General features: G+C 32.7%; 220 protein-coding genes and 2 tRNA genes (1 of these 222 cut by a window edge). 86 read left to right on the top strand and 136 right to left on the bottom strand.

Translation table 11 applies throughout. The features are described from left to right. Positions 1-32: 32 nt before the first annotated feature. On the top strand, positions 33-848 hold the full coding sequence (locus Q0856_RS01070) for an endonuclease/exonuclease/phosphatase family protein (protein WP_298501795.1): 816 nt from the start codon (positions 33-35) through the stop codon (positions 846-848). 62 nt (positions 849-910) lie between these two features. On the opposite strand, the gene Q0856_RS01075 is transcribed toward Q0856_RS01070, so the two are convergent. The 11 genes from Q0856_RS01075 to Q0856_RS01125 form a co-directional block, all read right to left on the bottom strand. Further along, complete coding sequence (locus Q0856_RS01075) at positions 911-1,924, bottom strand: serine/threonine-protein kinase (RefSeq protein WP_298501800.1); 1,014 nt, start codon at positions 1,922-1,924, stop codon at positions 911-913. Beyond that, a complete protein-coding gene (locus tag Q0856_RS01080) occupies positions 1,925-2,377 on the bottom strand; it encodes a hypothetical protein (RefSeq protein WP_298501804.1) in 453 nt (150 codons plus the stop codon). 81 nt (positions 2,378-2,458) lie between these two features. Next, positions 2,459-3,109, bottom strand: coding sequence for a hypothetical protein (locus Q0856_RS01085; protein ID WP_298501807.1), 651 nt, complete (start codon positions 3,107-3,109; stop codon positions 2,459-2,461). 320 nt (positions 3,110-3,429) lie between these two features. Further along, a complete protein-coding gene (locus Q0856_RS01090; protein WP_298501810.1) occupies positions 3,430-3,660 on the bottom strand; it encodes a hypothetical protein in 231 nt (76 codons plus the stop codon). Then, on the bottom strand, positions 3,647-4,699 hold the full coding sequence (locus Q0856_RS01095; protein WP_298501814.1) for a type I restriction endonuclease: 1,053 nt from the start codon (positions 4,697-4,699) through the stop codon (positions 3,647-3,649). The genes Q0856_RS01090 and Q0856_RS01095 overlap by 14 nt, the downstream gene beginning before the upstream one ends. Positions 4,700-4,705: 6 nt before the next feature. Next, entirely contained in the window at positions 4,706-4,990 is a 285-nt protein-coding gene (gene yidD / locus Q0856_RS01100) for a membrane protein insertion efficiency factor YidD (protein ID WP_298501815.1), read from the bottom strand. Continuing rightward, a complete protein-coding gene (locus Q0856_RS01105) occupies positions 4,987-5,220 on the bottom strand; it encodes a hypothetical protein (RefSeq protein WP_298501817.1) in 234 nt (77 codons plus the stop codon). Before Q0856_RS01105 ends, yidD begins: the two co-directional genes overlap by 4 nt. Positions 5,221-5,223: 3 nt before the next feature. Beyond that, positions 5,224-5,376 carry a DUF1508 domain-containing protein gene (locus tag Q0856_RS01110; protein WP_298501820.1) on the bottom strand — a complete coding sequence of 51 codons (153 nt, stop codon included), beginning with the start codon at positions 5,374-5,376 and terminating at the stop codon, positions 5,224-5,226. A 122-nt stretch (positions 5,377-5,498) separates the two neighbouring features. Further along, positions 5,499-6,164 (bottom strand): DNA-binding response regulator, encoded by a 666-nt coding sequence (locus tag Q0856_RS01115; protein WP_298501826.1) that lies wholly within the window; start codon positions 6,162-6,164, stop codon positions 5,499-5,501. 11 nt (positions 6,165-6,175) lie between these two features. Then, positions 6,176-8,119: a tetratricopeptide repeat-containing sensor histidine kinase gene (locus Q0856_RS01120; RefSeq protein WP_298501829.1), complete on the bottom strand. Its 1,944-nt coding sequence runs from the start codon at positions 8,117-8,119 to the stop codon at positions 6,176-6,178. A gap of 76 nt (positions 8,120-8,195) precedes the next feature. Further along, entirely contained in the window at positions 8,196-8,354 is a 159-nt protein-coding gene (locus Q0856_RS01125) for a hypothetical protein (protein ID WP_298501831.1), read from the bottom strand. A 386-nt stretch (positions 8,355-8,740) separates the two neighbouring features. Between Q0856_RS01125 and Q0856_RS01130 the strand changes: the two genes are divergently transcribed. Continuing rightward, positions 8,741-9,475 (top strand): hypothetical protein, encoded by a 735-nt coding sequence (locus Q0856_RS01130; protein ID WP_298501834.1) that lies wholly within the window; start codon positions 8,741-8,743, stop codon positions 9,473-9,475. An 11-nt stretch (positions 9,476-9,486) separates the two neighbouring features. Here the strand turns inward: Q0856_RS01130 and ccsA are convergent, their stop codons facing one another. From ccsA to nrfH, 3 genes are all read right to left on the bottom strand, one after another. Further along, positions 9,487-12,606 carry a cytochrome c biogenesis protein CcsA gene (gene ccsA / locus Q0856_RS01135; RefSeq protein WP_298501837.1) on the bottom strand — a complete coding sequence of 1,040 codons (3,120 nt, stop codon included), beginning with the start codon at positions 12,604-12,606 and terminating at the stop codon, positions 9,487-9,489. An 82-nt stretch (positions 12,607-12,688) separates the two neighbouring features. Further along, entirely contained in the window at positions 12,689-14,182 is a 1,494-nt protein-coding gene (gene nrfA / locus Q0856_RS01140) for an ammonia-forming cytochrome c nitrite reductase (protein WP_298473094.1), read from the bottom strand. Between the two features lie 11 nt (positions 14,183-14,193). Next, positions 14,194-14,790 carry a cytochrome c nitrite reductase small subunit gene (gene nrfH / locus Q0856_RS01145; protein WP_298473095.1) on the bottom strand — a complete coding sequence of 199 codons (597 nt, stop codon included), beginning with the start codon at positions 14,788-14,790 and terminating at the stop codon, positions 14,194-14,196. A 688-nt stretch (positions 14,791-15,478) separates the two neighbouring features. Here nrfH and Q0856_RS01150 point away from each other — a divergent pair. Both Q0856_RS01150 and Q0856_RS01155 read left to right on the top strand, forming a co-directional pair. Then, a complete protein-coding gene (locus Q0856_RS01150; RefSeq protein ID WP_298501840.1) occupies positions 15,479-16,219 on the top strand; it encodes a LuxR C-terminal-related transcriptional regulator in 741 nt (246 codons plus the stop codon). A 45-nt stretch (positions 16,220-16,264) separates the two neighbouring features. Next, entirely contained in the window at positions 16,265-17,641 is a 1,377-nt protein-coding gene (locus Q0856_RS01155) for an exonuclease domain-containing protein (RefSeq protein WP_298501843.1), read from the top strand. 225 nt (positions 17,642-17,866) lie between these two features. On the opposite strand, the gene Q0856_RS01160 is transcribed toward Q0856_RS01155, so the two are convergent. The 7 genes from Q0856_RS01160 to Q0856_RS01190 form a co-directional block, all read right to left on the bottom strand. After that, positions 17,867-18,001, bottom strand: coding sequence for a hypothetical protein (locus Q0856_RS01160; RefSeq protein ID WP_298473100.1), 135 nt, complete (start codon positions 17,999-18,001; stop codon positions 17,867-17,869). A 104-nt stretch (positions 18,002-18,105) separates the two neighbouring features. Continuing rightward, a complete protein-coding gene (locus Q0856_RS01165; RefSeq protein ID WP_298501846.1) occupies positions 18,106-19,515 on the bottom strand; it encodes an MBL fold metallo-hydrolase in 1,410 nt (469 codons plus the stop codon). A gap of 55 nt (positions 19,516-19,570) precedes the next feature. Next, on the bottom strand, positions 19,571-21,301 hold the full coding sequence (sulP, locus tag Q0856_RS01170; protein WP_298501849.1) for a sulfate permease: 1,731 nt from the start codon (positions 21,299-21,301) through the stop codon (positions 19,571-19,573). A 31-nt stretch (positions 21,302-21,332) separates the two neighbouring features. After that, the gene (locus tag Q0856_RS01175; protein WP_298501852.1) at positions 21,333-22,475 is read right to left on the bottom strand and encodes a cytochrome-c peroxidase; all 1,143 of its coding nucleotides are present in this window, start codon (positions 22,473-22,475) and stop codon (positions 21,333-21,335) included. A 51-nt stretch (positions 22,476-22,526) separates the two neighbouring features. Further along, positions 22,527-23,120 carry a DinB family protein gene (locus Q0856_RS01180; protein ID WP_298473111.1) on the bottom strand — a complete coding sequence of 198 codons (594 nt, stop codon included), beginning with the start codon at positions 23,118-23,120 and terminating at the stop codon, positions 22,527-22,529. A gap of 51 nt (positions 23,121-23,171) precedes the next feature. Beyond that, positions 23,172-23,945: an aldose 1-epimerase gene (locus tag Q0856_RS01185; protein ID WP_298501854.1), complete on the bottom strand. Its 774-nt coding sequence runs from the start codon at positions 23,943-23,945 to the stop codon at positions 23,172-23,174. Positions 23,946-23,964: 19 nt separating this feature from the next. Beyond that, on the bottom strand, positions 23,965-25,206 hold the full coding sequence (locus tag Q0856_RS01190; protein ID WP_298501857.1) for an FtsX-like permease family protein: 1,242 nt from the start codon (positions 25,204-25,206) through the stop codon (positions 23,965-23,967). Between the two features lie 3 nt (positions 25,207-25,209). On the opposite strand from Q0856_RS01190, the gene Q0856_RS01195 reads away from it, so the two are divergent. Next, positions 25,210-26,451 carry a DUF1343 domain-containing protein gene (locus Q0856_RS01195; RefSeq protein WP_298501860.1) on the top strand — a complete coding sequence of 414 codons (1,242 nt, stop codon included), beginning with the start codon at positions 25,210-25,212 and terminating at the stop codon, positions 26,449-26,451. Here the strand turns inward: Q0856_RS01195 and Q0856_RS01200 are convergent. Further along, positions 26,448-26,942 carry a YkgJ family cysteine cluster protein gene (locus Q0856_RS01200; RefSeq protein WP_298501862.1) on the bottom strand — a complete coding sequence of 165 codons (495 nt, stop codon included), beginning with the start codon at positions 26,940-26,942 and terminating at the stop codon, positions 26,448-26,450. The two genes, Q0856_RS01195 and Q0856_RS01200, sit on opposite strands and share 4 nt — an antisense overlap. After that, the gene (locus Q0856_RS01205) at positions 26,942-27,457 is read right to left on the bottom strand and encodes a DUF2059 domain-containing protein (protein WP_298501865.1); all 516 of its coding nucleotides are present in this window, start codon (positions 27,455-27,457) and stop codon (positions 26,942-26,944) included. Before Q0856_RS01205 ends, Q0856_RS01200 begins: the two co-directional genes overlap by 1 nt. A 56-nt stretch (positions 27,458-27,513) precedes the next feature. Here Q0856_RS01205 and Q0856_RS01210 point away from each other — a divergent pair, with 56 nt between their 5' ends. Together Q0856_RS01210 and Q0856_RS01215 are read left to right on the top strand one after the other, a co-directional pair. Further along, complete coding sequence (locus Q0856_RS01210; protein ID WP_298473126.1) at positions 27,514-28,227, top strand: class I SAM-dependent methyltransferase; 714 nt, start codon at positions 27,514-27,516, stop codon at positions 28,225-28,227. Positions 28,228-28,282: 55 nt separating this feature from the next. Then, positions 28,283-29,182 carry a hypothetical protein gene (locus Q0856_RS01215; protein ID WP_298473129.1) on the top strand — a complete coding sequence of 300 codons (900 nt, stop codon included), beginning with the start codon at positions 28,283-28,285 and terminating at the stop codon, positions 29,180-29,182. Positions 29,183-29,285: 103 nt separating this feature from the next. On the opposite strand, the gene Q0856_RS01220 is transcribed toward Q0856_RS01215, so the two are convergent. Beyond that, complete coding sequence (locus tag Q0856_RS01220) at positions 29,286-29,918, bottom strand: 7-carboxy-7-deazaguanine synthase QueE (RefSeq protein WP_298475114.1); 633 nt, start codon at positions 29,916-29,918, stop codon at positions 29,286-29,288. A gap of 299 nt (positions 29,919-30,217) precedes the next feature. Here Q0856_RS01220 and Q0856_RS01225 point away from each other — a divergent pair, with 299 nt between their 5' ends. Both Q0856_RS01225 and Q0856_RS01230 read left to right on the top strand, forming a co-directional pair. After that, entirely contained in the window at positions 30,218-31,726 is a 1,509-nt protein-coding gene (locus Q0856_RS01225) for a helicase HerA-like domain-containing protein (RefSeq protein WP_298473131.1), read from the top strand. A 5-nt stretch (positions 31,727-31,731) separates the two neighbouring features. Continuing rightward, positions 31,732-32,289, top strand: coding sequence for a hypothetical protein (locus Q0856_RS01230; protein ID WP_298473134.1), 558 nt, complete (start codon positions 31,732-31,734; stop codon positions 32,287-32,289). Between the two features lie 12 nt (positions 32,290-32,301). On the opposite strand, the gene Q0856_RS01235 is transcribed toward Q0856_RS01230, so the two are convergent. Beyond that, positions 32,302-32,820, bottom strand: coding sequence for an NUDIX hydrolase (locus Q0856_RS01235; RefSeq protein WP_298501868.1), 519 nt, complete (start codon positions 32,818-32,820; stop codon positions 32,302-32,304). Positions 32,821-33,050: 230 nt separating this feature from the next. Continuing rightward, positions 33,051-33,479 (bottom strand): helix-turn-helix domain-containing protein, encoded by a 429-nt coding sequence (locus Q0856_RS01240; protein ID WP_298473140.1) that lies wholly within the window; start codon positions 33,477-33,479, stop codon positions 33,051-33,053. A gap of 91 nt (positions 33,480-33,570) precedes the next feature. Here Q0856_RS01240 and Q0856_RS01245 point away from each other — a divergent pair, with 91 nt between their 5' ends. Next, complete coding sequence (locus Q0856_RS01245; protein ID WP_298501871.1) at positions 33,571-34,410, top strand: alpha/beta hydrolase; 840 nt, start codon at positions 33,571-33,573, stop codon at positions 34,408-34,410. A 315-nt stretch (positions 34,411-34,725) separates the two neighbouring features. Here the strand turns inward: Q0856_RS01245 and Q0856_RS01250 are convergent, their stop codons facing one another. From Q0856_RS01250 to Q0856_RS01275, 6 genes are all read right to left on the bottom strand, one after another. After that, positions 34,726-34,914 (bottom strand): hypothetical protein, encoded by a 189-nt coding sequence (locus tag Q0856_RS01250; protein ID WP_298501874.1) that lies wholly within the window; start codon positions 34,912-34,914, stop codon positions 34,726-34,728. A 5-nt stretch (positions 34,915-34,919) separates the two neighbouring features. Next, the gene (locus tag Q0856_RS01255) at positions 34,920-35,777 is read right to left on the bottom strand and encodes an alpha/beta hydrolase-fold protein (protein ID WP_298501877.1); all 858 of its coding nucleotides are present in this window, start codon (positions 35,775-35,777) and stop codon (positions 34,920-34,922) included. Positions 35,778-36,031: 254 nt separating this feature from the next. Further along, complete coding sequence (locus Q0856_RS01260; protein ID WP_298501879.1) at positions 36,032-36,919, bottom strand: bifunctional 5,10-methylenetetrahydrofolate dehydrogenase/5,10-methenyltetrahydrofolate cyclohydrolase; 888 nt, start codon at positions 36,917-36,919, stop codon at positions 36,032-36,034. Positions 36,920-37,008: 89 nt separating this feature from the next. Then, entirely contained in the window at positions 37,009-38,346 is a 1,338-nt protein-coding gene (gene ffh, locus Q0856_RS01265; protein ID WP_298473154.1) for a signal recognition particle protein, read from the bottom strand. A 139-nt stretch (positions 38,347-38,485) separates the two neighbouring features. Beyond that, a complete protein-coding gene (locus Q0856_RS01270; RefSeq protein WP_298501881.1) occupies positions 38,486-38,941 on the bottom strand; it encodes a hypothetical protein in 456 nt (151 codons plus the stop codon). Between the two features lie 63 nt (positions 38,942-39,004). Continuing rightward, positions 39,005-40,762, bottom strand: coding sequence for a hypothetical protein (locus tag Q0856_RS01275; RefSeq protein WP_298501883.1), 1,758 nt, complete (start codon positions 40,760-40,762; stop codon positions 39,005-39,007). Positions 40,763-40,872: 110 nt separating this feature from the next. On the opposite strand from Q0856_RS01275, the gene Q0856_RS01280 reads away from it, so the two are divergent. The 6 genes from Q0856_RS01280 (at position 40,873) to Q0856_RS01305 (ending at position 49,952) form a co-directional block, all read left to right on the top strand. Next, positions 40,873-41,385: a sigma-70 family RNA polymerase sigma factor gene (locus tag Q0856_RS01280; RefSeq protein WP_298501886.1), complete on the top strand. Its 513-nt coding sequence runs from the start codon at positions 40,873-40,875 to the stop codon at positions 41,383-41,385. 140 nt (positions 41,386-41,525) lie between these two features. Further along, a complete protein-coding gene (locus tag Q0856_RS01285; RefSeq protein WP_366139580.1) occupies positions 41,526-42,440 on the top strand; it encodes a FecR family protein in 915 nt (304 codons plus the stop codon). Continuing rightward, complete coding sequence (locus tag Q0856_RS01290) at positions 42,430-44,976, top strand: TonB-dependent receptor (protein WP_366139581.1); 2,547 nt, start codon at positions 42,430-42,432, stop codon at positions 44,974-44,976. Before Q0856_RS01285 ends, Q0856_RS01290 begins: the two co-directional genes overlap by 11 nt. 67 nt (positions 44,977-45,043) lie before the next feature. Then, positions 45,044-45,628, top strand: coding sequence for a Crp/Fnr family transcriptional regulator (locus Q0856_RS01295; protein WP_298501891.1), 585 nt, complete (start codon positions 45,044-45,046; stop codon positions 45,626-45,628). Between the two features lie 203 nt (positions 45,629-45,831). After that, positions 45,832-47,772, top strand: a complete 1,941-nt coding sequence (locus Q0856_RS01300) for a transglutaminase domain-containing protein (protein ID WP_298501893.1) — start codon at positions 45,832-45,834, stop codon at positions 47,770-47,772. Continuing rightward, the gene (locus tag Q0856_RS01305) at positions 47,769-49,952 is read left to right on the top strand and encodes a hypothetical protein (protein ID WP_298501896.1); all 2,184 of its coding nucleotides are present in this window, start codon (positions 47,769-47,771) and stop codon (positions 49,950-49,952) included. Before Q0856_RS01300 ends, Q0856_RS01305 begins: the two co-directional genes overlap by 4 nt. Before the next feature lie 270 nt (positions 49,953-50,222). On the opposite strand, the gene Q0856_RS01310 is transcribed toward Q0856_RS01305, so the two are convergent. The 3 genes from Q0856_RS01310 to argS form a co-directional block, all read right to left on the bottom strand. Continuing rightward, positions 50,223-51,710, bottom strand: a complete 1,488-nt coding sequence (locus tag Q0856_RS01310; protein WP_298501899.1) for a glycosyltransferase family 39 protein — start codon at positions 51,708-51,710, stop codon at positions 50,223-50,225. Between the two features lie 126 nt (positions 51,711-51,836). After that, the gene (locus Q0856_RS01315; protein WP_298501902.1) at positions 51,837-52,634 is read right to left on the bottom strand and encodes a zinc-dependent peptidase; all 798 of its coding nucleotides are present in this window, start codon (positions 52,632-52,634) and stop codon (positions 51,837-51,839) included. A 91-nt stretch (positions 52,635-52,725) separates the two neighbouring features. Beyond that, a complete protein-coding gene (gene argS, locus Q0856_RS01320; RefSeq protein WP_298501905.1) occupies positions 52,726-54,513 on the bottom strand; it encodes an arginine--tRNA ligase in 1,788 nt (595 codons plus the stop codon). Between the two features lie 154 nt (positions 54,514-54,667). Here argS and Q0856_RS01325 point away from each other — a divergent pair, with 154 nt between their 5' ends. From Q0856_RS01325 to Q0856_RS01385, 13 genes are all read left to right on the top strand, one after another. After that, positions 54,668-55,078: a hypothetical protein gene (locus Q0856_RS01325; RefSeq protein ID WP_298501908.1), complete on the top strand. Its 411-nt coding sequence runs from the start codon at positions 54,668-54,670 to the stop codon at positions 55,076-55,078. Between the two features lie 468 nt (positions 55,079-55,546). Continuing rightward, positions 55,547-56,185 (top strand): energy transducer TonB, encoded by a 639-nt coding sequence (locus Q0856_RS01330; RefSeq protein ID WP_298501910.1) that lies wholly within the window; start codon positions 55,547-55,549, stop codon positions 56,183-56,185. Between the two features lie 199 nt (positions 56,186-56,384). Further along, complete coding sequence (locus Q0856_RS01335; protein WP_298501913.1) at positions 56,385-57,050, top strand: hypothetical protein; 666 nt, start codon at positions 56,385-56,387, stop codon at positions 57,048-57,050. Between the two features lie 72 nt (positions 57,051-57,122). Beyond that, the gene (locus tag Q0856_RS01340) at positions 57,123-57,794 is read left to right on the top strand and encodes a hypothetical protein (RefSeq protein ID WP_298501916.1); all 672 of its coding nucleotides are present in this window, start codon (positions 57,123-57,125) and stop codon (positions 57,792-57,794) included. Between the two features lie 163 nt (positions 57,795-57,957). Beyond that, complete coding sequence (locus Q0856_RS01345; RefSeq protein WP_298501918.1) at positions 57,958-58,179, top strand: hypothetical protein; 222 nt, start codon at positions 57,958-57,960, stop codon at positions 58,177-58,179. A 98-nt stretch (positions 58,180-58,277) separates the two neighbouring features. Beyond that, a complete protein-coding gene (locus Q0856_RS01350) occupies positions 58,278-58,454 on the top strand; it encodes a hypothetical protein (RefSeq protein WP_298501920.1) in 177 nt (58 codons plus the stop codon). 33 nt (positions 58,455-58,487) lie between these two features. Next, complete coding sequence (locus tag Q0856_RS01355; protein ID WP_298501923.1) at positions 58,488-58,775, top strand: hypothetical protein; 288 nt, start codon at positions 58,488-58,490, stop codon at positions 58,773-58,775. 41 nt (positions 58,776-58,816) lie between these two features. Next, a complete protein-coding gene (locus Q0856_RS01360) occupies positions 58,817-59,248 on the top strand; it encodes a tetratricopeptide repeat protein (RefSeq protein ID WP_298501926.1) in 432 nt (143 codons plus the stop codon). An 898-nt stretch (positions 59,249-60,146) separates the two neighbouring features. Beyond that, positions 60,147-60,872 carry a hypothetical protein gene (locus tag Q0856_RS01365; RefSeq protein WP_298501929.1) on the top strand — a complete coding sequence of 242 codons (726 nt, stop codon included), beginning with the start codon at positions 60,147-60,149 and terminating at the stop codon, positions 60,870-60,872. Between the two features lie 254 nt (positions 60,873-61,126). Next, positions 61,127-61,612: a hypothetical protein gene (locus Q0856_RS01370; RefSeq protein ID WP_298501930.1), complete on the top strand. Its 486-nt coding sequence runs from the start codon at positions 61,127-61,129 to the stop codon at positions 61,610-61,612. A 174-nt stretch (positions 61,613-61,786) separates the two neighbouring features. Beyond that, positions 61,787-62,368 (top strand): hypothetical protein, encoded by a 582-nt coding sequence (locus Q0856_RS01375; RefSeq protein ID WP_298473190.1) that lies wholly within the window; start codon positions 61,787-61,789, stop codon positions 62,366-62,368. Positions 62,369-62,537: 169 nt separating this feature from the next. Then, a complete protein-coding gene (locus Q0856_RS01380; protein ID WP_298473191.1) occupies positions 62,538-63,986 on the top strand; it encodes an ATP-binding protein in 1,449 nt (482 codons plus the stop codon). A gap of 199 nt (positions 63,987-64,185) precedes the next feature. Then, entirely contained in the window at positions 64,186-64,500 is a 315-nt protein-coding gene (locus tag Q0856_RS01385) for a hypothetical protein (protein WP_298473194.1), read from the top strand. Positions 64,501-64,560: 60 nt separating this feature from the next. Here the strand turns inward: Q0856_RS01385 and Q0856_RS01390 are convergent, their stop codons facing one another. Further along, complete coding sequence (locus Q0856_RS01390; RefSeq protein WP_298501931.1) at positions 64,561-65,184, bottom strand: T6SS immunity protein Tdi1 domain-containing protein; 624 nt, start codon at positions 65,182-65,184, stop codon at positions 64,561-64,563. A gap of 12 nt (positions 65,185-65,196) precedes the next feature. Next, complete coding sequence (locus tag Q0856_RS01395; protein WP_298501934.1) at positions 65,197-66,177, bottom strand: LD-carboxypeptidase; 981 nt, start codon at positions 66,175-66,177, stop codon at positions 65,197-65,199. 130 nt (positions 66,178-66,307) lie between these two features. Here Q0856_RS01395 and Q0856_RS01400 point away from each other — a divergent pair, with 130 nt between their 5' ends. From Q0856_RS01400 to Q0856_RS01425, 6 genes are all read left to right on the top strand, one after another. Next, on the top strand, positions 66,308-67,246 hold the full coding sequence (locus Q0856_RS01400) for a hypothetical protein (protein ID WP_298501937.1): 939 nt from the start codon (positions 66,308-66,310) through the stop codon (positions 67,244-67,246). Positions 67,247-67,360: 114 nt separating this feature from the next. Further along, a complete protein-coding gene (locus tag Q0856_RS01405; protein ID WP_298501939.1) occupies positions 67,361-67,591 on the top strand; it encodes a hypothetical protein in 231 nt (76 codons plus the stop codon). A gap of 38 nt (positions 67,592-67,629) precedes the next feature. Beyond that, on the top strand, positions 67,630-68,715 hold the full coding sequence (locus tag Q0856_RS01410; protein WP_298501941.1) for a glycosyl hydrolase 53 family protein: 1,086 nt from the start codon (positions 67,630-67,632) through the stop codon (positions 68,713-68,715). Between the two features lie 16 nt (positions 68,716-68,731). Continuing rightward, positions 68,732-69,421, top strand: a complete 690-nt coding sequence (locus Q0856_RS01415) for a GNAT family N-acetyltransferase (protein WP_298501943.1) — start codon at positions 68,732-68,734, stop codon at positions 69,419-69,421. A gap of 11 nt (positions 69,422-69,432) precedes the next feature. Beyond that, positions 69,433-70,113 (top strand): DUF4919 domain-containing protein, encoded by a 681-nt coding sequence (locus Q0856_RS01420; protein ID WP_298501946.1) that lies wholly within the window; start codon positions 69,433-69,435, stop codon positions 70,111-70,113. 2 nt (positions 70,114-70,115) lie between these two features. Continuing rightward, positions 70,116-70,457, top strand: coding sequence for a VOC family protein (locus Q0856_RS01425; RefSeq protein ID WP_298473216.1), 342 nt, complete (start codon positions 70,116-70,118; stop codon positions 70,455-70,457). Between the two features lie 100 nt (positions 70,458-70,557). Here the strand turns inward: Q0856_RS01425 and Q0856_RS01430 are convergent, their stop codons facing one another. Beyond that, the gene (locus tag Q0856_RS01430; protein WP_298473219.1) at positions 70,558-71,121 is read right to left on the bottom strand and encodes a DUF4494 domain-containing protein; all 564 of its coding nucleotides are present in this window, start codon (positions 71,119-71,121) and stop codon (positions 70,558-70,560) included. 186 nt (positions 71,122-71,307) lie between these two features. Here Q0856_RS01430 and Q0856_RS01435 point away from each other — a divergent pair, with 186 nt between their 5' ends. From Q0856_RS01435 to Q0856_RS01450, 4 genes are all read left to right on the top strand, one after another. Continuing rightward, a complete protein-coding gene (locus Q0856_RS01435) occupies positions 71,308-72,825 on the top strand; it encodes a BCCT family transporter (RefSeq protein ID WP_298501949.1) in 1,518 nt (505 codons plus the stop codon). Positions 72,826-72,967: 142 nt separating this feature from the next. Then, positions 72,968-74,110, top strand: coding sequence for an FAD-dependent monooxygenase (locus tag Q0856_RS01440; protein ID WP_298501952.1), 1,143 nt, complete (start codon positions 72,968-72,970; stop codon positions 74,108-74,110). A 73-nt stretch (positions 74,111-74,183) separates the two neighbouring features. Further along, on the top strand, positions 74,184-75,059 hold the full coding sequence (locus tag Q0856_RS01445; protein ID WP_298473229.1) for a DUF2314 domain-containing protein: 876 nt from the start codon (positions 74,184-74,186) through the stop codon (positions 75,057-75,059). A gap of 119 nt (positions 75,060-75,178) precedes the next feature. Beyond that, on the top strand, positions 75,179-75,871 hold the full coding sequence (locus Q0856_RS01450) for a nitroreductase family protein (RefSeq protein WP_298501954.1): 693 nt from the start codon (positions 75,179-75,181) through the stop codon (positions 75,869-75,871). 61 nt (positions 75,872-75,932) lie between these two features. On the opposite strand, the gene ctlX is transcribed toward Q0856_RS01450, so the two are convergent. From ctlX to rpsL, 42 genes are all read right to left on the bottom strand, one after another. Next, positions 75,933-76,865, bottom strand: a complete 933-nt coding sequence (gene ctlX / locus Q0856_RS01455) for a citrulline utilization hydrolase CtlX (protein ID WP_298501957.1) — start codon at positions 76,863-76,865, stop codon at positions 75,933-75,935. Positions 76,866-77,003: 138 nt separating this feature from the next. Next, complete coding sequence (locus Q0856_RS01460) at positions 77,004-78,209, bottom strand: hypothetical protein (RefSeq protein ID WP_298501959.1); 1,206 nt, start codon at positions 78,207-78,209, stop codon at positions 77,004-77,006. A gap of 69 nt (positions 78,210-78,278) precedes the next feature. Continuing rightward, positions 78,279-79,052, bottom strand: coding sequence for an outer membrane lipoprotein-sorting protein (locus Q0856_RS01465; protein ID WP_298473240.1), 774 nt, complete (start codon positions 79,050-79,052; stop codon positions 78,279-78,281). A 24-nt stretch (positions 79,053-79,076) separates the two neighbouring features. Next, positions 79,077-81,419 carry an MMPL family transporter gene (locus Q0856_RS01470; RefSeq protein ID WP_298501961.1) on the bottom strand — a complete coding sequence of 781 codons (2,343 nt, stop codon included), beginning with the start codon at positions 81,417-81,419 and terminating at the stop codon, positions 79,077-79,079. Between the two features lie 140 nt (positions 81,420-81,559). After that, positions 81,560-82,156 (bottom strand): TetR/AcrR family transcriptional regulator, encoded by a 597-nt coding sequence (locus tag Q0856_RS01475; protein ID WP_298473246.1) that lies wholly within the window; start codon positions 82,154-82,156, stop codon positions 81,560-81,562. A 77-nt stretch (positions 82,157-82,233) separates the two neighbouring features. Beyond that, entirely contained in the window at positions 82,234-83,145 is a 912-nt protein-coding gene (locus tag Q0856_RS01480; protein WP_298501964.1) for an arginine deiminase-related protein, read from the bottom strand. 94 nt (positions 83,146-83,239) lie between these two features. Next, a complete protein-coding gene (locus tag Q0856_RS01485) occupies positions 83,240-84,529 on the bottom strand; it encodes a citrate synthase (protein ID WP_298473255.1) in 1,290 nt (429 codons plus the stop codon). 131 nt (positions 84,530-84,660) lie between these two features. Then, the gene (locus Q0856_RS01490) at positions 84,661-86,202 is read right to left on the bottom strand and encodes a glycogen/starch synthase (RefSeq protein ID WP_298473257.1); all 1,542 of its coding nucleotides are present in this window, start codon (positions 86,200-86,202) and stop codon (positions 84,661-84,663) included. 120 nt (positions 86,203-86,322) lie between these two features. After that, positions 86,323-87,615, bottom strand: a complete 1,293-nt coding sequence (gene eno, locus Q0856_RS01495) for a phosphopyruvate hydratase (RefSeq protein ID WP_298501967.1) — start codon at positions 87,613-87,615, stop codon at positions 86,323-86,325. Between the two features lie 127 nt (positions 87,616-87,742). Next, on the bottom strand, positions 87,743-88,846 hold the full coding sequence (gene carA, locus Q0856_RS01500) for a glutamine-hydrolyzing carbamoyl-phosphate synthase small subunit (RefSeq protein WP_298501970.1): 1,104 nt from the start codon (positions 88,844-88,846) through the stop codon (positions 87,743-87,745). Between the two features lie 90 nt (positions 88,847-88,936). Next, positions 88,937-89,434, bottom strand: coding sequence for a 50S ribosomal protein L17 (rplQ, locus tag Q0856_RS01505; RefSeq protein ID WP_298473263.1), 498 nt, complete (start codon positions 89,432-89,434; stop codon positions 88,937-88,939). Between the two features lie 55 nt (positions 89,435-89,489). Continuing rightward, the gene (locus Q0856_RS01510) at positions 89,490-90,482 is read right to left on the bottom strand and encodes a DNA-directed RNA polymerase subunit alpha (protein ID WP_291866219.1); all 993 of its coding nucleotides are present in this window, start codon (positions 90,480-90,482) and stop codon (positions 89,490-89,492) included. 16 nt (positions 90,483-90,498) lie between these two features. Continuing rightward, complete coding sequence (rpsD, locus tag Q0856_RS01515; RefSeq protein WP_298473267.1) at positions 90,499-91,104, bottom strand: 30S ribosomal protein S4; 606 nt, start codon at positions 91,102-91,104, stop codon at positions 90,499-90,501. An 86-nt stretch (positions 91,105-91,190) separates the two neighbouring features. Beyond that, a complete protein-coding gene (gene rpsK, locus Q0856_RS01520) occupies positions 91,191-91,583 on the bottom strand; it encodes a 30S ribosomal protein S11 (protein ID WP_121062808.1) in 393 nt (130 codons plus the stop codon). A 12-nt stretch (positions 91,584-91,595) separates the two neighbouring features. Further along, positions 91,596-91,970 (bottom strand): 30S ribosomal protein S13, encoded by a 375-nt coding sequence (gene rpsM, locus Q0856_RS01525; protein ID WP_298473270.1) that lies wholly within the window; start codon positions 91,968-91,970, stop codon positions 91,596-91,598. 2 nt (positions 91,971-91,972) lie between these two features. Then, the gene (gene ykgO / locus Q0856_RS01530; RefSeq protein ID WP_013621733.1) at positions 91,973-92,089 is read right to left on the bottom strand and encodes a type B 50S ribosomal protein L36; all 117 of its coding nucleotides are present in this window, start codon (positions 92,087-92,089) and stop codon (positions 91,973-91,975) included. A 9-nt stretch (positions 92,090-92,098) separates the two neighbouring features. Continuing rightward, positions 92,099-92,314, bottom strand: coding sequence for a translation initiation factor IF-1 (infA, locus tag Q0856_RS01535; protein ID WP_013751343.1), 216 nt, complete (start codon positions 92,312-92,314; stop codon positions 92,099-92,101). 3 nt (positions 92,315-92,317) lie between these two features. Further along, positions 92,318-93,676, bottom strand: coding sequence for a preprotein translocase subunit SecY (gene secY, locus Q0856_RS01540; RefSeq protein ID WP_298473274.1), 1,359 nt, complete (start codon positions 93,674-93,676; stop codon positions 92,318-92,320). Positions 93,677-93,692: 16 nt separating this feature from the next. Continuing rightward, positions 93,693-94,145: a 50S ribosomal protein L15 gene (gene rplO / locus Q0856_RS01545; protein ID WP_298501973.1), complete on the bottom strand. Its 453-nt coding sequence runs from the start codon at positions 94,143-94,145 to the stop codon at positions 93,693-93,695. Between the two features lie 15 nt (positions 94,146-94,160). Continuing rightward, a complete protein-coding gene (gene rpmD, locus Q0856_RS01550; protein WP_298473281.1) occupies positions 94,161-94,340 on the bottom strand; it encodes a 50S ribosomal protein L30 in 180 nt (59 codons plus the stop codon). Positions 94,341-94,355: 15 nt separating this feature from the next. Then, complete coding sequence (gene rpsE / locus Q0856_RS01555) at positions 94,356-94,880, bottom strand: 30S ribosomal protein S5 (protein WP_298473284.1); 525 nt, start codon at positions 94,878-94,880, stop codon at positions 94,356-94,358. 8 nt (positions 94,881-94,888) lie between these two features. Beyond that, positions 94,889-95,242 (bottom strand): 50S ribosomal protein L18, encoded by a 354-nt coding sequence (rplR, locus tag Q0856_RS01560; RefSeq protein WP_298473286.1) that lies wholly within the window; start codon positions 95,240-95,242, stop codon positions 94,889-94,891. Positions 95,243-95,252: 10 nt separating this feature from the next. After that, the gene (gene rplF / locus Q0856_RS01565) at positions 95,253-95,795 is read right to left on the bottom strand and encodes a 50S ribosomal protein L6 (RefSeq protein WP_298473288.1); all 543 of its coding nucleotides are present in this window, start codon (positions 95,793-95,795) and stop codon (positions 95,253-95,255) included. Between the two features lie 17 nt (positions 95,796-95,812). Continuing rightward, positions 95,813-96,211 (bottom strand): 30S ribosomal protein S8, encoded by a 399-nt coding sequence (gene rpsH / locus Q0856_RS01570; protein WP_298473290.1) that lies wholly within the window; start codon positions 96,209-96,211, stop codon positions 95,813-95,815. A gap of 65 nt (positions 96,212-96,276) precedes the next feature. Further along, on the bottom strand, positions 96,277-96,546 hold the full coding sequence (rpsN, locus tag Q0856_RS01575; protein WP_298473292.1) for a 30S ribosomal protein S14: 270 nt from the start codon (positions 96,544-96,546) through the stop codon (positions 96,277-96,279). 1 nt (position 96,547) lies between these two features. Next, positions 96,548-97,099 (bottom strand): 50S ribosomal protein L5, encoded by a 552-nt coding sequence (rplE, locus tag Q0856_RS01580; RefSeq protein WP_298473296.1) that lies wholly within the window; start codon positions 97,097-97,099, stop codon positions 96,548-96,550. Between the two features lie 2 nt (positions 97,100-97,101). Continuing rightward, positions 97,102-97,416: a 50S ribosomal protein L24 gene (gene rplX / locus Q0856_RS01585; RefSeq protein WP_298473299.1), complete on the bottom strand. Its 315-nt coding sequence runs from the start codon at positions 97,414-97,416 to the stop codon at positions 97,102-97,104. Between the two features lie 13 nt (positions 97,417-97,429). Further along, entirely contained in the window at positions 97,430-97,798 is a 369-nt protein-coding gene (gene rplN / locus Q0856_RS01590) for a 50S ribosomal protein L14 (RefSeq protein ID WP_298501975.1), read from the bottom strand. 1 nt (position 97,799) lies between these two features. Then, positions 97,800-98,057: a 30S ribosomal protein S17 gene (rpsQ, locus tag Q0856_RS01595; protein ID WP_291866133.1), complete on the bottom strand. Its 258-nt coding sequence runs from the start codon at positions 98,055-98,057 to the stop codon at positions 97,800-97,802. Positions 98,058-98,070: 13 nt separating this feature from the next. Beyond that, positions 98,071-98,262 (bottom strand): 50S ribosomal protein L29, encoded by a 192-nt coding sequence (gene rpmC, locus Q0856_RS01600; protein ID WP_298473307.1) that lies wholly within the window; start codon positions 98,260-98,262, stop codon positions 98,071-98,073. An 11-nt stretch (positions 98,263-98,273) separates the two neighbouring features. Next, positions 98,274-98,699, bottom strand: coding sequence for a 50S ribosomal protein L16 (rplP, locus tag Q0856_RS01605; RefSeq protein ID WP_298473309.1), 426 nt, complete (start codon positions 98,697-98,699; stop codon positions 98,274-98,276). Positions 98,700-98,719: 20 nt separating this feature from the next. Further along, positions 98,720-99,439, bottom strand: coding sequence for a 30S ribosomal protein S3 (gene rpsC, locus Q0856_RS01610; protein WP_298473311.1), 720 nt, complete (start codon positions 99,437-99,439; stop codon positions 98,720-98,722). 1 nt (position 99,440) lies between these two features. Continuing rightward, the gene (rplV, locus tag Q0856_RS01615; protein WP_298473313.1) at positions 99,441-99,848 is read right to left on the bottom strand and encodes a 50S ribosomal protein L22; all 408 of its coding nucleotides are present in this window, start codon (positions 99,846-99,848) and stop codon (positions 99,441-99,443) included. Positions 99,849-99,851: 3 nt separating this feature from the next. Beyond that, positions 99,852-100,130: a 30S ribosomal protein S19 gene (gene rpsS, locus Q0856_RS01620; RefSeq protein WP_298473315.1), complete on the bottom strand. Its 279-nt coding sequence runs from the start codon at positions 100,128-100,130 to the stop codon at positions 99,852-99,854. 13 nt (positions 100,131-100,143) lie between these two features. Beyond that, positions 100,144-100,968: a 50S ribosomal protein L2 gene (rplB, locus tag Q0856_RS01625; protein ID WP_298501978.1), complete on the bottom strand. Its 825-nt coding sequence runs from the start codon at positions 100,966-100,968 to the stop codon at positions 100,144-100,146. A gap of 9 nt (positions 100,969-100,977) precedes the next feature. After that, complete coding sequence (gene rplW, locus Q0856_RS01630; RefSeq protein WP_291866114.1) at positions 100,978-101,268, bottom strand: 50S ribosomal protein L23; 291 nt, start codon at positions 101,266-101,268, stop codon at positions 100,978-100,980. A gap of 5 nt (positions 101,269-101,273) precedes the next feature. After that, on the bottom strand, positions 101,274-101,903 hold the full coding sequence (gene rplD, locus Q0856_RS01635) for a 50S ribosomal protein L4 (RefSeq protein ID WP_298501982.1): 630 nt from the start codon (positions 101,901-101,903) through the stop codon (positions 101,274-101,276). Continuing rightward, positions 101,903-102,520: a 50S ribosomal protein L3 gene (gene rplC, locus Q0856_RS01640; RefSeq protein WP_298473323.1), complete on the bottom strand. Its 618-nt coding sequence runs from the start codon at positions 102,518-102,520 to the stop codon at positions 101,903-101,905. Before rplC ends, rplD begins: the two co-directional genes overlap by 1 nt. A gap of 567 nt (positions 102,521-103,087) precedes the next feature. Beyond that, a complete protein-coding gene (gene rpsJ / locus Q0856_RS01645; protein ID WP_121062851.1) occupies positions 103,088-103,393 on the bottom strand; it encodes a 30S ribosomal protein S10 in 306 nt (101 codons plus the stop codon). Between the two features lie 9 nt (positions 103,394-103,402). Beyond that, positions 103,403-105,535: an elongation factor G gene (gene fusA, locus Q0856_RS01650; protein WP_298501985.1), complete on the bottom strand. Its 2,133-nt coding sequence runs from the start codon at positions 105,533-105,535 to the stop codon at positions 103,403-103,405. Between the two features lie 6 nt (positions 105,536-105,541). After that, positions 105,542-106,018, bottom strand: a complete 477-nt coding sequence (gene rpsG / locus Q0856_RS01655) for a 30S ribosomal protein S7 (RefSeq protein WP_121062855.1) — start codon at positions 106,016-106,018, stop codon at positions 105,542-105,544. Between the two features lie 22 nt (positions 106,019-106,040). After that, positions 106,041-106,415 (bottom strand): 30S ribosomal protein S12, encoded by a 375-nt coding sequence (rpsL, locus tag Q0856_RS01660; protein WP_013305196.1) that lies wholly within the window; start codon positions 106,413-106,415, stop codon positions 106,041-106,043. A 387-nt stretch (positions 106,416-106,802) separates the two neighbouring features. On the opposite strand from rpsL, the gene Q0856_RS01665 reads away from it, so the two are divergent. The 5 genes from Q0856_RS01665 to rlmB all read left to right on the top strand — a co-directional run bounded on the left by Q0856_RS01665 (position 106,803) and on the right by rlmB (position 114,958). Continuing rightward, positions 106,803-110,030: a SusC/RagA family TonB-linked outer membrane protein gene (locus Q0856_RS01665; RefSeq protein ID WP_298501987.1), complete on the top strand. Its 3,228-nt coding sequence runs from the start codon at positions 106,803-106,805 to the stop codon at positions 110,028-110,030. A 13-nt stretch (positions 110,031-110,043) separates the two neighbouring features. Next, positions 110,044-111,729, top strand: a complete 1,686-nt coding sequence (locus Q0856_RS01670; protein WP_298473334.1) for a SusD/RagB family nutrient-binding outer membrane lipoprotein — start codon at positions 110,044-110,046, stop codon at positions 111,727-111,729. A gap of 15 nt (positions 111,730-111,744) precedes the next feature. Then, a complete protein-coding gene (locus tag Q0856_RS01675) occupies positions 111,745-112,629 on the top strand; it encodes a hypothetical protein (protein ID WP_298473336.1) in 885 nt (294 codons plus the stop codon). 74 nt (positions 112,630-112,703) lie between these two features. Beyond that, the gene (locus Q0856_RS01680; RefSeq protein ID WP_298501990.1) at positions 112,704-113,999 is read left to right on the top strand and encodes an aryl-sulfate sulfotransferase; all 1,296 of its coding nucleotides are present in this window, start codon (positions 112,704-112,706) and stop codon (positions 113,997-113,999) included. A 224-nt stretch (positions 114,000-114,223) separates the two neighbouring features. After that, positions 114,224-114,958 (top strand): 23S rRNA (guanosine(2251)-2'-O)-methyltransferase RlmB, encoded by a 735-nt coding sequence (gene rlmB / locus Q0856_RS01685; protein ID WP_298501993.1) that lies wholly within the window; start codon positions 114,224-114,226, stop codon positions 114,956-114,958. On the opposite strand, the gene Q0856_RS01690 is transcribed toward rlmB, so the two are convergent. Then, on the bottom strand, positions 114,959-115,699 hold the full coding sequence (locus Q0856_RS01690) for a rhomboid family intramembrane serine protease (RefSeq protein WP_298501996.1): 741 nt from the start codon (positions 115,697-115,699) through the stop codon (positions 114,959-114,961). 80 nt (positions 115,700-115,779) lie between these two features. Here Q0856_RS01690 and Q0856_RS01695 point away from each other — a divergent pair, with 80 nt between their 5' ends. After that, positions 115,780-117,057: a replication-associated recombination protein A gene (locus Q0856_RS01695; RefSeq protein WP_298501998.1), complete on the top strand. Its 1,278-nt coding sequence runs from the start codon at positions 115,780-115,782 to the stop codon at positions 117,055-117,057. Here the strand turns inward: Q0856_RS01695 and Q0856_RS01700 are convergent. The 6 genes from Q0856_RS01700 to radC all read right to left on the bottom strand — a co-directional run bounded on the left by Q0856_RS01700 (position 117,054) and on the right by radC (position 122,691). Beyond that, entirely contained in the window at positions 117,054-117,893 is an 840-nt protein-coding gene (locus Q0856_RS01700; protein WP_298502001.1) for a hypothetical protein, read from the bottom strand. The genes Q0856_RS01695 and Q0856_RS01700 overlap by 4 nt on opposite strands. Positions 117,894-117,965: 72 nt before the next feature. Continuing rightward, positions 117,966-119,348 carry a DUF5723 family protein gene (locus tag Q0856_RS01705; RefSeq protein WP_298502004.1) on the bottom strand — a complete coding sequence of 461 codons (1,383 nt, stop codon included), beginning with the start codon at positions 119,346-119,348 and terminating at the stop codon, positions 117,966-117,968. Positions 119,349-119,395: 47 nt separating this feature from the next. Next, positions 119,396-119,941, bottom strand: coding sequence for a hypothetical protein (locus tag Q0856_RS01710; protein ID WP_298502006.1), 546 nt, complete (start codon positions 119,939-119,941; stop codon positions 119,396-119,398). Between the two features lie 60 nt (positions 119,942-120,001). Beyond that, a complete protein-coding gene (locus tag Q0856_RS01715) occupies positions 120,002-120,691 on the bottom strand; it encodes a YjjG family noncanonical pyrimidine nucleotidase (RefSeq protein WP_298502009.1) in 690 nt (229 codons plus the stop codon). Beyond that, entirely contained in the window at positions 120,684-121,979 is a 1,296-nt protein-coding gene (locus Q0856_RS01720; RefSeq protein WP_298502012.1) for a polysaccharide deacetylase family protein, read from the bottom strand. Before Q0856_RS01720 ends, Q0856_RS01715 begins: the two co-directional genes overlap by 8 nt. Before the next feature lie 13 nt (positions 121,980-121,992). Further along, the gene (radC, locus tag Q0856_RS01725) at positions 121,993-122,691 is read right to left on the bottom strand and encodes a DNA repair protein RadC (RefSeq protein ID WP_298502015.1); all 699 of its coding nucleotides are present in this window, start codon (positions 122,689-122,691) and stop codon (positions 121,993-121,995) included. 62 nt (positions 122,692-122,753) lie between these two features. Here radC and Q0856_RS01730 point away from each other — a divergent pair, with 62 nt between their 5' ends. Then, on the top strand, positions 122,754-123,197 hold the full coding sequence (locus Q0856_RS01730; protein WP_298502018.1) for a DUF1569 domain-containing protein: 444 nt from the start codon (positions 122,754-122,756) through the stop codon (positions 123,195-123,197). 1 nt (position 123,198) lies between these two features. On the opposite strand, the gene Q0856_RS01735 is transcribed toward Q0856_RS01730, so the two are convergent. Next, positions 123,199-123,351 carry a hypothetical protein gene (locus Q0856_RS01735; RefSeq protein ID WP_298473363.1) on the bottom strand — a complete coding sequence of 51 codons (153 nt, stop codon included), beginning with the start codon at positions 123,349-123,351 and terminating at the stop codon, positions 123,199-123,201. A gap of 92 nt (positions 123,352-123,443) precedes the next feature. Beyond that, positions 123,444-124,802 (bottom strand): Mur ligase family protein, encoded by a 1,359-nt coding sequence (locus Q0856_RS01740; RefSeq protein ID WP_298473366.1) that lies wholly within the window; start codon positions 124,800-124,802, stop codon positions 123,444-123,446. A 284-nt stretch (positions 124,803-125,086) separates the two neighbouring features. Between Q0856_RS01740 and Q0856_RS01745 the strand changes: the two genes are divergently transcribed. The 9 genes from Q0856_RS01745 to Q0856_RS01785 all read left to right on the top strand — a co-directional run bounded on the left by Q0856_RS01745 (position 125,087) and on the right by Q0856_RS01785 (position 142,026). Beyond that, entirely contained in the window at positions 125,087-127,954 is a 2,868-nt protein-coding gene (locus Q0856_RS01745; RefSeq protein WP_298502020.1) for a gliding motility-associated C-terminal domain-containing protein, read from the top strand. A gap of 33 nt (positions 127,955-127,987) precedes the next feature. After that, positions 127,988-128,932 (top strand): type IX secretion system membrane protein PorP/SprF, encoded by a 945-nt coding sequence (locus Q0856_RS01750; RefSeq protein WP_298502023.1) that lies wholly within the window; start codon positions 127,988-127,990, stop codon positions 128,930-128,932. Positions 128,933-128,940: 8 nt separating this feature from the next. Beyond that, positions 128,941-131,106, top strand: a complete 2,166-nt coding sequence (locus tag Q0856_RS01755; RefSeq protein WP_298502026.1) for an OmpA family protein — start codon at positions 128,941-128,943, stop codon at positions 131,104-131,106. Between the two features lie 318 nt (positions 131,107-131,424). Continuing rightward, positions 131,425-137,484, top strand: a complete 6,060-nt coding sequence (locus Q0856_RS01760) for an MG2 domain-containing protein (protein ID WP_298502028.1) — start codon at positions 131,425-131,427, stop codon at positions 137,482-137,484. A 123-nt stretch (positions 137,485-137,607) separates the two neighbouring features. Next, entirely contained in the window at positions 137,608-138,321 is a 714-nt protein-coding gene (locus Q0856_RS01765; protein ID WP_298502031.1) for a carboxypeptidase-like regulatory domain-containing protein, read from the top strand. After that, positions 138,321-139,331 carry a transglutaminase domain-containing protein gene (locus Q0856_RS01770; protein ID WP_298502036.1) on the top strand — a complete coding sequence of 337 codons (1,011 nt, stop codon included), beginning with the start codon at positions 138,321-138,323 and terminating at the stop codon, positions 139,329-139,331. Before Q0856_RS01765 ends, Q0856_RS01770 begins: the two co-directional genes overlap by 1 nt. A gap of 74 nt (positions 139,332-139,405) precedes the next feature. After that, the gene (locus Q0856_RS01775; protein ID WP_298473386.1) at positions 139,406-139,780 is read left to right on the top strand and encodes a DoxX family membrane protein; all 375 of its coding nucleotides are present in this window, start codon (positions 139,406-139,408) and stop codon (positions 139,778-139,780) included. A 125-nt stretch (positions 139,781-139,905) separates the two neighbouring features. Next, entirely contained in the window at positions 139,906-140,706 is an 801-nt protein-coding gene (locus tag Q0856_RS01780) for a hypothetical protein (protein WP_298502040.1), read from the top strand. A gap of 102 nt (positions 140,707-140,808) precedes the next feature. After that, complete coding sequence (locus Q0856_RS01785) at positions 140,809-142,026, top strand: class I SAM-dependent rRNA methyltransferase (RefSeq protein ID WP_298502044.1); 1,218 nt, start codon at positions 140,809-140,811, stop codon at positions 142,024-142,026. Positions 142,027-142,049: 23 nt separating this feature from the next. Here Q0856_RS01785 and Q0856_RS01790 read toward each other — a convergent pair whose 3' ends face one another. The 3 genes from Q0856_RS01790 to Q0856_RS01800 form a co-directional block, all read right to left on the bottom strand. Then, the gene (locus Q0856_RS01790) at positions 142,050-142,580 is read right to left on the bottom strand and encodes a DUF4136 domain-containing protein (RefSeq protein WP_298502048.1); all 531 of its coding nucleotides are present in this window, start codon (positions 142,578-142,580) and stop codon (positions 142,050-142,052) included. 66 nt (positions 142,581-142,646) lie between these two features. Then, positions 142,647-143,648 carry a GTPase ObgE gene (gene obgE / locus Q0856_RS01795; protein ID WP_298473395.1) on the bottom strand — a complete coding sequence of 334 codons (1,002 nt, stop codon included), beginning with the start codon at positions 143,646-143,648 and terminating at the stop codon, positions 142,647-142,649. A 29-nt stretch (positions 143,649-143,677) separates the two neighbouring features. Further along, complete coding sequence (locus Q0856_RS01800) at positions 143,678-144,790, bottom strand: adenylate kinase (protein ID WP_298473398.1); 1,113 nt, start codon at positions 144,788-144,790, stop codon at positions 143,678-143,680. 117 nt (positions 144,791-144,907) lie between these two features. On the opposite strand from Q0856_RS01800, the gene Q0856_RS01805 reads away from it, so the two are divergent. From Q0856_RS01805 to Q0856_RS01825, 5 genes are all read left to right on the top strand, one after another. Then, positions 144,908-146,062, top strand: a complete 1,155-nt coding sequence (locus tag Q0856_RS01805; protein WP_298502051.1) for a 5-(carboxyamino)imidazole ribonucleotide synthase — start codon at positions 144,908-144,910, stop codon at positions 146,060-146,062. Positions 146,063-146,066: 4 nt separating this feature from the next. Next, complete coding sequence (purE, locus tag Q0856_RS01810; protein ID WP_298502054.1) at positions 146,067-146,552, top strand: 5-(carboxyamino)imidazole ribonucleotide mutase; 486 nt, start codon at positions 146,067-146,069, stop codon at positions 146,550-146,552. Between the two features lie 49 nt (positions 146,553-146,601). Continuing rightward, positions 146,602-147,648, top strand: coding sequence for a M14 family metallopeptidase (locus Q0856_RS01815; protein WP_298502057.1), 1,047 nt, complete (start codon positions 146,602-146,604; stop codon positions 147,646-147,648). Between the two features lie 24 nt (positions 147,649-147,672). After that, positions 147,673-149,688 carry a M3 family metallopeptidase gene (locus Q0856_RS01820; protein ID WP_298502059.1) on the top strand — a complete coding sequence of 672 codons (2,016 nt, stop codon included), beginning with the start codon at positions 147,673-147,675 and terminating at the stop codon, positions 149,686-149,688. A gap of 460 nt (positions 149,689-150,148) precedes the next feature. After that, positions 150,149-152,248 carry a beta-agarase gene (locus tag Q0856_RS01825; protein ID WP_298502062.1) on the top strand — a complete coding sequence of 700 codons (2,100 nt, stop codon included), beginning with the start codon at positions 150,149-150,151 and terminating at the stop codon, positions 152,246-152,248. Positions 152,249-152,370: 122 nt separating this feature from the next. Here the strand turns inward: Q0856_RS01825 and Q0856_RS01830 are convergent, their stop codons facing one another. Continuing rightward, positions 152,371-154,914: a hypothetical protein gene (locus tag Q0856_RS01830; protein WP_298502065.1), complete on the bottom strand. Its 2,544-nt coding sequence runs from the start codon at positions 154,912-154,914 to the stop codon at positions 152,371-152,373. A 238-nt stretch (positions 154,915-155,152) separates the two neighbouring features. On the opposite strand from Q0856_RS01830, the gene Q0856_RS01835 reads away from it, so the two are divergent. Both Q0856_RS01835 and Q0856_RS01840 read left to right on the top strand, forming a co-directional pair. Beyond that, on the top strand, positions 155,153-156,148 hold the full coding sequence (locus Q0856_RS01835; RefSeq protein ID WP_298473420.1) for a DUF2927 domain-containing protein: 996 nt from the start codon (positions 155,153-155,155) through the stop codon (positions 156,146-156,148). Between the two features lie 152 nt (positions 156,149-156,300). Beyond that, a complete protein-coding gene (locus tag Q0856_RS01840) occupies positions 156,301-157,296 on the top strand; it encodes a DUF2927 domain-containing protein (protein ID WP_298502068.1) in 996 nt (331 codons plus the stop codon). A gap of 139 nt (positions 157,297-157,435) precedes the next feature. Here the strand turns inward: Q0856_RS01840 and Q0856_RS01845 are convergent, their stop codons facing one another. Then, positions 157,436-158,578 carry a sterol desaturase family protein gene (locus Q0856_RS01845; RefSeq protein ID WP_298502070.1) on the bottom strand — a complete coding sequence of 381 codons (1,143 nt, stop codon included), beginning with the start codon at positions 158,576-158,578 and terminating at the stop codon, positions 157,436-157,438. Positions 158,579-158,770: 192 nt separating this feature from the next. Next, positions 158,771-159,118, bottom strand: a complete 348-nt coding sequence (locus Q0856_RS01850) for a rhodanese-like domain-containing protein (RefSeq protein ID WP_298502073.1) — start codon at positions 159,116-159,118, stop codon at positions 158,771-158,773. Between the two features lie 76 nt (positions 159,119-159,194). On the opposite strand from Q0856_RS01850, the gene Q0856_RS01855 reads away from it, so the two are divergent. Together Q0856_RS01855 and Q0856_RS01860 are read left to right on the top strand one after the other, a co-directional pair. Continuing rightward, positions 159,195-159,749, top strand: coding sequence for a sigma-70 family RNA polymerase sigma factor (locus tag Q0856_RS01855; protein ID WP_298503026.1), 555 nt, complete (start codon positions 159,195-159,197; stop codon positions 159,747-159,749). Positions 159,750-159,753: 4 nt separating this feature from the next. Beyond that, positions 159,754-159,981, top strand: coding sequence for a hypothetical protein (locus tag Q0856_RS01860; protein ID WP_298473453.1), 228 nt, complete (start codon positions 159,754-159,756; stop codon positions 159,979-159,981). Here the strand turns inward: Q0856_RS01860 and Q0856_RS01865 are convergent. Then, positions 159,964-160,902 carry a hypothetical protein gene (locus Q0856_RS01865; RefSeq protein WP_298503028.1) on the bottom strand — a complete coding sequence of 313 codons (939 nt, stop codon included), beginning with the start codon at positions 160,900-160,902 and terminating at the stop codon, positions 159,964-159,966. The two genes, Q0856_RS01860 and Q0856_RS01865, sit on opposite strands and share 18 nt — an antisense overlap. 34 nt (positions 160,903-160,936) lie before the next feature. Between Q0856_RS01865 and gcvP the strand changes: the two genes are divergently transcribed. The 4 genes from gcvP (at position 160,937) to Q0856_RS01885 (ending at position 166,473) form a co-directional block, all read left to right on the top strand. Continuing rightward, positions 160,937-163,786, top strand: a complete 2,850-nt coding sequence (gcvP, locus tag Q0856_RS01870; protein ID WP_298502075.1) for an aminomethyl-transferring glycine dehydrogenase — start codon at positions 160,937-160,939, stop codon at positions 163,784-163,786. 169 nt (positions 163,787-163,955) lie between these two features. Then, entirely contained in the window at positions 163,956-165,017 is a 1,062-nt protein-coding gene (locus tag Q0856_RS01875) for a ketoacyl-ACP synthase III (RefSeq protein WP_298473458.1), read from the top strand. Between the two features lie 62 nt (positions 165,018-165,079). Further along, positions 165,080-165,610 (top strand): methyltransferase, encoded by a 531-nt coding sequence (locus tag Q0856_RS01880; protein WP_298502078.1) that lies wholly within the window; start codon positions 165,080-165,082, stop codon positions 165,608-165,610. 11 nt (positions 165,611-165,621) lie between these two features. Continuing rightward, positions 165,622-166,473: a glycosyltransferase family A protein gene (locus tag Q0856_RS01885; protein WP_298502082.1), complete on the top strand. Its 852-nt coding sequence runs from the start codon at positions 165,622-165,624 to the stop codon at positions 166,471-166,473. Between the two features lie 6 nt (positions 166,474-166,479). On the opposite strand, the gene Q0856_RS01890 is transcribed toward Q0856_RS01885, so the two are convergent. From Q0856_RS01890 to Q0856_RS01930, 9 genes are all read right to left on the bottom strand, one after another. After that, on the bottom strand, positions 166,480-167,385 hold the full coding sequence (locus Q0856_RS01890) for a DUF4249 family protein (RefSeq protein ID WP_298502084.1): 906 nt from the start codon (positions 167,383-167,385) through the stop codon (positions 166,480-166,482). A gap of 2 nt (positions 167,386-167,387) precedes the next feature. Beyond that, on the bottom strand, positions 167,388-169,880 hold the full coding sequence (locus Q0856_RS01895) for a TonB-dependent receptor (protein WP_298502087.1): 2,493 nt from the start codon (positions 169,878-169,880) through the stop codon (positions 167,388-167,390). 175 nt (positions 169,881-170,055) lie between these two features. Next, complete coding sequence (locus Q0856_RS01900) at positions 170,056-170,565, bottom strand: OmpH family outer membrane protein (RefSeq protein WP_298502091.1); 510 nt, start codon at positions 170,563-170,565, stop codon at positions 170,056-170,058. Positions 170,566-170,616: 51 nt separating this feature from the next. Next, positions 170,617-171,435, bottom strand: coding sequence for an OmpH family outer membrane protein (locus Q0856_RS01905; RefSeq protein WP_298502094.1), 819 nt, complete (start codon positions 171,433-171,435; stop codon positions 170,617-170,619). Positions 171,436-171,526: 91 nt separating this feature from the next. Beyond that, complete coding sequence (locus Q0856_RS01910) at positions 171,527-174,133, bottom strand: POTRA domain-containing protein (RefSeq protein WP_298473476.1); 2,607 nt, start codon at positions 174,131-174,133, stop codon at positions 171,527-171,529. Then, entirely contained in the window at positions 174,105-174,845 is a 741-nt protein-coding gene (locus Q0856_RS01915; RefSeq protein ID WP_298473478.1) for an isoprenyl transferase, read from the bottom strand. The genes Q0856_RS01910 and Q0856_RS01915 overlap by 29 nt, the downstream gene beginning before the upstream one ends. A 104-nt stretch (positions 174,846-174,949) precedes the next feature. Beyond that, the gene (locus tag Q0856_RS01920) at positions 174,950-175,636 is read right to left on the bottom strand and encodes a DUF6089 family protein (RefSeq protein WP_298473481.1); all 687 of its coding nucleotides are present in this window, start codon (positions 175,634-175,636) and stop codon (positions 174,950-174,952) included. Positions 175,637-175,751: 115 nt separating this feature from the next. After that, positions 175,752-176,633 (bottom strand): NAD kinase, encoded by an 882-nt coding sequence (locus Q0856_RS01925; RefSeq protein ID WP_298473483.1) that lies wholly within the window; start codon positions 176,631-176,633, stop codon positions 175,752-175,754. Positions 176,634-176,637: 4 nt separating this feature from the next. Further along, the gene (locus tag Q0856_RS01930; RefSeq protein ID WP_298473486.1) at positions 176,638-177,294 is read right to left on the bottom strand and encodes a CBS domain-containing protein; all 657 of its coding nucleotides are present in this window, start codon (positions 177,292-177,294) and stop codon (positions 176,638-176,640) included. Between the two features lie 91 nt (positions 177,295-177,385). On the opposite strand from Q0856_RS01930, the gene Q0856_RS01935 reads away from it, so the two are divergent. From Q0856_RS01935 to clpX, 6 genes are all read left to right on the top strand, one after another. Beyond that, positions 177,386-178,099 (top strand): pyridoxine 5'-phosphate synthase, encoded by a 714-nt coding sequence (locus Q0856_RS01935; RefSeq protein ID WP_298473489.1) that lies wholly within the window; start codon positions 177,386-177,388, stop codon positions 178,097-178,099. Beyond that, positions 178,096-178,869, top strand: a complete 774-nt coding sequence (locus Q0856_RS01940) for an alpha/beta fold hydrolase (RefSeq protein ID WP_298502098.1) — start codon at positions 178,096-178,098, stop codon at positions 178,867-178,869. Before Q0856_RS01935 ends, Q0856_RS01940 begins: the two co-directional genes overlap by 4 nt. 58 nt (positions 178,870-178,927) lie before the next feature. Then, positions 178,928-179,272, top strand: coding sequence for a phage holin family protein (locus tag Q0856_RS01945; protein ID WP_298473496.1), 345 nt, complete (start codon positions 178,928-178,930; stop codon positions 179,270-179,272). A 104-nt stretch (positions 179,273-179,376) separates the two neighbouring features. Beyond that, entirely contained in the window at positions 179,377-180,699 is a 1,323-nt protein-coding gene (tig, locus tag Q0856_RS01950; protein WP_298502102.1) for a trigger factor, read from the top strand. Between the two features lie 90 nt (positions 180,700-180,789). Further along, positions 180,790-181,470, top strand: coding sequence for an ATP-dependent Clp endopeptidase proteolytic subunit ClpP (gene clpP, locus Q0856_RS01955; RefSeq protein WP_298473501.1), 681 nt, complete (start codon positions 180,790-180,792; stop codon positions 181,468-181,470). Between the two features lie 92 nt (positions 181,471-181,562). After that, positions 181,563-182,798, top strand: a complete 1,236-nt coding sequence (gene clpX / locus Q0856_RS01960; RefSeq protein ID WP_298473504.1) for an ATP-dependent Clp protease ATP-binding subunit ClpX — start codon at positions 181,563-181,565, stop codon at positions 182,796-182,798. 72 nt (positions 182,799-182,870) lie between these two features. Here clpX and Q0856_RS01965 read toward each other — a convergent pair whose 3' ends face one another. Together Q0856_RS01965 and Q0856_RS01970 are read right to left on the bottom strand one after the other, a co-directional pair. Beyond that, a complete protein-coding gene (locus Q0856_RS01965; protein ID WP_298473506.1) occupies positions 182,871-183,428 on the bottom strand; it encodes a hypothetical protein in 558 nt (185 codons plus the stop codon). 74 nt (positions 183,429-183,502) lie between these two features. Continuing rightward, entirely contained in the window at positions 183,503-185,017 is a 1,515-nt protein-coding gene (locus Q0856_RS01970) for a GH3 auxin-responsive promoter family protein (RefSeq protein WP_298502105.1), read from the bottom strand. Between the two features lie 115 nt (positions 185,018-185,132). On the opposite strand from Q0856_RS01970, the gene Q0856_RS01975 reads away from it, so the two are divergent. Continuing rightward, positions 185,133-185,927, top strand: a complete 795-nt coding sequence (locus Q0856_RS01975) for a DUF2797 domain-containing protein (protein WP_298502108.1) — start codon at positions 185,133-185,135, stop codon at positions 185,925-185,927. Here Q0856_RS01975 and Q0856_RS01980 read toward each other — a convergent pair. Genes Q0856_RS01980 through sppA form a run of 3 tightly spaced genes read right to left on the bottom strand, consistent with a single transcriptional unit; the run spans position 185,920 to position 191,168 of the window. Next, positions 185,920-188,649, bottom strand: a complete 2,730-nt coding sequence (locus tag Q0856_RS01980) for an AsmA-like C-terminal region-containing protein (RefSeq protein ID WP_298502111.1) — start codon at positions 188,647-188,649, stop codon at positions 185,920-185,922. The two genes, Q0856_RS01975 and Q0856_RS01980, sit on opposite strands and share 8 nt — an antisense overlap. Before the next feature lie 45 nt (positions 188,650-188,694). Next, positions 188,695-189,405, bottom strand: a complete 711-nt coding sequence (locus Q0856_RS01985; protein ID WP_298502114.1) for a queuosine precursor transporter — start codon at positions 189,403-189,405, stop codon at positions 188,695-188,697. A gap of 2 nt (positions 189,406-189,407) precedes the next feature. Next, a complete protein-coding gene (sppA, locus tag Q0856_RS01990; protein WP_298473520.1) occupies positions 189,408-191,168 on the bottom strand; it encodes a signal peptide peptidase SppA in 1,761 nt (586 codons plus the stop codon). A gap of 71 nt (positions 191,169-191,239) precedes the next feature. Between sppA and folK the strand changes: the two genes are divergently transcribed. Continuing rightward, positions 191,240-192,385: a 2-amino-4-hydroxy-6-hydroxymethyldihydropteridine diphosphokinase gene (gene folK, locus Q0856_RS01995; protein WP_298502117.1), complete on the top strand. Its 1,146-nt coding sequence runs from the start codon at positions 191,240-191,242 to the stop codon at positions 192,383-192,385. Positions 192,386-192,485: 100 nt separating this feature from the next. On the opposite strand, the gene Q0856_RS02000 is transcribed toward folK, so the two are convergent. Further along, entirely contained in the window at positions 192,486-193,031 is a 546-nt protein-coding gene (locus Q0856_RS02000; RefSeq protein ID WP_298473527.1) for an RNA methyltransferase, read from the bottom strand. Positions 193,032-193,211: 180 nt separating this feature from the next. On the opposite strand from Q0856_RS02000, the gene mutS reads away from it, so the two are divergent. From mutS to Q0856_RS02015, 3 genes are all read left to right on the top strand, one after another. Continuing rightward, the gene (mutS, locus tag Q0856_RS02005) at positions 193,212-195,794 is read left to right on the top strand and encodes a DNA mismatch repair protein MutS (RefSeq protein ID WP_298503030.1); all 2,583 of its coding nucleotides are present in this window, start codon (positions 193,212-193,214) and stop codon (positions 195,792-195,794) included. Positions 195,795-195,894: 100 nt separating this feature from the next. After that, positions 195,895-195,966, top strand: a tRNA-Gly gene (locus tag Q0856_RS02010). A 41-nt stretch (positions 195,967-196,007) separates the two neighbouring features. Then, a tRNA-Leu gene (locus tag Q0856_RS02015) sits at positions 196,008-196,091 on the top strand. A 100-nt stretch (positions 196,092-196,191) separates the two neighbouring features. Here the strand turns inward: Q0856_RS02015 and Q0856_RS02020 are convergent. The 3 genes from Q0856_RS02020 to Q0856_RS02030 all read right to left on the bottom strand — a co-directional run bounded on the left by Q0856_RS02020 (position 196,192) and on the right by Q0856_RS02030 (position 198,764). Beyond that, positions 196,192-197,460, bottom strand: coding sequence for a family 43 glycosylhydrolase (locus Q0856_RS02020; RefSeq protein WP_298502120.1), 1,269 nt, complete (start codon positions 197,458-197,460; stop codon positions 196,192-196,194). Between the two features lie 569 nt (positions 197,461-198,029). Next, on the bottom strand, positions 198,030-198,239 hold the full coding sequence (locus Q0856_RS02025) for a helix-turn-helix transcriptional regulator (protein ID WP_298502123.1): 210 nt from the start codon (positions 198,237-198,239) through the stop codon (positions 198,030-198,032). 3 nt (positions 198,240-198,242) lie between these two features. Beyond that, positions 198,243-198,764, bottom strand: coding sequence for a DUF2975 domain-containing protein (locus Q0856_RS02030; protein WP_298502125.1), 522 nt, complete (start codon positions 198,762-198,764; stop codon positions 198,243-198,245). Between the two features lie 250 nt (positions 198,765-199,014). On the opposite strand from Q0856_RS02030, the gene Q0856_RS02035 reads away from it, so the two are divergent. From Q0856_RS02035 to Q0856_RS02045, 3 genes are all read left to right on the top strand, one after another. Continuing rightward, on the top strand, positions 199,015-199,506 hold the full coding sequence (locus Q0856_RS02035; protein WP_298502128.1) for a hypothetical protein: 492 nt from the start codon (positions 199,015-199,017) through the stop codon (positions 199,504-199,506). A gap of 455 nt (positions 199,507-199,961) precedes the next feature. After that, positions 199,962-200,597 carry an ElyC/SanA/YdcF family protein gene (locus Q0856_RS02040; protein WP_298473534.1) on the top strand — a complete coding sequence of 212 codons (636 nt, stop codon included), beginning with the start codon at positions 199,962-199,964 and terminating at the stop codon, positions 200,595-200,597. 49 nt (positions 200,598-200,646) lie between these two features. Beyond that, entirely contained in the window at positions 200,647-201,903 is a 1,257-nt protein-coding gene (locus Q0856_RS02045) for a divalent metal cation transporter (RefSeq protein ID WP_366139582.1), read from the top strand. Positions 201,904-201,921: 18 nt separating this feature from the next. On the opposite strand, the gene Q0856_RS02050 is transcribed toward Q0856_RS02045, so the two are convergent. From Q0856_RS02050 to Q0856_RS02080, 7 genes are all read right to left on the bottom strand, one after another. Next, on the bottom strand, positions 201,922-203,841 hold the full coding sequence (locus Q0856_RS02050; protein ID WP_298502131.1) for an OmpA family protein: 1,920 nt from the start codon (positions 203,839-203,841) through the stop codon (positions 201,922-201,924). Between the two features lie 14 nt (positions 203,842-203,855). After that, positions 203,856-204,842 carry a type IX secretion system membrane protein PorP/SprF gene (locus Q0856_RS02055; protein ID WP_298502134.1) on the bottom strand — a complete coding sequence of 329 codons (987 nt, stop codon included), beginning with the start codon at positions 204,840-204,842 and terminating at the stop codon, positions 203,856-203,858. A 7-nt stretch (positions 204,843-204,849) separates the two neighbouring features. Further along, the gene (locus Q0856_RS02060) at positions 204,850-208,554 is read right to left on the bottom strand and encodes a gliding motility-associated C-terminal domain-containing protein (RefSeq protein WP_298502137.1); all 3,705 of its coding nucleotides are present in this window, start codon (positions 208,552-208,554) and stop codon (positions 204,850-204,852) included. 162 nt (positions 208,555-208,716) lie between these two features. Beyond that, positions 208,717-209,601 (bottom strand): ACP S-malonyltransferase, encoded by an 885-nt coding sequence (gene fabD / locus Q0856_RS02065; protein ID WP_298502139.1) that lies wholly within the window; start codon positions 209,599-209,601, stop codon positions 208,717-208,719. Positions 209,602-209,708: 107 nt separating this feature from the next. Next, entirely contained in the window at positions 209,709-210,224 is a 516-nt protein-coding gene (locus tag Q0856_RS02070; protein WP_298502142.1) for a gamma carbonic anhydrase family protein, read from the bottom strand. Positions 210,225-210,243: 19 nt separating this feature from the next. Next, positions 210,244-210,972 carry a LytTR family DNA-binding domain-containing protein gene (locus tag Q0856_RS02075; RefSeq protein ID WP_298473550.1) on the bottom strand — a complete coding sequence of 243 codons (729 nt, stop codon included), beginning with the start codon at positions 210,970-210,972 and terminating at the stop codon, positions 210,244-210,246. Further along, positions 210,972-213,167 carry a histidine kinase gene (locus Q0856_RS02080; protein ID WP_298502145.1) on the bottom strand — a complete coding sequence of 732 codons (2,196 nt, stop codon included), beginning with the start codon at positions 213,165-213,167 and terminating at the stop codon, positions 210,972-210,974. The genes Q0856_RS02075 and Q0856_RS02080 overlap by 1 nt, the downstream gene beginning before the upstream one ends. Before the next feature lie 207 nt (positions 213,168-213,374). On the opposite strand from Q0856_RS02080, the gene Q0856_RS02085 reads away from it, so the two are divergent. Further along, positions 213,375-214,229 carry a DUF4349 domain-containing protein gene (locus Q0856_RS02085; RefSeq protein WP_298502148.1) on the top strand — a complete coding sequence of 285 codons (855 nt, stop codon included), beginning with the start codon at positions 213,375-213,377 and terminating at the stop codon, positions 214,227-214,229. A 20-nt stretch (positions 214,230-214,249) separates the two neighbouring features. After that, positions 214,250-215,425 carry a vWA domain-containing protein gene (locus Q0856_RS02090; protein WP_298473559.1) on the top strand — a complete coding sequence of 392 codons (1,176 nt, stop codon included), beginning with the start codon at positions 214,250-214,252 and terminating at the stop codon, positions 215,423-215,425. Between the two features lie 59 nt (positions 215,426-215,484). On the opposite strand, the gene Q0856_RS02095 is transcribed toward Q0856_RS02090, so the two are convergent. Beyond that, complete coding sequence (locus Q0856_RS02095) at positions 215,485-216,480, bottom strand: type IX secretion system membrane protein PorP/SprF (protein WP_298502152.1); 996 nt, start codon at positions 216,478-216,480, stop codon at positions 215,485-215,487. A gap of 122 nt (positions 216,481-216,602) precedes the next feature. On the opposite strand from Q0856_RS02095, the gene Q0856_RS02100 reads away from it, so the two are divergent. Then, on the top strand, positions 216,603-217,505 hold the full coding sequence (locus tag Q0856_RS02100; RefSeq protein ID WP_298502155.1) for a NifU family protein: 903 nt from the start codon (positions 216,603-216,605) through the stop codon (positions 217,503-217,505). Positions 217,506-217,574: 69 nt separating this feature from the next. Next, complete coding sequence (locus Q0856_RS02105; RefSeq protein ID WP_298473569.1) at positions 217,575-217,775, top strand: dodecin family protein; 201 nt, start codon at positions 217,575-217,577, stop codon at positions 217,773-217,775. A gap of 44 nt (positions 217,776-217,819) precedes the next feature. On the opposite strand, the gene tsaB is transcribed toward Q0856_RS02105, so the two are convergent. From tsaB to Q0856_RS02175, 14 genes are all read right to left on the bottom strand, one after another. After that, the gene (gene tsaB / locus Q0856_RS02110; RefSeq protein WP_298502158.1) at positions 217,820-218,497 is read right to left on the bottom strand and encodes a tRNA (adenosine(37)-N6)-threonylcarbamoyltransferase complex dimerization subunit type 1 TsaB; all 678 of its coding nucleotides are present in this window, start codon (positions 218,495-218,497) and stop codon (positions 217,820-217,822) included. 18 nt (positions 218,498-218,515) lie between these two features. After that, positions 218,516-219,853 carry a TolC family protein gene (locus Q0856_RS02115; RefSeq protein ID WP_298502161.1) on the bottom strand — a complete coding sequence of 446 codons (1,338 nt, stop codon included), beginning with the start codon at positions 219,851-219,853 and terminating at the stop codon, positions 218,516-218,518. Between the two features lie 32 nt (positions 219,854-219,885). After that, the gene (locus Q0856_RS02120) at positions 219,886-221,037 is read right to left on the bottom strand and encodes an efflux RND transporter periplasmic adaptor subunit (protein ID WP_298473579.1); all 1,152 of its coding nucleotides are present in this window, start codon (positions 221,035-221,037) and stop codon (positions 219,886-219,888) included. A gap of 33 nt (positions 221,038-221,070) precedes the next feature. Beyond that, entirely contained in the window at positions 221,071-222,333 is a 1,263-nt protein-coding gene (locus tag Q0856_RS02125; protein WP_298473582.1) for an ABC transporter permease, read from the bottom strand. 1 nt (position 222,334) lies between these two features. Next, positions 222,335-223,564 (bottom strand): ABC transporter permease, encoded by a 1,230-nt coding sequence (locus Q0856_RS02130; protein ID WP_298473585.1) that lies wholly within the window; start codon positions 223,562-223,564, stop codon positions 222,335-222,337. Continuing rightward, the gene (locus Q0856_RS02135) at positions 223,557-224,258 is read right to left on the bottom strand and encodes an ABC transporter ATP-binding protein (RefSeq protein ID WP_298473588.1); all 702 of its coding nucleotides are present in this window, start codon (positions 224,256-224,258) and stop codon (positions 223,557-223,559) included. The genes Q0856_RS02130 and Q0856_RS02135 overlap by 8 nt, the downstream gene beginning before the upstream one ends. Positions 224,259-224,451: 193 nt before the next feature. After that, the gene (locus tag Q0856_RS02140) at positions 224,452-225,564 is read right to left on the bottom strand and encodes an efflux RND transporter periplasmic adaptor subunit (RefSeq protein ID WP_298473591.1); all 1,113 of its coding nucleotides are present in this window, start codon (positions 225,562-225,564) and stop codon (positions 224,452-224,454) included. Positions 225,565-225,592: 28 nt separating this feature from the next. Next, on the bottom strand, positions 225,593-226,852 hold the full coding sequence (locus tag Q0856_RS02145) for an ABC transporter permease (RefSeq protein WP_298473594.1): 1,260 nt from the start codon (positions 226,850-226,852) through the stop codon (positions 225,593-225,595). Positions 226,853-226,860: 8 nt separating this feature from the next. Next, positions 226,861-228,105: an ABC transporter permease gene (locus Q0856_RS02150; protein WP_298473597.1), complete on the bottom strand. Its 1,245-nt coding sequence runs from the start codon at positions 228,103-228,105 to the stop codon at positions 226,861-226,863. A gap of 96 nt (positions 228,106-228,201) precedes the next feature. Further along, positions 228,202-228,408: a hypothetical protein gene (locus Q0856_RS02155; RefSeq protein WP_298473600.1), complete on the bottom strand. Its 207-nt coding sequence runs from the start codon at positions 228,406-228,408 to the stop codon at positions 228,202-228,204. Positions 228,409-228,434: 26 nt separating this feature from the next. Further along, positions 228,435-228,971: a DUF420 domain-containing protein gene (locus Q0856_RS02160; RefSeq protein ID WP_298502166.1), complete on the bottom strand. Its 537-nt coding sequence runs from the start codon at positions 228,969-228,971 to the stop codon at positions 228,435-228,437. Between the two features lies 1 nt (position 228,972). Further along, entirely contained in the window at positions 228,973-229,680 is a 708-nt protein-coding gene (locus Q0856_RS02165; RefSeq protein WP_298502169.1) for an SCO family protein, read from the bottom strand. A gap of 2 nt (positions 229,681-229,682) precedes the next feature. After that, on the bottom strand, positions 229,683-230,312 hold the full coding sequence (locus Q0856_RS02170) for a hypothetical protein (protein ID WP_298502172.1): 630 nt from the start codon (positions 230,310-230,312) through the stop codon (positions 229,683-229,685). An 83-nt stretch (positions 230,313-230,395) separates the two neighbouring features. Then, positions 230,396-230,686, bottom strand: partial view of a cytochrome C oxidase subunit IV family protein gene (locus Q0856_RS02175; protein WP_298473612.1) — the 3' portion only. 93 nt of this gene lie beyond the right edge of the window; only the last 291 of its 384 coding nucleotides appear in the window; the start codon falls outside the window, past its right edge; it ends in the stop codon at positions 230,396-230,398.

Consider the following 230,686-nt stretch of genomic DNA (forward strand, 5'->3'; position numbering starts at 1 on the left):
TTTTTAATTTAGCAATGTTAAAATTCTTAATAATGCTAAAAAAAATAATACTCCTAGCCTTCTTACTTTTTCAACATAGTTTGTTCTCTCAATCTAAACAACTCCACTTAATTTCCTGGAATATTCAAGACTTTGGGAAAACTAAAAACAGCGGTGAACTAGAAAAAATTGCAGATATTATTAAAGGAGCAGATATTGTTGCTATCCAAGAAGTAGTAGCGGGTTATGGTGGTGCACAAGCTGTAGCAAAACTTACCGCTATTTTAAACAGAAAAGGAAGTAAATGGGATTATGTAATTAGTAACCCAACCAATAGCCCAAAATACGTGGCAGAACGCTACGCCTTTGTTTGGAAGACAAAACATATTAAAATAAAAAACAGAGGTAGATTAATTAAGGAGCTGGAAAAAGAGATAGACAGAGAACCTTTTCTGCTAGATTTTTATATTAATGGCAAAAAACTGTCCGTACTAAATTTTCATTCTAGGCCTTTTAATAAAAATCCGCAGTCCGAAATAACAGCCTTAACTAACTATTGTATAAAAACATTTAAAAGTCCTCTTATTTTGGCAGGCGATTTTAATGTAAATGAGAAGGATGTTGTTTTTAACTCTTTAAAAAATAGTGGCTACGCTCCTGCTGTTTTGGGTAAAAAAACAACTCTAAAAAAAGCCTGTAACAAAAATAATTACCTAAACCATGCTATAGATAATATTTTTTATTCCAAGAACATTATTAAAACAGAAAGCAGCGTAATTGACTTTGTAAGCTTTTGCGAAAATTTAACAAATGCCAGAAAACTATCAGATCATTTGCCTGTTTATCTTAACTTTTCAGTTTTATTTTAACCTCGTTGGTGCAAAAAACTAGACTAGGGCTTTTCATAGGAGAAATAGTTGGTTACTGAGTTTTATCTTAATGTTGTTTTTCTTATTACTTCAAAAAATTCTGATTTTACTTTGTCTTCAGGTACTCCTTTGCAACAGTTTTCTGTTTTTCTAATTCCATTCTTTTTGAAATCAATCGTCCATCCATTTCTTTTCTTCAACTTAACCATTTCGTAATTATTCCCATTAGAATGACCAGTCCAATAATTTTCGTCAACTTGCACCCAATCAATATCAAAATTTAATTTGTCTATCGCTTGTCGAAAATCATTACAATTTTGATATCTCGTTCCTTTTCTTTTATGAATTGATTTTTTTAAAATTTTAATTATTTTTTTGGGAATATGTGGCAAAAATATTCTTGGCGGAAATTTATCTTGTTTCACAGCTTTTTCCCATTCTTCAAAACTAGTAAATACAAAATCCAATTTATTTGTATTGTTCAAAAGTCGGTAAAAAGTAATTCCTGTCCCATAAATATCAGAAATTCTGTCCATTGGATTTCCTTCAATTACTTCTAAAGGTTGGTGTGGTCTATATCCATCTATATTACTTGGTTCAGAGTGATAATTAATTGCTAATCCAAAATCTGAAAGTTTTATTTCGTTCAAATCGCCAAACAATATATTTGCTGGTTTTATATCTTTGTGAAGAACGTTATTATTATGTGCATGTTCAAGTCCTAAAAGAGTTTGTTGAATTATTCGACAAGAATCTTTTACTGTTATAAATCTTTTTTCGATATGCTTTTGAATAGAACCTTTTGAAAGGTACTCCATTACTATAATTACAACTTGCTCTCCTTTAAAAATTATAGAGCGAACATCTTTAACATCCACTATGTGTTTATGTCTACAAACGTCTAAAGTTTGACCTTCTTTAACTGCATTTACAAACTTATTTGGATTAGTTACTTTTATTACTTTTACTGCAATCTCTTTTTGTAAGAATGGATCATAACATAAAAATACGTTTCCAAAGTTACCACTACCTATATGGGTAATAATTTGAAATTTATCTAATTGCTCTACAGCCATTTATAAAATATTAAACCAAGCCACTAAAACAGCATCTTTCATTGCTTTATTCCAATAGGGTTTGTGTATACCTATTATTGGGTCAATATATTTGTAAACATCAGTTTTCTTTGGTTCTCCAAATTTAGTTGCATTTATTCCTTGAGATGAAAAAGAATTTATTTTAATTCCTTTCTTTTTTGCTATCAAATTCAAAATCCCTTGAGGATAGCAAGAACTTTTTATTTGAGCTAATGATGATATTGAAATTGATATTTTATGTGAAATAACATCTGGATGGTGTTTGTCTATAATTAATGATATTTGAGTTTCAAACCATTCCATTAATTCGTCAGTTTCTAAATTTGGTAGGACAATTTTGTTCTTTTCGATTATTGTTGGTTCACTTGCTATTTTTTCAAGTATTGCAAAGCTAAATTCATTTTTTGCAAAGTTAAATCCTAATGCCTTCATATTTTTTTTTGGTTGATTACTATTGTTGATTTTAGATTAAGTGACTAATAACATATTACTCATAACCATTATCTACAGTTTTTATTCGAGTGTTGAACCGTCTGCAAATATGATTTTATCAGGTGTCCATACGACTTTTAAATCAGCTAATTCTTTATTTCGTATCCGCTTATCCTCATCGCTGAATTGATTGTAATCTGTTGTGTAAGTTCCTTTAAAAATAGTTCCTGCCTCTATAGGGTCGTCAATTGTCAAGCTTACAGATGTAATTTTAGTATCAAATAAATCGTTTATTGAAATGCTTCCTTTAAAAGCTCTAATATCTTTGTCTGTTTTGTTTTCAAAAGCCAAACTATAAGTTAAGTAGTCTTCATAGTCATATTTTTGGTAACCCTTGTCGTACATAGCTACCGTCAATGCAGAACCCAATCTCTGTCTTTTTTCTTCTTCTTGTCGTTTTGTTTTTTCAGTAAGTTCTTCTTGTTCCTTTTTATAATCTTTAGCTTCTTCAAGAATTTCTCTGTAGGTTTTGCCTTCTAGCTTTTCATCTTTCATTTTTGCTCGAACAATCCATCCAGCCATAACCTGAACTTCCTTTTCCGTCAAGTCTCCATCTTTTTTAATTTCTTTAGCATCTTGAGAAAGAGTATCTTCATTATACTTTTTATCCAAAGGCCCAGAACAAGAAGTTAAAATTCCGATGAGCGTCAATCTAAGTAATGTCTTTTTCATTCTTGTTTATTTATATTTAGAGATTAAGATTTTAATGTCAATAATTGGTTAATAAAAGCCTTACCACTTTCCTTAATTGTAATATTATTTCCGAAAGTTCTTCAATATTATACACAACAATTGGATAAACGTATTTTATCACGTATATATCCATATTATAGAATAGTGTTACCCCCTATTCTAAAAAAACCTGCCCACTAACTTGGTAGTTCCCCCGAGCTCCTCCTTAGTAAGCAAGCAACGTCTACTTATATTACATAATTCTGCAACTGTTAATGAAAATTGCAAAAATTATATAGTGTTTAAAAAGTAGTTTTATTTTAATCCTCCCAACCGCAGAGAGTTCTACCTAATGCTTTTGCTTTTTTTATAGTAACATCTTCTATGGATGCAGAACATCTAGATAGGCCACGACAAGACTTAGAATAATGGTATTTTTTACTGCTTTTTGTATTACAGATGTATACTTGTGTTTCTGGTTTAAAAGAGAACAATAGCAATGCAATTGTTAAAAACAGCATACCATTCTTTACGGTTTTATTCCTTTTCATACCAATTTGCTGTTTCTAAAAGTTGTTCTTCAAATTGGTATATATCGTCTATAGATTCTATTGGCATTCTAGTTTCCCCAGTATCTTCTTGAAAAACACCTATGTATTTGTTTCCTCCATTTAAATGAAGCCTACATAAAGGTTTTCTATTATTATCATCCAATAATATTCCAAAATAAGACTGGGTATCTCTATGTGCAATTCTATGAGTAGGTAGCACTCGTCTTAAAATGGCGACCACAATTCCATAAGCCTCTAGCTCTTCCTCTGTAGTTATAATTTTACTTTCTTCCTTTATTTCTTCAATCTCTTCTTGTTGCTTTTCGGTTTCTTTATTTAGGGCTGCATTTAAACGGTTATTAACTTTATCGCTAATTGTTTGGTTAAATGCTTTGCCTACCAAATCGGTAAATTCTTCTGTAACACGTTTTGTTAATATTCCAGAGTATACTTCCTTTGCTAATAGTTTTACTAAATCTACAGAAGGGGTTTGCAGGTGATTAGCTATAACTTTTTTAAGTTCCTTAGTATATTTTAAGGAGCTTGCATTATCTACTATTTTTTCAACATCAAAATTAGCTTTTTGAAATTTTGCAATTTCATGTATTGTAGCTTCTTTTAAATTGGTGATATTGAATTCTAAAAATGGTTTTTCATCCATTTTATTGGTAGCATCTAAATCGGTGTAAAAACGATAATCAATACCGTTAGTTAGTAATGCAAATCGAGTTTTTGATGCATGAAAATACCGAAATAGCTGTGAATTATGCGCATTGAGGTTTTCTTTCCAATTTTTACACTCAATTATAATAATGGGCTTTTCATTTTGAAATATAGCATAGTCGACCTTTTCGCCTTTTTTAAGTCCAATATCGGCTGTAAACTCCGGTACTACCTCAGTTGGATTAAAAGTATCATAACCCAAGGCATTTATAAATGGTAATACAAAAGCATGTTTAGTAGATTCCTCGGTATCTATTTTACCTTTGAGAGTGTTTATTTTATCTGCGATTGCTTTTAGTTGGTTTTGGATTTCCATGGTGTCTTATTTTAATAATCTTTTTGCTATATTTTCTTCATTGATAATATCTCTATTTGGTAATATCAGGTGAATTTTATTATTGATTGGGTTCTGAAATATTTGATACCCTTGTCTACAATTTTTATATCTAAATTTGAATGCCTTTACCCCTTTCCAAAAACCACTTTTAGAAGTAACCTCAAAAACATGCTTGGAGCATGACTCTCTGAAAATACATTTTCTGCGTTTCGATTCAGGAATTAACACCCAATAGAATCGAATAAAAATTAGAAAGAAATGCTTTATCATGCTTTCTTAAAAACAACCATTTGTTTATTAGTAGTATATCCAGGAGTAGCTCCGATTCCAAAACACCCATTTTCTCCAGAAACATACGTTGAAATCACCTCTACTCTAACATATTTCCACCCCTCATTATCATAATGATTAATAAACCTTTCTAAATAATCTGATGCATCTTTGGATGTAGATGCTTTAACATCAAAACTAGGTTCTAAAGGCACTACTTTATAATCCATATCTTAACCTTTATAACCATGTCGTTTTGCATTATCAATACAATCCGATTTGTTAACATAACCCTGTGTTGAAGCTCCAACAATTCGTCCATTTAGAGCAGTTCTTCTCCATCTCCATTCATTACTAACATCTTTGTAAAATTCCCATTTGTCCATACTATTCCTATTTATAATTAATAACACTCCAAACATACCCCCATAAAAAAAGAATCCCTTACAGATATCTGTAAGGGATTTAAATTTGTTTAAATATTGAAGTTTTTAAGAAAGCTTAAATGTTAAATTTTTCCTTCTTTCGCTAGTTTAAATAGTAAACTTGTAGTGTTCTTGGTTTCATACTCATCATAAAGCTTGCTTATTCTTTTATCAATAGTACTTTCACTATTAGGAGTTTTATTTTCCCTTTTAAACTTATCAGAGACTTCTTTTTTCGTAAGCCCGTTAGCGAGTTCTTTCAATATAGATCTATCAAAATCATCCAATTCAATAGTATTGTTCGCAGCAGTTAAATTAACTTGTGGCGATACATAAGTCCTGTTATGAAACACTTCATTAATAGCATTGACCAATTCAATCATTCCGTTACGCCCCTTACATACATAACCGTTAATTTTATGTTCTTTAAAAAGGGTGTTGATTTGTAACGGGTTGTTCTCCATAGAATGCACAATAATTTTTAGATTGGGCTGCAATGCTCTTGCTGCTTTTATGAGTTCTCTCCCAGAAGTTATTTTTCGGTCAATATGGTCTTCTTCAAAAAACAAATCGGTAACCAATAACTCAAATGGAGCATTATTCTTCAGTGCTACTTTTAATCTTGTAAATACCTTATCGCAATACAACTCGTTTTGCAATTCTTCAATGGCCAATTTTTCATGTAAGGTTTCAGCGATACCATGATTTTCTCCTTGAAAATCTTCTGCTAATATTACTTTTTTGAACATACTGCGTTTTATTACTTAGGAATTCGGATTTCTGCTCGAAAGCCCTTTCCTTCTTCTGAATCAAAAGTAATGATTCCGTCTATAGCTTGAATACGCTTTTCTGTATTTTGAAGTCCATTTTTTCGAAACAAGGCTTCTTTGGATGCTCCTACTCCGTCATCTTCATAGTAAATAAAGAGTTCTTTATTTAAATCTTTAAACAAAATGACAGTTTGTTGAGCCTTACTATGCCGTGCCATATTAATAACCAATTCTTGCAATACCTTAAAAAGCATTGTTTTGGTTTGATGACCTACCAATGACCAGTCTAGCTCATTACCACCATCAAAAGTCATGTCGACTTCAGCTGGTTTTGTATATTTTAATGTCGCTTTCAGGCCATTCCAAAAATTAGGGCCGGTATCAACTGAATTAAGTTCTCTAGAGAAATCTCTAGCATGGTTGTAAATTCCTTCTACAGTATCTAAAATTAATCCTTTATCAGCATTACGTTGTATTAAAGACATTACTTTATTTAGTTTGCCCCCATGATCATCGTGCAGCTTCCTTGAGAGTTCTGCTTCAGTTTCTTGAATAGCAGCTAGCCTTTCCGTTTTGTTTTTTAGTTTTAATCGTTTAGTCCGCTGTCTAAAACCGTATAGCGAAAGTCCAAAAACGGAAGTAATAAAAAGGAAACCTCCCAAATACAATATCTTTTGATTTCTTTGTTCACTGGTTTCTAATTCTTTTTCTGCATTTTCTTTTTCTAAACGTAAAATAGATTCTTGCTTTAACTTATCATCATATTTATACTTAGCAAACTGGGTTTTTACTCTTAATTCTTGCTGATATAAACTATCGTTTAAAGTAACATAACGGTCTCGTATAAAAACATTTTTTGTGTCTATTTTCATTAAGAATTTTAGTGCATCTTTTTCTGCCCTAGGAATCTTTAATTTTTTAGATAACTGAATAACGGAGTCAAAATAAGCTTTTGCTTTTGACGGGTTCTTTCTAGTATAGAATTCTCCTAAATGGGTATAACTAGCAATTTGCCCTCTTTGGTCTTTTTCTTTCTTTCGTATCCATAAAGCTTTAATAAATTGATCTTCTGTCTGATTTAAACCAGACAGCCATTTTGCGTATGCTAGATTATCTAAAACCCGTGCATATTTTTGATTACTATTTTGAGTCAACGAATCTTTACTAATGCTTTCTAGTATTGCAATTGCTTTTTTATATTGTTCGTTATCAATATAAGTAGCAGCTAAATTATTTTGGTATATTAACTTATCTTTTTTTGAATTTGCGGTTTCTATTGCCTTAGCGTAATATTTTAATGCATCTATATAATTTAAAAGTTTTCGATGGTTTGTTCCTAAAGCATTATAACAAGAAGAAATATATTTAGAATCCTTTTTATTATTTAAATATTGTAACGCCTCTGTTAAAGATTCTTTACTACCAAAAAAATCATTTTTATTTTTTTGAATAGTTCCCATATTATAGAGGCACTTACCTATCCAACTACTATCTCCTTTTTTACTAAAATAATTTTTTGAGGTATTGTAATTTTGGAATGTTTCACTGGAGTTATTAGCTATTTTATCAAAATAGTATGCCATTAAATAATATTGTTTTCCAAGAAAAATATCGTCCTTAATTTGCAAGGCATGATTTATTAGTTCCAAATTAGAAACATGAAGACTATCATATTCTTCCAATGAAAAAAGAAGACGATTTTTTTTATATAGTAATTGAGAATATATCGTATCCTTATCACTAGCTTTTAATAAAAATAAAGATTTATTTATTGCATTAAGCCTCTTATTCAATGCCAGAGTTTTATCCATAGAGATATTATGATAAAAAAGAATACTATCATTTAACATCTCTGTTTTTGAAGAATCATCTTCATTCATCATTATACAAGAGAAAAACAAGCTAATAAAAAATAAAACTATGTAGTTTTTCAAACAATATTTTTTTTTAAAAGTATTCAAAAAAGGGCTATACACAATAGTATAACCCTAATAAATATAGTTTTTCTTATTAATTTTCTGGTGGTGGCGGTGGCGGAACATCTCCATCATCTCCTTCCGTTGCTTGGGTTTCATAAAGGGTATCTGTATCTGCAATAGAATCGCTTGTACAAGAAAATAAAAACGTATTAAAAACTAGTGCCATAACGGCTATCATTATTTTTTTCATAATATTTTAGTTTAAAATTTGGACGCACCTACGGCTATCCAAACTGTTCAGATATTTTGCGATACTTTATCGCGTTAAAAAAATGAAGAGACGTCTCCCTTGGTTTTGAGAAGTAGAAATCTAAATGCAGTAGTGCTTAACTTACTTCTCTATTGGGTTAATTACCAACTGCATTACAGATTTCCGTAACAGCTTGTTTTGTACATTTGTTATGTTAGCATTTCATAACAAGAACTTGCCGATGATGCAAAGTAAATTGAATAGAAAGAAGATATTATAGACATGTGAAAGACATGTTTTAGACACCTATTAGACACTAATAGTAATGGGCTTTTCAAAAGCATTGTGTCGGGTACTTGTCTAATGAGAATTGTACTTAATAAAGGATGGATACTAAAAAAATAGAAGAAATTGTTCGAAAAGTTTTTACTAAAGCAAAAACAGAATGCATATCACATTCAAGATATGCCTTGTCTAACCATATAGGAGAGAAAACAACATTGAGTTCAAAAACCTTAGAAAGAGCTTATAATCGATATATAAACAATAAAGGGAATAATGGAGCATTAAATCCAGAAAGTATAAACTTACTTTGTAAGTATTTAGGATATTTGGATTATGAAGATTACATGAAATCTGCTCCTAAAAAACTAAATCCTAATCCCTCAGGTATTTCAAAAAACTACAATTGGAAACTTATTACAATCTATGTTGGAATAGTATTCGGAGTAATAGCTTTAGTAACATTATTAACAAAAAGTGACCTATTTGATTATACACAATTGCAAGAAAAAAAGAAATGCATGACCTGGGTAAAAACCCATTATGAAGAAGTTTCCTGCTCCAAAAAATTCGGTTCTAGGACAGAACCTATAGATCCAATTAAATTAGCCAATTTTAAAAAAGAAGAAGTGACTATGGCTACTGAATTCTTTGATGAGATAACCAACCAACCTCGTATTTGGTATTACAAAAACAAAAAAGGAGAAATAGAATATTATACAGCTCCAGGGCTTCATCCAGTAAATGGTGAAACACTAAAAAAAATAACTACAGGTATTATTAACAAATATGTACCAACGCACACTAACAATATGAGTTCTTTTCTGCAAAAAAAATAAAACAAATAACACTACACTTTTCTTCTATTGCTAAAATAGGCCAATACAGCAACTACAACCATAAAACCTGCTACAAAATATACAAACAGTGGTATTGGCACGGGGTCACCTGCTGCATAACTATGTAATCCTGACAAATAGTAGTTAACCCCAAAGGAGGTCATAATTATAGACCAAAAAGCAAACATGCTTGCTACATGTAATACGTAGGTGCTTTTTAATGCTGGGATAAATCGTAAATGCAACACTATAGCATAAACAATGATACTAATTAATGCCCAAGTTTCTTTGGGGTCCCATGCCCAGTAGCGCCCCCAAGATTCATTGGCCCAAATACCTCCTAAAAAAGTCCCTATAGCTAAAACAAACAACCCTATAGTCATAGAGGATTCATTTATGTAGGTAAGTTCTTTTATTTTTAGATCTAGCCTTTCTTTCGTTTTTGGTGTTTTTATAATCATTAGAATTAAAGCCATTAATCCCAAAATGGCAGATAATGCTAGAGGCGCATAACTACTTACAATAGTCGCTACATGGACTTTTAACCAGTACGATTTTAGTACTGGCATTAGGTTCGTTATTTCAGGATTAATCCAATCTAAATAGCTTACAAATAGTAGAGCTCCAGAAAACAAGGTTGCAAGAGGCAATGCAAAATCTGACTTTCTATAGGTTAGTAATCCACAAAGCATAAGTACCCAAGCAACAAATATTAGCATTTCATACCCATTACTCCAAGGAGCATGTTGCGCCACATACCAACGTAAAACAATATTCCCTGCAAATGCAACAAAACTAAGAAGGGTTAGAAGGATCAGAAAATTCCATAGCAGTTCTATATTTTTGTTTTCTATAAATACTTTTACCATTGCCAATACTAATAGCAAAAACCCTAAAACGAATAGTACCTGAAAAAGCCAAAAATTAAGATTCAAATCATTATACCATAACTCGGCAGCTACTCTTTTATCACTAGGAATAATATCTTTTCCTAAAATTTTTTGATAGGTGTTTATATACCCCAACTTTTCCGTTGCTTCTCCCCAGTTTTGCATAGCAACGTCAGAAAAATATGTTGGAATTATTGCTTTTGCAAAACGCCCATCTTCTTCTGGAAAATCATTAAAATGATGGGTATAAGTAAACCAGGTATTATTAGCGTCTTTACTATTAGGAAATACTTTTAAATAATTACCAATAAACACATTGTAAAGAATATTAAAACGTTCGTCTACTTTTAAAACCTCTTTGTCAAACTCGTTCCTTTCCGCTGGTTTTTTCTGATTGGCAATTTCTACATCTTCAGAAAACAAGTACTCCCCTCCTTCTCCTAACAAGTTTTGAAAAGATATTAAACCATTTTCTCCCAACTCTAAAGACGCATAGATACTTCCAAGTTTTTGTTTATCTATTTTAATAATAGGTACTTGCTCCCAATAATTGGCAGAAACATGCATTGCCAAAAACGTTTGATTTGCATCTAATGTTACGGTAGCGCCATTTTGAGTTAGTTTAAAATAAGGTCTACCAGAAATTTTACGTAAAAACTCAGATGCTAGTGTATTAATTGGTTTTATTCTACCGTCTAAATCTTGTACCATTAACCTTCCAAATAAAGCAGCGTGGTCAACATCTATAATTTGTTCTTGTCTTTTTTCTTGCTCTTGAATAGGACTTGCCTGTACAAAGCCCCCTAAAAGAAGTACTAACAACAACATTGTTTTATTCTTTTTTAGCTTATTTAGTTTTTTGTTTATCTCTCTAAATCTTGATGCTTTTCCAAAAAGTGTAAAGAACATACCTAATCCCATTAAAAGATACCCCAAATAGGTTACCCATGTGCCTATAGCATCATGATTTACAGATAGTACTGTTCCTTGCTCATCCGTATCATAACTCGCCTGAAAGAAACGATATCCTTTATAATCCAAAACATTATTCATAAAAATACGATAGAGCGTTTTTACTTCTCCATCTACCACAGTTACTTCACTTGCATATTCAGATGGACTTGTAGACCCCGGATACCTCTCTAACTGAAAATCATTCAACTGAATAGAAAATGGGGTTTCCTGTGCTTCTGCGCCATAGGAAAGTAAAACAGATATATCTTTAAATTCCGCTTTATGTTCTGTGGGCAAAAAGCCTTGTCTATATAATAAGTTGGTTGTTTTTGTTTCTCCGTCTATAGTAACATCTACTAATAAGGCATCATCCTTGTTAGGGTCATTGTCTTTTAACTTATCAGATGTACTTACAATGTTAATTTTTGCCTTAGGATGATACGCTGTTGGAACAAAAGAAGCATCTCCGTCTCTATAGAGCGTACGTAAAGTCATATTCATTAATGTGTCTTTCTTAATTTTTCCTGCCGTTTGGGAAGCCATAATAAAGAAATCTAATTCCCTAGGGGTATGCATTTTAAAAACACCGTCTTTTTCTAAAATATTTATAACGCCTTCTCCTTCCGCCTCAAAACCAACCAAATGTTTATGCGCTCCTATTTGCTCTATTTCTCCTTTTTGCAAGAATACTGTTTCTCTTCCGTTACCAGAAGTAACTACCATCTCTAATAAAGATGTACCGGCTTCTACATTATCCTCGATTTTTGGCAAAGCATCCGCTACAAATTGATGGTACGAAATTTCTATTGGAGTAGAATTAAAATCTGTTTTTATATTAAAATCATTATCCGTTAATGGTGAAAAACTAACTTTTTTAAGTACTACTTTGGTTGTATTCCCATCGGATATTTTTGCCTTAATATAATTAGCATCTGATATTATAATATTGGAAGAAGCCCCTTCTCTAATACGCATTACGCCTCCATAAGAAGTGTACCTAGTAATACCTGCTCCAACTATAATTACAATAAATGCTATATGAAAAAGAAGAATAGACCATTTTTCTTTTCGATGGAGTTTATATTTAAAAATATTCAGTAGAAAACTTATGCTTAAACCGACCATAATGAGCTCAAACCACAAGGCATCATAAATTAATTTCCAAGCTGTTGCAGTTCCAAAATCATTCTCAATAAAAGTAGCCACGGCCATAGCGGTACCAAATAGTAATAAGAGAAACGTTGCTAGTATAGGAGATGCAAATATTTTATATAGTTTCTGTGTCATATCTTTCTAAAAAAACATATCCTCATACACTACAGCAGTGATGAGGATAAGTTATATAATTATTAATCTATCCGAATGGCTATTAATTCATGGAAACGGACTTTGTTTCCATTTTAGCCTCACGAGCTTTGGCAGCTTCCATCCATTTGGGTAATAAATTTTCTTTAAAAGCTTTCTTTTCTCCTTCTAGCTTTTCTATATCTAAACCTATATATTCTTGCGCCTTTTCTTTAGAAGAAATATCGGGCATCTCTACTGGTTTATTATGCCCTAAATCTGCCAAAAGACGTGCTAATTTAACTCTCGCTTCTGCTGCAATATCTAATCCACCACCAATTACTCTTGCTATTTCTACAGGAGAATGAAAAGATGCACCATGAGACGCTGCTGAATAATCCCAACGCCATTGCGCATGCCGAATATCTTGTAAAACAGGTTTCATTTGTTCTGGAGTAGCTCCTAATTCCCATGCTTTACCAGCTTCTACATGAGATTTAACTAATAAATCTTCTAATTTTATACGATTTTCCGTGGCTTTACGCTGACGCTCATAAACGTTTTCCATCAATTTAGTAGATTCTTCTCTATGACAGGCTTGACAAGCATTAGCCATGTTATTTAAAGGAGATTGTACATGGTGATCGGTAAATTTTTGACCACCTTCACTTTTATAAGGCATGTGGCAATCTGCACAAGAAACTCCCCTATCTGCATGTACTCCGGTTTTAAAAGTTTCGTATCCGGGGTGTTGCGCTTTTAACATAGGTGTTTTACTAATCTTATGAGTCCAATCGGAAAATTCTAAATCATCATAATACTTTTCCATATCTTCTACAGTCATTCCATCTTTCCAAGGAAAAACCAGATACGGAATACCTTCTTTTCCTGGTAGTTTTTTATTAAAATAATACTCCACGTGGCATTGCGCACAAACTAAGGAACGCATTTCTTGGTGCGTAGCTTGGTTAATATCTTTCCCCATTGAATCAAAAGCTTCTACCAAAGCAGGCCGCGTAATTCTTAATTTCATATTACCCGGATCATGACAATCCGCACAACCAATAGGGTTTACTACTTCTTCCCCTTTATCTGCCCATTTTCCTTCATAAAATTCTGCTACTCCATTTTCGCTCATTAGTCTTGGGACATCTGGACTTTTACAGGTCCAACATGTTGCAGGCATAGGCCCATCTCCCTTTCCTGTTGGGCCACCCGTTCTTAAAGTATTACGAATATCCTCAATAGCATAAGAGTGTCCTCTTCCTTGATTGTAATCTTTAGAAAAACCATAGCCTGCAAAAAGAACCACTAATCTGGGATCTTCTTCCAACACATCTCTCATTGCAGATCCGCCCTGAAAACTAGCAAATGTAGTATCTGCTGTTTGTAACCAAGACTGATATTCTTTGGGGTAATTATCTCCCCAAACCTTATTTCTAGGCTCATTTTCCCCAATATTAACTTTTGGCACATATTGATATTTGGCTTCACTCTTTCTATTAATAATACTAGAAGCCAATAAGCCTAGTAAAAAAACAGCAATAATTGTTACTACAAATAAGACCTTATTTTTCATATTTCCTGTCGTTATTTATTCTTTTCTTTTTGTAACCAAGTAGGAATTACTGCTTCCTCTTGATCGGTTGGTAATGGTGCTATATTATATTGTAAAGTGGATATCCCTTGAACCTTCCCATGCGGAATCTCCTGGTGACAGCTCCAACACTGTCTTTCCGTTCTATTTTCTGTATGATTATCTACCCAACCAACATATTTGGTTTGCGTTACTTGTTGCACATGACAACGAATACAATTTGCTTGTACCACTTTTTGTGATGCCTCTTGCATTTTAATAACATCGGGCTCTGCTCTTAAGGTAAATATGGACGCATGATACAATCCGTCTTTTGCTTTAAAAAAGTACTTGTTTACTACATTATCATGAGGAACATGACAATCATTACAATTTGCCCATTCTCTATGGGAACTATGCATCCACCCATTATAAACAGGAGTCATAACATGGCAATTTACACATGCTTCTGGATTATCCGACATATAGGATACAACTTCTCCTTCCTTAGCCAAAAATAAACCTACACCAAGAAACACTGCAATAAGAAATACTGCTGTAGTTCTCCATCTAGAATTTTTATTAGGTAATATATTAGGCGTTTCTTTCAATTCTTGGTTGCTTATTTATAGCACAAAAATAATAAACAAAATAACATGTAACTAAAAGAAAATCAATATTTTAAATAAAATTTTTGATTTCAATTTTTTTAATAAAAACATGATAAATATCATGTTTTTATTAAAAACTACTCCCTAAAAAGAAACCAATAACCTATTTCAATATCCTACAATATGCCTCATAAAAAAGAAGGCATTAACTTACTAGTTGTTTAAGTATAATAAATACCCACTAGTGGGTATTGTTTCCCTAAAATATGATTTTTACTTTCGCTCTCATAAAATTTACACGTAACCGATAGTTCTAAATATTCAACATTAAATAACATATTGCCCTTTACTAATAAAACTTAGATAATACTCGGGGGAACTATTACTAGGAAAACAAGTAAAGGGTTTTTTACATAAAAAAGTCTTCAATTTTAAAAACAAAAGTTATTTCGTCTAAAAATGACTATTTTTGTATCCGCTTAAACAAAAGCTAATCAATCTTTTAATAGTTCGTTACACTCATGATACACCATTTCATGAAAATAGATTAGGTACATTTCTACCATTTAATTGAAAAAAATGGATGCACTTAATTCATATAGAGACTGTATAAAAATTAGTGGCTTTTATTTTAGTTCCCTCAAATTTTTAAAAATAGATTAACCAAAAATGCTTTATTTATAAAAAAATGAAAGCGGGAGACGAAATAAAAAACCTTAGAGAAAATATTCAAAAAACTACAGGAACTTATAGTAGTAAGCTGGAAAATTATGCAATTTTTGACCAGTTTCCATTAAATAGCAAACAATGTTTGTATGTCGCAAATTGGAGATCCAGAGGTATTGTTTATGAAAAAGGGTTAGAAAATTTAACTGGTTATACCTTAAAAGAATTTAATACCGAAGATATAATTGCATATACCCATCCAGAGGATAGAGAATTAGTAAAAAATATAACTACGGGGGTTGTTTCTCATGTTATTAGCACCCCCATACAAAACAAAGAATCTCATTTATTACTTTCTTTTCGATTTTTAAAGAAAGATGGCAGTTATTGCAAAATACTAGTTCAATCCTCCGTATTAGAAAGAGACGAAGAAGGGAAAATGATTAGCAACTTTTCATTACTTACAGATATTTCTTTTATAGAAACTCATGATAGAGTGGAATGGGAATTTCACGCAAGAGAATTAGATTTAATAGCTTTTAAAAAAGTTATTTATAACCTATATCGCGATTTCTACACAAAACGTGAAAAAGAAATCATTAACTTAATTGCAAAAAAATACACCTCAAAGGAAATAGCTAATCAACTATGCTTAAGTAAATTAACAGTACAAACCCATCGAAAAAATATTTTAAGAAAAGCTAAATCTCATTCCATTGATGACGTATTATCTTTTTGTAAAAAAAATGGAATTATAGGGTAAGTAATAGTATCTTATTTTCTTAACTTTCCATTGAATTTGGGAAGTATGTACACTATAATTGATATTGAAACAACAGGAAACGGAATTAAAGGTAATAAGATTACTGAGATATCCATTTTCAAATTCAATGGCCAAGAGGTAGTAGAAGAATACACTAGCCTCGTAAATCCTGAATGTGATATTCCTTATTTTATAACTGGACTTACAGGAATAGATAACGCAATGGTCCGCGACGCCCCAACAATAAAGGAAATAGCTCCCAAAATCTTAGAAATAACCAAAGACACCATATTTGTGGCACATAGTGTTGGGTTTGATTATAATGTAATTAAAAATGAATTCGAAAATCTTGGAATTTCATATAGTCGAAAAAAACTATGCACAGTTAGGCTGTCTAGAAAATTAATTCCTGGATTGCAATCTTATAGTTTAGGCAAACTATGTTCTACTTTAAAAATTCCTTTGAGTGACAGACATAGGGCCCGTGGAGATGCACATGCTACCTTAATTTTATTTGAGAAATTACTAAAAACAGAAGGCTCTTCAACTGTTTTTAGCTCTTTTTTAAATGCTAAGTCTCAAGAAAACACCCTCCCACCTTCTTTACCTAAGGAAGAATTTAACAAACTACCAAATACACCTGGTGTGTATTACTTTAAAGATGCCAAAAACAAAAGTATTTATATTGGCAAAGCCATAAACATAAAAAAAAGAGTACTTAGTCACTTTTACAACAAGAGCAATAAAGAGGTTGAAATGTGCGCAAATACCGCTCATTTAGATTTTGAAAATTCTGGGAACGAATTAGTAGCTTTATTAATGGAATCTGCCGCTATAAAAAAAGAAATGCCTTTATATAATAAAGCGCAAAAAAAAACTACTATACAATATGGCATTTTTTGCTATGAAGACAGAAATGGGGTTAAGCATATAGCCTATAATAAAATAAAGTTAGCCCCCAATTCTGTTCAGCAATTCTTTAATATAACGGATTGTAGATTTGCGTTAGAAAAAATATGCGAAGAATTTGAACTATGCCCTAAATATTGCCACTTACAAGAAAACATAGGCCAATGCTCTCATTATAAAATAAAAAAATGTAATGGAATTTGCCAACAAAAAGAAAGTGTAGAAATCTATAACAAACGTGTAAAACAAGCATTAAAGAGTTTGCAAAATTCCCAAGAAACGTATCTAATAAAAGAAAAAGGAAGAGTAAGTAACGAAATTGCCATTGTTCTAGTAGAACAAGGAGAGTACCAAGGATATGCTTTTATACCAAAAGATGAACAAGTAAATAACTTAGAAGACTTGCAAGTGCATATTATACCTCAAAAACACAATTTAGATACTTTAAGGATAATAAGTAATTACGTTCAAAAAAAACCTAAAAATGTTATCTCTTCTTTAACTTCTTACTAAAAAAGCTGGTGCCCACAACACTGTTAATAAGGCACCAACTTACCACTAACCAATCTTTTATTTCTTAAATTATTACAATTTCGTAGCCTAATTCCTACTAAATATAGGTAAATAGATTTAGATAACAAACTTAATAGTCAACAGAAAAAAAAATGAGTTAAAACGTAATGCAAAAACATTAAGCTCTAACCCATTCGTAACAACAAGGTATGCAGTATTTTTTAGCTACACTTCCTCTTCCTTTTTACCACTATTCATAAAAATTAGTAACATGGCAACTAGACCTACACAAACCAATCCAAAAACTCCTATCATAACAATTCCATTGGTCCAATCTACTAAAGGCAACGTATGTAACATCTTTCTATTTTTATTATTTGATGTAAAATTAAAACCTTATAAAAATATAGAATATGATAAAAATCAGTATTTCTTTTTACTTTTTTAATTTTCTAGAAAAAGCATTATAGTGTAGACGGACACACATAATTTGTTACGTCAACATTTGTCGTTTTTATAGCTGCAAAACCACCTGCAACATCTACTAAATTATGAATTCCCCTACTTTTTAATATAGATGCGGCAATAACAGAACGATAACCACCTGCACAATGAATATAAAAAGTACTTTTCGCCGGAAATTGCGATAAATGGCTATTTAAGTCACTTAAAGGTGTATTTATAGCATTCTTTACATGTTCTGATTGAAATTCGCTTACTTTACGAACATCAAAAACGGAAATAGAGTCATCCTTTAGTCCCTTTTCTGCTTCAGCGGCAGAAATAGAGGAAATGGTATCAAAATCCTTTCCAGCACTTTTCCATGCGTCTATTCCTCCTTTTAAATACCCTATAGTCCCATCAAAACCAACTCTAGATAAGCGCGTAATTGCTTCCTCTTCCTTACCTTCTGGTATTACTAATAAAATAGTTTGCTTTATATCTGCAATTAAAGCTCCTACCCATGGTGCAAAATCTCCATTCAATCCAATAAAAATTGAACGAGGTACATGCCCTTTAACGAATTCTGACTGATTTCTAACATCCAAAACTATTGCCCCAGTATCATTGGCAGCTATTTCAAAATCTTTAGGAGATAAAGCGGTTGTACCCCTATCTAACACAATACTAATGTCCTCATAACCTTCTTTATTCATTTGTACATTTAAAGGAAAATATTTTGGCGGTGGCAACAAACCATCCGTAACCTCTTTCACAAACTCTTCTTTTGTCATGCTAGCCCTAAGCGCATAATTCATTTTTTTTTGATTCCCTAGAGTATCTACCGTTTCTTTCATCATGTTTTTCCCGCAAGCAGAACCTGCACCATGAGCTGGGTAAACTATAACATCATCAGACAAAGGCATAATCTTATTTCGTAAACTATCATACAAGGTCTCTGCCAATTGTTCTTGCGTTAAATGGGCCGCTTTTTGAGCTAAATCTGGCCTACCAACATCCCCTAAAAACAAGGTGTCGCCTGAAAAAATAGCATGGTCATTGCCATTTTTATCCTTCAATAAAAATGTAGTGCTTTCCATAGTATGCCCTGGCGTATGCAAGGCAATGATGGTTAACTCCCCTAATTTAAATTCTTGCCCGTCTTCCGCTATTACGGCATCAAAAGAAGGTGAAGCTGTTGGGCCATAAATTATAGGCGCTCCTGTTTCTTTAGATAAAGTAACATGACCACTAACAAAATCTGCATGAAAATGTGTTTCAAAAATATATTTTATACTAGCATTAGCCTCTTTTACTTTTTTAATATAAGGAGCTATTTCTCTTAAAGGATCAATAATTGCTACCTCTCCTTTACTTTCTATATAATACGCTCCTTGCGCCAAACAACCTGTGTAAATCTGTTCTATTATCATAATTATCAGCTTCTTAAGACAAAAATAATGTTAAATTAATTCTTAGTCTGTAACATTAGTTACTATATGTTTTATTTTGATGGGCAATTTTAACCCCTAATCCCTCTGTTATTTCAGGATTATTAAAGTAAGCGACTGCGGCTTTTGTTTTTACAAATAGATTTTCTCTTTGTACCAAATGTATAATACCACTTGAAAAAATGATATCTCTCGTGGGGCCTATTGCTCCAGCAATATAAAAACGTACTCCTTTTTCTTGAAGTTCTAAAATTACTTTCTTTAACATATTAGCTGCTGTAGAATCTATATAATTAATAGCTTCCGCATTCAGTATTACTCCTTTTAAAGCTATTCCCTTAGCGTTTATATGCTTAAAAAGCTCTTTTTTAAAGTAAGATGCATTGGCAAAATACAATTGCGCATCAAACCTAACAATTAACAGGTCTTCTTGTAAAACAACGTCCTCTTCGAATCTATTAATATTTTTAAAATAATCGGTGCCTTTTATTTGCCCCAGAACTGCAAAGTGTGGGTTAGATGTTCTATACACCATTAACAATAACGAAATTAAAACTCCTATTAAAATTCCTTCTTTTATTCCTATAGAAAGGGTGGCCAAGAAAGTAATCAGTAAAACAAAAAATTCATCTTTTCTATGTATCCACAGCTGTTTGGCATAGCCAATATCTATAAGCTTAAAAACAGAAACCATAATTATACTTGCTAATACCGCATTGGGCAAATAATAAAAAATTGGAGTCAGAAAAAGCAAGGTCGCTACTACCATAATTATAGAAAAAAAAGCTGCCAAATTTGTTTTAGCTCCTGCGTCTCCATTTATGGCTGATCTTGAAAAACTTGCCGTAATTGGATATGCCTGAAAAAAAGAACCAACGACATTAGAAGAACCCAATGCCATTAATTCCTGATTAGGTTCTATGGTTTCTTCTCCTGCTTTTTCTTCCATTGCCTTGCCAATAGATATGGCCTCTAGATACCCCACCATTGCAATGGCTAAAGCCATTGGCCATAATTCTGACACTAACTGCATATTTATTCCCGGCATTTGAAAAGATGGCAATCCGCTAGGTACAAAACCTACTAATTTAACACCAAACTGTTCTAAATTTAAATAATACACACTAGCAATACCTAAAATTACAACTACTAAAATCGAAGGTATTTTTTTGTTTATTTTTTTTAGTAAAATAATAATTAGAATCCCTAATACCCCAATTAATAAATCGTATAAATTGGTCTCACCAATCTTTACAAAAGCATTCATAATTAGCTTATGAAAAGCGCTACTTCCAGGTATTTTTACTCCAAGTAAATGTTTTAACTGACTAAATATAATTATAAGTGCAGCAGCCGATGTAAACCCACTAATAACGGGTCTAGACAAATAATTCACTAAAAAGCCCATTTTAAAAAGGCCCAGAGTAATTTGAATGGCACCAACTAAGAATGTTAGTACTATTACCATGGCAATATAATTTTCTATTCCCGTAATTGCCAAAGTACCTAAACTTGCTGCAACCAAAAGCGAATCCATTGCTACAGGACCAACAGCTACTTGTCTTGATGTTCCTAAAAAAACATACATTAAAACTGGCAACAAAGAAGCATAAAGACCATATACAGGGGGCAAACCAGCAATCATGGCATAAGCCATTCCTTGCGGAATAAGAATAATTCCAACAGTAAGACCCGCTATTAAATCACTAAAAAAGTATCCTTTTTTATAATTTCCTAACCACTCCAGAATTGGAAAAAATCTATACATAAGACAAATTTAACACTATTTACGAAAACGATTACTTAATATTCCCACTAACCGATAATCCGCTTGGCACAGTTTCTGGAATATCCTTCGGGAAATACTCGTCATTAAGTGTATTAAGAAAAGAAATAATTAAAGACATTTCTTTTACTGAAAGATCTAATTGATCTACAAACGGATCTCTACTAGTTAAAGAAACATTTGGGTTCGTAATTTTATTATTAGCAATATCTTCATAAAACTCTAACACCTTCTGAAGGCTTACAAAGGTCCCATTATGCATATACGGCGCCGAAAATCTTAAATTGCGTAATGAAGCTGTTCTAAAACCAAAACTTTCTTCTGTCCCTAAATCTAATTCGTTTAGCTTCTTATTTTCTGGAACACCAAGCACATGAATTTTATAATCCGAGAACATAGGGCCATTATGACAATTTGCGCAACCTACTTTTTTAAATAAAGCAAAACCCTCTTTTTCTGATAACATAATGGCATCCTCATCCCCCCTCATGTATTGGTCGAATCTAGAATTATTGGCAACAATAGTTCTTTCAAAAGAACTAATTGCTTTTCCTATATTTTCTATATTCAAAGAATTTTCTTCCTTAAAAGCTTTATCAAACAAAGCCACATATTCTGGAATATTTTTTAAGCGCTCTACTACCTTTAGCAGAATCTCCTCCTCAGAAAAATTATGCCCTCGCATTTCTTCAAAAGTTTTTATTGGCATAAGAGCTTGTTCTTCTAAACTATTTGCTCTTACATCCCAAAACATGGGCGCGCTTTCTGGGTTGTAGTCTTTCTCTTTTTCTAAACCATTAAAAGCTGTATTTATAATAGTGTGTGCGTTTCTTTTAACAAAAGGAATGTCATTTGGAGTATTAAACCTTCTTTTACTTCCAAAACCTGTACCGTTTACCCCTATAGAAATATCCAAGAATTCGGAGTACCCGGTACTTGGATGATGGCAAGTAGCACAAGCAACATCTTTATCTCCAGATAAAATAGGGTCAAAAAAAAGTAACCTTCCCAAGTCTACTTTTTCTTTGGAAGAGAGATTATATTTTGGGCTTTTTACCTTTCTGGGCAAGGCCCCAAAAACTAAAGTATCTTTATTTTTTTTAAGAGTAACTGTTTTTTCGGAGACCTTATCTCTACATGCTAAAATACTTAGCATGCAACTTATTCCTAAAAGCACTCTGTTAAACATACTCCCTTTCCTCGAAAATTATTTATCTCTTAATTTTCCTGTTAGAAAATTAGCATTTGGGTTCATAGGGTTCCCGGCTGAACGCCTTAAAACTACAATCTGGCCTGCATGCCAAACCGCATCTTCTATTGGTCCATTAATCTGGTTCCAAAATGGAAACTCTTTTTTTCCCTTATCGCTAACAAAAATTATTTTGTGTTTCGACAGGTCCTTAGATTTAAGGAATAAATTACTGGCAATTTTTAAATTATCTAAGATTGCCTCTCGCTTTTCTGCAAAAGACATTTCTTTCTTTTCTTCTGAAAAGACAGTCGGTTCTTTTTTGGCAGAATTAAGTATTACATTGGACAATCCTAAGACATGATCTACAGTTTGTAAAATATTTCTCCCCTTATCACTAGGTTTATATTTTAAATCCTCTTCTTTTAAACCTTCTGTAGCCCAATAAAATCTAAAGCCTAAACCATCTACCATTCTAGAAACAATAGCTCCTGGTGTATATTCATTAGATGGCTCTGGAATTTGCGCGTAAAATGTAGTGTCTTTCATTGCATTTTGAGCATTAGTAGTATTATATATAAACAGTAAAAAAACAATTAGCTTAATCTTCATTATAATTTCTTTCGTATTAATTGTATATTTTTTTTGGTAAACTAGTTGGGATTATAAAGCTATATTCACTTTGTATATTTGCGGCCTTGAAGTTAATTTGGCAAAGCCTGTATTTAACTTTTTTTGTTCTACAGCATAAGGATAAAAAGTAATAGGTTCTATACATACCATATTATCTACTTCTGTCCACAGCATAAAATTACCAAATCCCTCTGTTTTTATCTGCACCTTCTTTTCATCTATTAAAGTTAGACTATTACATTTTAAAACTGGTAATGCTTTACTGCCTGCCTCCTTAATCTCTTTTAAACTAATTTCTTTAGTATCTGTTTTAATTTTAGAAATAGCGCTTCTTAATTTAAAAGCTGGATGATAGCCAAGCATAAAAGGCATATTTTCTGCGCCAACAATAGTAAAAGCTACTTCTAATCCATTCTCAGACAAGATAAAATGCTTTTTAAAAGTAAAATCATATGGCCAGCTTAATAGTTCTTCTGTTGACTTAGCCGGAAATTTAGAGTTTTTTACTTTAGTTCCTTTCACGTATTTTTTTTCAAAAATCACAGAAGTTTCTGTTTTTTCAACAAGTGCGTACTCTAATTCTCGTAGCAGACCATGCTGATCTTGTATGGCTTCTCCCTGTAAAGTTTGTATTCTAAAATTAGCCTTGTCGGTTGGCCCAATAATAGGAAACATTTCAGTATCCGAATTACGCCAGCCAGGATTTCCTTTTTGGTGTATTATTTCATAAGTATCTACTTGATAACTTACTAACTCTCCTTTTTCAATTTTTACGTGTTGGCTATCTAAAGTAAGTTCTATCATATTTTTTAATTTATAAATACTATTCGTACCTAATTGCTTTTACTGGAGTGATCTTTGTTATTATATAAGATGGTAGTAACAACATAAGCAAACAAAGAAATAAAACCCCAATATTTAATATAATTACGGTTAAAAAATCTAAATGGACAGGAATGTATTCTATATAATATTCCTCTGGATTTGGAAACTTAAATAAATGAAATTTTCCTTGTAGATAAACAAACCCCAAAGCGATTATATTTCCCCAGAATAATCCTATTCCAATGAGATAAGCCGCATTATATAAAAATATCTTACGTATACTCCAATCGTTAGTACCTAAGGCCTTAAGAATGCCAATCATTTGCGTGCGTTCTAAAATTAAAACTAACAAAGCCGTTATCATATTTATACCTCCAACAATTATCATGATACCAATAATTAGAGCTATATTAAAATCGAATAAACCAATCCACTCAAATATTTTATAGTACTTACCTGTAATATTCTGTGTGTCTAAATTAGAAAGGGTTTGCCCATAGATTTCATTGCTCTTTTCTTTAATAGAATCAAAATCATCCAAGAAAACCTCGAAATTTCCAACTTCATTAGACCCCCATTTATTCATACGTTGAATATGCCTAATGTCCACAAAAATATAAGTCCCATCGAACTCTTCAAATCCACTATCGTAAATACCAACAACATTAAATTTTCTTTGGTTTGGCATTTTCGATGGGTCATCGTCTTTTAGAAAAATGGCTGGAAAAGAATCTCCCACGCTCAATTGTAATCTATTTGCCATTATTTTAGACACCAGGGCATCACTATTTAGCTCGCCATGGTAATTTGGCATAACACCTTCTACAATATATTCTCCGAAAACTTCATCATTAAAATCCTTTCCAATTCCTTTCGCAATGATACCTTCGAAAGTATTTTCTAATCTAATAATTCCTCCTTTTGTAGCTACTGCCTGTACATGAGAAATACCATCAATAGTTTTAAACTCCGGATAAAATTCCTGCTCTAAAGAAACCGGAACAACCGAAACTTCTGAAGTATTATTATCGTAATTATAAATTTGAATATGCCCATTAAAGGCTGTGATTTTTTCTCTAATCTTATGCTTAAGTCCTACTCCTGTTGCTATAGCAACTAACATCATTATTACACCAAGTGAAATTGCTGTAATTGCAATTTTTATTATTGGTGCGGATATACTAATTTTATGCTCCTTACCCTTAATAAGTCGTTTGGCTATAAAGTATTCTAAATTCAAATTATGATGTTTTTATCGGGAATCAAAAGTACATTTTTATTATGGTTTTTCGTATTGATAGCATGCGGAAACCAAGGAAAAACTCCAGAATCTGCATCTAAAAATACAGAAAATACTTCCGGGAGTCTAAAGAAAGACTCTTTGGTTATTGCGGCGAACCGTATTCCTGATTATTTACCGATGCTACGAAACAAAAAAGTTGGTATTGTAGCAAACCAAACTAGTGTTATTTTTAAAAAAGACAATAGCTATACCCATTTGGTAGACTCCTTATTAAATCATAACATAGAAATTAAAAATGTTTTTTCTCCCGAACACGGTTTCCGTGGTAAGGCGGATGCTGGAGAAAAAGTTAAAAATAGCATAGATACTAAAACAGGTTTACCTATAATATCTCTTCATGGTAAAAATAGAAAGCCTACAAAAAAACAAATAGAAAATTTAGATATTGTTGTTTTTGACATACAAGATGTTGGTGTTCGTTTTTACACTTACATTGCTACTTTACAATTGGTTATGGAAGCTTGTGCAGAAAATAACATTCCTATTTTAGTTTTAGACCGTCCTAACCCTAATGCGCATTATATTGATGGACCAACCATGGAAGCAGAAAATACTAGCTTTTTAGGAATGACCGAAATTCCTCTTGTATATGGCATGACAATAGGCGAATATGCCCAAATGATAAATGAAGAGGGTTGGTTAACAAACAAAGTAAAAGCATCTTTGACAGTAATTCCGTTACAAAATTGGACGCATACTAGCAATTACAATTTACCCATTCGCCCTTCGCCAAATTTACCAAATGCTACCGCTATATCTTTATATCCTAGTCTTGGCTTATTTGAAGGTACCAATGTCAATGCAGGAAGAGGTACAGAGTTTCAATTTCAACGTTACGGGGCTTCTTTTTTAGATAGCACGCAATACAGCTTTAAATTTTGGCCTAGACCAAACTTTGGTTCTAAAAACCCAAAAGAAGATGGAAAAAAATGCTATGGAAAAGATTTATCTGACATAAAAAAAATGAACGAAGTCACTCTCAAATGGTTAATCGATGCTTATAATAACGCATATAACCAAAAAGACATTTTCCTGAAAAGCGGCTTTACAAAACATGCAGGAACAGAACAATTACAACAACAAATTGAAGCTAAAAAAACGGAAAAAGAAATAAAAGAAACTTGGCAACCGACAATAGAAAAATTTAAAAAAATTAGAAAAAAATATCTTTTATATATTTAAATTTTTATTCTTTTTTTCATTTCCTCCACAATGTTAAAAGCAGCGGGACAAATAGCTACATTTTTCATGGTAAGATGGCTTATCTGTTGAAACTTTTTTCTATCTGTATGAGGAAACTCTCTACAAGCTTTTGGCCTAACGTCATATATAGAACAGTAATTATCCGCCCCTAAAAAAGTACAAGGCACTTCCTGTAAAACATAATCATTTTCATCATCTATACGCAAATAGGTATCTATAAATTTCTGAGGCTTTTGTCTAAAATGTTTCGCTATTCGTTCCACATCTGCCTTTGTAAATAAGGGACCTGTAGTTTTGCAACAATTAGCACATTTTAAACAATCCGTTTTTTCGAATTCTGATTCATGCAATTCTTGCATTAAATAATCTAATTTCTTTGGGGCTTTCTTTTTAAGTTTAGTAAAAAACTTTTTATTTTCTGTCTGCTTATCTTTTGCTTTTTTTCCTAACCCCTTTAGAATGTCCTCCATTACTTTAATAGGCTTAATGCAGTTTCATATAACTCTCTACTCCAACCCTCCGATACTTTAGAAATCTCAGTTCCGAGAATCGGTTGCTTTTCTATTATTTTTTTCCCAATTTCAGAATTATAAAACGTATTTAATTTTTCTTTCTGGGCCGGGTTCATTTTAGACCTATCCGCAACTAATTGCTTTCCTGTTCCACTCTTATAAAATGCCAACATTTTGGTAATCTCCGCTTCTGTAAAATTATTTTTATAAATGGGTTCTAGCAAAGATATCATCTCTTTTACAGCCTTACCTTTATTTTCCTTCAAAAACTTCCACCCTTGAGCATTAGCATCGGTCTCAGGAAATCTACCATTTAACATCTTTAATAATTCATCATATGCATAATTATACTGCCCCATAGACCCATTAACCTCTAAATATTCCGAAACTAAAGTAGTATAACTCTTGTCTTGAGCATTACTAAAAACAGGAATACTCAAAACAAATAGTAGAATATATTTTAACTGGTTCATGGGTTTCTTTTTAAAATGCATAAAAAATCTCACTTTTGCTGCAAAGTACAAATATAATGGATAATGATATTTACGGAGAAGCACTTTTAGATTATCAAAAAGGAAATTACACAGAAGATATTACCACATTTTTATCTTTAGATGAAGAAGATACTCTTCCTTTACCCTATTTGTTTCGCGATTTTAAAGATATGCCTCCTTTAGAAAAGCAAGCCTTAAAATTATCTAAAGGTACTATTTTAGATATTGGTTGCGGCGCTGGTAGCCACAGTTTAGAACTTCAAAAAAAAGGATTTTCTATTACCTCCATTGATTCCTCAGCAGGTGCTATTGAAGCTTGTACCCTTAGAGGCCTAAAAAATGCTATATGTACGGATTTATACCAATTTAAAAAACCAAAATTTGATACCCTTCTTTTATTAATGAACGGTATTGGCATCGCCGGAAGAATAAACCAATTAGACACCTTTTTTACGCATTTAAAATCTTTACTAAAACCGAATGGTCAAATTTTACTAGATTCTAGTGATATCCTTTATATGTTCGAAAACGATGAAGATGGTGGCTATTGGATTCCAAATGACGTAGATTATTATGGAGAAGTGAGTTTTTACATGAAATATAAAGAAAAAAAAAGCACCACTTTTCCTTGGTTATACCTAGATTACAACACCTTACAAAGAGCTGCTAACTATAATAATTTAGATTGCGAATTGGTTTTTGAAGGAGAACATTATGATTTTTTGGCACGTTTAACACTCTCTTTATAATAGTAAGCACTTGTTATTCGTTACGACTTTATATAAAACGCTTATCTTTAGTATTATGAAGAAGTTTCGATTTTTAAGTGTAATACTCCTATTAGGGTTATTTTTAGCTTGTTCTAAAAAGTCTGCCGATGAAGATGACACAGCAACCAAACTTGTTAATAAAGCTGGTAATTTAAAAGGTTCCGGAGAATCTGCTAATGATATTTTATCGAACACCAATTTTGATAAAATGTTAATAGAAATTGCATACGTTAAAGGCTTTAAACCTAGCGATGGCGCCATGAATTCCTTTACGGCATATTTAAAACAACATTCCTTTAAAGAAAATATAGAACTTTCTTATAAAGAACTAAAATCTCCTAATAAAGAAACTTTAAGCTTAGAAGAAATAAGCGAATTAGAACAAGAAAACCGTACAGCGTATAACGATGGAAAAACTTTAGCCTTCTATATTTATTTTGCAGATGCCCCTTCCGATGAAGATGATGAAGAAGAAGATTTAGTTACACTAGGTGCCGTGTATAGAAATACATCCATGATTATTTATGAAAAAACCATTAAAAAATTGGCTGCAACTAATTTTTCGGTTACCAATGAAGATATAGAAACCCCTACGATAAACCATGAATTTGGACACTTATTAGGCTTAGTAAACTTAGGATTCGAGGACGAACCAAATAGCCCTCTAAAAACAACTATGGTTAATCCTCATGAAGATACCACCGCTGCCAATCATTGTACTACAGAAGGCTGTTTAATGCGAGCTGAATTACAATTCAGCACCTCTAACAAAGGGGCTACTATTTCTTTTAATAGTGGTATTAAAGCTGGTTGTAAATTAAATGCAATTTCCGTACTCCATATGCTGAAAAATAAAAATGCGAAATCTGGTCTTAACACTATTGACTTAGGAGCAGAATGTATTTTAGATTTAAAAGCTAATGGTGGTAGGTAGGTTGTGATGGTTAGAAAGAAAAAATATTTCTGTCAAAAAAATAATATAAAAGAGGTTTTTGGGGAAAAATAAAGCAAAAGACCAAGAGTTAAAATTGAAGCTTTTAAGGAATATTTAAATATTTATGTGTTTGTAATGACACTTTCCACTTAGGATTTGCCATTACATAATCCACAATAAGCGGCACAACTTTATCCTTTACGCTCCATTCTGGTTGCAAATAGAGTATACAATCTTTGTTAGTAAGAGCAGCCTGTTCTTCTGCAAAAATTAAATCGTGCTTATTAAAAACAATTATCTTTAATTCATGCGCCTTATCATACACTTCACCAAATGGTAATTTGTTCTTTTTTGGCGACAAACAAATCCAATCCCAATCTCCGGATAACTTATAGGCACCAGAAGTTTCTATATGGGTTTTTAAATTCTTTTCTTTTAAAGACTTAGTAAGTGGTCCCATATCCCAAGTTAAAGGCTCTCCTCCCGTCACTACTATAGTATCAGAATATTTTGCCGCTTTATCCGCTATACCGCCTATTTCCGTAGGAGGATGTGTTTCCGCATTCCAACTCTCTTTAACATCACACCAATGACAACCGACATCGCAACCACCAACTCTAATAAAATACGCGGCCGTACCTTTATAAAAACCTTCTCCTTGGATTGTATAAAATTCTTCCATCAAAGGAAGCATCTCTCCTTTATTTACTAGTGCTAACACATCTTCATTTACCATTTTGCAAAGATACATCTAAGTTCTTAGATAATTATTCTCGCCAATGGGTTAAATACCGTAAAATCATCTAAATAAAGAAACACTATTACCTTTTAAAACTTCATAGACCTGTCTTAAGGTAGCTCACCCTGTATAATTTAAGAATCGTCTATTAGGTTTTATGTTTAACAAAATTTAACAGCTCAATAAATTCCTATATACCAGAAGCTAAAGCATAAAAGAAGGCATAACTACTATTTTCAAAGCATGCAGACTTTACAATTGCCCAAAAATCCCCTATTTTTATAAAAAAATATTTCATGGCTACCAAAGAGGAGTTCTTTGCACATATAGAAAAAGGGTATACCACCAAAGGAGATTTTATTACCATGGGTGCTGCAATGTTAGAAAACGAAGCAGTAACCAATGCTTTGGTTAAAATTCCTTTAAGAACATTAAACAGACATGGGTTAATTGCTGGCGCTACGGGTACGGGTAAAACAAAAACACTTCAAGTTCTTGCCGAAAATCTATCCGAAAAAGGTATTCCGGTACTGTTAATGGATTTAAAAGGTGATTTAAGTGGCCTTGCTCAACCAAGTCCGGGACATGTCAAAATTAATGAACGTCATGAAAAAATAGGGATTCCGTTTGATGCTAAAGGGTTCCCTGTAGAAATATTATCTCTGTCAGAACAAGATGGTGTAAAACTTAGAGCCACTGTATCTGAATTTGGCCCCATATTACTTTCTAGAATATTAGATTTAACAGAAACCCAAGAAGGGATAGTTGCTGTAGTTTTTAAATATTGTGATGATAACAAATTACCTTTATTAGACCTTAAAGATTTTAAAAAAGTATTACAATACGCCACCGGAACCGGAAAAGCAGAATTTGTTAAAGAATATGGTCGTATTTCCACAAGTTCTACGGGTACTATTCTTAGAAAAATAATTGAATTAGAGCAGCAAGGAGCCGATTTGTTTTTTGGAGAAAAATCTTTTGATGTTGACGACCTAACTAGGATTGATGAAAATGGAAAAGGATATATAAACATTCTTCGTTTAACAGATATTCAAGATAAACCCAAGCTTTTCTCCACATTTATGTTAAGCTTATTGGCTGAGATTTACTCTACCTTTCCGGAGCAAGGAGATAGTGACCGTCCAGAATTGATATTATTTATTGATGAAGCGCACTTAATTTTTAAAGAAGCTTCTAAGGCATTATTAGACCAAATAGAGAGTATTGTAAAACTAATTCGTTCTAAAGGAATAGGACTTTATTTTGTAACTCAAAACCCAACGGATGTTCCTAACGAAGTATTATCGCAATTAGGGCTTAAAGTTCAACACGCCTTGCGTGCTTTTACTGCCAGAGATAGAAAAGCCATTAAACTTACAGCCGAAAATTATCCTGAATCGGATTTTTATGATACCAAAGAAGTTTTAACTTCTTTAGGAATTGGGGAAGCTCTAATTTCTGCTTTAGATGAAAAAGGAAGGCCTACTCCGCTTGCTGCTACACTTTTAAGAGCACCTATGAGTAGAATGGATGTGCTTACTGACAAAGAACTTAAAGAAGCTATTAATAACTCCGCTTTAGTTAAAAAATATAATGAAGATATAGACCGGGAAAGTGCTTATGAAATTCTAAATGAAAAAATAGAAAAAGCAGAAAAAGAAGCGGAAAAAGAAAAAAATAAACCCAGAACAAGAAAAACATCTTCTAGAAGAACTAGTACAAGACAAAACCCAATTATAAAAGTTCTAACAAGTGCCACTTTTATACGCGGCGTTTTAGGAGTACTGAAAAAAGTTATGCGTTAATACCTATGAAAAATATATTAAGAACATTTTGCCTATTAGCCGTTTTGTTGTTTTGTCAATGTCAAAAAGAAAAAGACACCACTTTTTTAATTACTTCGGAACAAATAGGAAAGCTCAAAAAAAATAGCCTAACAAGAGATATAGAACTTATTTACGAGGAAGATTCTATTGTTCGAGATACGGTAAGGGGTAACTTTGGTTCTAATGCCAGTAAAATACAAATTTTTGAAAAAGGTGGAAAAAAATTGCTAACCCTTACCCCTAATAGAGATAGTATTCCTTCTATTGAAAACATACTTATTAACGACCCTAGGTTCACAACAGATAATGGTATAAATACAAAAAGTACTTTTAAAGACATTAAAGAAAAGTATGCTATTAAGAAAATAATTACCTCTTTAAACAATGTGCTAATCCTTTTAAAAGACAGCGACATATACTTTACTATTGACAAGAAAGAATTACCAGAAAATTTACGTTACAAAACAAATACCAATATAGAAGAAGTGCAAATTCCCGATGTTGCAAAAATTAAGTATATGATGATTAGTTGGGATTCTTAAATAAATATATTTTTAATTTATACTTTCGGCAATACGCTTTAACAAAAAAGTTTCCCGTTCAATAGACATTCCTTTTTTATCACTTGTAGCCATTGTCCTTTTATTATGATTAATGGCTTCATGGATATTAACCCATACGGCTTTCATACCATTATTCGTTTCGTAATGTTCCATGTTTGCCGTTCCAAGCTCTTTGTTAACATCGCAAGTATAACAATATGAAATCATATGTTGCACGTCATAACCTGATTTGTACCACGGCCTATACTCTTCATAAAGACCAAAAGGCTTAATGTTTCTAATATTTTTTGCCCCCGTTTCTTCTATAAGCTCCCGTACCATACCTTCTATTTTATCCTCTCCCAAATCCAAACCGCCACCAGGAAGGCTATAGTCTTCATATCTTTCTGTATAAAGCAACAAAATAGTATCTCCTTGAACCGCTATACTCCTTGTAGATAATCTTGTAAAAACAGATTTATTCTCTAAAGTATTTATTTCAGGATGATAATGGGTTTTTAGTTTTTGCATTAAGATGGTTTAGGCTTTCTTTTAAATTCGTAAATAGCAATCTTATATAGGAAAAGACTGCGTCTAGTTACTCGATTGTTACAGGAAACTCATGCGTAGCGCACTAATAAATTCTTGTGTTTTAATCCCAAATTGAACAATTATTTTTATACATTTCTGGATTTATTTCTTGTATTTTCTCAATTTTCAAATTACAAATATAAACAACCTTTACAACTAAATTTGCAGTATTATTTAATATGAAACTTCTCTTTATTTGCCAATATAGTAGGGTTATTCAATTGCATCCACTCGGTGAGTTCTATTAATTTCTCAACATAATTCTTACCAAAAGAAGTTAAACTATACTCTACTCGTATTGGAACTTCCGGGTACATTTCTCTATGTACGTACCCATTACTCTCTAAGGCTTTAAGCCTTTCACTTAATACTTTATTAGATATTCCATAAACATACTTCTTTAGTTTATTAAAACGTAAAATTGGAAAGTAACCCAAATACAAAATAATAAGAATACTCCATTTATCAGAAGATAAAGACAATACATCCCGGATCGTACATAACTCTGGTGGGTTACGGTAATCTATATGCCCAAACATATTTTTTATTTTTTTTGCATTTTTAATATGCTGATTATCAACAATAGTTTCTTTTTCCATACCTAATACATTCTAAGTAACTTCGCAAATTCTAAAAAGTAATTTGTACTTTTAACTCTCTTTACAAGAGTAAGTTACTAAATGTAACCATATGAAAAAACTTTTTTACAAAATACTACCATTAGCATACGGCAAATATTTTGACTTATATGCGCTTTTCTTCCCGAAGAAAACAGCCAAAAAGGCCTTTTATTTCTTTTGCACCATTCGTAAAGGACGAGTATTACCACACCAAAAAGAATTTTTAGACGGTGCAAAAAAAGAAATTATATCCATAGAAAACCATGATATCCAAACCTATCAATGGCCTGGAAGCAAGGAAACGGTCTTACTCGTTCATGGATGGGAAAGCAATACTTTTCGATGGAGAAATCTAATTAAAAAATTAAAAGAAGCAAATTATAATATTATTGCCTTTGATGCTCCAGGTCATGGGTATTCCACAGGAAAATATTTATATGCTCCTTTATACGCCCATGCTATACAGGCTAATATAGACAAACACCAGCCAACACATCTTATTGGACATTCTTTAGGTGGTATGACCGTTATCTATAATGAATATATAAACAAAAACGAATTTATAGATAAGATCGTTACCATAGGTTCCCCTTCTGAGTTTTATAAACTGATGAATAACTACCAAAATATATTAAAGTTTAACAACAGAGTTTTAGTGGCTTTGGATAACTATATAAAAGACCGTTTTGGTTTTCACGTTAAAGATTTTTCAACCTCCGAATATATTAAAAATAATACCAACAAAGGGCTACTTTTCCATGATAAGTTAGATAAAATAGCGCCATATATTGATTCTGAAAATGTCCACAAAAACTGGAAAAATAGTAAATTCGTTACCACCGAAGGCTTAGGCCATTCCATGCATCAAGAAAGTGTAAACGATGAAATTTTAAATTTCTTAAACGAGTAAAAACATACAAAACAGTATTTCTTTTCATTTTACCATTCCGGTACATAATTTAGAAGAATGCTGTACTTTTTCCAAAGACATATTAAACTAACAAACTTTACCAGTACCCATTTCTACGCTGGGCCTCCTTGAAACACCTTGCCACTTTTTGCTAAAGCGTTGCAAGAAAAAAAAGTACTATTTGTTATTGTACCCTACATTAGATTTGAAGGAGAAATAAGAAGACAAGCAACTATATTCTTTTTAGACCCTCTGGTAATGCTTTAGAATTTAAATCTTAAAAATACATCTCCACTATTTACTACATAAAATCCGCTACTTTGCCCCTCCTTTAAGCTTAGTTCTTAAAACAATGTAAACACTATAAAATGCTCCAAACAGTAATGCTATTTTTCCTTTATAAAAAATCATTTCTTGCGAATAATCCCCTTCTATAATTAAGGAAATTATAACAAACAAAACCATTGCTACAAGAACTTGAATTACCACTTTTTTCGCATCCATTTTAATTAGTTTTGATGAAAAGTATCGGACACAAACTGCAATACTTTTGGCAAAGCCGAACGCCAATACACCCAACTATGTGCTCCTTCTCGGACTCTATACTCATGCGGAATACCCTTCTTTTTCATGGCAATATGCACTAAGCTATTCCCTTCATACAAAAAATCATCATCACCACAATCTATATACCACTTTACAGACTTTATTTGCTCAACAGGCTTAGATTCTAATAAATTCAAAGCATTATAATTTTCAAAATAGCTTTGTATCTCTTCTTCTGTATAGGATTTACCCATCCTTGTTATTTGTGTTTTTAAATCTTCTATAGTTAAAGGCCCCACATAAGCACTTAATGGACAAGAAGAAGAAAATAATTCTGGATGACGAAGTGCATACATAAAACTACCGCCACCTCCCATAGACAATCCTGCTACAGCTCTATATCTTTTTTCTTTTTTGATTCGATATTTTTTCTCTACATAAGGCATAAATTCTTCAAAAAAGAAATCCTCATATTTCCAATCTCCTACATTAAAATACCCTCTTTCTCCAGTATTAGCATCAGGCATTATAATAATCATAGAAGTTGCAATACCTTCTTTAATACTTTCATCCGTAATGCGTAACACCTCTCCAAACTGTATCCAGCCTGTTTGGTCATCCCCTGCTCCATGCAATAAATAAAGTACCGGATAGCTACGTTCTGAAGTGTCATAATCTGGAGGTAAATAAACCGCATATTTACGTTCTCCTTTTAATATTTTACTTGGCATTTTTAGTTCATCGTAAACTTTTCCTGTTTGGCTATAACAAGATATAGTCATTGCAAAACAAAGAATTACTATTGCTTCAAGAGTTTTCATTTTTATATATTTTTATCATAAAAAGATACTCCTTTTTGCAACAAAAAAAATTTAAAACACTTTTCTTTACTAAACTTTAACATGTAATTGCTATTTTTTATAAAACACTCAAAGCAAAGCTAAAATATAGCACCTTTACTTTTTAATACAATACCCCTATAATCTTAAAGGAAAGCACTTAGAAATAACTCTTATACCATAAAAAAAGAAAGCCCTAAGGGAATCCTTAGGGCTTTATAAATTTTAAAAATTATTTATGCTTTAGAAGCTCTATGTCTTTCTCTTGCAAGCAATGTATTTTTAAGTAACATTGCAATAGTCATGGGCCCAACTCCGCCAGGTACAGGAGTTATAAAAGACGCTTTTTTACTTACGTTTTCAAAATCTACATCTCCTGTAATACGGTATCCTCTAGGTTTAGATTCGTCTGGTACACGTGTAATACCAACATCTATAACTACAGCATCATCTTTTACCATTTCTGCTTTTAAGAAGTTAGGAACTCCTAGGGCCGATATTACAATATCTGCTTGCGATATTATTTGCGTAATATTCTTTGTTCTACTATGCGTTAAAGTTACTGTAGAGTTTCCGGGCCATCCTTTTCTTCCCATTAAAATACTCATTGGACGACCAACAATATGACTTCTACCAATTACAACGGTATGTTTTCCTTGTGTATCTACTTTATAGCGTTCTAATAACTCTAATATACCAAAAGGCGTAGCCGGGATAAAAGTACTCATATCTAATGCCATTTTACCGAAATTAGTTGGATGAAAACCGTCTACATCTTTATCTGGATCAACAGCTAATAAAACTTTCTGTTCGTTTATTTGAGGAGGTAATGGCAATTGAATAATAAAACCATCAATATCTTCATTCTGGTTTAATTCTTCTATTTTATTAAGTAATTCAATTTCCGAAGTGGTACTAGGCAATTGCACCAAAGTAGATTCAAAACCAATACGCTCACAAGAACGTACTTTACTACCTACATAAGTTAAACTAGCCCCATCATTACCTACCAAAACAGCAGCTAAATGCGGAACTTTTTCTCCTCTCTCTTTCATTTTTGCTACCTCAGCAGCAATTTCATCTTTAATTTCGTTCGATACTTTTTTACCGTCTAGTAGTTCCATTATTACAATTTTATAATCGCTTCCGGCTCTTTTTAGGAAGGCTTTTATATTTTAATTTATTACTCTTTTTAATTTCGAAAATTATATAATTATTTCATTCCTTTCATGTTACTCATCATCTGCATCATCTTTTTACCGCCACCGCCTTGCATCATTTTCATCATCTTGCTCATTTGGTCAAACTGCTTTAATAATTGGTTTACTTCTTGAATATTACGTCCACTACCTTTAGCGATACGTTTTTTACGGCTAGCATTCAAAGAAGAAGGTGTAGATCTTTCACTTGGGGTCATGGAATGAATAATAGCTTCTATGTGTTTAAAAGCATCGTCATCGATATCTAATCCTTTTAGTGCTTTTCCTGCACCAGGTATCATTCCCATTAAATCTTTAATGTTACCCATTTTTTTGATTTGCTGAATCTGTTTCAAGAAATCATCAAAACCAAACTTATTTTTTGCTATTTTCTTTTGAATCTTACGAGCTTCTTCCTCATCGAACTGCTCTTGCGCACGTTCTACTAAGGAAATAACATCTCCCATTCCGAGAATACGTTCTGCCATACGAGATGGATGAAAAACATCTATTGCTTCCATTTTCTCCCCTGTACCAATAAACTTTATAGGTTTATCTACTACCGACTTAATAGAAATAGCAGCACCACCACGAGTATCCCCATCTAACTTGGTAAGAATAACACCGTCAAAATTAAGAATATCGTTAAAAGCCTTTGCTGTATTTACAGCATCTTGCCCTGTCATAGCATCGACAACGAACAATGTTTCTTGGGGTTGTATGGCTTTATGAATATTGGAGATTTCCTCCATCATTCTTTCATCTACAGCAAGACGACCAGCGGTATCAATAATTACCACATCATTACCATTTGCTTTTGCTTGTGCTATACCTGCTTGTGCAATGGCAACTGGATCGCTATTGTCTTTATCGGAATATACCTCCACATCTATTTGCGCTCCAACTACATGTAATTGATCAATAGCCGCAGGACGGTATACATCACAAGCTACCAATAGCGGTTTTTTAGATTTCTTAGTCTTTAAAAAGTTTGCCAGTTTACCAGAAAAAGTAGTCTTACCAGAACCTTGCAAACCAGACATTAAAACTATAGATGGTTTTCCTGAAAGGTTTATACCTTCGGTTTCTCCACCCATTAGTAGCGTTAACTCATCTTTTACAATCTTAACCATTAACTGGCCTGGTTGTAAAGTTGTAAGTACATCGGAACCTAATGCTTTTTCTTTTACCTTATTGGTAAATTCTTTTGCTATTTTAAAGTTAACATCGGCATCTAAAAGAGCTCTACGAACTTCTTTTGTTGTTTCTGCAACGTTTATTTCGGTAATCTGGCCATGTCCTTTAAGAACGTGGAGTGCTTTATCTAGCTTTTCACTTAAATTATCAAACATCTTCTTACTTTATTAACAGGGAAGGCAAATTTAACAATATCCGCCGTAAGTGGGTAGTTTCCACAGAAAAATATGCCCATCAAAAAAGCGCATATCGTTAAAATATGCGCTTTTCTTAAAAATGTGGGGCAAAAAAGGTTTAATTTTTTCGAAAACTTAGAATTTCAGTTTCCCCAATACTACTATTATTTTCCAAGTTTATAGTAACATTCGAATAATCATCTATTTCCCAATCATTTGCTAACTCAGCTAGCTCTTCTGGTGTACTAAAAAAAAGCTCTAATCTAATTAAATTATATTCTGGATTAGATAAAACCCATGCTCCAGAAACAGAAACACTTCCATTTACAACCCCTACTGTTCCGTTTGCATTAAAAGTAAATATGTAATTCGCATAATTGACAGTTTCATCTATAGTAGCTTTACTATAGCTTTCTACTTGCCATGTATCTTGCGTAAGTACTCTAGTGATGCCTTCTATATCTATCACCTTGGCAGGCTCTACAGAATCATCCTTAGATTCACAAGAAACAAATACAAAATAAAATAGAGCTATAGGTATTAACGCTAATCTGCTTTTAATAAAACCAACCATAATTTTCCTTTATAAGAAAACGAAAAAGGCACGCTACTCATTGTTGCGTGCCTGTTAATTTTACTATAATTTCTCGAACACTAAATGATCATAACCACTATCATTATAATGCTTTAATTCTAATCTATTTTCTTCTACTTCTAGAATTTTATAATCATTTGCGAGTGGATAAAAATTATTTTCCGTCCCAAAGTTTAAAATCATTTCTAATTGTTCTTCACTATTTCTGTAAACAAACCATCTTCCTGTACTTACTTCTACCTGATTTGGATTATAGACAGTAATCTTTCCATTTGGTCCAAATGTAAAACTGTAGTTTGTATAGCTCTCTGTAGATGGATCTTGATTTTCAGAGAATAAAGCAATTTCCCATTGCGATTCATTAAACAATCCTCTTATCCAAACTACATCTTCATCGTTAACATCGTTATCGCAGTTTCTTTCTAAAATTAACTCGTAATCCGTACCTGGAATCTCAAATTTTAATCTATCATCTCTTAAATCTGACAAAGGCCATTCGAAACTAACTCCTGGCTCATTACCCATTGTAATTGCCATTACCAAACGCCCTTGATTATTTTGTGCTATTTCCCAAGAACCTTCTGAAGAAACATCTCCGCTGCTTAAGGTAACAACGCCTTCTGCCATAAAATTAAATTCATATCCTAATAAACGATCTATTTCCTGACCATCTCTATGCACTTTTTTAATAATCCAACTACATTCCTTAAGCACTTCTCTTAATGTATTTGGGTCTTGGTTTAAGATATTACAAGCTTTTTTCATAATAATCTTATTCGCACCGTCTACAAACAATTTAATCTTACCATCCCCAATCTCATATACGAACCACTCTAAAGAGAAATCTACTAAATCATTAAACTCTAATTTCAATAGCACTCTGTTCTCTCCTACTCTGGTAGTCCATGTTCCTTCTACTGCATTCCCTTCTCTATCAAAAGCTTTTACACTTCCATCTTCTTTAAAGTTCATTGCATATTCAAAATACTGCTCTGTTTGATCTTGATCATTTCTGTTAACCTCATGTATTAACCAAGGACACATTACTAAATAGTTATCTAAACGTTCTTTAGAGAAATCATCATCATTATGATCATTATCGTCATCTTCATCACAAGCTTCTTTTGCACTTTCGATAGCTCTTGCTAATTCTGCATTGTTATTTACAACCATCTCTGAACCATCATATAACTTTAAAGTAATAGGAAAATCCATACTTACTAATTGGTTCTCTTCTAAGTTTCCAAAAAACCTTCTTAATTGTTTATCACTTTCTACTGTAGCACTTCCTGTTTGTTGTTGGTTTATATCAAAACTGTACACTTTAATTGGGTATACAAAATCAATACACTCTATATCATCATCACCACCACCTTCTATACAGTCCTTAGCCTTTTCTCTTAATTCTTCCTTACTATTAATTACGATTTCTGTAAAATCTGCTAGCGTTACAGTTATAGGAAATAGTATGTTTACAATATCTTCATCTACATCTAACTTATCTAGAATTTCTTCTATAGTTTCTAAATCATCTTTCGAATCTATGTTAACTTCTAATCCGTTTACATTAACAGTATAAGGGAATTCAATAGCAAAACAACTAACGCCGTCTACAATATTATCAAAAGAACCGTCTTGCGAAGAGGTATCTTTTATAAGCTTAGCCGCAGCCGATGTAGAGGATATAGCTTCTGTTTCTTCTCCTGTTGTTAATTCTTCAAATTCATCTTGACATGAAGTAAAAGATAATGCAAGGACTAATAAGCTTGCGAATAATGTAGTTTTAAAAAACTTTTTCATAACGATTTGGATTTTTTTTTGTTTCTATATTTCTAAAACAATCCACTTTTAAAATACCCTACCCAAAATATTTAATTTTTTTAAAATATCTTTGAGACAAAACCAATCCATTGAATAACAACGAACAAGATAATGTCTGTAAGGAAGAGGTATTTAGCACTTTATTTTCTTCTCATTCTAAAACGGTATTTAACTACATATATTATAAGTTTGGCAACGAAGAAAAAGCCTATGACGCTGTACAAGAAGCTTTTGTAAAGTTATGGGAAAACTGTGGTAAGGTAACACCTTCTAAAGCTAAGTCTTACGTATATACTGTAGCTAACAATTTATATTTAAATGTTATTAAGTCAGAAAAAGTACGATTAAAGCATAGAGACAAAGTGGTTACTACTACGAATGAGTCTCCCGAGTTTTTAATGGAAGAGGACCAGTTTAAAGAAAAATTACAAAACGCTTTAGACAGCTTACCAGAAAACCAACGCACTACTTTTTTATTAAATAGAATAGACGGAAAAAAATATAAAGAGATTGCTGAAATGGAAGGTGTAAGTGTAAAAGCAATTGAAAAGAGAATGCATTTAGCGCTTAAGGCATTACGTGAAAAAATTGATGGAATTTGATAAAAAGAGTTAAAAAAAAAGAGTTAAGAAGCAAGGTTACGTACTCTGTACTAATTAGTAAATACTTTGAGACTTTGAACCAAAAATTAAAAAAGTAGGGTATTTACCTCTAAAGGTGTTATAAATATATAAAGCTAAAAATGATGCAAGAAAATTACTTGGCAAAATGGCTAAATAATGAGCTAACGGATGCAGAACTCGTGGAATTTAAAAAGTCCGAGGAGTATACTTCCTATGTAAAAATCAAAGAAGCTTCTTCTACCTTAGAAGCTCCTTCTTTTGATTTGGATGCGGCTTGGGAAGAACATAAGAACAAACGTAATAAGGAGCAACCTAAAGTTGTAACATTACAGCCATACAAACGCTTTTTACAACTTGCAGCGGCAGTTGCCGTATTATTAGTAGCTTCTTATTTTTATTTAGGTACTTTAGACCAATCTATTAGCACCCAGTATGCTGAAAACAAAGAAGTAATTTTACCTGATTCTTCTGAAATTGTATTAAATGCAGAATCTTCGATTAGTTATAGCGAAAAAAATTGGGATAAAGAGCGTAATATTTCTTTACAAGGAGAGGCATATTTTAAAGTAGCTAAGGGAAAACGATTTACAGTAGCTACCGAAAGTGGAACCGTTGCCGTTTTAGGAACGCAATTTAATGTAGAAAACAGAAATGGCTTTTTTGAAGTAACATGTTTTGAAGGTTTAGTGAGTGTAACTTTTAATAATAAAGAAACGAAACTCCCAGCAGGCTCTTCTTTCCTTGTTATAAATGGAAAAGAAGTTTCTGTAAGTGGTCCCGATACTACTACCCCCTCTTGGGTAAACAAAGAAAGTTCTTTTAAAAGTATTCCATTACAATTTGTCTTAAATGAACTTCAAAGGCAACATAATGTAATAGTAGAAACTAAAGATATAGACACATCACAACTTTTCACTGGTACTTTTAGTAATACAGAAATTTATGTTGCACTTCAAAGTATAAGTGTTCCTACTCAATTAAAGTTTAAATTAGAGGGGAATAAAGTGGTTTTCTATGCTAAGAATGCAGAATAAAAGAATAGCGGTTCTACTTTTTCACGTACTTCTATTATGTTTTATTTGCATAGGAAGTGCGCAGGAAGGAAGTATCTCTTCTATTCCTTTAAAAACGCACTTAAAAACCATAGAAAAGACATTTAATATAAAATTTTCTTTTATAGACGATGCCGTAACAGGCATTACTATTATTCCGGATAGCAAAAATACTCTAGAAACGCATTTAGACTATATCTCACAGCAAACTAAATTAGAGATTAAAAGGCTAAGTGATAGATATTATGCTATTTCTAAAAAGACCACTTTAAATATTTGCGGGCAGATACTAGATAATTATAAAAGTAAACCTTTAGCAGGAGCAACCATACAAGTTATAAACACAGCAACAGCTACTATTGCCGATGAAAATGGAATATTTGAGTTATCCAATATTCCTTTAGGTGCGTTACTTCAAATAAAATTTCTTGGCTATAAACCCCTATTTATACAAGCAGACGCTCTTACGCAACAACCATCTTGCACCAAAATAGCATTAGCTTTAAAATACCAACAACTAAAAGAAGTTATTGTATATCAATTTCTTACTACTGGATTACAAAAAAATACGGATGGTAGTATTACCATAAATGCTAGCGATTTTGGAATACTTCCAGGACAAATAGAGCCCGATATTCTAAAAACCATACAAGCCTTACCTGGTATAAAAAGTATAGATGAAACGGTTTCCGATATTAATATTAGAGGAGGCACCAATGACCAAAACCTTATGCTATGGGATGGCATTAAAATGTACCAATCTGGACACTTCTTTGGTTTAATATCTGCCTTTAACCCCTATTTAACAGAAAACATCGTTAGTATAAAAAACGGTACAAGTGCGCAATATGGTGATGGTGTTAGTGGTGTACTCAGTATGCAAACAAAAGACAAGTTAACCGATTCTTTTTTTGGCGGAGCAGGCATCAATTTTATAAGCGGCGATGCCTTTGGACAAATTCCTGTTACAGATAAAATTGCAGTACAATTTTCCGGAAGACGCTCGGCCACGGATTTTTTTAATTCTCCTACCTACGACCAATTTTTCGATAAAGTTTTTCAAGACAGTAAAATTGTAGAAACTCCTACAGAACGAGATATAAAACGCGATGCTAATTTTTATTTCTATGATTTTACAGGAAAACTTCTGTACAATATTAACGACAATCATAAACTTAGATGGAGTTTTATAAATATAGGTAACACTTTAGATTTTACGGAAACGCAAAGCAATGCGCCATTTTCCGAAAGTAGTTTAGACCAAACAAACCTCTCTTTTGGTAGCTCTTTAAAAAGTAGTTGGGGCAATTATTTTTCTACAGATTTGAATATATATTACACGCAATATAAGTTGAAAGCTCAAAATAACGCAATACCTGTAAGCCAAAAACTTGCTCAAGAAAATGAGGTATTAGAAACTGCTATTAAATTAACTACCAAATACCAACCAAATGATAATTTTCATTGGTTAAACGGATACAACTTTAATGAAGTAGGTATTACCAATTTTACTTTTGTAACCCAACCGCCATTTACCAGTAATATAAAAGGAGTAATACGCACTCATGCATTATTCTCAGAAGTTGATTACAGCTCTCCTAATGACAAGTTCCATGCGACCCTTGGTGGTAGGTTAAACTTAATAGAAAATATAAACACCTTTTCTGAAACCATTTTAGAACCTAGGATAAACCTCAGCTATGCCGTACATGATTTTGTAAAATTAGAAGCGCAAGGTGAATTTAAAAGTCAAAGTACCAATCAGGTTATAGATTTGGAACAGAATTTTCTGGGCATAGAGAAAAGAAGATGGGTATTATCCGATGGTGAGCAACTCCCAATTACCAAAAGTAAACAAGGCTCTCTGGGAATTAATTACGACCATCATAATTTATATATTGGACTGGAAGGTTTTTATAAAGAAGTTAAAGGAATTAGTACTGCTACGCAGGGTTTTCAAAACCAAAATCAGTTTCATGGCGAAATTGGACAGTACGCTATTAAAGGAATAGAGTTTTTAATCAATACAAAAAACAAATATTACAGTGCTTGGCTTAGTTACGCTTACAATAAAAACGACTATACTTTTAAAACCTTATCTCCTAGTAATTTTCCAAACAATTTAGATATAAGACACACCGCCACTCTAGCGGGAACCTATAATTACAAAAACCTAAAACTAGGTCTAGGATTTACATATAGAAGTGGTACACCTTATACCAAACCTCAAGAAGGAGATGCGGCAATAAATCAAAACTTTTTTCCCGCGCAAATTAACTACCAAGAAGCCAATAGTAGCAGACTACCAGAATATACACGTGCCGATGCCTCTGCAACCTATAATTTTAAGTTAAACCAAAAACTTAATGCCGTAGTCGGCGCATCTATTTTAAATTTTACAGGTAAAGAGAATATTTTAAATACTTATTATAGAGTAAATACAGATAATGAAATTGAAACCGTACAACGACTTTCTCTTGGTGTAACCCCTAATTTTAGTTTTAGAATTCTTTTTTAGTTTTGTTTTAAGAAATAGATACCAATATTTATTTTAGATTTATAAAAATTACTTTCATTCTTAAAAAATGCCTTACGAATTATTAAAGAATAACATAAAAAAAAATATATCCGTTTCAGATGCGGAACTAAATTCTATTTGCTCCCCTTTTAGGGCTTCCGATGTAAAAAAAGGAGATTTTTTACTTACCCAAGGTAGCGCCTGCACATTTGAGGGTTTTGTCACGGAAGGCTGTTTTAAAATTTTTACATTAGATAAAAAAGGAAATGAAAACATCTTGTATTTTGCCGTAAAAGATTGGTGGTTAATTGACACTGACAGTTTTATGAACCGCACTCCCTCCGACCTAAATATGCAAGCATTAGAAGACTCTACCGTTTTAATGATAGATAAATCTAGTAAGGAAAAGTTATATCATGAATTTTCGATCGTAGAAAAACTTTTTCGTATTATGAGTCAAAAAGCAATAACCGCTTGGCAAAGAAGATTAATACGTAATCATTCTTTAACTGCAAAAGAAAGGTACCTCCATTTTGTATCTACCTACCCCAATATCACCTCTAAATTAACAGATAGGCAAATAGCTTCTTATCTTGGAATAACCCATGAATTTTTAAGTAAAATTAAGAGAAAAGCAATCGCTAAAGAATAGTACTTTTACATACTAGCAACGTTAGTTCCTAACGGATAATTAAACTAACCTTTTTTGCCCAGCGACCATCCATTATAACTAAATTTCTTCTTTTTACCTATGAAAAAAGTAGGATTAATTACACAAATCTTGTGTAAAAAAGGCAATATAAAGATCATATTAAAGTTATTAAACTCCAACTTAACCTGTAAAACCTACATATAATGAAACATCTATATTCTATTAGTTGTTTATTTTTCTTGTTTTATACTTCCATTTATTCTCAAAAAAATGTTAGCCCATTACCCCAGGATATAGAAAAAGCGGACTCTTTTAAAGAAATCTACCCAGAAGACAATGTCGTTATTGTAAATAGTACCGAAAAAATAACATTTGATTATAACGAAAAAACGCAATTAGTTACCGTAGAGAAAGACCTCAATGAAGAACTAATGAATATTAATGAAAGGTCCGATATTCAAAAATATGTTTTTTATGATAATACTTCCTCTGTAACGGTATTTAATACCAGGTATAGAAACTCTAAAGTGGTTCATTTTCCAAAGAAAGATGAATTTTATACTAGCGGCGATATTTTTTATAACGATGCTCGTGTAAAATACATGGCTATAGATTTTCCTGTAAAAGGATTTAAATATTTATTTCATTTAAAGAAAGAATATACCGATTCTAAATATTTTACTCAAGTATCTTTAATAGACGAGTATCCTACCATAAACAAATCGGTTTCTTTTATGGTTCCAGATTGGCTTCATGTAGATTTATTAGAGTTTAATTTTGATGGCTTTGAAATTGAAAAGGAAGAAAAATATAATGACAAGCTAAAAGCTACAGAACATATTTTTACTATAAAAAACATTCCTTCTTTAACCGATGAAAGTAATACACCGGGACCTTCCAAAATAAATCCTCATATTCTTGTTGTGGCCAAGTCTATGCAAAAAGATGGGCAAACTATTACCTTGTTTTCTGAAACCAAACAATTATATAGCTGGTACAAATCTTTGGTAGATAGTATGGATGAAGATACAACTATCTTAAAATCTAAAGTAAACCAGCTTACAAAAAATGCCACTACAGAAGAAGAAAAAATAAAAAACATTTACTATTGGGTACAAGATAACATACGATATATAGCTTTTGAAGATGGCATTGCTGGTTTTAAGCCAGACGAGTCTCAAAACGTATTTAAAAAACGATATGGCGATTGTAAGGGAATGGCAAACCTAACCAAACAAATGCTTAAAATTGCTGGCTTCGATGCACGCCTTACGTGGATTGGTACCAAAAGAATTGGTTACGATTATTCTATCCCAAGCTTAGCTGTAGATAACCATATGATATGTACTCTCTTACATAACGGAAAACGCTATTTTCTAGATAGTACAGAAAAATATAACTCTTTTGGCTCCTATGCAGAAAGAATCCAAGGAAGACCCGTATTAATTGAAAATGGCGAGGAATATATATTAGATACTGTGCCTGTAGAAAATGTTGCTCAAAACAAAAAATCTACCGTTATGGAACTTCATATTGCAGATGAAGCCCTAGAAGGTACTGTAAAACAAGTTTTTGCTGGAGAAAGTAGAGCAAGTTTATTAAATGGCTACAATGCACTTAAAGACCATAAAAAGGAAGAAGTTCTAAAATACTACTTAACTAACGGAGATAAAAATTGCGGCATAAACTCTATAGAAACCTCCAATTTAGAAGACAGAGATAATACTATTAATATAAATTATAACATCTCTTTAAAAAACAAAGTATCTACCTATGAAGATGATATTTATATAGATTTAGAATATGGTAAACATTACAAAAACATAGACCTTAGTAAAAGAAATCACGATCTAGAATTTCCTTATAAAGCTAACGTAGAATTTACTACTATTCTACATCTTCCAAAAGGGTATTATGTAAAAAATATGCCCAAGGGAATAAACCATAAGACAGAAGATTTTAATGTAGCTATATCCTTTACAGAAAAAGCAAATACTATAATCTATACTAAGAAGTTCATATTCAAAAATGCTGCTATAACCAAAGCATCTTTTACGGAATGGAATACTGTTTCTTCTGCCCTAAAAAAAATCTATAAAGAACAAATAGTTGTAACCAAAAACCAAAAATTAACCTCCCGATGATTAAAAAACACCTATTCTTATTACCTATAGTTTTATTTTCAGCAATTAGCGTTTTTGCACAAAGTAAAAAAGAGCTCGAAATAAAAGCCTCCATTTGGGGAGAAAACGATACACAAAAAGGAAATATAGATATCCCTGAAAAATGGCAAAACGAATCTGCCGTAGTTCTGTATAAGGAATATTTTTATGACTTTCATAAATTTTCAACCGCTGTTACATACAAACATTCCTATAGAAAACGTGTTAAATTATTAGATAAAGCTTCTATAGAGGATTATTCTGAATTTACCTTTACTAAAAAGTTCGCGGTAAATAAAGGGTGGATAAAAAGAGGAAAAAACTATGTCGGCATAAAAATAATTAAGCCAGATGGTACAGAAAGAGAAATAGAAGTAGATAAAGAAGCTGTAAAAACAGACGATGAATATAAAATTGCTATTTCTGGTTTAGAAAAAGGAGATATTTTAGATTACTACATCTACAGTATAGAGCCCTTTAAACAAGGCCACGGTTATACTTTTGACCCAGTAACCAAAATTATTAGCGATGACTATCCTATAAAAAAAATGGCCTTGCATTTACATACGGAAAATGATTTCTATGTAAAGTTTAATAGTTACAATGGTGCTCCTAAATTACAAGAAATAGCCACCGATAAAAAAAGTGAAAAACAATATTATCTAGAAGCTGAAGATATTGACAAAAATGACTTTCCTTATTGGTACTACCCTTTACAAGAATTACCTCATTATAAGTTTCAGGTAACTTTTGCTAGAAAAGGACATCACAAAAATGATATTTTCGAATTTATATCTCCAGAACAAGGCGTAGTAAAGACCAATAATACTAAAGAAGATGTTATTGACTTATACAAAGAAAAGTTCAGACTTGGAATGCCTTTTTCTTATAAAGGACTAATAAAACTTCTTAATGAAAAAGAATTATCTAAAGAAGGGAAGGTTAGAGAAGCCTATTACCGCATAAGACATTATTACTTAACACAATACATAGAAAAATCCGTATATTCTAGTGCTAAAATTATACCTGGTATTTTTTATACATATCCTGCGGATCTTGTTTATAAATTATCTAACGATAATAACTATAGGCTAGGAGAGTTCCTTTATCAAGCTAAAATCCCTTATAGTATTGTTACTGCAACACCAAGAAGTTATGGCTCTATGAAAAATAATCTTTTTAAAAGTGACATAACCACTTTCTTAGCTGTGGAAGTTGAAGGCAAAACAATTTATTTACCGCCTTTAAACTTTCATTCAAATATTGATGAAATTAGTTATGGATTAGAAAATAGTGAAGGGTATAATATGCATGTCGATATGAGACATAATAAAATAAAAAGTATACATAATCATCAGATACCTTCTTCTACTTATAAAGATAACGGAACTAAAGAACATAGCACTTTATCTTTTAATGAAGATATGGATGCTCTTATAGTTACCAAAACTACAAACCACTTTGGACATAGTAAAACCAAAACTCAGGATGATATTTTAATGTATTATGACTATATCTATGAGGACTACGAAAGATTTGGCACACGGACCTATGTTGAAAAAAACGTAAAAAAAGAGAAAGACAAAAAACGTATTAATGCAGAAGCGGCGGCCTTAGTAAAAAAAATAAAGAAAAACCAAGCTAAATATATAGAGGAACAAACCGAAGATCAATATGATTTTTCTGTAGAAGACCATGAATTTACCATAGCAAATACAGGTAGGTATGGTGTTAAACAGCCATTAGTTTTAGAAGAAAAATTTAATATTACAGAGCATTTAATAAAAAAGGCAGGTCCTAATTATTTAATAGAAATAGGCAAACTTATTGGCGGACAAGTAACTCTTACCGAGGAAGAAAAAAATAGAACCAATAATATTTACATGAACTTTCCTAGGTCTTTTGTAAATGAAATAGAATTTACCATACCTAGTGGATATGTAGTTGGCGCACTAGATAAATTAAATATCAGTGTAGAAAATGAAACTGGTGGTTTCATTAGCACAGCAACTGTAGAAGATAGTATTTTAAAAATAAGAACCGAAAAATACTACGCCAACTATTATGAGCCCAATACCAACTGGTCTAAAATGGTACAGTTTTTAGAAGCCGCTTACCAATATACCCAAGAGAAAATAATCTTAAAAAAAGCAGCATTATAAAAAACAAAAAGGTCTAAAACATATTATGTTTTAGACCTTTTTTCTTTTCCAATTTTAATAGCCTCATCTTACAATTCCTAAAATTTAATTACGTAAGCGGCTAATCATGGATTAAAACCTAGTAAGGTTATGCGGTCATAAATCATTTTTATTTATACCAAATTTGCTATTACCAGAATATCCCTGTACATAAGCATCAGTCTCATATAATTTTATAGAAAGACTACATATATAATGGCTTTTAATAAACTTTTTAGTTACTTCTTATTTTTAGTTAAATACATGTTGTTCATAGTCTATCCACCATTTTGCAATATCTACTTTTGGTTTTCTACAAATGTAAAGTGGTATTCCATTTTCCTCCCCTATTGCATATTTATGAGTTATAATTTTCACTAGTTCAACTTCATCGAATACATATTCAACTGATTGTTTTTCATTCCCTAAACTTATCCAAACCTCCGCATCTTTATTACGGTAACCCCAAGTCCAAAAACTTCCATGTCTGCTTATCGGGTTTGGAAGACCGTATTTATTTCCTAATATTTTAAGTGCGCCGGCCTCTCCGTAATTCTCAACCCATAAAACACAATTGTTTTTTTCTTTAGCCGGCAACGCTTGGTATACACTATCTACCAATTTTACCTGCTCTTCCCAACCAAACATATCTGCATAATCTCCTGTTAATTCTACACGCCCATTTTGCTCTTTTTTTTGACTATATTTCACATACTTATTGATCGGCAAAACTGGAGTAAGTTCTGGAATAAAGTAAACCGAAGGAATCAAAATAACTGCAGCTATAATATAAACCCAATTTGGTTTTTTTTGTAATAAAGTTTCAACTTTTACCGCTCCAGCTGCAAAAAGAATCGGATAAATAGCAAACACATAATACGCTTTAGAATTAAGCAACCACATAGTAACAAAAATCACTAATGATGCTATTCCTATTGACCTATATTTTTTCAAATTTCTGCCAAATATCAAAGCAAATAACCCAAAAAGACTAATCGTTAATGTAAACGGAAAATTCAATTGCTCTAGACCAAATTCCATAGGCTTTATAGTATCCAATTGATTTTCATTTAGCGCATGTAAATGTTGAAAAAGGGGAAAATTATTTTGAATCTGCCAAATAATATTGGGCGAGAAAATAAGCAATGAAATCAATACCGATATATACAACCATTTATTTTTAAATAAGCTACCTTTTTGATAAAAAAACAACCCAACAAATAGTCCAAAAGCCCAAACTACTATGGTGTATTTATTCATTAATCCTACCCCAAAAGTTATTCCTAAAAGAATTAAAAAAAAATTGTTTTGTACGTTTATAAACCTAATAATAAAATAAAACCCTAAAGTCCAGAATAATTGGTCGAATGCAACAGGTTGAAATAAAGTATGATTACGATAAAAAGGCAGAAATGCCAAAACGCTTATTCCGGCTACTAAAATAGCTTTTGATTTTCCCCCAAGTTCCTTAACCATTAAACAACACAAAACTAAAATTGCAATACCCGCAAGTGTTGGAAAAAGACGTACTCCTATAAGGGAATACCCAAAAAGCCAATACGATATTTTCCCTATTACGGCAATAAGAGGTGGAAACTCCATAAATCCCCAATCCAAATGCTCACTAACGGATAAGTGTAGTAATTCATCCCTATGGAAGCCATAATTTCTATTTCCAAGCAACTGAATTATAAATTTAACAATAGATAAAAATAGAATTATTGGTACATATTTTTTCATTGATGAATTAGATTGATGATGTCAAATGCACTACAATTTAAACATATATAACCATAGATAAAAAGTACAATCATAAATAAAATAAAACACGAAAAATTTAAACCTTTTTTCTTTTCCCTTCTAGGCCTACGGCGTCATTTTATAAAACCCAAAGTTTAGCATGCGCAATAGAATACCATACAGTTTCGGGAATTGTCTTTTAAACTCATCCGGCGTCTCAACAAAATTCTCTACCGAAACAGCAAAAAATTCGTGAATATTGGTTTTTCCGTATTGTCTAAAATAACCTGTACTATCTACCTTAGCGATAAAGGTAACATCATGAAAGAGTTTGTGAATACGTCGCATTCCGAACATAAAAATATAGGACCTAATATTTAACTTATTCGCTATGTTAAAACTAATAGCATGCGAAAACTCATGCACCGCCAAATTAATATTATCATTAGGAATCTTAAATCCGTGTAATAAATATTCTTCGGAAAAAATTAGCGTTTTTAAATTAGGATTATATTCGCCGTAATGGTCCTTTTTAGTAAATTTAGAATAATATGCTTTAGGGTATACCATTATTTTCTCTACGGAGAGAATAAGAAAATCTGCCATTCCTAAAGTGAGCATAACTGCTGTAGCACTTAATAAAAGAGTAATTTTTTCTTTCTCTATTACATCTTCATGAAAAAGCATCTTTTTGCGGTTTCTAAAACGCACCACGCGTTTTCTAAAACGCTCTTTTTCTCTCCTGCTTAAATGATTGTAAAAAGGGAGGTTATTTTGTATAGCACGCTCCTCTTGCGCCGTTAAAGGAGGTATTCTTTTAAACGGATTCAGAAAAAATAAATCTAATGTATAATAAATAATATATAACAGATACCCTAAAATAAAAGCTACCGCTCCAAATCCAAAAATATCTATTCCATCCATGTATTCCCTTTTTGCAGCTATTCGTATAATATAAAACTCTGTTATTCTCGATATACCTCTTCTATTGTAGAAGTATTAAAACCAACGAGTTTTACATACGTTCCGGCACTTCTACCCCTAACAAAGAAAAAGCATCTTGAATTACCTTGCTTACTTTACTAGAAAGCTGTACTCTAAATATTTTCTTCTGTTCGTCTTGCTCTCCCAAAATAGAAACATTCTGGTAAAAAGAATTAAACTCCTTTACCAAATCGTACGTATAGTTTGCAATTACAGCCGGACTATAATTTTCTGCTGCTAATTGAATTGTATCAGGGAAAATCTGTACTTGTTTTAAAAGTTCTTTCTCTTTTTCATGCAAATCAATATCTACAGAAACGGCAGTTGAAACATGTACACCCGTACTTTCTGCTTTACGTAAGATAGATTGTATTCTGGCGTAAGTATACTGAATAAAAGGCCCTGTATTCCCTTGAAAATCTACCGACTCCTCCGGGTTAAACAAAATTCGTTTTTTAGGGTCTACTTTTAAGATGTAATATTTTAAAGCCCCCATACCAATCATTCGGTACAGCTTGTCTTTCTCTTCGGAGCTATAATCCTCTAACTTTCCTAATTCTTCCGATATTTTTGCAGCCGTCTGCGCCATATCTTCCATTAAATCATCGGCATCTACTACAGTACCTTCTCTACTCTTCATTTTACCACTCGGTAAATCTACCATACCGTAGCTTAGGTGAAATAAATTTTCTGCCCAAGAGAAGCCTAATTTCTTAAGAATAAGAAATAGTACTTTAAAATGGTAATCTTGCTCATTCCCTACCGTGTAAACCATACCACTAACATCGGCATAATCTTTTACACGTTGTATGGCTGTACCAATATCTTGGGTCATATACACCGCAGTACCATCGGAACGTAAAACAATTTTCTCGTCTAAACCTTCATCGGTTAAATCTATCCAAACGCTACCATCTTCTTTTTTAAAGAACACACCCTTTTCTAAACCATCTGTAACTACATCTTTCCCTAATAGATAGGTATTACTCTCGTAGTATAACTGGTCAAAATCTACTCCCATATTTTTATAGGTAACCTCAAAACCAGTATACACCCATTGGTTCATAGTTTTCCAAAGGGATACCACTTCTGCATCGCCAGCTTCCCACTTACGTAACATATCTTGTGCCGCTACTAAAATAGGCGCTTCTTTTTCTGCCACTTCTTTAGCCGTACCGTTAGTTACCAATTCGGCAACCTCAGCTTTGTATGCTTTATCGAAAGCCACATAGTAATTCCCAACGAGTTTATCCCCTTTTAAGCCCGTACTCTCTGGAGTTTCTCCGTTTCCAAAACGTTGCCATGCTAACATACTTTTGCAAATATGAATACCACGATCGTTAATGATTTGAGTTTTATATACTTTTTTACCCGCTGCCTTTAAAATTTCGGCCACCGAATAACCTAATAAATTGTTGCGTATATGCCCTAAATGTAAGGGCTTGTTAGTGTTTGGCGAAGAATATTCCACCATTACCGCTTCTTTACTATCTTTTTTGGCGTAGCCAAAATGTGCCTCTTCTTTAATACTATTAAAAAAATTAATGTAAAAAGCATCTGCGATTACCAAATTTAAAAAGCCTTTTACCACATTAAAGTCCGCTACCTCCGGTACCTCCTTTTTTAGGTACTCTCCTATTTGCGTACCTATTTGCACAGGATTCCCTTTTACCACGCGAAGCATAGGAAAAACTACCACGGTAATATCGCCGTTAAAATCTTTACGGGTAGGCTGAAACTCTACATTAGGCAATTCTGCGCTAAACAGTTCTTGTATGGCCTCTTTTACTTTTATAGTAAGCACTTCTTGTATGTTCATTGGTAATCCCTATTTAAGGGTGCAAAACTACGGAAAAATATATTCTTTTTAACATTGCTACTTTACTCTATTTTATTTTATAAAATATATTTATTCTTACAAATTTTGTAGTATTTTTAGATTCCAAAATTATCTTTTTTATAAAAATAGCATTATGAAAGTTACGTATAACCAACAAGAAGAAACTATAGAAATAGAGGATAAAACTAAAATTCATATTTTTTTGTTTAAAATTTTAACGCTTGTTATTATCTGGAATGCTGGCTTACATGTATATCTTCTTAACAACCGATCATTAAGCAGTGTAAGTTATGCATGGATATTTATAAGTATACTATCCTTGATAACTCTCCTTTTCCTAATATTCAAAAAAACCAGTCTTGAAAAAATACCGCTAGAAAGAATACGTGGTTTAAAGAGAAAAGACTTTTTTGGAAGAAGAAGTCTCAGTTTGATATTAAAAAACGGAAAATCACGCGATCTTATCTATTTAAAAAACCAATCCGAAATTGCGGAATTAAACAAAACGATTTCAGAAGCAAAAATTACAACCATTGACGAATAGATAACGATTACTTACAAACATTATAACCATACCAGTTTTCTTAAACATAAATATGCGTACGCCTATGTGCTATACCCTACCCAATACATATTTTTTAAGCACCTTTACAGAAAAGCGTAATTAAAATTCATTTGTTAGGTTTAGTTTTACACCTAAGCGTTAGTGCATTTAAAGATACATTTTAGTTTTTTTTAATTTGATGGTTTTACCATCATTATTACAAAAATATTAGACTTTTACCTACATCTACGAGGCCTATTTTAGTAGATAATGGTATCTTTAGGTTACCAAACTTATTAAGTAAGTAAACCGCAATAAGTATAAGTAAAATAGGTATAAACTTAAGTATTATGTTTAGCCAATTGTTGTATGCAATTTGAGCCCCCCTGCTAGTGCGAGCGTCACGCTAGTACTGGCAACTATAGTATAACACCACGAACCAAAACAATTATAATAAAAGCCAAACACATGTTAAGAATTCTAATTTTATGCACCTTATTTACCAACCTAACTTTTGGGCAAACAGAACCTAAAATAACCTATTACAAAGACAAATACAGAAGTAAAGAGGTTAATAATGGCCCTTATATGCTATCCATAAAAAAAATAAATGATAGTGTTACTAGCCGTGTTTTTAGTAAAACAAAAAACGGCAAAAAAATATGGGCACAATCTTACTTAAGAGAGCAACCCTACGGAATTTGGAAATATTATGATAAAAAAGGAAATATAGAATCTACTAGAGACTATGACTTTATCCTAAAATATGGAGAGTATATTCCTGAGAATGCCATTAGGTTTTCCGATTTAGGTTTATTTGTACAAACAGATGCTAATTCCCAAAAAATACAAAAGCATATCTCAAAGCAATTTCGATATCCGGAAATAGATGTAGAAAAAAGAATTCAAGGAAAAGTAACCTTTCAGTTTACAGTGGACGAAAACGGGAACGTTGGTAATTTAAGAATCCTAGAAGGTGTAAATATTTCTTTGGACACAGAATGTTTCCGAATAATGCATTCTTTAAAAAAATTAGAGCCTTATGTAAAAGATGGTAAAAAGATACTAGTCTATTTCAGCTTCCCAATTACATTTAAATTGGCTTAAAAACAATTGACCCCTGGCTAGCGCGAGCGTCACGTTCGTGCCGTCAAGAGTAAGAAAATGAATCCATATTAAAAGAAATAAGCGAAAGAGATTAAAAATGAGCAGAAAATACAAATTTACCCCCCTGCTAGCGCTAGCATATTGTTTGTACCTGTAATCATAATATAAAACCACGAAACCAACTATAAAAACCATCAAAATGAAAAGAGAAGAGCAATTAAAATATTGTAAAAAATGTATTAATAGAAAACTAGATATGCAGGTAGGGCTATTATGTAATTTAACAGGAGAAAAAGCAAATTTTGAAATAGAATGTAGTTCCTTTTCATTAGATGAGACGGTTATTGAAAAAATAGACGATACACAAGCAATGGAACACCAAGATGTATTAGCCAAACTATCGGACACAACTATTGCTAAATTTAAATTAGAACAAAACTATTCCAAAGCATTAATTTCTGGAGTACTGGTAGGTTTTTTATGCGCTATTTTATGGGGTATTATTACCGTAGTTACTGGTTACCAGATAGCATATATGGCAATTGCTATAGGAGCAGCTGTAGGTTACACAATAAGAATTACAGGGAAAGGAATAGACCAAATTTTTGGAATAACTGGGGCAATAATAGCAGTTTTAAGTTGTCTTCTAGGTAATTTTTTAAGTATCATTGGTTACCTAGCGAATTATGAAAGTTTAGGGTATTTTGAAACTCTTGAATTGTTTGACTACTCGCAATTAATCCCAATAATGAGTGAGTCCTTTAGTTTTATAGATGTTCTATTTTACGGATTTGCAGCTTATGAGGGTTACAAATTTGCATTTAAATCTTTCACCGAAAAAGAGATATACGAACTTGAAAAATAGTCTTTATTAATACTTCCGCTAAGGCTGGCATCTTGCTCGTTCCGTAAACCATATAAAAATATAAAATGCATTATGAAAAATACTATAAGAATATCTATAGCTCTCCTATTACTCTTTACGGCAACAGTTTCTGGTCAAGACTTTTTTGAGGGAGAATTACACTATAAAATAGAATATGAATCTCTTAACAAAAACATAACTACTAGTATATTAGAAACCCAGTTTGGCACTTCTTTTTCTGCTTATGTAAAAGAAGATAGGTATGCCATGATTTATCATGCCGAAGGAGAGCTTGGCTATATGAAAATCATTGTACGCTTAGATGAGGGGTATTCCTATACGGAGTTTGAAAAAAGAGATACTATTACAAAAACTAAGTTCGGTACTAAAAATAATAAACTACTTGATTTTAAAAGAAATACAGGTAATAAAAAGGAAGTATTAGGAGAGTTATGCGAATCTGTAACTCTTAACTATGAAACAGAAGATTCCGAGTCCTTTTTTAAAATTCATAAAGGCACCTACTATTTTAATCCTAAGTATAAGTTGAACGCTTCCCTTTACAAAAATTACTCAGATGGATTTTGGAATCTTTTTGTTAAAGAATCCAATGCCATAAGTATACGCAATGAAACAGAATTTATGAACCTCTTTAAATCGGTTTCAACAGCCGTTTCTATTGAAGAAAAGGAACTTCCTTTGGATTTTTTTATTCCTAATCCATTAAAAATAATTTCTGAATAGGAAAAATAGTATTCTAATTACGTATAACCAATTTTAACTTTATCAATCCCCCTGGCTAGCGCGAGCGTGACGCTCGCGCCAGCAATAGAAACGAAAAGTTTCCTTATCTTCCTTAAATGTTATAGCCAAGGTTCTTGCCGACCAATTAATCTAAAAACCAAAATTGAAAAACAAACTAAATATACTTTTATCATTAAGTTTTCTTATATCTGTAATTCTTGCTATTTGGGTTTATTACCAAACAACACATAGAATTGGAGATATTGCGTATAATCAGAACACAGACAATTCTGAATTTATCGTTTGTAATGAAGATAGTGTTTTGCAATACTACGCCGTTGGAACTCATTATCAAGGCGGAGAAAAAATGATAAAAAAAAATTAAAAGAACTTATAAAAAACTTAAATTTTAATGAATCGGGCTTTATAACCTACAGGTTTGTAGTTAATTGTAAAAACGAAGTAGGCAGGTTTAGAGTAAAAATGGTAGATTATAACTTAAAAAAACATAGTTTTAAAACTAATAACATTCAGCAAATTCAGGCATCCATTAAAAAATTGAATGGTTGGAAAGCTGGCAAATGGAAAGATGAATCTTTGGATAGTTACTACGTATTGAATTTTAAAATTCAAAATGGCAAAATCACCGATATATTCTAAAAAATTATGAATTTTTTTATGAAAATAGTTAAAGTGATTCTCACCATTATTCTTTTCGCATTTTCAGCGGTAATCCTCTACTTTATTGCTCTAGCACCTAAAGAAAAAAGATTCGAAATAGCTGGAAATTCTCAAGGCACATATCTTTCGCAAACTATGTTCAACATTTTAAGGTTTCAAAACCCCGATTATTCTGATGCTTATTTTGAACAATCCGTACCATTTAACAAAAGAGGAGAATATGCCAAAGGGTTTCAACTCTTAGATAAAGCCGTTGAACTGGAACCATTAAAACATTTGGGACTACCGCGGTTGGCTTAGATTAAGAAAAATGCGCGATTTTGATAAAGCATTAATAGATTTTGCTAACTCCTAACGTGGTTGATGCGCCTTGGGGAGAAGATATTGACTTTCTCCGTGGAGAGTGCCACTATGGAAACGAGGACTATGAAAATGCAATCAAATCTTTTAATCAAAGTGCAGCAAACCAAGGAGAAGACTGGGCCGACGTTCACACATTTGTTTATTTAGGTCTTTGCGAATACAAACTGGGGAATTATAACAAATCTGTTTCGGAATTTCAAAGAGCTTTAAAACAATCAGAGAACATTTGCGAAGCTCATTTAGGTTTGGCAAAAACACATGAAAAACTTGGTGAATTGAATTTAGCAAAAACACATATCGTCAAAGCAGAAAATTCTTTTAATTACAAAAGAGATGATTATTACAATGAATATTTAAATGAAATATACTTATCTGAAATACTAGATTTTAAAATGCATCTCGAAAAATAGTTCTATTACTCTGCTAAAAGGAGCGTCACAATCGTACCTATATGAGTAAGAGTGCTAAAAAATAAATTGAAAATGATTATACAGCGTTACAAATAAACCATATTGGCATAAATATTCCCGTCTTAATCATTGCCCTAAAGATTAATAAATTATGAACACGAACGAGACGCCCGCGCTAGCAAAGGAATACAAAACACCTAATGACGTGCATCAAATTGCCGCGTAAACATAATTATTAATCTGCAGCCGTATTTTAGGACGCGACATTGAAAATGACAAAAATTAACGATAAACAAATAAGATTTTCAGTGCTCGGAGTTTTCGTAGTAATATTTGGACTTTTAATTTGGTTTCTGAATACAAGTTATTTTATCAAAAAAGATTATTTGGATTTTAAGAAAACTGAATTTAAAGCAACACTATTCTCAAAAAAAGATGAACACCCTATAAAAGGAAATAAAATTTACTTATAGAATGGACCTGAATTAATCGTACATAGGGAATTGTTTGGTAAATTAAATGTTGGTGACTCAATCATTAAAAAAGTAAACTCTGACTCTATATCGTTTCATACAAATGATGGAATTCTAATTGACGATTACAATGAGTTTAAAAGGAAAAAATATTTAAAAACTTTAAAATATGAATATGGACTAAAACAAACCGTTAAGAACCTACATATTGCAACCAAAATAACAAAAAAAGCTGTCTTTGCTTACAATAACCTTAGAACACATTTTAGCCTAAACCTTAATAAACTAAGTCAGGTTCATTTGAACCCAGAAATACATTACAAGAGTTATCGAAAAAATAAACTAAATTTAAACCTATTAACCATTTAAGTTAAACAAAAAAATGGTCAACCTATATCAGGATAATACACCGACACTCCAAAATAATGAATGAAGAAGATTTGAAATACGGTTATTGGAAATTTTACGACAACAATCGAAGAGAGAAATATGATAAAAAATATTTTCGAAACGTTTCTGAATATAAAGGAGAAGAAGAAATAGTTCTTGCGTGTACACAACAATCTAAATTATCCGCAAATGAACAAAAAAAAAGTGTCCAAAAATGGTGCGATTTATTCTTAACTGAACAAACTGGAATTAAAAAAATATGGATTACAACTAGAATCTCGCAAAAAATTTTTGATGCGGTTTGTAATCAAAAAAGTTTAGATGGACTTTGGATAAAATGGGGCGGATATAAAGACTTATCTTGCATAGAAAATCTTAACAAATTAGAACATTTACATTTAGGTGGTGGCGGACAAATTGAATCACTTAAACCATTAGAAAATTTAAAAATGCTAAAAACTTTTGAATCTAAAGGTTTATATAAAATCACAAATTATGATTTTTTGAAAAATTTTGAAAAATTAGAAGATTTATCACTATGGGGAGACCCGTTTTCTGCTATGAAAAAAATTAACATTGATTCTTTAAAATTTCTTAATTCTTTAACAGAAATTATAAGGCTAGATTTATGTATGACAAAAATTGGAGATAAAGATTACAAACCTATATTAAACTTGCCAAAATTAAAACATCTAACATTGCCTAGAGATAAAGATTTAGAAGAAGACATTGGTTTATTTTCAAAATACTTAGGAGAATAAAACTGCCCCCAGCAAAGAACTGAGGTAAAAAAAAATAAATTAACCTTAATTCTCTCTTTTGTTCTTTTAAGTTTATACTATCAATTTAATGAAAAATTAAACTTAAGGTGTATAAAAATAATTGCGCTATAGTGATAAAACAAAGGTCGTTGCAAGTTTACTACATCTGATTTTCCTTCGAAAAATCCTCGCACGCAAACCCGCAACTATTCTTATACAAACACGTTAACAAATATGAAAGAACAGACCAAAGAATGAAAACAGAAGTAATAATTGGAGTTTTAGTAGTACTTGGAGTTATGTACTTCGTTTCAAGAAATAAAAGCGGCAATAATTCAATTATACATGTTGCCAAACAGATTCAATTTTCGGAATTGGAATCTGTTATGACTCAATTGTTAGATGGGAAATTGGAATATAAATTTTTCGGAATAACATCCGACGGAATTGATTGTATCTATTTTGCAAATGATAATGGGGAAATAAATATTGAATTTGAGGTTATAACTAATGAGCAAAAACCTTATGCGGAAAAACTAAGTAGCTTCGCCAAAATGAATAATTACAACCTAACTAAAACGTCTTACGGAAATAAACCTACTTATTCTGATTTAAAAGAAGCACCTGTTTATAAATTGGAATTGAATGTCGACAAACATAAAGCTACGGAAATTGGAATTGAAATAATGCGAACTATTTTTAATAAAAACGGAATGACAAAATTTGATGTTGTTCCATAATTAAAAAACGTTTGCTCTATATTTATTAAAAAATAGGACAAATAGTGTTTAAACAATGTCTTTATACCAACATAGGAACAAAACATAAAAATTCGACTCTGTGTTAGTACGAAGAGTTTGCGTCTTTTTACATGCTACATTTCATACACAAGTCCCTTGGCAAACAGATTAAAAATGAAATTAAAAATTGAACTAATATTGGTCTTTTCTTTGTTTTTTATTCATTGTAAGGAAGGCCCAAAAAAGAAGTATACCACAGAAACAAAGGTTAAAAATTCTTCCGCTATAATTGAAAAATCTAAATTAAAAATCAAAAAAATAAGTATTCCTTCCTTTGGAGAAATTGAAGTAAATCAAAACCAAATAGACAGTACTCATATATTTAATGCTGGAGATTGTGGAGGGAATATAACTCGGTATAAAATTGACAAAAAATTCGTGACAATTGACACTACTTCTTGCGGAGACTATGGAGATACGTATACTTGCTATGTATTGGATTCTATAAATTCAATTGAATTAGTATTTGAAGAAAAATATACTTTTATAAAAAATGGAAAGATTATTAATCAATTACTCATTGACTTTAACGAAGAGCCCGTCATTGCGAAAAAAAGAACTGATACGGTTTATTCTAATAAAGAAAAACATTTAAATTTATTTCAAGGGGACACCTTAGTTGATGTACTAAAATCTTTTGAAAATTGGAGTTTGAATTATGAGAATATATGGAAATACAAAAATTCGGATGAATAAAAAACGATTTACCAACAATGCTTATGCGTTGCGCTTCATTAGATAAAATATACGATTGTCAAATTAACTCATTATTCTTCCAAAAATCCCCCTATTTGCTTACTCATGCACAAATAGATAGTTTTAAATCTATTTATTTTGCATATATTTGTTTTATTAAGACAAATTTATGGCCATACTAAACCCTATTCCTGCAAAAAAGATTATCGAACGTCTTCAATACGAAAATCCGTGGTGGATTACCAAAGAGATTCCAGACACTTACCGTTCAATGTCCAAAAGATTATATTTTGATCTCTTTTATCCATTCGTTCTGGAAAGAAGTATTAATAGGGCATTGGTTCTAATGGGACCAAGAAGAGTAGGTAAAACGGTAATGCTATTTCATTGCATTGGGAACTTACTAACTGAAGGAACAAATCCTCATAAACTGTTCTTTATTGGAATTGACAACCCGATTTATGTCAACTTAAGTTTAGAAGACGTTCTAAGCCTTTGTAAAGAATCTTTAAACCTTGACAATCTTAATGATTGCTATGTCTTTTTTGATGAAATACAATACTTGAAAGATTGGGAAAGACACTTAAAAGTATTGGTTGACTCATATCCAAAAACTAAATTTATTGTTTCGGGCTCAGCAGCTGCAGCATTGAAATGGCATAGCACAGAAAGTGGAGCGGGTAGATTTACTGATTTCCTATTACCTCCGTTGACATTCCAGGAGTATATTCATTTGAAAAATCTAGACCATTTAATTTTTGAAGGCGATATTCAATATGGAGACAAGGATATAGAGTATTGCTTAACTCATGATTCAAAAGCCTTAAATAAAGAATTCATTCATTATTTAAATTTTGGAGGCTACCCCGAGGTTGTGTTATCTGATAAAATACAAAGTGATATGGGTAGATATGTAAAAAATGATATTGTAGACAAAGTTCTTCTTAGAGATTTACCAAGTTTATATGGCATCAAAGATGTCCAAGAATTAAACAGATTTTTTACATATATAGCTTATAATACGGGAAATGAATTTTCGTATGAGACAATGTCTCGGGAAAGTGGGATTCAAAAGGATACATTAAAAAAATATCTAGAATATTTAGAGGCAGCATTCCTAATTAAAGTACTAAACAAAGTCGGAGTCAATGCAAAAAGATTAAAAAGAATTACAAGTTTCAAAGTATATCTTACTAATCCATCACTTCGTACTGCTTTGTTTTCACCGATAAGTGAAACAGATCAAGAAATGGGAAACATGGTTGAAACTGCAATTCTTTCACAATGGATGCATCGGGAGCAACTAGATTTAACTTATGCTAGATGGAAAGACGGCAGAAATGAAGGGGAAGTAGACCTTGTTTTAGTAGATGATAAAAATTACAAACCAGTTTGGGGAGTAGAAATTAAGTGGAGTAATCGATATTTTGACAAACCACAAGAATTGAAAAGTTTAATTAAATTTTGTGAAACAAATAAACTTAAAGCTGCGGTTGTCACTTCAATTGATCAAATAGGAATCACAGAAACACGAGACTTGAGATTTACTTTTCTACCAGCTTCTATCTATGCATATAATATTGGAGAAATCACACTTAGAATGAAAACTAATAATTAAAGAAAAAACGAAGGCACATCAAAGAACTGAGGTAAAAACCAATAAATTAACCTTAATTCTCTCTTTTGTTCTTTTTAGTTTATACTATCAATTTAATGAAAAATCAAACTTAAGGTGTAAATAAAACTACTAACTATACCCAATTATTTAAAAAAAACATCGTTATATACACTTAAACGTTAGAAAAAAATAAAAAATTATGTTAGGAATCTTATTACTTTGGTGGATAGGAAAATACTATTACAAATTAGCCGAAAAATATAATAAAAGTGAATGGGGTTATGCTATTTTGGGTATTGTTACTTATTACGGAGGAACTATAGTTGCCGGACTTATTACCGGTATTGTAGCTGAAATATTATATCCTGGCTCCATAGATGGTACAAGCGAAACTGTTATTGGAATTTTAATGTTGCCATTTGGGGTTTTAAGTTGTTATTTACTTTATAAATATTTAGAAAAAACCTGGGAGAAAAACAAACCAGAAAATGAGATAAATAATATTGGCACTTAGATAAAAACCATAAAAAATTGCTTTAAAAAAGTTAAAAAGAGGTCTCTTTTTATTTAACTTCTACATGGTCATTTGAAACACAATATCTTGATAAACTTGTGCATTTCCCTTTTTTAAGTATTTCGTTTCCATTTCTCCACCCATTGCTAAAACGGGGGTAAATGTAAAGACTTCGTTTTTATTTAAATACCCTTTTTCTTTAATGGCTTTTTTAAACAAAGTTTCTCTTAACCACTCTTCCCTATCTTCTTCATTGGTTAGAAAATCCTCGAAAAAAGAAGCAAGACTCCAAACGACTGTTTCTACTTTTCTATATTGAATATCAATCATACAAACATCTTCGTCTGTTTCTGTAAGCTTTCGGTAATAAAACAACTCGCCAAAACCAGTAATAGCAAACGGAACATATTTTTCTACTTCTTGTCCCAACCATGTCCATAATGAAGGTTCAAAATCTTTTGGGTTTACCAACTCTATGAGCCCATTATTATATTTCCCAAATCCGTCTGCTTTCCATAAATCAATCAAAAACTGCGGAACTTTAAATCTATACTCCTCTATAAGACTGTCTGAAACAGAAGAGGTATTTTCTTCTATTTTAAATACTTCACTAAATTTTACTTTAGATTTTGCTGTTTTAGCCTCCTGATTTTTAGAATGGAATATCTTTTTAAAAAAGTTCATTGATGCAAATTTTTAAGGACGAAAAACTACTGAAGACTCCGTATTCGTAATAGTAACATCTACAATTCTGCCTAATACTAAGGCTCTATTATCTGCGTCATGACCTGCAGGAAAATTAAAAAGTAATGGTACCTCTTTAGGTACAACATCTACTATTATTTGTTCTATTGGGGCTCCCCAAGGTGTAGTGTTTTTTTTAATTTTTGTCATACCGCCAACAATAACCGCTTTTACATTTTTAAAATATCCGGCACGCTTTAAGCTTTGCAGCATTCTGTCTATACTATACTTGTACTCCCCTATTTCTTCTATAAACAAAATTTTATTTTCAGTAGATATTTGGCTATCCGAACCAAGCATGGAAGATAATATGGCTATATTACCGCCTACTATCTTTCCACTAACCTTTCCTGTTCTATTGTATGTAGAGGAAGGTACGGTATAACTTATAGGAGCACCAAAAAGTGCTTTTCGGAAACTCTCTATTGTATTTGGTATATCTTCGGGCTTATCTTGCATGCTTGTCCCCATCATAGCATGTAGGGTTTCTACTCCTAAATTATGTATATGACTATGAAATGCCGTAATATCCGAATAACCAATAATCCATTTGGGATGTTTTAAAAAGGTACTAAAGTCTAATCTATCTAAAACTCGAACAGACCCATAACCTCCTCTTCCGCTCCAAATAGCTTTAATATTAGGGTTATCTAGGGCATCCTGAAAATCTTGACATCGTTCTTCATCTGTTCCTGCGAAATGCTTGGCTTGGCTAAACAAGTGTTTTCCGTAAACTACTTTTAAGCCCCAACTCTCTGCTAATGCCTTTGCTTTTGCTATATCTGGTTTTTTATGAGCTTTTATAATTCCGGCTGGCCCCACAATAGCAATAGTATCTCCTTTTTGCAAATAAGGCGGCCTAACTAAAGTGGTATTAGTTTGTGAGGTTATAGACATAGAAATAAATAAAAAAAATAAAAAAGTATACTTCATTTTAGCAATGCTTAGAATCTGTTAAATTAAGGAAACTAATAGAATTAATATTTTTATATTTATAAAAAAACACTCCCCTTTTTGGAAAAAAGCCCAAAACGTAAAGACAATCTTTTAAGAATAATACAGAATGAATAAATTAATCTGGGTATTTGCCTTTTCTACCTTACTATCTTGTAATAAAGAAATTAAATCTGAGCAACCCATAAAGGAATCTCATATACAATATTTTGGTTTTACTTTGATTGATACCTATTGGGATGACCCTACAGATGACCAAACAAAAACAAATTATTTAGATGAAGTAAACTCCTTCTCTAATATTGCAGATATTTTGGTTGCAAATCCTACGGATAATATAGTTTCCCGAATGACCAAAATGAATAATCTAGAGGTTAAAAGTATATTACATGTATCGGAGTTATTCTTTGAATTAATTGGAACAAATAGCCCTTCTGGAGCAAAATATGCGTTGCGTACAGACTATAAATTAAGATGGGATGAGTTTATAAGCCGTAACAATATAGAAGAAAATAAAAATATAATACAATCCTTCTACATTGGGGAAGAACCTACTTGGAATGGAATATCATTTTCGGAGTTAAAATCTGCTACTGATTATGTAAAATTAACAATACCTACAGTGCCTATACTAATCATAGAAGCTTATCCTAGTATCGATAAACTTACTATACCTAATTCTGTAGATTGGATTGGTTTTGATTATTATTTTATTAAAGATCCAAAAACAAACCAGGAATATATAAATAGGATAAATACCTTAAAAACGAAATTCTCTAATGCCGAACAAAAATTGGTAATTGTAATGGATACCCATTATATTACTTCTGTACACGGAGATTTTAGTGGTATATCTTTAAATGAAATGGGAAATGTAGCAGACAGCTACTATGAGATAGCCAAATCGCAACCAAAAACTATAGCAATACTAGGTTATTTTTGGCCAAGTGGTTTTGATGACCCCGAATCTATTGGCGCGAGAAATATGCCGAATGAAATTAAAGAAAATTATATCCGAATCGGAAAAGAAATTACCCATAAAAATTAAACCATTTACTTTAAAAAAAAAATTATAATTCGCAATTACTATAAAAAAGAAATACTTTTTTTATAGTAAATTTACGTAGGAAAAAATATACAAAATATGCTGCAAAAAATAATTATGTTAATAATCGTAATTCTTTTATATAGTTGCTCTGGAGAACCTAAGTGTGATGAAGGTTACATAGAGCATTTCGGAGTAGATGGCAACAGTTGGTGTGTACCAGAGTTCGAAGAAGGAGCATTACATAATTTTAATTTAGGAGATACTTACTATCATAAAGATTTTGGCGTTATTAATTATAAGAATGGTATTTGGCTTACTACACACAATCAAATAATAAAACCGTGAGTATACTAAGGTAATATACCCATAATTGTAGCTAATACATGAAAAATAAATTTTATTTACTTACTACTCTTATTGCTTTTTTGGTCAGTTGCGATAATGGCGAAGACCATAGCCCAATACATGAAACTAACCGAAGTTTTAAAATGGGTTTTACTACTTGGAGCTACGGACCAACGCAACAAAATGTAAACCAAACTTATTCTTTTATTGAAAATAACGCAGATATTTACACGGAACAAATAGATAATAAAATTCCCTGGGATGCTTGGATAAATGATACTACTTTACCCATAGAGTTTACTAATGAGGTAGCAAGAAGGTTAAATAACAAAATAGAGGACAAGCCTTTATTACTTGCAGTAAGTCTTCTTAATACCGATAGAAATGACCTTGCGGAAGATTTTAACGGATTACCGCCTACATATACAAACCTTAATGATCCAGAAATTGCAGAGGCATATTTTAAACATATCTCTTATTTAGTAGACCAATTTTCTCCGGAATATTTAGTCATTGCAATTGAAGTTAATGAGTTAAGATTAAGGGCAGAAAACAAATGGAATTCGTATACTTTATTAATGGAGAACGTTACGGGTAGAATTAAACAACTACATCCTAATCTAAAGATATCGGAATCTATATCGCTGCACAATTTATACGAACCAGAAATTACAAATGCCGCAGAATATATAAATGAAATAGTAACCCACATGAACCAAATGGATTTTGTATCTATTAGTTTTTATCCTTTCTTAAAAAATCAACATACTAAAATAGAATTTCAACGAACTTTTGACTTTTTACACAGCAAGATAAATAAACCAATTGCTTTTGTAGAAACAAGTCATATCGCCGAAAATTTATCTTTACCAAATTTCAATTTAGATATTAACGGTAATGAAGAAGGGCAGAATATATATTTAGAAACTCTAATAGACAATGCAGAACAACAAGATTATGAATTTGTTATCTGGTGGGCGCATAGAGATTATGATGCGCTTTGGGAAACTTTCCCTGATGAAGTAAAAGATATAGGTAAATTATGGAGAGACACAGGGCTTTTAGATGAAAATGGAACCCAACGATTAAGTTATACTACTTGGAAAACAAATTTAGACAAATAATTAGGGATATCGTAAAATGCAAAAAGAAGAAAACAAATTAGATAATGTAGTTTTGCATTCCTTACTAGAGACGCATAAAAAATATGCTATCGAATATGAAGGAATTACCTTCTATAATCCAACATATTGCCCTTTCGGTGGCTTTACTTCTACCGAGAAAAACCATATTGGAATTGACCAATACGCTACTCTGTCGGATGATTTTTTTATTGTAGGACAAAAACCAAAACTCGGAAATAAAGTTTACATAGAAAAAGAACTAGTTTGTAACCAGATGGTACTTTCTAAACCAATAGAACTAGAATCTAATGCAGAAATTACACCTATAAAAACTTCTACACAAAAAGAAGAAGTGTTTCATTTGGTTAATATGGTACAGCCTGGATACTTTAGAAAAAAAACTAGCGACCTAGGTACTTATTTTGGTATATATATAAATGGCTATTTAATCTCTGTATGCGGAGAAAGAATGCAAATGAACAAATACACCGAAATAAGTGCTGTAGTCACTCATCCGAAACATAGTAGAAAAGGTTACGCCAAGCAACTTATAAAACATACTTCGGACCATATATTAAGTAAAAACAAAATTCCGTTTTTACATGTTGCCGAGACCAATAGTTTGGCCCTAAAACTATACGAAAAACTTGGATTTAAAACGAGAAGAAAAATTAGCTTTTGGAATATAAAAAGTAACCAAATTTAATACTGTAATTTATGAAAAAAATAGTACTCGTAATACTTAGTTTATACGGATTACAATTGCATTCTCAAGATTGGAATTTCGAAAAACCAGATTACAAGGCTATTGAAAAAAATATTGCAGAACAAAGCTCTAACTTGTTCTATCCTAATTTAATGGATAGGTTTTTAAAAGCAGACTCTACCTTAACCTTAAAAGAAAAAAGGCATTTATATTATGGTTATTCTTTTCAGGAGAATTACTCCCCATACTCACGTTCTGATTTTGCAGATTCTTTAAGAGTTATTCTGCAATTAAAAACACACGACATCATAGCATTTAAAAAAATAATCACTTTTGGAGATTCGGTATTAGTAAAAAACCCTTTTGCATTAAGAACTCTTAATTACCAACTATATGCCTTAGACAAAACAGATAATATAAGAGGGTATCGTAAAAAAATGAAGCAATTTAATATGATTATAGATGCCCTACTTAGCTCTGGAAATGGCACTACGAAAGAAGAATCTTTTTATGTAATATATACAAGCCATGAGTATGACTTATTAAATATATTAGGCTTAACTTTTGGTGGCTCGCAAAGCTTAATAGAACATTACGATTATTTAGAACTTGCAGAAGGAGAAACCAAAATAAAAGGATTATATTTTGATGTTACCCCTTGTTTAAACTACATGTCTAAAATATATAAATAACAATGGAAAACAATAAAATTAACTTTATAGAATTACAAGCAACCGATTTAGAAGAAATTAAAAAATTCTATGGGAATACTTTTGGCTGGACTTTTACGGATTATGGTGATGTTTATTGCGATTTTCATGAAGCAGGTATTTCCGGAGGATTTGCAAAAACAGATACAATAACAACAGGTGGAACTTTAATTGTTCTATACCACAGTAATTTATCTATAGCACAGAAAAATGTAATACAAAATGGAGGAAAAATTACGAAAGAAATATTTTCCTTCCCAGGAGGAAGTAGATTTGAATTTATAGATCCAAGTGGAAATAAACTTGCCATATGGTCCGATAAGTAAACTACCTCAGCCAAGTCTTGGGAATTTAAATCAAGAATATACAACAAAAGAGAGCAATTAACATGCTCTCTTTTTATTAAGTTACATCTGGAAATAAGGACTAATTTGTTTCTGCCTCCTCTAGAACATCTTTCATTTCTAAGGCATCATTAAATTCCTTCTTTTCTGGAACAGAAGCTTTAATTGCATTAAATCTGTCTAGACGTTCTTTATCCCCTTCTTCTCCCGAAAAATAAGGAAAAACATCCCTAACGGGAGACTCTGCAATAGCTGGTATCGTATATTCTCCCATAGTATCTTGCATTACACTTATTGTATTATCATAGGCTTCTTTTACATCATTAGCCTGTACTAATAAATACATATTTGTTTTTCTTTCTTTACCACTTTCCTCATCAAAAGCAATTAAAGCAACTTTAGATTTAAACCAACGGTCCGAATTCTCGAAAGGGTGTATTTCTGCATAGTTAGCTACTTTTATATTAGTTATTTTAATCTCATCACTATCACTAATATAAGAAGCCATTTCTTCCGTAATCCTACTTTCCGCTTCCGTATACGATATAGCGTCTACCAAATAAGGCTCCGTAGTCACTTTTTGTACACCGCTATTTTCATCTATTTTTCTATACTTTACTTTACATTCATACCAAATTGCACTCATACATTCTATTTTAGGGGTACCAATATAGTCCTTAGACATAGTTCTATTTTACAATTTTTAAAATAAATATTCACAATTATAAATTGCTCTTACTACTACTTTTACTATGAGAGAGTTATCTTGTTATATAATAATTTTAAGCTTAAAAAAATACGGTATCTTTATTTGTCATAGCAGTATAAATTAATGTATCTACACAAAAAAAACATGCAGCGCTTACGTTTTACTCAAGAAATTAAGAAACGCCCTATTTTAAGTATAGCAATTGGCATATTAATCATTTTATGTTTATTTGCTTTTTTTGCAACTACTGGTACTTATCAAGTTATTGAAAGCACTTCTATCTGGGTTCGCAGTTATTTTGGATACTTTTATTTATATCTAGGCTTGGGCTGTGTTTTATTCTTATTAGCAATTGCTTTTTCTCCTATTGGTAATATAACACTCGGAAAACAAAATAGTAAACCAGAACATTCTACTTGGAGCTGGATTGCTATGTTATACAGCGCAGGAATGGGAGCCGGTATTTTATTACGTGCCGTTCAAGAGCCCGTTTTTATGTTGCAAAATCCCCCTTTTAAAAGTGAAAAAATTCCAAGTATTTTAGCTCTAGAATTCACTTTTTACCAATGGGGCTTTACTGCATGGGCCTTTTATGGTTTATTTGCTATGGTAATGGGGGTTGCTTTATTTGTAGACCATAAAAAGGTAAAAATAAGTGCTACTATAGAAGACACTATTCCGCACCCAGTAGCAAAAGGAAGTATTGATCTACTAACAATTATTACTACTATTTTTGGCCTCATAGCTGCAATAGGTCTTGGTACTACACAAATCTCCGGAGGCCTTACACATATACTCGAAATAGACTTTGGTTTTAAGACAACCCTTTTACTAACACTTATCATCTGTTCTTTAGCTTTTTTATCCGCTTGGAAAGGGCTAAACAAAGGCATTAAATTATTATCTAAAGGAAATATCTTAGTAACCTTAGGCCTACTTTTATTTGTTTTTATAGCGAGTGATATACTTGGCATAATAAATTCTTTTGCCAACGCAACCTTTGCCTATGTAACAGATTTTATTCCTATGAGTATAGCTATGGGAAATTATAACCCAGGATTAAACTTTTTAACGGACTGGACATTTTATTACTGGGCATTTTGGATAGCCTGGGCTCCCTTTACAGGAATTTTTATTGCCCGTATTTCTAAAGGAAGAACACTGCGCCAATTGCTATTAGGGGTATTAACTATCCCTTCTTTAGGAACCTTCTTTTGGTTCTCTGTGTTTGGACATTCGGCATTTAATTTACTTCAAGATTGGGGAACCTACCAAGGTGAATTCAATAATGTATTTACCTCCATTTTTGTGTTTTTGCAAAATTATCCGATGGCAAGTCTACTAAACATAACAACCATAATTCTTTTAATTGGTTTTTTGGTTACTTCTGTAGATTCTGCAGTATTTGTACTTAGCATGTTCACTGACAATGGCAAACCCAACCCTAGCAAAAAACATCGCCTGCTTTGGTCTATTTTTATTCTTTTAGCAACCTTGGCTTTATTAGTACTCGCTAACGTAAAACAAAATATAGACATTCTAAGCACAGTACAAAAGCTACTCATAATTACATCACTACCCTTTGCTCTATTTATGATATTTATGGCTTTTGCTTTTCTTAAAAAAAGACTCCACCTGTAGGTATTTGATGGAAAAGCCCTCTATTTTTAAAATTTAACAAAACGTCTATTCATTTTCTTGCAATATTTATCCTACTTTTCTAGAGGGTGCTTTATCTTTGGTTTGGAGAAGTACGAATGCCGCACAAAAAAAATTAATAGTAATGACCATAGATATTATCGGAGCAGGGATAGGAGGATTAACTACAGCCATTGCTTTAGAAAAAAAAGGCGTAAAATGCCGAATTTTTGAACAAACGGAAATAATAAAACCAGTTGGGGCAGGTATTATTTTAGCTAATAATGCCATGCAGGTATATAAAAAGCTAGGGCTAAAAGATACTATTGAAGCACATGGAACTCCTATATCAACTATAAATATTGTAAAAGATAATTTAGAAGTAATTTCTTCGATGGATTTATCTGTTTTTGAAAAAGCGAACAACGTAAAAAACATTGCAATACATAGAGGTATTTTACAACAAATACTGATAGATCAATTAAAAGAAACTAAAGTATATCTAAATCATAAACTTAAGAAAATAGAAAAAAACGAGAATGGTCATTCTTTATATTTTGACAATGATTCTGTAGAACATTCTTCCATTCTTATTGGAGCAGACGGCCTTAATTCTATGGTTAGAAAACAACTTTTTAAAAATAATTTTATTCGAAAAGCCAATCAAATATGCTGGAGAGGTGTCACAGATTACAATCTCCCAAACTCCTATAAAAGGGAGTTAAATGAGGCTTGGGGAAATTCAGACCGTTTTGGTTTTGTTCCTCTAGCAAATAACAAAGTATATTGGTATGCTCTTAAAACAATTCCAAAAAATAATGACGAGTATTCTATGCTTAAAATAGAAGAATATTTTAAAAATTATAACTCGCTAGTCAAAGACATTATTATATGCACTCCCAAGGAAGCTATTTATACTGCTGAAATAGAAGATTTAAAGCCAATGCGCAAATGGCACAATCAGAATACATGCTTAATAGGGGATGCTGCTCATGCGACTACTCCGAATATGGGACAAGGAGCTTGCCAAGCTATAGAAGATGCTTATGTGCTTAGCGAGTGCCTAGCCAATTATAATTATTCTGATGCCTTTTTAAAGTTTCAAAAATTAAGAATAAACAAAGCGCATAAAGTAGTAAAAGCTAGTTGGAGTTTAGGAAAATTAGCTCATATCTCTAATCCTATTTTAATCGCATTACGAAATAGAATTATGGCATTAACTCCTGAGTCTATAAATAGAAAACAATCCAAAGAAATTTTTCAGTTACCGGAGCTAAATTTAAAATAAAAACCCTTTAATAGTCCAATATTAAGAATTCCCCCTTTTACAGTATAACTACATAAAATACTACTAATTATTCATGGGAATTTTTACCAAATTATTTAATAGAAAAAAAAATGTAATAAAGCGCAGAAATAATCCTGACGTTTATAATATGACTAGTGAAAATGAAAGAATGAATTGGAGCATGGAAAAAGCCAGGCTTACTTTTCATTTTTTTCAAGATTGCTTACAACATCCCAAACCAGAACAAGAACATTTATCTATAAAGGCCCGTATCGAGGATAATGGAAAAACAGAACACATTTGGCTAGTAGACCCTAGTATAGATTCTGAAGGGAATATTTTTGGAGTAGTGGGTAATGCCCCCATATATATTAAAAATGTACAGCTGCATCAAAAAATTGGAATAACCAAAGAGTATATTTCGGATTGGATGTTTATTGAAGATGGGAGACTCATTGGTGGTTATACTATAAGAGCAATTAGAGAAGGACTCGCGACCGACCAACTGGAAAATTTTGACCGGAGTGTAGGTGGTATGAAAATTGATGCGGGAGAAGATTATTTTTTAACCAATTTAGAAACACCAGAAGGCGCTATTCTTTCCTTAGAAGAGGCCTACAACAACAAAGATATTACCGCCGTTCTATCATGCAAAGATTTTTTTAAAGAGGCCGAATTGCTTCTTCATAAATCCATGAACATTGCATTGGATAATGCTCTAATTAGCAGTACTGCAGAAGCCCTTAAATCTTCCTTTATTATAGGCCTAAAAGAAAATGGTTTTCCAGATTTTAAAGGAATTAAAAGAGCATTTAAAAGATTCAAAATAACAGAAGAACATTATATTATTACGGAGTTTTGTTATCTTAAGGATGGGACTACCTCCATACAAAAATTGCACACTTATAAAACTAATGAAGAGTGGAAAGTTCTAGGAATGGAAGACTAATTCTATAATAACCTATAACTATATTACTAGAAATAAAAATTAGCTCATTTTTTTTAAGTTATTCTTATCTTTCCGAGACCGTCAGAAAAAAAATCTGTACTCCATATTAATATTAAGTCATGAATACAAAATCTCATATTATAGTAAATGGTCATGAGCATGTAGTATACCAATCCAATGCTTTAACCCAAGAAGAGTTAAGAAAGGAAAGTATTGCTTTTTATAATTTTTTAGACCAGAGAAGGTCTGTTAGAGAATATGATGATACTCCTGTCCCAAAAGAAGTCATAGAAAATTTAATTAAAACTGCTTCCACTGCTCCATCTGGTGCGCATAAACAACCTTGGACTTTTTGCGCTGTCTCTAATCCCAAATTAAAGGCAAAAATTAAAGAAGCTGCCGAAGCAGAAGAAAAGGAAAGCTACGAGAGTAGAATGAGTGATCGTTGGAAAAAAGACTTAGAACCCTTAGGTACCGATATGCATAAACCATTTTTAGAAATTGCTCCCTGGTTAATTATTGTTTTTAAAAAAGTTCATGAAATTGGAGAAAGTGGAGAAAAAATGAACAACTATTATGTAAACGAATCTGTAGGGATTGCAAGCGGTATGCTAATTACAGCAATTCACAATGCAGGTTTAGTAACACTGACACACACACCAAGTCCAATGAATTTTTTAGCTAAACTTCTAAACCGACCTAGTAATGAAAGAGCTTTTTTATTATTACCAGTAGGGTATCCTAAATCCCCAACATACGTTCCTAATATAGAAAGAAAACCTTTAGATCAAATAGCAGAATTCTATGAATAACAAAAGGGTCCCTAGTGTACCAAGAACCCTTTTGTTATTATGTTCTTTTACTTTATTACTCCTATTCTTGAGGTAAAAACACTTCAGCCATCATACAGCGAGCACTTCCCCCTCCACATGTTTCGATAGTCTCTAAGGAACTATGTAATATCTCGCAGTACTTCTCTATACTGTTTATCTGTTCTTTGTTTAAGCTATTATAAGCAGCAGAACTCATTACTAAATACCTTTTACCCTCTCCTCCTAAAACCTGAAGCATATTACCTGCAAAATGATGCATTTGTTCTTCGGTAATAGAAATTACTTCTTTTCCATTTTCTTTTAAATGATGAATTACATTTTTTCTTTCTTTTTTATCATCAATAGAAGCTAAACAAATAACAGAAAAATCTTCTGCCAGACACATCATTACATTTGTATGGTAAATTAACATACGCTTATCTCTAACAGACTGATAAGAACTAAAAATAACTGGTAAGTAATCAAAATCCTCGCAGAATTCAATAATCAACTCTTCATGCGCCCTATCGGACAAAGCGCAATACGCTTTTTTGTTTACACGATCTAAGAGTAAACTACCTGTACCTTCTAGGAATATATTATCTTCCTCGGCGGAAGTATAATCCATTACATTCTCAATAATAAATCCTTTTTTTTCTAAAGCATCTAAAATATCTTCACGACGTTCATTTCGCCTATTTTCGGCAAACATAGGATATAAACCTACAGTACCATCGGCATGAAAGGAAATCCAATTGTTTGGAAAAATAGAATCTGGGGTGTCTGGGATTTTAGTATCTTCTATTACAATTACCTCTACCCCTTTTTCTTTTAGAACTTTTACAAAATCATCAAATTCTTTTTGCGCATTCTTATTTACAATCACAGCCTCGGCATCAATTTTTTCTTGAAAATAATTATTTACTGAGGTTTGCTCGTTCATCCTAAAACTAATAGGGCGAACCATAAGTATCGTATTTGTAATTTGTTTCATCCTTGTATTCAATTTTCCCTATAAATCAGCAAAATTAAAACAATTAAAGAAGATTATTTTACATTTAACACAGAAAACACCTTTTAGTTAATTTACGTTTATAACTAAAAGGTGTTTTATTATAATGTATTATAGCTCCTAGAAGAACTTAGACAGGGATAATCTAAAAAAACTATCTTCTTTAAAGTTGGATAGAATTAATTCTTCCTTGTCAATTGAATTAAAAATTCTTGCTTCCACTTCTACTTTACAACTATTTCCTATTCGCCGAGAAGCTTCTAAACTGAATATTTTACTACTCTTATCTAAATCAATAATTCCTCCAATTAAAATGGAAGTATCTTGTGTATCATTAAAGGCTATTCGGCTTCCTAAAAAAACATCGTTTTGCAAACCTGAAAGTGCTAAGGCATCTCTATCATCATATAAATACTCTCCTAAAATACCGATATCTAAACCATTGCCATCAATATTACCAAAGGTATATTCAACACCTGCCGCCAGTGCTAAAAAATGCTGAGTCTTTGCATCTCTATATATTGATTCTAGTTTCCAAAGAAAAGCATCATGGGTAACCTGAACTTCCAATCCTGTTTGATTAATAATTGGATAAAATGCATTCGTATTTCCTTGATTGTCAAAAAGAAAAAGAGGCTCTCGTCCATTTCCATAAAAATGAGAAAGGGCCACATCAAAAATTCCAAAATAGTGTTTCCATCTTACCGCAAAATCTTGACGCCATTCTTCGGCACCGCTTTCATAATTAATATCATTCTTTTCAATTACGGTTCCAAATCGTAATCTACCGTCAATTCCTGAAAAAGTACGCTTACGATGATAGGGTAGGTAAAAAAAATCAAAGGTTCCTAACTTATTAGTTATCCAATTAAATTGCACCATTGGTTGTCCTAACTTTTCTTCACCATCAAATGTTTCTACCACATCCGTTTGATTAATAATATCAACCAGATGGTTACTCTCAATAACTCCCCAATACACTTTTTTTAAACCTACATTAAGCTCCCAGCTACTTTTTGCTTTTTGGTAATATAACTCCCGAATATCCCAATGAGTACGCTCCTCATCTTTATCCAGTCTAAAAAAACCAGAAAAGTTAATTTGTTCTCTTCCCTTGTTCCAATCTACAGAATACTCTGGTTTTATTGCTAAAGCGGGGAAATGACTTTCTTGACCTGAGAATTGAGCCTCGTTAAAGAAGTATCTGTATTCAGCCTGTAATTCTAATTCAAAATCATGATTAACCTTCCTATGGTCATCATTTTGAGCGTTTATAGGAATACTTAAAAACGTTATTACTACGAATATTAAATTATTATATTTCAACGGATTCTATTTTATAAATTAAAGGCAATTCAGGTGTTATAGTCTCCACCTAAACTGCCTTGTCACTACTTAATTTCCTGCTCTTTGAAGTGCTACCTGAGAAAAATCATCCTCAGATAACTCAGCATCAAAATTGTAATCACTAAAACTTAAAATAGTTTCTTTATTACTTTGATGGTTAACCATTTTCAAAACTCCGGCCCTCCAAAATTTATTCTTATACTGTTTATAGTCACTATAACTTAGTGTTTTAAGCAGCGCATTTTTGCGGTCATAAAACTGTATTTTTTCTATACGATACCCTTTACTCTTATTATAAGAAACTATTCTACGAGTATAACCAGATTTAGGATCCACAGGATCCTGTTCTACAGTAAGAATACTATTGTTTTCTTTTAAAAATTTATAGGTATATTTTTCAACCTCTTGAGAAGATAAATCTTCATATGCAAACTCGCTCCCAACAAAAGGCCCCGATTTGTTGTTTGAAGAAATTCTTTTTACTCTTTTTATTGAAGGTAGATATAACCATTGATCATCCGAACCTACTTTATGCGTAAAAGTCAAGGTAGAAGTTCCTTTAACGTCTTTTGGACTATTAAATACTATTAAGGACTTATCACCATCTTCTGTTAATTCTAAAGTTCGTGTCGTTAAAGAACGTTCACTTGTTTGTCCATTTTTATTTTTCAAGGTCATTTTTAACTCAGCAATAGAGCTATTAAAACCTAAATCTGCTTTCTCAGCTTCTTTTGCTATTTGAATTCCTTTCTCCTCAGGAGATTGCGCTTTTACTATAAATAGTGTTAAAAATGCTAAAAGTGTTAAAAGTCTTGCTTTCATTTTATTTGTATTAATTTATAATTATTAGTTTGTTATTTTGTTTTCCTTTTTGGCTGTCAATATCAATAAAGCAGGCAGTAAAATAAAGTCTATTATTAAGGCCGAAAGGATAATTATTACGGTTATTCTTGCCATATAACTATTTAAGGCAAAAGAAGAAGTAGATAGCACCGTAAACCCTGCTAAAAGCACTAATGTTGTTGTTACCAAAGCTTTTCCGACAGTTTCAAAAGCATAGATAACGGCTTGTTTCGCATCGTAACCTAGTTCTCTACGCGCTCTTAAAAACTTACTCATAAAGTGAACCGTGTCATCTACTATAATACCTAAAGTCATACCGAAAACAATTACCATTCCCGTATTAATTTGCCCCTTATAAATAGCCCAAATTCCAAAACCAATAAGAACTGGCGCAACATTAGGTATTATACTAAGTAACCCTAATTTAAAGCTACGTAAAGCCAACATTAACACTAAGGATATTAACAACAATGCTATAATGTTACCATTTAACATACTCTCTGCCTGTCTAAAGCCAAGTTTCGAGAACATAAGCATTGGGCTTACAGCTATTGCATGCATTTCTTTAGGAGCATTATTTTTAAGCCATTGCTCCCCACGTTCTGCGAAAGCAATCATTTGCGGACTATCAATGTTTTTTAAAGTAACTGTTACACGCGTTTCAGATTTATCTACATTAATTTGGTTGTTTAAGTCTAAACCAAATGGTAAGGACAACTCATAAAGCAATAAATATTGTGCAGCTTCCTCCCTATCTTCGGGAACTTTATAAAATTTCGTATCATCCCCATGCATAGACCTGTTTACTCTACGAGCTACTTCGCTAAATGCATTAACATGTACTACTTCTGGCTGCTCATTTAACCAATCCTCAAAAGCATTTAATGTTTTTAAATATGTTGGATTATTAATTCCTCCACTTTCGCCACTACCAACTGAATATTCTACATTGTAAATACCTGTAAGGTTTTCACTTATATAATCCGTATCTGTTCTAAAAGGGACTGTTTCATCAAAATAATTGATAAACTCATCATTAAATTCATTTTTGGTGGCCAAAAAACCAAGAAATCCTATTATTACCAAAGAGACAATAGTTAGTCTCATGGGCTGTTTTATTACAAAATTACCGAGTTCAGTATACCAATTTTTTATTTCTTTCTTTTTACCAACCCCTTTAGCCTTGACAGGAAAAATAGCCATTAAAGCGGGAAGGGTTGTTGTTGAATATAAAAATGCCATTAACATACCAAATGCCACAATATTACCTAAATCCCAAAACGGAGGAACATCACCAAAGTTCATCGTTAAAAAACCTATTACAGTAGTTAAACTAGTTATAAAAACTGGCATAAAATTTAAACGTAATGCTTCTTTTAAAGCATCTATTTTATCGAGTCCTCCACTTCTCATTTTCTGCAACATTGTAACCAGAATATGAATACTATCGGCAACTGCCAAGGTTAGTATCATTGTTGGAAATACTGCCGATGGAGGTGTTAACTTAATGCCCATTAGTCCCACAAATCCTATGGCACTCATAATAGAAAAGACCACAACAATAAAAGTTGCTATTGTACTATATATATTTCGGGTAAGCACAAATGTTGTAATAATAACTATTAATAACATTATCATGGTAAGCATCATATCTCTCATTGACGCCTCAAAGAATGCTGTATTTAAAGGAACCAACCCTGATGAATGTACTTGAAAATTTGGGTTTTTCTTTTTAAAATTTTTTATCATATTACGGATAAAAGTAGTAACCTCAGGTATTTCAGTTGCGCTATCTACTCCTGGTAACCTTACGGTTATATTGACAGCGGTTACGCTTCCTTTTTTGTTTAATATCCTATTAACCAAAAGCGGCTCGTTTAAAGCCTTTTTCCTAATTTCTTCAATTTCAGAAACTGATTTAGAGCCAGACTCGTACGATAAATCATCTACATACAAATCGTCTCCCTCTGCACTTGTATATTGAAAATTTGTTAAGGCATCCACACGAGAAGAATAAGGTGTGTTCCACGACTCAGCCGTTAATTCCTCAATAGCAATTAGGTTTTCTTTAGTAAATACATTGCCATTTTCTGGTGATAAAACTAGTACGACATTATCATCTTTTGTGTATTTATCCTGTAAGGCATCAAAAGCCTCCAGTTCAGGGTTTGACTTGCTAAAAAAAACATGATAATCTCCATCAAATACCATATTCCCTTGAGAGCCTAAGCCCAAAGCAAGAATAAGTGTTAAAATTAAAACCATCCATTTTTTAGCTGCTACAAATTCTCCCCATTTTCGAACAAAATTGTTCGAAACGCTTTCTATTTTTTTAAATGCATTCATTGTTTATTATTTAGTTGACTAGTAGATTATTTATTAAAATTTTAGTGTTTTACTCTTATGACGATTTCATTTCCAAAAAAAGGACAACTTATCAAAAACAATAAATAGTTGACCAGTCGTCTATTTTGTTCATAAAAAAATTATTGCAATAATAATGTTCTAATAATATCAAGCATATTCTCAATAGGCTCGGCACTATTCATCTCTTTCATAGTAATCATTGCTCCTTTCCCCGAATCCTCAATAAAACCTGTTAACTTTTCTACATCAACCGTTTTACTTATTTCTCCTTCTTCTTGGGCTTCAACCATTACTTTTACAATATGCGACTTTATAAGATTACTTTTACTGGCAACAGATTTTCTTATTTCCTCGTTGTGTTCTGCCATTTCATTTGCCATATTGCAACACAAACAACCCTTTTTACAATTTAGTTCTTCCTTTAAAGCCTTCGCCCTAAATTCATAAAAATTGAGTAAACGTTCTCTAGGTGAAAAATTTTTATCTTGTAAAACTTCTATTGCAGGGTAAAAATGACTTTCGAAATACTTATCCAAGGATTTTAAAACAAAATCCTCTTTACTATCAAAATAAAAATAGAAAGACCCCTTAGGGATTCCAGCCGCTTTTACTATATCATTAACACTTGTTGCGTTATACCCTTTACTCCATATAACCTCCATACCGATATTTAATATGGCATTTGATTTTATATCATGCTTTAGTGTTTTACTCATCTTTATTAAATCGAATACAAAAATATGACCACTCGTCTAGTAATGCAAAACAATACTGTTAATTTTTCCAAAAAAAACTATTTTCTAATTAAAGGAAGTGTACTACAGCGCAATAATCCTTCTTGTTTAGCTATTTCAGAGTATGTTATTTCTTCTACAATAAAACCCTGATCCTTTAACCAGTCATTTAATCTTACAAAACTTTTTTCCGAAACTATTACTTCTGGGGAAATAGAAAAAACGTTGCTAAACATTTGATACATCTCCTCTGCTGTAATATCAAAAATATTCTCTTTTCCGAAATAGTCTACCAACCAAAAATATTCTTCTTCTATTAAAAAACCATTTTTATGTAATATTGCTTTTCCCTTACCTACGGGCTGAAAACAACAATCTAAATGCAGCGCATTTTCTCTCGCATTTTTTGATTTACGTAACTCAAAAGATTTTATCTTTTTATTTGGAAATTGCTCCCTCATAAAATCTACTGCCGCTTTGTTGGTTCTCGCCGTAATATGATCCGAATAATCATCAGCGGTATAGGTTCCTATAAAAATATAATCGTTCCAGGGCATAACATCACCTCCTTCCACATGTACTTCTTCTGGTGGTCTTAAAATATTCTTTTCCGGTATTTTATCTAGGACATGAAGTATAGCATCAATCTCTTTTTCTCTATCGGGTAGAATGTTTGCTAAAATTAATTTATCCTCTATCACAAAAGCGATATCTCTTGAAAATATTTGATTACAATCCTTGATAACCTCTGGCCTATAAACGGTAACATTATGTTTTTTTAACACTTTAGCAAAGCCATCCATCTCTACAATCATATCCTTTTCTATAGGATACGTTCCTGCCAAAATATGCTCCAAAGATTTAGGGTCATATGCTTCTTCCGGCATAGGTGTTGGGCCACAACTTTTTGCAGTACCTAGTACAACAGCCTTTAATACAGATGTTTCATCTGTAACATTTAAGTATAACATAGAAAAAATTTGAAACAAATATAGAATTACTTTTTTACTAAAAAAAAGCCCTTTTTAAAAAAAGGGCTCTATAAAAATATAAAAGATTAAAATCTTATTCTCTCTCTTCTACGCTTTTAAAAGGTCTAAAGGTTTCTCCAGTATAAACTTGTCTTGGTCTACCTATTGGCTCCCCATTTAAACGCATTTCTCTCCACTGCGCTATCCATCCAGGTAATCTACCCAAAGCAAACATAACCGTAAACATTTCTGTAGGTATGCCTAATGCTCTATAAATAATTCCAGAGTAAAAATCTACATTTGGATAAAGTTTTCTATCCACAAAATATGGGTCTTCCAAAGCTTCCTTTTCTAAGCCTTTAGCTATATCTAAAATTGGATCATTTATACCCAAATCAGAAAGCACTTCGTCTGCTGCTACTTTAATTATTTTAGCTCTAGGATCAAAATTCTTATAAACTCTATGTCCAAAGCCCATTAATCTAAATGGGTCATTTTTGTCTTTAGCTTTGGCCATGTACTTTTTAGTATCACCTCCATCGGCCTCAATAGCCTCTAACATTTCTAAAACAGCTTGATTAGCACCACCATGTAAAGGCCCCCATAAAGCTGAAATACCAGCTGATAAAGAAGCGAATAATCCTGCATGTGAAGAGCCAACTATCCTTACTGTAGATGTAGAACAGTTCTGTTCGTGATCAGCATGAAGAATTAAAAGTTTATCCAAAGCATCTATAACTACTTTGTTTTTTTGATACTCATGAGTCGGTTTTTTAAACATCATTTTATGAATGTTCTCTACATACCCCAAAGCATCGTCGCCATAATCTAATGGCAACCCTTTTTTCTTACGCATAGTCCAAGCAACTAGTACCGGAAACTTTGCTAAAATTCTAACAATAGCATGATACATTTCCTTTTCTGAACTTACATTTACAGAACTAGGATTAAAAGCTATAAGTGCACTTGTTAATGAAGATAACACTCCCATAGGGTGTGCAGACTTTGGAAAACCATGCAAAATCTTTTTCATTTCCTCATCAATATGAGACTCTTCTTTTATATCATTATGAAATTGAGCTAACTGATTAGCATTTGGTAGTTCCCCAAAAATTAACAAATACGCAACTTCTAAAAAATCAGCCTTTTCTGCCAATTCTTCAATAGAATAGCCTCTGTATCTTAAGATTCCTTTTTCTCCATCTAAATACGTGATAGCGCTTTCGCATGAGCCCGTATTTTTATATCCAGGATCAATAGTAATTAACCCATTAGAAGATGCTCTTAATGTCTTAATATTTATTGCTAATTCATTCTCTGTTCCCTCTATTACTGGAAACTCATATTTCTCTCCTTTATATTCTAAAATTGCTTTGTCTGACATCTATATTTAATCTAAATTTTTGTGGTTCGTAAATCTACGAAAATCCTAGGATTTTAACAATTTTTAAAAAACCAAAAACTCCGTCTCAAACGTTTTTTTCCACATACTAACTTAAAAAAAAGTGCTATTTATTATTGATTTATTGAATAGAGTAATGTATAATATTTATCTACTGATTTTTCCCAAGTGAATCGCTTCTTTTTTGCATTATCTTGAATTCTTTTCCATTTAGGTTTTTCGTTCTCATAAATCGACAAAGCCGTATCAAAAACAGATAACATATTTTTAATCTTCTCATTATAAGAATCCCCATCGAAACTAAATCCTGTTTTTAAATGATGAACAGTGTCTTTTAACCCTCCCGTATGATGTACTAAACATGGGTTTCCATTTCGCATTGCTAGCATTTGACTTATTCCGCATGGTTCAAACAAGCTTGGCATAAAATATAGGTCCGTCTCTAGATAAATAGCATCTATTACATCTTCCGATTGTCCATTAATAAAAATAAAATTCTTATGTTCATAACTTATATTACGAAAAAGCTCTTCATAATCTGGTGCTCCTGTTCCTAATAAAATAAAAGCTCCGTTAATTCTATCTAGTCTTTCTAAGATTTGTACAAATGCTTCTGGAGACCTTTTAAAAAAATAAAACTTTTGCTCTGTTAAACGAGCAACGCTAGAACAAATAAAATTTGGTGGTTCTGTTAAATACTTTACAATTTTTTCTCCAGTATGAGCCAAAAAATCTGCTTTATACTTTTTTGACTCTTCTTGTAACCATCTAAAAATAGCATTAACAGTTATTAAATATAATTTACCCTTTTCTGCTACTCTAATATTTTTATAATTAGAACCATTTAAAATACCTACTAAACGACCTTCATTATCGGCTTTTAGTAAATCTTTTTCTAAACCCTCGCCACCTATAAATTCCGGAGGAGTACTTGGATTAAGAATATCTTCTTTATACGATGGAGAAACAGTATGTACAGTATCTGCAAGACGAATACCTAATGCCATTAAATTAATACAATCCGGGTAGCGATAATCCATTAATGCTTCTTTATCAAAAGGGAAGTCCGGAAACCAGTTCCTTAATGAAGAGTAATTATTTTCAAAAGGTCGAATACCTTGAATTGCCAAATTATGAATACTATAAACAAATCGTATTTTTTCTAAGACTTTATACCCTCTATGATATTTTTTAAGAAACAATAATAGACTTGTATGCCAGTCATGCATATGAACAATATCTAGACCTCCAAAAGCATCGTTTTTTATAGCTTCTGCTACAGCTGTACAAAATATAAAATATTTTATTGCATCTGTGTAAAAGGGTTCTGTTGGATCATTATGATAAATATGGGCAATATCTCCTGCTTCTATCTCTGGGTGATGTATTACATAATGATGAATATTCTTAAATTTCTTTTTTGGTGCCACTTCATAGAGTTCGGCTATATATGTAGTACTTCTTAGCTTAAAAGTTAAAGTGGTTTTGAGTATGGCTTGTTTATGCAATCTAGAATAGGAAGGTACAACAATATGTACTTTATCTCCTTTAGAAGATAATTGTCTTGGAACATCCCTAACAACATCTCCCATACCACCGGCTTTACAATTGTACAAGGCATCATTTTCCGCTGCAACAAAAAGAAAATTATTCATAAATGTAATAAGTAGATTTAGTTAAACAGTTATAATAAAAAGGTAGGTAATATTAAGGATTATCCCAAAAAAAAAGCCTCTCTATTATATAGAAAGGCTTTTTTAATATTTTAGCAACAATTATTTTACTTTAAAAGCATTTTGTTGAGGATAATATGCTGTAGTTCCTAATTCTTCTTCAATTCTAAGAAGTTGGTTATACTTAGCCATTCTATCCGAACGAGAAGCCGATCCAGTTTTAATTTGACCACAGTTAAGTGCTACTGCTAAATCTGCAATAGTATTATCTTCTGTTTCTCCTGAACGGTGTGACATTACAGAAGTGTAACCCGCATTTTTTGCCATATTAACGGCAGAAATTGTTTCTGTCAATGATCCAATCTGATTTACTTTTATTAATATAGAATTAGCTATACCATTGTCAATTCCTTTTGCTAAACGCTCTACATTAGTAACAAATAAATCGTCTCCAACTAATTGTACTTTGTCACCAACTTTTTCTGTTAGAGATTTCCAACCATCCCAATCATTTTCATCCATACCATCTTCAATAGAAAGAATAGGGTATTTCGCAGATAAATCGGCTAAATATTGTGCTTGCTCTTCTGAAGTACGTATTACACCTTTATCTCCTTCAAATTTTGTATAGTCGTACTTTCCATCTACATAAAACTCTGCAGAAGCACAATCTAAGGCAATCATTATATCATCACCTAATTTATATCCAGCTTTATCAACCGCTTTGGCTATAGTATCCAAAGCATCTTCTGTTCCCCCTGCTAAATTTGGAGCAAATCCTCCTTCATCACCAACAGCAGTACTTAAACCTCTATCATGCAGCACCTTCTTAAGGTTATGAAATATTTCAGTACCCATTTGTAACGCATGAGAAAATGTTTCTGCCTTAACTGGCATAATCATAAATTCTTGGAACGCAATTGGAGCATCTGAATGCGACCCGCCGTTTATAATATTCATCATTGGAACTGGCAAAGTATTTGCACTTACCCCCCCAACATATCTATATAATGAAATTCCTAATTCATTTGCCGCTGCTTTTGCTACTGCTAAAGAAACTCCTAATATAGCATTTGCACCTAATTTAGATTTATTCGGTGTTCCATCCAACTCAATCATAGTTTGATCAATTAAATTTTGATCAAAAACAGACATTCCTAAAACTTCTTGAGCAATTTCTGTATTTACGTTACTAACTGCTTTTAAAACACCCTTACCCATGAATTTGTCACCTCCATCACGCAGTTCAACAGCTTCATGTTCACCTGTTGAAGCACCAGAAGGAACTGCTGCTCTACCCATTATACCATTTTCGGTAATTACATCAACTTCAACCGTTGGGTTACCTCTAGAATCAAAAATTTGTCTTGCGTGTACACTTAGAATAATACTCATGTGTTATTGTTTTTTATTGTTTTAAAATCTCTTTTACAAAGATACAAAACCCTACTTTTTTACCCTCCATTTAGGCAATATATTAACCTAAATATTAGAAAAATTTAAACTATATTTTAACTATTTGTTATTTCTGAATCATTTCGAAAAATTCATCAAAAAGATAATCAGAATCATGCGGCCCTGGACTTGCTTCCGGGTGATATTGAACTGAAAAAACTTGTTTATTCTTCATACGAATTCCTGCAACAGTCTTATCATTTAAGTGCTCATGTGTAATCTCCAAATCAGAATTTGCTTCTGCCTCTTCTCTATTAATAGCAAAACCATGATTTTGAGAAGTAATTTCACCTTTTCCCGTTCTTAAGTTCAAAACCGGATGATTTATTCCCCTATGACCGTTATGCATTTTATAGGTAGACACTCCATTTGCCAGAGCAATAACTTGATGTCCTAGGCAAATACCAAAAAGTGGCTTACCACTTTCTATAATACCTTTTGCAGTTTCTATAGCATCTACTAAAGGTTCAGGGTCACCAGGGCCATTGGATATAAAAAACCCATCTGGATTCCAAGCTGCCATATCCGCATAACTAGTATTATAAGGATACACCTTAATATATGCATCTCTTTTTTCTAAATTTCTTAGAATATTCTTTTTGATACCAATATCTAATGCCGAAATTTTGTATTTCGCATTTTCATTTCCATAAAAATAAGGTTCTTTCGTAGAAACTTTAGATGACAATTCGAGCCCTTCCATACTTGGCACTTCTCCCAGTTGTTGTTTTATAGCATCCAAGTTATTTACATCTGTAGTTATAACCGCGTTCATAGCACCATTATCACGTATGTAACTAACCAATGCTCTCGTATCCACATCAGATATAGCAAACAAATTACTATCGTTTAAAAATTCTTCTAAACTTTTATCCGCAAGATCACGCGAATATTCATAGCTAAAATTTTTACATATTAGACCAGAAATTTTAATAGAATCTGATTCTATTTCGTCTTTATTTGTTCCGTAATTTCCTATATGCGCGTTTGTAGTAACCATTAACTGACCAAAATAGGAAGGATCTGTAAAAATCTCTTGGTAACCCGTCATACCAGTATTAAAACAAACTTCACCAAAGGAAGTTCCTTCTTTATTTCCTACAGATTTACCATGAAAAATGGTTCCATCTGCCAATAATAAAATCGCTTTTTTCTTAGTTTGATATTTCATTATATATACATATTGATATTAAAACACAAAAAAAATGGGATAAGTTATAAATAACTCATCCCATTATATTAAATATTTTTCCTAAACATATTATTCTTCTGAATCGTCTGTTTTAGTTTCTGCTACAGCTACTGGCGGTGTATCAGCCTTTTTAGTTCTACCTCTACGAGTAGATTTCTTTTTAGCTGGTTTACCTGCATTATAAAGCTCGTTAAAATCAACCAACTCTATCATTGCCATGTCTGCATTATCGCCCAAACGATTACCTAATTTGATAATTCTAGTATAACCACCTGGTCTATCGCCAACTTTTTCAGCTACTTCGCTAAAAAGAGTTGTAACAGCATACTTATCTCTTAAATTTTTAAAAACAATACGTCTGTTATGCGTTCCTTTATCAGCAGTTTTATTATTTTCTGCTTTAGACTTTGTGATTAAAGGTTCTACAAACTGTTTTAAAGCCTTCGCCTTAGCAACTGTAGTATTAATTCTTTTATGTTCAATTAAGGAACAAGCCATATTAGCTAACATTGCTTTTCTGTGAGCCGCTTTTCTTCCTAAATGATTAACTTTTTTACCGTGTCTCATTATATTATTCTATTTTCTTCCTTATCAGAGTTTTTCTCTTCTAACAGAAGCAAAATTAATCTTTATCTAATTTGTATTTGGATAAGTCCATTCCGAAACTTAATCCCTTATTAATTACAAGCTCTTCTAACTCTGTTAAAGATTTTTTACCAAAGTTTCTGAATTTCATTAAATCATTTTTATTAAAAGAAACTAAGTCTCCTAATGTATCTACTTCCGCAGCTTTTAAACAATTCAACGCTCTGACAGATAAATCCATATCTACAAGCTTAGTCTTTAACAACTGACGCATGTGTAATGATTCTTCATCATAAGTTTCCGTTTGAGCAATCTCATCGGCTTCAAGAGTAATTCTCTCATCAGAAAACAACATAAAGTGATGTATCAAAACTTTAGCTCCTTCTGTTAAAGCATCTTTTGGATGTATAGATCCGTCAGTTACTATTTCAAAAACCAACTTCTCATAATCCGTCTTTTGCTCTACCCTAAAGTTTTCAATACTATACTTTACATTTTTGATAGGTGTAAAAATAGAATCGATTGCAATAGTTCCTAGCGCAACACCGGATTTCTTATTTTCCTCAGCAGGAACATATCCTCTTCCCTTATCAATAGTAATTTCCATATTGATACTAACTTTAGCATCTAAATTACAAATTACCAAATCTGGATTTAGAACCTGGTAGCCAGAAATAAATTTCTGAAAATCTCCAGCTGTTAATTGATCTTTTCCACTAATAGAAATTGAAACTACTTCTGCTTCAGAATCTTCTATTTGTTTCTTAAAACGAACTTGTTTTAAATTTAATATTATTTCGGTAACGTCTTCAACAACACCCGGGATAACAGAAAATTCATGCTCTACTTTATCTATTCTAACAGAAGTAATTGCATAACCTTCTAATGAAGAAAGTAATACCCTTCTTAATGCATTCCCAACCGTTAATCCATAACCTGGTTCTAAAGGACGAAATTCAAATTTGCCTTCAAAATCAGAGGAATCGATCATTATTACTTTATCGGGTTTCTGAAAATTAAATAATGCCATATTCGATTGGTGTTGTTTATTTAGAGTATAACTCGACTATTAATTGTTCTTTGATATTCTCTGGAATCTGCATTCTTTCTGGCACAGAAACAAATGTTCCTTGCTTAGTTTCAGTATTCCATGTCATCCATTCATAAACATTGCTATTTGAAGACAACGCATCCTGAATGGTTTGTAAAGATTTAGATTTTTCTCTTACGCCTACAACATCACCAGCTTTTAATGAATAAGAAGGTATGTTTACCAATTCTCCATTAACTGTAATATGTCTGTGCGATACTAACTGTCTAGCCCCTCTTCTAGAGTTAGAGATACCCATTCTGAAAACTACGTTATCTAACCTAGATTCACATAACTGAAGTAACACTTCACCAGTAACTCCTTTACTACTATTTGCCTTAGCAAATATGCCTCTAAATTGACGCTCTAATATACCATAAGTATACTTCGCTTTTTGCTTCTCCATTAACTGGACAGCGTATTCCGATTTTTTTCCACGACGACGGTTATTACCGTGTTGTCCTGGAGGATAATTTTTCTTTTCAAAAGACTTATCGTCTCCAAAAATCGCTTCTCCAAACTTACGAGCGATTTTACTTTTTGGTCCTGTATATCTTGCCATTTTCTAAAAATTTGAAAGTGTGATTATGAATTAAGGCTTATCCTTCGATAATCGTAACTACACGTTTCTATGAAATATTAATTTAATTAAACTCTTCTTCTTTTCGGAGGTCTACAACCATTATGTGGCATTGGAGTAACATCAATTATTTCTGTTACTTCTATACCTGCATTATGAATAGAACGGATAGCAGATTCTCTACCATTTCCAGGACCTTTAACGTAAACCTTTACCTTTCTAAGTCCTGCTTCATGAGCAACTTTAGAACAATCTTCAGCAGCTACTTGAGCAGCATAAGGAGTATTCTTTTTTGAACCTCTAAAACCAAGTTTACCCGCAGACGACCAAGAGATTACATCTCCTTTTTTATTTGTCAACGAAATAATGATATTGTTAAAAGAAGCAGTAACGTGAGCTTCACCCACAGACTCTACTATAACTTTACGTTTTTTAGTAGATTTAGCATTTGCTTTTGCCATAATACCTAATTATTATTTAGTCGCTTTTTTCTTGTTAGCAACTGTTTTTCTCTTTCCTTTTCTGGTTCTAGAATTATTCTTAGTTCTTTGACCTCTTAAAGGCAACCCAGATCTATGACGTATTCCTCTATAACATCCAATATCCATTAGACGTTTGATGTTTAATTGAGTTTCAGAACGCAATTCTCCTTCTATTGTAAAAGAAGAAACTGCCTCTCTAATACGACTAATTTCATCATCATTCCAGTCTGATACTTTTGTATCCTCACTTACTTGAGCTATTTTCAAAATCTCTTTAGCTCTACTGTTACCAATTCCAAAAATGTAAGTTAAGGCAATTACGCCTCTTTTTTGTTTTGGTATGTCTATACCTGCAATTCTTGCCATAACTATCCTTGTCTTTGTTTAAATCTAGGATTCTTTTTGTTGATTACATACAACCTGCCTTTTCTTCGCACAATTTTGCACTCGGCACTTCTCTTTTTTATTGATGCTCTAACTTTCATCTTTTTATCTTAATATCTATAAGTGATTCTAGCCTTACTTAAATCATAAGGACTCATTTCTAATTTTACTTTATCGCCTGGAAGCAATTTTATATAATGCATACGCATCTTACCAGAAATATGAGCCGTTACTACATGTCCGTTCTCTAACTCTACTCTAAACATTGCGTTTGATAATGCTTCGATTATAGAGCCATCTTGTTCTATTGCTGCTTGTTTAGCCATAAATTATGCTACTTTTCTGTTTTTACCAGATTTCATTAAACCGTCATAATGCCTATTCAACAAATATGAATTTACTTGCTGCACCGTATCTATAGCAACACCTACCATAATTAAAAGTGATGTTCCTCCGTAAAACATTGCCCATCCTGCCTGTACATCCATAAGCTTTACAACGATTGCCGGTAATACAGCAAGCAAAGCTAAAAATATAGATCCAGGTAACGTAATTAAAGACATTATTTTATCTAAAAAATCTGCAGTTTCTTTACCAGGGCGTGTTCCAGGTATAAACCCTCCACTCCTTTTTAAATCATCTGCCATTTTATTTGTAGGAACAGTAATAGCCGTATAGAAATAAGTAAATACTATAATTAAAAACGCAAATAAAAGATTATAAGGCAAACTAAACATTGCCCCTCCTCCTCCAAAATTCAACTGCAACCATTGTCCAAAACTACTATCTTTCAAAAATTCTGCACTTCCAATTAATCCTGGAACAAACATAATTGCCTGCGCAAAAATAATAGGCATAACACCCGAAGCATTTAGCTTTAAGGGTATATATTGTCTAGAACCAGCCACATTTTTTTCATAACCTCCAGAAGCCGTTCTCCTAGCATATTGTACCGGTATTTGACGAGTAGCCATCACTAGTAAAATACTAGCTAATATAACCAAGAACCACACTATTACCTCTACAAGAATAAACATAAGCCCACCATTGTTATTGGTAGTTCTTGATACAAATTCCTGAACAAATGACTGTGGCAATGTTGCAATAATACCTATCATTATTAACAATGAAATACCATTCCCAATTCCTTTATCCGTAATTTTTTCTCCTAACCACATCGCAAACACGCACCCTGTAACTAGAATTATTACTGCAGGAACCATAAAGTTTAATCCTTTTCCTAAAACAAAAGCACTATCCTGTACACCAAAAGCACCTAAACCATATAAATATGCCGGAGCCTGAACTATACATATCCCTATAGTCAACCATCTAGTAATTTGATTAATGGTCTTTCTTCCACTTTCTCCTTCTTTTTGGAGTTTTTGAAGATAAGGAATAGCAATACCCATTAATTGAACAACAATCGAAGCCGATATATATGGCATTATACCTAATGCAAAAATAGAAGCCTTTGCAAATGCACCCCCCGTAAAAGCATTAAGCAAACCAAATATACCTTGATCTGTACTCGAAGCTAACTGCCCAAGTTGCGTTGTATCAATACCCGGAATTGTTATTTGGCAACCAAAACGATAAACCAACAAAAGACCTAAGGTAATAAGTATTCTATTCCTTAGCTCTTCTATCTTCCAAATATTGGATAATGTTTCGAAAAAATTCTTCATAGTGTCTCTTATATTCTTATAAACTTATAGCTTCACCTCCAGCTGCTTCAATTGCCGCTTTTGCCGTTGCTGTAAATTTATGAACCGATATTTTCAGTGAAGCTTTTAATTCACCCCCACCTAATATCTTTACTAAATCATTTTTACCTACTAAACCGTTTTCCACTAAAGCATCAAAAGTAACTTGATCTTTAATAACTTTCTTTTCCACTAATTCCTGTAACGTAGAAAGATTAATGCCTTTGTATTCTTTACGGTTAATATTGGTAAAACCAAATTTAGGTACACGTCTTTGCAGTGGCATTTGACCACCTTCAAAACCTATCTTTTTAGAATAACCAGATCTAGATTTTGCACCTTTATGTCCTCTAGCTGCAGTACCACCCTTACCTGATCCTTGACCTCTACCTATACGCTTACCATCTCTACTAATAGAACCTTCAGCTGGTTTTAGATTACTTAAATTCATTACACTAATTATATATTAAGCTTCTTCTGTAGAAACTAAGTGTTTAACTTTATTTATCATACCTAGAACACTCGGAGTAGCATCATGCTCAACTACCTGTCCTATTCTTTTTAAACCAAGGGCCTCTAAAGTTCTCTTTTGGTTCTGTGGTCTTTTAATACCACTACGTAATTGTTTTACTTTAATCTTTGCCATAATATCCTTCTATTACTAACCTTTAAAAACTTTTTCTAAAGAAACACCTCTTTCTTGAGCTATTGACTTAGCATCTCTCAATTGCAACAAAGCATCAAAAGTTGCCTTAACTACATTATGTGGATTAGAAGAACCTTGAGATTTAGATAATACATCTTGAACTCCCACTGCTTCTAATACCGCTCTAACAGCACCACCAGCAATAACACCAGTACCATGAGAAGCTGGCTGAATATAAACTCTAGCACCTCCAAATTTACCCTTCTGCTCGTGCGGTACAGTTCCCTTATTTAATGGAATACGCACTAAGTTCTTCTTAGCATCTTCAATCGCTTTAGCAATTCCAGTTGCAACCTCCTTAGATTTACCAAGACCGTGTCCTACAACACCATTTTCATCACCAACAACAACTATCGCTGAAAAGCCAAAAGCTCTACCACCTTTAGTTACTTTAGTAACCCTTTGTACACCTACTAACCTATCTTTTAAGTCTAAACCTCCTGGTTTAACTGTTTCTACGTTTTTATATTTCTGAAACATAATGTTAATTAGAATTTAAGTCCTGCTTCTCTTGCGCCTTCCGCTAAAGATTTTACTCTACCATGGTATAAATTTCCTCCTCTATCAAAAGCAACTTTATCCACTCCTGCTTTTAACGATTTTTCAGCGATAGCCTTACCAACAAGACCTGCTATTTCAGATTTACTTCCTTTAGATTCAATATCTTTATCTCTAGAAGACGCTGCCGCTAAAGTAATCCCTTTAACATCATCAATTAATTGAGCATAAATCTCACTATTACTTCTAAAAATTGAAAGTCTTGGTCTTTCAGCTGTTCCAGAAGAAACCTTACGTATTCTTCTACGAATTCTATATTTTCTTTGTGTCTTTGATAACTTCATAATACTTTTATTAAGCTGATTTACCGGCTTTTCTTCTTAAAATTTCTCCAACAAACTTAATACCCTTTCCTTTGTAAGGCTCCGGCTTACGGAAAGATCTAATTTTAGCAGCGATTTGACCAACTAATTGTTTATCGTGAGATGTTAATTTCACTATTGGATTTTTACCTTTTTCAGAAATAGTCTCAACTTTAACCTCTGGAGCCAAATCAATAACTATATTATGTGAAAACCCTAAAGCCAAATCTAACTTTTGACCTTGATTGCTTGCTCTATAACCTACACCAACCAATTCAAGTTCTTTAGTCCATCCCGAAGACACACCATTAACCATATTCAAAACTAACGATCTATACAAACCATGTTTTGCTTTACTTTCCTTAGAATCAGAAGGTCTTGTAACATAAACCTGACCATCCTCTACTTTCACCTCTACTGATGAAAACTCTTGGGTTAACTCCCCCAATTTACCTTTTACAGCTATTACATTATCTTTAACCTCTACGGTTACGCCTTCTGGAATCGCTACTGGATTATTACCTATTCTAGACATTTTCTAAATCTTTTTTATTAATATACGTAGCATAAAACTTCACCACCTACATTTTCAGTTTTGGCTTGCTTACTAGTCATTACTCCATGCGAAGTTGAAACAATTGCTACACCTAATCCATTAAGAACTCTAGGTAAATCCACCGATCCAGCATACTTACGTAAACCTGGCTTACTAACGCGCTGCAATTTCTTAATTACAGGTTCTTTAGTTACCTTATTATACTTTAAAGCTATTTTAATTGAGCCCTGTACTTTATCTTCCTGAAACTTGTAACTTAAAATATATCCTTGATCGAATAATATTTTAGTAATTTCTTTTTTAACGTTAGAAGCTGGTATCTCTACCACTCTATGCCCTGCTCTACTGGCATTTCTAATTCTAGTTAAATAATCTGCTATAGTATCTGTTACCATATTTATTAATTGCGGAGACGGTTTTTGGTATTATCACCAAACCTGAAACCAATTTATATTCAATTTTACCAGCTAGCCTTTTTAACACCAGGTATTAACCCTTGATTAGCCATCTCTCTAAAAGTAACTCTTGAAATACCAAAAGTTCTCATATACCCTTTAGGCCTACCTGTTAACTTACAACGATTATGCATACGTACTGGTGATGCATTTTTTGGTAACTTTTGCAAAGCTTCGAAATCACCAGCTTCTTTTAAAGCTTTTCTTTTCTCAGCATATTTAGCAACAGTCTTCGCCCTTTTTCTTTCACGGGCTTTCATTGATTCTTTAGCCATACTACTTCTTTTTAAAAGGTAATCCTAATTCTGTTAATAATGATTTTGCTTCTTTATCGGTATTCGCAGAAGTTACAAAAGTAATATCCATTCCGTTAATTCTATTGATTTTATCAATATTAATTTCAGGAAAAATAATTTGTTCAGTAATACCTAAGCTATAATTTCCTCTACCATCAAAACCAGTAGCTTTAATACCTTGAAAATCACGTACTCGTGGCAAAGCACTTGTAACCAATCTATCTAAGAACTCATACATTCTTTCTCCACGTAAAGTAACTTTTGCCCCAATTGGCATACCCTTACGTAATTTAAAAGAAGCAACATCCTTCTTTGACAAAGTCGCTACTGCCTTTTGCCCAGTAATAATAGTCATTTCATCAACCGCATGATCAATTAACTTCTTATCAGCAACTGCAGCTCCAACTCCTCTACTTACTACTATTTTCTGTAACTTAGGAACTTGCATTACATTTTTATAACCAAACTCCTCTTTTAAAGCGCCAACAATACGCTCTGTATATTCCGTTTTTAATCTTGCAACGTAAGCCATAACTAAATTACTTCCTTAGATTTTTTAGAAACTCTCACTTTTTTTCCATCCTTTACTTCATAACCAACCCTTGTAGTCTCGCCAGTTTTGGCATCTATCAAAGAAAGATTTGAAATATGAATAGGAGCTTCTTTTTTAACAATTCCTCCTTGAGGATTCTTTGCACTAGGCTTTTCATGCTTAGACACCATATTAGCACCTTCAACAATTGCCTTATTTTTTCCTACATTAACACTTAAAACTTTACCTTCTGTACCTTTATGGTCGCCAGCAGTAATTTTTACAGTATCTCCTGTTTTAATTTTTAACTTTTTCATCGTACTGAATATATTATAGTACCTCAGGGGCTAATGATACAATCTTCATAAATTGTCTATCACGAAGTTCTCTAGCTACAGGTCCAAAAACACGTGTACCTCTCATTTCACCTGTAGGATTTAACAATACACACGCATTATCATCAAAACGTATATACGAACCATCAGGTCTTCTAACTTCCTTCTTAGTTCTAACAACTACTGCTGTAGAAACTGCTCCTTTTTTAATACCTGCGTTTGGAGTTGCCTCCTTAACAGTAACGACAATCTTATCGCCAATAGAAGCATATCTTCTTTTTGTACCTCCGAGAACTCGAATAGTCAAAACTTCTTTTGCTCCGGTATTATCCGCTACCTTTAGTCTAGATTCTTGCTGTAACATATTATTTAGCTCTTTCTAAGATTTCTACTAATCTCCAACACTTGTTCTTGCTCAAAGGACGAGTTTCCATAATTTTGACTTTATCGCCAATATTACAATCGTTCTTTTCATCGTGCGCAACATATTTCTTTGTCTTTAACACGAACTTACCGTACATAGGATGCTTAACTCTTTTAACTTCAGCAACAACAATAGATTTCTCCATTTTATCACTAGTTACTACTCCTACTCTTTCTTTTCTTAAGTTTCTTTTTTCCATAAAGCAGAACCAATTATTGGTTGTCCCTATTAGTTAATTCCGTAGCCAATTTAGCTACTGTTCTTCTAACTTTTCTTATTTGAAGTGGATTCTCTAGAGGGGTTACAAAATGTGCAATCTTTAAATCAGCATGAAGCTTTTTTAACTCTACCAACTTCTCCGTAAGTTCCTGGTCAGACAATTCTTTTATTTCTTGTTTTTTCATGATTCCTACGTTTATTTCTGGTCCGTATAATCTCTAGCCACTATAAATTTTGTTTTAACAGGCAATTTTTGTGCCGCCAAACGCAATGCTTCTTTAGCTATATCTATTGATACTCCTGCTATTTCAAACAAAACTCTTCCTGGTTTCACAACAGCCACGAAATATTCTGGAGCACCCTTACCTTTACCCATACGTACCTCTAAAGGCTTTTTAGTAATAGGCTTATCCGGGAATATTTTAATCCATAATTGCCCTTCCCTTTTCATATATCTAGTTGCAGCGATACGCGCAGCTTCAATCTGACGGGAAGTTAAAAAAGATGTATCCAAGGACTTTATACCGAACATACCATTTGAAAGCAGATGCCCTCTTCCGGCATTACCCTTCATACGGCCTTTCTGCATTTTACGAAACTTCGTTCTTTTTGGTTGTAACATTTTCTTACTTCTTTAAAAAATTACTTTCTACGACGTGGCTTTCTTCCACCATCATTTTTTCCACCTTTTCCACCTTGGCTCTTTTGCATTCCAACCAAAGGAGAAAGTTCTCTCTTACCATAAACCTCACCTTTCATGATCCACACTTTTATTCCCAATCTACCATAGGTAGTATGAGCCTCATGCAAAGCATAATCAATATCTGCTCTAAAAGTAGACAAAGGAATACGCCCGTCTTTATAAGATTCAGAACGAGCCATTTCCGCACCGTTTAAACGTCCAGAAATTTGTATCTTAATACCCTCAGCATTCATTCTCATAGCAGCAGCAATTGACATTTTAATTGCTCTTCTAAATGAAATCCTTGATTCAATTTGCCTTGCAACACTTGCCGCAACCAAATTAGCATCTAATTCAGGTCTTTTAATTTCATATATATTGATTTGAACTTCTTTACTGGTAATCTTCTTAAGTTCCTCCTTAAGTTTATCTACCTCTTGTCCACCTTTACCAATAATAATTCCAGGTCTTGCAGTAGTTACAGTAACCGTAATTAACTTTAATGTACGCTCAATAATAACTCTTGATACACTTGCCTTTGATAAACGAGCATGAATATATTTTCTAATTTTATCATCCTCAGCTAACTTATCTCCATAATCATTACCACCGTACCAGTTAGATTCCCAACCTCTGATGATTCCTAAACGATTACCAATTGGATTTGTTTTCTGTCCCATTCTAGCTTTGTGTATTATTGTTAGATCCTACAACCAATGTAACATGGTTGGAACGTTTTCTAATTCTATGTGCTCTTCCTTGAGGTGCAGGGCGCAGTCTTTTCAACATACTACCACTATCTACTCTAATCTCACTTACCACAAGATCAGCATCCTCCATATTAGCATCCTCATTCTTTGCTTGCCAGTTTGCAATAGCAGAAAGTAATAATTTCTCTAACCTTCTAGAAGCCTCCTTCGGATTAAACCTAAGAGTAGCTAAAGCACTCTCTACTTTCATTCCTCTTACCAAATCCGCAACTAAACGCATTTTTCTTGGTGAAGTAGGACAGTTATTAAGCTTAGCAAATGCTATTTTTTGTTTTTCAGCCTTAATTCTTTCGGCCATTTGTTTTTTACGAACTCCCATAGCTTACTTTTTTCCTTTATTCTTTGCCCCAGCATGACCCCTATAAGATCTAGTTGGAGAAAATTCTCCCAGTTTATGACCTACCATATTCTCAGTAACAAACACAGGAACAAACTGCCTCCCATTATGTACTGCAATAGTAAGACCCACAAAATCAGGTGTTATCATTGAAGCTCTAGACCAAGTCTTAATAACAGACTTTTTACCAGAAGCTGCATTTTGCTGGATTTTTTTATCCAAGCTATAGTGAACGTAAGGTCCTTTTTTTAGTGAACGTGCCATTTCTTTCTACTTTTTATTTCTTTCTACGTTCTATTATATACTTATTGGTACTCTTTGTCTTAGAACGCGTTCTAAATCCTTTAGCAGGTATACCGTTTCTTGATCTTGGATGACCACCAGACGCTCTACCTTCACCACCACCCATTGGGTGATCCACAGGATTCATTGCCACTGGTCTAGTTCTAGGACGCTTACCTAACCACCTACTTCTACCAGCTTTACCTGAAACCAATAACTGATGATCCGAATTAGATATAGCTCCTATCGTAGCCATACATCCAGAAAGTATTAATCTAGTTTCACCAGAAGGCATTTTAACAGTAACAAACTTACCATCTTTCGCCATTAGTTGAGCAAATGTACCTGCACTTCTAGCCATAACAGCTCCTTGCCCAGGACGCAACTCAATACACGAAATAACTGTACCTAATGGTATATCACTTAAAGGAATTGCATTTCCAACCTCAGGAGCAGCATCAGAACCAGAAGAAATCTTCTGCCCTACCTGCAATCCATTCTGAGCGATTACATACCTCTTTTCACCATCAGCATATTCTAATAAAGCAATAAATGCTGTTCTGTTTGGATCATACTGAATAGACTTAACCGTAGCAGCAACACCTTGCTTATCTCTCTTGAAGTCTATTACACGATACCTTCTTTTATGACCACCACCTCTATGGCGCATAGTCATCTTTCCTTGACTGTTTCTACCTCCCGACTTTTTTAACGGAGCAAGCAAACTCTTCTCCGGCTTATCAGTAGTAATGGCGTCAAATCCATTTACTACTCTAAAACGCTGTCCAGGAGTGATTGGTTTTAATTTTCTAACTGACATTTCTTGTCTTTATAGATTACTGTAAAAATCAATAATATCACCCTCAGCCACATCAACTATAGCTTTTTTCAAAGCATTAGTCTTTCCATGCTGTACACCTGTCTTAGTGTAACGTGATTTTCTAGTAGGCCCGTAATTCATAGTACGTACCTTTTTTACGGAAACACCGTAAGTTGCCTCAACAGCATCTTTAATTTGAATCTTATTAGCCTTAGGACTAACAAAGAAACCATAACGATTATACAACTCACTATCAGCGGTCATCTTCTCTGTTATAATTGGTTTTATCAACACACTCATGTTTCCTATTTATTTAAAGTTGCTTCAATTCCTTCTAACGAGCCTTCAAGCAATACTATATTATCCGCATTCAACACTTTGTAAGTGCTTAATTCTGAGTTAGTTACAACTTCAGAACGTTTCAAATTACGCGAAGACAAATATACACTATTATTTGAATCACCCAACACAAATAAAGACTTTTTGTTTTCTAAACCTAAAGACTTAAGAACACCAATAAAATCTTTTGTTTTTGGAGTATCAAAATTAAAATCTTCAAGAACAACTATAGCATTCTCTTTCGACTTAATTGTTAATGCAGATTTTCTTGCCAAACGCTTTAAGTTTTTATTCAATTTCTGCGTATAGTCCTTTGGTCTTGGACCAAAAATACGGCCACCACCTCTGAAAATTGGAGATTTAATACTACCTGCACGTGCAGTACCAGTACCTTTTTGCTTTTTAATTTTTCTAGTACTACCAGCAATCTCTCCTCTTTCTTTAGCCTTATGCGTACCTTGTCTTTGATGTGCTAAATATTGCTTTACATCCAAGTATACTGCATGATTATTCGGCTCTATTGCGAAAACAGCATCTGAAAGCTCAGCTTTCCTACCTGTTTCTTTTCCTTTTATATCTAAAACTGCTACTTTCATTACTTCTGAATAGTTACGTAAGCGTTTTTATGACCAGGAACACAACCTTTCACAACTAAAAGATTTTTCTCTGGAACTATTTTCAATACTTTAAGATTCTGAACAGTAACTCTGTCACCACCCATTCTACCAGCCATCTTCATACCCTTAAAAACTCTTGCTGGATATGAGGCAGCACCAATAGAACCAGGAGCTCTAAGTCTGTTGTGCTGTCCGTGAGTTGCCTGACCAACACCACCGAAGCCATGTCTTTTTACAACACCTTGAAAACCTTTTCCTTTTGACGTACCAACTACATCAACAAATTCTCCTTCTACAAATACATCAACACCCACCGTGTCTCCCAATTTGTAATCACCTTCAAACTCTTGAAATTCAACGACTTTTTTCTTAGGAGAAGTACCTGCTTTTTTAAAATGACCTGTTTCAGCCTTATTAGCACGTTTTTCTGCCTTGTCATCGAAACCAAGCTGAAGGGCCTTGTACCCGTCTACCTCTTCGGTTCTGACTTGGGTAACCACACATGGACCAGCTTCAATAACGGTACATGGCATATTCTTACCATTCTCGTCAAAAATACTAGTCATGCCTACTTTTTTTCCTATTAACCCAGACATTTGATTTTAGATTATGGACCTCCGGTTTTAAAAACTAAAACCCTACTTCCGATTATATTAATTATTCTTATTACTCGTAACTCTTAAACATAAAAAAAGGGTCAAAACTAATTCAACCCTGAATTTTGTTTTTTCCGTTTTTCCTTCGCACGCAGCTTAGGACATGTACACCTAATTTACCTGTATACAGGTTTTTAGTGGCGGCAAAAATAGAAATATTTTTTGGTTTAACAAACTATACTTCAATATATTTAAAAAGAGTTTTTAAATTACATCAAAATACACCTCTAATTACGGCGATTTTTCACTCCTACCCCCAGAAATTAAATAAGATTTCCATGCAAAAAAAAAAGCTCCAAACACGACCCAACACTTCAAATAAAATAGACAAATGAACAATTAAACACACATTACACCTAAAGAACCATAACAGCTTCCCCATACCATGCCGCAAAAAAAAAAAAAAAAAAACAAACCCAAAAGAATTCTACAAGAATTAAAGACAAAAAAAAGTCCTAAGACAAAATATCTTAGGACTTTTTTATTAAATAAATTTCTATTCTAAAATTACACCTTAATCTCAACTTCAACCCCACTAGGAAGCTCAAGTTTCATTAACGCATCAATAGTCTTTGATGAAGAACTATAAATATCCAACAACCTCTTATATGAGCTTAATTGAAATTGCTCTCTAGACTTTTTATTTACGTGCGGTGAACGCAAAACCGTAAATATTTTCTTATGTGTTGGCAAAGGTATAGGACCTGTTACAACAGCACCTGTAGTCTTAACCGTCTTTACGATTTTTTCAGCAGACTTATCTACTAAGCTATGATCGTAAGATTTTAGTTTTATTCTAATTTTTTGACTCATATCTAAAATTTATACAGTTAAACCTTTAGAAGCTTTTATAACTGATTCCGAAATATTTGAAGGTGTTTCCGCATAGTGCGAAAATTCCATGGTTGATGTTGCTCTACCAGAAGATAATGTTCTTAAAGAAGTTACATAACCAAACATTTCTGACAATGGCACAGTTCCTTTAACAACTTTAGCACCAGCTCTATCACTCATATCGCTAATAGTACCTCTTCTTCTATTTAAATCCCCAACAATATCACCCATGTTCTCCTCAGGAGTCAACACTTCGAGTTTCATAATTGGTTCCATAATAACAGCACCAGCAGCTTTTCCAGCGGCTTTATACCCCATTTTTGCTGCAAGTTCAAATGATAATGCATCAGAATCCACAGGGTGGAAAGATCCATCCTTAAGAGTTACTTTCATTGCATCCATCTCAAATCCAGCCAATGGACCAGCTTTCATAGCAGCCTGGAATCCTTTTTCTACAGACGGAATAAACTCTTTAGGAATACGACCACCTTTAATTTCGTCTACAAACTGTAATCCAGTTCCTTCGAAATCTTCATCAGCAGGCCCCATCTCAAAGACAATATCTCCAAACTTACCACGACCACCAGATTGTTTCTTATAAGTTTCTCTATGAGAAGCCAATCTTGTTAAAGCTTCTTTATATTCAACCTGAGGCTCACCTTCGTTCACTTCAACCTTAAACTCACGCTTTAAACGATCTACAATAATATCCAAGTGAAGCTCACCCATACCAGAAATAATTGTTTGCCCAGAAGCCTCATCCGTTTTAACTTGAAAAGTTGGATCTTCTTCAGCCAATTTAGCCAAAGCCATACCTAACTTATCGACATCAGCTTTAGTTTTAGGCTCCACAGCAATACCAATTACTGGATCAGGAAAATCCATACTTTCTAACACTATAGGGTGCTTCTCAGCAGACATAGTATCTCCGGTTTTAATATCTTTAAAACCTACTGCAGCTCCAATATCTCCCGCCTCAATAAAATCAATAGCGTTTTGCTTATTAGAATGCATTTGATAAATACGAGAAATACGCTCTTTTTTACCTGATCTATTATTTAATATATATGAACCAGCATCTAAACGACCTGAATACGTTCTAAAGAATGCTAAACGACCAACAAAAGGATCCGTAGCAATTTTAAAAGCTAAAGCAGAAAATGGCTCCTTAACATCTGGTTTACGAGTTTCCTCTTTACCTGTATCAGGATTTGTTCCAACAATATCATCTTTATCTATTGGAGAAGGTAAATATCTACAAACAGCATCTAATAAAAACTGAACTCCTTTATTTTTAAAAGAAGAACCACAAATCATAGGAATAATAGCTCGATCCATTACAGCAGCCCTTAAAGCAGCATGCACCTCTTCTTCTGTGATAGAATCTTCATCTTCGAAGAATTTCTCCATTAACTCCTCATCATACTCAGCTACCGCTTCAATTAAAGCAGCTCTATACTCCTTTACTTCAGCCTTCATTTCCTCAGGAATATCGATTACATCAAATGTAGACCCAAATCCTTCATCATGCCAAACAATAGCCCTATTCTTAGCCAAGTCAACAATACCTTTAAAATCAGCCTCTTCACCAATTGGCAAAACGATAGGAACCGCATTAGAACCTAACATATCTTTCACCTGCTTACAAACCATTAAAAAGTTAGAACCTTGACGATCCATCTTATTAACAAAACCAATTCTTGGAACCTTGTAATTATCAGCTAACCTCCAGTTTGTTTCCGATTGAGGCTCAACACCATCAACAGCACTAAATAAGAAAACCAAACCATCAAGAACTCTTAATGAACGATTCACCTCTACTGTAAAATCAACGTGACCAGGAGTATCTATAATATTAAAATGAAACCCTTTAGCATCAGATGTTGGCTTACCATTTTCGGTTGGAAACTGCCACTCACATGTAGTAGCCGCCGAAGTAATAGTTATACCTCTTTCTTGCTCTTGTTCCATCCAATCCATAGTAGCAGCTCCATCATGCACTTCTCCTATTTTATGACTAACACCCGTATAAAATAATATACGCTCCGTAGTTGTGGTCTTACCGGCATCAATATGCGCAGCAATACCTATATTTCTTGTGTATTTTAAATCTCTTGCCATTTCTGATTAAAATCTAAAGTGAGAGAATGCTTTATTTGCTTCAGCCATCTTATGAGTATCCACTCTTTTCTTAACCGCAGCACCTTCTTCTTTCGAAGCAGCTAATACTTCTGCAGCCAATTTTTGAGCCATTCCTTTTTCATTACGCTTTCTAGCATAACTAATCAACCACTTCATAGCCGTAGAAATCTTACGATCCGGTCTAATCTGCATAGGAATCTGAAAAGTAGCACCACCAACTCTTCTACTTCTAACCTCTACATGAGGCATAACATTAGAAAGTGCATCTTTCCACAACTCTAAAGCTGTCTTCTCTTCGTCTGTTTTCTTTTCTTCCACAATATCAATTGCGTCATAAAAAACACTAAATGCAACGGATTTTTTCCCGTCCCACATCATCATATTTACAAAACGCGTTACCAATTGATCATTAAATCTTGGATCCGGTAACAACGGTCTTTTCTTTGCCTGTTTTTTTCTCATTTCTTTTCTTTAAAAAAGTTGATTATTTTTTAGGTCGTTTTGCTCCGTATTTTGATCTACGTTGTGTTCTTCCTGCAACACCCGCAGTATCCAAAGCACCTCTTACGATATGATACCTAACACCAGGCAAATCTTTAACTCTTCCTCCACGTACTAATACTATCGAGTGCTCTTGGAGGTTGTGTCCTTCTCCAGGGATGTATGCATTTACTTCTTTACCATTGGTCAACCTAACCCTAGCAACTTTACGCATTGCTGAATTTGGTTTCTTTGGTGTAGTTGTGTAAACACGTGTACAAACTCCCCTTCTTTGTGGACACGAATCCAAAGCAGCCGATTTACTCTTCTTAGTAATCGTGGCCCTTCCTTTTCGTACTAATTGTGAAATTGTTGGCATACTATTTTTATATGTATATAAAACTTACCCCTATTTAAGGGTCGGCAAATGTAGTGATATTTTGCAATAATTCAAATCCTAACTCACTTATTTTCAAAGTTTTTTTAGATAACCCAAAAACCTCAAGCACAAAAGCCATACAGGGACATAAAATCAAGCGCCATTTAATACCACTTAATATTTATGTAGGAATATCTACACAACCTAATAAAACTGTTATAAATCAAAAAAAATACCCCCAAAAAAATAGCAAACCAACAATTTTAATCAAAAAAAACATAAATTTTAACAAAAAAACCTATGCTTGCATAATTAAAAGTTAAAAAAGCTTGGATTATTAACATGAAATTATGATTTTTGCCGATAGCTAATTCAAATAATTTAAAAATGAGAACAAAATTCAATGGAATTCTTACGCTGCTATTGGCGTTTGTTGTGCAAATATCCTTTGCGCAAGAAAAAACGATTACCGGTACGGTGACAGATCAAGACGGTCTGCCGCTTCCCGGGGTTAATATCGTTGTAGAAGGGACCACAAATGGTACCCAAACTGATTTTGATGGCAACTACTCTATTTCAAGTAGTGAAGGTCAAACACTTCTTTACAGCTACATCGGCCAAAAAGATGTTCGACAAACTGTTGGAGCTACTAGTACCATCAATGTACAAATGGAAGAAAACGCACAAGCTCTTGAAGAAGTTGTTGTTACCGCACTAGGTATAAAAAGAGAGCAAAAATCTCTTGGATATGCCGTAAGTAAGGTAGCAAGTGAAGAATTGGAACAAAAATCAGAGGGTGATATAGGTCGCTTACTTCAAGGTAAAGCAGCTGGTGTAAATATTACAGCATCAAATGGCTTAACTGGTTCCTCCTCCAATGTTGTTATTAGAGGTAATACTTCAATTACTGGTAACAACCAAGCACTTTTTGTAGTTGATGGTATTCCTTTTAACAGTGGTTCTAACCAGCAAAGTGATTTCCGTGATGGGCGTACTGAATCGAATCGCTTCTTGGATATTGACCCTAATAATATTGAAGACATTAGTATTCTTAAGGGTCTTAGTGCAACAGCACTTTACGGAAATAGAGGTAGAAATGGTGTAATCTTAATTACAACAAAATCAGGAGCTGGAAACAATAAGGGCGCTTCGAAATTATCGATTACAACATCTGTTTTTGCGAGTAATCCTCATCTTCCAACATACCAAGACGAATTTGCCGGTGGTTTTAACAATACCTTCGGTTGGTTTTTCAGTAACTGGGGTCCTCGATTTAAAGACCCTACAGCTAACTACCAAGCTTATCAAACAAGCACTGGTGCTGACGGAACTGTTTTTGTAACGCACCCTTTTGCAACCAATGTCAATCAAGCCTTTATTGAAGGTTATGAAGATTTAGCTGCTTCAGAATACGAACTTAAACCTTATAATAGTGTTGAAAATTTCTTTAGACAGGGTCTTAACACTACTACCAGTATTAATTTAACTGGAGGCAATAGTGACTTTGGGTATACTGTTGGTTATACAAAATTAGACGATGAAGGTTTTACACCTGGTAATGAATTATCAAGAAATAACTTCACAGTAGGTGCTAATGGCACCCTTGGAAAGCTTAAAATTAATGCTTCCATTAACGTTGCAAGAACAGATTATAAATCACCTCCTATTGCATCTTCAAGAGGTAGTGGAGTTATTGGTGGTGGTGGATCAATCTTTAGTGATATATTTTACACGCCACGTAATGTTGATTTAGTTAATATTCCTTTTCAAAGAGCTGATGGTGGATCCTTATACTATAGAGAAACCAATGGTATTCAGCACCCTTTATGGACCGTTGAAAATGTAAAAACTGGGCAAAAAACTACTAATATCTTTTCTAGTTTTAGCACTGTTTATTCTGTTAACGATAATTTATCACTTGCGTACAGATTTGGTTTTAACACATATACTGAAAATGGTTTTTATGCACAAAACAGAGGGGGTATCGACGGAAATCCGCTAGGTCTTTTGAGAACAACAAATATTGTTAATACTTCTCTTGACCATAACTTCTCTATCAACTACGATAAAGACTTATCTGATAAATTCAATTTAAAGGGTATTCTCGGTTTCAACTCTAACCGAATAGAGTTTGATCAAGATGGGGTAGAAAGCACAAACCAAGTAGTGTTTGGAATTTTAAGACACTTCAATTTTACGCAACAATCAACAACTAACTCTTTTTCGGATGACCCTCTCCAAGAGCAAACGCGTGAAAATACTTACGGAGTATTCGGTGATTTGACTTTAAGTTATGATAATTACTTATATCTAAATGTTCAAGGACGTAATGATTGGACTTCAACTTTAGAAAGTGATAACAATTCTATCTTTTATCCTTCAGCAAGTTTATCATTTATACCAACTTCTGCAATAGATGGTCTGCAATCCAAAGCCGTGAATTATTTAAAACTTAGATTAGGCTATGGGTCATCTGCTGGTTTCCCACCAACATATTCAACACGAACCACTTTATCACTTAATGGTAACTTATTTGTGGATCGAGATGGTAACAACCTTTCTGGTAATGACACTAGTTTCCAATTAGGAAATGCGGATTTAGTACCAGAACTTGTTACTGAGTTTGAAGCAGGAATCGACGCAAAACTTTGGGATAATAGAATCGGTTTAAACACTAGCGTATTCAAAAGAAAAACCACTGACTTAATTACCCGTAGACTATTGCCTCCAAGTGAAGGTTTTACTCAATCGTTCATAAACGGTGGTACTTTGGAGAATGAAGGAATTGAACTAGGTTTAACCTATGATATGTTTAGAAACCCTGACGGTTTCAATTTAGACTTTGGCTTAACCCTTTACGCTGACGAACCTGTTATTACAGAACTACCTGAAGGTATCAACAACATTACTATAGGTGGGCCAACAACTGTTGCGGATGCAAGAAATGCTGCTGTTCCTGGAGAGCCTTATGGAGTATTCTTAGGATCTACAGTAGATACAGATGATGATGGTAATTTGTTAGTAGATGACAATGGTACATATGTTGCAACTGCCAGCATTGATAATATTATAGGTGATCCTAATGCAGATTACACAGCTAACTTTAGAACTAATATTGGATACAAAAATCTTAGATTAAGTGTGGATTTAGCCTACAGACATGGCGGAGACGTATATTCTCGTACTGTTTCTACACTTCAAAATAGAGGTGTAATTGAGTTTCCATTTTCTAGAGAGGGCACTTACATATTACCTGGGGTAAGCCAATCTACTGGTCAACCGAACAACGTTCAAATTAATGCTACGGACATTGCTTTTGACAACTGGTTATTTGGTCCAGCTAATTTTAAAATCTATGATGGTAGCATGTTACGATTAAATGAAGTAAGCTTAGCATATGACTTTAGTGACAAAATATTGGATAAAACGCCTTTCTCAAACATAAACATCACTTTATTGGGTTCTAATCTTTGGTATAGAGCATTCAATACTCCAAAGGATGCGAACTTTGATCCAAACGTAAACAGTGCCGGTGTAAGTAATGCACAAGGTTTAGATTTCTTTTCAGGTCCTAGTGCAGCTAGGTATGGGTTTAGCATGAAATTTGAATTTTAAAAAAAAAAAAAAAATGAAAAATATAAACCAAAAATTAATTTATAAGTTAATTTTCTTAGGATTATTCTTTGTAGCCGCATCTTGCGAAACTATAGAATTAGAACTTTTAGACGATCCCGATCAAGTTTCTCTAACACAGGCCGATTTGAATTTTTTCTTAAATTCAAATGAAATAGCGTTAGCGGATATTTTCCAAGGAAGATCAGATAGAGACGAACGTAATGGAGTATCTGGAGCTGGAATGGAGGCAACAAGATTATTACATTTAAGTGGCCCTCTTTACCAAAATGCTTTTACTTCAGATAAATTTAATATTGTTTGGGAACTTACATATTCTAGAATTATATCAAATAATAGAGCTTTGGAACCTTTAGCAATAGAGCAGGAAGCTTTTCAACATTTAGGAATAGCTCAAATAATTGAAGCTTATGCAGTAACTACTTTGGTGGATTATATAGGTGATGTTCCTTATAGTGAAGCTGTAAACGGTACAGCAAATCCGAAAAGGGATTCTGGAGCTGAAATCTATGCTAAGATGTACACATTACTGGATGATGCCATAGAAAATCTTAATAAAACCTCTGCAATATCGTATTCTTCAGATTTGTATTATGGTGGAGATAGTGATAAGTGGATTAAATTTGCGAACACTTTAAAATTAAGACTTTATTTACAGTCTAGATTGGTGAATACAGCTGAATCCACTGCAGGAATCAATGCCATTATTTCTTCAGGAAATTATATTACAACTGCTGATGATGATTTTCAATTCAACTGGAGTTCTAACGACAATAACCCAGACAGCAGACATCCAGATTTTGCCAAAAATTTCGATTCACCAGGCATTGTTTTAGACTATATGTCCAATCACCTTATGAACGAACTTAATGCTGGGGTTGATGATAAAACGGTTGTAGATCCAAGATTGCGTTATTATTTCTACAGGCAGTTAGACAGAAATGCTATAGATACGAATGAGCAAGATTGTTTTGGTTCATTACCACCTGCACACTATGGGTTTACAATTCCTTTCTGTACTACTGTATTTCAAGGTTACTGGGGTAGAGATCATGGAGATGATGCTGGTATCCCACCAGATACTGGATCTAGGGCTATTTGGGGTGTTTATCCTGTTGGTGGTGTTTTTGACAATGACTCCTTTGCGCCCATCGTAAGTAGAAGTGTTGGTTACCAAGGCTCTGGTATATCCCCAATTATGCTTTCCTCTTTTGTTAATTTTATGCTTGCGGAATCTGCTTTGACTTTAGGAACAACTGGTGATCCAGCAACATATTTAAGAGAAGGAATTACGCAATCCATATCAAAGGTTATGGCATTTGGTAGTGGTCAGGCAGCTGGTTCTCCTTTTGAACCATCTCAAGCCGATATTGATGCTTATATTGATGAAGTTATGGCTAATTATACGGCAGCAGCTTCCGATGATGAAAAAATGAATATTATCATGACAGAATATCATATTGCGTTATATGGCAATGGTGTTGAAGCTTATAATTCATATAGAAGAACAGGAATGCCTAATGATTTACAGCCATTAAGAGCTACAGATACGGATAATTTCCTTAGATCTTTCTTCTATCCGACATCCAGTGTTTCCAATAACTCAAATTCTGATCAAAAAGAAAACGTAACGGAACAAGTATTTTGGGATACTAACCCTGCTACTGGTTTTATTAACTAATAAAAAAAAAAAAAAATGAAAACTTTAAGAAAAACATTTCTTTATAGCTTTTTGTGTATATTCTTACTAACCACTTCGTGTGAGTATAATAAGACGCCCTTAAACGAGGATATTGTAGCACAAAATGAAGGAGCGGTATTGACTACAGTATCGACTGTAGGAGGTACTATAAACAAACTGAACCCAAGTGAATCATTATTAGAAAACACCGTATTGTTCAATGATTTTGACGAAAATGATACTATCGAATCTATAGATTTATACATCCTTTTTGCAGATACTACCCCAGTAAACAACGAAGTTTTAAATATTGATGAAGCGTTCATCGAAAACATACCGGGTTCTGCTTTCACTGTTGGTGATTCTGGATTCCCAGAACACACATATAGCATTAATGCAGCAACTATGCTCGATGCCGTTGGATTAACTGCTAATGATATAGATGGTGGTGATTTATTTATATTAAGATACGTTTTAAATCTTACAGATGGTAGATCTTTTTCAGCTGCTGATACAGGTACTAATGTTAGAACCACATCGCATGTTACACCATTTAGATATTCTTCTGTAGTTGTATGTTTCAAAACGCCAGAAGCTGGAGATTGGACACTTGTTATGGAAGATGTCTATGGAGATGGATGGAATGGTGGTTTCCTAACAGTTTCTATAGATGGAACTGAAACGCAATATTCTTCACCTGGTGCCCTAGCAACAGAAACTATTACTGTTCCGGCTGGTACATCGAGGTTTTTGGTAACTTATACTGCTGGCGACTGGGAAGGAGAAAACCTTTACACCCTTACCGATCCTAGTGGTAATGTTGTTCTATCAGATGGTATTGGTGATGGAAACAGAAACGATGGACCAAAAGAAGGAGAACAGTTTAACACTTGTGATTAATCATTACATAATATTTTAATATTTAAAGGGCTGCCATAAAAAAGGTAGCCCTTTATTTTTTAAATTTATATCTTATGAAGAATTTTACAATAAATAACATATGGGTTCCTCTTTTAATAATTTTGATAAGTTTAGCATCCTGTAATAGAGATAATAAAGCACCTCTTAACACTATTAGTTTTCCAATTAAAGAAGGCTTAGAAGTTTTTAAAAGTAATAAAGTATATGACGGCCTTATTTTGGTCAATGATGCTTCTGCGAACCGCGTATATTTAATGGATAAAACAACGAATATACTTCATGAATGGGACCTCAATGGAAAAAGACTAGGTAACGATGCTTTTTTGTTAAATGATGGTAGACTTTTAGCTATGTTCGAATCCGAAAATCCAAAATTAACTTTAGGAGGCTTTGGCGGTATAATTTCCCTATTGGATAAAAATGGCACTGTAGAATGGAGCTACGAATATTCTAATGAAAATCAAATTGCTCATCACGATGCTGAAATGCTGCCTAATGGAAACATTCTATTCCTTTCTTGGGAAAAAAAATCTATAGAACAAGCTAACCAAATTGGTTTTTCGGCTGGTACAGAAATTATTTATGACGCTATTATTGAAATAAATCCGGAAACAAATGAAATAGTTTGGGAATGGCACATGTGGGATCACCTTATTCAAGATTATGATCAAACAAAGGAAAATTTTGGCGACGTACTTGCAAACCCAAGACTTATAGATATTAATTATTTAGAAGTTGAAAACTCAACAGGTGATGTAAGTCATGCTAATGGCATAGACTATGATTCCGATAATGATTTAATTTACTTAAGTGTTAATTACTACAGTGAAGTATGGGTTATTGATCATAGTACTACAGCAATACAAGCCAGAACAAACATAGGTGGTAATAAAAATGTAGGTGGAAATTTAGTATACAGGTTTGGAAATCCTAGTGCTTATAAAAACGAAAAAGGGATTAGATTATTTGACAGAAACCATCACCCAAATCTTCTATCAGGAGAAAAAAAAGGAAATATATTAGTTTATTCAAATGGTTTAAATGCCGAACAATCTACCGTATACGAACTTGAAATTCCAAATAACATGCCCCTCGCATCAAGCCAAAACAATGAACCTAAAATCATATGGAACTTTACTGACACAGAACTTTTTTCAGGGAGAGTCTCTGGAGCAGATTTATTACCAAACGGTAACAGAATAATAACTGAGGGAGATTTTGGTTTCTGGGAGGTTTCGGAAAGTGGTGAAATATTATGGCGTTATACAACTACCGGCTTTTTTTGGCGAGGTTATCACTATAATAAAACAGACATTGCAATTAAAAATTTAGACCTAAAAATAGATTAACTAACATAAAACATTAGATTGTGGCATTACAATAAATAAGCTCTTACTATCATATGAACTTTTTAAAATTTTCCTTAAGTTAAATAGAGGGTTGTACAACAAATAAGGACGTAAATAAAGGTGCTAAAGAACTTTCAGAGACTACTATAATTAGACAAATTCATTTTTTATTTTTTAATTAAAAGCTATCTATAAATAGATAGCTTTTTTTTTACCTTTACCCCATGAAAAAAGAAACTCAAATCTACGGTCTAAGAGCCATTATTGAAGCTATTAACGCTAATGAAGCAATAGATAAGGTATTTGTTCAAAAAGGCCTTAAAGGTGATTTATATAGAGAACTAGAAAGTGTAATTCGTAAAAACGGAATTAATTCTTCTTATGTTCCTGTTGAAAAACTAAATCGTTTAACAAAAAACAACCACCAAGGCGCCGTTGCCAATATTTCTCCTATTAGCTTCTTTACTTTAGACGAGCTGCTAGAAAAAACAGAAAAAAAAGAAGTCCCTGCCCTATTTCTCTTACTAGATCAACTATCGGATGTTCGTAATTTTGGGGCTATTATCCGAACAGCGGAGTGTACAGGTGTAGATGGAATTATTATTCAGAAAAAAGGGGCAGCTCCTGTTACAGCAGATACTATTAAAACTTCAGCTGGGGCAGCTTTTAAAGTTCCAATAGCAAAAGTAGATCATATTAAAGATGCAGTATATTATTTACAATCCTCAGGCATACAAGTTATAGCCGCTACGGAAAAAACAAATAATACCATTTACGATGTAAGTCTTAAAGAACCTACTGCTATTATAATGGGTTCTGAGGACAAAGGTATTACTCCATCCATTATAAAAGCTTCTGATAAGGCAGCTAAATTACCTTTATTAGGAGAAATAGGCTCTCTAAATGTTTCCGTAGCTTGCGCTGTATTTTTGTATGAAGCTGTGCGACAAAGAATATAATTATTCTTTATCCCGCATATCCTTTTTATAATGGTAATTAACTTTAACAGAAGTATGTGTTTCTTCAGGTAAATTATCTGAAAGTTCCATAAAATTACCATTTTCATCGAAATGTTTTAAAAAGGTATCTTCTTCCTCATTATAATCTTCCCTTTCCCAAATATATTTTTTTGGTAATGGGGTTCGGGCTTTAACTACTACCGCTAATAGCATCCCGGTTAAAAAACCACCTAAATGACCTTCCCAAGAAATACCATCTTTTATGGGGAAAATATACCACAACAAACTTCCGTAGACAAAAACCACCATAAGCGATAAAGCAATAAGCCTATAGTATTTGGTTAAAACCCCTTTAAAAAAAATAAAACTTGCCAAAACATATATTAATCCGCTAGCGCCAATATGATAAGAAGGTCTACCAATAATCCATGTTACAAGTCCGGATAATAATATTCCATAAATTAAAACTCTAGAAGCAACATTTTTATAAAAATAAAACAAAGAAGCCATTAAAATTGCCAAGGGAATTGTATTGTTATACAAATGTTCCAAAGAACCATGTATAAAAGGACTAAAAACTACTCCCCTTAAACCAACCCAACTTCTAGGAAAAATTCCGTAAACGTTAAAATTAGTTACAAAAATAAGTTCTAACCAATATACAGACCATATACTAATTACCCCTAATAAAGGAGCTATTAGTATTCTATTAGAAAATTTAAAATAATTATTTTCGGACATACAATAAAGAAAACAACAAGTTAGCCAAAATTGTAAATACTGTAAGATTGTCATCTTAAAATTTGTTTTACTTTTATAACATGAATAAGCCACTAGCGGAAAGAGTGCGTCCTAAAACTTTGGATGCATATATTAGCCAAAACCATCTGGTCGGAGAAAAAGGATCTTTAACCAATCAAATTAAAAAAGGGCTAATCCCATCTTTAATTTTATGGGGACCACCAGGAACAGGTAAAACAACCTTAGCCAATATTATTGCTGAAGAAAGTAAAAGACCATTTTATATCCTCAGTGCCATTAATAGTGGTGTTAAAGATATACGGGAGGTAATTGAGAAAGCAAAACAATCTGGAGGCTTATTCACTGCTAAGAACCCTATATTATTTATAGATGAAATTCATCGATTTAGTAAATCCCAACAAGACTCTCTACTTGCAGCAGTAGAAAAAGGATGGGTTACACTAATTGGAGCAACTACAGAAAACCCAAGTTTTGAGGTTATCCCCGCATTGCTATCTAGATGTCAAGTATACATATTAAACCCTTTCAATAAAGAAGATTTAGAAGCTCTATTGCAAAGAGCAATAAAAGAAGATTCACTACTACAAAATAAAAAGATAACCCTAAAAGAAACAGAAGCTTTAATGCGCCTTTCTGGAGGTGATGGAAGAAAACTATTAAATATTTTTGAACTTGTCGTAAATTCAGAAGAAAAAGACAAAATTACTATTACTAATGACTTAGTAATGAGTAAAGTTCAAAAAAACACCGTTTTATACGACAAAACTGGGGAACAACATTACGACATAATATCCGCGTTTATTAAATCTATCAGAGGCAGCGACCCTAATGGTGCAGTATATTGGTTAGCAAGGATGATTGAAGGGGGAGAAGATGTAAAATTTATTGCTCGTCGTTTATTAATTTCTGCATCTGAAGATATTGGTCTTGCAAACCCAACAGCTTTGGTTATTGCAAATAATTGCTTCCTAGCAGTTACAACAATTGGATATCCAGAAGCCCGAATTATTCTTAGCCAATGCACTATTTATTTAGCCACTTCCGCGAAAAGCAATGCCAGTTACGCTGCCATAGGTAAAGCGCAACAAATAGTAAAACAAACAGGTGACCTTTCGGTCCCTTTAGCTTTAAGAAATGCTCCAACTAAATTAATGAAAGATATTGGCTATGGTAAAGATTATAAATATGCTCACAGTTACGAAAACAACTTCGTCGAAGCTGAATTTTTGCCTGATGAAATTATTGGAACTTCTTTTTACGAACCAGGAAATAATCAAAGAGAGAACGCTTTAAAAGACTTTTTAAAAAAAAGATGGAAAGATAAATATCAGTTTTAAAACTTAATACTTAATTTCTCGATTACTAATTTTCCCGAAACATAATATTCGTAATACCAAATACTATCCTTCTTAAAAACAACTCCATTGTTTATTGCATGCTCTACAATAAATACATCTTTAATAGAAGTTTTTAAAATTCTTAAACGTATTTTCGGAGAACTATCTACTAACTGATAGCCATCTTTAATTTCTTGCGCGTATAATGTTTGATTAGCCAAATTAGCATCGATACTATCCATTTTCGGCTCCACTATCTTATAACTAGAAGGTTTAGGTTCTAAGTTCTTATAAGATTGGTCATCCTCTGTCGCCTTTTGCATAATAGTTATTTTTTTTTCTCTACTTTTCTCTGGGACGGTTTTTACATCATTCCTAAAACTAACCTTAAGCGGTGCGTTATTTTGTTTTCCTATATATTTATAATTAGAACCATCTACAGAATTTAAAGCTTCGGTAATCGCCTTAACAAAAGATTTTTTATATTCTTTCTCTTTACTTTTACCTTCTAATGTAACATATACCTCTTTAGAATTACAGTCTATGAAAGACATAGTTACTTTTGTATTAAACATAGACGATTCGTCATTTAGTTTAGCATACAAACCTAAGCACCTATTAAAAACCAGCTCTTCTGGAAAAGAACCTTCATAAACTACCGTAAACCCTTTTTGAGTCAACTGATATTTTACCAAAGTACTGGTTTGATATTGATTCTCCTTTTTAAAATTGTCAAATTTCTTAGGAACTATAATATACTTATAGTTATTAAAAACGGATTGGGCCATGGAAGAAAAACTAAAACTAAATAAAGCTAACATTATAATATACTTCACAACAAATATCTTTTTAGATTAGGAATAATAACTATGAAATAAGCATGCCAAAAACAGATTTAGCTTTTTATATCAATTTTTACCCCAAGATATGATATTAATTCCTAATTGAAAAGAAGCGTAATTACTTGCTGCTATATTTTGATATGCCAAAAGATTATCTGCCATAAAATACAAATTCACTGGCCCCGCTTGCATACTAACCCCTAATCCTACATTTGTAAGAGAGTATTTATCAATAGTGTATGCCGTTTTTATTGCCATAACATTCCCGAATCTTCTTAAATAAAATGCGGACAATGCTGCTTGCGGCCCTCTAGGTCTGTTTATTACATATAGTTGCCCTCCAACATTATTTGCATACTTTGTTCTATAAGAACTTCCTCCAGAAACATTACAATTACAATCTAAAGAACCTTTAGAACCTATTTGTTCCCCGAAATTATATCTTAAAGAACCGTATAACTTTGTTGGTCTATATGTTATATAACTTTTATTATTATCTTCAAAAGGGACTAATTCTTCTACCTCATCTATTAAATCTTGCCAAAAATCAGTATTTCCATTATTTATAGCATCTGGCAAAATAATTTCTACTCCTTCTACCCTAGCATCCCCTTTTAAAGTATAATTAAGAACATCTGTAGAATGATAAATAAATCCTAAATCTAAGATACTTGCTGTTACAACTGTTTGCTCATTTAAATGATAGGTAAACCCAAAATCTACTCCTACACCTAAATCGCCTCCAAAGAATCCTCTTTTAACTAAATCTCCTACAGATCCATCTTTTCTAGTAACGTCGTCAAAAACAACAAAACCAGAAGATTTTAATTCAATATCTGCATTTAAAGTATTCGCTAATAAGTTATTTTGACCTTCATTAGTCACAAAATATCCTTTATTTTTAGTAGAAGTAAAATCTAAAATTCCGGAATATAATTTACCTCTTAAACCTAATGTTAATTTGTTATCTATTTTCTTAGAAACACCAAAATGAAAAACATTAAGAATTTCTCCTCTAGTTTTTAAATCTCCTAAATCAAAACGTTTATTTAGTTTATCGGCATTACCCTCATAGCCTAAGAGAGCATAATCTTGAAACCAATACCCAATAGCATCACCCTCATTATATATACCGAAAGAATAAAAATTATCAGGATTTTTCCCTCTATAACCCGCATTTATAAGCTCTATTTGATAATTTCCACTTAAATCATCTTTAGTGTTCATTCCATTTATAACACGATCTCTGAACTTATCGTTTATATCCAATCCATCATTAGCAAATACATCATTCACTGAAATTCCACTAGATCCAGCTTGAAAAGAAATACCTGATAATAACGGAACTCCAGAATACCACTGAAAATCAGTTTCTGTTCCCGGATTAACAATAAGAGATTGAGGGATTTCAGAAAAATCGTAAAGAATTTGCTTGTTCTGCGACGTCACAAAATTACACACCCCGAGCACGAGAATTAAAAAAATGTTATTTATTCTCATTTTATTCTTACACTAAATTTACCACTCGACTTTAATACTATTAAAGGTTCTTGCTGACTTGAAATACTAGAGGTATCTCCTAAATTATTTGCCGTTACTCTTATCTTTGAAGTATTTGTAATAATATCTAAGCTCTTCCCTGTATTGCCATAAGCTACGTCTCGTTTTAAAACTGCAGACGGAGTTTCATCTATAAAAAATGTTTCTGTATCTAAAATAGTATCTGCTTCATCTAAAAACTCTAAAATTATCTGCAACGGTTTACTAGTTGTATTTTCCAATTCATAAGTTATCACTCCATCTACAACTCTATCGGCAAATACATTCTCTGAAAATGGATTAAAATCAAAATCTTGAGTATAAAAAGCAGCACTTGTAGCAAGATTTATAATCTCTTCTGTTGCCTCTATATATATTATACTACTTTCGAATTGAGGTATAACACTAAGTTCATTGTATTGTCCAAAATCTTGTTCTTCTACACAAGAATTCCCCATAAACATTAGGATAAAGAGGCTACAAAAAACACTAAATTTTTTCATTTATTATCTGCTAGTTATAAACAACTAAAGAATGTTGTTTTTACACTATAAATAATAACTCTATAAATAACTTTTTATTTCACTCAAATCCTTAATCATAGTACAATGATCATGTAAATCTTCGCCATGAGCGTTAAAATGAAGAACATTAAAACCCACTGCTTTGGCTCCTAGAATATCCGCTTCCAAACTATCTCCTATCATTAATGATTGTTCTGGTCGAACATTTGCCTCATTCAAAGCTTTGTTAAAAATTATTGGATTGGGCTTCTTAACCCCTGCTTGTTCAGAATCAATGACAACCTTAAAAAAATCAAAAATATTTGCATTTTTTAACTTCTTACGTTGTACTTCTTGAAAACCATTTGTAATTATATGTAAATTATAATTAGGTTTTAAATATTCTAATATTTCAATGGTATATGGAAATAAGTGATTGTACGTCGAGAGATACTCAATATACTCTTCTGATAAAACACCAATTATTTTATCAGAAACAGGGTAATTTAATGATTCAAAAACCGTTTTTAATCGCTGGAATCTTAAATTTTCTTTGGTGATTTTATCCTCTCTATACAATTTCCAAAAATTCAAATTTGCAGGAACATATACTTTCAAAAACGTATCTAAATCAACAGATATATCATTTTTAGCAAGAATTTTGCTAAAAGTGAGAGCTGAATTTTTTTCAAAATCCCACAAAGTATGATCTAAATCAAAAAATACGTCTGTTACTTTCTCTCTAAACATTAGATTGTTTTAAAACATTTCTGTAAACATCTTTCCAATTTATCCTTAGGCTACTTCCCAATAGTTCATTTGAAAAAATAGTGATGAATGTACCATTTACTTCTTTTACCATACTTTTGACCTCCTCCATTTTCAATTTAATTTCCTCTTCCTTATTCATATGTAACAATGCATAATCATGTACTGCAAAAGGATGTAATTTTATAGGTTGTTGCACCTCTAACGGTATATCGTAAAAATAAAATGGCGTACAAGTACCTGCTCGAAAACCGATTTCCGAAGTGTACCCCATTGTATAATCATCTGTAAACTCTGCCTCTACCAAATTTCTATAGGAATCTGGAACAACAACTCTATTGTAGCGCAATCTAGAATATTTCACAGGTCTATTAATAACAGAAGAAAGTGCTTTTTTTTCTTTTTTTAGAAGTTCTACATTTTCAAAAGAACTGTAAGATGTCGCCAAAGAAACCATGCTATAATCTGCTATAGATTTAATTAAAAATCTAAATTTATTATTACTCGTTGAAATGTTTTTATCATAAGTAGAATAGGACGCAAATTGAAAAAAAAACATACTATGTATCTTATATTTTTTATGAAAGCTTATTAAAAATTCAAAATTATCATAAGGGTCTTTTTTAGAATTAAACCAAACAGATATACGTTGAAAAATTCTTTTAAATTTAAAATAGGCCACATCTAAAAACAAGCCCGATATTCCCCTAACTAGCCCTTTATGAGCATAACAATGCGAAGTTGTTACATCTACAATAGAGGTATATTTATAAGGTCTTTTTTTATATTTAATCTCAGGAAAACGCTCCTTTAATTCGTCTAATAAAGTATATGCCCATATATCTACAACAGGAAGTTTTAAAAATTTATTTTGATATGCTATACTATCTCTAGGAGAAAACCTACCATGTTCATCCTTAACATGCGGCAAATATTCTTCATATCTGCTTAGTAAATAAAAGCTTGCCGAAAAAATATCAAAGGGTATACTGCTTTTTTCCCCAGTATTAAAAAAACAGGGAGTCCCATTCCAATCTGCTATTCGTATATCTAAATCATTAATTCCTTGCTCAAAAAGTAAATCATTACTACGAACAAAAAATTCGTTCTGCAGAGGTTGCTTGGTATATGTTATTTTAGGCCCACTATGTTTTATAAAGTCTTCCACTTTGGTTGTAAAAAGGACCTCTACCCCCAATATTCCGGTAAATACATGTCGCATTACATAACTAAATCTAGACGTAATTTTATGGGTGTATATTAATAACATAAATTATAATCAATTACATTAGTCCTTCATCTGCAAAACTAAAATAATCCTTTTGAGTTATGATTAGATGATCTAAAACTTTTATATCTAAAGCTATCGCAGCAGCTTTTAACCTTTTTGTTATATTCTTATCCGCCTCACTTGCTCTTAATGTTCCTGAAGGGTGGTTATGAGCTAAAATTAAAGCAACAGCCCCATATTCCAAAGCCTGTTTCATAACTAAACGTACATCCACTAGAGTTCCTGTTATGCCACCTTTACTCAACTGATTTTTATATAAAACGGTATTAGCATTGTTTAAATAAAGAATCCAAAATTCTTCGTGAGGCAATTCTCCTAATATGGGTTGTAGTAAATCATAACAATTCTTACTACTTGTAATCTTTGTTATTTTCTTAGCATCTTCTCCTCCTCTACGCCTCCCTAATTCCAATGCTGCAGCTATTGATACCGCTTTGGCTTCCCCAATACCTTTAAATTGTGTTAATTGTTTTATAGAAAGTTTACCTAACTCATTTAAATTATTATCTACGGATGCTAAAATTCTTTTAGAAAGCTCCACAGCACTTTCATCTTTACTTCCTGAGCCTATTAATATAGCAACAAGTTCCGCATCAGAAAGTATCGCTTTTCCTTTCTGAACTAACTTTTCTCTAGGTTTATCATCATCCGACCAATGTTTAATTGAAAAAGAACCTATTTTTGTTTGCATGGTTTAAAGATAGTGAACTTAATATTTTATGTGTAAATTTCAATCGCAATAAAAAAAGAAGAATGAAATCTTTATTTGAAGAAAAAGCATGTAACGAAATTCTAGATAGAATAAATAGTTTAAAGGACGATTCTCAAAGACAATGGGGAAAAATGTCTTTAGGTCAGATGGCTTGGCATTGCCAATTTCCATTGAAAATTGCCATCAAAAATAAAGATACTGGAAAAAAAGGCAATTTATTTGTTCGTTTGTTTTTTAAAAAGTCCGCTTATAACAACAAGGTTTGGCGCAGAGGTTTACCCACTGCTCCTGCTTTAAAAACTGGAGAAAATAAAAATGCTAGTATAGAAATTGAAAAACTAAAAACTTTGGTAAAAGAATTTAATGCTCTTAAAAATAGAGAGGAATGGCAACCACATCCTTTTTTTGGAACGCTAACGCACGAACAATGGGGGAAAATGGAGTATAAACATCTTGACCATCATTTAAGACAGTTTAATGTTTAGTTTACAAAATAGAATCTTCTTCTTGTAATTCTTGTAATTCTATTTCTGGTCTGGTGTCATTTATCATTCTTGTTTCTTCTAAAATAACGTTGGACATTCCCAGCATAAAGGCAATCATCAATATAGATAACTTCTTTTTAATATAACAAGTCATTTTTTCGCCTACCCCATATATAGTTTTTAATTCCATATATAATATACTTCAAAAAACTAGCCATTAGGGATTTAGCTGCCAAAATAACATAACTAACTATTAATCAAAGATTTTACTTCTTCAAAATCCAAGCCCCCATAATTACCAGAGCTCATTAATAGTAATACACAATCATCATAATTTTTACTAAAAACAAAATTCTTAAAAGAATCGGCATTGGTCTGAATATTAAGATCTTTCCTTTGAAAAGCATCTGAAATTTGTTCTTTGCTAACTTCTTTTAACTTTTTTATTTTAACAGATTCTGGCAAATAAAAAACAATAGCTTCATCTGCAGCATCTAGAGCTCCTTTGTATTCTTGTAAAAACTCTGGATTAAAGCTACTATATGTATGTAATTCTAAACAAGCTATAACTTTTCTTTTTGGGTATTGATCCTTCACTGCTCTAGTGGTTGCTGACACCTTACTAGGAGAGTGAGCAAAATCTTTATATGCAATAGCGTTAGTTCTTTCTGCAATTTTCTCCAATCTTTTAGAAGCTCCTTTAAATGTTCCAATTGCTTCATAAAAATCATCTTCATCTATTCCCATGTTTTGACATATCCACTTTGCCCCTGCAAGATTACTAAGATTGTGTTTCCCAAAAACCTCTATAGGCATTGATCCTTCTGGCGTTTCTAAAAGTGTTTGTCCATTTTCTACTTTATATTCAGGTGTAGCATAGCCTAATTTTCGAATAGCATTTTCAGATGTTTCTACAACTTTACAAACCTCAGCATCCTCTATGTTATACGTTACACTTCCTCCTTTAACTATACTATCTACAAATATTTTAAACTGTTCTACATAATTATCAAAAGTTGGAAAAACATTTATATGATCCCAAGCAATACCGCTTAACAATGCTATATTAGGCTTATATAAATGAAATTTTGGCCTACGGTCTATTGGCGATGAAAGATATTCATCTCCTTCTAGTACTATAAAATCATTCTCTTCTGTTAAATGCACCATTCTATCAAAACCATCTAATTGTGCACCAACCATATAATCTACTGCAAAATCATGATAGTTTAAAACGTGCAAAATCATAGAAGTAATTGTCGTTTTACCATGACTACCACCTATAACAACCCTAGTCTTGTTTTTAGACTGTTCGTATAAAAATTCTGGGTAAGAATATATAGTAATTCCTAATTCTTGCGCCTTTAATAATTCCGTATTATCTGGTTTGGCATGCATACCTAGAATTACAGCATCTAAATCATTTGTTATTTTTTCAGGATACCAACCAAAAGATTCTGGTAATAAACCTTTTTCTTTGAGTCTTGTTTTAGAAGGTTCAAATATAACATCATCACTACCCGAAACGTTATATCCTTTATGTTGCAGTGCTAAAGCTAAATTGTGCATTGCGCTCCCACCAATTGCAATAAAATGAATGTGCATAAAATCTATAATTAATGTGTAAAGATAAGGAAAGCTCCTAAGGCCATCAAGCCATATCAAAGCTAATAATAACCGATAAAAATCGACAAAATGCACAATTTAGAAGATGACTAACCATACTTTGTTATCAATTAACCACTTATTTCCTAGGTTTTACAACAAAACTAAGTATAAAAATCACGTTCCAAGGTAATTTCGCATTTCTAGAATATCATTTAACCATTTAAAAAATGAACAACCAAAACAAATTAACTATTTTTCTAAGATGGTTCATCTTCCTAATTATGATGAACTATACTATCATTTCTAGTGCTCAATGCGTTGGATCTGATGTTTCTGTTACTGTCTGTGAAAAAGATAGCGACGTAGCCTATAGAACCTTCGATTTATTTACTGTATTAACAGGAGAATCTACCGGAGGTACTTGGAGAACCGATGACCCAGTAAATATACCTGCTTTGAATACTGCTACAGGTATTGTTGATTTATGGAAAATCAATAATTTTGGTGCACATGAATTTATTTATACTAATAATTGTACTGGAGCAGACGAATCTGCAATTGTAACTATTAATTTAGGTGGTTACCCGGGCGAAGACAACCTTACTCCTGGTGGTGCCAATGTATGTGGCGATGACCCTAGTGTAAACCTACATAGTTTCTTAGGTAGCTCCACTGAAGGTAAAATTCAAGATTTTAATGGTACATGGGAAGAGCTTACTGATTTTGCAGGCTTCACTTCTGGTAGTTTAAGTGGAAGTAATTTTAATGCCGCAAGCGCTGACCCAGGAATCTATAGATTTACTTATACGGTTGATGCCCTAATGGATGGAGCTACGTTACTTTGCCCTAGTAGAACTTCGACAATTGAAATAGAAGTACATGACTCTAGAACAGCAGGAATACCTTCTAATCTAACAGTATGTACTAATGATGATTTATCTAGTTATACAAATTTTGATTTACATGACTTATTAGCTGGTGAAAGTATGTTAGGTACTTGGGACCAAACAGATTCCTTTGGGCAAATTACTAGTACACAAGACAATACTGTAAACGTTGAAGAATTAAGAGCTTTATCTACTACAGGAGGTTCGTACACTTTTACATATAGAGCACCACCTTCTCATGGTGTTTGTCCACCATCTGTAGAAAGCGTTACTATTAATATAGTACCAGCTTTAGAAGAAACTTTAACTTCTCCTAACTATTGCGCTGGAGAAACCTATACCATTGACGTAACTTATGACAATACCTTATTACCTGATGCCAATTATGACATTTTTTATTCTTTAAATGATGGTACGAATACAATAAGTCAGAGAGATACTATTGCTTTTAATGGTGGAGCGGCAAACTTTGATGTTTTAGGTAATTTAGTAAATCCAAATATTGAATATGATTTAACAATAAGTGATATAGTAACTTTAAGTGATTCCAATGTTTGTCATGATATTCCTGTACCAGGATTAAGCTTTATTGTTTCCAATGCCGATGTTGATGTGGCTGATGTATGTATAACAACAGATGGTTCTGTAGATTTAACAAATATACTAGACGATACTAAAGTATTGAAAAACGGAGCATTTGATGTAACCTATACTTTAACCGATGCTGCATCGACACAAACAACATATACAGCCACAGCTGTTGATTTTGTAGATGGTGATGCAACTTTTGCCATCCCTTCTGCTAACTTAACTACTTTAGGGAATTATAGTATTGAAATTTCTGTAGCGAATGAATTAAATACGAACTGTGTTTTAGCAGCTACTTTTGAATTGTTACCAACTCCAAGTGATATGACTTTGGACTTAACATTTGACAATTCTTGTAATACTAGTACTATTGATGTTATAGTAGATGCTCCTGTACTTTCTACAGGAGAATATACAATTACTTATGAAGTAACTGCTTTAGGTGATACAGCTGTACTATTATCTAATACAGAAATAACAACAGGAACAACACAAACTTTTCCTTTTGATGTTTCTTCTTTAGCTGATGGTAATTACACAGTAACAGTTACTAGCACGCAAACAGATACAACACCGTGTAGAACGGTATTCGATTTTAGTCACTCTATAGATTTTGCAAGAGGTGGAGTTTCATTACCTCCAACAGCAGATATGGACCAAACATTTTGTTTAGAAGATTTTATGCCAGTCGGCCCTACAATAGCAGATATAATGTTAACAGCTTCAGGAACTATACGTTTTTATGATACAGCAACAGACACAACAATTTTACCAGACACAACAGTTTTAGTTGATGGTGAAGATTATTACATTGCTACTATTGATTTAAACTATACTTGTGCAGAATCTGAAAGAATACAAGTAAACGTAACAGTTGCTGACCCGCAACTACCTACTACAACAGAAATTGCTCCTATTTTTTGTGCCACAGATAATCCTACAGTAGCAGATTTAGATGTTCAAATTACAGGAAATGAAGTTTTAGTTTGGTATGATGCTGCAACAGCAGGAAATTTAATTGACTCCTCTGCTGCTTTAGTAGACGGGCAAACATATTACGCTGAATCTGAAATAAACAATGCATGCCAAAGTGCAACTAGGCTAGAAGTAACCCCTAGTGTGGTAGGGTTAACAGAACCTGTGCTAAACGCAGTGAGCCTTTCTATTTGTCAATTAGACGCCCCTACTGTTAGTGAATTAATAGCTTTAGAGAATATAGTTACTGGATGGAATGTTCGTTGGTACGATGCTGCAACCGGTGGAAATGAAGTTTCTGCAAATGATGCTTTAGTATCAGGCACTAATTACTACGCCGAAAGTTATAACCCTGCTTCAGGATGTGTTATTCCAACAAGAATAGAAGTACTTGTAGATTTAACAGATTGCAACCCTGAAGAACATGATTTTTATATTCCAGATGGTTTTTCACCAAATGGAGATGGTACAAATGACACTTATTTTGTTCCGAACATTGAAGTTATATTCCCTGAATTTACTATTGAAATCCTTAATAGATACGGAAACTCATTATTTAAAGGGGACATTAATAATCCAGCTTGGGATGGTACTAATAACGGAAATAGTATTTCTCCAAACGGTGTTTACTTCTACATCATTAATTATAATAAAGAAGGTTTTTCTCCCAAACAAGGAAGAATATACTTAAACAGATAAACCATACCAACTATACATTTTAATAAAAATAGAATGAAAAAATTATTTATATATTTTCTCTTTATATTCTTTGCGCACTCCATTTACGTGCATGCGCAACAAGACCCACAGTATACGCAGTATATGTATAACATGAGTGTTATAAACCCTGCCTATACAACGAATAACTTAAGTGTTGTAAACTTTGGTACGTTATACCGAAGTCAATGGGCATCTGCAGTAGGTGCACCAAAAACATTAACGTTCTTTGCACATGCTGCCTTAACAGAAAAAGTAGAAGCAGGAATCTCTTTTATCACAGATGATATTGGTGATGGTGTACTTAAAGAAAATAACATTTACGCAGATTTTGCTTATAGCTTAAAGTTAGATGATGAAAGTAGATTAGCATTAGGTTTAAAAGCTGGTGTAACTACATTTTCAACCAATTTTAACGGATTTCGTCTTCCAGAGGAACTAGAACAAGATTTTGCTTTTGATAATGGGCAAAACAGCACATTTCCAAACATAGGTATTGGTGCTTTTTATCACAGAGATAAGTTTTATGCTGGCTTATCTGTACCAAATTTATTAAGTTCTACCCATTTAGAAAATCAAAATGGCATAAGTACAAAAGGTTCAGAAAACATGCATGTCTTCGCTACAGCTGGTTACGTATATGACTTAAATAGCTCTATTAAACTTAAACCATCTTTATTAGCTAAAATGGTAAAAGGTTCTCCACTTTCTTTTGATGCTTCCTTTAATGCATTAATAAATAATACTTTTGAAGCTGGTGTTTCTTACAGATTAGACGATTCAGTTAATGCAATGTTCAATATGAAGATTTTACCAGGATTAAAAGCAGGTTATGCTTATGACTATACATTATCTAACCTTAGTGACTTTAGCTCAGGATCACACGAAATTTTTATTCTTTTCGATTTAGACTTATTAGGTCTACAAAGAGGATATGATAAATCACCAAGATTTTATTAAAATACACCATGAAGAAAACAATTCTATTTATACTATTTATAGGGCTAATGCAGCAGACTGCATTTGCACAAGAAGATTTACAACGTGCTAACACGTATTTTGAAAGAGCTTTCTATGGTGATGCTATTCCTTTATATGAAGAAATTGCTAAAACCAATAAAAGTTCTAAAGTTGTAAAAAACTTAGCAGACAGTTATTATAACACGTACCAATTGCCTAAAGCAGCAAAATGGTACTCATACTTAACTTCTGTATATGGAGAAAATCTAGACGAAAGCTACTTTTTTAAATATAGCCAAACTTTAAAGGCAGTTGGTGAATTTGAAGAAGCTACAGAGGTTTTAATGGATTATTACACAAGTCAAAACCAACCAGAAAAAGTAGCAAAACTTAAGGAAGATTTAAGGCATTTAGAAAATGTTGATGCTATTGGTGACCGTTTTAAATTAGAAAACTTACCATTAAACACTACTAAATCTGAATTTGGTGCTACCAAAGTAGATACAGTTATAATTTATGCTGCCTCTAAAAAGAAAGCTACACCAGTATTAAATAAATTATACAGGTGGAATAGTGAAAACTATTTAGATATGTACGCGCATCCATTAGATAAAATAGCTTTGGGAGATAGCGTTAGTACAAGTCTTTCATCTACCATTAACACTAAAATGCACGAAGCTACTTTTGCTATAACAAAAGACAGAAAAACTATTTACTTTACACGTAACAACTTCCTAAAAGGGAAAAAGAAAACGGATGGTAAAAAAATATCTAGACTAAAAATTTACAAAGCAGAATTAGTTGATAACAAATGGGAAAACATAGAAGAATTACCATTTAACGGAGACGATTTTTCTACAGAACACCCAACTTTAAACTCTAGTGAAACTGTTATGTATTTTGCATCTGATAGACCAGGAGGTTTTGGTTCATTAGACCTTTACTCTGTCTCTTTAAACGGTAATGGAGAATTTGGAGAACCCAAAAACTTAGGCTCTGTTATTAATACAGATAAAAAAGAACAATTTCCTTTTATCGACGCTAAAAACAATTTATACTTTTCATCTAACGGACATGCAGGTTTTGGATTATTAGATGTTTTTGTTACCAAAAAACAAGGAGACGCTTTCCAAAAACCAAATAATGTTGGTAAGCCAGTTAATGGTGGCTACGATGATTTTGCATACAATTTAAACACTGGTGAAAACCAAGGTTACTTTGCATCAAACAGGCCAGAAGGCATTGGTAGTGATGACATTTATTCATTAGAAGAAACAAAGCCTTTAGATATTAAAGATTGCTCTCAATTCATCGGAGGTATAGTTACCGATGTTACTACAGAAAAACCTATTGCTTACGCAATAGTAGATTTAGTAGACGAAGAAGGAACTTTAATAGAATCGCAAACAGCCTCTGAACTTGCAGAATTTAAATTCTCAGTTGCTTGTGAAGCACAATATACTATAAAAGCAAGAAAAGCAGGGTACCAAAATAATTCTAAAACTATTATTACAGACAAAAAACGTAATAGTGTTAAAGATGGTTCTGTAAATCTTCGTTCTAACGCAGACATAGAAAGAGAAAAAGCCGAAAAACTTCAAAAAGAAAAAGAGGAAGAGGAAAGAAAATCTAAACTAGCTAAAGAAGAGCGAATTAAAGAAGAAAAACGCAAAAAAGAAGAAGCTAAAAGGGCTAAAGAGTTAGAGAAAAAACGTAAAGAAGAAGCTAAAATAAAGGCCGAAAAGGAACGCAAAGAACGTATTGAAAAAGCCATTGCAGATGAGCCGGCAGTTGTAAGACAAGGAAAGCGAATTATTATAAAAGCAGAACCTAAACTACACTTTGATTATGACTTATGGTACATACGTTTAGAAGCTAAAGAAACTTTAGATAAAATAATCAAAATACTCAAAAAAAATCCTGGTATTCAATTAGAAATTGGAACACATACAGATATTAGAGGTAATGACGATTACAACAAAAAGCTATCTCAAAAACGTTCTAATTCTGTGTTAGAATATTTAATAAACCAAGGAATTTCTAAAAAACGTCTTTCTGCGAAAGGTTACGGTGAAAGTAAACCTATAATTAAATGTGAAACAGAAGAGTCATGTACGGAACAACAACACGAGATTAACCGTAGATGTGAGTTTGTAATTGTAGACTGGAAATAATAACAGTACATAAACAACACAAAACCCCATAAGAACTATATGTTTTTATGGGGTTTTTAGCTTATTAAATAAATGTGTTCCTTTTCTTTTACCAAAAACAAACTTTGTATTTCTTTTCCAAAGAAGTAATCTACCTCACGTAAAGCACATAAGGCATTCGAATGAAATTCATATTAAATTCCGACGGAAAGCTTCTCAGCATTTAAATCTCGATTATTGAGTAAAACATAACATTCGCTAACTCCATAGGCTACTTTACTCATTTAAACTTGCAGCAAGTACCATAAGAGTTCATATTTGTTATGTAAATTTATACAGATGAAAAATACAATCGCAATACTCACCATAATTCTTTTTGCTCAAATGACGCAAGCTCAAAAACAAAGCCATTCTTTCGAAGTTCTTTGGGAAAAAGTAGAACAGTTAGAAAAGGAAGAACTTACAAAATCGGCTTTAAATGTGGTCGCTACCATTTCGAAAAAAGCCGGCAAAGAGAATAATACTTCTCAAAAATTAAAAGCACTACTCTACACTTCTAAATATTCTATGACTTTAGAAGAAGATGCACAACTTAAAATTATCTCTAATTTCAATACAGAGATAACTAAAGCAACGTTTCCTACTAAAAATGTATTGGAAAGTTATTTGGCAAATTTATACTGGCAGTATTTTCAACAAAATAGATATCAATTTTATAACAGGACCCATACCGAAACGAAAGTTAATTCTAAAGATTTTAGAACTTGGGATTTAACTACTCTTTTCCATGAAATTAATCTACACTTTTCTAATTCCTTAAAAAACCCGAAGGGATTACAACAAACGCCTATTTCTGAGTTCTCCGCTATTCTTCATCAGCAAGAAAATTCTAAAATATATAGACCTACTTTATTTGATATTTTAGCACATACCGCCTTAGATTTCTATAAAACAAACGAAAATAACATTACTAGGCCTGCAAATAAATTTGAAATTAAAAAAGATATTTATTTATGCGACGCTTCTATGTATATTTCTGAAAAGATAAAAACGGAAGACAGCACCTCGTTAGAAGCTAAAGCCTTAATTATATACCAACAATTACTTTCCTTTCATCTAAACGATAAAAACCTAGATGCTTTAGTCCTTGTAGATATAGACAGATTAAACTATATACACAACAACTCCGTTTCCAAAGATAAAGATGCTACTTATTTACACACTCTTCTAAACAATGCGGAAACGTATAAAAAAGATAAAGCATCTGCACTCTACGCCTATGAGATTGCAAGCCTTTATCAACGATGGGGGAACTCTTATAATCCGACATCAGAAAACAATAACCAATGGAAATTAAAAGAAGCTCATACTCTATGCCAAGAAACTATTCACCGTTTTCCTAAAAGTTATGGTGCTGAGAAATGCAAAGCTTTAAAAGCTAACATCCTAGACAAAAGCATTCATATAACCACAGAAGAATACATCCCAATAAACACTCCTGCTAAAATATTAGTTCGGTATAAAAATCATGAAAATTTAGCTCTTTCTGCTGTCAAAATAACTAAAACTCAATTAAAAAAATTAAACGAAACATACCCAGAAAAAAAACAGTTAGCTTTTATACAAAGCTTAAAAGTTCATCAACAATGGAATACTGTTTTAAAAAACGAAAGCGACTACCAAACACATAGTTCAGAGATTTTAATTCCTAAATTAGAAAATGGTCATTATCTAATAGTGGTAAAATCTAAAGATGATGGGCGTTCTTTTGCCTTTAGTCCCTTACAAATTACGAATTTGGCTTTAATAGAAACAAGAACACCTGAAGCTTATAAATATCAAATAATTGATAGAACCAACGGAGAACCGAAAGACGATGTTACTTTAAAATTTTCTTATCGTGTTAATTATGATGGTCCTAAAATAACAAAGACTTTAAAAACAGATACTAATGGTTTTGTAAAAATACCTTTATCTACCCAAAGGTGGAGCGATGTTAATATAGAGGCCAAAAACAAAGGCGATAAAGCATTTTTTGGAGAGTTTTACATTAATCGAAAATATGACCGAAATTCTCCAACAATCACAAACTCCTGCTTCCTTTTCACCGACAGAAGTATATATAGACCAGGGCAACCTTTATACTTTAAAGGAATTGCTATAAGCAAAGAGAAGAAAACCTCTACCCTATTAAAAAATACCGATGTAATTGTTACTCTTAGAGATGCAAATTACCAAGAAATAAAAAAGCTAAACTATAAAACAAACGACTTTGGTTCTTTTTCTGGGGAATTTGTTTTACCAAGTAGCGGACTTACAGGTAACTTTTCTATCTATGTTAATTCTTCTAAAATTAATTTAAACGGGTATACAAATTTCTCCGTAGAGGAATACAAAAGACCAAAATTTGAAACCTCTTTTATCCCTATTTCGGAAACATATAAAATTAACGATAGTATTAAAACAACTGGCAAAGCAATAGCTTATGCTGGTAGTAATATTACTAATGCAAAAGTAAGCTACCGCGTAAAAAGAGTTGTTTACTTTCCGAGGTGGTATTATTGGCATTATAGGTCTTATAATAATATAGAACCCCAAGAAATTGCTCATGGCGAAACAACGACAAATGACAATGGCTTGTATGAAATTACTTTTAAAGCTATTCCGGATAATTCTTTAAACAAAGAAGATTTACCAACGTTTAGCTACGAAGTTACTGCGGATGTAACTGATATTAATGGAGAAACACATAGTACATCTACCATTATACAAGTCGGGTATCATTCATTAACCGCTAATATTAATGTGGCTAACCTTCTAGACAAAGAAAATAAAGAAAATTCTATTCACATATATACGCAAAACCTTAATGGCTCTTTTGTTCCTGCAAAAGGGAATATAAAAATATTTAAACTTAAGGCCCCTAATTATGTATTAAGACAAAGACCATGGACAGCACCAGATTATAATACATGGAATAAAGAAGAGTTTAAAAACCTTTTCCCACATGAAAGTTATACAAACGAACATAGTGTAGACACTTGGGAAAAAGGCGAAATGGTTTGGGAAAATAATTTCAATACAGAAGAAACTACAGAACTAAAGTTAAAGACTATCCGTAAGTGGGAATCTGGTAAATATATAATCGAATTAGAAACCAAAGATAAATTTGGGAATTTAGTTAAAGATGTTGCTAGAACTACATTGTTTAGTGCCAAGGATAAAAAATTAGCGGATAATCAACTTTTTCATATACAGGCGGATAAGTCTTCTTATTCTATTGGCGATAATATAAAATTAACACTCTTTTCTAATGTAGAAAATATCGCAATAACCCTATTCGTTGAGAAAAACAAACAAATTACCTCTACCCAAATTATACACCCAAAAGGCACTAGTAAAACCATTACTATTCCTGTGGAGAAAAACGATTTAGGAGGATTCTCGATTAGTTATAGTTTTGCTGCTTACAATTCGTTTAGTAATAATAGCTTAACTATCTCTGTCCCCTATCCTAAGAAAGATTTAGAAATTGAAACTTTAACATTTAGAGATAAATTACAACCTGGAACAGAAGAAACTTGGTCTTTTAAAGTAAAGGGAGCTAAAGGAGAAAAGGTTTCTGCGGAACTATTAGCAAGTATGTATGATGCTTCTTTAGACTCCTTTAGAGGTCATAATTGGAGTTTTTACGCCAATTCCTTGCCCTATTATTATTCTCAATGTAGTATAAATGGGTACGCTAGTTTTAATACTAATTATTTTACAGCGTATAACCTATTTAACAATGGCTACAGCTACCCTAGACGCTATTATGACACCTTCCAATGGTTTGGACTACAATTCGGATACGCTAATTACGGTAGAAGCAGAGGAAAGTTAAGAAAAAGCAGCGCTCCAATGGCTGCTATGGAAATCATGGAAGATTCTGCTGAAGCAGAAATGGATATGACTGCTCCAGAAGGCGCCCCTAAAGCGGAGAAAAAATTAGCAAAAACAGGAAATGCGACCAAAAACAAAGAATCCACAGAAACTAATTCTAAAAAAGAAGAGATTGTTGTTATTCGAAAAAATCTACAAGAAACTGCTTTTTTCTTTCCACACTTAAATACAGACAAAGAAGGGAACGTAACTTTTAGTTTTGTTACGCCAGAGGCTTTAACCAAATGGAAACTTCAATTAGTAGCGCATTCTAAAACTTTAGAAAGTGCTACTGCAACCATGCACACCGTAACGCAGAAAGAACTTATGGTTACGCCTAATACCCCTAGGTTTTTAAGAGAAGGTGATGCTGTTATTATAAGTAGTAAAATTGCTAATCTTACCAGTAAAAAACTAACTGGTTCTTCTGTACTAAAACTAACAGACGTAGTAACTGGGGAAATTATTTCGAAAAAACTTATTGCCTCTAAAAGTAAGCAAACCTTTACCGTTGATTCTTTAAATAATACCCAAGTTTCATGGAAACTTCAAATACCCGAAGGACTACAAGGAATACAATACACAATAATAGCCAAAGCAGGCGATTTTAGTGATGGAGAACAAAATGCGTTACCTGTTCTAAGTAATCGTATGTTGGTTACAGAAACCCTACCTATGTGGGTTCGAAGTAATGCTACTAAGAATTTTAGTTTAGATAAACTTAGAGATAATACCTCTACCACTTTAAAACATCACAAACTTACTCTAGAGATTACTAGTAATCCTGCTTGGTACGCTGTACAAGCTCTTCCATATTTAATGGAATATCCATATGAATGCAACGAACAAACATTTTCTAGATATTACGCCAATACATTAGCCAGCCATATCGCAAATAGTAACCCTAGAATTCAAGAAGTTTTTAAACAATGGGCTACTTCTACAAACGCAACAACCACTTTGGTTAGTACTTTAGAAAAGAACCAAGAATTAAAATCGCTCTTAATACAAGAAACTCCTTGGCTAAGAGATGCACAGTCCGAAACGGAACAGAAAAAAAGAATTGCACTTTTGTTTAACCTAAACAAAATGCTAAATGAACAAGCTTCTGCTCTCATAAAACTACAACAGAATCAAATGTCTTCTGGCGCATGGTCTTGGTTTAAAGGCGGTAGAGAAAATCGTTTTATAACGCAACATATTATTTCTGGCTTAGGACATTTAAAACAATTAAATGTTACCGATAACAAGAAAGAAGTACATACTATGCTTAAAAAAGCAATAGGCTATTTAGACAAAGAGTTCGTGAAAGAGTATGAGTATATGAAAAAACACTCTTCTAACTTAAAAAACAACCACCTATCAAGTACACAGATTCATTACTTGTATATGCGAAGCTTTTTTACGGAGTATAAAACATCAAAAAAAGTAACAGAAATAACGAAATACTATCTTGGGCAAACTAAGAAATATTGGAAAGCAAATAGTTTGTATAGAAAAGGAATGTTAGCATTAATCAGTCACAGAGCAAAAGATGCCACTACAGCTTCTAAAATTCTAAGGTCGTTAAAAGAGAATAGTATTACTTCGGAGGAACTAGGAATGTATTGGAAAGAAAACACCAATTCTTGGTATTGGTACCAGGCTCCAATAGAAACACAAGCATTACTAATTGAAGCTTTTTCTGAAATAGAAAATAATACTAATACTATTGATAATCTTAAAATTTGGTTACTTAAAAACAAGCAAACCAATCAATGGAAAACTACCAAGGCTACTACAGAGGCGGTATATGCATTATTATTACAAGGAAGCGATTGGCTTTCTGTTTCTGAAACTGTAGATGTATTAATTGGCGGAAATAAAATAGCACCTGAAAAGCTAAAAAATGTAAAAACTGAAGCCGGAACAGGCTATTACAAAACCACTTGGAACACCAATGAAATAGATACAAGTTTAGGAAAAGTTAGTATTTCCAAAAAAGGAAAAGGTATTGCCTGGGGAGCTCTTTATTGGCAGTATTTTGAAGACTTAGACAAAATAACTTCTGCAGAAACACCATTACAATTAAAGAAAAAACTGTTCTTAAAAAAGAATACAGATACAGGAGAACAACTTTCTGAAATTAATTCTAAATCTACTGTAAAAGTAGGCGACTTAGTTCGCATTCGTATAGAATTAAAAGTAGACAGAACCATGCAATATATTCACATGAAAGATATGCGTGCCGCTGGTTTTGAACCTATAAATGTATTTTCACAGCACAAATGGCAAGATGGCTTAGGGTATTACGAAAGCACCAAAGATGCGAGTACCAATTTCTTTTTTGATTACCTACCTAAAGGCATTTATATATTCGAATATGACCTACGGGTTAATAATGCGGGGGACTTTAGTAATGGTATAACCACTATACAAAGTATGTATGCTCCAGAATTCAGTAGTCATAGTAAAGGTGTAAGAGTAAAAGTTGAATAACAAATATATACTAACTAAGCCAAAGGGTAGTTTTACGTAAAATATGCACGCACTAACTAAGTATAGGTTTAATAAATAGGGAAAAGATTATAGCTTAGGTATATAATCTAAAACCAAAATAGTATGAAAAATGACAAAACCATTAGCATTAAAAAACCATGTTCCGAAAATTTTAATACCTTTAGTAAAACAGAATTAGGCGGGTATTGTAATTCCTGTGAGAAAGAAGTTATCGATTTTACAACCATGACTATATCTGAAATAAACAACTATTTTCTAGTTCCCAGAATAAATACTTGTGGGAGATTTAAAAACTCTCAATTACAAACTATTAAACGCAATACTATGACTAACTACATATCTAAAGGGCTTGCGACCATGAGTTTTTCTTTACTTGCATTGTGTTCCGTTTCTAATGCCCAAGAAACTACCAGTATAGACCCCCCTATTAAAACAGAAATTTCTAGTATTACAATGGGTGATATCTCTAGTATACATTCTGCATCATATACTATAAAAGGAACTGTACTCGATGAAGAGAATATTCCTTTACCGGGTGTAAATGTTGTATTGAAAGGTACCCAAATAGGAACAGTAACAGATTTAGATGGCAATTTTGAGTTTCCCTCGAAATTAGAAATAAACGATGTATTGCTTTTTAGTTATATAGGGTATGACACTAAAGAATATAAGGTAAAGAAAAGTGATTCCGAGACTATCTCTGTAACCATTAATTTTACTAATGTGGATGTAGAACTCATGGGGGCAATTGAAGTTGGAGGCGTATATAAAACTAAGAAAAACATCTTTCAGAAATTTATTGGCTTATTTAAATAATGAAAAGCCTTACCTTATTTTTTATTTTCACCTTTATAGTTTCTTTTGGCCAACAAAGCGATTTTAAAAATATTAGCTTCAAAAAAGCAGATAGTATTGCCCATAGCTATAAAGGTGAAAGCTTAGATAACCTTCCACTATTAACTCAAAAATTAAGTGTTAATTTAAAGACCAATGTAGAAAAATTTAGAGCTATTTACACTTGGGTATGTACCAATATTGAAAACGATTATAGCTCTTATTTAAAAACTAGAAAAAAACGCAAAAAACTGTATAAAAACAGAGAAGCTTTATTACAATGGAATTCTAGTTTTACACCAAAAGTGTTTAAAAATTTACAAGAGCAAAAGAAAACTGCTTGTACAGGTTATGCCTATTTAATAAGAGAGCTTACTGTTTTAGCCGGTATAGAATGTAAAATAATTAACGGTTTTGGACGTACTGCTGCCTTAAACTTGCAAAAGGGTAGTCTTCCTAATCATTCATGGAATGCCATAAAATTAAATGGAAAGTGGTATTTAAGTGACGCTACGTGGTCCGCAGGAAAAGTAATGATTGAGGATAACTATCCTAAATTTATACCCGAATATTTCGATGGTTACTTTTTAGCAAATCCTGCTTTATTTATAAAAAATCATTACCCATTAGATTTGGAATGGACTCTATTAGATAATACACCTACTTTTTCTCAGTTCATAAATGGCCCCATACTTTATAAGGAAGCTTTTACTTATAGTGTAATTCCTGTATTCCCTAAAAAAATGCATTTGGTAACAAAAAAAAATACCCTTATTAAGTTCACTTTATCTAAATCATCTGCATTTACAAGCGAAGAAATAGCCTTGGTTTTGGTTAAGGGAGATTTTACTAAAACCGTAACTCCTAATATTACAATAAATGAAAACATATGCCAACTGCAATATATATTTAATAGAACAGGAAGTTATGATGTACATATTAAAATAGAAGAATCTATTATTGCTACATACACCGTTAAAATAACTAAATAGCCAAAAACAATACGCACGCGAAATAGAAGAAAAATATTACGTAAATTTAAGACATAACAACAAAACCATGTATTATGAATTCAAAAGTATTTCTAGTATTGCGCATTCTTTTCGGACTTTTTCTTTTATTCTTTGGCCTCAACAAATTTTTCGATTTTATAGTATTTGTACCAGAAACAGAAAATGCAGTGAATTATTTAGAAGCATTGGAAGTTACCAAAACCATGCACATGGTAGCTATTCTTGAGATTATTGCAGGTCTTTCTTTACTTGTAAATAAATTTGGTGCTTTACTTATGGTTATCTTAATGAGTATCTCTATAAACGCTGTTTTATACCATACTACATTAGAACCATCCACTATAACAGGTTCATTAATATTAATTATATTTAATATAATAATGCTTTATGGATACAAGAACCAATATAAAAATATATTAAGAGCTTAGAATTTGTTTTAAATATTCAAAACACCTAGTTTTCTAAACAAACAGGTGTTTTTTCGTATACCTTATTTACAACAAATGGGGCAACTTATATTAAAATTGTTAATGCTAAAGAATCATATAGTAAATTGAAAGCTTTATTAAAAAATATATCTAAACTTCTATTATTTATTTTTTTGACAGCATTCACTCAAATCGGTGGTATTGTTTATTTGGTAAGTTTAGTTATTTCGAAAAAATGGGACAAAAACTTAAAGTTTAAAACTTCTATTGTTTTCTTAGTATTATATATATTTTCAACACTGTTAATTACGCCATTAATTGCACCTATTTTTGGTCGTGAAAAAGTAATACATTCCGATAAAATACAACCAACTAACTACTGGACTGTTTTTCTAAACAGAAATTATGTACAACCTGAACTAAACGAGTTATTACAACAAACAGAGAAAAGACTTCGCCGAACAAAAATTGAAATTCATTATTTAGACGCAAATTTTCCTTTCATTAATAAATTTCCTCTACTTCCTCATTTAAGTCATAATGACGGAAAAAAAATTGACCTAAGTTTAATTTACGAAACAGAAATGGGTCAAATAACGAATAAACAAAAATCTATAAGTGGATATGGTCTTTTTGAAAATCCTACAGAATCTGAATTTAGCCAAGTTAAGAAGTGTTTAACAAACGGATATTTTCAATATGACTTCCCCAAATATCTAACACTAGGGCTAATTAACAAAGAACTAGTTTTTTCAAAAGAAGGAACAAAAATCCTGATTGAAAATTTGTTAAAAAATCAAAAATTAGGAAAACTTTTTATTGAACCACATTTAAAAGTTAGGATGAATTTAAAAAATGATAGAATAAGATATCATGGATGTAGAGCTGTTAGACATGATGATCATATTCACATTCAACTAAAATAAAAATCACTCTACTTTTCTATTTTAAAAATCTTATTGCGCATCTTAAACCAAAAGGTTATTGCATATTTGCAGAACTATAATATGGTTTTAAAAAAAAATCTTTTGATAGAATTACCAAACAAAACAACATCCAAAATCGCAATTAAGCTAAAGCCTAGTGCGGAGCTATTGGTGAAAAAAGGACATCCATGGGTTTTTGAAAATAGTATCATTAAACAAAATAAAGAAGGAAAATCAGGTGATTTAGCAATAATTTTCGATAGTAGAAAAAACAAATTTTTGGCCTGTGGTTTTTACGACCCAAATTCCCCCATTCGAATTAAAATAGTAGAAGCTAATAAACCTGTAACTGTAAATATGGAATGGTTTACGCATAAAATTAGAGAGGCGCATCAAAAAAGAATTCCATTATTACAAACTAACACTAACAGTTATAGATTAATTTATGGTGAAAATGACGGGCTACCTTCATTGGTTGCAGATGTATATGACAACGTGTTGGTTGTAAAACTATATGCTTCTTTCTGGTTTTATTATTTAAAAGATGTATTACCAACACTTATAGAAATTAGTAAAGCCAAAACTACAATTCTAAGACTTAGCAGAAATACCCAAAAAGAAGGAAATGAATTTAACTTTTCTGATGGGCAAATACTAGATGGAAATCTAAAAAATGAAGTTGTTATTTTCAAAGAACATGGTATTTATTTTTCTGCCAATGTTATTCATGGGCATAAGACAGGTTATTTCTTAGACCATAGGGCTAACAGAAAAAAAGTTGGTATCATGGCAAAAGGCAAAACTGTTTTAGATGTTTTCTCTTATGCAGGAGGCTTCTCTATACACGCCCTGGCTGGTGGAGCCAAAGAAGTTACTAGTCTAGATATTAGCAAACCCGCTTTAGAAATAGCTAAGCAAAATGCCAAACTAAACCCTTATATTGGGGAACATAAAACTATTGCAGGCGATGCTTTTGACGAATTAAACAAACTAGCAGAAGCAAATACGAAATATGATATTGTCGTTATAGACCCACCATCTTTTGCCAAAAGTGCTTCCGAAATAGATAGAGCTTTAGCTTCTTACAAAAAGTTAACTACGCTTGGTGTAAAACTAGTTCAAAATAAAGGAACTTTAGTTTTAGCTTCATGTAGTTCTAGAGTAACCCCTGAACTATTTTTTAATTTGATAGAAGAAACTCTTCATAAAAATAGGGTAGATTATACCATCAAAGCGAAAACACTACACGATATAGATCATCCGATAGGGTTTAAAGAAGGAGCCTATTTAAAATGTATGTATGTCCAAATTAAACTCTAAAAAATAGGCTATTAAAGTTAATCTTATTTTCTCTTCCCTTTTGGTGGATACTTATTAAGCACTTTATTCACAATAGTTTGTATGTGCATTTCTCTTTGTGCTGGAGTTTGGTTTTCCCTATACGTATCAATACTAACAGCTTCCCAAAAAAGAACATCCTTTTTATAATCAACAAAGTTAAAAATAATTTCTCTCCTATTCTTTGTTTTACCTATAGGTATACCGACCGAAATACCTCCGCCAACAGAGTTTCCTGTGCCCCCTACCCCCAAACCAGCAGTATTATTATGGACCGCATGGTACAAATCGCTCTCTATGTTTATATAAAAATCTGGCTCTTCAGAAAATAACATTCCTTTACTTTGCAAAACTATATCTAAGGACTTTAATAATCTTTTAGTATCCAATTCCCCTAGTCCTGTATTTAAATCAGAAAAGTAATTATAGGTAGTGTAACTCGTAAAATCTACGGCTTTCTCATAGTCATAATGTACCCGAACGGAGCTACAAGAATATAAAACAATAACAAACAGTAAAGAAACTAACCTCTTCATAGTAAGCATTTTATATAAATGTAACTAAAAAAGTACGTTAAATTAAAGACTAATTGATTTATTCGATTAAACGTTAAGCATATTCCAAAGCTTATCTTTTAGTTCGGTAATCCCTAATTGCGCAACAGAAGAAATAAACATATAAGGAGCTCCTTTTAAATCTTTGTCTAATTCTACTCGCATTTCTGCTATTAATTCCTCATCGAGCATATCGCTTTTAGATATAGCAATTAGTTTTTCCTTATCTAACAATTCTGGATTATACCTGCGTAATTCATCCAATAAAATTTCATATTCCTTACCAATATCTTTGCTATCCGCCGGAATTAAGAACAATAACGTAGAATTACGTTCAATATGCCTTAAAAAATAATGTCCTAGACCCCTTCCTTCCGCAGCACCTTCTATAATACCAGGAATATCTGCCATTACAAAACTTTGAAAATCGCGGTATTGCACAATCCCTAAATTTGGTTTAAGAGTAGTAAATTCATAGTCCGCAATTTTAGGTTTCGCAGATGTAACGACAGAAAGCAAAGTAGATTTACCCGCATTCGGAAAACCTACCAAACCTACATCTGCTAATACTTTTAGTTCAAAAATAAAATCTTTTTCCTCTCCTTCTACTCCTGGTTGTGCATATCGCGGAGTTTGGTTTGTTGAGGATCTAAAGTGCCAATTACCTCGACCTCCCATACCACCTTTTAAGATGATTATTTCTTGTCCGTCTTCGGTAATTTCATGAACTATTTCTTCTGTTTCTGGGTCTTTAACAATAGTTCCTAATGGCACCTCTAAATACACATCTGTACCATCTTCACCAGTACTTCTACTTTTAGCTCCATGACCACCATGGGTCGCTTTAAAATGTTTTTTAAATTTATAGGTTACTAACGTCCAAAGGTTTTTATTCCCTCTAAGAATTACATGGCCTCCTCGGCCACCATCTCCTCCATCAGGACCACCTTTGGTAATGAATTTTTCTCTATGTAAATGCACAGAACCTTTACCTCCATTTCCGGAGGTTAAAAATACCCTAACGTAATCTACAAAATTCCCCTCCGTCATACCTACAAATTCTTATTGCTATTCTAATACTATAGAGTATCTATTACTCTCGCCAAACGCTCCGTAATTTCAGCTATACTTCCAATACCATTTACACTATGGAATTTATTTTGCTCCTCGTAATACTCTTTTAACGGGGCCGTTTTTAAATTGTATTCATCAAAACGATTACGAATTTTACTTTCATCTTGATCATCCGAACGCCCGCTTACTTTTCCTCTTTCTAAAAGTCTTTGAATAAGAATTTCATCATTAGCTTCTAAGGCTACCGTTGCATTTATTGCCATACTTTTAGATTCTAAAAAGGTATCTAGTGCTTTTGCTTGAGCGGTAGTTCTCGGGAAACCATCAAAAATAAAACCTGCAACATCGGCATTTTTCTCTACCTCATCTTGTAGCATTTTAATAGTAACCTCATCCGGAACTAACTCTCCTTTATCTATATAGGATTTTGCTAAAGTTCCTAATTCTGTCCCATTTTTAATATTATATCTAAATACATCTCCTGTAGATATGTGCTTTAAATTGTACTTTTCTTTTAAGAATTCAGCCTGAGTGCCCTTCCCAGCGCCTGGTTTTCCAAATAGGACAAGATTAATCATAGTTGTTTGGTTTAATTGATATACTTCTTTTAAGTTTCTGCCTAGTTCATTATAATCTAATCCGTAGCCCACTATAAATTTATTCGGAATATCTAATCCAAAATAATCTATAGTATATTCCCCTTTATAAACTTCTGATTTATAAAACAAAGTGGCAATTTTAAACTCTTTAACATTTGTTTTGCTAAACAAATGAATAAGTTCTTTTAAAGTCCTTCCCGTGTCTATAATATCTTCTAAAATAATAACACTTCTTCCCTCTATATTCTCTGGTAAGTCTAACAAAGTCTCTACAATACCTGTTGACGTAAGCCCTTGATACGAACTAAGTTTCACAAAAGAAACTTGGCATGGATAATTATATGCTTTTAAAATATCAGCAACAAACATAAAAGAACCATTTAAAACACCAACAAATATTGGAGTTTCATCCTTATAATCTGCTGCAATTTTATCTGCAACAGACTTCACAGCAGCAAGAATTTCTTCTTCGCTAAGAAAAGGCTTAAATGTTTTATCATGTAATTTTATAAGTGCCATAATTTTAATAAGGTGGCAAAGATAACATTTTGAAGACTGTTTTTAGATTATATAGAATTGGATTCTAAGATTTAGCTGTATTTTTGTCATTATTTTTTATTAAAGTATAGTTTTAACATGAATTATTTTTCTTCAAATTTTAAGCTAGGAATTCTTGGTGGTGGTCAACTAGGCAAAATGATGCTGTACGAAACCCGCAAGTTAGATATTTATACAAAAGTTCTAGAATCTAGTAAGGATGCTCCTTGCAAAATTGCTTGCAACGAATTTGTTTTGGGAGATTTGTTAGATTATGATGCAGTATACAACTTCGGGAAAAATGTGGATGTACTTACGATTGAAATAGAAAATGTAAATATTAAGGCCCTAGAAAAATTAGAAGATGAAGGAGTAAAAGTTTACCCCCCAACCAAGGCACTAAAAATTATTCAGAATAAGGCAACGCAAAAATTATTCTATACCGACAATACTATTCCTACTGCAGCTTTTTCTCGCTTTGCTTATACGAGTGAAATTAAAGACAGTATAGAAAACGGAGGTTTAAAACTACCTTTTGTATGGAAAGCTGCACAATTTGGGTATGACGGACAAGGGGTAAAAGTCGTTCGACAAATAGAGGACTTAAATAACTTGCCCAATGTAGAGTGTATTGCAGAAGAAATGGTTCCTTTTAAAAATGAATTATCTGTAATAGTTGCCCGTAGTGCATCTGGTGAGGTAGTTACCTATCCTGTGGTAGAAATGGAATTTCATCCAGAAGCTAACCAAGTGGAATATGTTATTTGCCCGGCAAGAATTAATGAAGATGTGGCAAAAAAAGCACAGGAAATAGCGCTAAAAGTTTCTAATAAAATACAGCAAGTTGGTTTATTAGCTGTAGAAATGTTTCAGACAGAAGATGACCAAATTTTAGTAAATGAGGTTGCTCCAAGACCACACAACAGTGGACACCAAACTATAGAAGCAAGTTACACCAATCAATTTGAACAACATATTCGTGCTATCTTGAACCTTCCTTTAGGCAATACAGAAAATAAAGTACCTGGTATAATGGTTAATTTGGTTGGTGCAGAAGGACATACAGGGGATGTTGTTTATAAAAACATGGAAAACATTCTTAAATTAGAAGGTGTTACTCCGCATATTTATGGTAAAAAGCAAACGCGTCCTTTTAGAAAAATGGGACACGTTACAATAGTAAACAAAGATTTGAAAAAAGCAAGAGCTATCGCTCAAAAAGTAAAAGAAACAATTAAAGTTATAAGCAAATAAAATTATGAGCAAAGTAGCAGTAGTAATGGGGAGTACAAGTGATCTTCCTGTAATGCAAGAAGCCATAGACATTTTAAAAGGTTTTGATATAGAGGTCGATGTAGATATAGTTTCTGCACACCGCACTCCGGAAAAATTATTCGATTTTAGTAAAAACGCCCACACCAACGGATATACTGTAATTATTGCAGGTGCTGGCGGTGCAGCGCATTTACCTGGAATGGTTGCTTCTATGTCACCGCTACCAGTAATTGGTGTTCCTGTTAAAAGTAGCAACTCTATAGATGGTTGGGATTCTGTTTTATCTATTCTACAAATGCCTGGCGGTGTTCCTGTAGCTACGGTTGCCTTAAATGGCGCAAAAAATGCAGGTATTTTGGCAGCTCAAATTATTGGCGCTAGTGACAAATGTGTTCTAGATAAAGTTATTCTTTACAAAGAAGGTTTAAAACAAAAAGTTATTGATGGAGCCAAGTCTATTAATAAATAAAATTGTTGGTTGTTAGTTTTATTAGGCTTTTAATAAAAATCAGAATAAAATGAGAATATTACCATTATTCATTGTTATATTTTTTTTATCCCAACTTACTTTGGCTCAAAGTGCTTTTCAAAAAGCATTTGATTCTAACGTAAATTCTTCAAAAGAAAACGTTCGGATAAATTTTTCTGATACCGCAGGGAATTCTGGTTACCTACCTATTACTATTATAAAAGGGAAGACTAAAGGGCCTGTTTTCACAATTGTAGCAGGTGTTCACGGGTATGAATACCCTCCAATCATAGCTACACAAAATTTAATCAAAGAAATAAAAAAGGATAGTCTTAATGGAACATTAATTATAATCCCAATTGCAAATACTGCTTCCTTTTTTACTAGAACTCCCTTTATTAATCCTCAGGATAAGAAAAACTTAAATAATGCTTTCCCTGGAAAAAAAAACGGAACTATTACAGAACAAATAGCACATTTTATAACTACAAATATTATTTCTAAAAGTGATGTTTTTTTAGATATACATGGTGGGGATGCTTGTGAAGATTTAATTCCTTTTGTTTGCTATTATAACAATCCCAAAAAAGCGACCCAAACTGCCTTAGCTAAAAAACTTTCTGAAAATAGCGGATTTGAATATGTTGTTTCCTATCCTTATAATATTTCTAATAAAGAACCTGCAAAATATACCTTTAAACAAGCGGTACAGGATGGAAAAACTGCATTAAGTATAGAATGTGGTAAACTTGGAAATGTACAAAGTGAAAACGTAGCTTTAATAGAAAAAGCAGTATATAACATGCTTGGAACAATGAATATGTATGCTAACAGTACTGGAAGCCATAAAAATATTATCCATTGTAATAATCAAATTTACATAAAATCTAATGTAAAAGGAATTTTCTACAGCCAATATAAAGCTGGGAATAAAGTAAAAAAAGATGCCATTATTGGCTACACTACTAATGAATTTGGTGTTATTCTAGAGGAGTATAAAGCAACTACTGATGGATTTGTATTGTATATGCTTGCTACACCACCAATAAATATTGATGATACTGTTATGTGTATTAGCGCATACACCAAAAATTAAATAGCAACGATTAACTATAAAAAAATGAATCCACTTTTATCTCCTTTTGATACTGCTCCTTTCTCTACTATAGAAAACGAACATTTTAAACCTGCTTTTTTACAGGCAATGAAAGATGCTAGAGCAGAGATTGATGCTATTACGAAAAATACAGAATCTCCGAGTTTTGAAAATACTATTGAAGCTTTAGAATTTTCTGGACAGCAATTGGACCGAATTTCATCTGTGTTTTTTAATCTAAACTCCGCAGAAACTAATGAAGAAATTCAGAAAATAGCGCAAGAAATATCTCCTTTACTTTCTGAGTTTGGGAACGATATTACACTTAACAAAGATTTATTTCTTAGAGTTAAAGCGGTTTATAACCAAAAAGATTCCTTAACACTAAATACAGAGCAACAGACTTTATTAGACAAAAGATATAAAAGTTTTAGTCGTAATGGTGCTAACCTGCCTGAAGATAAAAAAACAAGACTAAGAGAAATTGATGCTGCACTTGCAAAACTAAAATTACAGTTTGGCGAGAATATTTTAGCCGAAACCAATAAGTACCAAAAACATCTTACTAACGAAGCTGATTTGGATGGACTCCCAGAAGGAGCAAAAGAGGCTGCTGCACAATTAGCAAAATCTAAAGATTTAGATGGCTGGCTAATTACCTTAGATTACCCAAGCTATATTCCTTTTATGAAGTATGCTAGTAACCGCGAACTACGTAAAGAACTTACTCTGGCTTTTGGCAGCAAAGGTTTTAAAGGAGATAATTTAGATAACCAAGAAAATGTACTGCAAATAGCAAACCTAAGGCATGAGCGTGCTAATCTTTTAGGCTATAAAACCCATGCAAATTTTGTTTTAGAAGAGCGTATGGCAGAAACGCCAGAAAAAGTTCAAGCATTTTTAAACGAGATACTAGAAAAAGCGAAACCTGCTGCAGAACGTGAATTTAAACAATTAGAAGATTTTGCAAAAGAATTAGATGGTATAGAGCAGTTACAAAAATGGGATGGCTCTTATTATTCTGAAAAATTAAAGCAAAAACTTTTTAATCTAGATGATGAAATTTTAAAACCATACTTTAAATTAGAAAACGTAATTGATGGTGTTTTTAAAGTATCTGAAAAACTTTTTGGTCTACAATTTGAAGAGGTTTTTGATATTGATAAATACCATGAAGAAGTAAAAACATATAAAGTATACGATGCAGAAAAGAATTTTATTTCTCTTTTCTATGCAGATTTTCACCCAAGAGCAGGAAAACGTGGTGGTGCTTGGATGACTTCATTTAAGTCGCAATACAAAAGAGGAGAAGAAAATGTGCGCCCGCATATATCTAATGTATGTAACTTTACCAAACCCACCAAAAGCAAACCATCTCTCTTAACTTTTAACGAGGTTACTACCCTTTTTCATGAGTTTGGTCACGGATTACACGGTATGCTCGCAAATACAACCTATCCTAGCTTATCTGGGACTTCGGTGTATTGGGATTTTGTAGAACTACCAAGTCAGGTTTTAGAAAACTGGTGTTATGAAAAAGAAGCTCTTGAGCTTTTTGCTACACATTATGAAACGGGAGAATTAATACCTATGGAATTGGTTCAAAAAATAAAAGAATCTGCCACCTTCCAAGAAGGTATGGCAACGCTACGCCAACTAAGTTTTGGATTGTTAGATATGTCTTGGCATGGTGCAGACCCAACAAATATTACAAATGTAAAAGCACATGAAACAAAAGCGTTTACAGGAACAAATTTATACCCAGAAACAAAAGAAACGTGTATGAGTACTGCTTTTGCTCATATTTTTCAAGGAGGGTATTCTTCTGGGTATTACAGTTACAAATGGGCAGAGGTTTTAGATGCTGATGCTTTTGCATATTTTAAAGAAAAAGGAATTTTTAATAAAGAGGTTGCAACAAAGTTTAAAGACAACGTACTCTCCCAAGGCGGAACAGAAAACCCAATGGTTTTATACAAACGTTTTAGAGGGGCAGAACCTAAAGTAGAAGCTTTATTAGAGCGTGCAGGTTTGTTATAAGGTGCTTTCTTAATAAGAAATAATTAAAATTATAATAATAGTCCCTTCTATTAATTAGGTGTTTTTTTTATTTAGAATTATACCATATAGTGTATTACTGTGCAAATAAAGTATCGCTTATTAAGAATGCATTTAATAAAGTTACCTTGATTTTTTGGCTTATAGAGTTTCTTCAATATAAATACAATAAGAGCGATAAAAATAAATCCTTTTCAGCTAGTTAATGTAGTATCAAACTTATTTAACAATAACTTGAAGCCCTAATACAAATGTTAATTAATTGAATAACAAATAGTTAAAGTAATTTTTTTTCACGAAACAACAATCTATATCATTGCTTTCATCATCTTTGTTAGGACAAGCATTAGTAATGAATCCTGTAGATTGTTAGGTTTTATCTAGTTATTTTTTTATGGTTTACTATAAAAGCATCCTAACTTTATAAGCAAATGAAACTAAAATGAGATTTCCTATTAAAATTATAGTATTATTGACGCTATTGTTTATTTCATGTAAACAGACCGATACAAAACCTCAAAATAAAGACTTAGTGCTCTTTGACTTTGAAGATCAAACAGACATTAGTAATGTTAAAACGGTAGATGCCAATTACTGGATTAATGACAGTAATCATTTACAGATAAGCAGTGGCTTTTTCGCCTCGAAGCCTAGTGTAAAATTAAAACGACCCAAGGGAAAACATTGGGATCTAAATGGCTATCATCAAATAAAAGCTGATGTTACCAATGTGGGAGATGCTTATATGCAAGCTGAAATGTTTGTAGGGAATGACCCTGATGAACTTACCCGTTGGTATTGTTCTGACTATGTAGATTTAAACCCCGGAGAAACCAAAACCATAACCATAGATTTAGCTTGGACACCTTGGGTATTTTCACCACAGCTTAACATTGACGGTATGCGCGGAACACCCGGCAAAATTAAAACGAATATTGATGCTATTGACGAAATAATGTTTTGTTCAAGGTACGCGACAACTAAAAATGAATTTACTGTTGATAATGTTCGAGCAGTGGGCACTTTGGAAGTTAGGGATACAACTGGTTTTTTTCCCTTTGTTGATATCTTTGGCCAGTATAAGCACAAAGGATGGGAAGGGAAAACAGAATCCGTTAGGGACTTAAAAATAAAGGCTGAAAAAAATTTAAAAATTCTTTCAAAAAAACCAGGACCCAAAAACAGAGGAAAATACGGTGGATGGACTGCCGGGCCTAAATTAAAAGCTACTGGTTTTTTTAGAACCGAAAAACACAATAATAAATGGTGGATGGTCGACCCTGAAGGGTATTTGTTTTGGACTGCTGGTGTTAATTGTGTAGCGTCTACTAGTTCATCTACAGGTATAACAGCTAGGGAAAACTATTTTGAAACATTACCAAGTAATGATAGTGAATTTGCTAAGTTTTATGGTGAAAGAGGAAGGGCCTCGCATGGATTGTACAGCAAAACGGAGCGCTATAAGTACTATAATTTTTATCAGGCTAATATGTATAAAAATTATGGCTCTGATTGGTTGAATACGTTTAGGGATTTAACACATAGGCGTTTTAAAAGTTGGGGATTAAATACCATTGGTTTTGTATCTGATAAAGGTGCAACCAATCAAGGAAAAACACCTTATGTAGGTTCCGTTTGGATTAGAAATACACCAAAAATAGAGGGCTCTGATGGGTTTTGGGGCAAGTTTCATGACGTATTCGACCCACGTTTTAAAGAAGCCGTAACAGCATCTATGGATGTACAGCGAGAAGGGGCAGGAGACCCTTTTTGTATCGGTTATTTTGTCGATAACGAATTGTCATGGGGAGCATTAGGTTCGTTGGCGATAGGGGTTTTAAAAAGTCCGGAAACACAAATGGCAAAGCAAGAATTTGTAAAAGATTTACGTGCTAAATATGGCTCTATTAATAAGTTGAACAATATATGGGAGACAAGCCATGGTTCATGGGGCGATTTATTAAAAAGTACTAAAGCACCAAATAAAGAAAAAGCTTGGGATGATTTGGTAACTTTTTATGGAAAGATTGCTGAGACTTACTTTAGAATTATTAAGGAAGAACTTAACGTGATTGCGGCAGACCATAATTATCTGGGTTGTCGGTTTGCTTGGGCAAATAATGATGTAGTACTTACGGCAGCAAGTAAATACATGGATATTATGAGTTTTAACAAGTACGAATACAGCGTTGAAAATTTAAAACTACCAGAAGGTGTGGATAAACCTATTATGATTGGAGAGTTTCATTTTGGAGCTTTAGACAGAGGGAATTTCCATGTAGGAATTAAGAAAGCTAAAAATCAATCAGAACGTGGAGCTATGTACAAAGATTATATTGAAGGAGCTTTAAGGAATCCGTTGATTGTTGGCGCGCATTGGTTTCAATATATAGACGAGCCTCTAACTGGACGTTTTGATGGCGAAAATTACAATGTTGGTTTAATTGATATTTGCGACAACCCTTATGAAGAACTGGTTGATAAAATAAGAGAAACCACCTACCCTATGTACGAATATAGAACGGGTCATAATTTAAAGTAATTGTTTTTCTAAAACTAAATATATTAGACACTATCCTAAAAAGTGTGTAAATAAAAATAACTTGGGTTTGACTTTAATTAATATTTAGAGTTGCGCCCTTTTTAGGATAGTGTCTTAAATTCTTATAATAAATCGGTATGGTAAATATATTCCGTTTTAGAATCTAGCTTATATAAATGCTGTAAACGAACTCCTTTTTCAACTTTTTCAAAAGCTTTATATTCCAAGCCATCTTCATTATATTGCTCTATAGCAAAAGTAGTATCTGTTCTTATTAAAAAAACATAACTAGAAGGATTGTTATAAGATTGTCCTTTTATTTTTACTTTCCCAGCTACTAATTTACCTTTCTCAAATTCTGCTGTTCTTTCTACATTACCTTCATCATCATAACCAATAACTTTTCCTTCTAAACTTTCATTATGCAAATTATAAGTTAAGACCTTTTTATCATTTAAATTATACTTAACAATCTCTTTATTTGTTTTGCTAGTATATGTTATTATAATTTTTCCGTCCTTTTTAGTATCTATAGATTTTACTAAACTTCCATCAACGTATGTGTCTTCTTGATACGTATCTGAATAAGAATTGTAATTAGTTACTTTCCCTTTATATGGCTTACCATTTTTATAGGTCATTTTGCTTAGCACTTCATCCCCTTTATAAAAAATAGCGTCTCCTTCTGGTTTTCCATTAACATAATTTACAGATGACTTTTTAGAACCAGTAGTATTGTAGGTTACAAAAAGTCCGTCTTTTAAATCGTTCTTATAAGCACCTTTTTCTAGCACATTAGCATTATAATCATACTTTTCATAAACACCATTTTTCTTACCTTCTTTTATAGTATACAAGACTCTATCTTTTGCTTCAAAAGTAGTACCATTATATAATTCCCCATTTTTAAAAGTAGCTTTAGCAATTAACTTTCCTTCTTTATCAAAAAATTTGGCATCTTTAGAACTATCTATATCTTTTATCAATACATATTCATAGCCTTTCTTATCATAATTATAAACCCTCTCATAAGTTAAAGCTCTTATTAACTTTCCGTTTTTTGTTTCTTCTATTTCCTTTATTTGGTTCGCATTGCGGAAAAACTCATAACGTTTCCCCTCTTTCGTTTTAAAATCATAGCTACCAATCTCTTCTCCTTTTTCATTAAAATAAACTCCTAAGACTGGTTTATAATTTTTAAAATCTGTATTACTTTGTGGCTTTCCATTACTATAAAATTTTATCTCTTTTTCTTTATTATAACCGCTAGAATCATACACCTCAATAGTTTTATAATAAGCATCATTATTCCCTTTTCTTAACGTAGTGACTTTTATTACTCTTCCTGCTTTATATTCTTCTATTCTATCATAAACACCATTATAATAACTATACTTAACACCATCTTCTGGAGATCCGTAAGACCCACTTCTTATAATTAAGGTTCCCAAAACCTTTCCTTCTTTATCGTAATACGTTTTTAAATCATCTTTTGAAACCATGAATTTAATCTTAGTTTCTGGGTAGTATTTTATCTCTTCAATTAAATCTCCGTCTACATATGTTATTTTAGAATCTCTGTTATATTGTATTCCATTATAAGGCTTGTAATCTTTATAACTTAGTCTTGATTTTTCTTTCCCTTCTTCATCATAAAAAACATCTAGCAACTTAGTGCCATCTTTGTATGTAAAAAGGGATTTTATTTTCCCGTTCTTATACTTTTCTGTAGACTCAACAATTTTTCCTTCTTCATAAACAGTAATGTAAGAAAGCCAATCTTCTTCTTTCTTATCTTCCTTTTTTGTGTATGGATAATTAGATTTAAAAGTATATTTAGTCCCATTTCTAGGGCTCAAATAAGAATTTGCCATACTATAAGTTAAAGAACCTAATTCTTCTCCTTTAGTAGTATAATAAACTGTTTTGTAGTTTGGTTCCGAAATAAATTTTTCTCTTATATTTCCATTTTTATAATATACAGATTTACCTAGTACAGTTCCTCCTTTAGAATAATATTGTATACTAGATATAGAAAATGGATTGTAGTTATAATACACCTCTATACCGGCTATATTTCCGTTAGATAAATATTTAGACTCCCCTAAGAGTATGCCATTTTTATCATAATACTTTGTATATTTTTTTTTGTTATCCTTATCTAAATACTCTTCGTAGCGCAACCCATTTAAATCTCCATTATGATATATTCTCTTATAACCATCTTCAATTTCTTTATAGTAGATATAGTAGGAACTGCAATTTAAATTTGTTTCTCCGCTTACATATGCGCCATTCTTATAAGTAGAAATTATCTTTTTATCTTGTATATAGCTTATATACTCTCCATCTAACTTATTATTCTTATAAGTACCCTCTTGGTATGCTTTTCCGTTTTCTTTATACCAAGTAACTTTACCTTCCCAAAAGTCTTTATCAACATATTTAGATAAACCATTCATTTGTAAAACACCAGACTTGTAATAATCTTTTACTCTAAAAAAGTCTCCTTCTTTTTTTATTGGCGGTCTAAAAAAAGTAGCTTCTGTTTTATTGGGTAATTTCTTCCATTTAGAATCATACCATATTGTATCTTGTTGCGCATGCAAAGTATTCCCAATTAACAGTATTAAAACTGACTTTATAATCAACTTTGTAAATCTCATAGAACTATATATTTAGCTTTAGGTCAAAAATATTAAGAATATATACTTTTAACATCCCAGTATTCAGGTATTTTATAAAGTACTAGAACTTTAAAAAAATTTTTCTGTTGCCTTTTAAACAATTTTCTTTAGTGCTTTAACGTTTTTGTATCCTACATATCATATTTAAAACTCTCATTTTTCAGGTTTTAAAAAATATGCATGTCTTTTATTTTATATTAAAATAATTTAATTAATAATGATGAAAAAAATAATACTACCTGCATTAGCTATTTGTATAGCAAGTTGTAGCAGCGACAAAGAAACCGATGCAGAGGACTTAATTAACATTGCTCCAAAAATAACTACCTCTGAATTACAAATAGAAGAACATTCTCCCGAAGGAACTTCTATTGGAGCCATTGCTTTTCACGATGATAACAAAGATGATAAGCTTACTATAAGTACCGAATCCGATGCCTTTTTTATTGACGAAGTAACTGGCGAAATTACTGTTGGTTCCAATGCCATTCTGGATTTTGAATCAACACAAAAAATAACCTTACCTGTTTCAGTTTTTGATGGTACAGCTATAACAGAAAAAAACATTGATTTATCCTTAGTTGATATTGAGGAATATAATGCCCTAAGTCTGGAGCAAAAAGAACTTGCCGATTACTTTAAATATTTAGCTTTGTGGGAAGACTCTAACAATTTAACCTCCATACAAAAATGGGGAGCTCCTATGAAAATATTCTTAGATGGTGATATAACCGTGGAATATAGAGCAACTGTACAAGGAGTGCTAGATGAATATAATGCTTTATTTAATTTGGGTGACTTTTCGATTTCCCTAGTAGACAATCTAACCGATTCCAATGCACACTTATATTTTGGAACTACCGATACTATTGAAAATTTATGGCCCGATATGTTTGAAATTATTGACGGCAAAACATACAACGGCTATGCAATGACTAGAGCAGTAAACAATAAGTCTAATAATTCTAGAATATGGATATCTAGTAGCATTGCTTCCTTATTTAAGCATGAATTAGGTCATGCCCTAGGTTTAGGACATTCGAATAAATGCGATACCGAAAATAGTTTTATGTGCTCTACTATTAGCGCCAATAACGATTTTCTAGAAGCAGAGAAAGACATAATTCGTTATTTATATCATGCAGATATGACTCCTGGAACAACAGTTGAAGAAATAAATAATGCTGTAGGTAATTTAATATTACTGAATTAGAATTAACCAATTCGTAAAAACGCATTTCCCACACTTTACCGTTATTATATATGAGTTAAACTAAAAAATCAATTTTCTCATGGAGTTAAACAAAAATAAGTGCAATTTTATCGCTAATAAAAGTTATTCACTCCAAATAAAATTAAACGAAAATGAACAAATTGATACTACCAGCGTTCGCTATTTTTATAACAAGTTGCAGCAGTGACTTTGAAGCCAAAGTAGATGATATTGTCAATATAGCACCTGTAATTACAACAAAGAAATTACAAACTAAAGAACACACCACAAGTGGAACATCTATAGGAACAATTGTCTTTTCTGATAAAAATAAAAATGATAAGCTGACTATATCTACAAATTCGGACGCCTTTATAGTTAATGAAAAAACAGGAGAAGTTACCGTAGGGCCAAATACTATATTAGATTATGAAGACACATCTACTTTAACTTTTACTGTTTCCGTTTCTGATGGCTTAGCTACTACAGAACAAGAGATTCTTTTAACTCTAGAAGACATTAACGAATTTGATACTCTAGATGTTAATCAAAAAGAACTGACAAGTTATTTTAGTCATTTAGCTTTAAATGGGCGCAGCAATAATTTGACCTCTATACAGAAATGGGATGCTCCTATGAAAATTTTCTTAGATGGTAATATTACAACGGAATACAAAGCTACAGTTCAAAATATTTTAGATGAATTCAATGCTTTATTTGATTTAGGTGATTTTTCTATATCCTTGGTAGACACATTGGCAGAAGCTAATACTCATTTATATCTTAGCAACGCATCAGAAATTGAAGAACTATGGGCAGACATATTTGCAGTGGTTGGTAATGGTTCATATAATGGATATCAAATTTCAACCGAAAATAATTCTATTCTAAGTAACTCAAGAATATGGGTAGCTGATGATATTGCTTCTACATTCAAACATCAACTAGGACATGCACTTGGTTTAGGACATTCTAACAACTGTAATACAGAAATCAGTTTTATGTGTTCAAATTTTTTACCTGGAGTAGTTCTCTCCGATGAAGAGAAAGAGATTATTCGTCTTCTATACCATAATGACATAATCCCAGGAACAACTGATGAAGAATTAAATGATGTAGTTAGTAATTTAATATTACTGGGGCAATAAAAAAAACAAATTAAAAAAACTCCCTCTTTATTTCAATAGAAATAAAGAGGGAGTTTTTTAATTCTTGTATTTGAACACACCAACAATTAACCCCATATTATCACTACCGCAATTTAGGGGCGTTTTCTCTTCATTACTATTAACGATCACTACGTTCTTCTGGCAACAAATCGTTCTTAAACGGATTTTTAATAAAAGGAAAAACAAACTGTCTCACAAATCCTTTAGGGAAAGATGCATCTACTAAACCAGTTCCTTTCGGCCATTCGTTACCTGGTAAATGATATGTGCCAAATAACTTATCAATAAAAGGAAAAACTACTGCAAAATTGTTTCCGTAATACTCTGGTTCCTGACAGTGATGCCAATGATGGTATTGCGGTGTAGTTATTATATATTTTAGAAAACCCAAATTTATTCTGGTATTTGCATGAATAAATACAGCGTGGACGGCAATAAACACCACATACACATTAAATGTTAATGTAGAAAAACCCAATATATATAATGGCATATAAGAAACACTACGGGTAAAAAATATATCTATAAAGTGAGTACGTGAACCCGCTAGCCAATCCATGTTTTCCGTGGAATGATGAATAGAATGAAAACGCCATAAAAAGTAGTGCGAATGAAAAAAACGATGCGCCCAATATTGAAAAAAATCCGTGACTACTAAAGCAATTAAAAGTTCTACTACAAAAGGCAAATCATTTATCCATTGGTGCACACTCTCTAAATTCATCCAACCAAAAAAAGCTACTGCTGGTTTTTTTGTTAACACTCCAAACAACTGAATAGCTAAATGGCTAATACCAAAATACACCAAATCTGTACGCCACTCAGGATGAAACTTGGATTGCAATTTATTCTTTGGAAAAACCAATTCTATAGGCACAAATATTAAAACCATCACCAATAAGTCTAGTATTAACCAATCTAAACCTAAACTCCAACTCATTTTTTCTACCGCTCTGCCTTCTACTGTCATTCCTCCAAGTATAATTGCGAGAACGCCTAAAGCCACACCTACAACCGCATATTTTTTATTTTTTGCCAATAAAAGGCTTACCAAAGCAAAAAGGAATGTAGAAATAATAGCTCCTAACATTAAATTCTCTACCATTTCTGCTGTATACACCTCACGAAACTCTGAGGTCGTCAGTTGCTCAGGGAATTTAAAACATAAAATACCACCCAAAGAAAGTAACCCAAGGAATATGGAAATTGCTCCACTAATTCTACCCTCTCCTACTTTCATTCTTTTGTTTTGTTCTTCCATTTTTTTAAAATTAATTTATCTGGAATAGCAACGTTTTTATAATGCACTTAATTGTTGCATTTTATTAATAACCGATACTAATCTTAATTTTATTTATTAACTCTTTTAGGAAATACAAATTAAGAGTTGCTTTAAAAGAACTGGGAGCATCCATTATTTTGGAGATTATTAGGGAAAAACAACTTCAGCTTTTTATTTCGAATAAGCATCATAACCACCATCTAAGTTAATTACATTCGTATATCCTAAAGAAGATAGCTTTGCTTGTGCTTTTGCACTTCGACCACCTACTTTGCAGTATAAGTATATAGTCTTTTCTTTATTTATATTATTAAATTGTTCTGCAAAATTGTCATCAAACCAATTAATATTTATTGCATTTTCTATATGTCCGTTATTATATTCGCCAGGTGTTCGAACATCTACTAATAATGCATTTTTAGTATCTTTTTGTGAAAACTCTGTGATATCTATAGTTTTACTTTGTGAACAACTAAGATTTAAGAATAATAAAAAAGTTATTAAAAAGGGCGTTTTCATATATTTTATTTGATTTCTTCCAAAAATAATCAAATTCAATAAAAAACTTTTACATTTGACACTGATAAACAATAGAATGGCATCTCATCAACTAAATCCAAATATCTGGGTAGATCAATATGCAGATTACTTATTTAATTATGCTGTAACAAGAGTAAGCGATGCTGAAATTGCAAAAGATTTAGTTCAAGAAACCTTTTTTGCTGGCTTAAAATCTGCAAAAAACTTTAAAGGAGATGCAGCAGAACGAACGTGGCTTGTTGCTATTCTTAAAAGAAAAGTAATTGATCACTATAGAAAAATAAATTCTAAAAAAGGAAAAGCTGAGGTTCGCATGAACTATAGTTCTAGTAGTGATTCTGATGGAGATTGGTTAGAAGAACAAGTAGCTGACCCATTTAGTACTACAAATAACAGCTTCTTAGAAAATGAAGAATTAGGTGCCGCCATTCAAGACTGTATTTCTAAATTACCAAAAAAACAATCCCAAGTTTTTGTAATGAAAACTATCCAAGGAATAGATACTGAAGATATTTGTAATGAACTTGGAATTAATCCGTCTAACCTCTGGGTTATGATTCATAGAGCTAGAACCGCTTTAATGGGCTGCCTTAATCAAAATTGGTTTTAAAAGTATGATATCTTGTGAAAAAGCAAAATTAATTTGCAATAAAGCTCAATATAAAGAAGCTTCTTTTTTTGAAAAGATAAAGTTAAAAATGCATCTTTTTATTTGCAAAGCTTGTGCCGGGCATAGTAAAAAAAATGGTCAACTTACAGAGTTATGTAGTAAGGCTAATTTACACAGTTTAAGTGAAGGAGATAAAGAGCTTATGAAACAAAAATTATATTCCGACGAATAAATTTAAACCATAAACAATTCCTAACCATACAATGGGAATAGCTTCGACCCAAAAGGATGCAAAATATATACTCTGATTCCTTTTTGTAGTATACATTAGTACTCCTAACAGTAAAAAAAGAATTCCTTTACTCACCAAGTCTAAAGTAGCAATGGAATCTTTTAAATACGTTATCAAAAAAAAGACAATTACTGCATAAGCTCCAAATATTTTACTTTTGGTTACTCCATACTTTTGCGGCAATGTATTTAACCCGGGAGGATCATATTTTAAATCTCTAATCTCAAAAGGGATTAAAAGTATTAATACCAAAATAAAACGCTGCAACGCTTCCATATATATGTCCCATGATAAAGGCTGTTTTATATTCAAAAAAGGAATAATAACCGTAATACCGGACCAAACCAAAGCAACTGGCAATATCTTTAGCCCCCCCAAATCTCTAAAGTTTCTAGCTTTAGGCAATACAGGAATTGCATAAATACCCGTTAGAATAATTAATAAAAAGCAACCTAAAATAGCTTCTTTAGTCAAGAAAAAAGAACAATACAATGCATAAGTCAAAGAAACAAGACTCACAAATTGTATCTTTTTATGATATGCCTTAACGACCAAAAAATACTTTTCAGCTTCCACTCCATACTTAATAAAATTATAACAACTAATAGTACTAAAGAAAACAAAACATAAAAGATAATTGCTAATTTCTATAGCAAAAAGAATTCCTGTTATTTGTAGTAAACACACTACAGCAAGGGCTATATGGATACTTGCGTTTATATAAAAATTAAAAATTGCTTTTAAGCCCTTCATACTACAAAAATAGCCAAACTGTTTATAACCCTCATTTTTAGTTAAAAACTTTAGTATTCTTCCCCTAATTACTCCAAATATTCCATAAATAATTTCTTTAATTTGCATCACTATTTTAAAGTAAAAAAAACGAACTCAGAATATGCGAACAGACTTATTTGCATCTCGCCATATCGGCATAACAGAAGAAGACCATCAACATATGTTACAAAGCATTGGAGTTGATAGTTTAGAACAACTTATTTACGAAACTATTCCGGATGATATTCGTCTTAAAGAAGATTTACAATTAGCTCCAGAAATGAGCGAACATGCTTTTTTAAATCACCTTGAACTTTTATCAAAAAAAAACAAAGTTTATAAATCTTATATTGGACTTGGGTATCACGAATCCCTTACTCCTTCCGTGATTAAACGTAATATATTAGAAAACCCCGGCTGGTATACTGCATATACTCCTTACCAAGCAGAAATTGCGCAAGGCAGATTAGAGGCCTTGTTAAATTTCCAAACTGTAGTTTGCGATTTAACTGCCATGGAAATTGCCAATGCTTCCTTATTAGATGAAAGTACAGCGGCGGCTGAAGCAATGACTATGCTTTTTGATGTTCGCAGTAGAGCCCAAAAAAAGGCAGAAACTATAAAGTTTTTTGTTTCTAATGAAGTTTTACCGCAAACGTTATCGTTATTGCAAACGCGTTCTACTCCTCTTGGAATTGAATTAGTAATTGGTAATCATGAAGAATTTAGTTTTTCTAATGAATTCTTTGGAGCTTTGCTACAATACCCTGGTAAATATGGGCAAATAAATGACTACAGTACTTTTGTATCTAAAGCTAAGGAACAAGAAATAAAAGTTGCAGTAGCCGCAGATATTTTAAGTTTAACCATGCTAACTCCTCCTGGAGAATTTGGTGTTGATGTAGTTGTTGGTACTACGCAACGTTTTGGTATTCCTTTAGGATACGGTGGACCGCATGCCGCCTTTTTCGCTACTAAAGAAACTTATAAACGTAGTATCCCCGGAAGAATTATTGGTATTACAAAAGATACCGACGGAAAGCCTGCACTACGAATGGCACTACAAACTAGAGAACAGCATATTAAAAGAGACAAAGCAACTTCTAATATATGTACTGCACAAGTTTTATTAGCGGTAATGGCCGGGATGTATGCTGTATATCACGGTCCTGAAGGACTTAAATATATTGCAAAAAAAGTGCATAGTTCGGCTGTAACATTAACCTCTAAACTAGAGTCTCTAGGAGTTAATCAAATTAACACCTCTTATTTTGATACTATTGTAGTTTCTGCTTCCAGTGCATTAATTAAGCCTATTGCCGAAAAAAAAGAGATTAACTTTTATTATATTGATGAAAACACGATCAGTATTTCATTAAATGAAAGTGTAACTCTAGCAGATGTAGAGGCTATAGCTAATATTTTTTCAGAAGCATTAGCTAAAAGCCCATTTCGCATTACAACTCTTAAAGATGATATTGCTATATCTCCTAATTCTCAAAGAACCTCTGCATTTTTAGAAAATCCTGTTTTTAATAGCTATCATTCAGAAACAGAATTAATGCGTTATATAAAAAGATTAGAACGTAAAGATTTAGCTCTTAATCATTCCATGATATCTCTTGGGTCTTGTACCATGAAACTAAATGCAGCTACGCAAATGCTACCTTTAAGTTCTAGTCAATGGGGAAACATTCACCCTTTTGCTCCAATTGAGCAAGCACAAGGTTATCAAACCGTTTTAAGAGAACTAGAAAATGACTTGTCTACTATAACCGGTTTTTCTGGCACTTCATTACAGCCTAATTCTGGTGCACAGGGAGAATATGCAGGTTTAATGGCCATTCGTGCCTATCACGAGTCTAACAATGAACACCATAGAAATATTTGTATTATACCTGCTTCCGCTCATGGAACAAATCCTGCTTCAGCAGTTATGGCGGGAATGAAAGTAGTTGTATCTAAAACGGATGAAAGAGGGAATATTGATGTTGCCGATTTACAGGAAAAAGTAAAGCTTCATTCTGATAATTTATCCGCATTGATGGTCACTTACCCTTCTACTCATGGTGTTTTTGAGTCCTCTATAAAACATATTACCCAACTTATCCATGATCATGGCGGACAAGTATATATGGACGGTGCTAATATGAATGCTCAAGTAGGACTTACCAATCCTGCTACTATTGGGGCAGATGTTTGCCACCTAAACCTTCATAAAACTTTTGCAATACCACATGGTGGAGGAGGGCCGGGTGTTGGCCCTATATGTGTTGCTAAACAATTGGTTCCTTTTCTACCGTCAAATCCTGTTATCTCTACAGGAGGAAGTAAAGCTATTACTGCAATTTCAGGAGCCCCTTGGGGAAGTTCCTTAGTTTGTTTAATTTCTTATAGCTATATAAAAATGCTTGGAGAAAAAGGTTTAAAACAATCTACTATAACCGCTATTCTCAACGCCAACTATATTAAAAATAGACTAAGTAGTGGTTTTGATGTTTTATATACCGGAGAAAAAGGAAGAGCAGCACACGAGATGATAATTGATTGTAGACCCTTTAAACAAAAAGGTGTGGAAGTAACAGATATTGCAAAAAGGTTAATGGATTATGGTTTCCATGCTCCGACAGTATCTTTTCCTGTAGCTGGCACATTGATGATAGAACCTACTGAAAGTGAAAGCCTACCGGAACTAGATAGATTCTGTGATGCTATGCTTTCTATTAGAGAAGAGATAGAAGAAACTAATAAAGATTATCCCGATAATGTTCTTAAAAATGCTCCTCATACTCTAGAAATGATTACTAATGATGAATGGAATTTCCCGTATAGTCGACAAAAAGCTGCTTTTCCTTTAGAGTACGTAAAAGAGAATAAATTTTGGCCGGCTATTAGAAGAGTAGATGATGCTTATGGCGATCGTAATTTAATCTGTAGCTGTATTCCTATTGAAGCATATGCCGAAGCATAAATAACACTCGAAACATGTATAAAACAAAGCCTTTTGAAAATTCAAAGGGCTTTTTTCGTTAATACTACATAGTAAAAATAACTGCTGGCTATCGTATTTCTTTTATTATGCGCGCATAATAAAAAACAATATTAATTACCTTGTTAGATACAACAAAAAAATCATAATTATGCCTATAGGAATTACCGGCACAGGAAGTTATTTACCAACAGAAATCACTAAAAATGAGGATTTTGAATCTCATACATTTTTAAATTCTGACGGATCCAATATAAATGCTCCGAACCCAGTAATAATAAAAAAATTTAAAGCAATTACGGGCATACAAGAACGGCGTTATGCAAGTAAAGATTTAAACACCTCTGACCTCGCATACTTTGCTTCTGAAAAAGCAATTGAAGATGCTGGGATTGACAAAGAAACACTTGATTATATCATTGTTGCACATAATTTTGGAGATGTTATTTACGGTAATATACAAGGAGACACACTTCCAAGTTTAGCGACTAGAGTAAAACATAAGTTGGGAATAAAAAATCCAAGATGCGTGGCTTACGATATTCTCTTTGGCTGCCCTGGATGGGTACAAGCTATGATACAAGCACATGCCTTTATTAAAAGTGGAATTGCAACTAAATGCTTAGTTATTGGTGCCGAAACATTATCCAGAATTGTAGATAAATATGATCGTGATTCTATGATTTATTCTGATGGGGCTGGCGCAACAATTGTAGAAAATAGCACCAATGCTGGAGAAATTCTTTTTCATGACTCTGCCACGTATGCAAATGGTGAAGCCAATTATCTCTTCTTTGGTAAAACCTACAATACCAAAATAGAAGATGATAATCTTTATATTAAAATGTTTGGCAGAAAAATATATGAATTTGCTTTAACACATGTTCCTGTAGCTATGAAACATTGCTTAGATAGTGCAAAAATTCCTATCAAGGATTTAAAGAAAATATTCATCCACCAGGCCAATGAAAAAATGGACGAAGCAATAGTACAACGCTTCTACAAATTATACGAAATAGATCAAACTCCTAAGGGAGTAATGCCTATGATTATTGAAAAACTTGGAAACAGTTCCGTAGCGACCATACCAACATTACTAGATTTAGTGAATAAAAACGAAGTTGAAAATCAAAAATTAAATAAAGGAGATGTTATCCTCTTCGCAAGTGTAGGAGCTGGTATGAATGTAAATGCAATTGTATATAGAGTTTAAAACATTTAACTATTATAAGCTTATTTTTATAACTTCGTATTCATATTTATAACAGGCAATTGATGTACGAAAAAACTTTTCCAAGTAAAAGATTTAAACACACTTTAACTTTCTTAGAAAAACATATTTCTACGAACGAATCTATCCTAGATTTAGGAGTAGAAAATCCATTTTCGAAAATAATGATTGAAAATGGATATTCTGTTGAAAACACAAAAGGAGAAGATTTAGATGTAGATTTCTCTGCCCTTACAGCCTCTAAAGCAGAGGTTGTAACTGCCTTTGAAATTTTTGAACACCTACTAAACCCGTTAACTATTTTAAAGGAAATTAAAGCCAACAAAATAGTTGCTAGTATCCCAATGCGATTATGGTTTTCCCCAGCATACCAAAGCAAAACAGACCCTTGGGATAGACATTATCATGAATTTGAAGATTGGCAATTTAATTGGCTTTTAGAAAAAGCGGGATGGCAAATAAAAGATAGTGCCAAATGGACCAACCCTGTTAAAAAAATTGGAATTAGGCCTCTTTTACGTTATTTTACTCCTAGATACTACATTGTATATGCAGAAAAAATAAAACAAGTTTAAAAGTCTGCATTATGGATTATTATATAGTAATACCCGCTCATAATGAAGAACAGTACATTTCTTATACATTAGACTCTATTTTAAAACAATCTCTACGTCCAAAAAAAGTAGTCCTTGTAAATGATAACTCTACTGACAAGACAGAAGAAATTATTGAAAATTATATTTCTAAACACAATTTTATCACCAAGCTAAATACCATTTCTTCTAAAGAACATATGCCTGGCAGTAAAGTTATAAATGCCTTTAATAAAGGACTAGAGTTACTAGATAATTCTTATGATTTTATTGTTAAGTTAGATGCTGATATTATTCTCCCAGAAAATTATTTTGAAACTATAGCCTATATATTCAAAACCAATCCTAAAGTTGGTATTGCAGGAGGGTTTGCATATGAAGAAACCAAAGATGGCAAATGGCTTTTAAATCACCCTATGAATAAAGACCATGTACGTGGCGCTTTTAAAGCATACTCTAAAACTTGTTTTAAAGCCATTAACGGACTTAAAAATGCCATGGGATGGGATACGGTAGATGAGTTATTAGCGCAATACCACGGCTTTGAAATATACACTAAAGACCAACTACAGGTTAAACATTTAAGACCTACTGGAGGTGCTTACAACAAAAAAGCAAAGTTACTGCAAGGAAAAGCCATGCGCACATTACGCTATGGTTTTTGGATAACTATAATTGCTTCATTAAAAATGGCCTTAAAACAAAAAAAAAGCGCTACTTTTTTTCATAATCTTGAGGGATATAGAAATGCTAAAAAAGAAAAAGTTCCTTTTTTAGTTTCTAAAGAAGAAGGAGACTTCATAAGAAAACTTAGGTGGCAAAATATTAAAAGAAAACTTTTTTAACTAGGTTCATTGATCTGTAAGAACTATTTCTTTTTCTGTTAAATTATAACCCGCAAAAACCCCAACTCCATTTTTCCCTTCTATGTTATCCGGAGCAATTACATACTCTGCAAAAGGATTATCATTATTATAATAATTTGAATATGTTGCTCTTAAATTTTGATACAAATTCTCATCTACATGAGCTACCTGCACTCTTAAAATTTCTCTTACATTATCCTCTTCGTTATAATAATATGTATACATTTCTCCTTTACTACTTATTACGTTACCATCTCCTATAACATCTGTAGCAAAACGCTCCAACCCAAAATACAACTCTGAACTTAAATCCTCTTCCTGCTCAACTCCTTCATATTTTAATCCTTCAAACACTATTCTACCTCCAATAATATAAAAATCTTTACTTCCTTTTAGATCTTCAAAAGAAACTGTAATAAAATCTCCCTCACCTCCATATTGAGAAATTCCTTTACCAAATTTAGTATTTACAATACCTATTTTTTTCGGTATTACACATTCCGAAGAAAACTTTTTTCCTTCAACATCTACTTCTAAATAATATTTCTCACCTTCTGTAATTGCAAATTCTTCTTTAGATACCCGATATTGTCTATTCTCTAGCGAATAAGGCAAAGAAATAGATTCTCCCTTTGTATTTTCAATACGAACAAGAGCATTTTTTATCACAAATTTATCTTTATTCTCTTCATAGTCATTTCCGCTTAATTTAGTTCCAAAATTTAATAATGCACGAGAAACATATATCGATATATTTTCATCTGTAGGAGACAAATAACCCTGAATAAAGACTTGTTCTTCTTGTTCATACAAATTATCAGGTTTTACCTCCGTAGTACAACTATACACAAATACTAAAATAATTAACAAAGCACTTCTATTGTTTTTCATAATTAAAATTTAAAAGTGTAATTAAATGATGGTATTAGAAGTAATACAGAAGTTCTTTCCAATTTATTTTCAATAACTGCATCGGGATCATTCCATTCACCCCAATCCCTACTCACGGTATAAATAAAAGGATTCTTACGGGCATAGGAATTATATAATGAGAACCCCCAAATACGTTCTCTATTTTTCTTCTTCTTTTTAATAAACTGTATTCCCAAATCTAACCTATGGCTTGTCTCTGCTCTAAAATTATTTCTTTGTGTTATGAAGGACTCCGGATCAAATGAAGCCGATGCCCCATAAAAACTAGTCTCTTCTCCTCGAATAGGAAAATTGTCCACAGGAGGTAACTTTTGCAAATTAGGCAACGTATAATTATTACCAGTGGACAACACCCAAGTAGCAGACAATGTTATCTTAGGATTTGGCTTATATATCCCAACTAAAGAAATATCATGCCGTCGATCATAACGGTCATAAAATTTACGTCCAAAATTTAATTCCTCGAACTGCCTTTCGGACCATGAAAGCGTATATCCTAACCAACCCGTTAACTGACCTTTCTTTTTTCTAAATAGTATTTCTGCTCCATAAGCCCACCCTTTCCCAGAAGTTATATTCTCTTGCCAATCAATACTTTTTCCACTTTCTAAATTATCTAGTGCCAAAAAAGACGCTCCTTCTTTGTAGGCTATAACATTATCCATTTTCTTATAATACCCTTCTAGAGTACAAGAATAGTTGTTATTTAAAAAATCTTTTGCCATACCTAATGCCAGCTGTTGTGATTCTTGAGGTTTTACTTGATCTGTAGAAGACACCCATAGATCTGTCGGCAAACCGATTCCAGAACTAGATAATAAATGTATGTATTGATTCATCTTAGAGTAAGACGCTTTCAAAGCCATGTCTGATTTAAGATTATAAGACATGGCAATTCTAGGTTCTATATTAAAATAATTCTTAGCCTTATAATTAAATCCACTAATACGTAATCCGCCAGAGAAATTAAGCCTTTCGGTAATTTTATAATCGTCCTCTAAATAAAAAGCACTTTCAAAAGATTTAAGCTCCTGGGTAGTATTTACTTCTGGAACTTCAGCCTCCTTTATCTGCACTCGCTGTGGAGTAAATTTATGCATTGTTCCAAGTAGTCCAAAACGGACGGTATGTTTATTATTAGGATAATAATAGTAATCTGATTTTAAAGAATAGTCATTAATTCCTGAACTAGATTTAAAAATATATTTTTGATTATCATACCTCTCATCCAATCCAACACTAAACTTATAATTACTAAATATAAAAGAAGTATTGGAAAAGAATTTACCATTGAATTGATGATTCCATCTTAAGGTTGAAGTTATATTTCCCCAATTTAAATTAGCTTTATCTTCGTATCCAGAATCTACATAGCCATTTCCATAATCATAACCTTCTTGTTTATCTCTGCTATAGAACTTGTCTCTGCCCGCATAATTACTCCAATACAACTTATCTTTATCCCCAAAGACATGGTGAATTTTAAAATTTAAATCTCCAAAGTAATAACCACCTTTACTATTCTTGTTTAAAAAAGGTTGTGCTAAAATATCTGCATACGTTCTTCTACCACTAAAAATGAAAGAAGTTTTTCCCTTATTTATAGGGCCTTCTAATAATAAAGAACTAGAAATTAACCCTACATTGATTTTTCCAGACAGTTTTTCTTTATTTCCGTCTTTCATATCAATTTTTATTACAGAGGACAACCTTCCACCAAATCTTGCTGGAAACCCTCCTTTAAATGCCTCTATAGACTTAATGGCATCACCATTAAATACGGAAAAGAAACCAAATAAATGATTAGAGTTATAAACCACAGCGTCATCTAAAATTATAAGATTTTGATCTGGTGTTCCACCCCGAACAAAAAAACCAGAGCTACCTTCTGAACCTCCTTGTATTCCAGGAAGCAATTGTAAACTTTTTAACACATCTTTTTCTCCTAATAAAGCAGGTATGTCTTTTATATCTGCAGGATCTATTTGCACTTTACTCATTTGAGTAACCTTACTTTCCTTTATACTCTCTTTTGCCGAAACAACAACTTCTTCTAAAGATTCCACTGAAGTTTCTAAGGCAAAAGACAACGACGTATCATTAATTATAGTAATTTCTTTATTTATTGTAGCGTAACCCATATAAGAAATTACTAGATTGTGTTTTCCTTCTGGAAGCGTTAAAGAGTAAAAACCATACGTATTTGTAGTTACTCCTATTCTTAATTCTGGAACATAAACGGAAACACCAAATAAGTTTTCTCCACTACCAGATTCAGTTATATACCCACTAACCGTATATTCTTGCTTTTTATTTTCTTTGTTATCCTTATCAGATTTTAATTTCCCTTCTGAAAGAACATTAGACACTAGAGGAAGTGAAGTGAATGCTTGCACCGATGTAGAGCATAGTACACTTAGACCTATAAGTCTATAAATTTTTAATACGTTCAATTTAAATGGTTTTGTTGTTTAGATTTTAAAGAAAATAAAATACAACATCGAATGAAAGAATATTCTTAAAACTTTAGGATTAATTTAGGTAATGTTTAACAAACCACTAAAAATGGGGTATAAAAAAAGCTGTCTTAGACAAGACAGCTTTTTATTTATTTCTATAGTAATGTTTTTAGAACCCTAATTCCTTTTTAACATCTACTAAAAGGTCTTTTCCTTTAGCTACAATTAAACCACCACCAGCTTGTGCGTCGATAACGTAATCATATCCTTGCGCGCTAGCAACTTTTTCTATAGCTGCTTTTGCTTTCTCTGATATTGGAGCAAATAATTCTGCTTGTTTTTTCTGAAATTCTTGTTGTGCAGCTTGTTGCGCCTCGCCTATACTTTTTTCATAACCTTGCAATTCTACAGCTCTTTTATCATTCTCTTCTTTAGACTTAGAAGCAGCTTCGTTTTGGTATTGGGTAAACTTATTACGCAACTCCGTCATGGAAGCTTGTATATCTGCATTATACGTTTCTTGTAATTTCTTAAGTTCTGCTTCAGCCGATTTCATTTCTGGCATCTGAGATAATAATTGTGTTACATCTATATGAGCTACTTTACTTTGTGCATTTACAAAACTTGTTGCTGCAATAAACAATACTAATGCTACAGCTATTTTCTTTACTTGTTTCATGATTTCAATTCCTATTTGAGTGTTAATTAATGGTACTAAATTATAATTTAATTAGTTATTTTTCTCTGTTTCTCTTTCTTCTTCTTTAGCTTTTTTCTTAGCTTCTCTTTCTTCTAACAATTTCTTTCTTCTTGCTTCATAGGCTTTTTTACGTTCCTCTCGCAATTTAAGTTGTTCTGCTCTCTTTTCATCTGCAGATTTAGCTCTTGCTTCACTTGCCTGTTCTGCCCTTGACTGACGCTCTTTTAGTTCCTCGCTAATTTCTTTTTCTAATTCTTCTTTGTCATCAAATTTATCTAAAGCTCTTTTATCTATCGATTTCTTTTTAGGAGCGCTAATTTTTCTTGTTCTAGCAATACCCCTTAAAATCAAATCACTAATATCGTGTCTTTTTTGAGAATACAACATTACAACATCTGCTGATTTATCAAAAATAAAATCATATTTTTTATTCGTTCCTATCTTTTGAACTTCATTAAAAACCTGATCTTGTATTGGCTGTATTAACCTTCTCTTCTGCAATATCAAATCTCCTTGCGGTCCAAAACGATCTTGTTGGTATTCCAACATTTCTTTTTCTAATATTTGTATATCCTCTTCGCGTTCCGAAATTAACTCATCCGTTAATAAAACCCTTTCAGCCATAAGGTCTTTTTTAGCCAAGTCTACAACACTTCGTTTTTGTTCTATTTGCAATTTCCACTTTTGCGCTTTTGCTTCTAACTGGGCGGTAGCTTCTCTGTATTCTTCTACATTTTCTAGAATGTATTCCATATCTACATAAGCTATTCTAACTCCCCTTTGCGCCTTGGTATTAATAGCAAATAAAATTGCTGTTACTACTAATAAAACTTTTGTTTTTAATTTCATTACGGTTATCGTTTTATCCTATTGAAAATATCGTGCCAAAAATACTAAATATTTCAAAATGAATACATTAGCTTTTAGCAAGTGTGATTTTTTAAAACTGTTGACCAATTATGAAGTGAGTTTCCCATCCGTGAGCTCCAGATCCTGGAATTGCCTGTCCATCTTCATCAAAACCATACCCAAAGTCAATCCCTAACAAACCAAACGCAGGCATAAAAATACGAAGTCCCACTCCAGCAGATCGTTTTAACTCAAACGGATTAAAGTCTTGAAAATTGTTGAAAGCATTACCCGCCTCTAAAAAGGCAAGACCATAGATAGATGCTGAAGGTTTTAATGTTAATGGGTATCTAAGTTCCATAGAAAACTTATTATATACTAGTGCACCTTCATTACTAGTATTTATAGATTGGTTTTCATACCCTCGTAATTGAACGACATCTCTACCATCTAGAGTAAAATTCCCTAAACCATCACCTCCTACAAAAAAACGCTCAAAAGGAACATTACCAACATTACTATTATAATTTCCTAAGAAACCAAATTCAGCATTAGTTCTTAATACTAAGGAATGATCTGCACTACCCATTAAAGTAGTATACCAATCTCCTTTAAATTTAATTTTATAATACTCCAACCACTTGTAACGCTCCTCTTCATCTTCCTCAAATTCTGCTCGCGTTTTAGAACCATCAATTACATCTTCCTGAGTCGCTAAAGCTTTATAATCTTTACCATTAAATAAAGACCATGGCGGTGTCAACTTAGCTGTAATCTCAAAATTAGAGCCACCTCTTGGAAATATTCGCCCACCAGCAGTTGCATTCCTAGAAATACCCAAAGTATAGGCTATAGAATTAAATTTTCCATTGGAAGTATTAAACAATCCAAGGTTATAATTTTTAAAATCATACAATTGGTAACTTAAAGAATGCGAAATAGTAAAAAAATCATCTGGCCATTGCACTCTTTTTGCCAAGCCTGCTGTTATACCAGTAATAGAAAATTGTCTATTTTTATCCACTTGTACTCTTCCTCTATTACTAAAATTTGCCTGAAATTGTTGCGTTCTAGATAAAGACAAATTAAAACGTACTGGCTTTTTTCCTCCTAACCATGGCTCCGCAAAGTTTAAGCTATATACTCTAAAGGTTCTACTTGCTTGTAAACGCAAAGCAAATGTTTGCCCATCTCCCATTGGTACAGGTTTATATTCTTCTCCTTTAAAAAGGTTTTTTATCGAAAAATTACTAAAAGAAAGTCCTAAAGTACCAATAAAGCCACCTCCTCCGTAGCCTCCTTGTAATTCTATTTGGCTAGAGCCAGATTCTACCAAACTAAAAGCTAAATCTACTGTACCTGTATTAGGGTCTGGGTTTATAATATCTGGTTTTACCTGTTCCGCATCGAAATAACCAAGCTGTCCTAATTCTCTAATACTTCTAATAATATCGGATTTGTTGTAACGCTGTCCCGGTCTAGTTCTTAATTCTCTGAAAATAACATGATCATTGGTTTTATCATTACCAGTAACTGTAACATGGTCCAAAAAAGTTTCCTTCCCTTCTATTATTCTTATTTCAAAATTAATGGTATCATTTTCTGCCGAAACTTCAACAGGATTAATACTCGAAAACAAATAACCATTATTCTGATAAAGACTTGTTACATCATTAGCATCTGGCTTAGAATCATCTGCAATACGCTCTCTTAATACAACACCATTATAGGTTGCTCCCTTTTTAATACCCAAAAGACGGTGCAATTGGCGATCTGTATACACACTATTACCAACAAAATCAATATCTCCAAAATAATATTTATTACCTTCTTCTAACTTTAGCTTAACCAAGATATTATTTTCATCTATTTTTTCTATAGTATCCGATAAAATACGTGCATCTCTAAAACCATTTTCCGCATACTTATCTACTAATAAATCTAAATCATTTTTATAGTCTTCCTCTATATATTTAGATTTTTTCCAAAAACGTCCTAACTTTTTTTTCTTAGTCTTTTTTAAAGCTTTTCTAAGTTTTTTTGCAGAGAGTTGGTCATTACCTTCAAAGACAATATCTTTTATTTTTACCTTTTCTCCTTTTTTAACATTAACCACCATGCTTTGCGCATTGGTTTCTGACGTATCTTTTGCTGTAGCAATAGTAACTGCTGCATTTAAATACCCCTGTTTTTTATATTTGTTTTCTAAATAATTTTTAGAATTAGCAATTAAACTTTGCGTAATTTTTTTTCCCTTTTTAAGATCAGTGTCTTTTAATATCTCATCTGTCTTACGCTTTTTAATACCATAAACAGTAACATTAGATAAGGTAGGGCGCTCTATTATGTTAAGCTCCAAAAACACTTTTTCTTCTTCTATATTAGTGATGTAAAAATCTATTTCACTAAAAAGCTCTAATCCCCACAACTTATTAATAATAGCACTAATCTGCTCTCCAGGGAGTGTAATTGGTTGCCCCACACGCAAACCAGTATATGTTTTCACCGTTTGCTCATTATAACTTTGTAGGCCAGTGACTTCTAACCCACCTAAAATATACTTCTTACCATCTTCGTAGGAAGGAGTATCCTGTCCAAAAGTTAGTGAAGCAATTATAATAAAAAGGGTTGTTAATAAAGGTGTTAGAAATATAACCTTTTTCGTTTTTCTAGTTGAGTTGTTCGCTAGTTTTTCCAAATCTTCGTTCTCTGTTCAAATAATTTTTTAATGCTTCTACCAAATGTTGTTCTGTAAAATCTGGCCAAAATACATCAATAAAATATAATTCTGCATATGCTATTTGCCAAAGTAAAAAATTACTTACTCTATGCTCACCACTTGTACGAATAAGTAGGTCTACATCTGGCAAATTGTGCGTGTAAAGATGAGTATTAATAATGGTTTCATCAATATTTTCAGGAGAAATTATATTATTTTTAACTTTGAGGCTTATTTGTTGAATTGCGTTTTTCAACTCTTCCCTAGCGCCATAACTCAATGCCAAAGTAAGGGTCATACCCGTATTCTCTTCGGTCTTAGCCATAACCTCTTGAAGTTCTTTCCTTACTTTAACGGGTAAAGCATTGATATCGCCTATTGTATTTAATTTAACGTTATTCTTTAAAAAAGTCTTCAATTCTTTTTTTAAGGAACTAACCAACAAGCGCATTAGCATCTCGACTTCCAGTTTTGGCCTATTCCAGTTTTCTGTAGAAAAAGTGTATAAGGTAAGGTACTCTATTCCTATTTTTACACAACTTTCAACTGTAGCTCTTACGGTTTTTATCCCATTTTCATGACCAAACACACGTAATTTTCCTTTCTTTTTTGCCCATCTGCCATTACCATCCATTATTATTGCTAAATGCGTTGGTAACTGATGATCTTTAATATCTTCTATAGTGTTCATGTATAGTTTTACTCAATAATCGAGATTACAATGTCTTGTAACGCATCTCGATAATAAAAATCAGTTTCTAATTTATGCCTTGCGAGCATCTCTCCAAGGTAATTTTACTCAAAACAATTGCCACATACAACTCTTCCAAAGGTATACGTTAATGTTACCCCCGAAAATACATACCAATCGTCACTAAAAATATTTCCGAATTTAAAAGCTTCAAAATTAGAGTTTTCTGGGTTACTAGCATCTAAATTATCTGTAAAAGTATACCTCGCTCCAATTTCTGCCCCAAAAATAAGCATTTGATTTAAACGAAGCTTAAAGCCAACAGTCATTGGTATTGCTAAAGCCCCATCTTTTTGGCCAAAATCTTGTAACACACCACCATTAAAATAATTGTACTTATATCTAAAATACGTAAGTCCTGTATACATATAAGGTGTAAAGGCAGGCCCCAATTGATGTAAGTTGTAATCCACAAAATTAAATTCTAATCCCGCGGAGGCCTCTAAAATAGAATTATCAACAACATACCCTCTTTGATTTCTAGATGGTATATTAGATTTTGCATCATCCGCTGTAAACTGCCCATAGGTAACACTTGCACGCCATGCGTATCTTTTACTTTTATTCCACTTAAATAAGCCACCATAGGCTAGTCCAGAAGGTAACAGATAACTTGTTCTCCCTACATCGCCAATATTATTAGCTCCACCAAGAAACAAACCTGCTTCATAAGTCTGTGCATTTAATCCTAAACAAGCAATAACGAAGATTACAAAAATACTTCTCTTCATAAAATTTAAAAGTTTACAAAAATAACAATTTCAACAGCTTACGCTAAAAAATTATCATAGCCCTGTTCTTTGAAGATAAACAGCTTTTATATGCTTTTATTGTTTATTTGCGTTCTCAATTTCTCTTATCCTCACCCCACAACAACTTATTACGAAGAGTTTTTAAAAAACTCTCCGAAGTATATTCTATCATTTTTATACTGAAACCTGCTTTTTTTATCTCAATTTCAGTTTCATTTTGTACAGAAGCTATTCTAGAGTCTAATGAAATTAAATGATTTTCTTCTCTACCGGACACCTTTAAACGAATTATAGTTTCATCAGAAATAACTAATGGTCTTGCATTTAAATTATGAGGAGCTATAGGAGTTAAAACTAATGACTTAGCCGTTGGTACAATTACCGGACCACCACAACTTAAAGAATAACCCGTAGAACCTGTTGGGGTTGAAACTATTAAACCGTCTGCCCAGTATGAGGTTAAATACTCTCCATTTAGGTACGTCTCTACTGTTATCATAGAGGTAGTATCTTTTCTGCTAACTGTTATTTCATTTAGTGCAAAATTTAGATTTTTAAACTCTCCTTCGTAGCCATCTACTTTTATCTCTACCAGGCTCCTTTCAACAATAGCATAATCACCCTTAATAAATTCCTGTACTACTTTACGAACATCTTCTTTTTTAAAAGTAGATAAAAACCCAAGTCTACCTGTGTTTACCCCTACAATTGGAATCCCCAAATCTTTAACATAGGTCGTAGCTCTAAGAATTGTTCCATCGCCTCCAAAACTAACAAACATATCAAAAGAAGTATCTAATCCCTGGTCGGATGTAAATGTCTTATACGTTTCTGATGATTTTTTAGCAACTAAATTGTTATAGAAATCTTCTTCTAAATAAACTTGAGCAGATTCTTTTTGAAGCTCTTGTAATAACTCTAAAACATATTCAAGAGCATTATCCTGATATGTTAAACCATAAATGGCAACTTTCATTTTTTTAGACATTTAAGTATTTATCTAAATAATCAGACCGATTTTTTAAATCTTCCAAAAATTTATCATCACTGTTACCAAAAATAATATTGTAATTATACCTTCTAAAAGTTTGCACCACATCGTTAAAATTTGATGTACTTATCTTTATAGTTACTTGCACTACATCATTTGTCATATCCGTAACAAATCCGCCAATAAATTTAGCGTTATTGCTTTCTACAATTTGAGCAATTTCACTAAAAGAATAATCCTTAACTCCTTTGGCTATCACTAATATATTCCCCGGATCTGTAAAAAAAGGAGTATCTATAAAAACACCCACCACATCGGTAAGATCATAATACCCTAACACTTCTTCCTTTTCTCCTAAAACAGGCAACAAATTGGCCTCATTACGAGCAAAGCCTTCTAAAACATCTAGCCAATTGGCTTCTTTTTTAGTAAAAAAGTGATCTAAGTTATATCTATAATCTTCAATCTTTTCATCTATTTTAAGGTTCTCCAAATCATTTTCACTTAGAACACCTAAATACCTTCCTTCCTCTGTAACTGCTACATGAGAAAAGGTTGTTGTTTCAAAAAATTGAATAACTTTCTTCATGGAGTCTTCAACCTTAAAAACAGGAATACCGGATAATATATGAGTCTGAATCTGCATATCTTTAAATATAACGCAAAATACTAATTTAAAATATCAAAAAGCATACCTAATTTGTATTTTTGCATTGCTTTAAATCAAAAAAGACAGCATGACTAAATTAAGCGTTAACATAAATAAAATTGCAACTCTAAGAAATTCTCGAGGAGGTAATGTTCCTAATTTGTTAAAAGTAGCAAAAGACATTGAAAATTTTGGAGCAGAAGGCATAACTATTCACCCAAGACCAGATGAGAGACATATTCGCTACCAAGATGCCATGGACCTCAAGAATATTGTAACCACGGAGTATAATATAGAAGGTAACCCCATAAAAAAATTTATAGACTTAGTTTTAGAAGTAAACCCTACTCAAGTTACACTGGTCCCCGATGCTATAGATGCGCTAACCTCCAATGCAGGCTGGGACACAATTAAAAACAAATCCTTTTTAACCGAAGTAATTTCTACTTTTAAAAAGAACAACATAAGAACTTCTATTTTTGTGGATCCAAACTCTAAAATGATAGAAGGTGCCGCAAAGGTAGGCGCAGACAGAATAGAATTATACACAGAGAGCTACGCGGAAGGATATGCTAAGAATAATTTAGATAGTGTAATTCCTTTTACTTCATCTGCAATTTTAGCCCACGAACTTGGTCTAGGAATAAATGCAGGACATGATTTAAGTCTTGATAACATAAACTATTTTAAAGAAAAAATACCTAACCTTTTAGAAGTATCTATAGGCCATGCTTTAATTAGCGAATCTCTTTATTTAGGATTAGAGAATGTTGTAAACATGTATTTAAATAAACTAAAATGAGACAAATATTACATTCTAAAATAATTGGAGAAGGCAAACCAATATGTATTTTACATGGTTTTTTAGGGATGTCTGACAATTGGAAAACCTTAGGCAGCCAATATGCTAATGAAGGCATGCAGGTACATCTTATTGACCAAAGAAATCATGGAAAAAGTTTTCATGCCGACACTTTTAACTATGACATATTAGCGGAAGACCTAAAAAATTATTTAGAACACCACGGTATTGAGCAGACTATACTAATAGGCCATTCCATGGGTGGAAAAACAGTGATGCAATTTGCCTGTTCTTATCCCAACATGACCCGAAAAATTATTGTTGCAGATATTGCTCCTAAATTCTACCCTCCACACCACCAAACAATCATCGATGGTTTAAACATAGTCTCAACAGAAGGTTTAACTTCTAGAAAAGAGGTAGACGCTAACTTAGCTAAACATATTCCTGAAATCGGTATTAGACAGTTTTTATTAAAGAATTTGTACTGGGAAGAAAAAGGAAAACTAGGGTTTCGGTTTAACCTTAAAGTCTTAAAAAACAAAATGGAAGAAATCGGAGAAAACATAAGCAATTCTGATTCTTACAATGGACCAACCTTATTTTTAAGAGGAGATAAATCTGAATATGTTATGCCTAACGATTCTCCCATAATTAAAAGCTATTTCCCAAATGCTGTTATAGAGACTATTGACAATGCCGGACATTGGTTGCATGCAGAAAATCCTAAACAATTTTTCAGTAAATCTGTACTTTTTATTAATCAGTAATAAATGCGTAATTTTATTAGGCGCCAACATTGGCACCTTTTTTGTTTAAATTATTAATATGAAACGTATATTAAGACTTCTTTTAAGTGCACTCGCTGTAATAATATTAGCGCAAATCTTACCAAGTGTAGGAATAGACAATTATATAACCGCTATAATAGTAGCACTAGTTCTAAGTGTATTAAATTTTTTAGTAAAACCTTTATTAATAATTTTCACTCTTCCCGTGACCATAATAACCTTTGGCCTTTTTTTACTATTTATCAATGCATCTATAATTCTTCTTGCAGATTATTTAATAGATGGTTTTTATGTAAGTGGTATATGGTCCGCTCTAATTTTCAGTCTACTTCTATCTATTTTACAATCCATTCTGTTCACTTTCCTTAAAGAAGACAAATAAAACGGAACTTAAGGTTTGAGATTCAGTGATTTAAAAAGTTGTTGAACTATATAAAATATACTACTTTTGCATCCCATTTTATTTATGCAAAAATAGATTCCATAATGAATATCACAAAAGAGCAGATAGACGATTTAAATGCTGTAGTAAAAGTTGCCATTACAAAGGACGACTATCAAGACAAAGTAGAGAACATCTTAAAAGATTACAAAAAACAAGCTAACATCCCTGGATTTAGAAAAGGGCAAGTTCCAATGGGGCTTATAAAAAAGCAATACGGAAAGGCGATTTTAGTAGACGAAGTAAACAAACTTATACAAGAAAATCTTAATAAATACCTTACAGAAGAAAAACTAGATGTTCTTGGTAACCCGTTGCCAAAACAACAAGACAGTTTTGATTGGGATCAAGATGATTTTGATTTTGAATTTGAATTAGGACTAGCTCCTAATTTTGAAGTTGCTTTAAAAACAAAAAAAGCAATTACCAGTTACAAAATTGTTGCTGATGACAAAATGGTTAACGAACAAATTGAGCGTATTGCAAAACAATATGGAAAACTAGTTAGCAAAGAAGAAGTTAGCAAAAAAGATGAAATTTCGGGTTCATTCTCTAATGAGGAAGAAGCAATAGATAACAAAACAACTTTAGAGATAGACAAATTAAAGTCCAAAAAAGCCATTGATGCTTTAGTTGGAAAGAAAGTTGGAGATGTCGTTGTTTTAAAAACTAAAGGGCTTTTAAAAGAAGAGCATTTATTAGCTAGTACTTTAGGTGTTGATGCGGAAAAAGCAAAAGATTTAAGCATTGAGGTTTCTTTTACCATAGAAGAAATAAACGAAAGAGAAGCTGCTCCATTAGACCAAGAATTGTTTGATAAACTTTTTGGAAAAGACGTAGTAACTTCTGAAAAAGAATTAAAAGCAAAAATTAAAGAAGATTCTGAAAAACAATTTGAACAACAAGCAGACCAAAAACTGTTAAATGACGTTACAGAATACTTTATTGAAAACACAAAATTTGAACTTCCGTCAAATTTTTTAACTAAGTGGATACAATCTACTGGAGAAAAACCGTTAACAGATGAGGAAGCTAGTGAAGAGTTTCAAAAATCTGAAAAAGGATTACGTTACCAATTGATTGAAGGGAAAATTATTAAAGACAATGATATTCAAATTCAATTCGATGAGTTAAAAGAATTTGCTAAAGGATTTATTAAAAGTCAAATGGCACAATTTGGACAATTAAATCCTCAGGAAGAAGAATTAGATAATATTGCAACCAGAGTTTTAAGTAACCAAGACGAAGTTAAAAGATTATCAGAGCAACTAATGAGTCAAAAATTACTTTCTCTTTACAAAGAAAAAGTAAACTTAAAGACTAAAGAATTGACATACGAAAACTTCGTTAAAGAAGTGTACGGATAAGTTTTGCATAAAATAAATAAGTATCTTTACGGTGCCGGAAATTTATTTTCGGCACCTTTTTTTACCTATAAAGTTGAATAAATATCGATTATGGATTACGGAAAAGAATTTAAGAATTACGCTATAAACCATCAAGGGATTAACAGCATGTACTATGACAAAATCATGAGCAGCATGTACCCAACAAATATGACTCCAAACATTATTGAGGAAAGACAACTAAATGCCATTGCTATGGATGTTTTCTCTAGACTAATGATGGATCGCATTATTTTTTTAGGAACTGGGATAAATGACCAAGTTGCTAATATTGTACAAGCGCAATTATTATTCTTAGAAAGTGCAGATGCCTCTAAAGATATTCAGATTTACATAAACTCTCCTGGAGGAAGCGTTTATGCTGGTCTAGGTATATATGACACTATGCAATTTATTAAACCAGATGTTGCTACTATTTGTACTGGTATGGCTGCATCTATGGGAGCTGTTCTTCTTTGCGCAGGAGAAAAAGGGAAACGAAGCGGACTAACCCATTCTCGTGTAATGATTCACCAACCAATGGGAGGTGCACAAGGGCAAGCAAGTGATATTGAAATTACGGCTAGAGAAATCCTAAAATTAAAAGAAGAGCTATACCAAATAATTGCACAACACTCTGGGCAAACCATAGATAAAGTTCACGATGATAGTGATCGCGATTATTGGATGAAGGCAGATGAAGCAAAAAAATACGGAATGATTGATGAGATTTTAGTTAGGGATAAACAATAATTCCGACTATATTAAAATTATATTTTGTATTTCATAAGATTGAACCAAAACATAAAATCTTTCGTTAAACAATAAGAAAGATACAGACTACTATGGCAAAAGAAAATTTAGAATGTTCATTTTGTGGCCGTAAAAAGCCAGAAACCAACCTTTTAATCGCTGGTTTGGATGCACATATCTGTGACAGATGTATTGAGCAAGCTCACGGTATTGTTGCTGAAGAATCTAAGCAAACAAAAAACGATGACCTTTCTAGCGAACTTATATTAAAAAAGCCTTTAGAAATAAAAGATTTTTTAGACACTTTTATAATAGGACAAGAGCGGACCAAAAAAGTAATGTCTGTGGCGGTTTACAATCACTACAAAAGATTATTACAACCCTCCTCTAAAGAGGATGACATAGAGATACAAAAGAGTAACATTATTATGGTTGGCCAAACAGGAACAGGAAAAACCTTAATGGCAAAAACTATTGCAAAAATGCTTAATGTTCCTTTAGCTATAGTTGATGCAACTGTACTAACAGAAGCGGGTTATGTAGGTGAAGACGTAGAAAGCATACTAACACGTCTTTTACAAGCTGCCGATTATAATTTAGAAAAAGCAGAAAGAGGTATCGTTTTTATTGATGAAATTGATAAAATTGCGCGTAAAAGTGATAACCCTTCTATAACTAGAGATGTTTCTGGAGAAGGTGTTCAACAAGGACTTCTTAAATTACTGGAAGGAACCGTTGTAAATGTTCCACCAAAAGGTGGTAGAAAACACCCTGATCAAAAATTCATAGAAGTAAATACCGAAAATATACTATTTATAGCAGGAGGAGCCTTTGATGGTATCGAAAGAGCAATAACCAAACGATTAAACATGCAAGCTGTCGGCTATAGTGCTTCTAAAGCTGATGAACAGTTAGACGAGTCTAACATACTACAATATATTATCCCTAAAGATTTAAAAGAATTTGGTTTAATACCAGAGATTATTGGAAGGCTTCCCGTGTTAACTCACATGAACCCTTTAGATAAAAAGACATTAAGAGCTATCCTAACGGAACCAAAAAATGCCATCATAAAGCAATACAAAAAGTTATTCGAAATGGATGATATATCTTTTTCTATAACGGATCAAGCTTTAGAATATATTGTAGAAAAGGCCATTGAATACAAATTGGGAGCTAGAGGACTACGATCTTTATGCGAAGCTATATTTACTGATGCCATGTTTGAATTACCAAGCAGTGACAAAAAGGAATTCAAAGTAACAAAGTCCTACGCTGAGAAAAAAATATCATTTGATACTATTAAAAAACTAAAAGCCGTTTCTTAATACGTGATATTTATAAAACAAAAAAAGCGAAGAGTTAATTCTTCGCTTTTTTTGTTTCTATACTTTTTAAAACTAAACTGCCTTTTTATTTTTCTTTGGCAATTTAGTAACTTGATCCAATAAATCCTTACAGACTTTTTTAATTATTTTTTCGTCTGTATACATAGTGTGACCAAAATTCTCTACACTTTCTACTTCTACACCCAATTTCTTTTCCCACTTAGAAGACGGTTTATAGGCATCATTTTTTCCAAAAATTAATCTCGTAGGCACCTCCGGTTTCTTATCTTCCATTCGGATTCTAGTTGCAGAAACAGTATACAAAGATTTCATTGGCATACCTAAATTTGCCGCTTTCCAAGCAATTGTGCCACCTACACTAAATGCTAAATAATGGCTTGCTACTTTTTCTTTTTTTGCTAAATGAGTCACAGCTGTATCAATGCCACCTTCCACAAATGCATTATGAATATTTTCTTCTGAATTTACTTTTAAATCTAGATTTGCTAATTGCTGACTATCGTAAAAAACAATATCAAAATATTGTTGAAGATAACCAAGGTAGGATGTTATCCAAAGTCCCTTTTTTGCCCCCCACATATCTGAAATAATTACTAGTCTTTCTGCCATTTTTAGTTGTTTAAATTAATAGTTCTATAGTGTCTAGAACTCTAATGTCTACATTTAACGACAGATATAGGCATTTAATTGTTCATCTGAAGCAATTCATCGATATATACTCTTTTATTAGACAATCTAGGTATCTTATGCTGCCCTCCGAGCTTGTCTTTAGACTTTAACCAATCATTAAACAAATTCTCCCTAGCAACATTAACTACCGGCACTTTCAATGTAATGTTATTATACCGTTTTGCTTCGTAATCAGAATTTAAAGATTTTAGTGCATTATCTAAAAACTCCGTAAAGTAATCTAGTTGCTTTGGAGGTTTTCTAAATTCAATAACCCACTCATGAGCACCTTTCTCTTTTCCAGACATAAATATAGGAGCTGCGGTGTAATCTTTTATCTCTGCTCCTGTCTTAGCACAAACACTTTTTAAAGCTTCTTCCGCGTTTTCAATAATCAATTCTTCTCCAAACACATTAATATGATGTTTGGTTCTACCCGTAACCTTAATCCTATAAGGACTCAAAGAAGTAAAACGAACCGTATCCCCTATTCTATATCGCCACAATCCAGAATTAGTAGTTATAACAATAGCATAGTTCTTAAGCAATTGCACCTCCCAAAGTGGAATTGCATGCTGCTCTATTGTTCCATAAGTTTCCATCGGGATAAATTCATAAAATATCCCATAATCCAACATTAACAAAAGATCTTTCTCGTTATTAGAATCTTGGATAGCAAAAAAGCCTTCAGAAGCGTTATAAATTTCGTAATACTTAAAACTCTTTCTTGGAAATAAGTTTTTATACTGATCCATATATGGACTAAAGCTAACTCCTCCATGAAAATAAACCTCTAGATTTTCCCATACCTGAAAAAGATGCTCTTTACCTGTTTCTTCTAGAACATTATTTAAAAGCACTAACATCCAAGAGGGCACTCCTGCTAAACTTGTTACATTCTCTTGCGTAGTTTCTGCTATAATAGCTTTTAGTTTAGATTCCCACTCACTCATTAAAGAAACCTTATTACTAGGTGTACTACTAAACTCTGCCCATAATGGCATATTATCAATTAAGATAGCAGATAAATCACCGAAAAAAGAACCATTATCTTCGTACAACTCTTTACTACCGCCCAACCGCAAACTCTTTCCTGTAAACAATTGAGAGTTTTCATTGTTATTTAAATACAAGCACAATAAATCTTTTCCAGATTTAAAATGACAATCCTCTAAAGCCTCTGAACTAACAGGAATAAATTTACTCTTAGCGTTGGTAGTACCACTACTTTTTGCAAATAGTTTCACTGCGGTTGGCCAAAATAAATTTTGCTCCCCTTTTCTTGTTCTTTCTATAACAGGTTCAACATCTTCATAAGCAACAATAGGCACTCTTTCTCTGAACGTTTGGTATTTATTTATAGATGTAAAATCATATTTTCTTCCAATTTCGGTATCCTCAGCAAATTCTAATAATTGACTTAAAACTTCTTCTTGCACCTCCGCGGGGTATTTTATAAAAAGTTCTATTTGATGGAATCTTTTTTTTAAGAGCCAAGAAGCGATAGAATTAAATAGTGGTATTGGCATTTTTGGGTATCTTTATACTGTTTTAATTTACATCTATTTTAAGATACAAATTCATTCTAAAAATAGCTTTAAAAGTTATCATTTTCAAATAGATTTACCAATAAGATTATATATTATGCAGTACGAAGGTGTTTTAAAAAAAATGCAAACAGAATTAGGATCTCCAATTCAATATTACTTAGTTTTTGATTCTGATTTTCTAAACATTAATCAAGTACTAGATAAAAATCTTACCATTGATTTTATTAAATACCAGTGTTTAAATTGTAAAAATGACAGAGCAATATATCGACAGGGTTTTTGCAAATCTTGTTTTTTTGAAACGCCATCTGCGGGGGATTGGATTATGCGCCCAGAGTTAAGCACGGCACATTTAGGCATAGAAGACCGTGACTTAGACTTTGAAAAAAAAGCGCAATTACAGCCCCATATTGTTTATTTAGCAAACTCTAGCAATGTAAAAGTGGGAGTAACTCGAAAAGCACAAGTACCTACGAGATGGATAGACCAAGGAGCACATGAGGCCATTGAGATAGTAGAAGTTCCTAATCGTTACTTAGCTGGTGTAACAGAAGTTGCTTTAAAAAACTATGTTGGCGACAAAACCAATTGGCGAAAAATGCTTACTAACAGTACAGATGATGAAAATTTAGTGGAATGGCGAACAAAATTAAAACCATACATTCCTTCTGAGGTTCAAGAATATTTTATAGAGAATAATACGGAAACCCACTTAGAGTTCCCAGTTCTTAAATACCCCGATAAAGTAAAAAGCCTTAACCTTAGCAAAACACCAAGCTATACAGGAAAATTAAAAGGAATTAAAGGACAATATTTAATCTTTGAAGACAATACCGTTTTTAATATTAGAGCAAACGAAGGCCTTTATGTTGGATTAACTATTAATTAGAAGTATCCTTTTTCTTTTTACCCCCCAAAAGACCTCCTAAAATATTTTTAGTCTTCTCTTTAATAACATCCTCTTCTTTTTTAGGAATTGTTATTGCAGAATCCGTTTTTACACTTGAGGTATCTTCTTTGGTATTTTTCCCTAAAATTCCACCTAAAACTTCTTTCACATTTTCCGCGGTTTTATCTCCATATTGCGAACTATCTCCTTCTTTTTTATTTCCTTCTAAAACATCGAAAAGTAAATCTTTAGCTTTATTTTTTCCTTGATTAATCAACTTCTGTTTTTGAATATCAATCAATTTAGAAGTTAAGTTTTTAACTCCACTTGTCATATCCGTAGATATTTTTGGACTAGCATACAACCCACTAATATTTGCTATAACAGGAATAGTCAAATCTTCTAAACTATCATCATTAATCTTCGCAATTAAGTTTGTTACATCACTCCCCAAGTATTTAGCAGGAACATCTACTGTCGCAGTATAATTAAGATTACTATCAAAAGTATGACTCCCAGCAATATTTACTTTTATATCGTCATATTTAATAGAAAATGGTTTTACTTTCACATTTCCATTTTCAAAAGACAATGCTGTTTTTAGCCCTTTTAAATCTATTTTATCTAATTTTATAAAGTTTAAAGAACTAGACAAAGAAGACAGTACTTTTGCTTTCTTAGGATTAATATCATTGGCCAATAATTCTGCCAATACATTACCGGAGATAGAAGCTAAATCTGGCGTAAAGTCATTGGTTAAATTTCCTGCTATTTTTATATTAGAATCTATCTTTCCTTCTAAAGCACTTGCAATTGGCGCTAAAACTTTAAAAAGCTCTAAGGATGTAAACGTTTCTCCTATACCTAATTTATCTAACGCTAGTTGCATATTAAAAGTTGCAGTATCTTCCTTTGTAGAAACCTCTCCATTAAATCCTACTTTTCCTCCTAACATAGAAGACGTCATGTTAGACAAGGTTGCTTTTTCATCCTTAATCTTAAGATTTCCTTTTACATCTTGCAGTTTTAGGTTATCGTAAAGCACGGTGTTAGCATATGCATTTATAGTACAATCTAAAAAAGACGGGATTTTTATCTGCTCTTCTGTTATATCTGGTTCTGCGATTTTTGTTTCGAGATTACCCCCCTCAGATTCAGTAGACATAAAATCGTTTAGTGCAAAAGTGTTAGAATTAAGGTTAAAATTACCCTCCAACTTTTCTTTATTAAACATAAAACCCAATAAATTATCCATGGTTCCTGTAGCATTAAAATCTGTCTTACCAGTTTTTCCATATAACTCATTTAGAGTTACTGTTCTAGGGGTAAATGTTATTGCTGTAGATTGTAGTTCTATGGGATTAGGCGCTTCGTTTGTTTTGTATACAAAATCCTTCAGCTGCATTGTTCCCGTTGTCTTTGTATTTTCATACTTTTCTTGTTCAACAGAAGCCATATCAAAAGCAGTACTAATATCTGCATTTAAAATACCTTGCAAATCTAAATCCGCTGGTACGGGATACGCCTTAGATAAGTTTCCCAAGTTCATAATCCCTTTTAAATGTGCTTCTACCTGAGTGTTTCCCATTAAATTCTTAATATGAGATACAACAGAAAACACATCCTTATCTATTCTAAATGAAGCTTTATTTATATCTACATAAGTATCCTCGGTATTGCCTGTTTTATTAGTTATGGCTACATCTATATTTATGTCATTAACTGAATTTGGTAAATTAGGATACTTAAATGATGCGTTATTAGAAGCAATTGCAATATTAAATTTAGGAATATGCGCTTCATCTACCACCCCATTAAATACACCTTCTACTTTAAAATCACCAGCCGTTTGTACATCTGATATGTTTTTAGAATATACTTCTGGAATAAGGGCTAAAAAGTTTTTAAAATCTGATGATGGGGTTTTAAAAGTAATATCTAATTCTTGGTTATTTTCATTCACTTGTACAAAACCATTAAAGACTAAAGGCAACTGATTTATTATCGCTTTATTTTCTAAGAAAGTGTACTTACTTTTTTCTAAATCTACTCCAATAACGGCGTCTAATTTTATTTTATTATTAGAAAGGTAGTTCGTAGAATCCAGTGCGAAAGAAACCAATGCATCTGTATGCGTGTTTAATTCGGAAGCAGCCAAAGATAAATCCCCTGAACCAGAATGATTCATCTTTTTAACTACCATCGTCATTCCTGAAACTTTATCTATATAATTTATTCTAGTATTGGTAATTGCATAAGAGTCCATAGAAAAAGTAAAGCCTACAGTTTCCTCTGAAGAACTATTTTCTTCTTCACTTTCTTTAGCTATGTGGTAATTAGCTTCTTCCTTTTTATTCACCAAAATATTTAACAGTGCATTATCAACTATAAGGCTCTTAACTTTTATAGGCTCATTTGCTTCTTTAAAAAGCTCTTTAATAGACATTTCCAATTCCAATTCACCAGAAGAGAAAAGCGTGTCCCCTGCAAAAGGTTCTTTGTTAATTAAAGATATATTCTCTAAACTTACTTTGGCATTTGGAAAATTAGAGAATAAACTCAGGCTGGCACCTTCAAAATCGAAGTTCGCCTCTACACTATGATTCACTTTATTTTTAATTACCTCTTCTATCTTTCCTTTTAGTAAAAAAGGAGCCGCTATAAGCGTTACAACTAGCAGTAAAAAAACAATTCCTAGAATCTTAAATACCTTTTTTTTCATATATCAATAAGAGTATGCATTTACAACTATAAAAAGGCTTAATTATTATGCCTCCAAATCGATTTCCTGATCTATTGCCAGGTTAAATCGTTTTCTAAAAATATATACGAAGAAATACAAAAAAGGGGTGTCTACAAATGCTATAATTATCTTAAAAATAAATCCGCTAACAACTAATCCAAAAAACAAATCCCATGGAAGCACCTTAAACAAACATAATAAACCAACAACCGTAAACGTATCTATAAACTGAGAAAAGAATGTAGAAAAATTATTTCTAAGCCATAAATGCTTGCCTTTGGTTACTTTTTTCCAAAAATGATAGATTTGGATATCTACAAATTGAGCAAATAAATACGCCAACATAGAAGCAAGAACAGCTAGTGGCGATAATGAAAAAACACTATTAAAAATAGCATCATTAATAGGAGAAGCATCTATTGCTGGAACGTAATTAGCTATCAATACAATTCCCATAGAAAAGAATGAAGCAAAAATACCAGCTACCACAATTTGATTAGCCTTCTTCTTCCCATAAATTTCTGATATTAAATCCGTTATTAAGAAAGTAATCGGATATGGCAAAATACCAACAGAAACCTCAAATAGAGGAGCCCCAAAAATGGTAACATCACCAAAAGGTTGCCAATAAAAAAATTTCTGAAAAATTAAATTAGATACCACTAATGAGGTAATAAACAATGCTCCTAGATATAAATATATTTTAAAAGCTACTTTCTTATCTAGAGCATTCATGCTTATTTAATATTTAAAGTATAAGGCATTCTTGTTTGCACTCCTTTTTGCTCCATGGCTTTTCTTATTTCTTTCAATACAGTATGTGCTTCTGAACCAATTTCTTTAGCAATAATATTTTCTTTATTTAAGAGATTTGCATTACCAAAATCTTCCATTAATTTTTCTATTCCAGTTTTATATTTCGGGAATTTTTTAATTCCGAATTCTTCTACATAAGCCAAGCTTGCAGCTTCAGCAATAGCATCATCTAAAGTGCCTAGCTCATCTACCAACCCTATACGTTTAGCATCTACACCACTCCAAACCCTACCTTGAGCAATACTATCTGCCTGCTCCATAGAAATTCCTCTACCCTCAGAAACTTTTTCTAGGAACGTAATATACGTAGTTTCTATTCCTTCTTGCACTTCTTCCCTAAAACTTTCGGTCATAGGTTCAAAAACAGAATAACCAATAGAATTTTTATTTGTACCTACCTGTTCTGCGTTTATACCAATATCAGCCGCCAGTTCATTTACATTGGGCACCGTACCAAAAACACCAATAGAACCTGTTATGGTTGTTGGTTCGGCATATATTCTATCTGCACCAGCTGCAATATAATACCCTCCAGAGGCTGCAACATTACCCATAGAAACTACTACTGGCTTTACTTCTTTAGCTAACACCACTTCTCTCCAAATAATATCAGATGTTAAAGCACTTCCTCCAGGTGAGTTTACTCTAAGTACAATCGCCTTTACTTTTTCATCATCCCTTGCTTTGATTATAGCTTCATTAATTATCCCCTGACCAATAATCTCATTACTCCCCTCTCCGTACATTATTTCTCCTTGGGCGTAGATGATTGCAATTTTATCTTTTCCTTTATACCATCTTTTAGAACTTGCATTTCTACTATAATCTTCTAGAGACAAAAGATTCAATTCTTCATCTAACTCTAAGCCAATAGCTCTTTTTAGTTTAGTCTCATATTCATCAAAATACGCTACACCATCAATTAACCCAGACGCTTTCGCATACTTAGGTGTTCTGCCTCCTAACGTATCAGCAACTATATTAATATTATCCATAGACATATTTCTACTCGTAGCTATATCTTCTACGACAGAACTCCAAACAGAACCTATTAACTCTTTAATCTGAGTTCTATTAGCATCACTCATTTCATTATTTAAGTACGGCTCTACAGCGCTTTTATATTTTCCATGGCGAATAACCTCCATCTTAACACCCGTTTTCTCTTGCAACTCTTTATAAAACAAAACCTCCGTAGAAAGACCTTTAAAATCTAATATCCCAACAGGGTTTAGAAAAACAGAATCGGACACGCTAGCCAAATAATAATCTTTTTGCATATAAAAATCCCCATAGGAATAAACAAACTTCCCATCCGCTTTAAAATCCTCTAAAGCTTTTCTCAAGGACTGCGTCTGTGCCCAACCCGACATTAAAAAATTATTATTAATACTTATTCCTTTTATTTTATCATCCTTTTTTGCTATTCTAATAGCATGCAAAATTTCATCTAACCCCTGAGATTTTTGAAACAAAGGACCAAAAGGATTCCCCTCATCACTACCAACATAGTCACTTATTGGTTGTTGTAATTGAATTTCTAAAATAGAATTTTGTTTAACTTCAACAACATCCTCTCCGCTACCCAATAAAGCGGCAAAAACAAAAAACATTACAAAAATTATCCCGATTGCAATGATACATCCAAGAATTGCTGCTAAAAGGTTTCTTAAAAAATTCATTAAATAAGCTGTTAATATTAGCTCCCAAAGATAACCAATTGAAATTGTTTTGTTTATTTTGCCCTAAGATTATGAATAAAACTACGAACGCTTACATTTCTATAGGAAGTAACTTAGGAAAAAGACTCCACACCATTCAACAGGCCATTTTTTTAATTCAAAAAAATATTGGCAAAGTTACAAATTGCTCACAGGTTTATGAATGCCCAGCCTGGGGGTTTATTGGCGAAAATTTTTTAAACGCCTGTATTCTTGTACAAACCACTCTCTCTCCCAACCACTTGTTAGAAGAACTATTAAAGATAGAGAAAGAACTAGGACGAGAAAGGTCTCAACAAAACGGATACCAATCAAGAACCATTGATTTAGATATTGTGTATTATGGCATATCTGAAATAAAAAATAGAGAATTAACCATTCCGCATCCCAAATTACAAGATCGTTTATTTGTTTTACGTCCTTTGGCAGATATCGCTCCGCAATTTTACCATCCGATATTACAAAAAGATACTAGAAACCTCATTCAAGAATGCAGAGATAAAAGCTCTTTGACAAAAACCAGCTATACTCTTTTTTGCAATCGTAAGGACTTATTTTCTAGAACACAGTTTATTTCTATTGAAGGAAATATTGGAGCTGGAAAAACTTCTCTAGCAACTAAAATATCGGAAGATTTTAATGCAAAATTAGTTTTAGAACGTTTTGCGGAAAACCCTTTTTTACCAAATTTTTATAAAGACCAATCTAGATACGCTTTTCCTTTAGAAATGTCTTTTTTAGCTGATAGATACCAACAATTTTCAGATGATACCTCGCAATTTGACCTTTTTAAAAGTTTTATGGTAAGTGATTACGATATTTTTAAATCCCTCATTTTCGCCAAAGTAACCTTACAAAAAGACGAATACGAGCTTTATAAGAAAATATTTAATTTTATGTATAAAGAGGTTAAGAAACCGCAAATATATGTGTATCTCTACCAAACTACAGAACGCCTTTTAGAAAACATTAAAAAACGCGGAAGAGACTACGAACAGAACATACAAACGGATTATCTAGAAAAAATAAATCGCGGTTATTTCGATTTTCTTAAGGGGTATCCTAAAGAAAATAGTTTGGTAATTGATGTTAGCGAATTGGACTTTGTATCTAACAAAAAGGACTATGATGCTATTATTGAAAAAATACAAAACCTAGCCATTGAACAATTAAATTAACATAATTTTGGCAATTTTCTTGCACACTACAAATCAATTTACGTAATTGCAGAAGCATTTATGCAACTAACTAACTCAAACTTTACCCTTGAACCCAACTTTAGGTTGGGTTTTTTGTTGCTTGTATTTTAGAACATACATCCCATATTACTATACCAGCACTTACTGCTATATTTAAAGAATGTTTGGTTCCGAATTGCGGAATTTCAATAACCCCAGAGCACACATCAACTACTTCTTGAGATACTCCTTTTACTTCGTTTCCAAAAATCAAAACATATTTCTCATTAGGTTTTACTTTAAAATCTTGAAGCATTGTGGCATTTTCTGCTTGCTCAATAGCTAAGCTAGTATACCCATCCGCATTAAGATTCTGAATTACATCTAATGTATTTTCTTTATACTCCCAAGCTACACTTTCTGTTGCTCCAAGTGCGGTTTTATTAATATCTTTATTTGGCGGAGTTGCAGTAATACCACAAAGGTATATTTTCTCAATTAAAAAAGCATCAGAGGTTCTAAAAACAGAACCAATATTATTTAAGCTCCTTATATTATCTAAAACAACAACAACTGGGGTTTTATTAGCATTCTTAAACCCTTCTATATCTAAGCGGTCTAACTCTTCATTCTTTAGTTTTCGCATCTATTTGTATTAATAAAACATCAAAATAAAAATACTTTGAAATTCTTTTTTTAAGTTATCCTGAAATATCAACAATAATATAAATTCTTCAAGGAAAATACTATTTTCGTTTGGTTACAAAAATACTTTAAAAAACACCAATTGGCAGCTAAAGAAAAAACAAAAAAGGTCACTCCTTTAATGCAACAGTATAACACTATTAAAGCAAAGTATCCAGATGCTTTGTTACTTTTTAGAGTTGGCGATTTTTATGAAACCTTTGGCGAAGATGCTATAAAGGCCTCCAAAATATTAGGTATTACATTAACACACAGAAACAATGGTGGTGAAAAAACAGAGTTGGCCGGATTTCCTCATCATTCTGTAAACACTTATTTGCCAAAACTTGTAAAAGCTGGTCAGAGAGTTGCTATTTGCGACCAATTAGAAGATCCTAAACAAACAAAAACTATAGTTAAAAGAGGAGTTACCGAATTAGTAACGCCGGGAGTTGCTTTAAATGATGATATTCTAAATGCAAAAAGCAACAACTTTTTATGTGCGGTTCATTTTGGCAGGAAAAAGCTTGGTGTAGCTTTTGTTGATATTTCTACCGGGGAATTTTTAACATCGGAAGGTACCGAAGAGCAAATTGATAAGCTTTTACAAAATTTTGCTCCTAATGAAATACTAATATCAAAAGCTCATAAAAAAGAATTTTTAGAAGTATTTGGAACTCAATTTCATACTTTTTTCATGGAAGACTGGGCCTTTCAAGAAGATTACACCCATGAAATACTAACTAATCACTTTAAAACTAACACCTTAAAAGGTTTTGGAGTAGACCACCTTGTTAATGGAATTATTGCTTCTGGGGTAGTTTTACATTATTTATCAGATACACAGCACAACCAACTACAACATATTAATAAATTACAGCGTATTGCAGAAGATGAATATATTTGGATGGATAGGTTTACTATTAAAAACCTAGAGCTTTACCATTCTCATAATATAAATGCGGTTACTTTATTAGATGTTATAGACAGAACCATTTCGCCTATGGGAGGAAGAATGATAAAACGTTGGCTTGCGCTTCCTCTGAAAAATTTAGAACGCATACAAAAAAGACATGCTGTTATTACCTATTTATCTGAACAAGAGGATGACTTGGATAAATTGCAACATTGGATTAAACAGATGGGCGATTTGGAACGCTTAATATCCAAAGTTTCCACGGGAAAAGTAAACCCTAGAGAAATTATTCAATTAAAAAATTCTTTAGAAGCTATTGTTCCCTTAAAACAACTTGCTAAAAATTCTAAGAACGAAGCGTTAAATCTTATCGGAGACCAATTGCATGAGTGCGATTTATTACGCAGCAAAATAAAAGAAATGCTTAGTGAAGAAGCTCCTGTAAATATTCTAAAAGGAAATGCAATTGCCAAAGGATATTCCGCGGAGTTAGATGAACTTAGAGGACTTGCTTTTTCTGGCAAAGAATATTTAGACAATATGCTTGCTAGAGAAACAGAACGTACCGGAATTAGTTCCTTAAAAATAGCATCGAATAACGTATTTGGCTATTATATAGAGGTCCGTAATACGCATAAAGATAAAGTTCCTGAAGAATGGATTCGAAAACAAACTCTAGTTAGCGCAGAGCGCTACATTACCGAAGAGCTAAAGGAGTATGAAGGAAAAATATTAGGCGCTGAAGAACGTATCTTAACCTTGGAACAACAGCTCTTTTCGCAACTTATCGTTTGGATGCAAGAATACATTCCTCCTGTACAAAATAATGCACAATTAATAGCCCAATTAGATTGTCTTTGCGGTTTTACTCAACTAGCCAAAGAGAATCAATATGTTCTACCCATAATTAACGATACTACGGATTTATCAATAACTAATGGTAGGCATCCAGTTATAGAAAAACAATTACCTCTAGGCGAAACCTATATTGCCAATGATGTTCATTTAGACCGAACAGGGCAACAGATAATAATGATTACCGGACCTAATATGAGTGGTAAATCTGCTATATTAAGACAAACAGCCTTAATTGTATTATTAGCACAAATGGGCAGCTTTGTCCCAGCTGAATCTGCTACCATAGGTTTAGTAGATAAAATATTTACTCGCGTAGGGGCTAGCGATAATATTTCTATGGGAGAGTCTACTTTTATGGTAGAAATGAATGAAACTGCCTCTATTCTAAACAACCTTTCTGAACGCAGCTTAGTGTTATTAGATGAAATTGGCCGCGGCACAAGTACTTATGATGGTATTTCTATAGCTTGGGCTATTTCGGAATATTTACATGAACACCCAGCGAAAGCAAAAACGTTATTCGCTACGCATTACCATGAATTAAATGAAATGTGTACTACTTTTGAAAGAATAAAAAATTACAATGTCTCCGTAAAGGAACTAAAAGATAACGTTCTTTTTTTACGTAAACTTACTCCTGGAGGAAGTGAGCATAGTTTTGGAATACATGTTGCAAAAATGGCGGGAATGCCGCAACAAGTAATTCACAAGGCGAATAAAATTTTAAAAAAGTTAGAAAAATCACATTCCAGCGAAGAACTTACAGATAAACTGCAATCCGCTCAAGATGAAATGCAATTGAGTTTTTTTAATTTAGATGACCCGTTATTGGAACAAATAAAAGAGGAAATCACTCATTTAGACATAGATACGTTAACACCTGTGGAAGCCTTAATGAAACTAAATGAGATAAAGCGACTACTTGTAAAAAAGAAGAAAGCATCTTCGTAAAAAAAAATCTATTTTTTTCTTAAAAATTACTTTGCAATTTATATAATTATCTTAAATTTGCACCCGCATCTGGAAACAGATACTCGTTCATAAACATAATGCGAAAGTAGCTCAGGGGTAGAGCATCACCTTGCCAAGGTGGAGGTCGAGGGTTCGAATCCCTTTTTTCGCTCAGTATAATATACCAATTGGCTGTTATTTTTAACAGTACAGGCTCGAGTGGTGGAATTGGTAGACACGTTGGACTTAAAATCCAATGGACATTAGTCCGTATGGGTTCAAGTCCCATCTCGAGTACTAAAACCCTTGTTAATCTTATGATTTTCAAGGGTTTTTTATTTTATATAATTTCAGTCAATCTATAAATCTAAAGTTAGCGATTAGCTGTTTTTAAAATTCATTTATTACTACTATCCAAGCTAGGGCTATACTCGTATGTATCCTTATTCTTATATTCTTGTATTTTTTGATATTCTTTCTGGATTTTATCACCATGTTCCAAGGATAAATTACACTCAAAACGCACAAAATGATAATTAGGATAAAATGCATGACCTACCCCCCAGCTTAAGCCTTGTCCTGGCTTAACATCTACATCAATGAAATTTCCGGATTTATAAGCTCCACCTCCCATAGGTATATTCAAACCTTGAATAACAGGATAAAAATTTATGCCATCTTCAGAGAATAGAATACTATTTCTCTCCGGTCCCTCAGGTAAAGTAGCACATACCCCGTTACGATAAGACCAAACCATACCTCCATGACCTCCCATTAGTACAGGATTGTATTTTGATTTAACATACGGCCCTTCTGGATGGTTAGCTATGGCCACCCCAGTTATCAGAGGCATATCGGCATGTTCTTTATTAAATTCACCTGGAGATATGTTAGGAATCCAAGGCAATCGACCATGACTTTTATAGTATAAAAAATATTGACCACCCTTAACAAAAAAAGTAGGTTCATGTATAACTTCTCCATCCCAGGCATCTTGCACTCCTGGTTTTAATATTGGCTTGTCTAATGACTTCCAAGGACCGGTAGGCGAATCTGCCACTGCTAACCCAATGACGTTGGGCGAAAAATCACCTGCAGTAGGAAAGATTTTCGCCCAACGAGCATGCTTTAAACTTTCAGCCGCTTGATAGGCTAAGTAATACTTACCATTTGCAAGTAACACATCAGGGTTAAAAGCACTGCGATGATCGTAACGCCCTACCTTACCCCGTTGAATAGCAATTCCTTGTTCTTCCCACTTATAACCATCTTTCGAAGTAGCATACCATACATCACATAAATCCCAATGAAAAGCTCTTGATGAATCCGTAGCTTTATTTGGTCCTACTACTTCTGTATTAGACATAGGCTTGGAATACCACATATAATAGGTGCCATCCACTTTTATTACACTTGACGGATAGTAGCGTTCCTCCCCTTTTTCGAATCCAAATCCTTCCAATTTTTCAAATTTAAATTGGGTATTAAACTCATTATATTTTTCATAACGAATTTTACCTTTCCTAAAACGCTTATAGGATTCGCTTTGGTACGTATTTAAATTTTCCTTAGATACTTTTTCAGGACCCTCATTTTGCGCTAAAACGTTTGCTCCCAAACTAAAAAAAGTGATTAGCAAAAATATATTTCTTATTAACGTCTGCATATTAAATTATTTTGATTTAGTTATTTTAAATGTTCTTTTCCGGTTTTTTTAATCCTATTCAACAAAAACTAAATTTAATAAAAAATGTCATTAAATATAACACTGCCATTTGTTTATATACTAAGACGGGTATTCTGAATTAGTTTTGGCAAAATTTGCTTTAAAGAATTTAATGTAAATACTATTGGATTGTTTACTTATTAAGGATTATTATTATCATTTATGGCACTAATTTTTTCTTGGTTGCTATATTGAATTATCTTTTCGCCATTATAAATTTAGCCCAATTTTCCTAGCTAAAACGACATTTTAAGCCAGTTGAAAAGTGAAATGAAACTACATACACTACTTAGCCATCATCACTCATTGCTATCACTGATAATTACTTTATGGTCTTAACAATATTTATGTTCGAAGTTACTTTGGTTAATATATCTTCATTAGATTTAGCTCAAGAAATAAAGAATAATAAGGAAGCAAATACTTAGGATTAATTTCTTCTTCAAGTTTTTTTTTAAATATATGTACTATTATTTCCTAAGCCCAAGTGGTAAATAAAACAAAAAGGTTTACACCTCTTCTATAAATTCCAAAATATCACCTGGTTGGCAATCCAATGCTTTACAAATAGCTTCAAGTGTACTAAAACGTACGGCTTTTGCTTTCCCTGTTTTTAGGATAGATAAATTAGACAAAGTAACCTCCACTTTTTCAGAGAGTTCATTTAAAGACATTTTTCGCTTTGCCATCATGACATCTAGAGTAACTCTTATTGGCATAATTTAAATTGTTAATTCATTTTCAGATTGTAAGTCAGTTCCTTTTTTAAAAATCAAAGATATAATGTAAATTATAGCTCCAAGAAATAAAAACTGCCCTACAGGTAGTTGATATGGATCAGTTACTAGAGTTAGCAAATCTATTTTATAAAGCCACATTGCATATATATTTGTAATTAATGACAAAACACCAATAGATAGTGCTGTGTAACTAATCTTCATTAATGATTTAGAAGTATTTACATTAAAAGGATTATTAAGATTAAGCTTTGTTAAGATTCTAATTACCAAGTAAGTCAAGTAGGTTTTTGCGGCAGAAACTATAACAATTAAAATATCTATAATTCTATGATTCCAATCTCTACTTAATTCTAAAACCTCAGGCGATTTTATTAAAAATTCTCTTGAAATTGTTAAAGAACATAAAATATTATTATAAATGCCTGCACATGTCCTAAGACCTAAAATGATAAAAATTATCCAAAACAATAACTTCATTAATTGTAGAATTCTGTCTGTATTCATTTTTTTTCTTTTTAATTATGATGCTAATGTATGATAAATTTATCGATAAACAATAAAAATATATTTATAAACAATTAAATTTTGTTTAAAATTCTGTTTACAAAAGGTTTATACTTAATATCATAAAGAAATACAAGGAAGCTAAACTCTTTTGTTTAATACCAAAAAGTTGTGTTTTTTTACCTATCCAACTTTTAACCTCTTTTTAAAAATTAGTTGTGTGTCATTGGAAGAAAAAAATATATAAAACATGAAAAATCATAAATATTGGGGAAAAGTTGAAGAAGACTGGGCAGGATTTTCTTCAGAAATTATGTTTGATTCAGAATACTTCGACAATAAAGAAATTACAATATTTCTTGGAAGTGAATTTGATGATGATGGAGAAGAAATTGAAATCATCCCAAATAAAAGTGAGTTAGACGATTTTGAAAATACCTATAAAAAGTTTCTAAGTAGCTTGGATGAAATTATAGAGAAAATAAAGAATAAGACATTTGAACGCTACCTTAAATTATACGCACATTATTATGAAAATGAAGAAAAATCAGGCGAAAAACCTTTGGGAATATCAACTAAGGAGAAACACTTTGAATCTTTAAAGGATTTAAATTATATAAGAATCTTAGAAAATGGAAATATTAAAATACTCATCCATTATAAGCTTGACACAGAACACGGAATTGAAATAAGGTTAGAAAACAACGAAGTAATTGATATTGGTGGAATAGCAGAAACCTAAGTAATAACGCCACACAATACGGTGTATAAAACATAGCTAATAAATGCTAAACCAAAAGGTTTGTGTATATTTAGAAAGTCCGCCAAATTTTTAATTTGGCTTTTAAAAAGAGAAAAATTAAAAACAAAATATAAAAATTCGGCTCTGTGTTAATCCGAAAGGTTAGTGCCTTTTTGCACGCTACGTTTCATACACAAGTCCGATTCCTTTCTTTTAAAATCTAGTAATTCTTGTATCTACAATTACTCCATTTATTTTTCAGGAATAGTTTTATATACAATTCTTTTTAATCTTTTACGAACAAAAAAAAACATCCGATAGCAACTAAAACATCAGATTCTTAGCATAAATTTTTAGTGAAACTGCCTTTTACTATTACATAAATTATCTATACCTTTCTTTTAGTAGTCCTATAACCTTAACTATTTACTATCTTTAAAGTTGAACTCATCTACATGAAAAAATTTTTATTTCGTAGTATTATAGTATTAATTGCTCTACCAAGTCTTGCTTTAATATTAAGTAATTTTATAATCAACCGTTCTACTAAAAACAGAACATTTAATACTACTCTCGAAATTCCTAAAAACAAAGTAGGTCTTGTCTTAGGTACATCCAAAAGGCTTGTTAGCGGAGCTCCGAATCCTTACTATACAAATCGCATTAGAGCAACTATAGCTCTTTACAACGCAAAAAAAATAGAATTTGTTTTAGTAAGTGGCGATAACGGAAGCATCTATTATAATGAACCCAATAGTTTTAAAAAAGACTTAATTAAAGGAGGCATTCCTTCTGAAAAAATATTTTTAGATTACGCTGGCTTTCGAACTCTAGATTCTATGGTAAGAGCAAAGGTTATTTTTGGTTTAGATTCCGTTACCATAATATCTCAAGAGTTTCATAACGAAAGAGCTATTTATATTGCTCAAAAAAAAGAATTGAAAGCCATTGGATTTAATGCTAAAGATATTGAAGGAAAAAATGGATTTAAAGTACACTTTAGAGAATACTTCGCTCGAGTTAAAGTCTTTATAGATTTACTTTTTAATACACAACCCAAGTTCTTCGGAGATAAAATTCTAATACAATAAACCCTGTAAGGTTTGAAAATTGTTTAATTTTAAAAGAAATAAAACTATTTTGGCATCTACTTTTAAAAAACTTCTTGACAATATTGGCCCGGGCTTACTATTTGCCAGCATGGCTATAGGAACCTCTCATTTAGTCATGTCTACAAAAGCTGGTGCTCAATACGGTGCGATAATGATATTACCGATTATAATTGCCAATGTATTAAAATACCCTTTTTTCGAATTTGGAGTTCGCTATACTAATGCAACCAACAAAACCCTAATAGAAGGATATTTAAGCAGAGGCAAAGGGTATCTATGGTTTTACGCCATTATTACTCTGGTGAGCACCTTTACTATCTTAGCTGCCCTATACATTGTTACATCTGGCTTATTTATAAATTTATTTAATATTTCCGAAATCTCTATCCCTATAATTGCTTTATGTTTATTTTCTTTGATTAGCTTATTGTTAATTATTGGGAAATATTCTTTTTTAGAAAAATCTTTAAAATATGTAATAACCATTTTACTTTTTGCTGTACTCATCACCACCGTACTTGTAATTTTTAAAGGGCAAGTAGTCCAAGTACAAAACTTTAAAACTCCGCCTATTTTTAATGAAGCCGGAATTCTATTTTTAATTGGACTAATGGGCTGGATGCCAACTACAGTAGAAGCATCTAGTTGGATAAGTCTGTGGAGTAAAGAAAAATGGATAACTCAAGGAAACAAACCTAGTCTTAAGGAGAGCTTGAGAGAGTTTAATATAGGTTACCTTATAACTTCTATATTAGCTCTATTCTTTTTAATTATCGGGTGGCTTACACTTTATGGCACAAATACTATTTTGAGCAATAGCTCTGTTACCTTTGCCCATCAGGTGGTTACTTTATTTACAATTCATATTGGCGAATGGGCTTATATTTTTATTTCTGTTGCTGCGTTTGCCACCATGTTTAGCACTTGTATGACTGCACATGATGCTATTGCACGTGTAAGTGTTGATATTCTACAATTACTCCACCCGAAAATTAAGAAACAAAATTCTAAAAAGCTATTTACTATAGGGGTACTTATTCTTGCTTTGCTAAACTTTATTGTTATTGCTTCTTTTGGAGCTAACATGGCTCAATTAGTTGCCCTAGCTACTTTTGTTTCTTTTGTAGTAGCACCTATAATAGGCTTTATGAACTTAAAAAACGTACTAAGTCCCGAATTAAATAAAAACCAGAAGCCAAAAAGTGGTCTTCAAATTTTATCTTACCTCGGCATTATTTTCTTGTCTTTATTTTCCGTCTACTATTTTTGGATTGTTATTTTCTAATAAAAATCAACTCCGTTTCTATAAAGAATTAGTCACAATAATTAAGCTTCTTTCGTTTTGTTTGTGTAAAAAATCTAAACAGTAAGCTCCATTAACACATCTATTTATAATTTTCTCTTCTCCATATCCCAAAGCCCCTACAATATTAGATACTGAAGCTCCTTTTTGCAATAAATATATTTTAATTGCATCTGCTCTTTTTTGAGAGAGTTTTTTATTTGTGGTATCCCAGCCTTTACTACTGGTATGAGATTCAATTTTTAATTGTAATTGAGGAAAGTTCTGTATTGCCTTTATAACTTTATCTAGCTCCTTTGCTATTAAAGGCGTTACAACACTTTTTCCTTTATCAAAATAAAATTTATTTAATTTAATAACCGTTTTTTCCTCTTTCTCTTCCACCAAGTCATTTAACGCAACTATTCCCATATTTAATGGGGCTTTTTGAGCTTCAGCCATTCCCTCTTCATTAAAAGTAACCGAAAACGAAGAATGCCCTTCTTTTGTCGCTATAACAGACACTTGACTCAACCACGGTAACTCAAAACTATAATCCCCATCTTCATTGGTATATATTTCTTTTACAATACGCCCCTTGGAGTCTGTAAGTTCTACTTTAGCTTTATTAATTCCTAGTCTATTTTTTAAGCTTATAACTCTCCCTTTTATAGCGAACGTCTTTAAGCCAATTTCTCTAGATACATTAAAACTATACAAATCGTCATCCCCCACCCCTCCTTTTCTATTCGAAGAGAAATATCCTATTAATCCGTTTCCACTATCTTTTACTATAAAACCAAAATCATCCTGAGCAGAATTTATACCGCTTCCTAAATTTACTGGAATACTATATCCACCAGCTACCTTTAAATTAGTTTTATAAACATCCATGCCTCCAAAACCATAAAAAATATCCGAAGAATAATACAAACTACCATTATGAATATAAGGTGCTATTTCATTAGCTGGTGTATTAATTTTTGGTCCCAAATTTATAGGTGCAGACATTATTTGTCCATTATTTGTTTGTACATAATATAAATCTGTACCACCGTAACTATCCTCAAAATTTGCAGAAAAATAAAATCGATTATTAGTTTCATCAAAAAATGGATAATAAAAGGAAGTACTTAAATCTTTTAACAAATAACTAAAAACATTGTTTTTATCCATTGAGCCAATTGCCAGAGCATTTTTCCCATTTTCGTCAAAAGCCATATCCCCTCCATTGGTATTAGAACGGATATAAAATAGTCTTTCATATTTTTCAACATAAAATGGTGTTGCTTCATGAAAATCAAATTCTGGTATCCCTGTAAATGAGTTAGGATTAACTGGCTCTCCTCCATTTCCTAATTTAGCAACATAAATATCTAGATACTCATTTTTAGAAGACTTATTACCTTTTTTATACGCCGTCTTTCGATTACTACTAAAGAGAATTTTATCTTTATAAAAAGCCGGTGAAAAATCTGCATCAGTACTATTTATTGTAAGATTCTTAATATGAAAATTATCTATATCTTGTTTGTTTGATAAAATCTCTTTATTAAACTTATAATTTTCTAACAATTCTCTGGATAACAAATGCGACTTGGATTCTAAAAAAGCATCTACTCTAATTTTTTCTCCATTTTTAGACAAACTTTGCAACATTTTATTAAACCTATGTGTAGATAAAATAGTGTCATTTGTTTTATTTACATTTATATAGGACAAAGCAGCATTTTTATAATCTTTTATTTTAAAATAACTATCTGCTAAATTTAATTCTTGCTCAATAGAAAGGGGCCATTTCTTTTTTTCTTTTACGTACTCTTGTATCGCCTTTTGATATTTATATTCATAGAAATATAAATCTCCTTTAGACTTTATGTTTTGCCCAAAAGTGAAGCTTCCAAATAAAATTAATACTATTATAGCTATTTTAAATCTCATATCTCTCTTTTACTTTAGAAAAATCTTGGCGTATCTATTTGCTTTGGTTTTTCCTTACCAATTTGTTTTTCCACATTACCTCGTTTTTTTGATCTACCTAAGGAGAATTTAAAAATTACCTCATGAGACCCGCCATTATACTCTCCTAACAAGTTTGTACTATAATCATAAGAATAACCAATGTACATATTCTTTGATACCTGAAAACCTGCTAAACCACTAAAAGCACTATCCACTCTATAGGACACACCTGCAGTAAAAGCCTCTTTAATTAAGAAATTGGCAGACACATTAATATTCACTGGAGCTCCTTTTAAAGAGTTTATTAAAAAAGCAGGTTTAAACTTTAGTCCATCCGATAAGTTAAATACGTAACCTCCAATAAAATTAAATTGAATCTTATCTTCCACAATGGTAGCTACATCTTCATTATATATCCCATCTGTTAAGAAGTTAGGAGCAGATGCTCCAATATACCACTGATTACCATACATAAACAGACCTGCACCAACTGTAGGGTAAAATTTGCTCACTGTTTCTCTATCCAAAATTGGTTCGCCGGGGTTTTCGAATGTTCCTTTTGCAAAGTCAAGATTTAAGAATGATCCCCCTGCATCAATACCAAAAGAAAGTTTTGTTTCATCTGTCACCTTTACTTGAAAAGAATATGCTAAATCTATGTAAGTCTGCGTCAATGGTCCTATTTGGTCATTTACTATATTAAAACCCAAACCATTTTTTTTATTTAGCATAGGAAAATTCAACCCCAACCGAATAGTTCTAGGTGCTCCGTCTATATCAATCCATTGTGCTCTATAGGCTGCACTTATTTCTGGGCCCTCCACAGTACCAACGTAGGCAGGATTAAATCCTCCAATATTATACATATACTGGGTGTATTGTGGCTCTTTTTGAGCTTGAATTGTAGTAGCCCCAACGAAGCTCACAAACAGCGCAAAAATAACTCCTTTATAAGACTGTTTCTTTATATTAAAATTCATACACATATTATCTTATTAGCTGTATCCAGCCTTTTCTCACTTCGGTTCCATCTCCTAAATCTAATATATAGAAATATGTTCCGTCTGGCACTTGACCATCATTACCTTCTCCCTCCCAATTATTAGCATATCTTGTAACTGCATGAACTAAGTTTCCATATCTATCATATATCTGCAAACGATTTAGAGGATATTGTTCTATACATTGGACTTTTAAAAAGTCATTAGTACCATCCCCGTTTGGCGAAAATTGATTAAAAACAAACCCGCAATCTGCTTCTATAGGTAAACTTACCAATACCTCAACACTTGCGCCATTATTTCCATCGGGATTACCACTATCTATTTGCGCAGGAACAGAACCTATAATTGTTGCTGTATTTATAAATGTACCTGCATTTGGCACCGTTACTGTTATCTCTAAGATAGCCTCTTCATCTTGGATTAATTCTGGAATTAACCATTCCCCCGTTGTTATATCATAATCACCCGTAACGGTAGTATGAAAAACATAAGTAAAATCTGTTGAGATTACGTCGGAGATACGAATTTGATTCACTGTACTCTCATCTGATATATTTTTTACTTTGATAGTAAAAACAACAGTGTCTCCTATCAACGGTCTAGTGCTAATTGCTGTCTTTTCAATTTCTAGATCTACCCCTTCTGGTGCATTAATAGGTAAAGTTACCTCTGCCCTATCGTTTGTTGTATTATCATCTATAGGAAAAGATTCGAAAAGCTCTGCTACGTTAGTATAAATACCTTCTGCCAAGATATTCACTTCTATATTTAAGGTTGCCGTACCCATTGCAGCTAATTCTGGAATTTGCCACATACCAGTACTTTCATCATAAGTGCCCCTAGAGGGCGTACTAGAAATAAAATCGAAACCAGATTCTAATAAATCTCCAATAATTATATTTTGAACCGTATTTGGCGACAAATTATTTACAATGACCGTAAAAATCACATTTTCTCCAGCAATAGCATTTTCATTATTCACTATTTTTAACACTTCTAAATCTATTGAATCTGGAGTACAATCGGCAGTAACACTAATCGTTACCTCCGTAGATATATTCATAGTACACGGAGCAACTGGACTATTTGTCGTATACCTAAAAATATAATCTCCCTCCACTTGACCTAGGAAATTCACAACATTATCTGCATCTATTTCCAATATTGCCGGGCCCGAAACAAAAGACCAATCTCCTGGATCAGGATTCCCTAATAATCTATCATCTAAATCAATTGTACTAAGCGGTTGCTGTGTAGAAGCTAAACTACAAGCAATAGCATTAGAAGGAGTACCAGGAAAAGGCACTGGAATAATTGTAGCAATAACCTCTACTCTTTCTCTGGAAACACAGCCATTAGCTTCTGCTTCTACATAAAAAGAGGTGGTAGTGTCTAAATTCCCGGTGGAAAATGTATCTCCTACCCCTAATTCTGTTCCTCCAGTAAGACTATCGTACCAATTTACAGAAGCTCCAGTGCTTGGATTTACAGATAATAACAAACTGCCAGGGCCACAATTAGAAGCACCCGTAACCTCATCTATAGTAGGTATTTCATTAGAAATTAACTCTATTTCTAAAGTACCGCTAGCACAATCGTTTGCCTCATCATAAAAATATCCAAAGAAAGAACCTTCACTTGTTATATTTTCACTTTCATCTTGGGTTAACCTAGCACCTACATTAAATGGATTAGATGATCTACTCCATCTTAAAACCATTCCTAAAGGTGGTGTTGAATCTGTATAATCATTTAGATTAGCTTGTATATCTCCACAAAACTCTGTACTTAATCCGTTGCCCATGGGAGTTACACCGCAGCCATCATCATCTAAGTTCGTTACGGTCAATTGAGGTACCGATGCTCCGCTAATAGCCTGGTAATTTGGGTCTCCAGAAGTTACATTCCCAGTATTAATGATATCTTCTATATCTCCATCAATTACAGCGTCATCTACACCTGTTATTTGTAAGGTAGTACCTGTATTCCAGTCCCCTGGCTCTATCGTAATACTTGTTGGCCCTGATGTTTCCGTTACGTCATACCCATTTATATTAATACTAACATTTGCAGTAGGTTGGCTTGTTAAGGTAAAAACAAAATCTGCTGTCCCTCCTGCTTCTGTTGTTGTACCTGCTAGGGTATTTATATTTACTCCTGCAATATCATTGTCTGTAATAGTCATTGCCGCTCTTCTGTCAGCTGTTGTTCCTAATACATAATCTCCTAATGGGCTAGCATTTACCTGTAAAGTCAAGGTCTCTAGATTCTCCGCCTCATCATCATCTATAGGAGTTATATTAAAGGTTACTGTTTGCGCTCCAGCTGCAACACTTACTGCAGGTATGCCCGTAAAATCCCCAGCAATTGCAGTAGATAAGCTGTTAACTCTAACAACAGTAATTGGAATCGCGGCTCCAGTTGTGTTTATAGCACCTAAATCTACTTCAAAAGTAGCTGTATCTGTTATTGGTGTTCCTTCTGTGGCTGTATCATCTGTTGCGGTTAATATAGGCACATAAGCATCATTATCCGCTATGGTAACTGTCGCAGTCCTTGATGCTACAGGTAGTACTAAATTATAACCAGTACCAGCGACTATTCTTAATATCAAATCCTCAGAACCTTCCACATCACTATCATCTATTGGTGTAATTGTTAAAGTTCCTGTTTGCTGCCCATTTGGGATAGAAACACTTGTTGGTAAAGCTGTATAATCTGCTGCTGTTGCCGTAGAAGCTCCTAGTCTAGACACATTTACCACAATATCCGAACCAGTATTATTTACAGCACCCAAATCTACCGTTACCTCCCCGGTTTGAATAGATGGGGTTGCTTCTGCTGCTGTTGCATCTGTTGCAGTCAATGTAGGCTCAAAATCATTATCAGCAACAATAATATTAGCCGTATTTGAAATCATTGAATATGAGGTACTGCTTATTGCATCAATAGTTAAAATAACATCTTCATTTCCTTCTACTAATAAATCATCAATTGGGTTTATATTGATATTTCGAGCAGATTGAATTGCGTTAAAAGTAACAGTCCCAGAAACTGTTGTAGTAGCACCGCTTACCGTATAATCATTTAAAGCTCCAAAATTGGCAGCTCCAGAAAGAGTATAATCCAAAGTTAAAGTTGTTCCTGTATTATTGTTATCACTTAACTCTATTCGGAATCTACCACTTGTTGGCCCCTCCTCATCTGCATTTGTTGGAATGATTGTAATAATACCAACATCATCATTATCAATATTAACCGTAGCTGTATCAGTAATATCAACATTTATAAGAAAAGGAGACACCAAATTACTTATACCAATTAGTACTGTTTCGGAACTCTCTATATTCGTATCAACAGTTGGAAAAACACTAAAAGGTATTGATTGGCCATTAACTCCAGTAAAATTTAACGTTTCAACTATTGCAGTATAATCATTATCTGAGATTAATGCACTACCATCAGTAGAAACAACATCCACGGAAAACCCCCCAAAAACAGGACCACCACTCAAAGTTGCTGTTAAAGTTATAGCTCCATCATCTTCATTACCACTAACATCTTCAATAGTAACAACTTGAGACTGCCCAACGAAACCATTTAACAAAAGAATTATAAGCAAAGACAAACTTAGGTAGGCTTTTGTGCCTACTTCGTTTTTAAAAAATATATTTTTTTTCAATTTCATAACTGTTTTTTGAACTAACACTAATTCAACTCACAGCATTTCAATAAGTTAACAATGTAAAATTTGGGAGTCAATATTACTAAAAAAATAAACTGTAGCCTTAATTAGTAGTCTAAAACATTATATAATAGATAAAATACAGTGTTAATCGACTAACAATAACTATTCCACAATTGCGGAAGTAGTTTCTGCTGAAGATTCTATTTTACGAACTAAACCCTGTAAAACTTTACCTGGACCAATTTCCGTAAATAAAGTAGCACCATCTGCTACCATATTTTTTACACTTTGTGTCCACTTTACCGGAGCAGTTAATTGTGAAATTAAATTTTCCTTTATCTCAACGGCATCAGTAACACCCGTTGTTGTAACATTCTGGTATATAGGACAATTAGGCGTATTAAAAACTGTGTGCTCTATTGCTGCTGCTAACTCTTCTCTTGCTGGTTCCATTAATGGAGAATGAAATGCGCCACCAACTGGCAAGACTAATGCTCTACGAGCACCAGCTTCTTTTAATTTTTCACAAGCGATATTAATAGCTTCTATTTCTCCTGAAATAACCAATTGCCCAGGGCAATTGTAATTTGCAGGCACTACGATACCCTCTACAGAAGCACATACTTCTTCTACCTTAGCATCTTCAAGTCCTAAAACTGCTGCCATAGTACTTGCTTTAATTTCACAAGCTTTTTGCATTGCTAAAGCTCTCTTTGACACTAATTGCAAGGCATCTTCAAAGTTCAATACTCCGTTTGCAACAAGAGCGGAAAACTCTCCTAGAGAGTGTCCTGCAACCATATCTGGCTTAAAAGAATCTCCCATTACTTTACTAAGTATTACAGAATGCAAAAATATTGCTGGCTGCGTAACCTTGGTTTGCTTAAGCCCTTCTGCCGTTCCCTCGAACATTAAATCTGTTATGGAAAAACCTAATATTTCATTGGCTTGCTCAAACAATTGTTGTGCCATTGGGTATTTTTCATACAAATCTAAACCCATTCCTACAAACTGAGCTCCTTGTCCTGGAAATATATATGCATTCATTTTAAATGTGTTTTAAGACGGCAAAAATACGGATTATCTCATTCCCCACACAGTGTAGTTCAAAAAGTTTATAAACGGCCATTTTCAACTTATGAGATTCAAAATAGCTACTCTTCTTTAAACCAGCTAGAATACTTTACATAGCTATCCGCAATTCTATTCACCTCTCCGGAACTTAATTCTGTACTAATGTCTTTTATTTTTTTTGCTGGCATACCTGCAAACACAGTGCCTTCCGGGACGTGCGTTCCTTTTGTAACAACAGCACCAGCCGCAATTATACTATTACTCTCAATAATACAATCATCCATAATTATACTTCCCATACCCACGAGTACATTATCTTTTATAGTACAGCCATGTACCAAGGCATTATGGCCTATAGAAACATTATTACCAATAGTAGTTGGCGATTTTTGGTATGTAGCATGTATTACTGCCCCATCTTGCACATTTACTTTGTTTCCCATTTTTATAAAATGAACATCACCTCGCAAAACAGCATTGAACCACACGCTACATTGAGTTCCCATTGACACTTCTCCTACAATTGTTGCATTTTCCGCTATAAAACAATCTTCCCCTATCACAGGAGTTTTTCCATTTACCGTCTTTATAACCATTTTGATTTTCTTTTTATTATTAAAAATAAGATAACAACTCTTTTTTCTTAGATGCTGAAACTAATAATTCTTTACCGCTAGAAATTAGCACACTACCACCTTTACCTTTTTTATATTTTACAATTTCATTGACATTAACCAAATACGATTTATGTATACGTGCAAATGAAAAATGAGATAATCCTTCCTCAAAATACTTAAGGGTTTTACTAACTAATATCTTTTTATTCTCTAAATATATTTCCGTATAATTATCATCAGCTTTACAATACAATATATCTGCAACATTAAGAACCTGAAAACCATCTTGTTGCGGCAATGTAATTTTACCTTCCACCCTAGCTATATTTGGAACCAAAACTTTACCCAAAACACTTTCTTCTTTTTCCTTTATTTGGGTAACAAAATCTACCGCTTTTATTAACTCATCTATATTAATTGGCTTCATTAAATAATATGCAGCATGATGGTTAAGAGCATCCATTGCGTATTGATTATAAGCTGTTACAAATACCGTTTCAAAGGTACGTTCTGGAACCTGTTCTAACAAATCAAAAGCATTCCCAAAAGGCATTTCTACATCTAAGAAAACAAGATCTAAAGTATTATTTTCTATAAGCGCTAAACCTTCTTTTATAGAACTGGCTTCACCCACCAAAACAACATTGGGGCAGTACTTGTTTAAGTAATTTCGAAGTATTTCTCTACTATTTGCCTCATCTTCAATCAAAATTGCTTTTAACTCCATTATTCTTTTTTTAGCGTGAATTGTACTTTTGTACCAAGTCCCGTATTTTCTAAATCTGAAATATACACATCTACCTTATCTTTATGCATCTCATTTAAAATTGCAATACGTTTTTTTATATTACCCATTCCTTTGGACTTCTGTTTTTTCTGATTTTGCGTTTTTAATTCCGCAGATTTTTTTCTCCCAATACCATTATCTGATATGACAATTTTTAAAGTCTCATTTTTAATCGCATTAACTTCAATTTTTAAAAAACCCTTTTCTTCCTTATATCTTAATCCATGCCAAATAGCATTTTCTATATAGGGCTGTAATAACATGGGAGGAATCTGAAAAGAATGTACTTCTATATTTTCATCTATAGTAATGGAATAATCAAACTTATCCGGAAAACGAGAATGCTCTAATTTTACATAAAGCTCTAACAGTTCTAACTCTTTAGAAAGAGGAATAAAATCTTCATCGGAATTTTCTAATACAGCACGCATAAGCGTAGAAAAATCACTTAGATATCGATTTGCACTTCGTTCATCATTTTTTGAAATAAAATTATTTACCGAATTCAAGGCATTGAAGATAAAATGCGGGTTCATTTGTGTGCGCAAGGATTTTAAGGCCAATAAATTATTAGCAAATTTTTGTTGCTGATTACTTCTATAAAAAAAGAAAGCAGCCAAGCCTGTTAACACCAAACCAATTATCAAAGAATAAATAACCCATTTTTGACGCTTATTATTTAATTGATACAATTGCTGCTCAGTATACGCCAAATCGTACTTGCTTTGCGACAATTCTCTATCTTTCTCCAATCCAGATATTCTGCTTTGCTTAGAGGCTAAATCTCTATTGAACCTTGCTGCTCTAGATATTTCTTGTTCTTTTCTAATATATAATGTATCCACTACTTTTACATATTCTTGATATGTTTCCAGAGCCTTATTAAAATCTCCTTTAGATTTATAAACTTCAGATAATTTCCTAGTAGCATCTTTCTGCACCACCAAATCATCATCCCCATCGGCCTCTATAATACTTCTTTGTAAATAAGGAATTGCCTCTTCTAGCTTTTCTTGCGCTATATAGGCCTTCGCAATTTTATAATTTATTCTTTGAGAACTAATAGAATCTTTAACATTTTCACCAACTCCTTTTATCTTAGAGGATAATGAATTTAATTCGCCTAAACTTTGTTTACGTAAAGAAATCTCCTCTTCATATTGATTATTCTTACTATAAAAATCTGCCACTTTATCTTGTTCCTGGATAGACCTTTGCGGGGCTTGATTTTTAGATAATTCCAATGAATTGTTATAAAACCCCTCTGCCTCTATAAGTTTATTTTCACTGTTAAAAGCATCTGCTATTTTAGAATTTAGGTCTGCCAATTTTGGTGAAATCTGATTCTTTTTAGCAATTACCAAACCTTCTTCATAGTAAGAAACAGCTTCATTAATATTCCCCAATCCTTTATTACTATCTCCTATGGTCTCATATAATTCTACCCTCTGATAAGGTACCAACTTCCTTATTTTAAGTAACGGATTCAATACTTCAATTGCCTCAGTAAAATCACTATTTAAAACCAGTGCCTTCCCTAAGAGAAGAGAAACACTGTTATTTTCATAAGCATTAAGAGCATCTTTGTAACTAGATATAGCCAGGTCATATTGTCCATGTTCCACATATACTTGCCCTAAATAGGCTAAAGATTCTGCTAACTCTTTTTTATTCCCTCTTTTCCCCAAACTAGCAATAGATTGTGTAATGAATTCTATACTCTTTGCTATATCTGTTTTTTTATATTTTACGGCAGAATCTAATAGTACTCTATGTATATTTTTTTTTCTTTCGTATTTTTTACTAATGCTACTATTATTAATTTCCTTTACATACCCTTCTACCAAAACGTCTACATCCTCAAAACTACGAACCGTATAATATACCGTTTCTATTTCATCACTTCTAAAAACTATCTCATCACCAAGAGTCACCAATATTCCAAACTCCCCTAATGTATTAGTTACCGTATAACTTCCAGAACTAGTAGAAATCTCCACATTAGAAATTGGCGTGCTATTTTCTTTTCCTTTTACAGAACCTTTAATGGTCCCTTTTCTACTATTAGAGATTTGAGAAAACACTCCAAAAGAGGTAAGAAACAAAAGAATAGTTATGTATATAGTTTTTTGCATTGTTCCATTATAACAGCGTAAACTTAGCGGATTTATATGGTATTAAAAAATGATAAAAACCAGTTTACCCTTCATACAAACACTAAATAACCCCTCTCACAAACCAAAAACGCTTCTTTACGCATTGAAAAGGATGCTTTACTCATTCCTCGTTTTATTAGCAAAAGCTTGCGCCTAAATTTGAAGGAAATTAATTCCCACATTTTTATGAAAACTGAGATTAAAAACAAAACAAAAAAATATATAACAATTTTACTAGGAGCCTTTTTAGTCTTATTTGTTTTTAGATGTATTTATGGCTACACTCACAAAGAAACGTCTCCACTTTTTCATACAAACGAAAACATCACTTCAATAATTTCTAATGCACGAAAAAACTATGCAACTAAGAAGCACGAAATTATATCCGCCAATAGTGGATCCCCACAGACTAGAATAGATCAGAAGTACGAAAAAATTGCTGAAATACATTCTAGTACCTCCAATTACGATACGGACGAAAAAAGTATTCGTTCTGAAATAAGCAAATACAAAGCCTTAATTCAATACGAACACAAAAGTGGAAATTCTGGATATAGAAATTTAAACTTTTCTATAGGCGTTCCTCCAGAAAATTTTGATGCTATATACCAAAGTCTAATAAAAATTGGGATGGTATCTGCTAAACAAATTACCAAAACCGATAAAACCAATGAGTATAAAGAATTAAATGCTAAAAAATTATCGTTAGAAAAAATACGAACTGCTCTTCTAGAACTAAAAGCCAAAGGAGGTAGAATAGAAGAATTTATACAATTAGAAAATAGAATCTTAGAAATTGACCAGCAACTACAAGACTTAGGCGTTAGTCTAGGAAATTTTGATGACGAAAATGAATTTTGCACGGTACAGATATCTTTAAAAGAAGGGAAAGAAATAAAGAAAGACAGTCTTATTATCATTAAAGAAGCATTAGAATGGACTATTGAAACCTATATAAAATTAATGGTAGCTCTAACATTCCTTTCTCTTTTAGCCTACTTACTAACACTGACCATATTAAAACTAAAACAAAATAAATAGAACGTTTAAAAACAATTATTATGAAAAAAATGAACTCCTTCATGAGCATAATTGCTATGACACTTATTTGCTCTACCACTTTTGGTTGCGAACCAAAAAACAAAAAAACAGGCAAAGAGATAATATATGCTCAAGCAATGAATCCTGTTACAACAGTAAACAATACCGTAAAAATTGCTTTGCTACTGGATACAAGTAACAGCATGGACGGATTAATAAACCAAGCTAAAGCACAATTATGGGATATTGTAAACAAATTCACACATGCTAAATGCGGCAACGAAGCCAAACCCAACTTACAAATTGCACTTTACCAATATGGTAATGACAACCTTTCTTCTAAAGAAGGCTATATTCAGCAAGTACTAAATTTTAGTGGGGACTTAGATGAAATTTCTGAAAAATTATTTTCACTTACTACCAATGGAGGCGAAGAATATTGCGGTGAAGTTATACAAACCTCGTTAAAACAATTAGAATGGGGCTCTAACAAAGATAATCTGAAGTTAATTTTTATTGCAGGTAATGAACCATTTACACAAGGTAAATTAAATTACGAAGATGCTGTTACCAATGCTAAAGAGAAAGATGTCATAGTGAATACCATTTTCTGCGGAAACTATGAACAAGGTATAAACAGTAAGTGGAAAAAAGGAGCAACCCTTACCGGAGGAGAATATATTGCCATTGATCACAACAGAAAAGTGGTACATATTGACACACCTTATGATGATGTTATTATTAAACTAAACTCCAAACTTAATACCACCTACATTTCTTATGGTTCTTTAGGTAAAGCCAAACAGGAGATGCAATATATGCAGGATAGCAATGCTATGGAAATGGAAGAAGCTGTAGCCGTAAAACGTGCTGTTAGCAAAAGTTCTAGAATGTATAACAATAAAAAATGGGATTTAGTTGATGCAGCCGATGATTCTTCTTTTGAAGTATCTAAAATTAAAAAGGAAGACTTGCCTACTGAATTAAAAGATAAATCAGCTACCGAGATTAAAAGTTATATTAACGAAAAGAAAGAAGAACGTATAAAAATTCAGAAAGAGATTCAGGAATTAAACAAAAAGAGAAATTCCTACATTGCTAAAAATCAAAAGGAAAACGCAAAAGGAGAATTGGAAAATGCAATGTTAAACGCGATTAAAAAACAGGCCGAAAAGAAAAACTATAAGTGGGAATAATAACGTTTGAAATAAATACTTGTAGTGGGTTTACTCTAACATAGAATAAACCCACTTTTTTATTGTGCAGCTGGGCAGTAACAATCATATTTTCTCTCCGATTGCCCAAAATCATAACCAATTGTAATTTGATGAAACCCACCATTATCAAAACGAATATCTCCCATTTGATATGAGTAGTTATAAGAAACCATGAAGTTTTTAATATTTGCTCCTATAATTGGTGTAATTAACTGTAAACGTTGTTGTCCAAAAGTACCATTGGATAAGAATTGCGCTCCATCAAAACTTCTTCTATAAGAAACTCCTCCCCAAACTCTACCAAAATCAACATCTCGATATACTTTCCCATTAAAATCTATAGTCTTTTCTTTCGTATAGTCCGTTAACTGAAATAACACAGAAGGTTCTATTTGCCATTCATTTCTTCCAAAAATATGACCTGCAGAAATCACATAACGTTTTACATTATCAATCTCCAAAACAGAATACAAATCTCTACTACTTCCTAAAGCATTTAATACAGCAACATGAGCGTAAGAATCTCCAAAGTTATAAGACATTCCAAAATCTATATTAAAATACCCTACACTATTATCCGCTCCATTAATAACTGGATCAGGAATAACAGATCTAAATTCTGATTCATCCAAACGACTTTGCAAATATCCTACACTTAAACCAAAAGAAAGTTGATTCAAAACACGTACATCATCTCCCCCCATTCTTAAATGGTGTGCATATGTCATTTTAAAACCAGTTTGCGAATGATACCCATTCGCATCATTATACATAATAGCTCCTATTCCACTATCACTATCACCTACTCTAAAATGAGCATTTAAAGTTTGTAAATTTGGAGCTTCGTCTACATTAAACCATTGTTTACGTATAGTAGCTCGTATTTTACCACCTTCGCCAATACCTGCCATGGAAGGAAAAACTAAATAATAATTATCCGATAAATAATCAAAATACACAGGAATACCCTCCTGCGAATAAGAATTAAAACTTATAGCAAAGAAAGTCAATAGAAGTAAAATTCGGTTTTTCATCTAGTAATAGGGGCTAATTATTGATATACCTTCTAAATATAAAGTATAACGGACTAAATACAACAATATTATCCAAGGTTTAACTAAGAATTACTTTGTATTTTTGTAAAAAATATAGATTCATGAAGGAGTACTCCATTACGGTTGTTAGCACAAACAATCCTAACATATTAAAATTTGAGACCAATCATCTTTTAACAAGCCATACCAATTACGAGTTTAAAAATATTGATGAAGCAAAAAACTCGCCTTTAGCACAACAATTATTTTATCTTCCTTTTATTAAGACTGTTTATATTTCTGGTAATTTCATTGGGTTAGAAAGATATGATATTGTTGCTTGGGATGATGTTAAAGATGAAGTTGCGCAACAATTAGTAGAATACCTAAATTCTGGCGAGCCAGTTGTTATAGAAGAGAACACAGACAAACCAGTTGCTGTAACGGTATATGCTGAAGTTACTCCTAACCCAACTACAATGAAATTTGTAGCCAGTAGAAAAATTGTAGCAACAGCTTTTGAGTTTAAGAATATTGATGAAGCAAAAGACTCCCCATTAGCATTAGAATTATTTCAACTACCTTTTGTTAAACAAGTTTTTATTGATGAAAATTATGTTTCGGTTTCTAAATATGATGTTGCAGAATGGGAAGACATTACTATGCCTTTAAGAGAACTTATTAGAGAGTTTATTGCCGCAGGAAAACAAGTAGTTTCAGATTCTATTGAACAGCAAACAAAAGTTGCTGCTCCTGTAGAAGTAGAAAAAGCGGTTAGCCTAGATGACACCTCTAAACAAATTGTAGATATTTTAGAAGAGTATGTAAAACCTGCTGTTGCCAGTGATGGTGGTAATATTCTTTTTCAATCGTATGATGAAGATACTAAAACCGTAAATGTAATTTTACAAGGAGCTTGTAGCGGATGCCCTTCTTCTACTTATACTCTTAAAAATGGTATTGAAACAATGCTAAAAAACATGATGGGAGATAAAGTAAACGAAGTTGTCGCCTTAAACGGATAGCAGTTGCTTATATAATTAGTCTTTGTTCTTATTATTTCTTAAATTAGAAAAAACATAAAAACACTAATTATGGCAGTATTAAAAGTTATTGAAGTATTAGCTAATTCCGACAAAAGTTGGGAAGACGCTACGAAAAAAGCAGTTGCACATGCATCTAAAAGTGTTAAAAACATACGATCTGTATATGTTCAAGAACAAAGTGCAAGCGTTAAAGATGGGGACGTAACTGAGTTCCGCGTTAATGTAAAACTCACTTTTGAAGTAAAGTAAGCTCAAAAAAGCATAAAAATAGTACTAGGGAGTAGATACTATTTTTATGCTTTTTTCTTTTGCTGTAAAACAAAATCTTTTAAATAGTAGGGTTCAAAATAAGCCACATCTTCAAAATCTTTGTTACTAAACTTTTCATAGGAGAGTTTTGCCATTTCTTTGGCAGAAGGAACTACTTCTAAATTAAATTCAAAATTCGGATGCGTTAAAATCTCTTTACATTTTTCTGCCCCGCTTCCTACAATAATAACTTTACCTTTATTTACAAACTCATTAAACGAATTAGCTCCTACAATTTCCGCTTTTGTTTCTCTAATTTCGGAGTGTACACCATTAAATACCGCCGAATAGACTTCCATTCTTCTTGCATCTAGTACAGGAATTACAACAGAATCTTTTTCCAAAACCACCTGATTAGCCATACTTTCTAATGTAGCGACAGAAATTAACGGAACACTTAAAGAAAAACACAAACCTTTAGCTGCAGAAACACCTATACGCAACCCAGTATAGGAACCAGGCCCTTTACTTACTGCAATTGCATCAAAATCTAAAACAGATAAGGAAGCCTCTTGCAAAGCTTCCTCTATAAAAACATGTAATTGTTCTGCGTGAGAATAATTTGGCGAATTATGCTCCTTTAAAACTATAATTTCGCCATCCTTAGCAATGCTAACTGAACAGTTAGTAGTTGCCGTTTCTAAATTTAGTAGTGTTGCCATAATGGCTACAAATATAATCTAGTTTAGGCTTATAGGAATACCAAAATAGAATTCTAATATTTTTAATCTAAAAATATAATCATATTTAGTTCGCACAACATCGGCTTCTGCATTATCTACTCTAGATTGTGCTTGACTAAAATCAAAAGCATTCATTAAACCAACATCAAAGCGTTCTTTAGAATAGTTATAAGCTAACCTTCTAGCCTCTAAAGTTTTCTCTGCTGCTTCATACGCTTTAAGAAAAGTTTTTACATCTACATAGGCTTGTTGAATATTAGATTCCAAATCTAATTTATCTTGCTTAAATTGAAGTTTACTTTTTTCCAATTGTATTTTAGCCCTCTTAATTCCATTCTTTGTACTAAATCCATTGAAAACAGGAACATTTAATTGAGCTCCATATGAAATACCATCGAAAATCCATAATTGCTCTTCAAAACTAGGTGTTACTCCTCCTGGCAAGGTAGTAGCATCCGAGTATCTTGTTCCATAATTTACAAACCCTGATAATGTAGGATAAATAGCTCCTTTTGCTATTTTTAAGTCTTTTTCCGCTAGAGCAACATTAGACTCTGAAAATTTAATATCATTTCTAAAAGTCAGAGCTTTATTAAAAATATCCTTTGCAGAATTATCTAACACATTTGATGGCGTAATATTAAAAGCTTCATCTACGACATCAAAATTTCTGTAATCTGTAATCTGAAGTAATTGCGATAAATTAATTCTAGATATTAAAACTCTACTTTCCCCATTGACAATTTGTTGTTCTTGGTTAGCCGCAGTTGCCTCTATTTCCAGTAAATCCCCTTTAGGCACAACGCCTGAGTCTACCAATTCTTTTGTCCTTTTTAAATCTTGTTCCGTTACCGCATACTGTGCTCTAGCCACTTTCAAAGACTCCTTATTAGACAAAACTTGCAAATAAGCATTAGCAACATTTAAACGAATATCATCTTTTAAATCCTCCAATCTATACTGGCTAGCTATTGCATTTAATTTTGCTCTATTTAATCTGTTCATATTTCTTAATCCGTTAAACAAAGTTACATTAGAGCTTAAACTAGCATTCATATTAAATGCTGTACTATTGGTAGGCGCATTATTGGTTGGATTAATAGAGAAACCCGTATTACTAGAATAAGAATTAGATGCGTTTAAATTCGGAAGCATATCCCCAAAAGCATCTGATTTTTCTATTTTGGTATTCTCTAAATCGAGCTCAAACTGTTCTACAGACAAGTTATTCTCCACTGCATAAGTTACACACTCCTGAAGTGTCCACTTTTTTTCTTGAGCTGATGTAATAGTCACTACTAGAACCAATAATAGCAGGGTTAATTTATATTTCATTTTTTGATTTTTTTTGATTATTGATTGACGTTTTACTCTTCTGTTTCTTCCGAATCCTCTTCTTTATCTTTGTCTTCATCTCCAATTTTAATTGGCTCCGTCTTATTCCATTGCTTTACTTCATCTTCTTCTGTAAGACCAGAAACAATTTCTACATTAACCCCATCCGAAATACCAATCTCTATGTCCTTTCTTTCAAATTTCTGATCTCCTACAGAAACTTCTACATAGGCTTCATCGGTCTTTTTATCAAACTGTAACAAAGCTTCTGGTATAACCAATATGCTATCCTTTTTCTCTAATACAATTGATGCATTAGCACTATAACCTGCACGAATAAACAAATCCTCTTTTATTTCGATATCCCCTTCAATCTTAAATTGTACTGCTCCAGTTTCTTCTACTCCTTTTGGTGCAATAAATTTTAGTTTTGCATCTAACTCCACATCTTCTATTGCTCCTAAACTTATTTTTAATGGCGTTCCTAATTCCAATTTCCCAACTTCTCCTTCATCTACCTTTCCTTCGAATATCATTTTATTTAAATCCGCTATAGAAGCTATTGTTGTCCCATCGTTAAAATTATTACTTTGTATTACTTGATCTCCTTCTTCTACAGGAATCTCTAAAATAGTACCAGCAACCGTAGCTCTAATATTTGTATTTGCACTAGAAGAACCTCCTGAAGAACCCACTCTAATTATTTGATAATCGGCTCTCGCATTCTTTAATTCTTGTTCTGCTTGGTTATATTGCAATTGTATTGTGTTAAAATCTTGACTAGAAATTACTCCTTTATCGAATAAGTTCTTATTTCTATTAAATTCAATTTTCACATTGTTTAATGCCAGTTCCGCATTACGAACACGACCTCTAGATTGATTTAAAGATTGCTCATTAGGAACCACTTTAATTACTGCTATTAAATCTCCTGCCTTAACTTTTGCTCCTTCCTCTAAATACACTTTTTGAATAATTCCAGAAATCTGTGGCTTAATTTCTACCTCTTCTTCTGGCACCACTTTACCTGTAGCAACTGTTTTCTTCTCTACATTAGAAATAAATGGCTTACTAGTTTCATAAGTAATAGCCGATTTACTGTTAGATTTTATAAAAAACACAGCAGCCCATAGCGCACCTAATACTAAAAGACCTATTAGAATATACTTTACGATTTTGTTCATTTTTAAATTGTATTTATTTTATAATTGATTTTATTATTCTTCTCTTAATGCGTCTATTGGCCTAATACTTACAGCCCTTTGCGCAGGAATAAGGCCTATTAAGGTTCCTAAAATCACCATAATTGCCAATGCCCCCAACACATAGGGTATAGGAACAGTAGGATTTGCATACGGAAAATCTGCTCCCTCTGTGAACGTATTTAATAAACTAAGAACTACTGCTCCCAGTATAATACCAACAATACCTGCAATAATGGTTAAAAAAACAGACTCTAGTATAATTTGATTTCTTACCTCCGATGGTGTTGCTCCTAAAGCTCTACGCACACCTAATTCTTTTGTTCTTTCTTTAACCGAAATTAAAAGTATGTTTCCAATACCTATTACGCCAGCCAATATAGTTGCGATACCAACTACCAAAGACATAAATGTTAATCCGTCAGCAAATCCCATAACTTTTCCAAATCGTTCTCCTAAATTAAAAGACCCAAACGCTCTTTCATCTTTAGGATTTACTCTGTGCGTACTTTTTAAGATAGCTTTTATATCTTTTTCAACCTGTACTACATCTGCATCATCATAAGCAGCTATACATAGATAACCTACATTATCCCCAGAATTGTACAACTTACGATAGGTAGAAAAAGGAATAAACATAGCACTATCCGAATCGAAACTTACTCCTTGTGCCAATTTATGAACACCTATGACCTGAAAATATACATTACCAACACGTATATAAGCCCCTACTGGATCTTCATCTTTTTTAAATAATTCCTGTTGTATTCTTTCTCCTATAACAATTACTTTCCTAGCTTGATCTATATCTTCTTGATTAATAAACCGACCTCCATCAAATATTTTTTTTGTAGATATCTTGGTATAAATTGGAAAATCTCCATTAAGGGTATAAGAACCGGATTTTTGCCCTCTTACCGTATATACTGGCTCCGAACCAAACTGACCTTGTGTAATTCTAGGGGCAATATATTGTATCTCTGGAATTCTATTTTCTAAAGTTTCAACATCCCCCAATTTAAGCTGCATAGGCCTTCCCGTTTTAAAACCATCATAAGGCATGCTTGTATTTTGAGCCCATACAAACATACTATTCATGGCTACAGTTTTAAAAGCTTTATCAAAACCATTATCTAATCCTTTTGCTGCTCCAGAAAGAGCTACATATATAAAAATACCCCATAAGACTCCAATAACAGTAATTATAGTTCTAGTCTTATTCTTACTAATAGAACCAAAAATCTCTTGCCATGTATTTCTATCTAATAAAAATTTCATATTAATCGTCTCTTAATGCTACAATGGGTTTAATTCTTGCCGCTCGTTTAGCTGGTATATATCCGGCAATTGCTCCAAAAACAATTAATAATATTGTTGCTCCAATTGCAATTGGCATATCTATGTAAGGATCCGTAATAAAACGATCTTTTAACTTGTCTCCCATGGAATTCAAAATAAAAACTCCCAAAATCATTCCCACAAAACCAAATACCGTAGTAATAAAAACAGATTCCAATAAAATAGTACCAATAACCGATTTTGGCGTTGCTCCGAGGGCCTTACGAATACCTAATTCTTTAGTACGTTCTTTTACTACAAAAACCATAATATTACTAATTCCAATAATACCAGCAATAATAGTTCCTATGGCTACAAAACCAACAATCATTTGCAGAACAAACGCCATTTGTTGTGTGTTTTTAAGCCCCTCTGCAACGTTTCTAACATAAAGACCGTTCTGGTCATTAGGATTAATAAACTTTTTATTCTTTATAAACTTCGTTAACCCTTTATCTAATGCCAATGCTCCTGCATACCCTAATTCTGGCCTAAAGGCTACAATAATTTGGTCTACCTTATCTGTATTTTTTTCTATTAATTGCCTTGTAGTATATGGAATATAAATACGCCTTTCTTCATCATCCCCCCCTTCATCTTGGTATACCCCTATAACTTTAAATGCACTGCCAGCAACGTCTATATACTCACCCATGGCATTTGCACCATTAAATAAATCTTTTTCTACCAAACGGCCTATGACTGCAGTTTTACTCTTTTCCTTAATATCATTTGCATTAAGGTACCTACCTTTCATAATAATAGTCTTCTCTGCTATTTGATGGGAGGGCGCTACTGCTCTTGTAGAATAATTATTAGATTCATTTTTATATTTAACTAAACCATTTCTTGAAATTCTTGGCGTTATATACTCTAAAAAAATTGGGAAGTTAGTTTTTATATCTTCTAAATCAGAATTATCAAATTCTATACGTCTTCCTGATTTATACCCTTTGTATGGCTTAGATGTTTGTCCCGGAAAAAGGGTTATGATATTCTGAGCGTCATCTTCAAAAAATTGAGAAAAAGTATTCTTTAAACCATTTCCGAAACCAAAAAGTACTATAAAAATTAGAATACCCAAAGCCACAGTAAATCCAGACAAGAATGTCCGCAATTTATTTTTTTGAATGGTTTCAAAGATTTCTTTCCAGTTATCTCTACTAAACATATTGCGCAGCTCTTACTTGATCTACTTTTTTATCTTCAATAATAACACCATCTTTTAAATGCACAATGCGCTTGCACATATCTGCAATATCTGGTTCATGTGTAACTAATAAAATGGTATTACCCTGATCATTAATTTTTTGAATAAGATCCATTACTTCATAAGAAGTTTTACTATCCAATGCTCCTGTTGGCTCATCTGCTAAAAGTACTTTGGGTTCTGCTGCCATTGCTCTTGCAATTGCTACCCTTTGCTTTTGCCCCCCGGATAATTCGTTAGGCAAATGAGTAGCCCATTCTTTTAACCCTACTTGTTCTAAATATTTTAATGCTTTTTCTTGACGTTCTTTGCGACCAACCTTTTGGTAATACAATGGTAGCGCTACATTTTCCATAGCACTTTTATAGTTTATTAAATTAAAAGATTGAAAAACAAAACCTAAAAATTTATTTCTATAATTGGCGGCTTTTGTTTCGTTCAAATTTTTAATAGGAACTCCATCTAAATCATACGAGCCTTCATCTAATTCATCTAACATTCCTAGAATATTAAGCAATGTAGACTTTCCTGATCCTGAAGAACCCATAATGGCGACTAATTCTCCTTCTTCCACGGAAAAATTAATTCCTTTTAAAACGTGCAAAGAATTACTACCCATTTTATAAGATTTGTGAAGGTCTTTTATTTCTATCATGATGGTTATTTTTACTCTATAATCGAGATTTAAATGCTTCGAGACTTGTCTCGCAATAAAATTAATTTTCAATTAATTCCTCGCGTGTTTACGCCGAGGCTGCTTATTTTTAATGGATAACTTATGACGTATATCTATTGGACTTCTAAATTCCTTTTTTGTTACAAAATGCAATCGAAATTTTTTGTTAAAATTAATCGGACTCTTTTTCCGATTTCACTTCATTCCAAACTTTTATCTTATCCTCTGGATTAACTCCAGATTTCACCTCTACATATATACCGTCACTTATTCCCAATTCAATATCTTTTCTCTCAAACTCTTGCTCACCAATTGCAATTTCTACAAAAGGTTTTTTTGTTTTAGCATCATATTGAACCAATCCTTCCTTTAAAGAAAGTACACTATCGGCTTTTGCTAAAATTATAGAAGCGTTGGCACTTAAACCCGCTCTAATAAAAATGGTGTCCTTTTTCTTTAATGTTCCTTTTATCTCAAACTGTATTGCTCCGTTTTCTTCTTTTCCTTTTGGAGCTATATAATCTAAAACGGCATCAAATGTTTTATTTTCTATAGCTCCTACTGTAATTTCTAAGGGTAAATCTTCTGTTATTTTTCCAACTTCGGATTCATCTACCTTTCCTTCGAAAATCATTTTCTCCACATCTGCAATTGCAGCAATAGTAGTACCTTCATTAAAATTATTACTTTCAATAACTTGGTTTCCGACTTCAACCGGAACATCTAAAACCATTCCGCTTACCGTTGCTCTAATTAATGTATTTGCTGCATTACCTAGACCTCTTGTTGTTCCTGTTTTTACAATATCATATCTTTTATTGGCAGCACTATATGCTTGTTTTGCTTGATCATAAGACACTTGAGCTCTTTCTAAATCTACCTTAGATACTACTCCTTTATCGAACAAACTCTTTTGTCTTAAATAATTTCTTTGCTGATCGTCTAAAGAGATTTTGGCTTCGTCAATATTATTACGAGCATCATTTAAAGCATTTAAATTAGGAACTACTTTTATCTTACATAACAAATCTCCAGATGTAACATAGTCCCCACCTTCCACATAAATTTCTTCAATTACTCCTGAAATATTCGGTTTTATCAGAACTTCCTCTAAAGGTAAAATACTACCTGTAGCCATCGTCTTTTTAATAATTGTTTTTTTTGATGGTGTTTCTGTTTCATACACCATTGGGTCCTCTGCATTTTTTTGATACAAATAATACATAGAAGCCCCAAAGGTTATTAAAATGCATAGTAAAATGATAATAGTAACTGACTTTTTCATTTCTAAATGTTTGTTTATTCTGATTGATTTATTCCGTTCTAATTGCATCTATTGGTCTAGTTTTTATAGCACTTTGAGCGGGTATAAAACCTGCTAAAAGTCCAGAAAAAACTAAAATTAACAATGCAGACACTACTACGCCTAAGCTAACACTTGGGTTTAAAAACATATCTACAGGTCCGTTCATTTCCAACACCATATTGATGCCATAAATAAATAAGGCTCCTACAGTAATTCCCGCCATACCAGATGTTATAGTAAGAAAAATAGATTCCATTAATATTTGCAATTTTATAGACCAAGGCTTTTCTCCTAAGGCTCTACGAATTCCTATTTCTTTGGTTCTTTCTTTAACGACTATAAGCATAATATTACTCACCCCAATAATCCCGGAAAGTAAGACTAAAACACCCACAAAATAGGCTATAAAACGCATGGCTCCGAATAAGCTTTCTACTCTATTATACTGCTCGTACAAATCAAAATGTCCAACCGCTCTTTTATCCTTGGGGTGCACTTTTCTTTTTTCCTTTACCAAAGCAACTATGCCCTCTTTTAAATCGGATATAGAACTACCATCATTTGCAGTAATAGCCATCCAACCTACATTATCTGCCCTATTAAATGCCTGGGAAAACGAAGTAAAAGGTACATAAATTTCTTTCTGACCCTCTTCCCCATCTCCATTATTACTCTTTTTTTCATAAGTTCCTACAACTAAGAAACTTACTCCCTGTATTTTTATATAAGAACCAATAACCTCTTCTTCTTTTTTATATAAACCTGTTTTTACTCCTTCTCCTATTATGGCTATTTTTCTTTTTTCATTAATATCAGAATGATTAATAAATCTCCCTTCAGTTATAGTCATTGGGTCTTGATTAATTATCTCTGGATAATCCCCATAAACATTATAAGCTCCAGCATTTAAGCCTCTAATAACATTATTAGCCCCACCAAATCCGCCTAATTGATTTCTAGGGGAAACAAATCTTAGATTCTTAAAGTTATCTCTAATAGATTCTACATCTTCCAATTTAAAACGAAAACGCCTTCCTTTTGGCAAACCCTTATACGGTTTTGTAGTACTACGCGTCCACATGAACATTGTATTGGTGGCAATATCTCCAAAATCAGACTTTATTCCATTTTCCAAGCCTTTCCCTGCTGCTAAAAGAATAATAAGAATAAGTATTCCCCAAAAAACTCCAAAAGCCGTTAAAACCGTCCTAAACCAATTACTGGTTAGTACTTCTAATATTTCTTTCCAACGGTCTTTTTCGAACATGGTATTTCTTATTCTTCTCTTAACGCGTCTATGGTATGAATACTTGCGGCTCGCCAAGCCGGAAAAAAACCAGCTACAGCTCCAGCAAATATTAAAACAAATACAGTTGAAATGGCTACAGTAAAATTTACGGAGGGATTCAGAATATAATCCACCTCTATATGAGGGCCAACTATTTCCAGAAGCCCCATACTAAATATTAATCCAGCAAATCCGGAGAGGGCGGTGACAAAAATAGCTTCATGTAAAATCATCCCAACAATAGACCATGGTTTTGCCCCTAATGCTTTTCGTATTCCTATTTCTTTGGTTCTTTCTTTTACAACAATTAACATTATATTACTAACCCCTACAACACCAGCTATTATAGTAAACACACCAACAATCCAAAAAAATAATTTAATACTACTGGTAAGATTAAAATAACGTTTGGCTTCTTCCATAGCGCTCCAAACTTCCAAAGCACTATCATCGTCAGGAGCAATAGTATGCGCACTTTGCAAATACCCTTTTAAATTCTCTTTAAATTGTATCGCCTGGGCAACTGTTTCTTCAAAATCTTTTGCTGGTGCTAAAGTATAGGATAAATTATTTACTCTATTCCCTCCATTAAACACTCTCTGCGCTGTTGTAATTGGAATATAAATACGCTCTTCTTCTCTTTCTTCTTTTTCTTTAAACTGCCCAATAATCTTAAAAGGAATTCCAGAAATCTCAATAAACGCTCCTATTGGAGTTTCTAAATCCCCAAACACATCTTTCGCTATTTTATTACCAATTACGGCAACTTTTCCTATACCGATTTCGTCTTGGTAATTTAAAAAACGGCCTTTCGTTATTTTAGCATTTTCTATTTGTTGAAATTGACTAGACACCCCTTGAACCCCATAAGAAAGTCCTTCCTTCCCATAATTCACAGATACACCTCGCACAAATATTCGTGGAGATTGATTTTCGATATCATCTTCTAAAAGTTTAGAAGCAAATTCATAATTTTCATTTGTGAGTCTAATTCTTCTTCCAGGATTTAAACCTTTGTGTTCCATTGTTGTTACACCAGGCCAAACCCATACGCTTGTAGCTGCGTCTTGTTCAAATTCTGCGGCAATTCCATTTTGCATACCTTGCCCAAAACCTAATAAAATAACTAGAATAAAAATTCCAGACGCTACAGATAGTCCCGTAAGAAAAGTACGAAGCTTATTTTTTCGGATGGTATCAAAAATTTCCTGCCATCTTTCAATATCGAACATAGGTTGGTTTTGATTGATTGATGATTACAACTTATTGTGTTGTATAAAGATAAGACTACAAAACCTAGGAAATGTTACAGAAAATATAAAAAATACTTATTTCATTTTTTTATAGACAAAATAAAATACTCCACCTACTAAAATATAAGGGATTGCCATAAGGTAAACAATACCGTTATTAACCCCTTCAGCAACTGCTGTATTCTCACCACTCTCTAATACAGCTCTACACATTGCGCATTGCGCAAAAGAAATTTCCGGCAACAGTAAAAACACAAATAATAAAACAATTATTTTCTTCATAACAACACCTAATTTTAAAAACTACATTAAGAGTACACGTAATATGGGGATATCATGATATATACTACCACACCAGTAATTGCAACATATAACCATATTGGGAATGTTATTTTTGCCAACCTTCTATGCTCTTTATAAAGTCCTAAATAAGCTTTAGCATAAGTTCGCAATACCATTGGAATTATTGCAATAGAGAGTATAATATGCGTTATTAATATAAATAAATAAATATATTTTACAATACCAACCCCGCCAAAAGAGGTAGATTCTGATGTCATATGATACCCAATGTACATGAGTAAAAAAAGTAATGACAAGGCTATACATGTTTTCATTAAATTTTCATGTAACCTTTGTTTTCCATTCTTTATAGCCCAAACCGCACAAATTAAAAGAACTGCCGTTACACCATTTATACTGGCATATATAGGAGGTAAAAAAGTAAGTGGTTTTACATTAGGTATTTTAACCCCAAAAAGAATTGCTACTACTACAGGTATAACAATAGAAACTATTGTAATTAGCTTATTAAATTGCTTTTCTCTTTCTACAATTGACGACATATTATTCTTTTAATAATCTTTTGATATCCTCTTTTAAAATTGATATCTGTTCCTTTTCTCCCTCTTTATTTTCGCCTTGATCTTCCGTAATGGTTCCTCTGTAATAAATCATGGGGTTATTCGCAGCGTCTAACCTAGACCGCATAAATCCGTTTTTATCTACAAGTGCAAACATTCCAGAATGTTCAAAGCCACCTGGAACCTCTGGAGCTTCTTTTGCAATAATATAAAAGCCCTTATTTGCTAATTCATAAATCTTATCCCTTTCTCCTGTAAGCAAATGCCAATCTAAATTAGTTATTCCATATTTTTCTGCATATTCTTTCAATACTATTGGAGTATCATATTCTGGATTAATGGTAAAAGAAGCAACTCCAAAATTTTGAAAATCTTTAAACTCATTCTTAATCTCAACAAGATTACGACTCATAATAGGACAAATAGAAGGACATGTTGTAAAGAAAAACTCTACCACATACACCTTACCTAAATAATCTTTATTTGTAATTACTAAACTATCCTGATTGATAAATGAAAATTCTGGCACCTTTTTGCGTTCCCCATTCGACTCTATAAAAGACAAACGACTCATTCTATCTTTCTGAACTACTGTTCCACTTTGCATTCTTTCTATAATTCTCGGTATAAAGATGATACCAAAAACCAAAACCACAAAAGAAACCCAAACATAGGTATATTTATTTTTCATTTTTAATTTCTTACTGCAGCATTCTTTTTTAAGGCCATACGATATTCCGCTAAGATAATCTTTACATCATCTTCCATTTTATTGTTTAAATCAGCAACAGAATTTGCATTAAAGCCATATTTAGTTCCCTCGTCCTTATCATCCGTCCTTCCTCTTAAATTTAAATCTTTATCTACTATAAAAACATAAGGTGTAGCATAATTTTTATCTAGCTCTAAATTTGTCTTTAAGCTATTAAATTGCGATTGTACATCTTCTATTTCTGCAAAAACAAAATGCCATTTACTTATAGTTGATAAAGCAGAAAGCTCTTTTTTTAACACTTCTACTTCCTCTTCCATTCCTTTAGGAACAACCATTACAAATTGAAAATCCTTAAATGCAAAAAAACGTTTATATATCTTTTGATTAAGGTTAAACGCAGCTCCTTTTTTATTGTCCAAGTTATTCCCTAAAAAACCTAATATGGTTATTTTATTCTTAAAAGAAACTTGAGCATCCAACTTAGAAACATTCCTAATTTCTTTAGTTAGAGTTGGTAATTTTCCAAAATTATTAACTCCAGATGCAAAAAAAAGGTAAGCCACCACAGGAAGCACGAAAAGCACTACTAAAACAAAAACTTTTTTCATATGTTCACTATCCAATAAAACTATGCAAAAATAAAAAAGACGGTGATTAAACCGTCTTTTATTCTGTTAATTCTATATATTCTTTAGAAGTTCCAAGTAACGAAACCATCCTTATATACATTGTATATATAATCTGCTTCAGTAAGCAAGATAAATGTTAAATAAAGAACCAAAAATATAGGTGTCCATACAATGGCTCTTCTAAAAGCCGATTTTTCATCTCTTAAGTGCATAAAGTCCCATGCAATATAATATGCTTTTACCAAGGTAAGAATAATAAAAATCCAGTTTAATAATTTCATACCAAGAACAGATGTTCCTGTAAGAGATTCTGGTTTAATAATACCCAGTATTACTTCTATTGCCGTAATAAA

The sequence above is a fragment of the uncultured Maribacter sp. genome (assembly GCF_947496775.1).
Lineage (GTDB): Bacteria > Bacteroidota > Bacteroidia > Flavobacteriales > Flavobacteriaceae > Maribacter_B.

Coding starts and splice junctions, on each gene's coding strand:
- Q0856_RS02130 (WP_298473585.1), bottom strand. CDS start 223,564: ATGTTTAGTAGAGATAACTGGAAAGAAATCTTTGAAACCATTCAAAAA.
- Q0856_RS02035 (WP_298502128.1), top strand. CDS start 199,015: ATGAAAAATCATAAATATTGGGGAAAAGTTGAAGAAGACTGGGCAGGA.
- Q0856_RS02160 (WP_298502166.1), bottom strand. CDS start 228,971: ATGTCGTCAATTGTAGAAAGAGAAAAGCAATTTAATAAGCTAATTACA.
- Q0856_RS02150 (WP_298473597.1), bottom strand. CDS start 228,105: ATGTTCGATATTGAAAGATGGCAGGAAATTTTTGATACCATCCGAAAA.
- rplP (WP_298473309.1), bottom strand. CDS start 98,699: ATGTTACAACCAAAAAGAACGAAGTTTCGTAAAATGCAGAAAGGCCGT.
- rplV (WP_298473313.1), bottom strand. CDS start 99,848: ATGGGAGTTCGTAAAAAACAAATGGCCGAAAGAATTAAGGCTGAAAAA.
- rpsL (WP_013305196.1), bottom strand. CDS start 106,415: ATGCCAACAATTTCACAATTAGTACGAAAAGGAAGGGCCACGATTACT.
- Q0856_RS01905 (WP_298502094.1), bottom strand. CDS start 171,435: ATGAAATTAAAAACAAAAGTTTTATTAGTAGTAACAGCAATTTTATTT.
- argS (WP_298501905.1), bottom strand. CDS start 54,513: ATGAACATACAAGAAGTGCTTACTATAAAAGTAAAAGAGGCCATACAA.
- Q0856_RS01410 (WP_298501941.1), top strand. CDS start 67,630: ATGAAAAATAAATTTTATTTACTTACTACTCTTATTGCTTTTTTGGTC.
- Q0856_RS01830 (WP_298502065.1), bottom strand. CDS start 154,914: ATGAGATTTACAAAGTTGATTATAAAGTCAGTTTTAATACTGTTAATT.
- Q0856_RS02070 (WP_298502142.1), bottom strand. CDS start 210,224: ATGGTTATAAAGACGGTAAATGGAAAAACTCCTGTGATAGGGGAAGAT.
- ctlX (WP_298501957.1), bottom strand. CDS start 76,865: ATGAAACAAATTACAAATACGATACTTATGGTTCGCCCTATTAGTTTT.
- Q0856_RS02020 (WP_298502120.1), bottom strand. CDS start 197,460: ATGCAGACGTTAATAAGAAATATATTTTTGCTAATCACTTTTTTTAGT.
- Q0856_RS01215 (WP_298473129.1), top strand. CDS start 28,283: ATGAAGAAGTTTCGATTTTTAAGTGTAATACTCCTATTAGGGTTATTT.
- Q0856_RS02060 (WP_298502137.1), bottom strand. CDS start 208,554: ATGAAATTGAAAAAAAATATATTTTTTAAAAACGAAGTAGGCACAAAA.
- Q0856_RS01485 (WP_298473255.1), bottom strand. CDS start 84,529: ATGTCAGACAAAGCAATTTTAGAATATAAAGGAGAGAAATATGAGTTT.
- rpsH (WP_298473290.1), bottom strand. CDS start 96,211: ATGGTAACAGATACTATAGCAGATTATTTAACTAGAATTAGAAATGCC.
- Q0856_RS01490 (WP_298473257.1), bottom strand. CDS start 86,202: ATGAATAATTTTCTTTTTGTTGCAGCGGAAAATGATGCCTTGTACAAT.
- Q0856_RS01305 (WP_298501896.1), top strand. CDS start 47,769: ATGATTAAAAAACACCTATTCTTATTACCTATAGTTTTATTTTCAGCA.
- rplW (WP_291866114.1), bottom strand. CDS start 101,268: ATGAGTGTGTTGATAAAACCAATTATAACAGAGAAGATGACCGCTGAT.
- yidD (WP_298501815.1), bottom strand. CDS start 4,990: ATGATAAAGCATTTCTTTCTAATTTTTATTCGATTCTATTGGGTGTTA.
- Q0856_RS02030 (WP_298502125.1), bottom strand. CDS start 198,764: ATGAATACAGACAGAATTCTACAATTAATGAAGTTATTGTTTTGGATA.
- Q0856_RS01095 (WP_298501814.1), bottom strand. CDS start 4,699: ATGGAAATCCAAAACCAACTAAAAGCAATCGCAGATAAAATAAACACT.
- rpmC (WP_298473307.1), bottom strand. CDS start 98,262: ATGAAAAAACAAGAAATAAAAGAATTGTCTGACCAGGAACTTACGGAG.
- Q0856_RS01250 (WP_298501874.1), bottom strand. CDS start 34,914: ATGGATGCGAAAAAAGTGGTAATTCAAGTTCTTGTAGCAATGGTTTTG.
- Q0856_RS01245 (WP_298501871.1), top strand. CDS start 33,571: ATGAAAAAACTTTTTTACAAAATACTACCATTAGCATACGGCAAATAT.
- Q0856_RS01150 (WP_298501840.1), top strand. CDS start 15,479: ATGAAAGCGGGAGACGAAATAAAAAACCTTAGAGAAAATATTCAAAAA.
- fabD (WP_298502139.1), bottom strand. CDS start 209,601: ATGAATGCATATATATTTCCAGGACAAGGAGCTCAGTTTGTAGGAATG.
- Q0856_RS01465 (WP_298473240.1), bottom strand. CDS start 79,052: ATGAAAGCAAGACTTTTAACACTTTTAGCATTTTTAACACTATTTATA.
- Q0856_RS01675 (WP_298473336.1), top strand. CDS start 111,745: ATGAAAACTTTAAGAAAAACATTTCTTTATAGCTTTTTGTGTATATTC.
- Q0856_RS01770 (WP_298502036.1), top strand. CDS start 138,321: ATGAAAAGCCTTACCTTATTTTTTATTTTCACCTTTATAGTTTCTTTT.
- Q0856_RS02105 (WP_298473569.1), top strand. CDS start 217,575: ATGGCAGTATTAAAAGTTATTGAAGTATTAGCTAATTCCGACAAAAGT.
- rpsJ (WP_121062851.1), bottom strand. CDS start 103,393: ATGAGTCAAAAAATTAGAATAAAACTAAAATCTTACGATCATAGCTTA.
- Q0856_RS01965 (WP_298473506.1), bottom strand. CDS start 183,428: ATGGCAGAAAGACTAGTAATTATTTCAGATATGTGGGGGGCAAAAAAG.
- Q0856_RS01110 (WP_298501820.1), bottom strand. CDS start 5,376: ATGGACAAATGGGAATTTTACAAAGATGTTAGTAATGAATGGAGATGG.
- Q0856_RS02165 (WP_298502169.1), bottom strand. CDS start 229,680: ATGAAAAATAAATATACCTATGTTTGGGTTTCTTTTGTGGTTTTGGTT.
- rplQ (WP_298473263.1), bottom strand. CDS start 89,434: ATGAGACACGGTAAAAAAGTTAATCATTTAGGAAGAAAAGCGGCTCAC.
- Q0856_RS02115 (WP_298502161.1), bottom strand. CDS start 219,853: ATGAAATATAAATTAACCCTGCTATTATTGGTTCTAGTAGTGACTATT.
- Q0856_RS02120 (WP_298473579.1), bottom strand. CDS start 221,037: ATGAACAAAATCGTAAAGTATATTCTAATAGGTCTTTTAGTATTAGGT.
- rpsD (WP_298473267.1), bottom strand. CDS start 91,104: ATGGCAAGATATACAGGACCAAAAAGTAAAATCGCTCGTAAGTTTGGA.
- Q0856_RS01415 (WP_298501943.1), top strand. CDS start 68,732: ATGCAAAAAGAAGAAAACAAATTAGATAATGTAGTTTTGCATTCCTTA.
- Q0856_RS01510 (WP_291866219.1), bottom strand. CDS start 90,482: ATGGCATTATTTAATTTTCAGAAACCCGATAAAGTAATAATGATCGAT.
- Q0856_RS01290 (WP_366139581.1), top strand. CDS start 42,430: ATGCAGAATAAAAGAATAGCGGTTCTACTTTTTCACGTACTTCTATTA.
- Q0856_RS02100 (WP_298502155.1), top strand. CDS start 216,603: ATGAAGGAGTACTCCATTACGGTTGTTAGCACAAACAATCCTAACATA.
- Q0856_RS02140 (WP_298473591.1), bottom strand. CDS start 225,564: ATGAAAAAGTCAGTTACTATTATCATTTTACTATGCATTTTAATAACC.
- Q0856_RS01235 (WP_298501868.1), bottom strand. CDS start 32,820: ATGCAAAAACTAAAAACCCATTATCATCCTGAAATAAATACTTTAGAG.
- Q0856_RS01325 (WP_298501908.1), top strand. CDS start 54,668: ATGAAAGTTACGTATAACCAACAAGAAGAAACTATAGAAATAGAGGAT.
- rplB (WP_298501978.1), bottom strand. CDS start 100,968: ATGTCAGTTAGAAAATTAAAACCAATCACTCCTGGACAGCGTTTTAGA.
- rplE (WP_298473296.1), bottom strand. CDS start 97,099: ATGGCTTACGTTGCAAGATTAAAAACGGAATATACAGAGCGTATTGTT.
- Q0856_RS01695 (WP_298501998.1), top strand. CDS start 115,780: ATGAATAAGCCACTAGCGGAAAGAGTGCGTCCTAAAACTTTGGATGCA.
- Q0856_RS01260 (WP_298501879.1), bottom strand. CDS start 36,919: ATGGAACTACTAGACGGTAAAAAAGTATCGAACGAAATTAAAGATGAA.
- Q0856_RS01930 (WP_298473486.1), bottom strand. CDS start 177,294: ATGCAGATTCAGACTCATATATTATCCGGTATTCCTGTTTTTAAGGTT.
- Q0856_RS02000 (WP_298473527.1), bottom strand. CDS start 193,031: ATGCGAAAACTAAAGAATGAAGAGTTAGACCGCTTAGATATAGAAGGG.
- rplC (WP_298473323.1), bottom strand. CDS start 102,520: ATGTCTGGGTTAATAGGAAAAAAAGTAGGCATGACTAGTATTTTTGAC.
- sppA (WP_298473520.1), bottom strand. CDS start 191,168: ATGAATTTTTTAAGAAACCTTTTAGCAGCAATTCTTGGATGTATCATT.
- Q0856_RS02095 (WP_298502152.1), bottom strand. CDS start 216,480: ATGAAAAACCGAATTTTACTTCTATTGACTTTCTTTGCTATAAGTTTT.
- Q0856_RS01390 (WP_298501931.1), bottom strand. CDS start 65,184: ATGAACTTTTTTAAAAAGATATTCCATTCTAAAAATCAGGAGGCTAAA.
- rpsM (WP_298473270.1), bottom strand. CDS start 91,970: ATGGCAAGAATTGCAGGTATAGACATACCAAAACAAAAAAGAGGCGTA.
- Q0856_RS01860 (WP_298473453.1), top strand. CDS start 159,754: ATGATATCTTGTGAAAAAGCAAAATTAATTTGCAATAAAGCTCAATAT.
- Q0856_RS01155 (WP_298501843.1), top strand. CDS start 16,265: ATGTACACTATAATTGATATTGAAACAACAGGAAACGGAATTAAAGGT.
- tsaB (WP_298502158.1), bottom strand. CDS start 218,497: ATGGCAACACTACTAAATTTAGAAACGGCAACTACTAACTGTTCAGTT.
- gcvP (WP_298502075.1), top strand. CDS start 160,937: ATGCGAACAGACTTATTTGCATCTCGCCATATCGGCATAACAGAAGAA.
- Q0856_RS01430 (WP_298473219.1), bottom strand. CDS start 71,121: ATGAGTGCAATTTGGTATGAATGTAAAGTAAAGTATAGAAAAATAGAT.
- Q0856_RS01365 (WP_298501929.1), top strand. CDS start 60,147: ATGAATGAAGAAGATTTGAAATACGGTTATTGGAAATTTTACGACAAC.
- Q0856_RS02040 (WP_298473534.1), top strand. CDS start 199,962: ATGAAAAAATTTTTATTTCGTAGTATTATAGTATTAATTGCTCTACCA.
- Q0856_RS01395 (WP_298501934.1), bottom strand. CDS start 66,177: ATGAAGTATACTTTTTTATTTTTTTTATTTATTTCTATGTCTATAACC.
- Q0856_RS01800 (WP_298473398.1), bottom strand. CDS start 144,790: ATGGCACTTATAAAATTACATGATAAAACATTTAAGCCTTTTCTTAGC.
- Q0856_RS01475 (WP_298473246.1), bottom strand. CDS start 82,156: ATGAGTAAAACACTAAAGCATGATATAAAATCAAATGCCATATTAAAT.
- Q0856_RS01160 (WP_298473100.1), bottom strand. CDS start 18,001: ATGTTACATACGTTGCCTTTAGTAGATTGGACCAATGGAATTGTTATG.
- Q0856_RS01855 (WP_298503026.1), top strand. CDS start 159,195: ATGGCATCTCATCAACTAAATCCAAATATCTGGGTAGATCAATATGCA.
- Q0856_RS01750 (WP_298502023.1), top strand. CDS start 127,988: ATGAAAAAATTATTTATATATTTTCTCTTTATATTCTTTGCGCACTCC.
- Q0856_RS01975 (WP_298502108.1), top strand. CDS start 185,133: ATGCAGTACGAAGGTGTTTTAAAAAAAATGCAAACAGAATTAGGATCT.
- Q0856_RS01130 (WP_298501834.1), top strand. CDS start 8,741: ATGGATACTAAAAAAATAGAAGAAATTGTTCGAAAAGTTTTTACTAAA.
- Q0856_RS02135 (WP_298473588.1), bottom strand. CDS start 224,258: ATGATAGAAATAAAAGACCTTCACAAATCTTATAAAATGGGTAGTAAT.
- Q0856_RS01875 (WP_298473458.1), top strand. CDS start 163,956: ATGCCTATAGGAATTACCGGCACAGGAAGTTATTTACCAACAGAAATC.
- Q0856_RS01775 (WP_298473386.1), top strand. CDS start 139,406: ATGAATTCAAAAGTATTTCTAGTATTGCGCATTCTTTTCGGACTTTTT.
- Q0856_RS01105 (WP_298501817.1), bottom strand. CDS start 5,220: ATGGATTATAAAGTAGTGCCTTTAGAACCTAGTTTTGATGTTAAAGCA.
- infA (WP_013751343.1), bottom strand. CDS start 92,314: ATGGCTAAACAAGCAGCAATAGAACAAGATGGCTCTATAATCGAAGCA.
- Q0856_RS01755 (WP_298502026.1), top strand. CDS start 128,941: ATGAAGAAAACAATTCTATTTATACTATTTATAGGGCTAATGCAGCAG.
- Q0856_RS01090 (WP_298501810.1), bottom strand. CDS start 3,660: ATGAAAAGGAATAAAACCGTAAAGAATGGTATGCTGTTTTTAACAATT.
- Q0856_RS01815 (WP_298502057.1), top strand. CDS start 146,602: ATGAGAATATTACCATTATTCATTGTTATATTTTTTTTATCCCAACTT.
- Q0856_RS01200 (WP_298501862.1), bottom strand. CDS start 26,942: ATGGAGGACATTCTAAAGGGGTTAGGAAAAAAAGCAAAAGATAAGCAG.
- rpsS (WP_298473315.1), bottom strand. CDS start 100,130: ATGGCACGTTCACTAAAAAAAGGACCTTACGTTCACTATAGCTTGGAT.
- Q0856_RS01765 (WP_298502031.1), top strand. CDS start 137,608: ATGAAAAATGACAAAACCATTAGCATTAAAAAACCATGTTCCGAAAAT.
- rplR (WP_298473286.1), bottom strand. CDS start 95,242: ATGAAGTTATCAAAGACACAAAGAAAATATAGAATTCGTAGAAGAATA.
- rplX (WP_298473299.1), bottom strand. CDS start 97,416: ATGAAAAAGTTAAAAATTAAAACAGGAGATACTGTAAAAATTACTGCT.
- rlmB (WP_298501993.1), top strand. CDS start 114,224: ATGAAAAAAGAAACTCAAATCTACGGTCTAAGAGCCATTATTGAAGCT.
- clpP (WP_298473501.1), top strand. CDS start 180,790: ATGGATTACGGAAAAGAATTTAAGAATTACGCTATAAACCATCAAGGG.
- rpsQ (WP_291866133.1), bottom strand. CDS start 98,057: ATGGAAAAAAGAAACTTAAGAAAAGAAAGAGTAGGAGTAGTAACTAGT.
- rpsG (WP_121062855.1), bottom strand. CDS start 106,018: ATGAGAAAAAAACAGGCAAAGAAAAGACCGTTGTTACCGGATCCAAGA.
- tig (WP_298502102.1), top strand. CDS start 179,377: ATGAATATCACAAAAGAGCAGATAGACGATTTAAATGCTGTAGTAAAA.
- rpsC (WP_298473311.1), bottom strand. CDS start 99,439: ATGGGACAGAAAACAAATCCAATTGGTAATCGTTTAGGAATCATCAGA.
- rpmD (WP_298473281.1), bottom strand. CDS start 94,340: ATGGCAAAGATTAAAGTAAAACAATTACGTAGTGGTATTAAAAGACCA.
- Q0856_RS01270 (WP_298501881.1), bottom strand. CDS start 38,941: ATGGTTGGTTTTATTAAAAGCAGATTAGCGTTAATACCTATAGCTCTA.
- Q0856_RS01690 (WP_298501996.1), bottom strand. CDS start 115,699: ATGTCCGAAAATAATTATTTTAAATTTTCTAATAGAATACTAATAGCT.
- Q0856_RS01385 (WP_298473194.1), top strand. CDS start 64,186: ATGTTAGGAATCTTATTACTTTGGTGGATAGGAAAATACTATTACAAA.
- Q0856_RS01740 (WP_298473366.1), bottom strand. CDS start 124,802: ATGCACATTCATTTTATTGCAATTGGTGGGAGCGCAATGCACAATTTA.
- Q0856_RS02090 (WP_298473559.1), top strand. CDS start 214,250: ATGAAAAAAATGAACTCCTTCATGAGCATAATTGCTATGACACTTATT.
- Q0856_RS01440 (WP_298501952.1), top strand. CDS start 72,968: ATGACCATAGATATTATCGGAGCAGGGATAGGAGGATTAACTACAGCC.
- folK (WP_298502117.1), top strand. CDS start 191,240: ATGAATAAAACTACGAACGCTTACATTTCTATAGGAAGTAACTTAGGA.
- Q0856_RS02125 (WP_298473582.1), bottom strand. CDS start 222,333: ATGAAATTTTTATTAGATAGAAATACATGGCAAGAGATTTTTGGTTCT.
- sulP (WP_298501849.1), bottom strand. CDS start 21,301: ATGTATAGATTTTTTCCAATTCTGGAGTGGTTAGGAAATTATAAAAAA.
- carA (WP_298501970.1), bottom strand. CDS start 88,846: ATGAAATATCAAACTAAGAAAAAAGCGATTTTATTATTGGCAGATGGA.
- rpsN (WP_298473292.1), bottom strand. CDS start 96,546: ATGGCTAAAGAATCAATGAAAGCCCGTGAAAGAAAAAGGGCGAAGACT.
- Q0856_RS01900 (WP_298502091.1), bottom strand. CDS start 170,565: ATGAAACAAGTAAAGAAAATAGCTGTAGCATTAGTATTGTTTATTGCA.
- rpsK (WP_121062808.1), bottom strand. CDS start 91,583: ATGGCAAAAGCAAATGCTAAATCTACTAAAAAACGTAAAGTTATAGTA.
- nrfA (WP_298473094.1), bottom strand. CDS start 14,182: ATGAAAAATAAGGTCTTATTTGTAGTAACAATTATTGCTGTTTTTTTA.
- Q0856_RS01205 (WP_298501865.1), bottom strand. CDS start 27,457: ATGAACCAGTTAAAATATATTCTACTATTTGTTTTGAGTATTCCTGTT.
- Q0856_RS02145 (WP_298473594.1), bottom strand. CDS start 226,852: ATGTTCGAAAAAGACCGTTGGAAAGAAATATTAGAAGTACTAACCAGT.
- Q0856_RS01790 (WP_298502048.1), bottom strand. CDS start 142,580: ATGAAGAGGTTAGTTTCTTTACTGTTTGTTATTGTTTTATATTCTTGT.
- Q0856_RS01710 (WP_298502006.1), bottom strand. CDS start 119,941: ATGAAAAAATTTAGTGTTTTTTGTAGCCTCTTTATCCTAATGTTTATG.
- Q0856_RS01920 (WP_298473481.1), bottom strand. CDS start 175,636: ATGAAGAGAAGTATTTTTGTAATCTTCGTTATTGCTTGTTTAGGATTA.
- rplF (WP_298473288.1), bottom strand. CDS start 95,795: ATGTCTAGAATAGGTAATAATCCAGTAGCGATTCCAGAAGGCGTAACC.
- eno (WP_298501967.1), bottom strand. CDS start 87,615: ATGAGTATTATTCTAAGTGTACACGCAAGACAAATTTTTGATTCTAGA.
- Q0856_RS01835 (WP_298473420.1), top strand. CDS start 155,153: ATGATGAAAAAAATAATACTACCTGCATTAGCTATTTGTATAGCAAGT.
- Q0856_RS01445 (WP_298473229.1), top strand. CDS start 74,184: ATGGGAATTTTTACCAAATTATTTAATAGAAAAAAAAATGTAATAAAG.
- mutS (WP_298503030.1), top strand. CDS start 193,212: ATGCAACAGTATAACACTATTAAAGCAAAGTATCCAGATGCTTTGTTA.
- Q0856_RS01480 (WP_298501964.1), bottom strand. CDS start 83,145: ATGTTATACTTAAATGTTACAGATGAAACATCTGTATTAAAGGCTGTT.
- Q0856_RS01730 (WP_298502018.1), top strand. CDS start 122,754: ATGAAATCTTTATTTGAAGAAAAAGCATGTAACGAAATTCTAGATAGA.
- Q0856_RS02080 (WP_298502145.1), bottom strand. CDS start 213,167: ATGCAAAAAACTATATACATAACTATTCTTTTGTTTCTTACCTCTTTT.
- Q0856_RS01300 (WP_298501893.1), top strand. CDS start 45,832: ATGAAACATCTATATTCTATTAGTTGTTTATTTTTCTTGTTTTATACT.
- Q0856_RS01175 (WP_298501852.1), bottom strand. CDS start 22,475: ATGCTAAGTATTTTAGCATGTAGAGATAAGGTCTCCGAAAAAACAGTT.
- Q0856_RS01340 (WP_298501916.1), top strand. CDS start 57,123: ATGAAAAATACTATAAGAATATCTATAGCTCTCCTATTACTCTTTACG.
- Q0856_RS01070 (WP_298501795.1), top strand. CDS start 33: ATGCTAAAAAAAATAATACTCCTAGCCTTCTTACTTTTTCAACATAGT.
- Q0856_RS01915 (WP_298473478.1), bottom strand. CDS start 174,845: ATGAACACTATAGAAGATATTAAAGATCATCAGTTACCAACGCATTTA.
- Q0856_RS02075 (WP_298473550.1), bottom strand. CDS start 210,972: ATGGAGTTAAAAGCAATTTTGATTGAAGATGAGGCAAATAGTAGAGAA.
- secY (WP_298473274.1), bottom strand. CDS start 93,676: ATGAAGAATTTTTTCGAAACATTATCCAATATTTGGAAGATAGAAGAG.
- Q0856_RS01880 (WP_298502078.1), top strand. CDS start 165,080: ATGTACGAAAAAACTTTTCCAAGTAAAAGATTTAAACACACTTTAACT.
- Q0856_RS01180 (WP_298473111.1), bottom strand. CDS start 23,120: ATGAAGATTAAGCTAATTGTTTTTTTACTGTTTATATATAATACTACT.
- Q0856_RS01285 (WP_366139580.1), top strand. CDS start 41,526: ATGATGCAAGAAAATTACTTGGCAAAATGGCTAAATAATGAGCTAACG.
- Q0856_RS01850 (WP_298502073.1), bottom strand. CDS start 159,118: ATGAAAACGCCCTTTTTAATAACTTTTTTATTATTCTTAAATCTTAGT.
- Q0856_RS01185 (WP_298501854.1), bottom strand. CDS start 23,945: ATGATAGAACTTACTTTAGATAGCCAACACGTAAAAATTGAAAAAGGA.
- ccsA (WP_298501837.1), bottom strand. CDS start 12,606: ATGACACAGAAACTATATAAAATATTTGCATCTCCTATACTAGCAACG.
- Q0856_RS01230 (WP_298473134.1), top strand. CDS start 31,732: ATGAAAAATATATTAAGAACATTTTGCCTATTAGCCGTTTTGTTGTTT.
- Q0856_RS01840 (WP_298502068.1), top strand. CDS start 156,301: ATGAACAAATTGATACTACCAGCGTTCGCTATTTTTATAACAAGTTGC.
- Q0856_RS01075 (WP_298501800.1), bottom strand. CDS start 1,924: ATGGCTGTAGAGCAATTAGATAAATTTCAAATTATTACCCATATAGGT.
- Q0856_RS01310 (WP_298501899.1), bottom strand. CDS start 51,710: ATGAAAAAATATGTACCAATAATTCTATTTTTATCTATTGTTAAATTT.
- rplO (WP_298501973.1), bottom strand. CDS start 94,145: ATGAATTTAAGTAATCTAAAACCAGCTGAAGGTTCTATTAGTAGAGAT.
- Q0856_RS01330 (WP_298501910.1), top strand. CDS start 55,547: ATGTTAAGAATTCTAATTTTATGCACCTTATTTACCAACCTAACTTTT.
- Q0856_RS01165 (WP_298501846.1), bottom strand. CDS start 19,515: ATGATAATAGAACAGATTTACACAGGTTGTTTGGCGCAAGGAGCGTAT.
- Q0856_RS01210 (WP_298473126.1), top strand. CDS start 27,514: ATGGATAATGATATTTACGGAGAAGCACTTTTAGATTATCAAAAAGGA.
- Q0856_RS01890 (WP_298502084.1), bottom strand. CDS start 167,385: ATGAAAAACAATAGAAGTGCTTTGTTAATTATTTTAGTATTTGTGTAT.
- Q0856_RS01220 (WP_298475114.1), bottom strand. CDS start 29,918: ATGGTAAATGAAGATGTGTTAGCACTAGTAAATAAAGGAGAGATGCTT.
- Q0856_RS01080 (WP_298501804.1), bottom strand. CDS start 2,377: ATGAAGGCATTAGGATTTAACTTTGCAAAAAATGAATTTAGCTTTGCA.
- Q0856_RS01370 (WP_298501930.1), top strand. CDS start 61,127: ATGAAAACAGAAGTAATAATTGGAGTTTTAGTAGTACTTGGAGTTATG.
- Q0856_RS02155 (WP_298473600.1), bottom strand. CDS start 228,408: ATGAAGAAAATAATTGTTTTATTATTTGTGTTTTTACTGTTGCCGGAA.
- purE (WP_298502054.1), top strand. CDS start 146,067: ATGAGCAAAGTAGCAGTAGTAATGGGGAGTACAAGTGATCTTCCTGTA.
- Q0856_RS01435 (WP_298501949.1), top strand. CDS start 71,308: ATGTATCTACACAAAAAAAACATGCAGCGCTTACGTTTTACTCAAGAA.
- Q0856_RS01985 (WP_298502114.1), bottom strand. CDS start 189,405: ATGAATGCTCTAGATAAGAAAGTAGCTTTTAAAATATATTTATATCTA.
- Q0856_RS01980 (WP_298502111.1), bottom strand. CDS start 188,649: ATGAAAAAAAAGGTATTTAAGATTCTAGGAATTGTTTTTTTACTGCTA.
- Q0856_RS01865 (WP_298503028.1), bottom strand. CDS start 160,902: ATGCAAATTAAAGAAATTATTTATGGAATATTTGGAGTAATTAGGGGA.
- Q0856_RS01825 (WP_298502062.1), top strand. CDS start 150,149: ATGAGATTTCCTATTAAAATTATAGTATTATTGACGCTATTGTTTATT.
- Q0856_RS01450 (WP_298501954.1), top strand. CDS start 75,179: ATGAATACAAAATCTCATATTATAGTAAATGGTCATGAGCATGTAGTA.
- Q0856_RS01405 (WP_298501939.1), top strand. CDS start 67,361: ATGTTAATAATCGTAATTCTTTTATATAGTTGCTCTGGAGAACCTAAG.
- Q0856_RS01470 (WP_298501961.1), bottom strand. CDS start 81,419: ATGAATGCATTTAAAAAAATAGAAAGCGTTTCGAACAATTTTGTTCGA.
- Q0856_RS01715 (WP_298502009.1), bottom strand. CDS start 120,691: ATGTTTAGAGAGAAAGTAACAGACGTATTTTTTGATTTAGATCATACT.
- Q0856_RS01720 (WP_298502012.1), bottom strand. CDS start 121,979: ATGTTATTAATATACACCCATAAAATTACGTCTAGATTTAGTTATGTA.
- obgE (WP_298473395.1), bottom strand. CDS start 143,648: ATGACGGAGGGGAATTTTGTAGATTACGTTAGGGTATTTTTAACCTCC.
- Q0856_RS01945 (WP_298473496.1), top strand. CDS start 178,928: ATGAAACGTATATTAAGACTTCTTTTAAGTGCACTCGCTGTAATAATA.
- Q0856_RS01935 (WP_298473489.1), top strand. CDS start 177,386: ATGACTAAATTAAGCGTTAACATAAATAAAATTGCAACTCTAAGAAAT.
- Q0856_RS02085 (WP_298502148.1), top strand. CDS start 213,375: ATGAAAACTGAGATTAAAAACAAAACAAAAAAATATATAACAATTTTA.
- Q0856_RS01925 (WP_298473483.1), bottom strand. CDS start 176,633: ATGAAAGTTGCCATTTATGGTTTAACATATCAGGATAATGCTCTTGAA.
- Q0856_RS01885 (WP_298502082.1), top strand. CDS start 165,622: ATGGATTATTATATAGTAATACCCGCTCATAATGAAGAACAGTACATT.
- rpsE (WP_298473284.1), bottom strand. CDS start 94,880: ATGTTTCAGAAATATAAAAACGTAGAAACAGTTAAACCAGGAGGTTTA.
- Q0856_RS01735 (WP_298473363.1), bottom strand. CDS start 123,351: ATGACTTGTTATATTAAAAAGAAGTTATCTATATTGATGATTGCCTTT.
- rplD (WP_298501982.1), bottom strand. CDS start 101,903: ATGAAAGTAGCAGTTTTAGATATAAAAGGAAAAGAAACAGGTAGGAAA.
- ykgO (WP_013621733.1), bottom strand. CDS start 92,089: ATGAAAGTTAGAGCATCAATAAAAAAGAGAAGTGCCGAGTGCAAAATT.
- Q0856_RS01670 (WP_298473334.1), top strand. CDS start 110,044: ATGAAAAATATAAACCAAAAATTAATTTATAAGTTAATTTTCTTAGGA.
- Q0856_RS01665 (WP_298501987.1), top strand. CDS start 106,803: ATGAGAACAAAATTCAATGGAATTCTTACGCTGCTATTGGCGTTTGTT.
- Q0856_RS01760 (WP_298502028.1), top strand. CDS start 131,425: ATGAAAAATACAATCGCAATACTCACCATAATTCTTTTTGCTCAAATG.
- Q0856_RS01335 (WP_298501913.1), top strand. CDS start 56,385: ATGAAAAGAGAAGAGCAATTAAAATATTGTAAAAAATGTATTAATAGA.
- Q0856_RS01295 (WP_298501891.1), top strand. CDS start 45,044: ATGCCTTACGAATTATTAAAGAATAACATAAAAAAAAATATATCCGTT.
- Q0856_RS01350 (WP_298501920.1), top strand. CDS start 58,278: ATGGTAGATTATAACTTAAAAAAACATAGTTTTAAAACTAATAACATT.
- Q0856_RS01375 (WP_298473190.1), top strand. CDS start 61,787: ATGAAATTAAAAATTGAACTAATATTGGTCTTTTCTTTGTTTTTTATT.
- Q0856_RS01125 (WP_298501831.1), bottom strand. CDS start 8,354: ATGAAAAAAATAATGATAGCCGTTATGGCACTAGTTTTTAATACGTTT.
- Q0856_RS01400 (WP_298501937.1), top strand. CDS start 66,308: ATGAATAAATTAATCTGGGTATTTGCCTTTTCTACCTTACTATCTTGT.
- Q0856_RS01225 (WP_298473131.1), top strand. CDS start 30,218: ATGGCTACCAAAGAGGAGTTCTTTGCACATATAGAAAAAGGGTATACC.
- Q0856_RS01255 (WP_298501877.1), bottom strand. CDS start 35,777: ATGAAAACTCTTGAAGCAATAGTAATTCTTTGTTTTGCAATGACTATA.
- Q0856_RS01805 (WP_298502051.1), top strand. CDS start 144,908: ATGAATTATTTTTCTTCAAATTTTAAGCTAGGAATTCTTGGTGGTGGT.
- Q0856_RS01970 (WP_298502105.1), bottom strand. CDS start 185,017: ATGCCAATACCACTATTTAATTCTATCGCTTCTTGGCTCTTAAAAAAA.
- Q0856_RS01745 (WP_298502020.1), top strand. CDS start 125,087: ATGATGAACTATACTATCATTTCTAGTGCTCAATGCGTTGGATCTGAT.
- Q0856_RS01420 (WP_298501946.1), top strand. CDS start 69,433: ATGAAAAAAATAGTACTCGTAATACTTAGTTTATACGGATTACAATTG.
- Q0856_RS01380 (WP_298473191.1), top strand. CDS start 62,538: ATGGCCATACTAAACCCTATTCCTGCAAAAAAGATTATCGAACGTCTT.
- Q0856_RS01240 (WP_298473140.1), bottom strand. CDS start 33,479: ATGGAAAAAGAAACTATTGTTGATAATCAGCATATTAAAAATGCAAAA.
- ffh (WP_298473154.1), bottom strand. CDS start 38,346: ATGTTTGATAATTTAAGTGAAAAGCTAGATAAAGCACTCCACGTTCTT.
- Q0856_RS02170 (WP_298502172.1), bottom strand. CDS start 230,312: ATGAAAAAAGTTTTTGTTTTAGTAGTGCTTTTCGTGCTTCCTGTGGTG.
- Q0856_RS01085 (WP_298501807.1), bottom strand. CDS start 3,109: ATGAAAAAGACATTACTTAGATTGACGCTCATCGGAATTTTAACTTCT.
- Q0856_RS01275 (WP_298501883.1), bottom strand. CDS start 40,762: ATGAAAAAGTTTTTTAAAACTACATTATTCGCAAGCTTATTAGTCCTT.
- radC (WP_298502015.1), bottom strand. CDS start 122,691: ATGCAAACAAAAATAGGTTCTTTTTCAATTAAACATTGGTCGGATGAT.
- Q0856_RS01680 (WP_298501990.1), top strand. CDS start 112,704: ATGAAGAATTTTACAATAAATAACATATGGGTTCCTCTTTTAATAATT.
- rplN (WP_298501975.1), bottom strand. CDS start 97,798: ATGTTACAGCAAGAATCTAGACTAAAGGTAGCGGATAATACCGGAGCA.
- Q0856_RS01820 (WP_298502059.1), top strand. CDS start 147,673: ATGAATCCACTTTTATCTCCTTTTGATACTGCTCCTTTCTCTACTATA.
- Q0856_RS01315 (WP_298501902.1), bottom strand. CDS start 52,634: ATGGATGGAATAGATATTTTTGGATTTGGAGCGGTAGCTTTTATTTTA.
- Q0856_RS02050 (WP_298502131.1), bottom strand. CDS start 203,841: ATGAGATTTAAAATAGCTATAATAGTATTAATTTTATTTGGAAGCTTC.
- Q0856_RS01195 (WP_298501860.1), top strand. CDS start 25,210: ATGATGTTTTTATCGGGAATCAAAAGTACATTTTTATTATGGTTTTTC.
- Q0856_RS01425 (WP_298473216.1), top strand. CDS start 70,116: ATGGAAAACAATAAAATTAACTTTATAGAATTACAAGCAACCGATTTA.
- Q0856_RS02055 (WP_298502134.1), bottom strand. CDS start 204,842: ATGAATTTTAATATAAAGAAACAGTCTTATAAAGGAGTTATTTTTGCG.
- Q0856_RS01115 (WP_298501826.1), bottom strand. CDS start 6,164: ATGTTCAAAAAAGTAATATTAGCAGAAGATTTTCAAGGAGAAAATCAT.
- Q0856_RS02025 (WP_298502123.1), bottom strand. CDS start 198,239: ATGCCAATAAGAGTTACTCTAGATGTCATGATGGCAAAGCGAAAAATG.
- Q0856_RS01845 (WP_298502070.1), bottom strand. CDS start 158,578: ATGGAAGAACAAAACAAAAGAATGAAAGTAGGAGAGGGTAGAATTAGT.
- Q0856_RS01940 (WP_298502098.1), top strand. CDS start 178,096: ATGAGACAAATATTACATTCTAAAATAATTGGAGAAGGCAAACCAATA.
- clpX (WP_298473504.1), top strand. CDS start 181,563: ATGGCAAAAGAAAATTTAGAATGTTCATTTTGTGGCCGTAAAAAGCCA.
- fusA (WP_298501985.1), bottom strand. CDS start 105,535: ATGGCAAGAGATTTAAAATACACAAGAAATATAGGTATTGCTGCGCAT.